Source organism: Rheinheimera sp. ATLC3, assembly GCF_059429535.1.
On the sequence record NZ_CM182103.1, the window covers coordinates 115343 to 346028 of the forward strand.

At 48.5% G+C, this 230686-nt stretch carries 243 protein-coding genes, 2 tRNA genes and 2 pseudogenes (2 of these 247 cut by a window edge); 100 read left to right on the forward strand and 147 right to left on the reverse strand.

Annotation, left to right across the window (positions count from 1 at the left end; genetic code table 11):
• The 19 genes from AC5SV9_RS00480 to AC5SV9_RS00570 all read left to right on the forward strand — a co-directional run.
• Positions 1–738: the 3' end of a replication endonuclease gene (locus AC5SV9_RS00480; RefSeq protein ID WP_475150378.1), read on the forward strand. The gene continues 1194 nt to the left of window position 1, outside the view; the window shows 738 of its 1932 coding nt (coding positions 1195–1932); the start codon falls outside the window, past its left edge; its stop codon occupies positions 736–738.
• An 11-nt stretch (positions 739–749) separates the two neighbouring features.
• Positions 750–950: a hypothetical protein gene (locus tag AC5SV9_RS00485; protein ID WP_475150377.1), complete on the forward strand. Its 201-nt coding sequence runs from the start codon at positions 750–752 to the stop codon at positions 948–950.
• Between the two features lie 258 nt (positions 951–1208).
• Positions 1209–1478, forward strand: a complete 270-nt coding sequence (locus AC5SV9_RS00490; RefSeq protein WP_475150374.1) for a hypothetical protein — start codon at positions 1209–1211, stop codon at positions 1476–1478.
• 2 nt (positions 1479–1480) lie between these two features.
• Positions 1481–2002 (forward strand): hypothetical protein, encoded by a 522-nt coding sequence (locus AC5SV9_RS00495; protein ID WP_475150372.1) that lies wholly within the window; start codon positions 1481–1483, stop codon positions 2000–2002.
• Positions 1968–2675: a hypothetical protein gene (locus tag AC5SV9_RS00500; protein ID WP_475150370.1), complete on the forward strand. Its 708-nt coding sequence runs from the start codon at positions 1968–1970 to the stop codon at positions 2673–2675. The genes AC5SV9_RS00495 and AC5SV9_RS00500 overlap by 35 nt, the downstream gene beginning before the upstream one ends.
• 142 nt (positions 2676–2817) lie before the next feature.
• A complete protein-coding gene (locus AC5SV9_RS00505; RefSeq protein WP_475150368.1) occupies positions 2818–2958 on the forward strand; it encodes a hypothetical protein in 141 nt (46 codons plus the stop codon).
• 12 nt (positions 2959–2970) lie between these two features.
• Positions 2971–3822, forward strand: coding sequence for a major capsid protein P2 (locus tag AC5SV9_RS00510; protein ID WP_475150365.1), 852 nt, complete (start codon positions 2971–2973; stop codon positions 3820–3822).
• 9 nt (positions 3823–3831) lie between these two features.
• Entirely contained in the window at positions 3832–4185 is a 354-nt protein-coding gene (locus AC5SV9_RS00515; protein WP_475150363.1) for a hypothetical protein, read from the forward strand.
• A gap of 8 nt (positions 4186–4193) precedes the next feature.
• The gene (locus AC5SV9_RS00520; RefSeq protein WP_475150362.1) at positions 4194–4418 is read left to right on the forward strand and encodes a hypothetical protein; all 225 of its coding nucleotides are present in this window, start codon (positions 4194–4196) and stop codon (positions 4416–4418) included.
• Positions 4418–4636, forward strand: coding sequence for a hypothetical protein (locus tag AC5SV9_RS00525; RefSeq protein WP_475150360.1), 219 nt, complete (start codon positions 4418–4420; stop codon positions 4634–4636). Before AC5SV9_RS00520 ends, AC5SV9_RS00525 begins: the two co-directional genes overlap by 1 nt.
• A complete protein-coding gene (locus AC5SV9_RS00530) occupies positions 4611–4988 on the forward strand; it encodes a hypothetical protein (RefSeq protein WP_475150358.1) in 378 nt (125 codons plus the stop codon). The genes AC5SV9_RS00525 and AC5SV9_RS00530 overlap by 26 nt, the downstream gene beginning before the upstream one ends.
• A gap of 2 nt (positions 4989–4990) precedes the next feature.
• Entirely contained in the window at positions 4991–5728 is a 738-nt protein-coding gene (locus AC5SV9_RS00535) for a hypothetical protein (protein ID WP_475150356.1), read from the forward strand.
• Complete coding sequence (locus tag AC5SV9_RS00540; protein WP_475150353.1) at positions 5725–6357, forward strand: hypothetical protein; 633 nt, start codon at positions 5725–5727, stop codon at positions 6355–6357. The genes AC5SV9_RS00535 and AC5SV9_RS00540 overlap by 4 nt, the downstream gene beginning before the upstream one ends.
• On the forward strand, positions 6357–6848 hold the full coding sequence (locus AC5SV9_RS00545; protein ID WP_475150352.1) for a hypothetical protein: 492 nt from the start codon (positions 6357–6359) through the stop codon (positions 6846–6848). The genes AC5SV9_RS00540 and AC5SV9_RS00545 overlap by 1 nt, the downstream gene beginning before the upstream one ends.
• Positions 6841–7029 carry a hypothetical protein gene (locus tag AC5SV9_RS00550; protein WP_475150349.1) on the forward strand — a complete coding sequence of 63 codons (189 nt, stop codon included), beginning with the start codon at positions 6841–6843 and terminating at the stop codon, positions 7027–7029. The genes AC5SV9_RS00545 and AC5SV9_RS00550 overlap by 8 nt, the downstream gene beginning before the upstream one ends.
• Positions 7026–7595: a hypothetical protein gene (locus tag AC5SV9_RS00555; protein ID WP_475150346.1), complete on the forward strand. Its 570-nt coding sequence runs from the start codon at positions 7026–7028 to the stop codon at positions 7593–7595. Before AC5SV9_RS00550 ends, AC5SV9_RS00555 begins: the two co-directional genes overlap by 4 nt.
• Positions 7582–7956, forward strand: a complete 375-nt coding sequence (locus AC5SV9_RS00560) for a hypothetical protein (protein WP_475150345.1) — start codon at positions 7582–7584, stop codon at positions 7954–7956. The genes AC5SV9_RS00555 and AC5SV9_RS00560 overlap by 14 nt, the downstream gene beginning before the upstream one ends.
• Positions 7953–8183, forward strand: a complete 231-nt coding sequence (locus AC5SV9_RS00565) for a hypothetical protein (protein ID WP_475150342.1) — start codon at positions 7953–7955, stop codon at positions 8181–8183. The genes AC5SV9_RS00560 and AC5SV9_RS00565 overlap by 4 nt, the downstream gene beginning before the upstream one ends.
• A complete protein-coding gene (locus AC5SV9_RS00570; protein WP_475150340.1) occupies positions 8167–8355 on the forward strand; it encodes a hypothetical protein in 189 nt (62 codons plus the stop codon). The genes AC5SV9_RS00565 and AC5SV9_RS00570 overlap by 17 nt, the downstream gene beginning before the upstream one ends.
• Here the strand turns inward: AC5SV9_RS00570 and AC5SV9_RS00575 are convergent.
• Together AC5SV9_RS00575 and AC5SV9_RS00580 are read right to left on the reverse strand one after the other, a co-directional pair.
• The gene (locus AC5SV9_RS00575; RefSeq protein ID WP_475150338.1) at positions 8352–8714 is read right to left on the reverse strand and encodes a hypothetical protein; all 363 of its coding nucleotides are present in this window, start codon (positions 8712–8714) and stop codon (positions 8352–8354) included. The genes AC5SV9_RS00570 and AC5SV9_RS00575 overlap by 4 nt on opposite strands.
• 267 nt (positions 8715–8981) lie before the next feature.
• Positions 8982–9290: a hypothetical protein gene (locus AC5SV9_RS00580; RefSeq protein WP_475150335.1), complete on the reverse strand. Its 309-nt coding sequence runs from the start codon at positions 9288–9290 to the stop codon at positions 8982–8984.
• 255 nt (positions 9291–9545) lie between these two features.
• On the opposite strand from AC5SV9_RS00580, the gene AC5SV9_RS00585 reads away from it, so the two are divergent.
• The 22 genes from AC5SV9_RS00585 to AC5SV9_RS00690 all read left to right on the forward strand — a co-directional run bounded on the left by AC5SV9_RS00585 (position 9546) and on the right by AC5SV9_RS00690 (position 20563).
• Positions 9546–9914 carry a hypothetical protein gene (locus AC5SV9_RS00585; RefSeq protein ID WP_475150333.1) on the forward strand — a complete coding sequence of 123 codons (369 nt, stop codon included), beginning with the start codon at positions 9546–9548 and terminating at the stop codon, positions 9912–9914.
• The gene (locus AC5SV9_RS00590) at positions 9911–10123 is read left to right on the forward strand and encodes a hypothetical protein (protein ID WP_475150330.1); all 213 of its coding nucleotides are present in this window, start codon (positions 9911–9913) and stop codon (positions 10121–10123) included. Before AC5SV9_RS00585 ends, AC5SV9_RS00590 begins: the two co-directional genes overlap by 4 nt.
• Complete coding sequence (locus AC5SV9_RS00595; protein ID WP_475150328.1) at positions 10120–10425, forward strand: hypothetical protein; 306 nt, start codon at positions 10120–10122, stop codon at positions 10423–10425. Before AC5SV9_RS00590 ends, AC5SV9_RS00595 begins: the two co-directional genes overlap by 4 nt.
• On the forward strand, positions 10422–10745 hold the full coding sequence (locus tag AC5SV9_RS00600; RefSeq protein ID WP_475150325.1) for a hypothetical protein: 324 nt from the start codon (positions 10422–10424) through the stop codon (positions 10743–10745). Before AC5SV9_RS00595 ends, AC5SV9_RS00600 begins: the two co-directional genes overlap by 4 nt.
• Entirely contained in the window at positions 10742–11074 is a 333-nt protein-coding gene (locus AC5SV9_RS00605; protein ID WP_475150323.1) for a hypothetical protein, read from the forward strand. Before AC5SV9_RS00600 ends, AC5SV9_RS00605 begins: the two co-directional genes overlap by 4 nt.
• Complete coding sequence (locus AC5SV9_RS00610) at positions 11074–13011, forward strand: replication endonuclease (protein ID WP_475150320.1); 1938 nt, start codon at positions 11074–11076, stop codon at positions 13009–13011. The genes AC5SV9_RS00605 and AC5SV9_RS00610 overlap by 1 nt, the downstream gene beginning before the upstream one ends.
• A gap of 9 nt (positions 13012–13020) precedes the next feature.
• Positions 13021–13206 carry a hypothetical protein gene (locus tag AC5SV9_RS00615; protein WP_475150319.1) on the forward strand — a complete coding sequence of 62 codons (186 nt, stop codon included), beginning with the start codon at positions 13021–13023 and terminating at the stop codon, positions 13204–13206.
• A gap of 1 nt (position 13207) precedes the next feature.
• Positions 13208–13453, forward strand: coding sequence for a hypothetical protein (locus AC5SV9_RS00620; RefSeq protein ID WP_475150317.1), 246 nt, complete (start codon positions 13208–13210; stop codon positions 13451–13453).
• A complete protein-coding gene (locus AC5SV9_RS00625; protein ID WP_475150315.1) occupies positions 13435–13824 on the forward strand; it encodes a hypothetical protein in 390 nt (129 codons plus the stop codon). The genes AC5SV9_RS00620 and AC5SV9_RS00625 overlap by 19 nt, the downstream gene beginning before the upstream one ends.
• Positions 13821–14381 (forward strand): hypothetical protein, encoded by a 561-nt coding sequence (locus AC5SV9_RS00630; RefSeq protein ID WP_475150313.1) that lies wholly within the window; start codon positions 13821–13823, stop codon positions 14379–14381. The genes AC5SV9_RS00625 and AC5SV9_RS00630 overlap by 4 nt, the downstream gene beginning before the upstream one ends.
• Entirely contained in the window at positions 14381–15085 is a 705-nt protein-coding gene (locus AC5SV9_RS00635) for an ATP-binding protein (protein ID WP_475150310.1), read from the forward strand. The genes AC5SV9_RS00630 and AC5SV9_RS00635 overlap by 1 nt, the downstream gene beginning before the upstream one ends.
• Positions 15086–15302: 217 nt before the next feature.
• The gene (locus AC5SV9_RS00640; RefSeq protein ID WP_475150309.1) at positions 15303–16124 is read left to right on the forward strand and encodes a major capsid protein P2; all 822 of its coding nucleotides are present in this window, start codon (positions 15303–15305) and stop codon (positions 16122–16124) included.
• Between the two features lie 10 nt (positions 16125–16134).
• Positions 16135–16500, forward strand: coding sequence for a hypothetical protein (locus AC5SV9_RS00645; protein WP_475150306.1), 366 nt, complete (start codon positions 16135–16137; stop codon positions 16498–16500).
• Positions 16497–16622 carry a hypothetical protein gene (locus tag AC5SV9_RS00650; RefSeq protein ID WP_475150305.1) on the forward strand — a complete coding sequence of 42 codons (126 nt, stop codon included), beginning with the start codon at positions 16497–16499 and terminating at the stop codon, positions 16620–16622. The genes AC5SV9_RS00645 and AC5SV9_RS00650 overlap by 4 nt, the downstream gene beginning before the upstream one ends.
• A complete protein-coding gene (locus AC5SV9_RS00655; protein WP_475150302.1) occupies positions 16622–16828 on the forward strand; it encodes a hypothetical protein in 207 nt (68 codons plus the stop codon). The genes AC5SV9_RS00650 and AC5SV9_RS00655 overlap by 1 nt, the downstream gene beginning before the upstream one ends.
• The gene (locus AC5SV9_RS00660; protein WP_475150299.1) at positions 16816–17166 is read left to right on the forward strand and encodes a hypothetical protein; all 351 of its coding nucleotides are present in this window, start codon (positions 16816–16818) and stop codon (positions 17164–17166) included. The genes AC5SV9_RS00655 and AC5SV9_RS00660 overlap by 13 nt, the downstream gene beginning before the upstream one ends.
• Before the next feature lies 1 nt (position 17167).
• Positions 17168–17812, forward strand: coding sequence for a hypothetical protein (locus AC5SV9_RS00665; protein ID WP_475150297.1), 645 nt, complete (start codon positions 17168–17170; stop codon positions 17810–17812).
• Positions 17813–17821: 9 nt separating this feature from the next.
• Positions 17822–19315, forward strand: a complete 1494-nt coding sequence (locus AC5SV9_RS00670; RefSeq protein ID WP_475150294.1) for a hypothetical protein — start codon at positions 17822–17824, stop codon at positions 19313–19315.
• Entirely contained in the window at positions 19315–19857 is a 543-nt protein-coding gene (locus AC5SV9_RS00675) for a hypothetical protein (protein ID WP_475150293.1), read from the forward strand. The genes AC5SV9_RS00670 and AC5SV9_RS00675 overlap by 1 nt, the downstream gene beginning before the upstream one ends.
• Positions 19854–20237: a hypothetical protein gene (locus AC5SV9_RS00680; protein WP_475150291.1), complete on the forward strand. Its 384-nt coding sequence runs from the start codon at positions 19854–19856 to the stop codon at positions 20235–20237. Before AC5SV9_RS00675 ends, AC5SV9_RS00680 begins: the two co-directional genes overlap by 4 nt.
• Position 20238: 1 nt before the next feature.
• Positions 20239–20400 (forward strand): hypothetical protein, encoded by a 162-nt coding sequence (locus AC5SV9_RS00685; RefSeq protein ID WP_475150288.1) that lies wholly within the window; start codon positions 20239–20241, stop codon positions 20398–20400.
• A complete protein-coding gene (locus AC5SV9_RS00690; protein WP_475150286.1) occupies positions 20390–20563 on the forward strand; it encodes a hypothetical protein in 174 nt (57 codons plus the stop codon). Before AC5SV9_RS00685 ends, AC5SV9_RS00690 begins: the two co-directional genes overlap by 11 nt.
• Here the strand turns inward: AC5SV9_RS00690 and AC5SV9_RS00695 are convergent.
• Together AC5SV9_RS00695 and AC5SV9_RS00700 are read right to left on the reverse strand one after the other, a co-directional pair.
• A complete protein-coding gene (locus tag AC5SV9_RS00695; RefSeq protein ID WP_475150284.1) occupies positions 20560–20922 on the reverse strand; it encodes a hypothetical protein in 363 nt (120 codons plus the stop codon). The two genes, AC5SV9_RS00690 and AC5SV9_RS00695, sit on opposite strands and share 4 nt — an antisense overlap.
• 221 nt (positions 20923–21143) lie before the next feature.
• A complete protein-coding gene (locus AC5SV9_RS00700; RefSeq protein WP_475150283.1) occupies positions 21144–21500 on the reverse strand; it encodes a DUF3693 domain-containing protein in 357 nt (118 codons plus the stop codon).
• Between the two features lie 102 nt (positions 21501–21602).
• On the opposite strand from AC5SV9_RS00700, the gene AC5SV9_RS00705 reads away from it, so the two are divergent.
• The 12 genes from AC5SV9_RS00705 (at position 21603) to AC5SV9_RS00760 (ending at position 29202) form a co-directional block, all read left to right on the forward strand.
• Entirely contained in the window at positions 21603–21998 is a 396-nt protein-coding gene (locus AC5SV9_RS00705; protein WP_475150281.1) for a hypothetical protein, read from the forward strand.
• Positions 21995–22183 carry a hypothetical protein gene (locus tag AC5SV9_RS00710; protein WP_475150280.1) on the forward strand — a complete coding sequence of 63 codons (189 nt, stop codon included), beginning with the start codon at positions 21995–21997 and terminating at the stop codon, positions 22181–22183. Before AC5SV9_RS00705 ends, AC5SV9_RS00710 begins: the two co-directional genes overlap by 4 nt.
• A gap of 258 nt (positions 22184–22441) precedes the next feature.
• Positions 22442–22723, forward strand: a complete 282-nt coding sequence (locus AC5SV9_RS00715) for a hypothetical protein (protein WP_475150279.1) — start codon at positions 22442–22444, stop codon at positions 22721–22723.
• A complete protein-coding gene (locus AC5SV9_RS00720) occupies positions 22720–23022 on the forward strand; it encodes a hypothetical protein (protein ID WP_475150278.1) in 303 nt (100 codons plus the stop codon). Before AC5SV9_RS00715 ends, AC5SV9_RS00720 begins: the two co-directional genes overlap by 4 nt.
• On the forward strand, positions 23019–24050 hold the full coding sequence (locus AC5SV9_RS00725) for a phage/plasmid replication protein, II/X family (RefSeq protein WP_475150276.1): 1032 nt from the start codon (positions 23019–23021) through the stop codon (positions 24048–24050). Before AC5SV9_RS00720 ends, AC5SV9_RS00725 begins: the two co-directional genes overlap by 4 nt.
• Before the next feature lie 10 nt (positions 24051–24060).
• On the forward strand, positions 24061–24429 hold the full coding sequence (locus tag AC5SV9_RS00730) for a DNA-binding protein (RefSeq protein ID WP_475150275.1): 369 nt from the start codon (positions 24061–24063) through the stop codon (positions 24427–24429).
• A gap of 101 nt (positions 24430–24530) precedes the next feature.
• Entirely contained in the window at positions 24531–24656 is a 126-nt protein-coding gene (locus AC5SV9_RS00735; RefSeq protein ID WP_475150273.1) for a hypothetical protein, read from the forward strand.
• 9 nt (positions 24657–24665) lie between these two features.
• Positions 24666–24899, forward strand: coding sequence for a hypothetical protein (locus AC5SV9_RS00740; protein ID WP_475150271.1), 234 nt, complete (start codon positions 24666–24668; stop codon positions 24897–24899).
• 81 nt (positions 24900–24980) lie between these two features.
• Positions 24981–26642 (forward strand): hypothetical protein, encoded by a 1662-nt coding sequence (locus tag AC5SV9_RS00745; protein WP_475150270.1) that lies wholly within the window; start codon positions 24981–24983, stop codon positions 26640–26642.
• A 2-nt stretch (positions 26643–26644) separates the two neighbouring features.
• A complete protein-coding gene (locus AC5SV9_RS00750) occupies positions 26645–26965 on the forward strand; it encodes a hypothetical protein (protein WP_475150269.1) in 321 nt (106 codons plus the stop codon).
• The gene (locus AC5SV9_RS00755; RefSeq protein WP_475150267.1) at positions 26965–28182 is read left to right on the forward strand and encodes a zonular occludens toxin domain-containing protein; all 1218 of its coding nucleotides are present in this window, start codon (positions 26965–26967) and stop codon (positions 28180–28182) included. Before AC5SV9_RS00750 ends, AC5SV9_RS00755 begins: the two co-directional genes overlap by 1 nt.
• Before the next feature lie 747 nt (positions 28183–28929).
• Positions 28930–29202: a hypothetical protein gene (locus AC5SV9_RS00760; protein WP_475150265.1), complete on the forward strand. Its 273-nt coding sequence runs from the start codon at positions 28930–28932 to the stop codon at positions 29200–29202.
• Here AC5SV9_RS00760 and AC5SV9_RS00765 read toward each other — a convergent pair.
• The 10 genes from AC5SV9_RS00765 to gyrA form a co-directional block, all read right to left on the reverse strand.
• Positions 29199–30923: a potassium/proton antiporter gene (locus AC5SV9_RS00765; RefSeq protein WP_475150263.1), complete on the reverse strand. Its 1725-nt coding sequence runs from the start codon at positions 30921–30923 to the stop codon at positions 29199–29201. The genes AC5SV9_RS00760 and AC5SV9_RS00765 overlap by 4 nt on opposite strands.
• A gap of 17 nt (positions 30924–30940) precedes the next feature.
• Complete coding sequence (gene pyrF, locus AC5SV9_RS00770) at positions 30941–31645, reverse strand: orotidine-5'-phosphate decarboxylase (RefSeq protein WP_475150262.1); 705 nt, start codon at positions 31643–31645, stop codon at positions 30941–30943.
• Between the two features lie 16 nt (positions 31646–31661).
• Entirely contained in the window at positions 31662–32798 is a 1137-nt protein-coding gene (locus AC5SV9_RS00775) for an N-acetylglucosaminyl transferase (protein ID WP_475150260.1), read from the reverse strand.
• 3 nt (positions 32799–32801) lie between these two features.
• Positions 32802–33044, reverse strand: coding sequence for a DUF1049 domain-containing protein (locus AC5SV9_RS00780; RefSeq protein WP_475150257.1), 243 nt, complete (start codon positions 33042–33044; stop codon positions 32802–32804).
• Between the two features lie 42 nt (positions 33045–33086).
• Positions 33087–33371 carry an integration host factor subunit beta gene (gene ihfB / locus AC5SV9_RS00785; protein ID WP_134054744.1) on the reverse strand — a complete coding sequence of 95 codons (285 nt, stop codon included), beginning with the start codon at positions 33369–33371 and terminating at the stop codon, positions 33087–33089.
• A gap of 64 nt (positions 33372–33435) precedes the next feature.
• The gene (rpsA, locus tag AC5SV9_RS00790; protein ID WP_134054742.1) at positions 33436–35115 is read right to left on the reverse strand and encodes a 30S ribosomal protein S1; all 1680 of its coding nucleotides are present in this window, start codon (positions 35113–35115) and stop codon (positions 33436–33438) included.
• Positions 35116–35225: 110 nt separating this feature from the next.
• Positions 35226–35915: a (d)CMP kinase gene (cmk, locus tag AC5SV9_RS00795; RefSeq protein ID WP_226765457.1), complete on the reverse strand. Its 690-nt coding sequence runs from the start codon at positions 35913–35915 to the stop codon at positions 35226–35228.
• Between the two features lie 141 nt (positions 35916–36056).
• Entirely contained in the window at positions 36057–37337 is a 1281-nt protein-coding gene (gene aroA, locus AC5SV9_RS00800; RefSeq protein ID WP_475150255.1) for a 3-phosphoshikimate 1-carboxyvinyltransferase, read from the reverse strand.
• Positions 37334–38416, reverse strand: coding sequence for a 3-phosphoserine/phosphohydroxythreonine transaminase (gene serC / locus AC5SV9_RS00805; RefSeq protein ID WP_475150253.1), 1083 nt, complete (start codon positions 38414–38416; stop codon positions 37334–37336). The genes aroA and serC overlap by 4 nt, the downstream gene beginning before the upstream one ends.
• A 131-nt stretch (positions 38417–38547) precedes the next feature.
• Positions 38548–41166, reverse strand: a complete 2619-nt coding sequence (gyrA, locus tag AC5SV9_RS00810) for a DNA topoisomerase (ATP-hydrolyzing) subunit A (protein ID WP_475150251.1) — start codon at positions 41164–41166, stop codon at positions 38548–38550.
• A gap of 189 nt (positions 41167–41355) precedes the next feature.
• On the opposite strand from gyrA, the gene ubiG reads away from it, so the two are divergent.
• The 5 genes from ubiG (at position 41356) to AC5SV9_RS00835 (ending at position 47285) form a co-directional block, all read left to right on the forward strand.
• A complete protein-coding gene (gene ubiG / locus AC5SV9_RS00815; protein ID WP_475150249.1) occupies positions 41356–42081 on the forward strand; it encodes a bifunctional 2-polyprenyl-6-hydroxyphenol methylase/3-demethylubiquinol 3-O-methyltransferase UbiG in 726 nt (241 codons plus the stop codon).
• Positions 42082–42421: 340 nt separating this feature from the next.
• The gene (gene nrdA / locus AC5SV9_RS00820; RefSeq protein WP_475150247.1) at positions 42422–44707 is read left to right on the forward strand and encodes a class 1a ribonucleoside-diphosphate reductase subunit alpha; all 2286 of its coding nucleotides are present in this window, start codon (positions 42422–42424) and stop codon (positions 44705–44707) included.
• 70 nt (positions 44708–44777) lie between these two features.
• The gene (gene nrdB, locus AC5SV9_RS00825) at positions 44778–45908 is read left to right on the forward strand and encodes a class Ia ribonucleoside-diphosphate reductase subunit beta (RefSeq protein WP_230819578.1); all 1131 of its coding nucleotides are present in this window, start codon (positions 44778–44780) and stop codon (positions 45906–45908) included.
• 8 nt (positions 45909–45916) lie between these two features.
• Positions 45917–46171, forward strand: a complete 255-nt coding sequence (yfaE, locus tag AC5SV9_RS00830; protein ID WP_226765462.1) for a class I ribonucleotide reductase maintenance protein YfaE — start codon at positions 45917–45919, stop codon at positions 46169–46171.
• Positions 46172–46241: 70 nt separating this feature from the next.
• Positions 46242–47285: a tetratricopeptide repeat protein gene (locus AC5SV9_RS00835; RefSeq protein ID WP_475150244.1), complete on the forward strand. Its 1044-nt coding sequence runs from the start codon at positions 46242–46244 to the stop codon at positions 47283–47285.
• Positions 47286–47309: 24 nt separating this feature from the next.
• Here the strand turns inward: AC5SV9_RS00835 and AC5SV9_RS00840 are convergent, their stop codons facing one another.
• The 5 genes from AC5SV9_RS00840 to AC5SV9_RS00860 all read right to left on the reverse strand — a co-directional run bounded on the left by AC5SV9_RS00840 (position 47310) and on the right by AC5SV9_RS00860 (position 50835).
• Positions 47310–47882, reverse strand: coding sequence for a YceI family protein (locus AC5SV9_RS00840; RefSeq protein ID WP_495473526.1), 573 nt, complete (start codon positions 47880–47882; stop codon positions 47310–47312).
• Between the two features lie 12 nt (positions 47883–47894).
• A complete protein-coding gene (locus AC5SV9_RS00845; protein ID WP_475150240.1) occupies positions 47895–48443 on the reverse strand; it encodes a cytochrome b in 549 nt (182 codons plus the stop codon).
• A 170-nt stretch (positions 48444–48613) separates the two neighbouring features.
• Entirely contained in the window at positions 48614–49528 is a 915-nt protein-coding gene (trhO, locus tag AC5SV9_RS00850; RefSeq protein ID WP_475150238.1) for an oxygen-dependent tRNA uridine(34) hydroxylase TrhO, read from the reverse strand.
• A 93-nt stretch (positions 49529–49621) separates the two neighbouring features.
• Entirely contained in the window at positions 49622–50149 is a 528-nt protein-coding gene (locus tag AC5SV9_RS00855) for a YaeQ family protein (protein WP_475150235.1), read from the reverse strand.
• A 44-nt stretch (positions 50150–50193) separates the two neighbouring features.
• Positions 50194–50835 carry a LysE family translocator gene (locus AC5SV9_RS00860; protein ID WP_475150233.1) on the reverse strand — a complete coding sequence of 214 codons (642 nt, stop codon included), beginning with the start codon at positions 50833–50835 and terminating at the stop codon, positions 50194–50196.
• Between the two features lie 176 nt (positions 50836–51011).
• Here AC5SV9_RS00860 and AC5SV9_RS00865 point away from each other — a divergent pair, with 176 nt between their 5' ends.
• Complete coding sequence (locus AC5SV9_RS00865) at positions 51012–53351, forward strand: TonB-dependent receptor (protein ID WP_475150231.1); 2340 nt, start codon at positions 51012–51014, stop codon at positions 53349–53351.
• A gap of 38 nt (positions 53352–53389) precedes the next feature.
• Here AC5SV9_RS00865 and AC5SV9_RS00870 read toward each other — a convergent pair whose 3' ends face one another.
• Both AC5SV9_RS00870 and AC5SV9_RS00875 read right to left on the reverse strand, forming a co-directional pair.
• Positions 53390–54736 (reverse strand): NAD(P)/FAD-dependent oxidoreductase, encoded by a 1347-nt coding sequence (locus AC5SV9_RS00870; RefSeq protein ID WP_475150229.1) that lies wholly within the window; start codon positions 54734–54736, stop codon positions 53390–53392.
• Positions 54737–54757: 21 nt separating this feature from the next.
• Positions 54758–55315, reverse strand: a complete 558-nt coding sequence (locus AC5SV9_RS00875; RefSeq protein WP_475150226.1) for a GNAT family N-acetyltransferase — start codon at positions 55313–55315, stop codon at positions 54758–54760.
• 221 nt (positions 55316–55536) lie between these two features.
• Here AC5SV9_RS00875 and AC5SV9_RS00880 point away from each other — a divergent pair, with 221 nt between their 5' ends.
• A complete protein-coding gene (locus tag AC5SV9_RS00880) occupies positions 55537–58248 on the forward strand; it encodes a TonB-dependent receptor plug domain-containing protein (protein ID WP_475150224.1) in 2712 nt (903 codons plus the stop codon).
• A gap of 65 nt (positions 58249–58313) precedes the next feature.
• Here the strand turns inward: AC5SV9_RS00880 and ydiJ are convergent, their stop codons facing one another.
• The 4 genes from ydiJ to AC5SV9_RS00900 form a co-directional block, all read right to left on the reverse strand.
• Positions 58314–61361 (reverse strand): D-2-hydroxyglutarate dehydrogenase YdiJ, encoded by a 3048-nt coding sequence (ydiJ, locus tag AC5SV9_RS00885; protein ID WP_495473527.1) that lies wholly within the window; start codon positions 61359–61361, stop codon positions 58314–58316.
• Between the two features lie 56 nt (positions 61362–61417).
• Complete coding sequence (locus AC5SV9_RS00890; protein ID WP_475150219.1) at positions 61418–61885, reverse strand: YehS family protein; 468 nt, start codon at positions 61883–61885, stop codon at positions 61418–61420.
• 81 nt (positions 61886–61966) lie between these two features.
• Positions 61967–62551 carry a GTP cyclohydrolase II gene (ribA, locus tag AC5SV9_RS00895; RefSeq protein WP_475150216.1) on the reverse strand — a complete coding sequence of 195 codons (585 nt, stop codon included), beginning with the start codon at positions 62549–62551 and terminating at the stop codon, positions 61967–61969.
• 162 nt (positions 62552–62713) lie between these two features.
• Positions 62714–64552, reverse strand: a complete 1839-nt coding sequence (locus tag AC5SV9_RS00900; protein ID WP_475150213.1) for a cation:proton antiporter — start codon at positions 64550–64552, stop codon at positions 62714–62716.
• A gap of 193 nt (positions 64553–64745) precedes the next feature.
• Between AC5SV9_RS00900 and AC5SV9_RS00905 the strand changes: the two genes are divergently transcribed.
• The gene (locus tag AC5SV9_RS00905; RefSeq protein WP_475150210.1) at positions 64746–66590 is read left to right on the forward strand and encodes an ABC transporter ATP-binding protein; all 1845 of its coding nucleotides are present in this window, start codon (positions 64746–64748) and stop codon (positions 66588–66590) included.
• 2 nt (positions 66591–66592) lie between these two features.
• Here the strand turns inward: AC5SV9_RS00905 and AC5SV9_RS00910 are convergent, their stop codons facing one another.
• Positions 66593–67564, reverse strand: a complete 972-nt coding sequence (locus tag AC5SV9_RS00910; protein ID WP_475150208.1) for a DMT family transporter — start codon at positions 67562–67564, stop codon at positions 66593–66595.
• Between the two features lie 176 nt (positions 67565–67740).
• Between AC5SV9_RS00910 and AC5SV9_RS00915 the strand changes: the two genes are divergently transcribed.
• Positions 67741–68730, forward strand: a complete 990-nt coding sequence (locus AC5SV9_RS00915; RefSeq protein WP_475150206.1) for a 6-phosphofructokinase — start codon at positions 67741–67743, stop codon at positions 68728–68730.
• A gap of 7 nt (positions 68731–68737) precedes the next feature.
• Here the strand turns inward: AC5SV9_RS00915 and AC5SV9_RS00920 are convergent, their stop codons facing one another.
• The 4 genes from AC5SV9_RS00920 to AC5SV9_RS00935 all read right to left on the reverse strand — a co-directional run bounded on the left by AC5SV9_RS00920 (position 68738) and on the right by AC5SV9_RS00935 (position 71605).
• A complete protein-coding gene (locus AC5SV9_RS00920) occupies positions 68738–69556 on the reverse strand; it encodes a LytR/AlgR family response regulator transcription factor (RefSeq protein WP_475150203.1) in 819 nt (272 codons plus the stop codon).
• The gene (locus AC5SV9_RS00925) at positions 69549–70631 is read right to left on the reverse strand and encodes a sensor histidine kinase (RefSeq protein WP_475150202.1); all 1083 of its coding nucleotides are present in this window, start codon (positions 70629–70631) and stop codon (positions 69549–69551) included. Before AC5SV9_RS00925 ends, AC5SV9_RS00920 begins: the two co-directional genes overlap by 8 nt.
• A 136-nt stretch (positions 70632–70767) precedes the next feature.
• Positions 70768–71166 (reverse strand): acyl-CoA thioesterase, encoded by a 399-nt coding sequence (locus tag AC5SV9_RS00930; protein ID WP_475150200.1) that lies wholly within the window; start codon positions 71164–71166, stop codon positions 70768–70770.
• Between the two features lie 88 nt (positions 71167–71254).
• Entirely contained in the window at positions 71255–71605 is a 351-nt protein-coding gene (locus tag AC5SV9_RS00935) for an HIT domain-containing protein (protein ID WP_134054689.1), read from the reverse strand.
• A 65-nt stretch (positions 71606–71670) separates the two neighbouring features.
• Here AC5SV9_RS00935 and AC5SV9_RS00940 point away from each other — a divergent pair, with 65 nt between their 5' ends.
• Positions 71671–73443 (forward strand): M61 family metallopeptidase, encoded by a 1773-nt coding sequence (locus AC5SV9_RS00940; protein ID WP_475150197.1) that lies wholly within the window; start codon positions 71671–71673, stop codon positions 73441–73443.
• Here the strand turns inward: AC5SV9_RS00940 and AC5SV9_RS00945 are convergent.
• From AC5SV9_RS00945 to AC5SV9_RS00955, 3 genes are all read right to left on the reverse strand, one after another.
• Positions 73430–74245, reverse strand: a complete 816-nt coding sequence (locus AC5SV9_RS00945) for a M23 family metallopeptidase (protein ID WP_475150195.1) — start codon at positions 74243–74245, stop codon at positions 73430–73432. The two genes, AC5SV9_RS00940 and AC5SV9_RS00945, sit on opposite strands and share 14 nt — an antisense overlap.
• The gene (locus tag AC5SV9_RS00950; RefSeq protein ID WP_475150193.1) at positions 74208–75065 is read right to left on the reverse strand and encodes a 6-carboxytetrahydropterin synthase; all 858 of its coding nucleotides are present in this window, start codon (positions 75063–75065) and stop codon (positions 74208–74210) included. Before AC5SV9_RS00950 ends, AC5SV9_RS00945 begins: the two co-directional genes overlap by 38 nt.
• A 76-nt stretch (positions 75066–75141) precedes the next feature.
• Positions 75142–75399, reverse strand: coding sequence for a hypothetical protein (locus AC5SV9_RS00955; protein WP_134054681.1), 258 nt, complete (start codon positions 75397–75399; stop codon positions 75142–75144).
• A gap of 144 nt (positions 75400–75543) precedes the next feature.
• Here AC5SV9_RS00955 and fabA point away from each other — a divergent pair, with 144 nt between their 5' ends.
• Positions 75544–76056 (forward strand): bifunctional 3-hydroxydecanoyl-ACP dehydratase/trans-2-decenoyl-ACP isomerase, encoded by a 513-nt coding sequence (gene fabA / locus AC5SV9_RS00960; RefSeq protein WP_134054679.1) that lies wholly within the window; start codon positions 75544–75546, stop codon positions 76054–76056.
• An 87-nt stretch (positions 76057–76143) separates the two neighbouring features.
• On the opposite strand, the gene rmf is transcribed toward fabA, so the two are convergent.
• From rmf to rlmKL, 5 genes are all read right to left on the reverse strand, one after another.
• A complete protein-coding gene (rmf, locus tag AC5SV9_RS00965; RefSeq protein WP_008221477.1) occupies positions 76144–76326 on the reverse strand; it encodes a ribosome modulation factor in 183 nt (60 codons plus the stop codon).
• Positions 76327–76600: 274 nt separating this feature from the next.
• On the reverse strand, positions 76601–78370 hold the full coding sequence (locus AC5SV9_RS00970) for a DUF3466 family protein (protein WP_475150190.1): 1770 nt from the start codon (positions 78368–78370) through the stop codon (positions 76601–76603).
• A 23-nt stretch (positions 78371–78393) separates the two neighbouring features.
• A complete protein-coding gene (gene uup, locus AC5SV9_RS00975) occupies positions 78394–80295 on the reverse strand; it encodes an ATP-binding cassette ATPase Uup (protein ID WP_475150189.1) in 1902 nt (633 codons plus the stop codon).
• Positions 80295–80531 carry a glutaredoxin family protein gene (locus AC5SV9_RS00980; RefSeq protein WP_475150188.1) on the reverse strand — a complete coding sequence of 79 codons (237 nt, stop codon included), beginning with the start codon at positions 80529–80531 and terminating at the stop codon, positions 80295–80297. The genes uup and AC5SV9_RS00980 overlap by 1 nt, the downstream gene beginning before the upstream one ends.
• 1 nt (position 80532) lies before the next feature.
• Positions 80533–82647, reverse strand: a complete 2115-nt coding sequence (rlmKL, locus tag AC5SV9_RS00985; RefSeq protein WP_475150187.1) for a bifunctional 23S rRNA (guanine(2069)-N(7))-methyltransferase RlmK/23S rRNA (guanine(2445)-N(2))-methyltransferase RlmL — start codon at positions 82645–82647, stop codon at positions 80533–80535.
• 203 nt (positions 82648–82850) lie between these two features.
• Here rlmKL and AC5SV9_RS00990 point away from each other — a divergent pair.
• The 3 genes from AC5SV9_RS00990 to AC5SV9_RS01000 all read left to right on the forward strand — a co-directional run bounded on the left by AC5SV9_RS00990 (position 82851) and on the right by AC5SV9_RS01000 (position 84918).
• Positions 82851–82927: transfer RNA gene (locus tag AC5SV9_RS00990), tRNA-Met, on the forward strand.
• 154 nt (positions 82928–83081) lie between these two features.
• A tRNA-Met gene (locus AC5SV9_RS00995) sits at positions 83082–83158 on the forward strand.
• Positions 83159–83448: 290 nt separating this feature from the next.
• Positions 83449–84918, forward strand: coding sequence for a protein adenylyltransferase SelO (locus AC5SV9_RS01000; RefSeq protein WP_475150185.1), 1470 nt, complete (start codon positions 83449–83451; stop codon positions 84916–84918).
• 50 nt (positions 84919–84968) lie between these two features.
• Here AC5SV9_RS01000 and AC5SV9_RS01005 read toward each other — a convergent pair whose 3' ends face one another.
• Together AC5SV9_RS01005 and AC5SV9_RS01010 are read right to left on the reverse strand one after the other, a co-directional pair.
• Positions 84969–87413 (reverse strand): TonB-dependent receptor domain-containing protein, encoded by a 2445-nt coding sequence (locus AC5SV9_RS01005; protein WP_475150183.1) that lies wholly within the window; start codon positions 87411–87413, stop codon positions 84969–84971.
• Positions 87414–87541: 128 nt separating this feature from the next.
• Complete coding sequence (locus tag AC5SV9_RS01010) at positions 87542–88795, reverse strand: MFS transporter (protein ID WP_475150180.1); 1254 nt, start codon at positions 88793–88795, stop codon at positions 87542–87544.
• 177 nt (positions 88796–88972) lie between these two features.
• Between AC5SV9_RS01010 and gtfA the strand changes: the two genes are divergently transcribed.
• Entirely contained in the window at positions 88973–90460 is a 1488-nt protein-coding gene (gtfA, locus tag AC5SV9_RS01015) for a sucrose phosphorylase (protein WP_475150177.1), read from the forward strand.
• Positions 90461–90478: 18 nt separating this feature from the next.
• Here gtfA and AC5SV9_RS01020 read toward each other — a convergent pair whose 3' ends face one another.
• Positions 90479–91498, reverse strand: a complete 1020-nt coding sequence (locus tag AC5SV9_RS01020) for a LacI family DNA-binding transcriptional regulator (RefSeq protein WP_475150176.1) — start codon at positions 91496–91498, stop codon at positions 90479–90481.
• Between the two features lie 104 nt (positions 91499–91602).
• On the opposite strand from AC5SV9_RS01020, the gene AC5SV9_RS01025 reads away from it, so the two are divergent.
• Entirely contained in the window at positions 91603–92538 is a 936-nt protein-coding gene (locus tag AC5SV9_RS01025) for a PfkB family carbohydrate kinase (protein WP_397471699.1), read from the forward strand.
• Between the two features lie 36 nt (positions 92539–92574).
• Here the strand turns inward: AC5SV9_RS01025 and ppsA are convergent, their stop codons facing one another.
• Positions 92575–94953: a phosphoenolpyruvate synthase gene (gene ppsA / locus AC5SV9_RS01030; protein ID WP_475150173.1), complete on the reverse strand. Its 2379-nt coding sequence runs from the start codon at positions 94951–94953 to the stop codon at positions 92575–92577.
• A 137-nt stretch (positions 94954–95090) separates the two neighbouring features.
• Between ppsA and ppsR the strand changes: the two genes are divergently transcribed.
• Complete coding sequence (gene ppsR / locus AC5SV9_RS01035; RefSeq protein WP_475150172.1) at positions 95091–95900, forward strand: posphoenolpyruvate synthetase regulatory kinase/phosphorylase PpsR; 810 nt, start codon at positions 95091–95093, stop codon at positions 95898–95900.
• 13 nt (positions 95901–95913) lie between these two features.
• On the opposite strand, the gene AC5SV9_RS01040 is transcribed toward ppsR, so the two are convergent.
• From AC5SV9_RS01040 to AC5SV9_RS01050, 3 genes are all read right to left on the reverse strand, one after another.
• Complete coding sequence (locus AC5SV9_RS01040) at positions 95914–96972, reverse strand: 2-dehydropantoate 2-reductase (RefSeq protein WP_475150170.1); 1059 nt, start codon at positions 96970–96972, stop codon at positions 95914–95916.
• A 22-nt stretch (positions 96973–96994) separates the two neighbouring features.
• Positions 96995–98344 (reverse strand): class II 3-deoxy-7-phosphoheptulonate synthase, encoded by a 1350-nt coding sequence (locus AC5SV9_RS01045; RefSeq protein WP_475150169.1) that lies wholly within the window; start codon positions 98342–98344, stop codon positions 96995–96997.
• A gap of 143 nt (positions 98345–98487) precedes the next feature.
• Entirely contained in the window at positions 98488–98961 is a 474-nt protein-coding gene (locus AC5SV9_RS01050) for a low molecular weight protein-tyrosine-phosphatase (protein ID WP_475150167.1), read from the reverse strand.
• 138 nt (positions 98962–99099) lie between these two features.
• Between AC5SV9_RS01050 and AC5SV9_RS01055 the strand changes: the two genes are divergently transcribed.
• Positions 99100–99777, forward strand: coding sequence for a helix-turn-helix transcriptional regulator (locus AC5SV9_RS01055; protein WP_475150165.1), 678 nt, complete (start codon positions 99100–99102; stop codon positions 99775–99777).
• Here AC5SV9_RS01055 and AC5SV9_RS01060 read toward each other — a convergent pair.
• The 6 genes and pseudogenes from AC5SV9_RS01060 to AC5SV9_RS01085 all read right to left on the reverse strand — a co-directional run bounded on the left by AC5SV9_RS01060 (position 99744) and on the right by AC5SV9_RS01085 (position 103274).
• The gene (locus tag AC5SV9_RS01060) at positions 99744–100538 is read right to left on the reverse strand and encodes a CsgG/HfaB family protein (RefSeq protein ID WP_475150162.1); all 795 of its coding nucleotides are present in this window, start codon (positions 100536–100538) and stop codon (positions 99744–99746) included. The two genes, AC5SV9_RS01055 and AC5SV9_RS01060, sit on opposite strands and share 34 nt — an antisense overlap.
• Positions 100539–100540: 2 nt before the next feature.
• On the reverse strand, positions 100541–100924 hold the full coding sequence (locus AC5SV9_RS01065) for a curli assembly protein CsgF (RefSeq protein ID WP_475150160.1): 384 nt from the start codon (positions 100922–100924) through the stop codon (positions 100541–100543).
• Positions 100925–100935: 11 nt separating this feature from the next.
• On the reverse strand, positions 100936–101331 hold the full coding sequence (locus AC5SV9_RS01070; RefSeq protein ID WP_475150159.1) for a curli production assembly/transport protein CsgE: 396 nt from the start codon (positions 101329–101331) through the stop codon (positions 100936–100938).
• 41 nt (positions 101332–101372) lie between these two features.
• Entirely contained in the window at positions 101373–101996 is a 624-nt protein-coding gene (locus AC5SV9_RS01075; protein WP_495473538.1) for a hypothetical protein, read from the reverse strand.
• 450 nt (positions 101997–102446) lie between these two features.
• A pseudogene (locus AC5SV9_RS01080) lies at positions 102447–102851 on the reverse strand (hypothetical protein); the annotation flags it as partial.
• A gap of 21 nt (positions 102852–102872) precedes the next feature.
• Positions 102873–103274 carry a curlin subunit CsgB gene (locus AC5SV9_RS01085; RefSeq protein ID WP_475150156.1) on the reverse strand — a complete coding sequence of 134 codons (402 nt, stop codon included), beginning with the start codon at positions 103272–103274 and terminating at the stop codon, positions 102873–102875.
• A 284-nt stretch (positions 103275–103558) separates the two neighbouring features.
• Here AC5SV9_RS01085 and AC5SV9_RS01090 point away from each other — a divergent pair, with 284 nt between their 5' ends.
• The 4 genes from AC5SV9_RS01090 to AC5SV9_RS01105 all read left to right on the forward strand — a co-directional run bounded on the left by AC5SV9_RS01090 (position 103559) and on the right by AC5SV9_RS01105 (position 109991).
• Complete coding sequence (locus AC5SV9_RS01090) at positions 103559–106048, forward strand: S8 family serine peptidase (RefSeq protein WP_475150154.1); 2490 nt, start codon at positions 103559–103561, stop codon at positions 106046–106048.
• A 156-nt stretch (positions 106049–106204) separates the two neighbouring features.
• Positions 106205–107113 (forward strand): AAA family ATPase, encoded by a 909-nt coding sequence (locus AC5SV9_RS01095; protein ID WP_273021405.1) that lies wholly within the window; start codon positions 106205–106207, stop codon positions 107111–107113.
• A complete protein-coding gene (locus tag AC5SV9_RS01100) occupies positions 107101–108048 on the forward strand; it encodes a DUF58 domain-containing protein (protein WP_475150151.1) in 948 nt (315 codons plus the stop codon). Before AC5SV9_RS01095 ends, AC5SV9_RS01100 begins: the two co-directional genes overlap by 13 nt.
• On the forward strand, positions 108042–109991 hold the full coding sequence (locus AC5SV9_RS01105) for a transglutaminase TgpA family protein (protein WP_475150150.1): 1950 nt from the start codon (positions 108042–108044) through the stop codon (positions 109989–109991). Before AC5SV9_RS01100 ends, AC5SV9_RS01105 begins: the two co-directional genes overlap by 7 nt.
• On the opposite strand, the gene AC5SV9_RS01110 is transcribed toward AC5SV9_RS01105, so the two are convergent.
• The 3 genes from AC5SV9_RS01110 to AC5SV9_RS01120 all read right to left on the reverse strand — a co-directional run bounded on the left by AC5SV9_RS01110 (position 109956) and on the right by AC5SV9_RS01120 (position 114835).
• A complete protein-coding gene (locus AC5SV9_RS01110) occupies positions 109956–110204 on the reverse strand; it encodes a TIGR02647 family protein (RefSeq protein ID WP_134054640.1) in 249 nt (82 codons plus the stop codon). The genes AC5SV9_RS01105 and AC5SV9_RS01110 overlap by 36 nt on opposite strands.
• A gap of 127 nt (positions 110205–110331) precedes the next feature.
• On the reverse strand, positions 110332–113610 hold the full coding sequence (locus tag AC5SV9_RS01115) for a S41 family peptidase (RefSeq protein ID WP_475150149.1): 3279 nt from the start codon (positions 113608–113610) through the stop codon (positions 110332–110334).
• A 97-nt stretch (positions 113611–113707) separates the two neighbouring features.
• Positions 113708–114835 (reverse strand): pyridoxal-phosphate-dependent aminotransferase family protein, encoded by a 1128-nt coding sequence (locus AC5SV9_RS01120; RefSeq protein ID WP_475150147.1) that lies wholly within the window; start codon positions 114833–114835, stop codon positions 113708–113710.
• Positions 114836–114973: 138 nt separating this feature from the next.
• Here AC5SV9_RS01120 and AC5SV9_RS01125 point away from each other — a divergent pair, with 138 nt between their 5' ends.
• Together AC5SV9_RS01125 and AC5SV9_RS01130 are read left to right on the forward strand one after the other, a co-directional pair.
• The gene (locus tag AC5SV9_RS01125; protein ID WP_475150146.1) at positions 114974–116197 is read left to right on the forward strand and encodes a pepsin-like aspartic protease; all 1224 of its coding nucleotides are present in this window, start codon (positions 114974–114976) and stop codon (positions 116195–116197) included.
• 89 nt (positions 116198–116286) lie between these two features.
• Positions 116287–116628, forward strand: coding sequence for a zinc ribbon domain-containing protein YjdM (locus AC5SV9_RS01130; protein WP_475150145.1), 342 nt, complete (start codon positions 116287–116289; stop codon positions 116626–116628).
• Between the two features lie 47 nt (positions 116629–116675).
• On the opposite strand, the gene htpX is transcribed toward AC5SV9_RS01130, so the two are convergent.
• Entirely contained in the window at positions 116676–117542 is an 867-nt protein-coding gene (gene htpX, locus AC5SV9_RS01135; RefSeq protein ID WP_475150142.1) for a protease HtpX, read from the reverse strand.
• A 154-nt stretch (positions 117543–117696) separates the two neighbouring features.
• Here htpX and pepE point away from each other — a divergent pair, with 154 nt between their 5' ends.
• Positions 117697–118398, forward strand: a complete 702-nt coding sequence (pepE, locus tag AC5SV9_RS01140; RefSeq protein ID WP_475150140.1) for a dipeptidase PepE — start codon at positions 117697–117699, stop codon at positions 118396–118398.
• Here the strand turns inward: pepE and bioD are convergent.
• The 4 genes from bioD to bioB are packed head-to-tail and all read right to left on the reverse strand — an operon-like array spanning position 118378 to position 122058.
• A complete protein-coding gene (gene bioD / locus AC5SV9_RS01145) occupies positions 118378–119064 on the reverse strand; it encodes a dethiobiotin synthase (RefSeq protein ID WP_475150139.1) in 687 nt (228 codons plus the stop codon). The two genes, pepE and bioD, sit on opposite strands and share 21 nt — an antisense overlap.
• Positions 119054–119863, reverse strand: a complete 810-nt coding sequence (bioC, locus tag AC5SV9_RS01150) for a malonyl-ACP O-methyltransferase BioC (protein ID WP_475150137.1) — start codon at positions 119861–119863, stop codon at positions 119054–119056. Before bioC ends, bioD begins: the two co-directional genes overlap by 11 nt.
• Complete coding sequence (locus AC5SV9_RS01155; protein ID WP_475150135.1) at positions 119860–121011, reverse strand: aminotransferase class I/II-fold pyridoxal phosphate-dependent enzyme; 1152 nt, start codon at positions 121009–121011, stop codon at positions 119860–119862. Before AC5SV9_RS01155 ends, bioC begins: the two co-directional genes overlap by 4 nt.
• Before the next feature lie 6 nt (positions 121012–121017).
• Entirely contained in the window at positions 121018–122058 is a 1041-nt protein-coding gene (gene bioB, locus AC5SV9_RS01160; protein WP_475150132.1) for a biotin synthase BioB, read from the reverse strand.
• Between the two features lie 106 nt (positions 122059–122164).
• Between bioB and bioA the strand changes: the two genes are divergently transcribed.
• A complete protein-coding gene (gene bioA, locus AC5SV9_RS01165) occupies positions 122165–123436 on the forward strand; it encodes an adenosylmethionine--8-amino-7-oxononanoate transaminase (protein WP_475150131.1) in 1272 nt (423 codons plus the stop codon).
• On the opposite strand, the gene AC5SV9_RS01170 is transcribed toward bioA, so the two are convergent.
• On the reverse strand, positions 123433–123807 hold the full coding sequence (locus tag AC5SV9_RS01170) for a hypothetical protein (protein WP_475150129.1): 375 nt from the start codon (positions 123805–123807) through the stop codon (positions 123433–123435). The two genes, bioA and AC5SV9_RS01170, sit on opposite strands and share 4 nt — an antisense overlap.
• Positions 123808–123928: 121 nt before the next feature.
• Between AC5SV9_RS01170 and asnS the strand changes: the two genes are divergently transcribed.
• Positions 123929–125329 (forward strand): asparagine--tRNA ligase, encoded by a 1401-nt coding sequence (gene asnS, locus AC5SV9_RS01175; protein ID WP_134054614.1) that lies wholly within the window; start codon positions 123929–123931, stop codon positions 125327–125329.
• Between the two features lie 24 nt (positions 125330–125353).
• Here asnS and AC5SV9_RS01180 read toward each other — a convergent pair whose 3' ends face one another.
• The 19 genes from AC5SV9_RS01180 to AC5SV9_RS01270 form a co-directional block, all read right to left on the reverse strand.
• Positions 125354–125809 carry a DUF2127 domain-containing protein gene (locus AC5SV9_RS01180; RefSeq protein ID WP_475150127.1) on the reverse strand — a complete coding sequence of 152 codons (456 nt, stop codon included), beginning with the start codon at positions 125807–125809 and terminating at the stop codon, positions 125354–125356.
• 63 nt (positions 125810–125872) lie between these two features.
• Positions 125873–127003: an alpha/beta hydrolase gene (locus AC5SV9_RS01185; protein ID WP_475150124.1), complete on the reverse strand. Its 1131-nt coding sequence runs from the start codon at positions 127001–127003 to the stop codon at positions 125873–125875.
• Between the two features lie 96 nt (positions 127004–127099).
• Positions 127100–127765 carry an alpha/beta hydrolase gene (locus AC5SV9_RS01190; RefSeq protein ID WP_475150123.1) on the reverse strand — a complete coding sequence of 222 codons (666 nt, stop codon included), beginning with the start codon at positions 127763–127765 and terminating at the stop codon, positions 127100–127102.
• A gap of 223 nt (positions 127766–127988) precedes the next feature.
• Positions 127989–128387 carry a DUF4177 domain-containing protein gene (locus tag AC5SV9_RS01195; protein ID WP_475150121.1) on the reverse strand — a complete coding sequence of 133 codons (399 nt, stop codon included), beginning with the start codon at positions 128385–128387 and terminating at the stop codon, positions 127989–127991.
• Positions 128388–128531: 144 nt separating this feature from the next.
• On the reverse strand, positions 128532–129431 hold the full coding sequence (locus tag AC5SV9_RS01200; protein ID WP_475153361.1) for an IS3 family transposase: 900 nt from the start codon (positions 129429–129431) through the stop codon (positions 128532–128534).
• Positions 129386–129694, reverse strand: coding sequence for a transposase (locus tag AC5SV9_RS01205; protein ID WP_216351835.1), 309 nt, complete (start codon positions 129692–129694; stop codon positions 129386–129388). Before AC5SV9_RS01205 ends, AC5SV9_RS01200 begins: the two co-directional genes overlap by 46 nt.
• Before the next feature lie 147 nt (positions 129695–129841).
• Complete coding sequence (locus tag AC5SV9_RS01210) at positions 129842–130198, reverse strand: hypothetical protein (protein WP_475148310.1); 357 nt, start codon at positions 130196–130198, stop codon at positions 129842–129844.
• A gap of 483 nt (positions 130199–130681) precedes the next feature.
• Positions 130682–131089: a hypothetical protein gene (locus AC5SV9_RS01215; RefSeq protein ID WP_475153240.1), complete on the reverse strand. Its 408-nt coding sequence runs from the start codon at positions 131087–131089 to the stop codon at positions 130682–130684.
• A gap of 78 nt (positions 131090–131167) precedes the next feature.
• On the reverse strand, positions 131168–131527 hold the full coding sequence (locus tag AC5SV9_RS01220) for a hypothetical protein (RefSeq protein ID WP_475153241.1): 360 nt from the start codon (positions 131525–131527) through the stop codon (positions 131168–131170).
• A gap of 468 nt (positions 131528–131995) precedes the next feature.
• Positions 131996–132283: a hypothetical protein gene (locus AC5SV9_RS01225; RefSeq protein WP_475153242.1), complete on the reverse strand. Its 288-nt coding sequence runs from the start codon at positions 132281–132283 to the stop codon at positions 131996–131998.
• Positions 132284–132830: 547 nt separating this feature from the next.
• Positions 132831–133271, reverse strand: coding sequence for a hypothetical protein (locus AC5SV9_RS01230; protein WP_475153244.1), 441 nt, complete (start codon positions 133269–133271; stop codon positions 132831–132833).
• A 107-nt stretch (positions 133272–133378) separates the two neighbouring features.
• Positions 133379–133807, reverse strand: a complete 429-nt coding sequence (locus tag AC5SV9_RS01235) for an energy transducer TonB (RefSeq protein ID WP_475153245.1) — start codon at positions 133805–133807, stop codon at positions 133379–133381.
• A gap of 436 nt (positions 133808–134243) precedes the next feature.
• Positions 134244–134639 carry a hypothetical protein gene (locus tag AC5SV9_RS01240; RefSeq protein WP_475153246.1) on the reverse strand — a complete coding sequence of 132 codons (396 nt, stop codon included), beginning with the start codon at positions 134637–134639 and terminating at the stop codon, positions 134244–134246.
• A gap of 111 nt (positions 134640–134750) precedes the next feature.
• On the reverse strand, positions 134751–135077 hold the full coding sequence (locus AC5SV9_RS01245; RefSeq protein WP_475153247.1) for a hypothetical protein: 327 nt from the start codon (positions 135075–135077) through the stop codon (positions 134751–134753).
• 625 nt (positions 135078–135702) lie between these two features.
• Positions 135703–136077 carry a hypothetical protein gene (locus tag AC5SV9_RS01250; RefSeq protein WP_475153248.1) on the reverse strand — a complete coding sequence of 125 codons (375 nt, stop codon included), beginning with the start codon at positions 136075–136077 and terminating at the stop codon, positions 135703–135705.
• Between the two features lie 110 nt (positions 136078–136187).
• On the reverse strand, positions 136188–136520 hold the full coding sequence (locus tag AC5SV9_RS01255; RefSeq protein ID WP_475153250.1) for a hypothetical protein: 333 nt from the start codon (positions 136518–136520) through the stop codon (positions 136188–136190).
• A gap of 88 nt (positions 136521–136608) precedes the next feature.
• Complete coding sequence (locus tag AC5SV9_RS01260; RefSeq protein WP_475153251.1) at positions 136609–137004, reverse strand: hypothetical protein; 396 nt, start codon at positions 137002–137004, stop codon at positions 136609–136611.
• Between the two features lie 111 nt (positions 137005–137115).
• Entirely contained in the window at positions 137116–137445 is a 330-nt protein-coding gene (locus AC5SV9_RS01265; RefSeq protein ID WP_475153252.1) for a hypothetical protein, read from the reverse strand.
• An 80-nt stretch (positions 137446–137525) separates the two neighbouring features.
• Positions 137526–137813 carry a hypothetical protein gene (locus AC5SV9_RS01270; protein ID WP_475153242.1) on the reverse strand — a complete coding sequence of 96 codons (288 nt, stop codon included), beginning with the start codon at positions 137811–137813 and terminating at the stop codon, positions 137526–137528.
• 848 nt (positions 137814–138661) lie between these two features.
• Here AC5SV9_RS01270 and AC5SV9_RS01275 point away from each other — a divergent pair.
• Entirely contained in the window at positions 138662–139627 is a 966-nt protein-coding gene (locus tag AC5SV9_RS01275) for an integron integrase (protein WP_475153253.1), read from the forward strand.
• Positions 139628–139667: 40 nt separating this feature from the next.
• Here AC5SV9_RS01275 and prpF read toward each other — a convergent pair whose 3' ends face one another.
• The 19 genes from prpF to yceD form a co-directional block, all read right to left on the reverse strand.
• A complete protein-coding gene (prpF, locus tag AC5SV9_RS01280; protein ID WP_475153255.1) occupies positions 139668–140855 on the reverse strand; it encodes a 2-methylaconitate cis-trans isomerase PrpF in 1188 nt (395 codons plus the stop codon).
• 287 nt (positions 140856–141142) lie between these two features.
• Positions 141143–143743: a Fe/S-dependent 2-methylisocitrate dehydratase AcnD gene (gene acnD / locus AC5SV9_RS01285; RefSeq protein ID WP_475153257.1), complete on the reverse strand. Its 2601-nt coding sequence runs from the start codon at positions 143741–143743 to the stop codon at positions 141143–141145.
• A 372-nt stretch (positions 143744–144115) separates the two neighbouring features.
• The gene (gene prpC, locus AC5SV9_RS01290; protein WP_475153258.1) at positions 144116–145243 is read right to left on the reverse strand and encodes a bifunctional 2-methylcitrate synthase/citrate synthase; all 1128 of its coding nucleotides are present in this window, start codon (positions 145241–145243) and stop codon (positions 144116–144118) included.
• A gap of 31 nt (positions 145244–145274) precedes the next feature.
• Complete coding sequence (gene prpB, locus AC5SV9_RS01295) at positions 145275–146159, reverse strand: methylisocitrate lyase (RefSeq protein WP_475153259.1); 885 nt, start codon at positions 146157–146159, stop codon at positions 145275–145277.
• A 1-nt stretch (position 146160) separates the two neighbouring features.
• Entirely contained in the window at positions 146161–146844 is a 684-nt protein-coding gene (locus AC5SV9_RS01300; RefSeq protein WP_273021716.1) for a GntR family transcriptional regulator, read from the reverse strand.
• A 549-nt stretch (positions 146845–147393) separates the two neighbouring features.
• Positions 147394–148176 (reverse strand): TatD family hydrolase, encoded by a 783-nt coding sequence (locus AC5SV9_RS01305; protein ID WP_475153261.1) that lies wholly within the window; start codon positions 148174–148176, stop codon positions 147394–147396.
• Positions 148177–148191: 15 nt separating this feature from the next.
• Complete coding sequence (locus AC5SV9_RS01310) at positions 148192–148518, reverse strand: PilZ domain-containing protein (protein WP_134054576.1); 327 nt, start codon at positions 148516–148518, stop codon at positions 148192–148194.
• Positions 148519–148529: 11 nt separating this feature from the next.
• Positions 148530–149423, reverse strand: coding sequence for a DNA polymerase III subunit delta' (holB, locus tag AC5SV9_RS01315; RefSeq protein ID WP_475153263.1), 894 nt, complete (start codon positions 149421–149423; stop codon positions 148530–148532).
• Positions 149424–149426: 3 nt separating this feature from the next.
• Entirely contained in the window at positions 149427–150053 is a 627-nt protein-coding gene (gene tmk / locus AC5SV9_RS01320) for a dTMP kinase (protein WP_475153264.1), read from the reverse strand.
• Positions 150050–151060 carry an endolytic transglycosylase MltG gene (gene mltG / locus AC5SV9_RS01325; protein ID WP_475153265.1) on the reverse strand — a complete coding sequence of 337 codons (1011 nt, stop codon included), beginning with the start codon at positions 151058–151060 and terminating at the stop codon, positions 150050–150052. Before mltG ends, tmk begins: the two co-directional genes overlap by 4 nt.
• Positions 151054–151809, reverse strand: coding sequence for an aminodeoxychorismate lyase (gene pabC / locus AC5SV9_RS01330; RefSeq protein WP_475153266.1), 756 nt, complete (start codon positions 151807–151809; stop codon positions 151054–151056). The genes mltG and pabC overlap by 7 nt, the downstream gene beginning before the upstream one ends.
• 99 nt (positions 151810–151908) lie before the next feature.
• Positions 151909–153147 (reverse strand): beta-ketoacyl-ACP synthase II, encoded by a 1239-nt coding sequence (gene fabF / locus AC5SV9_RS01335; RefSeq protein WP_475153268.1) that lies wholly within the window; start codon positions 153145–153147, stop codon positions 151909–151911.
• A gap of 79 nt (positions 153148–153226) precedes the next feature.
• Entirely contained in the window at positions 153227–153463 is a 237-nt protein-coding gene (acpP, locus tag AC5SV9_RS01340) for an acyl carrier protein (RefSeq protein WP_134054564.1), read from the reverse strand.
• Between the two features lie 134 nt (positions 153464–153597).
• Entirely contained in the window at positions 153598–154344 is a 747-nt protein-coding gene (gene fabG / locus AC5SV9_RS01345; protein ID WP_475153269.1) for a 3-oxoacyl-ACP reductase FabG, read from the reverse strand.
• A gap of 10 nt (positions 154345–154354) precedes the next feature.
• Positions 154355–155290, reverse strand: coding sequence for an ACP S-malonyltransferase (gene fabD / locus AC5SV9_RS01350; RefSeq protein WP_475153270.1), 936 nt, complete (start codon positions 155288–155290; stop codon positions 154355–154357).
• A 38-nt stretch (positions 155291–155328) separates the two neighbouring features.
• The gene (locus tag AC5SV9_RS01355; RefSeq protein ID WP_273021702.1) at positions 155329–156288 is read right to left on the reverse strand and encodes a beta-ketoacyl-ACP synthase III; all 960 of its coding nucleotides are present in this window, start codon (positions 156286–156288) and stop codon (positions 155329–155331) included.
• A 6-nt stretch (positions 156289–156294) separates the two neighbouring features.
• The gene (gene plsX / locus AC5SV9_RS01360; RefSeq protein WP_475153272.1) at positions 156295–157335 is read right to left on the reverse strand and encodes a phosphate acyltransferase PlsX; all 1041 of its coding nucleotides are present in this window, start codon (positions 157333–157335) and stop codon (positions 156295–156297) included.
• 6 nt (positions 157336–157341) lie between these two features.
• Positions 157342–157506 (reverse strand): 50S ribosomal protein L32, encoded by a 165-nt coding sequence (rpmF, locus tag AC5SV9_RS01365; RefSeq protein ID WP_008223049.1) that lies wholly within the window; start codon positions 157504–157506, stop codon positions 157342–157344.
• Between the two features lie 16 nt (positions 157507–157522).
• Complete coding sequence (gene yceD, locus AC5SV9_RS01370) at positions 157523–158125, reverse strand: 23S rRNA accumulation protein YceD (protein ID WP_495473528.1); 603 nt, start codon at positions 158123–158125, stop codon at positions 157523–157525.
• A gap of 56 nt (positions 158126–158181) precedes the next feature.
• Between yceD and AC5SV9_RS01375 the strand changes: the two genes are divergently transcribed.
• Positions 158182–158778 carry a Maf family protein gene (locus tag AC5SV9_RS01375; protein WP_475153275.1) on the forward strand — a complete coding sequence of 199 codons (597 nt, stop codon included), beginning with the start codon at positions 158182–158184 and terminating at the stop codon, positions 158776–158778.
• Positions 158779–158794: 16 nt separating this feature from the next.
• Here AC5SV9_RS01375 and AC5SV9_RS01380 read toward each other — a convergent pair whose 3' ends face one another.
• Together AC5SV9_RS01380 and rluC are read right to left on the reverse strand one after the other, a co-directional pair.
• Entirely contained in the window at positions 158795–159454 is a 660-nt protein-coding gene (locus AC5SV9_RS01380; RefSeq protein WP_475153276.1) for an HAD family hydrolase, read from the reverse strand.
• Position 159455: 1 nt separating this feature from the next.
• Positions 159456–160409: a 23S rRNA pseudouridine(955/2504/2580) synthase RluC gene (rluC, locus tag AC5SV9_RS01385; protein ID WP_475153277.1), complete on the reverse strand. Its 954-nt coding sequence runs from the start codon at positions 160407–160409 to the stop codon at positions 159456–159458.
• A gap of 503 nt (positions 160410–160912) precedes the next feature.
• On the opposite strand from rluC, the gene rne reads away from it, so the two are divergent.
• Entirely contained in the window at positions 160913–163972 is a 3060-nt protein-coding gene (gene rne, locus AC5SV9_RS01390; RefSeq protein WP_475153278.1) for a ribonuclease E, read from the forward strand.
• Between the two features lie 67 nt (positions 163973–164039).
• Here the strand turns inward: rne and AC5SV9_RS01395 are convergent, their stop codons facing one another.
• Positions 164040–165191 carry a DcaP family trimeric outer membrane transporter gene (locus AC5SV9_RS01395; protein WP_475153279.1) on the reverse strand — a complete coding sequence of 384 codons (1152 nt, stop codon included), beginning with the start codon at positions 165189–165191 and terminating at the stop codon, positions 164040–164042.
• 242 nt (positions 165192–165433) lie between these two features.
• Here AC5SV9_RS01395 and acs point away from each other — a divergent pair, with 242 nt between their 5' ends.
• Positions 165434–167398, forward strand: a complete 1965-nt coding sequence (gene acs / locus AC5SV9_RS01400; RefSeq protein ID WP_475153281.1) for an acetate--CoA ligase — start codon at positions 165434–165436, stop codon at positions 167396–167398.
• A gap of 107 nt (positions 167399–167505) precedes the next feature.
• Positions 167506–168183, forward strand: a complete 678-nt coding sequence (locus tag AC5SV9_RS01405) for a LuxR C-terminal-related transcriptional regulator (RefSeq protein WP_134054544.1) — start codon at positions 167506–167508, stop codon at positions 168181–168183.
• Between the two features lie 19 nt (positions 168184–168202).
• On the opposite strand, the gene AC5SV9_RS01410 is transcribed toward AC5SV9_RS01405, so the two are convergent.
• A complete protein-coding gene (locus tag AC5SV9_RS01410; RefSeq protein ID WP_475153283.1) occupies positions 168203–171748 on the reverse strand; it encodes a PAS domain-containing hybrid sensor histidine kinase/response regulator in 3546 nt (1181 codons plus the stop codon).
• Positions 171749–171909: 161 nt separating this feature from the next.
• Here AC5SV9_RS01410 and AC5SV9_RS01415 point away from each other — a divergent pair, with 161 nt between their 5' ends.
• The 5 genes from AC5SV9_RS01415 (at position 171910) to AC5SV9_RS01435 (ending at position 177083) form a co-directional block, all read left to right on the forward strand.
• Positions 171910–172173: a DUF4212 domain-containing protein gene (locus AC5SV9_RS01415; protein WP_134054540.1), complete on the forward strand. Its 264-nt coding sequence runs from the start codon at positions 171910–171912 to the stop codon at positions 172171–172173.
• Between the two features lie 7 nt (positions 172174–172180).
• The gene (locus AC5SV9_RS01420; protein WP_475153285.1) at positions 172181–173950 is read left to right on the forward strand and encodes a sodium:solute symporter family protein; all 1770 of its coding nucleotides are present in this window, start codon (positions 172181–172183) and stop codon (positions 173948–173950) included.
• A gap of 92 nt (positions 173951–174042) precedes the next feature.
• Complete coding sequence (locus AC5SV9_RS01425; protein WP_475153287.1) at positions 174043–174561, forward strand: hypothetical protein; 519 nt, start codon at positions 174043–174045, stop codon at positions 174559–174561.
• A gap of 33 nt (positions 174562–174594) precedes the next feature.
• Positions 174595–176418 (forward strand): DUF294 nucleotidyltransferase-like domain-containing protein, encoded by a 1824-nt coding sequence (locus tag AC5SV9_RS01430; protein WP_475153289.1) that lies wholly within the window; start codon positions 174595–174597, stop codon positions 176416–176418.
• Positions 176418–177083, forward strand: a complete 666-nt coding sequence (locus AC5SV9_RS01435; protein WP_475153290.1) for an exonuclease domain-containing protein — start codon at positions 176418–176420, stop codon at positions 177081–177083. The genes AC5SV9_RS01430 and AC5SV9_RS01435 overlap by 1 nt, the downstream gene beginning before the upstream one ends.
• Positions 177084–177107: 24 nt before the next feature.
• On the opposite strand, the gene AC5SV9_RS01440 is transcribed toward AC5SV9_RS01435, so the two are convergent.
• The 12 genes from AC5SV9_RS01440 to AC5SV9_RS01495 form a co-directional block, all read right to left on the reverse strand.
• The gene (locus tag AC5SV9_RS01440) at positions 177108–177926 is read right to left on the reverse strand and encodes a hypothetical protein (protein ID WP_475153291.1); all 819 of its coding nucleotides are present in this window, start codon (positions 177924–177926) and stop codon (positions 177108–177110) included.
• A 12-nt stretch (positions 177927–177938) separates the two neighbouring features.
• Complete coding sequence (locus tag AC5SV9_RS01445) at positions 177939–178253, reverse strand: hypothetical protein (RefSeq protein WP_475153293.1); 315 nt, start codon at positions 178251–178253, stop codon at positions 177939–177941.
• 106 nt (positions 178254–178359) lie between these two features.
• Positions 178360–178872: a GNAT family N-acetyltransferase gene (locus tag AC5SV9_RS01450; protein WP_475153295.1), complete on the reverse strand. Its 513-nt coding sequence runs from the start codon at positions 178870–178872 to the stop codon at positions 178360–178362.
• Between the two features lie 34 nt (positions 178873–178906).
• Entirely contained in the window at positions 178907–179467 is a 561-nt protein-coding gene (locus tag AC5SV9_RS01455) for a sugar O-acetyltransferase (protein WP_475153296.1), read from the reverse strand.
• Between the two features lie 56 nt (positions 179468–179523).
• Positions 179524–182055 (reverse strand): pectinesterase family protein, encoded by a 2532-nt coding sequence (locus AC5SV9_RS01460; protein WP_475153298.1) that lies wholly within the window; start codon positions 182053–182055, stop codon positions 179524–179526.
• A gap of 519 nt (positions 182056–182574) precedes the next feature.
• Positions 182575–183135 carry an elongation factor P gene (gene efp, locus AC5SV9_RS01465; protein ID WP_425542609.1) on the reverse strand — a complete coding sequence of 187 codons (561 nt, stop codon included), beginning with the start codon at positions 183133–183135 and terminating at the stop codon, positions 182575–182577.
• A gap of 19 nt (positions 183136–183154) precedes the next feature.
• A complete protein-coding gene (gene earP, locus AC5SV9_RS01470; protein WP_475153300.1) occupies positions 183155–184324 on the reverse strand; it encodes an elongation factor P maturation arginine rhamnosyltransferase EarP in 1170 nt (389 codons plus the stop codon).
• A gap of 11 nt (positions 184325–184335) precedes the next feature.
• Positions 184336–184710 carry a hypothetical protein gene (locus AC5SV9_RS01475; RefSeq protein WP_475153301.1) on the reverse strand — a complete coding sequence of 125 codons (375 nt, stop codon included), beginning with the start codon at positions 184708–184710 and terminating at the stop codon, positions 184336–184338.
• On the reverse strand, positions 184710–185237 hold the full coding sequence (locus tag AC5SV9_RS01480) for a hypothetical protein (RefSeq protein WP_475153303.1): 528 nt from the start codon (positions 185235–185237) through the stop codon (positions 184710–184712). Before AC5SV9_RS01480 ends, AC5SV9_RS01475 begins: the two co-directional genes overlap by 1 nt.
• Positions 185224–185562 (reverse strand): rhodanese-like domain-containing protein, encoded by a 339-nt coding sequence (locus AC5SV9_RS01485; RefSeq protein ID WP_475153305.1) that lies wholly within the window; start codon positions 185560–185562, stop codon positions 185224–185226. Before AC5SV9_RS01485 ends, AC5SV9_RS01480 begins: the two co-directional genes overlap by 14 nt.
• Before the next feature lie 11 nt (positions 185563–185573).
• On the reverse strand, positions 185574–186200 hold the full coding sequence (locus tag AC5SV9_RS01490) for a LysE family translocator (protein ID WP_475153306.1): 627 nt from the start codon (positions 186198–186200) through the stop codon (positions 185574–185576).
• A 28-nt stretch (positions 186201–186228) separates the two neighbouring features.
• Complete coding sequence (locus AC5SV9_RS01495) at positions 186229–187068, reverse strand: hypothetical protein (protein WP_475153308.1); 840 nt, start codon at positions 187066–187068, stop codon at positions 186229–186231.
• A 147-nt stretch (positions 187069–187215) separates the two neighbouring features.
• Here AC5SV9_RS01495 and AC5SV9_RS01500 point away from each other — a divergent pair, with 147 nt between their 5' ends.
• Positions 187216–187410, forward strand: a complete 195-nt coding sequence (locus AC5SV9_RS01500) for a DUF3185 family protein (protein ID WP_134054509.1) — start codon at positions 187216–187218, stop codon at positions 187408–187410.
• Positions 187411–187467: 57 nt separating this feature from the next.
• Here the strand turns inward: AC5SV9_RS01500 and glnS are convergent, their stop codons facing one another.
• The 21 genes from glnS to sdhC form a co-directional block, all read right to left on the reverse strand.
• Positions 187468–189135, reverse strand: coding sequence for a glutamine--tRNA ligase (gene glnS, locus AC5SV9_RS01505; protein WP_475153310.1), 1668 nt, complete (start codon positions 189133–189135; stop codon positions 187468–187470).
• 117 nt (positions 189136–189252) lie between these two features.
• Entirely contained in the window at positions 189253–189963 is a 711-nt protein-coding gene (locus AC5SV9_RS01510) for a hypothetical protein (protein ID WP_475153312.1), read from the reverse strand.
• On the reverse strand, positions 189960–190682 hold the full coding sequence (locus AC5SV9_RS01515) for an FTR1 family protein (RefSeq protein WP_475153313.1): 723 nt from the start codon (positions 190680–190682) through the stop codon (positions 189960–189962). The genes AC5SV9_RS01510 and AC5SV9_RS01515 overlap by 4 nt, the downstream gene beginning before the upstream one ends.
• Positions 190672–191040, reverse strand: a complete 369-nt coding sequence (locus tag AC5SV9_RS01520) for a cupredoxin domain-containing protein (protein ID WP_475153315.1) — start codon at positions 191038–191040, stop codon at positions 190672–190674. Before AC5SV9_RS01520 ends, AC5SV9_RS01515 begins: the two co-directional genes overlap by 11 nt.
• Complete coding sequence (locus AC5SV9_RS01525; RefSeq protein ID WP_475153317.1) at positions 191037–192341, reverse strand: sensor histidine kinase; 1305 nt, start codon at positions 192339–192341, stop codon at positions 191037–191039. Before AC5SV9_RS01525 ends, AC5SV9_RS01520 begins: the two co-directional genes overlap by 4 nt.
• Positions 192338–192997 carry a response regulator gene (locus AC5SV9_RS01530; protein WP_475153319.1) on the reverse strand — a complete coding sequence of 220 codons (660 nt, stop codon included), beginning with the start codon at positions 192995–192997 and terminating at the stop codon, positions 192338–192340. Before AC5SV9_RS01530 ends, AC5SV9_RS01525 begins: the two co-directional genes overlap by 4 nt.
• A gap of 15 nt (positions 192998–193012) precedes the next feature.
• Positions 193013–193651, reverse strand: coding sequence for a tetratricopeptide repeat protein (locus AC5SV9_RS01535; RefSeq protein WP_475153320.1), 639 nt, complete (start codon positions 193649–193651; stop codon positions 193013–193015).
• A 1-nt stretch (position 193652) separates the two neighbouring features.
• Positions 193653–194456, reverse strand: a complete 804-nt coding sequence (locus AC5SV9_RS01540) for an SDR family oxidoreductase (RefSeq protein ID WP_475153321.1) — start codon at positions 194454–194456, stop codon at positions 193653–193655.
• Complete coding sequence (locus AC5SV9_RS01545) at positions 194453–195133, reverse strand: iron-containing redox enzyme family protein (RefSeq protein ID WP_475153323.1); 681 nt, start codon at positions 195131–195133, stop codon at positions 194453–194455. Before AC5SV9_RS01545 ends, AC5SV9_RS01540 begins: the two co-directional genes overlap by 4 nt.
• A complete protein-coding gene (locus tag AC5SV9_RS01550) occupies positions 195108–196592 on the reverse strand; it encodes an AMP-binding protein (RefSeq protein WP_475153324.1) in 1485 nt (494 codons plus the stop codon). Before AC5SV9_RS01550 ends, AC5SV9_RS01545 begins: the two co-directional genes overlap by 26 nt.
• Entirely contained in the window at positions 196589–197326 is a 738-nt protein-coding gene (locus AC5SV9_RS01555; protein WP_475153326.1) for a thermostable hemolysin, read from the reverse strand. Before AC5SV9_RS01555 ends, AC5SV9_RS01550 begins: the two co-directional genes overlap by 4 nt.
• An 89-nt stretch (positions 197327–197415) precedes the next feature.
• Entirely contained in the window at positions 197416–198453 is a 1038-nt protein-coding gene (nadR, locus tag AC5SV9_RS01560; RefSeq protein WP_475153328.1) for a multifunctional transcriptional regulator/nicotinamide-nucleotide adenylyltransferase/ribosylnicotinamide kinase NadR, read from the reverse strand.
• Positions 198454–198591: 138 nt separating this feature from the next.
• Positions 198592–199041 carry an IS200/IS605 family transposase gene (gene tnpA, locus AC5SV9_RS01565; RefSeq protein ID WP_475153362.1) on the reverse strand — a complete coding sequence of 150 codons (450 nt, stop codon included), beginning with the start codon at positions 199039–199041 and terminating at the stop codon, positions 198592–198594.
• Between the two features lie 166 nt (positions 199042–199207).
• The gene (gene sucD / locus AC5SV9_RS01570; protein ID WP_134054476.1) at positions 199208–200080 is read right to left on the reverse strand and encodes a succinate--CoA ligase subunit alpha; all 873 of its coding nucleotides are present in this window, start codon (positions 200078–200080) and stop codon (positions 199208–199210) included.
• Positions 200081–200090: 10 nt separating this feature from the next.
• Positions 200091–201257: an ADP-forming succinate--CoA ligase subunit beta gene (sucC, locus tag AC5SV9_RS01575; protein WP_475151423.1), complete on the reverse strand. Its 1167-nt coding sequence runs from the start codon at positions 201255–201257 to the stop codon at positions 200091–200093.
• Positions 201258–201402: 145 nt separating this feature from the next.
• The gene (gene odhB, locus AC5SV9_RS01580; RefSeq protein ID WP_475151425.1) at positions 201403–202605 is read right to left on the reverse strand and encodes a 2-oxoglutarate dehydrogenase complex dihydrolipoyllysine-residue succinyltransferase; all 1203 of its coding nucleotides are present in this window, start codon (positions 202603–202605) and stop codon (positions 201403–201405) included.
• A gap of 63 nt (positions 202606–202668) precedes the next feature.
• Complete coding sequence (gene sucA, locus AC5SV9_RS01585; protein ID WP_475151427.1) at positions 202669–205479, reverse strand: 2-oxoglutarate dehydrogenase E1 component; 2811 nt, start codon at positions 205477–205479, stop codon at positions 202669–202671.
• A gap of 102 nt (positions 205480–205581) precedes the next feature.
• Positions 205582–206301 carry a succinate dehydrogenase iron-sulfur subunit gene (locus tag AC5SV9_RS01590; RefSeq protein WP_134054468.1) on the reverse strand — a complete coding sequence of 240 codons (720 nt, stop codon included), beginning with the start codon at positions 206299–206301 and terminating at the stop codon, positions 205582–205584.
• A gap of 12 nt (positions 206302–206313) precedes the next feature.
• Positions 206314–208086, reverse strand: coding sequence for a succinate dehydrogenase flavoprotein subunit (gene sdhA / locus AC5SV9_RS01595; RefSeq protein WP_134054466.1), 1773 nt, complete (start codon positions 208084–208086; stop codon positions 206314–206316).
• Positions 208087–208434 (reverse strand): succinate dehydrogenase, hydrophobic membrane anchor protein, encoded by a 348-nt coding sequence (gene sdhD / locus AC5SV9_RS01600; protein WP_134054464.1) that lies wholly within the window; start codon positions 208432–208434, stop codon positions 208087–208089. It abuts the gene before it with no gap.
• Complete coding sequence (gene sdhC / locus AC5SV9_RS01605; protein ID WP_475151429.1) at positions 208425–208802, reverse strand: succinate dehydrogenase, cytochrome b556 subunit; 378 nt, start codon at positions 208800–208802, stop codon at positions 208425–208427. The genes sdhD and sdhC overlap by 10 nt, the downstream gene beginning before the upstream one ends.
• Positions 208803–209192: 390 nt before the next feature.
• On the opposite strand from sdhC, the gene AC5SV9_RS01610 reads away from it, so the two are divergent.
• The 3 genes from AC5SV9_RS01610 to AC5SV9_RS01620 all read left to right on the forward strand — a co-directional run bounded on the left by AC5SV9_RS01610 (position 209193) and on the right by AC5SV9_RS01620 (position 212286).
• Positions 209193–210476, forward strand: a complete 1284-nt coding sequence (locus AC5SV9_RS01610) for a citrate synthase (protein ID WP_134054460.1) — start codon at positions 209193–209195, stop codon at positions 210474–210476.
• A gap of 146 nt (positions 210477–210622) precedes the next feature.
• Positions 210623–211840: an aminotransferase class V-fold PLP-dependent enzyme gene (locus AC5SV9_RS01615; protein ID WP_475151431.1), complete on the forward strand. Its 1218-nt coding sequence runs from the start codon at positions 210623–210625 to the stop codon at positions 211838–211840.
• Positions 211837–212286: a SufE family protein gene (locus AC5SV9_RS01620; RefSeq protein ID WP_134054456.1), complete on the forward strand. Its 450-nt coding sequence runs from the start codon at positions 211837–211839 to the stop codon at positions 212284–212286. The genes AC5SV9_RS01615 and AC5SV9_RS01620 overlap by 4 nt, the downstream gene beginning before the upstream one ends.
• 13 nt (positions 212287–212299) lie before the next feature.
• Here the strand turns inward: AC5SV9_RS01620 and tcdA are convergent, their stop codons facing one another.
• From tcdA to AC5SV9_RS01655, 7 genes are read right to left on the reverse strand one after another with little or no spacing between them, the layout of a single operon-like run.
• Positions 212300–213097, reverse strand: a complete 798-nt coding sequence (gene tcdA / locus AC5SV9_RS01625; protein WP_475151433.1) for a tRNA cyclic N6-threonylcarbamoyladenosine(37) synthase TcdA — start codon at positions 213095–213097, stop codon at positions 212300–212302.
• A gap of 2 nt (positions 213098–213099) precedes the next feature.
• A complete protein-coding gene (locus AC5SV9_RS01630; protein WP_475151434.1) occupies positions 213100–213804 on the reverse strand; it encodes a pseudouridine synthase in 705 nt (234 codons plus the stop codon).
• Positions 213804–214556, reverse strand: a complete 753-nt coding sequence (gene kdsB, locus AC5SV9_RS01635; RefSeq protein ID WP_475151435.1) for a 3-deoxy-manno-octulosonate cytidylyltransferase — start codon at positions 214554–214556, stop codon at positions 213804–213806. The genes AC5SV9_RS01630 and kdsB overlap by 1 nt, the downstream gene beginning before the upstream one ends.
• The gene (locus tag AC5SV9_RS01640) at positions 214544–214741 is read right to left on the reverse strand and encodes a Trm112 family protein (RefSeq protein ID WP_331923126.1); all 198 of its coding nucleotides are present in this window, start codon (positions 214739–214741) and stop codon (positions 214544–214546) included. The genes kdsB and AC5SV9_RS01640 overlap by 13 nt, the downstream gene beginning before the upstream one ends.
• The gene (lpxK, locus tag AC5SV9_RS01645) at positions 214731–215714 is read right to left on the reverse strand and encodes a tetraacyldisaccharide 4'-kinase (protein ID WP_475151438.1); all 984 of its coding nucleotides are present in this window, start codon (positions 215712–215714) and stop codon (positions 214731–214733) included. Before lpxK ends, AC5SV9_RS01640 begins: the two co-directional genes overlap by 11 nt.
• Complete coding sequence (gene msbA, locus AC5SV9_RS01650; protein WP_475151439.1) at positions 215714–217462, reverse strand: lipid A export permease/ATP-binding protein MsbA; 1749 nt, start codon at positions 217460–217462, stop codon at positions 215714–215716. Before msbA ends, lpxK begins: the two co-directional genes overlap by 1 nt.
• A gap of 32 nt (positions 217463–217494) precedes the next feature.
• Positions 217495–219738, reverse strand: a complete 2244-nt coding sequence (locus tag AC5SV9_RS01655) for a DNA internalization-related competence protein ComEC/Rec2 (protein ID WP_475151441.1) — start codon at positions 219736–219738, stop codon at positions 217495–217497.
• 24 nt (positions 219739–219762) lie between these two features.
• Between AC5SV9_RS01655 and AC5SV9_RS01660 the strand changes: the two genes are divergently transcribed.
• A complete protein-coding gene (locus AC5SV9_RS01660; protein WP_331923057.1) occupies positions 219763–220290 on the forward strand; it encodes a DUF2062 domain-containing protein in 528 nt (175 codons plus the stop codon).
• On the opposite strand, the gene AC5SV9_RS01665 is transcribed toward AC5SV9_RS01660, so the two are convergent.
• The 3 genes from AC5SV9_RS01665 to AC5SV9_RS01675 are packed head-to-tail and all read right to left on the reverse strand — an operon-like array spanning position 220287 to position 223393.
• Positions 220287–221525: a lipoprotein-releasing ABC transporter permease subunit gene (locus AC5SV9_RS01665; RefSeq protein ID WP_475151444.1), complete on the reverse strand. Its 1239-nt coding sequence runs from the start codon at positions 221523–221525 to the stop codon at positions 220287–220289. The two genes, AC5SV9_RS01660 and AC5SV9_RS01665, sit on opposite strands and share 4 nt — an antisense overlap.
• Positions 221518–222201 carry a lipoprotein-releasing ABC transporter ATP-binding protein LolD gene (gene lolD, locus AC5SV9_RS01670; RefSeq protein WP_273020479.1) on the reverse strand — a complete coding sequence of 228 codons (684 nt, stop codon included), beginning with the start codon at positions 222199–222201 and terminating at the stop codon, positions 221518–221520. The genes AC5SV9_RS01665 and lolD overlap by 8 nt, the downstream gene beginning before the upstream one ends.
• Positions 222194–223393 (reverse strand): lipoprotein-releasing ABC transporter permease subunit, encoded by a 1200-nt coding sequence (locus AC5SV9_RS01675; RefSeq protein WP_475151446.1) that lies wholly within the window; start codon positions 223391–223393, stop codon positions 222194–222196. Before AC5SV9_RS01675 ends, lolD begins: the two co-directional genes overlap by 8 nt.
• 96 nt (positions 223394–223489) lie before the next feature.
• Between AC5SV9_RS01675 and AC5SV9_RS01680 the strand changes: the two genes are divergently transcribed.
• The 5 genes from AC5SV9_RS01680 (at position 223490) to ylqF (ending at position 230165) form a co-directional block, all read left to right on the forward strand.
• Positions 223490–224089, forward strand: coding sequence for a PilZ domain-containing protein (locus AC5SV9_RS01680; protein ID WP_475151449.1), 600 nt, complete (start codon positions 223490–223492; stop codon positions 224087–224089).
• Between the two features lie 36 nt (positions 224090–224125).
• The gene (gene mfd / locus AC5SV9_RS01685; RefSeq protein ID WP_475151451.1) at positions 224126–227602 is read left to right on the forward strand and encodes a transcription-repair coupling factor; all 3477 of its coding nucleotides are present in this window, start codon (positions 224126–224128) and stop codon (positions 227600–227602) included.
• Entirely contained in the window at positions 227599–228702 is a 1104-nt protein-coding gene (locus AC5SV9_RS01690) for a CsiV family protein (RefSeq protein ID WP_475151453.1), read from the forward strand. The genes mfd and AC5SV9_RS01690 overlap by 4 nt, the downstream gene beginning before the upstream one ends.
• Positions 228703–228848: 146 nt before the next feature.
• Positions 228849–229130, forward strand: coding sequence for a hypothetical protein (locus tag AC5SV9_RS01695; protein WP_226765578.1), 282 nt, complete (start codon positions 228849–228851; stop codon positions 229128–229130).
• Positions 229131–229229: 99 nt separating this feature from the next.
• Complete coding sequence (gene ylqF / locus AC5SV9_RS01700) at positions 229230–230165, forward strand: ribosome biogenesis GTPase YlqF (protein WP_475151456.1); 936 nt, start codon at positions 229230–229232, stop codon at positions 230163–230165.
• Between the two features lie 173 nt (positions 230166–230338).
• Here ylqF and AC5SV9_RS01705 read toward each other — a convergent pair whose 3' ends face one another.
• Positions 230339–230527, reverse strand: coding sequence for a hypothetical protein (locus AC5SV9_RS01705; RefSeq protein WP_475151458.1), 189 nt, complete (start codon positions 230525–230527; stop codon positions 230339–230341).
• An 80-nt stretch (positions 230528–230607) separates the two neighbouring features.
• Positions 230608–230686 (reverse strand): annotated as a pseudogene (locus AC5SV9_RS01710) (DUF4386 domain-containing protein); it runs 647 nt beyond the window's last position.

Genomic DNA, 230686 nt, shown 5'->3' on the forward strand with positions numbered 1-230686 from the left:
ACCGTTGAAGCCATTGAAACCACACCACGGGACGAAACAGGGCGCCGCAAAGGTGGCGCAGCTGCTTATATCGCCAAGTACATAGCAAAAAACATCAATGCAAAGGGCGTTGAAAGCCTGATTTGTGAAGAAACCGGCCTAATAGTCAGTGACCTGATCCATAACGTGCAAACGTGGAAAAGTACATGGGGCATACGTCAATTTCAGTTTCAGGGCTGCGACCCGATTACCGTCTACCGCGAATTGCGGCGGGTTGGCAAAAGCGTAGAGGCCGAGCAATTAGAGCTGGTGCGCCAAGGGGCAGAGTCAGAAAAGTTTGTTGATTTCATCAGGGCCATGAAGCAGGTCGACTGCGGTTTGCAGTATGAAGTCGAGCCAATGGCTAACCAGTACGGCGAAGCCGCTAAACGGGTGAAAGGGGTTGCCGCGCCCGATGGTTTCGCATTAACACGGGTTGACCAGTGGCAGTTGCGCCGCAAGGCGTGCAGTTCAGTCGGCGCAGCCGACCTATCTTGGACTAGTGGGAATAACTGTACGCCCCAGCCTTTGGGGGCAAAATTCGCCACTTTAGGCATCGACGCCGCAGCAATGGCACACATGGAACGCGGCTGTACGGTAAAAATTGGCACTGAGCGCTGGAGGATAGGCCGGTACGGCCAGGTTGAGCCGGCCCCAGCTCTGAAATATTCAAAACCGTGGAACCCGGCAAAGCCAGATTTCACCACAACTACGCACTAAGGACACAAATCATGGGACAAAACCAGCTGACACTGGCCGAACAGGCCGAACAAATTGAAGCCGAAGCCGCTGCCGTTGTGCAGCTGAGCGTGTTTAACCAACCGTCTGCCATCAAGGCCATGCTGCCAGGCATCACGGGGCTGATTAAGCAGCTATGCCAAACGGTAGACCAGCAGGCGCAGCAAATTAAAAAACTGACTGGGGGGTACTGATGGCAGGGGTTTGTTATCAAGACCTGATGTATATGGCGCTGAATTGCGGAGTTAGCACGCTAACAATTGCAGTACGGCTAGCGCTGGAGGTTTCGCCACTGAGCGAACAAGACTGGGGGTTAAATTATGGCGGGTGAAGCATTGGGCTATATAGCCTGCGGCTGCGGGTTGCCAGCTGCAATTAAAAAAGTAAAAAACTCTGAAAATCTGTACAGCCATTGCACAAAGTGCGGCTGTGACCGGCGCACCGGCGAGCATGTGCAAGAAAAGTTTAGGGCCGCTGTTGGCGTGATGGAATTGCCGGAAATTTCCGGAGATATTTCAGGGAGCGAAACCGAAGCCGCCCCACAAACGGCGCAGGGTTCGCGGGAATGGTCACCGTCACCGGAGACACACCGTAAAGCGGCTGAATCAGACTCTGAAATTATTCCGGAAAATTCCGGAAAAGGCTTAGGCCGAAAAATCGCGGCGGGGCTAGTGCTTACACTGAGCGCAGCCGGTTTGCTGTACAAAACACTTCGAGGTTAATCATGAGTGACGAAAAAATTATTGATACAGATGAAATCCGGACAACGCAGCCAGCGGCGCAGGATGCAGCAGTAGAACAGGTTCAGGATTTTCAGGAAATCGACCCAGCTTTTGAGCGCATGGCTAACGGCGCAGATGCGGCAAATGATAGCGAATATGAGCAAGTGCCGGAGCAGCCAAAGCAGGCAGTTAAAGCGCTGCCAGGTAAAACATACACCGCCGCCGATGTGCAGCAGGCCGAAGAAACGGCGCTTAACATACTGGGGGGCGCTTTTTGTGCAGTCGGGGACTTTACCGGCAAAAGCTATGGCCTGACAGAGCAGTCAGCCATTAAAACCGCCAAAGGCATAGCGCCTTGCTTGGCGAAATACCGCATAACAGATGCTGGTGAAACCTTTAACCGCTGGGGCGAGGAAATACAGGCATTTTTAGCGGTAGGCGCACTGCTGGCCGGTGTATATCGTGAATTGAAAAAGGACGCGGCTAACGATGGCGATAAATCCAAACAACAGTCTGCCGCTTAGGCATTGCTGCTACTGCGGCGCATCCGGAAGCGGTAAAACAACCGCGGTAAAACTGCTGGGGCGGGTGGGTAAGTGTGCAGTGATCTTTGACCCGATGGGCGATTATAGGGCCAGCCGAAAACGGAAATTATCAGGGCTGGGGAATGGTCGAGCCGTACACCATTACACCAGCCGCAAGGGCTTTGCTAACGCATTTTATGAAGCATGGAAAAGCGGCAAGGAGTTTGCCATTGCGTACCAGTCACCGCACGCAGACAATTTAGATAAGCTGCGGGAGGATGCATTATGGTTCGGTTCGTTAGTGCATGCTGCAAGTGACGGCAACAGGGAATTGCATCCGGTTTTTGAAGAGTTGGGCCGGTACAGCAACAACGCTGTAGCAGACCGCTCAATACTGGGGTGGATTGCCAACGTGGGGCGCAAGTTCGGCATAGTAGCCCACTGGTCATTTCAGCGGCCAATGCAGGTGCCAAAGACCTTTATTGATGATGCAGAGTTTTATGTCGTCGGGGCGCAGAACAGCGTTAAAGACGCTAAGCGCTGGATGGAAGAACTAGACTGCTCGCTAGATGAAATTGTGGCGCTGGGCCGCAAAAACACACAGACCAAAAAGCATTACCTGCTTAAAGAGTCTGGCATAGGCAACTTTCGCGAAATTCACCTGACAATCTGACCAAAAAAACACCGCCGCAATACCCCAAATTCCGGAAATTCCAGAAAAGTTTCCGGAATTTTTTTGACCAATCGCCTAACCACTGGCTATATGTCCAGTGCATTTAATCCGGAATATCCGATTTAACAACTGAGGTAACACGATGGACACCAGCAAACTAACTACCGCAAAACCAATGAGCATTTTAATGGTTATTGGTCTGGCCGCAGCGACCACATTAGGCACGCTGTATGTTGTAAACAACGTGCGTGCGTTGCGCTCTGTCGCTCGCGCTGTGCAGTAAGGAGTAAACAACATGGCAGCAGCATTATCACTGGCAGTAATGGCTATTAATGGCTATAAGCCGCAACCGATGGAACTGGCCCCGTTTGTTACTGCGCAAAAATTAGCGCGTAACGAATGCCACGTTATCACCGGCGCAACGTTCCAGATGATTGAAATAATCACTAACATTACCGACCCTGCACTGATTGAAGAAGTGCAAGTTAAGCTCAATGGCCGCGCCATTGTTAACCTGACCGGCACCGACTTAAAGACGCTGCTGGAGGGTTACACCAAGCGCACACGCGCCGCAGGTCGTTATGTAATTCCGTTCTACAAGCCAGAAGCACGCACCATCGACGGCATGCGTTCAGGTGAGCTGGTAACACTGCCATCTGACAACATGGTTATCTATGTGAAAATTGGCGACACAGAAGCTGTGGTGCCAACTCTGCGCGCCCGTGCATTGGTTACGCCGTCACAGTCCCAGCGTTTAGTGCTGCCTATCATGGATAGCATTGACATTAACGCACCGGCCAGCGGTGAAAACGTGCTGCAGTGGAATGACCGCAGCCCTAACCTGCAAATCCAGCGCTTGCACTTCCAGGCAGCTGACATTACGCATTTAGAGGTTAAGCGCGACGATTTAACCGTGTTCGATGCGTCACTGGCAGATAACAACGCCGATTTGTCAGAAGGTGGCGACAACGCGCCGGTGGCAAATACCTACCACTTTGACCCAGCACACATGGGCTTTGTGCTGCAAGGCTTGTTTGCCACTATCGCAGCCAAAGAGCTGAAATTCCGCTACACCAAAACGGCCAGCGGTAACGTGCGCATTGTGCGCGAAATGCTTGAACAGGTTGCGGCACTGCCGCAGATGTAAGGGGGCGTTATGGCCGAACAGGTATCAACAGCGGGGGATCCTTGGTGGATGGCCTACGCATCGTTTGGCGGTAAGTTGCTGGAAACAGCAACGGAATCCGCCAACGACTACGCACGGGCCAAGCTACGCAAGGAACTTGGCATAGATGAAATGTTGGCAGAGCAGCGCGCCAATGACGCCACGACCAACGCCGATGTACTCAACCTTACGTCACCGGTAAAAGGCACCAATGCGGACGGCTCAACACTGGTGCAAACGGTACAGTTTGCCGGTGTCACGGTGCAAAAAAGCACGCTGCAAATGGCCGGTATTGGTGTCGGCGCGTTAGTGCTGGGCCTGCTGGCCTATAGCGCGTTGAAGTAGGGGGCCGCATGAAATTAAGCTTTGTTGAAAAAGTAAAAGCGCTTTTTGATGGCCAGTCAGTCGGCGGCAATATGGCACAAATGCCTGTTGCAGGGCAGACGATAAGCAGCATCAACAGCAACACCGGTAAGCCGGTTAGCACGGTTCGCGCTGAGCCAGGTACGCTGGGCGAGCGCATGTTGCCAGCCGAGCGCATCAGCACACGCCGCTCAGTAGACCGGAGGGCGCTGTAATGATGCCTTTAGCGGGAATGTCCAGCCTGACAGGTGGCGGCGGGCTGTCCAGCAGTTCAAGCTCAGCCACCGGCGACCAGTCGGGCGCGCAATCGGGGTTTGGTGCGTTTACCGTTAACGCATCACCGGCAGCCGGCCAAAACCAGCAGTTAATGATAATTGGCGGCGCAGCGCTGCTACTGGTGTTGATTTATGCGGTATCAACCAAGAAGCGCTGATTATCTGCATATTCTGGTGCGCCGTAGTGTTGGCAGCGATGCGGCACTATTGCGCAACCAGATACAGCGCAAAAAAGCAGAGTTTTTTAGCTTAGATAACTGCCACTTCGTCACCCGGTCAGAAATCACGACACGGGGCAAAGAGCTGGTGATTTGCTGCGCTGAGGGCAAGGGCTTAAAGGGGCCGGTTAGGGCGCTGATAGCCAACGCGAAAAAGCTGGGCTTTGAATTTCTGCGCTATCACCCGAAAAGCCGTGCCGCAGGGCTGGCGATGGCCCGTGTCGCAGGCGTCAAGGTGTCAGAAGTAACCGAACCAAACGCATATTACATGCTAACAGATTTAAGGGGCTAACGATGGGCGGCAGCAAATCCAGCCAAACGCAACAGACCAGCAATACCAGTGTGCAGCAGTCGTTTGTCGATAACAGCCAGTACACTGACCAAAGCGAATATTTTCAGGATAACAGCCAGGTCACTGACATAAATCAGGACTTTAGCGATAACAGCAGCACAGATATCGTCATGGAAGGCACCGGCGCTGGGGCAAGCGTTGGCGGCAATTTTATTGTGACAGACGGCGGTGCGTTTAACACCGTAGACGGCGCAATCTTAGCGGTTCGCGACAGTGTGTCCGATGTGTTAAAGGCTGGTGTCGAACAATCCTACCTTGCCAATGAGCTATCCCGCGAAGCGCTGGGAAGCAATGAACGGGTAACGCGGGAAGCATTGATTACAACTGAAAATGTATCAGGCCGCGCCATTGACCGAATCAGTGACGTTGCATCAGACAGCATTGCCAACAGTGCCAGCACGGCCCGTTATGCCATTGATGGCAGCGTTGAACTTGGCTATCTAACGGCTGAAACGCTGCGCAAAGCGTCAGAAGATACTACAGCAGCCAATAACGCCGCGACAACGCAGGCCATACAGGCCAGCAATGCCGCAATGGAACGCAACGCCGCATTAATCCAGACAACCGCGCTTGGCGGTCAGGATTTAATGATTAACGCGTTAAAGCAAATATTAATTGGTACGGCGATTTCCATTGGCGTGGCCGGTGTTAGCTATGCGATTTTTGGGGGTAAAAAATGATTTTACAGCCAGGTGAAAAGCAACCGTTCTCGCTGCAGGGTAAATACCTGTTAGCGCGCCGCATTCAAAGCCGCATTGTTATCAGTGACCCAGCTATACAGATGGCAGAAACCGAAGTGCGCCAATCTGACAACATTGAACTGCCAGATAGCAGGCTGATTTACGTGAAAAACGTAGGCACGGTTGCAGCTGATATCGACCTGCAAAGCTCAACGGTAAAAATAACCACCAATGACGGCGGCGCGGTGGTAATTGCAGGCGGCAGCATTGACAGCATCATTCAACCGATTGAAGTCACAGCAGAGGCCACGGTAGAAAATGGCACGGTAACAAGCCAAAGCCCGAACACCAACAGCCAAACTAATGACATCACCATTGGCGCAGGTGCAACCGTAACCGTATTGGCCGCCAGCCCAACTGATAAGCGCCGCGTTGCAATACTGCAAAACATCAGCGACACGCCAACAGTGCTGCGTGTGGGCGGAGCACCAACGGCAAACGCTGGGGCCATTCTGGCAGGCAGTATCGACGGTATTGCGTCACTGGAATTTGACACCGTTGGCGAGCTAAAAATACACAACGCCAGCGCAGCGACAGCAAAAGTGTCTGTTATGTGGGGTAAACGCTGATGCCTATTACCAACCAACCTAATTTAGCAGCACTGCAAGCTGCGATTGTGCAGGCCATCACTGACAGCCAAAGCGCAGTTATTGCCAACACCGACAGTAAAACCGCCGCCGTTGCACAGGTAGTTGTAGATGAAACTGACGCCGCAGCAACAGCGCTGACCGGTGAAATTGCCACCAAAGCCACAGAGACACAAGCGGCAGTAGATGCAGCAGCAACAGCTACGCAGGGCGCGATAACGGCAAAGGGCGTGATTAAGTCTATTCAAACCGGGGAGGTTTCTTTAACAAGCGGAACAGCAACAAATATCACCATTTCAGCGGTAAACACGGCAAAGAGCTTTGTATTAATCAACACTAGCAGCAACGCCGGCTCTGCAACGTCAGCAGGTTTTGCAACGGCAAAATTAACAAGTTCAACGCAATTGACAGTTGATATAGATGCCGTATCAGGCACAACGAAAGCATGTTGGCAGGTGGTGGAATATGAATAGATTTTACTACGCACAGCTGGCAGATATTGAAGGTGTGCAAACCGTTATCGGCATCAGTGACCTGTCAGGCGAAGTCAGCGCGCCAAATATGATAGCGCTGCAAAGCCTGACCGATTGCCAGTTAGGTGATCATTACGTCGACGGCGCTTTTGTCACGCAGCCAAATGAGCCAGAAGCATGAAACGCTTAGCGGTTGGGTTAGTAACAGCCGCTGCGTTGGGGGCGGGTTGGTGGTACGTCAGCCGCAAGGGTTCGCCCGTTGTGACTGCGCCAGGTGAAACCGCCGCAGTACCGGCGCCGGCGGCAAATATCAACACACCGTCACCTATTGGGTTTATCAAGGAGCTATTTAGCATGACACCACGGGGAATACGTAACAACAACCCGCTAAACATTCGCAAAAGCAGCGATAACTGGCAGGGCAAAACCGGCGACGATGGCGCTTTTGTTATCTTCGACACACCGCACAACGGCATACGGGCCGCAGGGCGCTTGCTTAAAACGTACCGCGATAAATACGGCCTTGTCAGCATTCGGGGCATTATTAACCGCTGGGCGCCAACGTCTGAAAACGACACAGAAAGCTATATCACCAGCGTGGAAAAACAAACCGGCCTGTTCCGTGATTTAACGTTGCAGGCGGCAGACTATCCAGCGGTGGTTGCAGCCATGATTCGCCACGAAAACGGGCAACAGCCCTATGAACTGGCACTTATCACAGCGGCGGTCTCTGATGGCCTCGCCTAAGCTGGCAGACTATCTGCCGTCATTAATCACGCTGGCAGCACTTGCCGCTGGCGTGTATTACGTGGGCCGCTTTACTGCCGCAGGGCAAAAGGCCATTAAACCGGCTACCGATGCGCTGTTTAACGCCTATCAGGCCATCTTTCCGCCTGATCATGTGGAGTACACCCGCGCAGGGTTTTACCTCAACAGCAAGTACATAGATAGCAGCATGGCAATCAGCCCCAGCTGGCGAGCTGCCATTGAAAAAGCGCACCCGGGCAATGCCGCACTATTTACCAAAATCACAGACGGCATAGGCCGACTGAAACCGGCCTTTTATGGGCTAATCAACGCAGAAGTAAACGAGGAAACAACAGCATGAAATGGTTTTTTACCCAATACAAAAAGCACAAGGCAATCGTACTGACATTGCTGGCAGTAGTAGGCACGCCAACGGCGCTGGTAGTCGGTAACGTACTGGAAGTGGCAGATAAGGCGCACGACGAAGCCCGTCAAACGCTGGGTAAGTCACCCGTACCAGAGCCAGTGCCAGAGCTGACAGAGCAACCCGCACAGCATGAGAAATCCGACGATGCCGCCGGAATTTGAAGCCCTGTTAAAAGTGCTTGAGGGCGGCGGAGATGCCGCCACCATGTCACTTGTGTATTTTCTCTATACGCTGTCAAAGCGGCTACGCAAGGTAGAAGATAAAATACTGTACATCATCACCGTAATGGCGCTAAAGGAAAAGCCGCCACACGAATTTGCAGAGCGCGACTAAGGGCGGGGTATCACCGCCTTGCTCCAATCCACCGCCTTACATAGCATCGGCCAGTAACGTATAACGTCCAGCGGCACAGAATACCCAGCAGCCAGGTAAACCCTGTCAGCAGCAACGCTTAAGCCATGCTTGCGCCAATTATCCGGCAGGTAGTCACCGGCCAGTAAATTTTCAAAGTGCGCCCGGGCCCGTTTTGGCATGCCGTTTTTCATCCAGTGCCTTACGGTTCGCTCAGAAACCCCGCAAAAGGTGGCTATTCTGGTGATATCAGGGCGAGACCCAGCGGCGGGATCAGGTGCGAAAAACCCAACAGCCAATAACAAACTGCGGTCATTGATAGATTTTGTTTGCATCAACATATTATTTTAAATTCCGTTTAGTTATTAAAACCGGTCTTTGTGCCGGTTTTTGGTAACTGCAATAAATGCGCCTTTGGGTTTGGAATTTGAACAAAGGGGCGGAATCGTCAATTTTCAGTATCTGCTAATTCAACATTAGGAATTTAACATAATATACAGTTTTGGTGAGATTGGAAAAATTATGCGAGGTTTGTCAGTAGGTTAGGGTGATAATAAAAGCGGCTATGTGCAAAAATTGCCACTTTTATTACCACCTTACAGGAGGGCTTAAGCAACCATTTTCCCCAGGACTTTTGTGTCCATTCGGCCACTTTTTCTTACTTCCTGCCAGAACATTACTAGGTTATCAGCGCCACGCTTTGATTCGCGCTCGATGTGGGCGTCAGCCAGCACGGTTAAAGGGTTTAAGTCCAACAGGTAGGCAATTTTGACAGCCAAATCATCTTCCATAGCGCCGGGTCTTGTCCTGTATGTGCTTATCCTAGACTGGTTAACAGCAAGTTTCTTTGCAAGCTGATAGTCAGATTCCAGAGAATACGCGGCTTTAACCGCGTCGAGATATTCGACAGTTTTCACTTTTGTTCCCCTCAGAACATGTTTTCCATGTGAAGTGTAGGGCGATACTTCGAGCCCAGCAACCAAATCGCATCATTGAAGTACTTCGAGGCTGCGATTATCCTTTGTTCGTCGCCAGGTTCCCCTCAGAACAAACGGCGGCACTCCGATAGGCAGCAGCTGGTTCTTAGCCTCCGTTATCCCAGCTGTTTGCCTTCTCCCTGTCGGAGGGGAGCGCAAAAGCGGCGGAGGAGAAAACAATCAGGAGCAAACCTTATGCACACCATATCGAACCTATCGACGCTGGGCGCTATTCCACAGGGCAGACCGGCACAACCACTGGCGAAACGTACAGTACTATCCGTACATGAACAAAAACTGAAGCTGTTAGCACAGTTCAGATTTCTTAAGCGCATGATTCGCCAGTGTAAAGCAGACGCACAGGCCAAACAGAGCTTTGAAAGCGACATAGCCACTTTACGCAAAATTTACAAAGGCATGCTTTCAGAGGAAGTAATTCAAGCCCGTTGCGAAAAGCTGGCAGCACTGAAAGCCAGCCTTGGCATGAGTATTGTTGATAACCGCATTGCCTACACCGGCCAAACCAGCCGCGCAGTAAAAGCGCTTTGCGGGGGTGCAGCATGAGCACTGAGAGAATACGGCAATTGGGTATATGGCACGGCTACTGCCTTGCAGCCAATGCGTTGTGCGAAGAAGCTGCATTGATGGAAGTGGCAGAGCAGGGTAGCCAGATGGCAGAAAATATCTGCAAAGAAATGGCATCAAGGCTGCGTAAGCGCGCAGATGAAATGCAAACCAAATCAATTGAAGCCATGCAAGGTGGTGCAGCATGAGCATGTTACTTCACTTTGTTAAATATCACGCCAACCACATCAAGCGCGGCATTGAATGCCTGCAAACTGCCAGGCACTACGAGGAAAGCAGTCCATTTGCAGGCTGCAAAACAATGATTGAATGGAATTACGACCAGTCGGAGTACCATTTCAAACTAGCCCGTGAAGAAATCGAAGCGGCGCGGAATATGGCGATTAAGTGTAAAAAAATGCCATTTTCAAAGCTGTGCATGATTGAAATTATCGGAGATAACAGAGCTAACCGCGCTGCGTGGGCGGTAGCAGGGCGGGTGCTGCCATGACGCCAGCAATGTACACCGGACACGGTTTTAAAACTATGGTGGCCATCCATAAGCGCTACTGCGAAAGTGCGATAGATGGCTACCAAAACAGCAACCAGCTTTACGGGGTGTCTTATATGGCAGCCGCCATCAAGGACGAAGCCGAAGCAAAAAAGCAGGCCGATTATATATTGGCAAAAATTCGCACCGGCTGTATTCACGGCCTGAAAACCAACGTAGACCGGCTAAAAACAGCGCAGCGGTACGAGCGCCTTTTCATGCTGCGACACCAGAAAATTGAAGCGGCCAAGCCTGAAAGCAAAGGGGTGGTGCTGCCATGACAAAAACATGTGAGCACTGCTGGCCTGCTGATTGCGGAGGTAACTGTTTAGCGCCAAAGCAAGAAATCACCAAGGCGGTAGAGCCGCCATTAATTTTAAATATACCAATGAAAGGCAAAGAAGCGGCGCAACAGTTTGATGGCGAAATTGTTTGTTGCAATGGCCGCGTTGGCATATTGACAGCTAAAGGTGAGTTTTCAGGGAAAATGATAGGTATTACCTACGTTGGTATTACCTACGTTGCCAGCATTATTTATAAGCGCGGTGATGAAAAACTGTTTTATCCGGTTGGTGCGGATGAAGAAGTAATGGTTATAAGGTGGGCCTGATGTTTAACCAGATAACCGACAACCAGCGCCCGGATAAGTACGATATAGCGTGGATGAAAAAGCAGGTTAGCGGCCTGCCATCCCGCATCCGTTCAAAGCTTACGCACCAGTTTTACACCGATGCCATATCAAAGCCGGCGCGCGAGCGCAATACCAATTTGCGCGAAGCCACTGCCAAAACCCGCCGCAAAATTGCACCGGTGTATATGCAGCTGCGCCAGTTCAGCCTGCCTTACAAAGCCATTGCCACAAAAGACGCAGTGCGTAAAACAGCTGGGCGCATTGCTGCGGATATGTACGGAAAATTACTGGAACGGGCCGAAGCCGGAGACGGTTTAGAGGGCTGTTACTTCTGGTTGTGCGAGTATGCAAAGCAGCAGGTTCCGGAAGTGACGCCGCCGTTTTACTCAGATGAAGGTAAGCCAGCTGAATTTATGGAAATTGGCCTACTTAAGATGAAGTGCGACAAGTGGTGGTGTCGCAAGCTGCTAACGGTGCGCAAGCGCTACTTAGAACTGCTGGAAATTGTTGCCGGTAACGTGGGCCATGTGTCGCCGTATGCCAGCAAGCAAGCGGTTGCTGAATGGGTGCGCGACCAGCTGGCTACGCAGGAGTGGGCCAAGTCGGGCGAAATGATTAATCAGGACGGTGATGTTATCAGTCTGGAAAAGGCATTGGCGGCTGGCATGGGCGACCCTGAAAACATGCGCTGTGAGCTGATGAAGCGCATAAGCGGGTTAGAGGATTACGCCGAAGAAATGCAGCTGCAAGGGCTGTTTTTCACGTTAACAGCACCGAGCAAGTACCACAGCAGCGCAAAGAACTGGAACGGCAGCACGCCGAAGGATGCGCAGAAATATCTGGTAGATACATGGGCCAAGGCACGCTCTGCAATCAAGCGGTTAGAGCTGGTGAACCAATACTATTTTGGTGTACGGGTAGCAGAACCACACAAAGACAGCTGTCCACACTGGCATATGCTGATCTGGTGCGACCCAGCCAGCGCAAAGAATATCAGCCGCATCATTAAAAAATACTTCTGCGCTGAGGACAGGCACGAATTAATAGCACGGTTTAAGCACCGCAAAGAGCTGCGCCGCAAGTACCGCCGTGCGCGTCAGCTGTATGGCTACGCAAAAAGCCAGGGCAAGAAAGTTAAGGCACCGGTTAAAAACTACTTGCCAAGTGCACCACGCTTTACCGTTGAAGCCATTGAAACAACACCCCGCGATGAAACCGGACGCCGCAAAGGTGGCGCGGCTGCTTATATCGCCAAGTACATAGCAAAAAACATCAATGCCAACGGCGTTGAAAGCCTGATTTGTGAAGAAACCGGCCAGATAGTCAGCGACACCATACACAACGTACAAACGTGGAAAAGTACATGGGGCATCCGCCAATTTCAGTTTCAAGGCTGCGACCCGATTACGGTGTATCGCGAGCTGCGGCGGGTTGGTAAAAGCGTAGAAGCCAAGCAATTAGAGCTGGTACGGCAGGGCGCGGAATCTGAAAAGTTTGTCGATTTTATCAAGGCCATGAAACAGGTCGACTGTGGTTTGCAGTATGAGGTTGAGCCAATGGCTAACCAGTACGGCGAAGCCGCTAAGCGGGTGAAGGGGGTTATTGCCGGTGGGGATATCGCCTTAACACGGGTTGACCAGTGGCAGTTGCGCCGCAAGGCGTGCCGTTCCGTTGGCGCAGCCGACCTGTCTTGGACTAGTGGGAATAACTGTACGCCCCAGCCTTTGGGGGCAAAATTCGCAACTTTAGGCATCGACGCCGCAGCAATGGCACACATGGAGCGCGGCTGTACGGTAAAAATCGGCACCGAGCGCTGGAGGATAGGCCGGTACGGCCAGGTTGAGCCGGCCCCAGCTCTGAAATATTCAAAACCGTGGAACCCGGCAAAGCCAGATTTCACCACAACTACGCACTAAGGGGGCCGCATGTTCGGCAGTGAAAAAATTAAAAACCTTGTTACCTACGTGGAGCAGCTAGAGGGCAGAGTTCAGCAATTAGCGAGACTTTGCGCAGTGCAGCAATCTGCGCTGGAAGATTTAAAAAAAATAGGCGAAACACAGCAGGCACAGCTTGACGACCTGTATCAAAAAACCGGCTGGCCGAGGGGGTAACGTGGTTACAGAAATCTGTGCAGCTGAGCAGCGGCTAACGGCGCTGCTAAACAAAATGCGTGCGGTGGTTAATGCGAATTTCATTAATCAGGCAAGGCTTGCAAAGGCATTGGCACCAGAAATAGAGCTGGAAATTCGCAACACCCGGCAGCTGCTGGCACAGGTTGCACAAAACTGGCCCCAGCCAGGTAATCAGCAAATACGAATTGAAGGGGTGGAGGGCTTTAAATGGCAGGCGAAACTTTAAAAATAATCCAGTGCGAAGCATGCGAGCAGCATACCGCACACATTAAAAAACGGGGCAATTCAAAGCTGCTGTATGTGCATTGCCAAAACCCGGATTGCAAACACTTAAGCACCACATCAGCCCCGGCAATTCAGAAAAAACTGCAAAAGCTTTTAGACGCACCCATGACGGCGGAAGAATCGCCAGAGTGGAAGCCGACAAAACAGACGCAAACCGCAAACAGCGCGGAATTGCGCGAACAGTTGCAGTCTGAAATTTCAGACGATGAAAAGGCTGAAATTCAAAAAAACAACTTAGAAAAAATCAAAACTGGCGGCCTTGTGCTGCTGGCTATCGGCTTAACAATATTCGGAATAAGGGCTAACGCATGAGCGAGCAAAACCACGAAATTAGCGAAGTTAATACAGATTTACCGTTTACAGATGATGGTGATCAGGGCGCAGGCGTCGAGCTTTCACCGGCACTGGCAAAATACGGCAAAATCGCAGACGGCGCGGATTTAGAAGAAACCGAGGAACCCGCAAAAAAAGACGTAAGCAAGGCCGAAGGTGTGGCACTGGGTGCGCTAAAGGCTGTCGAGTGGGTAATTGATAAATGGTTAGGCGCTAATACCGGGCTGGATGAAAGCGACCGCAAAGAATGGGCCGCCGCAGTGGCACCGGCGCTGGTAAAAATGGGCGTTACCGATTACACCGGCTTTCTTGACAGGTACAGCGTTTACATAGCCGCCATCGTTGCCACTTACACGCTGGGCGATAAAATCACCAAAAACGTGTTGCAGCAGCTGGCAGAGGAAGCGGCCAAAGCCGAGCAAGAGCAGCAGAAAACCGCAGAGCAGCAACAGGTGGTTGAACAGCAAGAGCATCCGGGGCTTGACGGCTACGACCGCGATTTAGCCACCCAGGCAAAACTAATGGCGGGTAGCTGATGGCAATTAACGAAAACAACAGCCTGAAAGTACGCCATGTGGCGTACTGTGGCGCGTCCGGTGCCGGTAAAGCCATAGCCGTTAAAAACATGAAATTAATAGGCAACTGCGTGGCGTTGTTTGATATTTACGGCGACTACAAACCTAACAGAATACCGGCGCTAAATGGGTTAGGTGGCCGCAAGGTGCACCATTACACAACGTGGGCGACTTTTACAAAGGCATTTATCGAAGCATGGGCCAGCGGCAAGCCGTTTGCGGTGGCGTACCAGCCTAAAGTGATTGGCGAAAAATACCGGGGCGAAGCATTACGGTTCGGCCAACTGATGTGGGATGCAGCAGACGGCAAGCGGGAGCTGCACATAGTATGGGAGGAAATGGCAAAGTACATGCTAACCACCGGCAAAGAGCAATCCATCATTGGCGAGCTTGCAACCGGGGGCCGCAAGTTCGGTATCGTTAACCACTTTGTATTTCAGCGCCCGGTTGAAATACCCAAAACCATCATTACCCAATGCGAAACGCTGGTAGTCGGTGCGCAGCAGGCCAAAATTGACGCCAAATTTTGGTGTGAAGAAATTGACTGCGACATGGCAGAGATAATCGAACTGGGCGAAAAAAACCGCCAGTTTGACCGGCGCAAGCATTACCTTGTGAAGTCTGGCGGCATAGGAAACTACGCACCAAAGACCATTAATTTTTAAAAATTTCAGAAATCCATTCTAAAAGGCGTTTTAAAACGCCTTTTTTATTCCGCCACGCTCTGCCTGCAATTTCACCCATAACAACGCAGGGCAAACAGCATGAAAGCAGATTTAAAAACCTTCGGGTTGATGGTGGCGGCAGGTCTTGTCGTCCTGACATTAAAAAATAAAGTAAGTGCGGTTCGCCGCATTACTGGCGCATAAGGGGTAACAAATTATGCGCAGCTTTGAACAACTGAAAAAAATTGAAAACGTTGTGGCAGGTCAAACGGCTTCGCTGCAATTACCTATTGGCCCAACTTACGACAAGTTGCGCTTTAAACTGACCAACCTTACAGCAGCGCAGTGCTTAAACGTGCGCCTAGAGCTGAATGGCCGTTTAATCAGTAACTTCACCAGCTTGGCAGAAATGCAAACCATCGACGCCTACTATGGCCGCCGCATTCAGGCAGGTTATGTAACGTGGCACTTTAACGAAGATGATATCCACGCCACCTTGGCAGATGGCCGCTTTTTCGGTCTTGCAACGCTGGGCCTGTCAACGGCAACTATCACGTTTGACATTGACGCCGCAGCAGTTAACCCGGCCGTACAGGTGTTTGCTGAAAAATCGGCACCGTTCCCGGCAATGAATCAGTGGGTGCGCAAGTACCGCCGTTATCCGTTCCCGCAAGGCGCAGGCGAATTCAGCGAGCACACCACGCTGCCAGCTGCCGCCGCTGCCGGTGCCAACATCAAGGCACTGCACGCGTTCAAGGCTGACATTGAAGCGGTGGAGCTGATTATTGATAACACGCGCTGGTTTGAATTCCCAAAAGACGTTAACGAAGAAATGCAGAAAGACTATGGCCGCCAGGTTCGCCGCGTGCCGCAGGCTGGCATGTTTACCGTTGACTTTGCACTGCAGGGCGATTTAGGCAACACGCTACCGCTGACGCAAGGTATTCAGGACTTCCGCGCCAAAACCAAAGCCACCACCGGCGGCCAGGTAACCATCGGCGTAGAGTACTACGACCGCTTTACCATGACCGGCCTGTAAGGGGGCAAATATGATTCAGCCAACGTCAACCGTTGCGCAGAACATCCCAAATTCACCCGCTGCCACCACATCAGGCGGCGGGTTTTGGGGCGGCGCACAAAACTTTCTAAATGCTGCGGCAGGTATCTATGCCCAGTATGAAGCCATTCAGGCCGCGAAAAACCCACAGCTTACATACGTCGAAAAGGCGTATGAAAACCCAGTGCCAACCGGCGCGGCGGTAGAGGTAGAGCAGGGCAAACAGCAACCGGGCAGCGGCAACACGGCAGCAGTAGATAACGTCAACGTGTTTGGCTTATCAATGCCGCGTGTTGCTGCATACGTAGGCGGCGCGCTGTTAGTGGCAATTGTAGCGAAGAAGGCAAAATTACTATGAACAACTTAGACCCGAAAAAACTGCTGATTGCAGTCAGCACGGCAACCGTAGCGGCCATTTTGGCGGAGCTAACGCTAACGTGGTGGCGTAAGCGCCGCGCTGAAAAACAGGCGGCAGCATAATGCTTGGCTCACTTACCAGCCTGACCGGGGGCGGCGGCCTGAGTAACAGCAGCTCTGCCAGCGGCCAGACCGGTGATCAGGCGTCAAGCATTGGCTTTCAGGGCGGCGGCGTAAACTTCGGCCAGCAAGGCATGGCAGCCAGTAGCAACCAAGTGTTGTTACTGGCCGGTGTCGCGCTGGTGGTTTATCTGCTGTGGAAAAAGTAACAGTACTACCGGCCAGCATGGCGCACGTTGTGCGTCACGCGGCTGGCAACTTCCTGCCAGAGATAACGGCAGAGATAGAGCAAGGCAGGGCCGAGCTTATCAGAATTGAAGAATGTTTTTTTGTTCTGCGACTGGAGACATACAGCAGCCACAAAGAGCTGTGTGTTGTGTGCGCAGAAGGGCAGCAACTGGCAAAGCATTGCAGGCTGATTATCGACAAAGCCAGGCAGGCCGGGTGCAAAAATATCAGGTTTCACACCGCCAATCACAAGTTGGGCCGCGCCATGCGCCGGTTTAACGCAGTTGAAGCAGAGCGAGTGTACACAATAGGGCTTTAACATGGGCGGCAGCAGCAGCAGGAACACCAGCCAACAAAGCACAAGCAACACCAGTGTCAGCTACGGCCTGCAAGACAGTACCGGGCTGTTTGGTAACAACAACACAGTCAGCAGCAGCAGTGATATGTATGACGGTATGCTATCAGGTGCCAATGTCAGCGGCACCGTTAACGTAACAGACGGCGGCGCATTTGACCTTGTGGGCCAAGGCGTAAACGCCACCATGAACACCGTAAATGATGTGGCACAAGGCGCGTTTTTACTGGCTGACGGCGTAACAGGCAAAGCGCTGTCGAGCATGGAATCAACAGCCTATGAGGCCATAGACCGCACCAGCAGCGTAGCCACCACCGCCATTGCCGAGGGCAACAGCTTGGCGCGGGATTTGGCAGCAGAAAACAGCCTGCTGGCCCGTGAATCGGTGCAGTTCGGCGGGGAGCTGTACCGGGATTTGCTCGACACCACACGCCAGCTCAGTAGCGAAAAGGACAACTTTGCCATTGATACCACACGGGTTGCCCTGCAATTTGCCGACAACGCCAGCCGCAGTGACGGCCAGCAACTGGCAATAGAGCAAGGTAAGAACATGATGTGGATTTTTCTAGGCCTAGCCGGTGTCGGCGTGGCGTTTGCACTGCGCAAGTAAGGGGCAGATATGTTATTTAACTTAAATACAATAAAGGGCGAAGAGCGTGATTTTCGCCGTGTGGGCCGCTTTTTTAACCTGCTTAGCAGCTCAAGCGGCCAGGTATTTGTGCGCATTCTGGACGCAGAAAGCCGGGAAATATTTGCATCAAAAGTGCTAAACGGTGACGCGGTTGAGTTAGACCGCATGGGCGCGATTATCTACGTAAGTACGGATGAAGATGCCACAGTAACGCTGTTCTGGAGTCAGACAAAGCTGGTTAATAATGGCGTAACGATAAAGGCTGCTGGCGGCATAGCAACAAAGCGAAAGCTGGTTGATGGGCTGACAAAGCTGAACAGCATAACAGCTCAAAACCAGCGCATTGATATAAAGGCGCTGGGGAAAATATTCATCGGAAACCAAGTGGCCTGTAATTATTCAGTTGAAGCCGGCCAAACAAAAGAGCTGCCGTTATCGGGCGACCTATACGCTGTAAATGACGCTTTGAAATTCACCCTGCAACCAACGAGTACGCGCACATCAGCGCTGTTACAGGATGGCGCAAACACCTATGTGGGTGGCGTGCTAATGGGAGAAAAAGAAAGCTGCTACGTGTACAACAAAGGCAATTCAATAAACATACTGGTTAAAGATAATGTACAGATTTCGGGTTCAACTGTGCTAATACCATCTGGCGTACTGGGGTTTAGTGCTGGCTGGCTTGATAGCAGGCCGTACACGTTTTTTGCAGGCGAGTTTTACATCTATCTGGAAGATAATTCAAAAGGCGCAATTGTAAAAACAGCCGACTTTGAAAGCTTTGAAACAGTAAAGGTGTTTGATGTTGAGGGTTCGATGGCGATAGGCGGCACGAACTATCTTGCCGTTAATGCAGAAAATTTTGCACTTATACGCTCAGTGGCACCAAGCGGCTACAAGTTAACCACGGGCAAGCTTACCGGCAATGCAGCGCTAACCAAAGATTTTGTTGACGTTGGCCGGTTATATCTGGCAGGCGAGAGCGTATTTATGCTGGGCTTTCAGAAGTGGCGAAAGACCGACATACAGCAGTCAGCCGTTACTTTGGTTAATGATACCAGCATCAATACCACGCCAGGTATGCATGCACAGGTAGAAAACGGCTTTGCGTTCTACGGTGCAAATATCCGCATATACGACAACAACATGACATTTGTGAAAACAATAGCGCCAACGTCACTAGGTACAGGAATAGTCAACTTATGGGCCAAAGGGGACCACGCGCTTCTGGTATCACAAAGCGTAGTAACACAGATAAAGATATCAACGTCTGAATTCTCGCAGTCAAATGTATCAGCAACAGGCGATAACCCAACAGGCTTTAATGCTGCAACCCCGATTGTCGTTGAAACAACACCGGGCGAACACGCAATTTTAGAAGTAAGGGGTCAGTCAGCGAATACCAGCGTTGTAAAAACAGAGCTGGTAACGGTATCAGGCACCGTCAAAGCTTCAATAGTTGAAATAGCGGAAATGTTCTAATGCGCGCTCTTGCCCTTGCCGCAGGCGCGGCCATCATCGGCGCAATGTATTACAGCAAACAAAAGCCAGCTGCAACCGGGGCCGCCACAACCAGCCCCGGAAATCTGGCGCAGGCAATAGGTACAGTAATGGAAAAAATAACCGGCAACACAACGCGCGGCATCCGCAACAATAACCCGCTAAACATTGAATACAACGCCGCTAACAACTGGGACGGCCAAACCGGCACAGATGGCCGCTTTGCACAGTTTAGCGAACCATTTTACGGCATACGGGCCGCTGCACGGCTGCTGAAAAACTACGGCACCAAGTACGGCATTAACACCGTGCGCGGTATCGTGGCCAGGTGGGCACCAGCCACAGAAAACAACGTTGAAGCCTATGTGAGCAGCGTAGTAAAACGCTCTGACCTGTTCCCGGATATGTACCTTAACCAAGGCGACTACCCGGCGCTGATTGCCGCAATGATTTACCACGAAAACGGCCAGCAGCCATACGACATGGCACTAATCAAAGAAGCCACAGCAGCGGGGTTCGCATGAAAACAGAAACCGTCATAAACGTTGCACTGGTAGGCATTGCCATCGTAACCGTTGCCAAGCTAACCAAGTGGCATCAGGCAGGCAGCGACCTGTTAAAACCGGTGGCAGATGGCATAGGCAACATCATCAACACAATACGGTTTGCCGGGCAGGGTGTAGAAGCCACGCAAGCTGGGGTAACACTGCGCCCTGAATACTTTACCAACGGCGCAATAAACCCGGGGCGGTTGCAGGCATTAAGCGCCATGCACCCCGACAACCCGCAAATACTGCAATTTGCACTAACCGCAGGCGGCCAGTTAAAAGAGCCATACCGAAGCCTGCTTAACCAAAGCGAAATTATTTTAATCAAGCCAGACGGCACAACAGAGAGCATTTAACATGAACAAATTTACCAACTGGTTCAAGCGCAACAAAAAAGCCCTGCTGCTGATTGCAGCGGTAACCTGTCCGCCAGCGGCGGTATACATTCAAACCGCAGACGTAGCCATACAGGCCGTCGAAGTGCTGGCAGAGCCAGAGCAGGTAGAAGATGGAAAATGAAATTCTTCAAGTGCTTAGCGGCGGCGCAGATGCAGCTACCATCGTTATTGCCTTGGCGCTGGTTGATTTACGCCAGCGCATGGCAAAGGTCGAGGATAAAATCCTGTACATACTCACCGAGCTGGCAAAGCGCGGCGTAGACCACCAATTTACAGAGCGCTAAGGGCGGGGTATTACCGCCTTGCTCCAATCCACTGCTTTGCACAGCATCGGCCAGTACCGTATTACGTCCAGCGGCACGCTGTAACCAGCCGCCAGGTAAACACGGTCAGCAGCCACACTTAACCCATGCTTGCGCCAATTATCCGGCAGATAATCCCCAGCCAGTAAATTTTCAAAGTGCGCCCGTGCGCGTTTTGGCATCCCGTTCTTAAGCCAGTGCCGCACAGTTCGCTCACTTACACCGCAAAAGGTGGCTATTCTGGTGATATCAGGCCGTGAATTTTCCACAGGGTCGGGCTCGAAAAACCCAACGGCCAGCAACAAACAGCGGTCGCTGATAGATTTTGTTTGCATCAACATCTTATTATTAATTCCCTATTGTTATAAAAACGGCTTTCGTGCCGCTAACAGGAAACTGCATAAAATGGGCCTTACGCTGGCTAAATTGAACCAAAGTATAAGGCTGGCAAATTACTGATAAAACGAGGGGAACGGCAGGTATAACGGGCATAATCGTCATAATGTACAGCCTTATCAATAATTTACCATTTAACATAATATACATTATGAGCTATAGCATATTAAGCAAAACGGGGGCTAGGCTCGCCGTTCAGATTTAAACCGCTAAAAATAACAATTAAAGCCAGAATTGCGGCTGAGACTGACTTATTAAGCTTTTTTGCTAATTGGTGCCATGCTTGTTTGGCTTCTTCGCTTTTAGCGGTTTCCTCTGCCAGCTGTACTAGCACCCAGTCAACCGACAGATTGCACTCATGGGCAATGAACAGAGCTTGCTCTTCAGTCAGGTGTCTTTTGCCTGATTTAACCTCGGATAGACGTCCCTTTGTTATCGCGGGTAATACCTCAGCTGTTGCTGCATCAGAAGCTATCCCTTTAGTTTTTTTAAACTCATCTATCAGATTTGCACTAAAGCTCATACTTACCTCTTGACGTTCCCCAACTGGTGAACTATTCTCTTCATGTGTTCACCTAAAGGTGAACTTTAATTCAGTTAACAAAGTATACTCTAGGCGGGAACCATGAGCGAACAAAACTCCAGTAAAACAACACAGTTACCCTTAACAGAAAATGAAAATCTTTTAGCTGGCCAGTGTGAAACAGTGGAAACTCCGGTTCCCGCCGCTTCTCCTGAAACCACTGGTCAGCGCCTAGTTATACCTGAACCGTCCACAGATTCTGTGGATAAATCTCAATCTGAAATCGACTTTGATGATGGTGTTTTTGAACCTTGCTCAATTTGCGGTGCGTCTTTTGACCCTTATCGCATAAAAAACTGTGGCTGTGCTGACTTTGACCAGTGCAACTTTAGCTCACCATTAACCTGTAAAATTTACCCTAATATTTCTCAGGTTCGTCATACCCTGCGCGAAGAACGCCGCCTTAAAAACTCACGGGTTAAGGGGCTTTCGTCATGAACCAGCTATTAAGCAACCCATCTTTACCCTACGGCCTGCTTGCCGTTTCGATGGTTATCGGTGGCTGTCTTTTCTGCAGGCAGTGGGTTTTCTCAGGTAAATCCGCTCACGGCATTTTAGGTGTGGCCCTTATTTTCGGTGCAATGTTTGTTGCCTCACTAGCGCCTACAGGCGGTGCAGTATGAGACTACTTGACCGCTTAGATAAAGTATTTTCTATTCTGTTTAAGTTCGTAGCTATGCCGCTGGCTTTCTACTTTGCTTTCCAATTCCTGATTGCATGGTCAGGCGGTGCAGCATGAACAAACGTCTGCAAGTTAGATTAATTCGACTGGCTTTAAGCCTTGGTGATTTGCTTCTGCACTCATTTACGACTGCCACTTTTCTTTACATGTTTTTCGTCTTAATGGTTGCTGATTACTTTGCTACCAAAGGGTGTTCGCTATGAACCGCCAAGACCTGAAAGCCTTTATCGACCACAACTTACTGCAAGTTGTTGAAGCCTTTCCGGCTGTTGGCGATAACATCCGTTTTTATCAGGCTGTGGTGTATATCAAAACAGCCACACCAAAGTTTTTCTTACCGCTGGAATTCACGACTGACCGCCCTTTTGTCGACCAGAAAGACGTTATGCGTTACTTCACCAGCGTTGGTGTACCAAAGCACAAGCTGCACTTTGTATTTCCAAATAGCGATCGCTATACCACAGCGGAGATGATGGCATGACTTCCTACGTAATTCTTGCCATACACCCGGCAAAACCGGTAACGCCCGTAACCAAACGCGATAACCGCCTTGCCGCTAAGTCCGTTGTTAACGAGCTTAATATGCTCGATAACCGCCATTCAGACGACTACAAAGGCGCAATATACCGCTTTGTTGAGCAAGGCACAGTTTACTGTAATCAGTGCGGTAAATCTGATAACTGGGACTCACCTCAGGCATGTAAAAAACCTATTGGGTGCTCTGACGAATGGGCTTGTGAAATGGGTCTTAACGGCTTATCGAAAGGAGTTACAGCATGATTGACTGGGTAACTGCTGTAATTCCGTTTCGGCATAAGCGCATTAACAACGGTCACGTTCAGAAAATTGATTCTGATGGTGTTGAGCGTTGGTTAGTTGCCTGCCCTAAGCAATTTGAGGGCAGCTTTGAAAGCTCAATAGCCGTTAAAAGTAACGAGATTTCAGAGTGCTTACAGTACGCAGACAAGCTTTATATTTCAGGCAACCCGACTAAGTTTTTGCAGGGCCACAACGTCATTGGTACTGATGATTTAAACCTGTTAGTTGAGCGCACGCTCGACGCCATATCAGAGCAAGCCGGTTTCGTTGTGGATGATATTACACGCCGCCGTATTCGCTCTGGCTTGTACTTCGTTAAGCGGTTGGACATTAACTATATGTTCCAGCTACCAAGCCTGTCAGACGTTCGCGCCTTTATTGATGCTGCCGGTATCAAAACCCGCACTCGTCACGGGCGCAGTACCGTTAAAAAAGGCACTTTTTATGTAGGCCAAACCAGTAAGCGCTGGGCGCTAAAAGGCTACAGCAAATTTGATGAAATTATGGGCGGTGAGAAAGGGCATAGACTCCCTCCTCACCTGTTCCAATCCCCTTTGCTTGGCTTCGCTGAAGACAAGCTGAGACTTGAACTGGTATTGCGTGCACCAGAGCTCAAGAAAATCACTGACGACCCAAACCCATCTGCACGCCAAATCCTGGAGCTAGGTATTAGCTCCCTATTTAATGAATATATATCGAGGTTAGAAATGACCGCCAATGTCAGTATCAAAGATGAGCAATTGATTAATTTGCCGTCGAAAATTCAAGGCACCTACGCTCTGTGGCGTCAGGGTTTCGATGTCCGGTCAATGTTACCTAAGGCAACGTTTTACCGTCATAAAACACTGCTTAAAGACTATGAGATAGATATCTCATTACCACACGAGCAATGCGACAACCATGCAAGCAACGTAGTTCCGTTGGTGCGCGTGCTTGAAGCTAAGCCCGTTACCATCCCGCAACACTTACTTTCTTACATTGTTCATTAGGAGCTACAGCATGGACTTATCAAAAATTAAATTCGACGGCGACGCAGTAATTGGTATCTGTAAAGGCGTCAGCCAACGCAACTTCACAAACCGCGCTACCGGCGAGGTGATGACATTTACAGAGCTTGGCATTGCTACCACAACCGTTGATAACTTCGGTTACGTTCAGGAGCAGACCAAAATCATCGCGATCAGCAAAACTCTGATTGATTCCGGTGCTGTCGCCAAGCTCAACCAGCTTAAAGATAAGCGTCTCATTCTGCCGGTATGGAACAGGTCATATAAGACCAAAACCGGAGCAGACCACACTTGCTATTTAGCCAACGACTGGGAGCACACTTACTTTGAAGTCCCCTCTCCTGTTAAGGCTGCCAGCTAGTGTCTGACGCTGAAATTTTAACCCAGTTATTCGTTGCTGCCTGCTTAGTCGCCTGCTTTATCGGTGGCTTAATAGCAGGCCAGCAGCGTTAAGGAATAAGTATGGCTGACATTCTTCCGCAATTTATCGGCGCTTGTCTGTTGTGCTTTATAACCGGCTACGGTGTTGGTGTTGCTTACCGCGCTGTACGCCAAATCATTGAACGGGCATCCCGCCCAGTAAAGTAGGTATTTTTTATGAAAATGCGTAGCACCTTAATAGCAGCTCTTACTTTAGCTGTTGGTACTGTAGCCAGTACCGCCCACGCCGCTCTGGACCAGACGCAAGTAACAGCGATTCAAACCGAAGTGTTGGCAGACGTTGATATCGCTCTGGCTGCTGGTTTCGCCATCATGGCAGTTGTATTGGCTGCTTCTGTAGGTATGTCATTGCTGGGTCGGTTTATCAGCAAAGGCGCCAACGGCGGTTAATGTTTGAAGCTCGTTCGCGGCTGGACTGTGACTGTCTGATTTGCTCAGTCCGCCGCAGAACGGCCACGAACGAGGCTTTAAATGAAACGATTAATATTACTTCCCCTATCGCTATTTTTCGCTGGCAGTACCCATGCCGCTTACGACTCAAAAATCGGCACCATCGAATGGTTTATTGAGAAAAACAACTCGATATATCAAAAGCAGGTCATCGGTAGCCCCAACAACCCAAAATACAATAGAACGCTTGGCACCATGACCAAGCCTATAGGCTCAACCAAACTACCTACTTACATGCCACAGCGCATTACGCAGCAGAGTTTTGCCCGAGGCATGTTTAACGCCCTAGTTAAGCGTCACCCTCTTGTTATGACTGCAACAACTGCACTTACTGCATTAGAAATATATGAATGCGTTACCGCTGAATCGGGTTGGTGTAAAGGTGATGGTCAACCTGACCCATCTTGCCCTGCTGGTGGCCAATATATTCCAGAGATACAGGCTTGCGGTATAGTTAAACCCGCTACTTCCTGTAAACTAACTTCCGTATCTAATTGGCCCCGTACTGATAGCCCAACACTCTCTAGGACTGTAACTCCTCCTTTACCTCAAAATTCATCTAATACTAATTGCCCCGCTGATACTCCCCAGACTAACTATCAAAATTGTGAGCAAAGTATTACTTATGACTATTCACTACCTCAGGTGTGTGACACAACACCTTTTCAAGTAACGATGACTCGCGTCTATAGGTTATCTTCACGTTATGTTCCTGGCTGGCCCCAAGAGCCTCACCCGTGGCAGACTACCGACGATAGTTATACTAATACTCAACAGGCTACTCCTACTTGGCAGCAGTCACCTGACGTTGATTGTGCTGATTTCGATCCTTTTACTTCTGAAGCCACTGTCGGTATTAATACTTACTGTTATTACAATCCCGAGCCTACCGATGTTGATGATGTCACTCTAGATGACCTAAAAGAATGGATTGCTGAGCGCCCAAATATCTTCGATGATATTTCAGACGATATTTTAAAGGATCCAACCACTGGCAAACCTGACGACACCTTTTTTGATAAGCCAAAACATACCCCTATTGGCCGCCAGATATCTGATGCTTTCGATAGTATCGCTTCCGGTAATGCTCAGGATAATAACCCGAGTGCACCTCATTACATTCCGCCAGAGCTAAAGCCAGAAGTTGAAGAGGCGCTGGACAAGTTTCATGATGGCGAACCCTTTGTAGACCCTTTCACCAATACTACTGTCACACCTGACCCGACAACTGAAGACCCTAGCCCTTACACTCCACCGGCTGAGGTTATTGTTAACCTCGACGGTTTAACGGTAGATGTCGAAGTAGAAATGAACTGGGACGAATTCCCGGGCATTACTCAGGACCAGTATGAGGAAAGTAACGACAAGTTAGCCGAGTCTTTTGATTCAGTCGAAATGCCAGATATTGAAGGTGCTGATAACGATTTTTTCGACACCTTACAGGAAAATCCTGACTTACCTTTTGATGGCTTCCAGTTCGGTGACTTATGGCCTATTGCTGGTGGTCAGTGCACTGGCTTCATGGTCACTATGGCCGTTCGTGGTGATACAAAATCCGTCATGATGGATAAACACTGTCCGCCTTATAACGAATGGGCTCACCCGCTAATAGCTTGGTTCCTCCAGTTGTTAGCAGCCCTTCACATTTTCCATTTATTTAGCCGAATGATGTCAGCGGGGTAATTATGTTAGCTCTAGTACCGGCCCTTACCGGCCTTTTTGCCAAACTAACCGCTATTGCTACTTACATAGCCGGTCGAAAAGCACTTTTTGCCGCGGCATATATTGCCGCTTACATCATTCTTGTCGCTCTGTTCTCTACCGGCATGAATGGCCTGCTAAGTTCAGTCGCTAATAACGCACCCAGTCATAGCATGCTGCAGGCAGGTTTATCACTTGTCCCCAGTAATGCCGGCTTCCTCATGGCACAAATTGGTGCCGCACATTTGGCTGCTTGGACTTACCGCTTCCACATTCAGGTTCTTAAACTTAAGGTACAGGCCTAATGGCTATATTCTTAGAGGGTGTCCGCGGTTCTGGCAAAAGCAAAATTGCTGTTGCTGAGATACAAACGTACTTAAAGGACAATAAGCGCGTTGCCACTAACTTAGATATCAACCTTTCACTCATAGCGCCTGGCAGTAAATCTGAGTTCGTCCGTGTTCCAGATATTCCAAGAAGCATCGACTTTGAGAGCCTTGGCAAAGCATATCCCGAGTTAGACCCAGATAACCCAGACACTTACGACGAAAATAAATTTGGCCTCATAGTCATTGATGAATTGCTCGTCAGCTTTAACAGTCGCAGCTGGAATGACCCTGACCGTCTAAAACTTGTCAGTTGGATGGTTCAAAGTCGTAAGCTCGGCTGGCGGCTATGGCTTATCTGTCAGGATGTTGATGCTGTCGATAAACAGCTTCGTGAGACACTTTTGCAGGAAATTTGGGCATGTCGTTCTGGTAAGAATTTCTTCAGTTCACCAGTTCTCGGTAAGCTTCTTAACCTATTTCTAAGCCCTCTTATTAAACTTATTGCCCCATTAGGCTTTCATATCTGTAACGTTTACACTGGCAAGCGAAAAGACAAAATACACCTTGCTCAAACGTTCTTTTTCAAACGTTATGATCTGCACCCATACTACAAAACAGCACAGACTTTTACCCCTGATAACGTCATAGATAAACACGGTAAAGTCATTGATATGCGCGCCAGTTATTGCCCATTGCCTGACACCTATTTCAAAACTACCAACGTCAATTCTGCTATCACTGAACCTAAACCCTCTTTTGTCTCGAGTAATAAAGGTCTTATTGCCAAGGCTATTTTGGCGATTGGCTGTGTTGTTGGTTATTTTGCTATAACGTCTTCTGACGAAGTAAAACTACCAGACCCCACTCAAGCCCTTACTGCATTCGAACAAAAAGCGCAGCTTGAATCAGAAGAACCAGAAAACGCATTTAAAATGCCACAGCCTGATATCCCTGATTTTTATATAACCTGCTCTATTGCCGTTTCACCTTCTAACGGCCACTACTGCTTTGAGTACAAAGGCCAGCCTTTTGACCCCTATCAGGTTGGCTTTCAGGTTAAATATATCGGCCCCTGCAGGGCTGGAATTATTACCGGTGATGAAATGCTTATTGCAACCTGCAACCCTGTTTCTGTACCATCAGAGGGGCCAAATTTCGCAGATACAGGATATGTTGACGATGGGAGTACATGACAGGGATTGGTTTCATGAAGACCGCGCCAAGCGCGATGCTATACCTCACCCCACTTCTCAGCCCGTGATTCGCCAGGCACAAACATCTGTGACTAAGCCAGGACCAAAAGATATTACCTCTGGCAGTTTTGCTTCTGGCTTTGTCTGGGGTTCAATGTTTACCGCCTGTATTCTTCTCATAGCCTATCTATTCATCAGATAAGCCGCCACAGAGGGCTAGGCTTAGCCGAGTGCTCGCAGGCAAGCCTAGAACGCTGTGCGGCTTTTATCTGTATATGGCCGCAGGCCATGCAGCGCCCGAACGACTGTAAGGAGTGACCAAGCGGGTACCGAAAGCCCTTGGGCTTTCCCTCTGCCAAACCAGCCGCTTTTAGCGGCATTTTTGTCGCCAGACAAAAATAGATAATTTATTTTCGAACACAGGCCGACAGGCGAAAAGTGTAGTGATACTGCTCTTTTGTCTCATTTTGAGACTAATCGGGACTCCGATGCTACACAGATTGCTTTTGTCTTTTTTTTCTTGCTTGGCTTTTAAAATTGGTACTTTAGTATCACGTTTTTCCTAAAAAGATAAAAAAAAGCATGATAAATCAATACCATGCTTTTTATTTTAAGTTATTGATATTTAACGTAATAAATGCATTATGAGCCATTAAGTATGTGCCGTATTAGCGCGCATTTCAGCTTTCTATTTCTGTTTAGCCAAGTAAAATGCGTTGTTATCTGTACTTACTTTCTGGCTTATTCATGGCACTTACTATCAGGCCCACCGACGACCAACTGGATATTTTGGCTAAGGTTCAGCGCATGACGGCGGAACTTACATACTCGAAAGCCATTTTTAAAGGATTAAGCGAGTATATTCAGCTGAAAAAAGATTTTGATGAGCTAGAGAAAAAACACAATGCGTTACTTAAAACCCACGCTGAGCTTAGGGAAACCGTCAATTTATATGTAATGGCAAAAACGCGGCTTAACCGCGTTTTACTCGATGATGCCAAAGCCGATAATGCGGATTAATCCGATACCGGCTTAATACCAACCTGAGTTGCTTCACCAGCTTCATTCACCTGGCGAACAGTCAGTAAAAGCTGGTCAAGCCGCAGCTGGTCACCAATTACCACCCGACGATGGAAACGCTGTGCAATATACGCGGCCAACGTCTGGTTTTTGTCCTGCCCAACAAGGTTAATGGTATAGAATGCATCCAAATCGCTAAGGCTGATATCGCCGTTTAGTACGAAATCACCAAAGAAACTGCTATTGCTCAGCACGGACTTCTCGGCATCTTTGGCCAATACTTCGCTTATTTTCTGAACATGCTTTAATTTTGCCAGCACCATCAAAGTGTCATCAGCATGAAATACCGGCTTTTTATCCGGCAATATCCATTCGCCGTCACGAATAACGCCCAAAAACTGAATGGGTTGCTTAAACTGAAAATCCTGCCAGCCCAGAGTCAATACCGGAGATGTGTCTGTTACCTTAAACGATAACACCTCCATCACGTCGTTGCTTGGAATGGCATCAAGTGGCATAGCGTTGTCCGGCGCCAATTCAGCCGGTACTTCCAGCTTTAACCAGCGGGCTACCGGCACTATGCTCCAGCCCTGAACAACCAGCGAGACAATAACCACCACAAAAGCGACGTCAAAATACAGGTGTTCATCGGGCATGCCGGCCAGCCAGGGAAATAACGCCAGAATAATGGGTACCGCGCCACGCAGGCCAACCCAGCTGATAAATAACTGATCCCTGACCGGAAAACGAAATGGTATCAGGCTGAATAGCACGGCGATTGGCCTGGCGACAAAGATCAGGATCGCCGCAAGGATGAGCGCTGACAGCAAATGGTTCATTAAGTTGCTCGGTACAACCAGCAAACCCAGCATCAAAAACATACTAATTTGGCTGATCCAGGCTAAACCGTCATGCATGCGCAGTATATGTATAATTTGCGGTAACCTGGCATTGCCAACCAGATATCCCATCAGATACACGGCTAAAAAGCCGCTACCTCCAAACATATTTGTCATGGCATAAATAAAGATACAGCTGGCAACGGCCAACAGTGGGAAGAAGGCAAAATTCAGCGGCAGTTTACGGCACAGGAAAACAAATACCCGCCCTGCTCCATACCCCATAATGCCGCCCACTACCGCTTGCTGCAAAAAAGTTCTGCCAACGTCCCAGCTAAGCGCATGGCCTTCAGCCAACACGCCAACTAGTGTCAGCGTTAACATAACCGCCATTGGATCATTACTGCCTGATTCAATTTCAAGCGTAGATGCCACCCGTTCTTTAATGCGCAGACCTTGTGATTGGAATATAGAGAACACTGCTGCCGCATCGGTTGAACTAAGAATTGCTCCGAGCAACAGGCCTTGTAATAGCGTCATATCCAGCAGATAAGCAGCTGACACCCCTACAATGGCGCATGTGAGTACCACGCCGACCGTTGCCAGCATTGATGCCGGCGCTAAAGCAACACGAAAACGTTCCGGATGTGTGCGCATGCCGCCGTCGAACAGAATAATGACCAAAGCTATAGAGCCAATTAAAAAGGCGACCTGGGGATTGTCGAACTGAATACCGACGATACCTTCCTCGCCAGCCAACATACCAATAATAAGAAAGACAAGCAGCATAGGCGCGCCGAGACGCGCCGAGATAAGAGTAGCTATAATGCTTATTACAAAAAGAAAACCGCCAACTAATATTGCGAGGTTTATGCCATCCACCCTAACCTCCTGATTAATTAGACGTTTGAAATCTCCCGAACGATGGCATTTAACATATCCAGCGGCTGTGCAGCCTTAGTGATAGGACGGCCAATTACCATATAATCCACACCCGCTTTAAGGGCCTGAGTTGGTGTCATAACCCTTTTCTGATCATCCTGAGCACTGCTAGCCGGGCGGATGCCAGGTGTCACCAGACAGAACTCCTGACCAAATGTCTGCTTTAATAGTGTAGCTTCCTGAGCAGAACATACTACGCCATCTAAACCTGAACTGTGCGCCAACGTAGCCAGCTTCATAACCTGCTGCTCTGGTGTGAGCTGTATGCCTAACTCTGTCAGGTCACTCTGCTCCATACTGGTTAGCACGGTAACAGCAATAAGGTGTGGTTTTTCAGTGCCATAGGATATCAGAGAATCGCGCGCTGCGCTCATCATTCTGCTACCGCCACAAGCATGCACGTTAACCATCCAGACCCCAAGATCGGCTGCGGCTTTAACTGCCTTTGCGACAGTATTGGGAATATCGTGAAATTTTAAGTCGAGAAATACATCAAAGCGTCTTTGCTGCAATTCCTGCACAAACTGCGGGCCGAAATGTGTGAACATCTCCTTTCCCACTTTCAAGCGGCATAGCGCCGGGTCCAGTTGACTAACCAGGTTCAGCGCGTCTTGTTTTTGTTCAAAATCCAGCGCAACCACAACAGGCGTTTGGCAAACCATATCTTTTCCTTTACTTCTAACGCCCATCTATACCACCAACAGGTTCAACAGTTTCCCACTGCTGGCATGAGGGACATAACCAATAATGTTTTCGGGTTTTAAAGCCACAATTACGGCAGCCGTATAACGACTTTTTATCCAGATAAGCGTTTACCAGCTCTTTTACAGACGATAGTACTTCAGCTGCCGGTGCTGACTGCTGTTGGCGTATTTGTAGTAGCTGCTGAAAAAGGCGAATACTGGGCTGTTGTGTCAGTTTATCCAGCAAAAACTGCTCTGCAGCAGTGGCTGAACCATGTTCAGATAACCAGGCGGCTAATAATACCGTCGCTGTTATATTGTTATGTTTATTAGCCAGGTGGCTAAGCAACTGATACCACTCTTCACCGGCTAAATTGCACTGTTGTAATAACGGTAATATGTCAGCAGCCCATTGCGGCTTGTGCTCAACAATAAAGAGCAATGCTGATTTTGCCAGCGCCTTTTCGTTTAGCTGCAAAGCTTGCTGGGCCAGCTCGTATTTAGGCCGTATCGCTGCCGGGTAACGCTCGGCAAGTTCTGCTATTAAGGTGATGTTGATATCAGACGACTGCTTTTGCGCCTCTATCTGCATATTAGCCTGGGCTATGCGCAGTGACCGAGAGTTAGTTGCATCAACCGCTGTGTTATATTGTTTTGCTTTACTCCACTCGTGAGTAGCAATAAAGATACTGAATAACTGCTTTAATGCTGCCTCGCCCAGAGACGGCGATTTTACCAGCGTGACCAGCAGTTTCTCTGCCCGGTCATATAAACCTGCAGAAAAATAATCTTTCGCCAGCTCAAATTGTATTTGCTGTGCTTGTGGCTTAGGCAGTTTTAACTGGTGCAGTTTTTCATGTATGCGAATAGCCTTGTCCCAATCACCTTTACGCCGGAACAGGTTCGCTAATGCAAGGTAGGTTTCGATGGTCGCCGCTTCAATATCCAGCAGTTCCAGCAACTGCTCAATGGCTTTGTCTTCTTGATCGGTCAGTAGAAAATTCAAACCCGACGATAAGTTGCGGGTAATGCTGGCCCGGCCTTTCAGCTCTTTATGTTTTACGCTGTTTCGACCCATGAACCAGCCATAGGCTGCTGCTACCGGCAATAATAAAAACAGCAGCTCTAACATAGGTTAGCGGCTTTCCGTTGATTTACGCAGCCAACCCTTAGCTTTACGTTGTAAGGAATACAACATGATAATAAGCCAGCCAAGTAACATACCAAGCAATAAGAACAGCAGTGCGATATCAACTACTCTGAGCTGAACACTAATAATAAGAAGGTTTAAATCAGCAACCTGCTGATTAATAGAACCAAACAGTACCCCTGCCAAAATCAGGGCTACTAATACGACGATATAAAGTAGTCTGCGCAAGGGATACTCCGGTTACGCCTGAACATCTCGATAAGAGGTTACTCAGGTGTTATCTTTTACCCGGTCGCGTAACTCTTTGCCTGGTTTAAAGTGAGGGACATATTTTCCGTCTAACTCTACTTTATCGCCTGTTTTAGGGTTACGGCCTACGCGAGGTGCACGGTAATGTAATGAGAAACTGCCAAAACCACGAATTTCAATTCGCTCGTTGCCAGCTAATGACTGCGCCATCTGCTCGAGGATTTCTTTAACTGAAGCTTCAACATCCTTGACCTGAATATGTGGGAAATCAGTAGCTAATTTTTCAATTAATTCAGACTTGGTCATAGACCCTCCGGCAAACCTGCTAATGGATAAAGCAGGAGGCATTTGCCCCCTGCTTTGTTAGCAATTAATCCTGCTTCTGAGCAGCTTTAAATGCTTCGGCCATAGCGTTACCACCAAAATCAGCTTCTTGTTGCTTGCTGTTGATAGTATCCATAGCTTCTTTTTCTTCAGCTTCGAACTTCGCTTTGATTGACAGGCTGATTACGCGGTTTTTGCGGTCAACACCCATTAAACGAGCTTCAACTTCTTCGCCTACTTTCAGTACAGTAGTTGCATCTTCGATACGCTCACGCGCGATGTCAGATACACGGATATAACCTTCTACAGCACCTTCTAACATCACAGTAGCGCCTTTAGCGTCAACGGCAGTTACTTCACCTTTAACGATAGCACCTTTTTTGTTGTCAGCAAGGTAACCATTGAACGGATCTTCATCCAGTTGCTTGATACCTAAAGAAATACGCTCGCGCTCTGGGTCAACTTGCAGTACAACAGCGTGTACTTCGTCGCCTTTCTTGAATTCACGAACGGCTTCTTCGCCAGTTGCGTTCCAAGAAATGTCAGACAGGTGAACCAGACCATCGATGCCGCCATCTAAGCCGATAAAGATACCGAAGTCAGTGATTGACTTGATCTTACCGCTTACACGGTCACCCTTGTTGAAGCCCTTAGCGAACTCTTCCCATGGGTTAGCTTTACACTGTTTCAGACCTAAAGAAATACGACGGCGTTCTTCGTCGATTTCCAGAACCATAACTTCAACAGTATCGCCAAGGTTAACCACTTTAGATGGGTGGATGTTCTTGTTAGTCCAGTCCATTTCAGATACGTGTACTAAACCTTCAACGCCTTCTTCGATTTCAACGAAGCAGCCGTAGTCAGTCAGGTTAGTTACGCGACCAGTGATTTTCGCACCTTCTGGGTAACGTGAAGCGATAGCTGCCCACGGATCTTCGCCCATTTGTTTCAGGCCTAAAGATACGCGCTGCTTCTCGCGGTCGAATTTCAGTACTTTTACCGGAATTTCGTCGCCAACGTTAACGATTTCGCTTGGGTGCTTAACGCGTTTCCAAGCCATATCAGTGATATGCAGTAAGCCGTCTACGCCACCTAAGTCAACGAATGCACCGTAGTCAGTCAGGTTCTTAACGATACCTTTAACTTCCATGCCTTCTTCCAGCGTTTCTAACAGCTGGTCACGCTCATGGCTGCTTTCTGATTCAATAACCGCACGACGTGATACCACCACGTTGTTACGCTTCTGATCCAGTTTGATAACTTTGAACTCGAGTTCTTTGTTTTCCAGGTGCAGAGTGTCACGCACCGGACGTACGTCTACTAATGAACCAGGCAGGAATGCACGAATACCGTCAACTTCAACCGTGAAGCCACCTTTAACTTTACCAGTAATAACACCGATAACAGTTTCTTTGTCTTCACATGCTTTTTCCAGGCGTACCCAGGCTTCGTGACGTTTCGCTTTTTCGCGAGACAGTAAGGTTTCACCGAAACCATCTTCAATCGCGTCTAACGCTACGTCAATGATGTCACCAACGCTAACTTCGATTTCACCGTTCAGAGATTTGAACTGCTCAACCGGAATTGCAGCTTCTGATTTCAGACCAGCGTCAACCATAACGACGTCTTTCAGAACGGCAACAACAGTACCTTTAACAATGGCACCCGGACGGGTTTCGATGGCTTTGAGGCTTTCCTCAAATAATTGTGCAAAATTTTCAGTCATATTCACTTTTTCAGTTAAGTGCTCCACGCTGCATCATGCGTTGTGGGGTTGCTAAATTAACCTGTTTAAATCCATTTAACAGGCTGTCCAAAATGCGGTTTTGGCCTGGTTCATACCACAGCTGGCAACTTCATGCCGGTGTAGTTCAGTACCTCTTCCAACACTTGTTCAATCGTTTTGTTTGTCGAATCCAGCATATAGGCATCAGCAGCCGGTTTTAACGGCGCAGTGGCGCGGTTCATATCGCGCTCGTCCCTAGCCTGGATTTCGCTCAAAAGGTCGCCGATGTTAACATCAAAGCCCTTCTCTTTCAACTCCAAATAACGCCGTCTGGCGCGCTCTTCGGCGGTGGCGGTTAAAAATATTTTAACGTCTGCCTGGGGGAAAACTACCGTCCCCATATCGCGACCATCCGCAACCAGGCCCGGCTCTTCAGCAAAAGCACGCTGACGACGCAGCAGCGCTTCGCGAACCCGCGGCAATGAAGCAATTTTTGACGCAATATCAGCAACTTCCTGCGTACGGATGGTGTGTGTAACGTTTTCGCCTTCCAGCGTAATACGCATGTTGCCTGTTTCGTCACTGCTAAACTGAACATCGAGGTGCGCAGCCAGTGGTTGCAGCGCTTCTTCGTCATCACTTTCGATTTGGTGATGCATCGCAGCTAAAGCCAAAACCCGATATATGGCGCCACTGTCCAGTAATTGCCAGCCTAAGCGCTGAGCCAGCAAGCGACAAATAGTGCCTTTGCCTGAACCACCCGGGCCATCAATGGTAATTACTGCTGCAGAGTGTGGCATCCTACCCCCTTTAACTACTGGTTAATCGGATTTAAAAACGGCGGTATTATACAGCTTTTTGCGACAAAATCTGTGTTTAATTACGATAAAACGAAGGAAAGACGCGCGCTCAGAAGGCTACGCGTCTGGATGACACGCTATCTAGCAAGCCAGTTGCTGAAAGACACTGAAATAGTCCGGGAAGGTCTTTGCTGTGCAGTCGGGGTCTTCAATAGTCACTGCAGTATCACTTAACGCAACCAAAGAGAAACACATAGCCATACGATGATCGTTGTAGGTTGCGATACTCGCATGCTTCAGTTGAGACGGCGGGACTATTTTCAGGTAATCGTGGCCTTCTTCAACGTCAGCACCTACTTTACGAAGCTCAGTCGCCATGGCAGCCAAGCGGTCAGTTTCTTTTACACGCCAGTTGTACACGTTACGGATAGTGGTTGGGCCGTCAGCAAACAACGCTGCAGTGGCTATGGTCATCGCGGCATCGGGTATGGCGTTATAATCACGATCAATACCGACAAGCCTGTTACGCGTTACCATTATATAATCATCGCCCCACTCAACATTAGCCCCCATAGCCTCCAGCGCATCAGCAAAATGAATATCCCCCTGCACGGCGTGTTTGCCAATGCCCGTGACTTTGATACTCCCGCCTTTAATAGCGGCGGCTGCAAGAAAGTACGATGCTGAGGAAGCATCACCTTCAACCAGCCAATGCCCGGGTGAACGGTAGCACTGGCTGCCTTTTACGCTAAATCGCTGATAAGCATGATTGACCACAGTAACACCAAAGCGAGCCATTAATGCCAGGGTAATGTCGATATAAGGCTTGGACACCAACTCGCCAATAATCTCTATTTCACTGTCACCGTTAAGTAACGGCGCCACCATCAATACTGCAGTTAAAAACTGGCTTGAAATACTGCCATCGATTTTTATCGTGCCGCCGTTGAGTGGCTGGCCTTTAATACGCAGAGGCGGAAAACCATCTTGCTGTAAATAGCTTATATCAGCATGCCACTGCTGCAGCGCATCAACTAAGTGACCAATTGGGCGCTCGTACATGCGGGGCTCGCCTGTCAGGGTTACATCGACGCTGGATGCCGCTAACGCCGCGGTTAAAGGGCGCATGGCGGTGCCGGCGTTGCCAAGGAACATGGTGATGGCATGAGGATGACTAAATAACCCGCCTAGCCCGTGCACCTCACACTCAGTGCGGCATGGTGACAGCGTGAAATTTACCCCCAGGGCCGTTAAAGCATTAAGCATATGCCGCACGTCGTCACTGTCGAGTAAATTGGTAATATGCGTTGTACCTTCAGCAACAGCTGCAAGCAGCAATACCCGGTTAGAAATACTTTTTGAGCCGGGCAAATGTACTTCACCGCTCACTTTACCAATAGGTTGTAATGTCAGTTTTTTCATCCGTGCACCCGCTCAAACTCTTGCATAAAACTTACCAGCGTTTGCACGCCTTCCAGGGGCATAGCGTTGTAAATACTGGCCCGCATACCGCCAACCATACGATGGCCTTTAAGTGCCAGCAGGCCATGATGCTCCGCCTGATCGACAAACATATCATTCAAACGCTCATCGCCAAGGAAAAAAGGCACATTCATCAAAGAGCGGTAGCTTGGGTCTACATCGTTAGAGTAGAAGTCACTTTTATCAATATAATCATAAAGTAAAGCAGCCTTCGCTTGGTTACGCGTAGCCATGGCGGTTACGCCACCCTGGTGTTTTAACCATTTAAACACCAGCCCGGCGAGATACCAGGCAAAAGTTGGTGGTGTATTAAACATGCTGTCATTTTCAGCAGCCAGACGATAATCCAGCACGGAAGGAATAACGGTTTCTTTAGACGGCAATAAATCTTCGCGTACTATAGCCAGTGTTAAACCGGAAGGACCGATATTTTTCTGTGCGCCGGCATAGATCACGCCATAACGGCTGACATCGATTGGCCGCGACAAAATAGTCGAAGATAAATCCGCGATAATTGGGCTGCTGGTATCAGGTAAGCCGGTAAACTCAACACCATCTACGGTTTCATTCGGGCAGCAATGTACATAAGCGGCATTGGCACTAAGCTGCCAGTCCGATGGCGCTGTCACAGTACGAAGCCCGCCAGCCGTTTTCTGACGAATATCCTGCGCATGGATCTGGCCGTATTTAACCGCCTCTTCAACCGCTGATTTTGACCAGGCCCCGGAGACAATATAATCGGCAGTTTGGCCGGCTTTTAACAAATTCAGTGGTACAGCCGAGAATTGGCCGCGACCACCGCCGTGCATAAATAACACTTTATAATTCTGCGGAATAGCAAGCAAATCGCGTAAATCTTGTTCCGCTTGCGCAGCGACCTGAATAAATGCCTTGCTGCGGTGGCTAAGCTCCATCACCGAGCAACCCTGCTGTTGCCAGTTTATAAACTCCTGTTGTGCCTGCTGCATTACCTCTACCGGCAACATTGCCGGCCCGGCACAAAAATTAAAGGTGGTCATAATGTACTACTTGCTCCTGAATTAGCGTTCTAATGCACTGGCTTGGTTGTTAAACGTGCCGCCGGCTTGACCGGTCTTTTATCTGCTCTTAAAAGCAAAACGAGCGCAAAAGCGCCCGTTTTATCTGGGTGTTACTCTTCTTCATCCTGCGCTAACTGCGTATCGGTCAGTACAGTGCTTGCGGCTTTCTCTGCTTCTGCCGCTGCTAACTCTTCAGCATCCTGGATTTCGTCAATTTTTTCCACGCCAACTACTTTTTCGTTGTCTGCGGTGCGGATCAGAATAACGCCCTGGGTATTACGGCCAACTTCAGATACTTCGTTGACACGGGTACGAACCAGAGTGCCTTTGTTTGAAATCATCATGATTTCATCCAGCTCATTTACCTGTACGGCACCTACAACCAGGCCATTACGCTCTGATACTTTAATCGACACAACGCCCTGAGTAGCACGGCTCTTCGCCGGGTATTCCTGCAGTGCCGTGCGTTTACCGTAACCGTTTTCGGTGACTGTCAGTACCGGGCCATTGCCATTTGGAATGATCAATGAAACCACTGAGCCACCTTCGCGCAATTTAATACCGCGTACGCCCGTTGCGGTACGACCCATGCTACGCACCTGATCTTCAGCAAACCGTACTACTTTGCCGTCATCTGAGAACAGCATTATTTCACTGCTACCATCGGTAATGCCGACGCCGATTAAGCGGTCTCCGTCGTTCAGGTTAACCGCAATAATACCGTTAGAGCGCGGGCGCGAGTATTCAGTCAGTGCGGTTTTCTTCACGGTACCATTAGCCGTTGCCATGAAGACGTATTTGTTTTCTTCGTATTCACGTACCGGCAGAATAGCATTAATGCGCTCACCTTCTTCCAGCGGCAGTAAGTTCACGATTGGCTTACCACGCGCCGTGCGGCTGGCCAGTGGCAACTGATATACTTTCATCCAATACAGACGGCCGCGGTTAGAGAAACAAAGAATAGTGTCGTGTGTGCTGGCTACCAGCAGTTTATCGACAAAATCTTCATCTTTTACTGTGGTAGCGGCTTTACCCTTACCACCACGACGCTGGGCTTCGTAATCTGATAACGGCTGGTACTTGGCATAACCTAAGTGAGACAGCGTAACCACTACATCTTCTTCGGTGATCAAGTCTTCCATATTGATATCCAGCATATTGTCCTGGATATCAGTGCGACGTGCGTCGCCATATTGCTCTTTTACCGCCTGCAGCTCTTCACAGATCACTTCCATTAAGCGCTCTGGGCTTGCCAGAATATGCAGCAATTCAGCTATCAGTTCTAATAACTGCTTGTATTCATCAAGGATCTTCTCGTGCTCAAGTCCGGTCAGCTTATGCAAGCGTAAATCCAGAATGGCCTGTGCCTGTTGCTCAGTTAAGAAGTATTTACCGTCACGAATACCAAAATGCGCTTCCAGCCACTCTGGACGGGCCGCGTCTTGTCCTGCCCGTTCCAGCATGGCGCTTACATCACCTAACTGCCAGCCGCGCTCGACTAAACGCAGTTTCGCTTCTGCAGGGCTGGGCGAGGTTTTAATCAGTTCGATAATTTCGTCGATATTGGCCAGCGCAATGGCCAAACCTTCCAGGATATGGGCACGGTCACGTGCTTTACGTAAATCGTAGACAGTGCGGCGGGTTACCACTTCACGGCGGTGCAGTACAAAGCACTGCAACATTTCTTTCAGGCTTAACAGCTTAGGTTGGCCCTGATCCAGCGCTACCATATTAATACCAAACACGGTTTGCATTTGGGTGTTGGCATACAGCTGGTTAAGCATTACATCACTGGATTCACCGCGCTTGAGCTCGATAACAATTCGCATACCGTCTTTATCAGACTCATCACGTAGCGCCGAGATACCTTCAATGCGTTTTTCTTTAACCAGTTCGGCAATCTTTTCAATCAGACGCGCTTTGTTAACCTGATACGGGATCTCATTAACGATAATGGCTTCGCGGCCGGTTTTCTCGTCAGTCTCAATCTCGGTTTTAGCACGGATATAGACCTTACCCCGGCCGGTACGGTAGGCTTCTTCAATACCTTTACGGCCGTTGATAATAGCTGCCGTGGGGAAATCCGGACCCGGGATAAATTGCATCAATTCATGCAGTTCAATATCAGGGTTCGCAATCAACGCTAAACAGCCGTCAATCACTTCCGTTAAGTTATGCGGTGGAATATTGGTCGCCATACCGACTGCAATACCGCTTGAACCGTTTACCAGCAGATTAGGTACCTTGGTGGGCATAACCGCCGGAATTTGTTCAGTACCGTCGTAGTTAGGTACATAGTCGACAGTTTCTTTATCAAGGTCGGCCAGCAACTCGTGCGCAATGCGTGCCATACGTACTTCGGTATAACGCATCGCTGCAGCAGAATCACCATCAATAGAACCGAAGTTGCCCTGGCCATCAACCAGCATGTAACGCAGTGAAAACGGTTGCGCCATACGTACAATAGTGTCGTACACAGCACTGTCGCCGTGCGGGTGATATTTACCGATAACGTCACCTACCACACGGGCAGACTTTTTATAGGCTTTGTTCCAGTCATTGCCCAGTTCCTTCATAGCGAACAATACGCGACGATGTACTGGCTTTAAACCATCCCTTACATCCGGTAAGGCGCGGCCAACAATAACGCTCATGGCATAATCGAGGTACGAATTCTTTAATTCGTCTTCGATATTAATAGGAACTATTTCTCTGGCCAGATCTGTCATAAAACGCTAATTTCCCTTAAAATCAGATAGATAACTCGCTTTTGTCGATGTTATAAAGCGCGAGACAACGCAGGATTCTAACACAGAAAATCCCGCTTGCCATGCATGAAATGCAGTGCAAATCTATCAGCGGCATTGCCGTAACAGATCAAGGCTTTATAATGCGCAAAAACCTAAGAGCAAGAACATATGACTGCAGATGCAAAACAGCCCCGAGTTAACGTCGATCCAGATGAAATTGCTAAATTTAACGATATCGCCTCACGCTGGTGGGATCCGGACGGTGAATTTAAGCCCTTGCATTTACTAAACCCGGTACGCCTGAGTTATATCAGTGATGAGTTGCAGGGCCTGTTTGGTAAAACAGTTATCGACATAGGTTGTGGCGGTGGTATTTTGGCTGAAAGCATGGCACGCAGCGGGGCCAATGTGACCGGTCTTGATATGGCGCAAGACTCGCTGAATGTCGCCAGACTGCATGCACTGGAAGCCGGCGTGACGCTTAACTATCAACAGGCCACTGCCGAGCAATATGCGGCAGAACACGGTGAGCAATTCGACGTCGTTACCTGTATGGAGATGCTGGAGCATGTGCCTGAACCCATGTCAGTGATTCAGGCTTGTGCGGATTTGGCGAAGCCAGGCGCCACCCTATTCTTCTCTACGCTGAATAAAACCTGGAAAGCTTACCTGTTAGCTATTGTGGGTGCAGAGCATGTTATGAAGTTGGTGCCTAAAGGCACGCATGAGTTTAGTAAATTCATCCGTCCGTCCACGCTTATGCGTTATCTGGAACAGGCAGGGCTTGAAATCACTGACGCCACGGGTTTGCATTTTAACCCGGTCAGTAACAGCTTTAAGACAGGCCCGGGGCTGGATGTCAATTATATCGTTGTTGCACGTAAACCAGCCTGAAACTCCGGGGCTGGTGATTTTATCTGCGTTCAAATAGCTACTCGCTATAAAAAAAAGTTTGATAGAACAAATAAATTTAATCAGAAAAAAAGCTTGCGTAAGGCAGGCTTTTCTCAGCACACTAGCGGCGCGGTTAGCAGCCACTTACCGCTAATTCAGACGACATTTTTTCCTTTTCGTCAAGCCTTGCAAAAAGATCTGATCCACACTATCTTGTGATTACTTTCTTAAAAGCATCTATATGTTGTGTAATTAAGCAACAATAGCTGCTGATATAATGGCCGTGCGCTACATGGCTGACTATAACCATTAATAACAACCGAAATGGAAATCTGCAGCAATGACTCAATCTCTATTCGTCACTAAACGTGATGGTCGCCGTGAACCTTTAGATCTGGATAAAATTCACCGCGTAATTACCTGGGCGGCAGAAGGTTTATCTAATGTGTCGGTGTCTCAGGTAGAGCTCAAGTCTCATATCCAGTTTTATGATGGTATTAAATCCGAAGATATTCATGAAACCATTATTAAGGCTGCCGCAGATCTGATTTCAAAAGACAGCCCCGACTATCAGTATCTGGCGGCCCGTTTAGCCGTATTCCATTTACGCAAAAAAGCCTATGGCCAATTCGAGCCGCCGCATTTATATGACCATGTAGTAAAAATGGTTGAAGCACGCCGTTATGACCAGCATATTCTTGCCGATTACAGCCGTGAAGAGCTGGAGCAGATGAACAGCTTTATTGACCATAGTCGTGATCTGAACTTCAGCTACGCCGCGGTGAAGCAACTTGAAGGTAAGTATCTGGTGCAGAACCGGGTAACCGGTGCTATTTATGAAAGCGCACAGTTCTTATATATTCTGGTTGCGGCCTGTTTGTTTGCTAATTACCCCAAGGCAACCCGTCTGGATTACGTACGTCGTTTCTATGACGCTTGCTCATTATTCAAACTGTCACTGCCAACACCGATTATGTCAGGTGTACGCACACCTACCCGTCAGTTCAGCTCTTGCGTGCTGATTGAGTGTGGTGATAGCCTTGATTCAATCAACGCTACCTCAAGTGCCATCGTAAAATACGTTAGCCAGCGTGCTGGTATTGGCATCAACGCCGGTCGCATTCGTGCGCTTGGCAGCCCGATCCGTAACGGAGAGGCATTCCACACCGGTTGTATTCCGTTTTACAAGCACTTTCAGACTGCCGTAAAAAGCTGCTCGCAAGGTGGTGTGCGCGGCGGCGCTGCAACACTGTTTTATCCGCTGTGGCACCTTGAAGTGGAATCACTGCTGGTACTGAAAAATAACCGTGGTGTTGAAGAGAACCGTGTTCGTCATTTGGATTACGGTGTGCAGTTTAACCGCCTCATGTACACCCGCTTAATTAAAGATGATTATATTACGCTGTTTAGCCCATCTGATGTACCCGGCTTATACGATGCGTTTTTTGAAGATCAGGAAAAGTTTGAGCAGCTATATGTGCAGTACGAAAACGACAGCAGTATCCGTAAAAAACGCTTAAAAGCGCTGGAACTGTTTACGTTGTTTATGCAGGAGCGTGCCAGTACCGGCCGTATCTATCTGCAGAACGTAGACCACTGTAATACCCACAGCCCGTTTAATCCTAAATTTGCTCCGGTTCGCCAGAGCAACCTGTGCCTGGAAATCGCGCTGCCAACCAAGCCAATGAACGATGTGAATGACCCGGATGGTGAAATTGCACTTTGCACCCTGTCGGCTTTTAACCTGGGTGCAATTGAAAATTTATCGGAGCTGGAAGAATTAGCTGAGCTGGCCGTACGTTCACTGGATAGCCTGCTGGATTATCAGGACTACCCTATTCCGGCGGCTTTCCATGCGTCTATTAACCGCCGTACCTTAGGCGTGGGTGTCATTAACTATGCCTACTATCTGGCGAAAAATGGCGTTAAATATTCTGACGGTTCAGCTAATGGCCTGACTCACCGTACTTTTGAAGCAATACAGTATTACCTGTTAAAAGCCTCAAACAAACTGGCACAGGAATTTGGTGCTTGCCCGAAATTTAACGAGACGACCTACGCTGAAGGTATTTTACCGATCGATACCTATAAAAAGGATCTGGATAAAGTCTGTACAGAAGCACTTCAGCTGGACTGGGAGCAACTGCGTAAGGATATTCAGACCCATGGTCTGCGTAACTCGACATTGTCAGCCCTGATGCCTTCAGAAACCTCGTCGCAAATTTCCAATGCGACCAATGGTATAGAACCTCCTCGGGGCCATATCAGTGTTAAGGCCAGTAAAGACGGCATCCTAAAACAGGTTGTCCCAGAGTATGAGCGACTGAAAAATAACTATGAATTGCTGTGGGATATTCCGAATAATACCGGTTATCTGACACTGGTTGCGATTATGCAGAAGTTTATAGATCAGACAATTTCGGCCAATACCAACTACGACCCGAATAAGTTTGAAGGTGGTAAGGTACCTATGAAGCTGTTGTTACAGGATCTGTTGTCGGCGTATAAGCTGGGTGTGAAAACCATGTACTACCACAATACCCGTGACGGTGCAGCGGATGTCCAGGAAGACATCAAAGCTGAGCCCGAAGATGATGGCTGCGCAGGCGGTGCCTGTAAAATTTAAGCATTGAGTAAACGGGCTACTTAGGTAGCCCGTACTTTGTATTGAACCTCTGTTAGGAAGATAAGTGGCAATGGCGTACACAACCTTCAACCGACAAATTAATGATCAGATGAAAGAACCGATGTTCTTCGGTAACCCGGTTAATGTCTCCCGTTACGATCAGCAAAAATACGGTATTTTTGAGAAACTGATTGAAAAGCAGCTGAGTTTTTTCTGGCGTCCGGAAGAAGTAGATGTCAGTAAAGATCGCATTGACTACCAAAACCTGCCAGAGCACGAAAAGCACATTTTTATCAGCAACCTGAAATACCAGACTCTGCTTGATTCAGTTCAGGGCCGTTCACCTAATGTGGCGTTTTTACCTATTGTTTCTCTGCCTGAGCTGGAAACCTGGATAGAAACCTGGGCGTTTAGCGAAACCATTCACAGCCGCAGTTATACTCATATCGTGCGTAATATCAGTGCCGAACCGCACAAGGTGTTTGACGATATCATGCTGAATGAAAAAATTCTGCAGCGCGCAGAAGATGTTACCCGTTACTACGACGCGTTGATTGATGGCATAAACCTGTATCAGCGCTGCGGTGAAGGTACTCATACCATTAACGGTGAAACGCATACCATTAGCTTGTATGAGCTTAAGCGCCGGCTGTATCTGTGTGTGATGTCGGTGAATGTACTTGAAGCTATCCGTTTTTATGTCAGCTTTGCCTGCAGTTTCGCCTTTGCTGAGCGCGAGTTAATGGAAGGTAATGCTAAAATTATCCGCCTGATTGCCCGCGATGAAGCCCTGCATTTAACCGGCACCCAGCACATGCTGAACATTATGGCGGCCGGTGATGACGACCCACAGATGGCACAAATTGCCAAAGAATGTGAAGAAGAAGCTTACGCAATCTTTCGCAAAGCTGCTGAGCAGGAAAAAGACTGGGCTGAGTTTCTGTTTAAAGATGGTTCAATGATCGGTCTGAATAAAGATATTCTGTGCCAGTACGTTGAATACATTACCAATAGCCGGATGCAGGCAATTGGGTTAAAAGCCATCTTCCCTACCACTCAAAATCCTATTCCGTGGATCAACACCTGGCTGGTGTCAGATAACGTACAAGTGGCGCCGCAGGAAGCAGAAATTAGCTCATATCTGGTTGGTCAGATAGACAATGAAGTTGATGGTGCTGATTTTGGCGACTTCGACCTGTAATTGTAGTGATGCCCAGCGTTAAAATAAGCGGCGGTGCTGTTATTGATTTTGACGGTAGCCGCCGTACGCTGCTTGACGCGCTGGAGCAACAAAAACTCGATGTCAATTTTCATTGCCGTGAAGGATACTGTGGGGCTTGTCGCTGTAAGTTGCTTCAGGGAGAAGTGCGCTACCTGAACGAACCGCTGGCATTCGTCCGTAAAGGTGAGTTTTTACCTTGCTGTAGCATTCCGCTGACAGATATCGATATTGAAATCCCCTGACATCGTGGTAATTTACCGGCAAATGCCGCAGACTACGCGCCAATAACCCCGATCTTTAAGGAGATCACTGATGAAAGCCTTGCTGTTACTTATTGCTTCTGGTCTGGCAACTGTAGATGTGCCGCACTATGAGCAATTATTGGCCAAAGCCCAGTATACAGAACTGGAACATCAGCTGGTGCAACAAGACAACTATAAGCAGAATGCCGATTTGCTGGTGATTTATGCCAGAGCATTAATTGCACAAAAAAGACTGGAAGACGCCAATACGTTATTAAATTATGCCGTTGAAGCATTTCCGCAAAATAGCGAGTTGGCTTATCTTGGCGGCTTAAGCAAAATTCGTCTTGCCAGCGATGGTAATGTGTTCTCCGCTAAAGATCGCGCAGCACGGGGCGTCGCCCTGCTACAAAAAGCGGTCAGTCTCAAACCCGACCATTATGCAGCCCGTCAGGCTTTGATTGACTTTTATAGCATTGCGCCCGCTGCCGCTGGCGGTGATAAGGCGCTTGCTCTGCAAATGACAGAACAACTGGCAAAAGAAAGCCCGGCGCAGGCACTGCTGGCACAAACCCGGGTATTACTTAACGACAACAAACCTACAGAAGCTCTGGCATTACTCAATAGTATGATGCCGGATCCACCTAATGCCAGACTGCTGGCACGCAAAGCGCAGATTGAAAACGAACTGGCCGAATTTGATACAGCTTTTCACAGCTATAAACAAGCGGCTGAATATGCTACTGATTTAACAGATAAATATAACGCGCTTTATCATATTGGCAGGCTGGCTGTTATCGCCGACCAGGACGCAAATGCCGGTATAAAGGCACTGCAGCAGTATTTACAGTTTTATCATGATACCGAAAATAAAACTCTGCCCTGGGCCACATTGAGATTGGCACAACTGATGTATCGTACCGGTGATACTTATGAGGCAACGTTGCTGGTAAGCAATTTGACCCACGTACAGGTAGAAGATGAAGAGTTTAACTTAATTCTGGTTAGTCTGTTAAGTGCGTTAAAAGCCAAACAAGCTGCAGAGATCCAGCACGAACTGCCACAACACGCGGCGGATGGTACCGCCGCAGCAAACACAAAGCAGGAAAACTAAGCTCTCCTGCTTTGCCGCACTTGTTTATTTACGAATACCTTCAACGCTCAAATCCAGCTGCACTGTCGCAGATGCCGGACCTAAATCAGTATTAATAGCGAAGTCTTTCAATGTCAGTGTGGTGGTACCGGCAAAACCTGCACGGTATCCGCCCCAAGGATCTTTACCCTCACCCAGTTTCTCTGCTGCAATGACGACCTCTTTGGTCACACCGTTAAGCGTCAGGTTACCATAAAGATCGAACTTGTCGCCTGATTTAGGCTCAATACGCGTACTAACAAACGTTGCCTTAGGATGCTTGCTGACGTTCAGGAAATCACCACTGCGTATGTGTTTATCGCGTTCTGCATGGTTAGAGTCAACGCTGCTGGTGTCAATTGTCAGCTGAATTTTAGCGTCCTTTAGCTTGTCTGCGTCATAGCTGAAGTCACCGGAAAAGGTGTTAAAACGGCCATATAACCAGCTGTATCCCAGATGGCTTATTTTGAACTGAACGAACGCATGCGCACCTTGCGTATCAATGGTGTAATCTGCTGCCTGTACTGGCCCGGCCATCAAACCAGCCAGCGATGCTGCTAACAATAGCTTTTTCATCATAATCTCCTGAAGTTAAGGTTTTTTTCCAAACATACGTTTAAGGGTGTGATCTTTGTCAATAAAATGGTGCTTTACTGCTGCCAGACCATGCAGTGAGGCTAACAAAATCAAACTGTAGGCCACGTATTCGTGTACCAACCCGGCAATATCAGCTTGATTCTCAAACAACGCTCCAAGCGATGGCACCTCAAACCAAGTGAATACTGCTATGGCTCTGCCATCTTCAGTGGATATCAGATAGCCACTGATCACCAGTACAGTAATCCCAAGATACAAACACAACTGCATTACTGCCGATAATTGCTTTTCCCAGCGTTTATGTGTCGCGAGCGCTTTGGGCGGCGGACTGATAAAACGCCAGCACAAACGGAAAATCATCGCTAACGCCAGTAATATACCTATGCTCTTATGCCAGTATGGTGCAGTTTTGTACCACTCGCTGTAATAGCTTAAATCTACCATCCAAAAGCCCAGCGCAAACAAACCAAATACGGCCAGCGCAATTAACCAGTGTAGTAACACACTGACCAAACCATAGTGAGTAAGACTGTTTTTGAACATGCAGAGCTCCTTGATAACGCCTCGATAATAAACCAATAAAACCTTTATAAAATTACATTATTAGCGATATTTCATTCTAATTTATCGAACGCTTAAACCTCTGAGGCAGAGGGGCAGCCAAATAAAAAGCCAGCTTAAAGCTGGCTTTTTATTATAGGGAGCGTAAAAGCTTATTCAAACTTACCATCACGGATATGCTTTTCACCGCGTTGCTTAGCCAACTCGACCTGACGCTGGCGCTCTGCAAAGGAGGCTTTTTGCTCGGCTGTAGTATTTTCAAAGCAATGCGGGCAGCTTAGGCCCTTAACATAGTTGTCAGACAGCATTTCTTCTTTGGATAACGGCATACGACAAGCGTAGCACTGATCATAACTGCCTTGTTCAAGGCCATGTTTCACAGCTACCCGTTGATCAAATACGAAACACTCACCTTGCCACAAGCTTTTTTCTTCGGGCATGTCTTCAAGATACTTTAAAATGCCACCGTCAAGATGATAAACCTCATCAAAGCCCTGCTCTTTTAAATAAGCGGTGGATTTTTCGCAGCGAATACCGCCTGTGCAGAACATTGCTACTTTTTTATGCTTGCGCTTGTCGAGATTATCAGCCGCCCACTGCGGAAATTCACGAAATGTCGTGGTATTTGGGTTTACCGCATTCTTAAAGGTACCGATGGCCACTTCATAATCGTTACGGGTATCGATTAATACCGTATCAGGATCAGAGATAAGTGTGTTCCACTCTTCACCTTTAACATAGGTACCAACAATATTGGCAGGATCGATACCTTCAACACCCATGGTAACAATTTCTTTTTTCAGCTTCACCTTGGTGCGGTAAAACGCCAGCTCATCTGACAACGATTCTTTATAGCTCATGCCGGTAAAACGACCATCGGCATCCAGCCAGGCTTTTACCGCATCGACCCCCTCGCGCGAGCCGCAAATAGTGCCGTTAATCCCCTCTTCCGCCAGTAATAAAGTGCCTTTAACTTTATTCGCGACCATCGTATCGTACAGGGTGTCACGTAAGGTGACATAATCAGCTAAACGCACAAACTTATATAAAGCAGCAACAACGAACATACATAACCTCTTGCAGGGCCGGATCGTAAATCCGGAGCAATTAAAAAACGCGCGTATTATACCTTCCATGCTATTGATAGCAAGACCATAGGATTAATGGGGCCTTTCCAGCAGCGATGTCAGATTGAGTTGCACCAGGTGCTCACCGTCAGTAATACAGAGCTGAGGATCCTCTCGCCAGACACTGAGTTTCATATGACTTTTCAGCATCAGGCTGAACGCCGCAAGTTGCTCAGCACTTAGTGTAAAAATACGCTGATTCGCAACAACGTTATGGCGAACCTTATCGGTTTCAGCTTCATCCAGTACTAACAGTAATTCATCGGCCAGATGAGAGGCCCGTAGCAGACGTTTTTCCGGCAATAATTCCAGTTGGCACCACAACTGCAAATGATGCTGTGGATCTTCGATATAAATATCAGGTGATTTTCCGCCAGATCCATCTTTGGCAAAATGAGGCTGTTGTTCGTACAAACTCAGGTAAGTTAATAAACGCTTGGCAAAATGCCCGGCAGTTTCGCCAAGCCACGGCGAAATATAGTGGCGTTGTTGTTGATACATATGACTGGCATCACAACTGTAACTGAGATCCACTGTTACCACTTTACTGGCCATTTGCATGGATATTCCCCATCAGGTCGAACTTTGCCTGACAGCGGCAAAGTTTAGCTGCTAAAACTACTGACGACCAGATGCATAGCTAATGCCAATAGTAACACCCCCATTACACGGTCAAACCAATAACCTTTAAGTAGCAAAAAACCTCTTACTTTTGTGTGAGTTAGAACCACAGACAACATACAGAACCAGGCTGCTGTCGCAACAGACATGTAAAGGCCGTAAATAACTTTGTAACTAAGTGGTGTATCAGGTGAAATAATGACCGCAAACAACGACAGAAAAAATAATGTCGCTTTTGGATTTAAACCGTTGGTAATAAAGCCGGCAATGAACGACTTGCCGGCAGACGGAACGGCATCGGCTGCCTTTTGCTCACTGAGGTGTTCCGCCTCTGCCGGTGCCTTACTTCTTAGCGCCTGCACACCGATGTAGAACAAATATGCCGCTGCTGCCAGACTCAGTGTTTTGAATAACCATGGCGTGGTTTTAATAAGCACGGCAATACCGACTAACGACCAGGTGACGTGCAACAGTATCGCCAGGCCTATACCGATACTGGCATAAACCGCCTGCTTGCGGCCGAAACGGACTGCATAGCGCAGCACTATGGCAAAATCAGGCCCGGGACTGGCAACAGCCATCAGATGTACCGCAGCAATAAGTAAAAATTCCGGCCAAAACGACATAGGGTGATGCTCATATAACAAAAAGCAGCATTCTAATGATATAACAGCTTATTACGCCAGCATTTAGTCATTCTGCTAGTAACTTTTGCCCGCTATTCGCATCACAACTTGCCGCTACGCCTTAAAACTGTAAAATGTTATAACATCACCGACCATAGCACTACACAGGGAATACCATGCGCCGCTCTAACCCTTTTCTTCGTCAACCACTTGCCCGGTACAGCGCGTTGGCAGCTGCTATTTTTCTAACTTCGCCTTTATCTGCCCAGCAGTATGCTGAGCGTTATTCAGGCGTGGTAACTGACCTGCAAGGTCAGCCATTGAAAAATGCCCGCATCCATGTTCATGGCCGTCAGCAATATGTATATGCTGATGATCAGGGGCGTTTTAGTATTCAGGCTCCGCCTAATGCCGAACTGCATATTATTGCTAAAGGCTACACCGACAGCTTCGTGACAACTGTCAGCGCACAGCAGCCACTGAATATTCAGCTGTCGCCCGGTGCAATCGAGCGTGTCACCGTGACAGCGTCCGGTATTCATCAGAGTAACCTGGAAATGGCGACCCCGGTGTCAGTATTAAGTGCCGAAGAGCTTAGCAAACGCACAGAGCCAACTATCGGTGAAACATTGAAGTACGAACCGGGTGTGCACGCGAATTACTATGGCCCCGTGGCTTCCAGTCCGGTGATCCGTGGTCTGGATGGCCCCAGAGTTAAAGTGCTGAACAACGGTTTGGATACTGCTGATGTGTCACGGGTTGGCCCGGATCATGCCATTACTGCAGATGCCATTACCGCGCAACAAATTGAAGTGCTGCGCGGCCCGGCAACACTGTTATATGGTAGTGGTGCTATAGGCGGTGTGGTGAACGTGGTTGATAACCGTATTCCCCGCCAGCTACGTGCCGAAAGCGAGACGAAACTGGAAAGCCGCTATAGCGATGTATCTGAAGAAAAAACCGTTGCGTTAAATCATGAAGGCAGCCGCTCTAACATTGCCTGGCACCTGGATGGCTTTAATCGCGATGCGACCGATTATGAGGTGCCAGAGTTTGTTAATGACGACGCTGAGACACTGACGACCCTGGAAAACTCCTGGGTGCAAAGTAAAGCCCTAAATGGCGGCTTAAGTTATATAGGTGAACGCGGTTTACTGGGGTTCAGTATTGGCAGGTTAGAGTCTGATTACGGCATTCCCGGGCATCATCATGATGAGCACGAAGGCGGCGAAGAGCATGAAGACGCGGATCCAAAAAGCGTATTTGCCAGGTTAAAACAAAACCGCTTTACGCTGGCCGGTGAATGGTATCACCCTGTTAAAGGCGTTGAGACCTTAGCGCTGACAGCAGCTTACACTGATTATCAGCATCAGGAAATTGAGCACGATGTACCCGGCACCACCTTTAAAAATAAAGCGCTGGAAAGCCGTCTGACAATAGAGCATGAAGAGCTCGCCGGCTGGCACGGTTTAGTCGGATATCACCTACAGCACAGTGACTACCAGGCTTTTGGTGAAGAAGCGTTCACCCCTGCTTCTGATAGTCTGTCACAAGCGTTGTTTGTGTTGGAAGAAAAACAGATTGGCAATATAAGTGCTCAGCTGGGCGGACGCATTGAACACGTCAAACATGACGCTCAACCTTTATCGGACACTGCCATCTCAGGTACCGTAAAAGACAGTTTTACCGCTGTCAGCGCATCTGCCGGGATAGTGTGGGAGTTTATCCCTGGCTTTTCCTGGGCTTTTGCCATCAGCCACTCAGAGCGGGCACCAAGTGCCGCTGAGCTTTATGCCAATGGCGCGCATATGGCGACCAGTAGCTATGAACTGGGCCTTGGCTACCAGCTGCTGAACGGCGACATTTCGCTGACAGAGCGCGAAGCCAAAAAGGAAGCAGCAAACAATATCGATATCACCTTTCGCAGTTTCAAAGGTGATCTGACCTTTACCTACAATTTCTTCTACAACAAAATTAATGATTATCTGTATTTAGCTGATACCGGTCTTACGATGGCTGACTTATCTGCTGATCACGGTGACGATGACGGGCATCTGCACGATGATTTCCCGCTATATCAGTATCAGAAGCAGGATGCCACCTTATATGGCTTGGAGTTCGAAGCACGTTATCAGTTGAATAATTCAAACGCATTGTTGGTGTTTTTCGATGCAGTGCGGGCAAAACTGGATAACGACGGCTACTTACCTCGCATTCCACCTTATAAAACTGGCTTGGGGTATCAGTATAGCGGCATCAGCTGGAGCGCTGACCTTGGTGTAACGCGTTACGCCAAACAGGATAAGGTTGCCCAATACGAGAGCGCTACCGCCGCTTACACTTTGCTGGACGCCAATATCAATTATGATTTCAGCATATCACAGCTTGATATGACAGCATTTTTACGTGCAACTAACCTAACTGATGAACTGGCGTTTGTGCACAGCTCTTTTATTAAGCAAGATGCACCTTTACCCGGTCGTGCTATTACGTTGGGGCTAAGAGCAACATTCTGAGCAAGCAGGATCCCGGTTGTGATTGTTGCAGCCGGGATTTACAGATAACTGTCTTTGAATCGGCCCCACTGGTAATAAGCCTGCTGGCCAAGGCGCCTGAAGGCAGGCAGTGGAAAGTTGTGTAGCGGCGTCTGATAGATTGGCAGTGCTGGCAATGGCAGCCCCATAGCCAGTTCAGCCAGTTCAGCCAGCCGGCACCCGGCCTGGGTGCTAAATGATACACCACTGCCGCAATAGCCTGCTGCGTAAAAAAGATTTTTGCCGTCCTGCACCACACGGGGTAAATCGTCAAATGACACGGCAACCCAACCGCTCCAGTGATAATCGTATGACAGATCCTGCAGCGGCGGAAAACAGGTTTTAAGTGCCTGCAATAAACGCTGCGGATATTTGGGGTCAGCGGCATCTTTGCCATGCACTGCACTACGCCCACCAAACAAAATCCTGTTGTCTGGCAGCTTGCGGTAATAATACTTCAGTGCCCTGGTGTCCATCACCAGTTGGGTGTGATTCAGGCCGGTTTGTATCATTTGCTGCTCTGTCAGTGCCTTTGTCACGATGACACTGCTAAGTACTGGTAAACAGGCTTTATTAAGGGTTGGATAAAAGCCTTTCGCAGTATAAGCATTGGTCGCCATGATCAACTGCTTACAATGCACTGTGGCTTCAGGGGTCTGTAAAATAAAACCTTCGGCTGTCCGTTGCCAGTGCAATACCGGGGAGCCAGTATATAGTTTTACGCCTTGCTCCACAGCAAGCCGGCTGTAGCCTTGCACCAGTGCCAGCGGGTTCACGCCAAAACAATCTGAAAACCGGATTGCCCCATGAGCCTGAGCATTATACATATACTCAGCACGAAGCGCCTCTGCAGATAAATGTTCAACCTTGTAGTCAAATTGTTTCTGCAGAAATTCGGCCTGCAGCGGAAGATCTTTTGCCAGCGAAGCGTTATGTGCAACTTTAAGGTAACCGCCAGGTTGCGCCTGACAGGCAATATTACCTTGGGCAATCATATCCTCTACCAGCGTGATGGCGTCACCGTACTCCTGAAAAAACATCCGGGCACAATCGATGCCAAACTTCCGGCTCAGCTGTGCCATTCCCAGCCGGCCTGTGCCGCGCAGCACAAAACCCGCATTTCGTCCGCTGCAGCCCCAGCCAGTTTGATGAGCATCAAGCACAACCACTTCACGTGCAAACCGCTTAGCCAGCTGAAAAGCACAGCTTAGCCCGGTGTAACCGGCGCCTATGACTGCGACGTCGGTATGCATGTCATGCCGAAGTGGCAAGGTTGCAGTGCCGGGTGCTGCCTGACTTGCCCAATAAGATGACGGGTAAGGCGCATTACAGCCAATTTGCTGATTTACCAAAGGATCATACAACATAGCGCCCCCAAAGAGCTGCGATTAAAACATCAAAACCATTTCTGCAGCACTGCAGCGGCACAAAGCACCACAAACAGGGCAATCATAACCGGCAGATTCAGACAAATGCCGCCATTTTTCCGGGTGTACTTTGAGCAGTGTTGCACCAGCATGGCTGAAGTAACGCTGAGCGGCATTGCCCGGGCTTTCCCGCCAGATATGCGCCAGCCCTGCCAGAGCCCCTTGCTGCTTCAGTGCCTGTACAGACTGGCGTAACAGCGCCGACGCCACGCCCTGCCCCCTTGCAGCTAATGCAACACCTACTGATTTAAAGTACGCCATACGATCTAACGGCACTGGCCACAGCGCCTCACTGCACCAACTGTCACTGTGCCACTGCCCGGCGGCAAAGCTTAGCCGGTATCCGGTAACGTCGCCAGCGCTGTCAAGCGCGACAAAACTGGCGTTGATGCCGTCTTTTATCCCTGAGCTTTGCATTGACTGCAGGCTAACTACATCAAGGTAATTGTCGCCATGGATCAGATTGGCAAGGGTAACGACGGCGGCAAAATATTCTGGGGTAAGTTCTGTAATTAACACAGTCGGTTGTCCGTGATTTTGATTGCAGCCGTTATAAAACAGTTGCGCTACCTTGTGCAATCCCCTTTCAGTAATGCAATCGTTAGCAATTTCCCCATTAGAGAGACGAAATAACAAAAATATACGATAGACAACTAAACAGTTATCCAATATGGTTAATAGGACGCAAAAACAAAAACATAAGCGTTGGGTAGATAAAATAATAATCCAGGAACAGAGCTATGAAAAAACAAAGTAAATATCATCCGGTTGCGCGTGCGGTAAAGTTTAGTCTGGCGGCTTCACTGTCTTTAGGCATCAGTTCAGTCGCGGTGGCACAGGAAGAAAGTTCAGCCAGTGCGAAGAAAGAGCAAAGCGTTGAAAAAATAGCAGTTGTAGGTACTCGCTCTGCGCCACGGTCTATTAGTGATTCTCCTGTTCCTATTGACATTATCGGCGGAGATGAAATAAGTAAAAATGGCAGTAGTGACATGCTAAACATGATCTCAACATCAGTGCCATCTCTCAATGTTCACGCAAATCCAATCAGCGACGCAGCTACCTTAGTTCGTCCAATGAACTTAAGAGGCTTGTCTTCAGACAGCACCTTGATTCTAACAAATGGTAAACGCCGCCATAAAGCATCGGTCATTGCTTTTCTTGGCGGTGGTATAAACGATGGCGCCCAAGGTCCTGATGTCTCTGTGATACCGGGTATTGCTATTCGTCAGGTTGAAATTCTGCGTGATGGCGCTGCGGCACAGTATGGCTCTGATGCCATTGCTGGCGTCGTTAACTTTCAGTTAAAGAATTCAGATAGTGGCGGTTCGTTTGAAGTAAAACATGGTGAATACTATGCTGGAGACGGAACGGGAACTGAGTTTGCAGGCAATATTGGTTTGCCGTTAACAAAAGATGGCTTTGTTAATGCCAGTTTTCAATATAAAAATGCTGACCCTACAAGCCGCAGTGTGCAGGTTGCAGATGCTCAGGCTTTTGCTGATGCTGGTAACCCAGCCATTGCGCCACTCGCTCAAATCTGGGGTTCGCCTAAGATAAAAGACGACATAACATTTTTCGTCAACTCAGGTTTAGATTTGGGCGACGGCCGCGAAGCTTATATGTTTGGTAACTATTCCGAGCGTGATATTACCGGTGGTTTTTATTGGCGTAACCCATACAATCGAGGGGGTGTCTTTGCCGGTACATATAGAGATGTAAATGGCAATATCATAAAAAGGCCAAATCAAGATCTGGATCCGAACGGCGCTGAAGCCTGGGATAACGCACCAGCTACGCTTTTAGTTGGCAACTTAGAAGGGAGTCAAACAGATTGTCCGTTGATAACTCTCCAAGATGAAGCTGGCAACAATTTACCATTTGATACGGTAAATGCGGCTGTTAGTGCTTTACCATCTAACTGCTTTACGTTTTTCTCTATGTTCCCAGGTGGTTTTACACCAACTTTCGGCGGTAATGTTACCGACACAGCACTGGCCATTGGTACTAAAGGCGAATTTAAAGACGGCTGGTTGGCTGACATCTTGTATGACTTTACCGGTTCAGTAGGTCGCAATGAGTCAACCTACGCAATGACCAATACTATCAATGCGTCTCTGGGCCCTGATACACCAACCGAATTTACACCTGGTAAATACATTCAACTTGAAAAAATCTTTACGGCCGATTTTGTCAAATATGTCGGTGCCGGATTTTATGAAGATCTGACGGTTGCATTTGGCGCACAATGGACAGAAGAAACCTTTGAAGTGGTAGCTGGTGACGTGGCATCGTTTATTGACGGCCCGCTTACCAGTCAGGGTTTTGGTATAGGCTCAAACGGTTTTCCAGGCTTTAAACCTGAAGATGGTGGTGTAAACAGCCGGCGTAACTACGCAGTTTATACCGATTTGGAAGCAGAGATTACCGAGAGCTTTTTAGCCGGCTTAGCAGTGCGTTATGAAGACTATGATTCTTTTGGCGACACGATAAATTATAAACTTACAGGCCAGTGGCGCCTGAATGATGACTGGGCTATACGTGCATCTCACAGCACAGGGTTCAGGGCGCCAACGGTTGGCCAGGCAAATGTTAGTAATGTGCAAACCAGCCTGGCTGATGGCAAGTTGGTAGACTCAGCTTTGTTACCGCCTACGAACCCCATTGCCATAGAGCTTGGCGGTAAGGAATTGACGCCTGAAGAGTCTGTCAGCTTTGCAGCCGGTTTAGTGTATTCTGGCGGTGACTTCTTTATGACGTTGGATTACTACAATATTAATGTTGATGATCGGATCACACAGTCGAGTAAAATTACCTTAACTGAAGCTAACAAAGACGCCTTAAAAGCGGCAGGTGTGCGTAACGTTGACTCGTTCCAACAAGTCAGCTTTTTTACCAATGACTTTGACACAACGACACAAGGTATCGACTTTGTTGCCAGCTACTCAACCGATTTATTTGGTGGCCGTAGTAGCTTTAACTTTGCATACAACTGGACTGATACAAATGTAGATCGTGTAACAATGCCACCGGAAGGACAACCTGCTATAACCGGGGCTGATAAAGTATCACGTTTGGAAAATGATCTACCAAACCATCGCGCTACCCTGACCTGGAATCAAAGCTGGAACGATTGGTCAATGTTTGTGCGCAGCAACTATTATGGTGAATATCAGGGTGTTCACGTTGATTGGGTAGGCACACCTGATGAACCGGGTACCGAGAAAAATGCTGCGGCTAAGATAACCTTCGATTTAGAAGTTAGTTATTACATAAACGATAGCTTTATTATCGCGGCTGGTGCGCAGAATATTTTCGACACCAAACCAGAACGTTTAGACTTTGCTCAACAATCCGGCGTGCCAAATAATAATTGGGGTGGTAAGTACTATGAAACCTCACCTATGGGCATCAATGGTGGCTACTGGTACTTAAAAGGAACTTACAAGTTCTGATAGTTAATCAACCATAATGCACGAGAAAAAATCCGCCATTTTGGCGGATTTTTTATGCGTTGAAATCAGTCTTTGGTGACTGCCGCTAATAACGCCTGCAACGGGTGGCGGGGTTTATCGCCGACTAACCTTTTCACCTGACTACGGCAGGAAAAGCCGGTAACCAGAATTCTTTCTGTACCATATTTTTCAACCGGCGCACGCCAGCTCATATCAAACAATGCCTTAGAGTTTTCCAGATTCTGGGCTTCGTGGCCGTATGTGCCTGCCATGCCGCAGCAACCGACACTCACCGGCGTCAAACGCATACCCGCATTGCTAAATATCTGTTGCCAGGCTTTTTCTGTTGCTGGCAACGCCGTTTTCTCTGTGCAATGCGCCAGTAAAGCATAGTCACCGTCTGCTTTTACTGCCGGTAATGTTTGCTGCACCAGCCACTCGTGAAGCAGGTGGACATGAAAACTACCACGTTTATCGGCCAGTACTTTGCTGTATTCATCCCGGTACACCAGCACCAATGAAGCATCCAGTCCAAGCATAGGGATATCTAGCTGCTGAAGTTGATTTAAAAACTGTGCTGCCGTGGCTGCAGTGTGGGCAAACTGGCGTAAGAACCCTTTAACATGCTGCGGCTTACCATTTGGTTTAAAGGGTAATAGCACCGGCGTGTAGCCTAATTTTTCCAGCAAACTTAGTGCATCATGCACCACCTCAGCTTCGTAAAAGCTGGTGAAGGGGTCTTGCACCAGTAACACCGTTTTTAATCGCTGGGACTCACTGAGTTGCTGCAGCTGCGCTAAGTCAAACCGGTATTTATCGCCAATCTGCTTTGCCAGTGGCGGCACAGACAACAGTGGTGTATCAACATAACCAACCGTTTTCTTCAGTATTTTCGCCGTAATATCGCGTTTGAGAATAAAATTAACCAGCCGCGGCGCTTTTGCTAACAGCGGCGCCGTGCGTTCAATATTGCCAACAATATAATCTTTTGCCGGGCGCAGATAACGACTATGGTACAGCTGTAAGAAACGAGAGCGGAAGGCTGGTACGTCAACTTTAACCGGGCATTGACCGGCACAGGCTTTGCAGGCTAAGCAGCCTTCCATTGCAGCCATCACCTCATGCGAAAAGTCTTCCTCGCCCTGCTGTTTGCCGACAGTGTTTTTAATGCGGGCCCACAGTGTTTTTAAGGCTGACGGCGAATTTTGCAGTTGCTGCTCATACTGGATTACGTCAAAGCCACTGTTCTGTGTCAGTCGTAACCACTCCCGCATCAAACCTGCCCGGCCTTTAGGGCTATGCCGCCGATCTTTTGTAACCTTGCTCGATGGGCACATTGGCGAGTTTTCTTCATAGTTAAAACACAGGCCATTGCCATTACAGTTTAAGCTGCTGTCAAAACTGTCTTTTACTGCTACGGGTATTTGCCGGTCAAACCAGGCACGTTTTTGATCGTCCACTGACACCAGTTTATCGGCACTGTTATAAGGCGTACATATTTTGCCAGGGTTTACCCTGTTACGGGGGTCGAACGCCGCTTTGATTTTACGCAGCTCTGCAAACAGCTCTTCGCCGAAAAATGCCGGGCCATATTCACTGCGATAACCTTTACCATGTTCGCCCCACATCAGGCCGCCGTATTTCGCCGTAAGTGCAACAACCTGGTCGGAAATGGTTCTTAGTAGCCTTTCCTGTTCAGGGTCGCACAAATCCAGCGCTGGCCTGACATGCAAAACACCAGCATCAACATGGCCAAACATACCATACTGCAAACCGTGACTGTCCAGCAGTGCACGAAACTCAAGGATAAAGTCAGCCAGATTTTCCGGCGGTACCGCGGTATCTTCGGCAAAAGCCAAGGGTTTCTGCCGGCCTTGCGTATTACCAAGCAAACCAACTGCTTTTTTTCGCATGGCGTAAATATTATTAATCGCTACCGTATCGTAGGTAAGCTGATAACCAATAATACCATCTGTTTTATCTGCTATTGCGGTATCCAGTCTTGCAGTCAGGGCCGCAATTTTCTGCTCAATACTGGCTTGCTCTTCAGCATTATATTCAACCATATTGAGCCCGTGCATATCGATACCGGGCACATCGGTTATCAGATCTTTTACCTGATGCCAGATAATATCGCGACGGGCTAAGTTAAGTACTTTGCTATCAACTGTCTCTACAGAGGTTGCATCTGCGGCTACCAGAAATGGCGCATTGCGAAGGGCACTTTCAAAGCTGTCATATTTAACGTTGACGAGACATTTGTATCTGGCGATAGGCGTAATATTCAGCTTTGCTTCAACAACAAAACCAAGCGAGCCCTCTGAACCGGTAATTATGCGGGATAAATCAAACTCGGTCAGATCATCATTGAATACATGCTCCAGATCATAGCCCGTTAAAAAACGGTTTAAGCGTGGAAATTTATCCAGGATCTGAGGGCGAAAATTACGGCAGCTGTCCAATACCTGCCGGTAAATGCGACCTATACTGTTTGGCTGCTCAGCCCGGTGTTCGGCTTCAAACGTAGCCATTTTATGCGTCTTTAACACGTTACCGTCTATCAGCACCGTTTTTAACGCCAACACATGGTCGCTGGTTTTTCCGTATACCAGTGAGCCCTGACCTGATGCATCGGTGTTAATCATGCCGCCAATTGTCGCCCGGTTAGACGTCGACAAATCGGGGGAAAAGAAGAAGCCGTAGGGTTTTAAAAAAGCATTTAGCTGATCTTTAATCACACCGGCCTGAACCCGCACCCAACGCTGCTCGACATTAAGCTCAAGGATATTGCGCATATGGCGTGATAAATCTACCACAACATGTTCCGTCAGAGACTGACCATTGGTGCCGGTACCGCCGCCGCGAGGGCTAAATTTGATATGGGAAAAGCTGGAGGTCTGCGCCAGCGAAGTCAGGATCACCAGGTCATCTGTCGTTTTGGGCAAAACAACAGCTTGGGGCAAGGTTTGGTAGATGCTGTTATCTGTCGCTACTGCTAAACGGCTACCATAGCTGGTTTCAATATCACCGCTAAAACCGGCCGCAACAAGCGCTTTGTTAAATGCAACAATGCTGGCATCTAATGCCAACTCAGGATTAAGCTTTGGGATCATAACTGCAGACACTCGGCAATAAGTGCCTGCAGTATAACATTAACTTGATAACAGGGTCAGCTGGCTGCCGGACGGAATTTCTGCTGAATACCCCGCAAAAAATACCGAAGTACCTGATCCTGACATTCTCGATAATGCCTGTGGTCAGGCCGGCGGAAAAACGCACTCAGTTCAGATTTCCCCAGACGAAAATCTGCCGTATTCAGTAGGCTGATAATATCGTCATCTTTTAAATCAAACGCTATTTTAAGCTTTCGCAGCATAATATTGTGATTCAGCCTGGTTTCTGGCACCGGTATTTCACCGTCACGCGCGCCACGACGTTGGATGATAAGACCATTTAAAAATCTGGCCATCAATTCATCGCTTACGGCGCTGAAACCTTCGTCTTCATCTTTCTTAAGCCAGGACACAACCTGCTCTTTTGTCACGTCTGCCCCACCCAGAGCAAAAATATCGATCATGCCATAGTCGTGAACATTCAGGCTGTAGCGCAGGCTACGCAGTACATCGTTTGGAGTCAAAGTTAGGCCCTGTAACAGATAGTTGGGAAATGGCAGCTATGATAACACAGCCAGCCAGAAATCTTCAGGCAAGCAGCTTTGTCAAGGTAAATGCCCAAGCTTGCTGGCTTTTGTAGCCAGGTAACGATGGCTATGTGCCGTCGTTTTCACCCTGTGCTGCACCCTTTCCAGCACATTTACACCGGCATCAGTCAGCGCTTTCAGTTTACGTGGGTTGTTCGTTAACAGCCGGATCTGTTTAATACCCAGTTGCTCAAACATCTGCGCAGCAATATCATACTCGCGCATATCCGGTAAAAACCCCAAAATCTCATTCGCCTCTACGGTATCAAGGCCTTTATCCTGCTCGGCATAAGCTCTGATTTTGTTGATCAAACCTATACCACGGCCTTCCTGCCTTAAGTACAGAATACAACCCCGCCCTAAGTCTGCAATTTTTCGCATCGCCGCTTCTAACTGCGGGCCGCAATCGCAACGCAGACTAAATAGTGCATCTCCGGTTAAACATTCAGAATGCACCCTCGCCAGCACTGGTTCATCACTGCTGACATCGCCGAGCGTCAGTGCTACGTGCTCTTTGCCATTTGGCGCTTCAAAGCCATGCAAACGAAACTCTGCAAAAGGCGTTGGAAGTAATGTTGACGTTACAAGTTTTAATTTCATCATGACATCTCAGCTAGTGGCTGCAACACAACAGCGCAGGCTTTATTGGGCCACTGCTACAATAATTCAAGCCAGACAAATAGCGTTAGTATAGCCTTTGCCCAGTAAGCGGTCGCGTATTGTGATAATATCACATTTGCAACGTACTCACTATCTTTGTCTCGTTCATACCTGAGCACTCTTAGGCGCTTCTGCCGGCTGGCTGGACACCTTTGCTTCCTGCAGGGCGTGAGCCGAAATTAAACTGACCAGTTCAACATCCCCCGGAATGGCGGCACCGGTATTGGCAGTAATAACATGCAGTTTCTTATCTTTGATATACAACAGCGGCAGAGCCCCATCGCCGTAACGACGCTGAAAATGGTCAAACGTGAAGTTTTCGGTAATGTTAGTCGTTTTAATCACAGCACCTCTGGCGACCAGGCTTGATAACTTAGCATAGGAAACCTGCTCGCCAAATAAACTAAGCTGCTTTACATAGGTTTCCGACATTTGATGACGGGCGCTGCCCGGTTCTGAGTTATTCAAACCGAACACTTTATTGACGCCATATACGTCCTGAAAGTGAAAATTGACCAACGGGTTTAACTGACGGTACGGCGAAATAACAAACACCCGGCCGATGCCGGTCAGATCAAGGTAAGTTTCAGCGTGTTCTGATGCCGGGTTACCAAAATAGACCGGTATGTTATCCATTCTGGCAAGTCGTATATTGTCCCAGTTGGTATCGGCCAACACCACACGGATCTGTTTGCCTTGCAATACTTTGGCAAGATCACGGGAAAAACGCGATGCACCAAAAATCAGCACGCCCTGGTTCGACCCCGCCGACACCCCTAACCACTTTGCCCAGCTACCTGCAGTAAGGCTTTGTACTACCACCGTCCCTATTATCACCAGAAACACCAGTGGCACGATATGTTCAGCACCGGCGTAGCCAAGGTTTTCCAGTTTAATCGCAAACAATGACGACACGGCCGCTGCCACTATCCCCCGCGGTGCGACCCAACTTAAAAACCATTTATCGGCACTTTTTAATGACGAGCCCAAAGCCGATACCCAAACACTGAGCGGTCTGGCAACGAACATCACCACCAGCAATAACCCCAGGCCGCCAAAGCCAAGATCCAGCACTGCAGCAGAGTCCAGCCGGGCCGCCAACAAAATAAACAGCGCTGAAATCAGCAGCACGGTTAAGGTTTCTTTAAATTCCAGAATATCGGCGATATCAACGCCGCGCATATTGGCAAGCCAAATCCCCATTACGGTAACCGTTAATAAACCTGATTCTTCCTGCAACAAATTGGAGCCGACAAACACACCCAGCACAATCGTTAATACAGCAGTATTTTGCAGGTAATGCGGCAGCAAATTTTTTCTAAGTACAATACCCACCAGATAACCCGATAATGCACCAAGGCCAAAGCCTATAGACAGCATCAGGCCCAAAGCAGTCAGGACGTGATTACCCGATTCTGACGAAAACGCTATATACTCAAATACCAATACCGCGATAAGCGCGCCCAACGGGTCAATCACAATACCTTCCCAGCGTAAAATACTGGCCAGTTTCGATGTTGGCCTGACACTACGCAGCATCGGCACAATAACTGTTGGCCCAGTCACCACCACCAAGGCGCCAAACAACATGGCGATTTCCCAGCTAAACCCTACTAGAACGTATGATGCCAATGTGACACAAGCCCAGGTTATCGCCGCCCCCACGGTAACCAGGCTCGTTACCATGCGACCGTGACTTTTAATTTCTTTAAAGTTCAGTGTCAGTGAACCTTCAAACAGAATCACCGCCACACCAAGAGAGATAATCGGAAACAACAAGTCACCGAACAGTTCATCCGGGTCCAGAACGCCAAGAGCCGGCCCGAGCAGTAAGCCAGCCACCAACAATGGTAAAATAGCCGGCAATCTGAGCTTCCAGCCCAGCCACTGACAAAATAACGATACGATACCTAAAAGTGCCAGCGTGGCAGAAATTTTTTCCATGAGAACCCTGTAAGACGTTCAGCCCGTATAAACATGGCTTAAAAACATAGTTTTAGCATGAATCATGCTACACAGCGAAAAGAATAATCCCAGTATTATGCCATGTTATTACCGTACGATGATCAGCAACAGGCATGCAATTTAAGATAACTCAGGTACAATACGCGCCTCTTTATAGTTACCCGAGTCTGTTATGCTTAGTTTTTTTGAGCGTATTATCAAGCCCTTCCCTGCCGCTGAACCAACACAACCCCCTAAAGGCATCTGGGCATTCTGTCGCCACTATACCAAAGGTATGGAAGCTTCTCTGATTCTGATGTCTATCAGCACTGCTTTACTGGCGATGATGGAAGTGTCGTTATTCAGCTTTATGGGCCAGCTGGTTGACTGGCTGGTAAAAAACGACCCGCAAAGCCTGTTTACCTCAGAGCGCAGCACACTGATTAAAATGGCTTTAGTTACGGTTATATTGCTACCTGCGCTGAGTTTTTTCCATGCGGCCATTGTTCATCAGACGTTACTCGGTAATTATCCGATGTCTATCCGTTGGCTGGCGCACCGTTATTTGCTTCGCCAGAGCATTAGCTTTTACCAGAACGATTTTGCCGGTCGAATTGCCACTAAAGTGATGCAAACATCTCTTGCGGTGCGCGAAACAGTAATGAAACTCCTCGATGTCATGGTCTATGTGCTGGTGTATTTTGGCTCCATGCTATTTTTTATTGCCGAAGCTGATTTACGCCTGGTGCTGCCGATGCTTGTATGGCTGGCCATTTACATTGCCATGCAATTTTATTTTGTGCCCCGGTTAAAAGCGGCATCAACCCGTCAGGCTGATGCGCGTTCAGAAATGACTGGCCGTATCGTCGACAGCTATACCAATATCACTACCATTAAGCTGTTCTCTCACACTAATCGCGAAGAAGCTTACGCAAAAGACAGCATGGAAGTGTTTTTAAAGCCGGTATACCGCCAGATGCGCTTAGCAACCGGTTTAAGTGTGTCGGTACAGACACTTAACTACTTACTGGTGTTTAGCATTGCCGCACTATCGATCTATCTTTGGTCAGCGAACGCTATCAGCGTCGGTGCTATCGCTATTGCTGTCAGCCTGGCGCTACGCTTAAACGGCATGGCCCAATGGATCATGTGGGAAGTCAGCAGTTTATTTGAAAATATTGGCACCGTGGCCGATGGTATTACCACCCTGTCACAGCCCGCACAGGTTAATAATATTCCCGATGCTAAAGCACTTACTGTCAGCCAGGGCGCGATCCGCTTTGAGCAGGTCGGCTTTAACTACGGTAAAGCAGCAGATAACGGCAAGGCCGCCGTGCTGCAGCAGCTTAATCTGGATATAAAGCCTGGTGAAAAAGTTGGACTAGTAGGCCGTTCAGGTGCCGGTAAATCAACATTAGTCAACTTGCTGCTACGTTTCTACGATGTGGAAAGTGGCAGAATACTGATTGATGGCCAGGATATCAGTCAGGTAGACCAGGAGAGCCTGCGTCAGCATATTGCTATGGTGACACAGGATACGTCTTTGCTGCACCGCTCTGTCCGTGACAACATCGTGTATGGTAAACCCGATGCCTCTGAAGCTGAGTTGCTGCTTGCGGCAGAGCAAGCTGAGGCTAGTGATTTTATTGCTGAACTGACAGATCCTAAGGGCAATACTGGTTTTGATGCTCAGGTTGGCGAGCGTGGAGTCAAGCTATCCGGTGGACAACGCCAGCGCATTGCTATAGCACGGGTGCTGCTGAAGAATGCTCCTATTCTGATCCTTGATGAGGCAACTTCGGCTCTGGACTCTGAAGTTGAAGCCGCAATTCAAAACAGCCTTAACAGCCTGATGGCAGGTAAAACCGTTATTGCCATTGCGCACCGCCTGTCAACAATTGCACAGATGGACCGGCTTATCGTACTTGATCAGGGTGCGATTGTAGAACAAGGCAGCCACAGTGAGCTAATTGCGTCGGGCGGTATTTATGCTCAGCTGTGGGCACATCAAACCGGTGGCTTTATTGGCGTAGATTAGTATCAGAACACGTCCCGTTGTAATTTCTTAGCTTTACGCGCTGCACGGTAATCGGCAAACTGAGGAGCCAGAGCCGTCAGCGCAGAGCCTGATACTACCAGCGCGGCACCAATCCACGACCAGATATTAAGCGCTTGTGCACTGATAAAATCAGGTACCTGCCATGCAAGTAACTGCGCAAATAAAATAGTAAACAAAGGCGTCACCGCCAGTACTGCGCTGACTTTGGACGCTTCCCAATGATGCAAGGCTTCAGCAAAAGCGCCATAAGCCACGACAGTATTCAGACAGCAGAAAACCAGTAAACCCCAATGTAAAGCAGTCATTGTTTGCAGAGGTGAAAAGTCCGATACCGGTATGAAAGCAAAAGTACCTGCGACATATAGCAGATACATTATTTGTTTTGAGCTGTAGTGCATAAGCAGCTGTTTCTGGGCCAGAGCATAAGCCGCCCACGTTACAGCTGCAGCAATAACCAACAGTACGCCCAGCGTTTCGCTGCCAGCATATTGCAGCAGCTGCACTAATCGTTCATTAAAAAACAGCAGCAAGCCGGCAACCAAGCTAAAAGCCCCTACTTTTTGCCAAAGCAGCAACTGCTCTTTGAACAACACCACACCACCTAACATCATCAGAAATGGCGCTAACTGTATAACGACCTGACCAGTCTCTGCGCTTAAATAGTTAAGCCCACTTAGGTACATGATGTAGTTAGACAGCAAACCAAGCACGGCGATGATCATCAGACCGCCAGCCTTTTTGCTGATCAGCAAACGCAGTGTTGGCAGTTTTCCGCTTAGCCAAAGCCACAATCCGACCATCACAGCCGCAGCTAAAAAACGCACTGCAGTGATCGTATTTGCAGTCAATACATCCAGCAGTACTTTAAGAGCAATAGGAAGCATGCCCCACAGGATTGCAGTCGTTAATGCCAGTGATAAACCAATCATGCTTTTACCGGTGATCTGATGCATGGAATTTCCAATCAATAAAACGGTGAGCTGCCAGGGAAGTGCTATTTTACCTATTCGCCGGGTGTTGTCTTTAACTAACACCGCTTTCGCGACAGAGTCACCACAGATTGCGCTATATCAAAAGACATCAATTAGGAAACCGCTATAGTTAAAGCGTTTACGTATAAGGACCAGCCATGATTAAACGCATCGGTATACTCACATCAGGTGGAGACGCACCCGGCATGAACGCCGCCATCAGAGCCATAGTGTTAACTGCAGCAGCGAACAATATTGATGTTATTGGCTTTCATCATGGTTTCAATGGACTACTGGACAATGAACATCAAACCCTTTTGCCACAGCATGTGCAGCATATCATTCAGTACGGCGGTACTATTTTAAAAAGTGCTCGCTGCAAAGCACTGTACACGACTGAGGGTGCAGTAAAAGCAGCTAAAGCACTAGAAGCGTTGCAGCTTGATGCTCTCATTATCATTGGCGGAGACGGCAGTTTTCGTGGCGCTTTGAGTATTGCCGAGCATTATCACGGGCAAATTATCGGCATTCCCGGCACTATCGACAACGATGTTGACGGCACAGACTACACCATTGGTTTCGCAACCGCCATTGATACCGCCTTAGACGCCATAGATAAGATACGCGATACCGCTGATGCATTTGAGCGTATTTTCCTGATTGAACTGATGGGCAGGCACTCAGGCTATATTACGTTGTCTGCAGGCATTGCAGCGGGTGCAGAACAAATTATCTGCCCGGAGTTTGCCGCCATTAAGCCCGATAATCTGAAAGATCTGATTATTCCGATACAGCATGCGCAATTACTAAGGGGCAAAAGCAGTTACATTATCGTTGTGGCAGAAAACAGTTACCCTGCCGGTACCACGGCGTTAGCCGAAGCGTTAAGTGAGGCCCTGGGCATTGAATGTCGCGCTTGTATACTTGGACATATTCAGCGAGGCGGTCGGCCTGTCGGAGCAGATCGAATACTGGCGACGAAACTTGGTGCTTACGCTGTTGAGCAACTTGTTGCCGGCGCCCATCTTATGATGGCAGCGGAAGTTAACCAGCAACTAAGCTTGTATCCGCTGGCCAAAACAGGAGAGAAGAAAAAACAGATAGATCCCTATCTGGTTCGCTGGCAACAATACATTGCCAGCGACTAATATGCGATTACTGGTTGAACACCTGTTTAACGCGATCTTTATAACTGCGGCTGACTTTTACCGCCTGTCCATTCGTCAGCATTAACTGATGTTCGCCATTGGCAAGCATCTGGAGTTTGGCAATGGTTTGCACATTGACGATGGCAGAGCGATGCACGCGCACAAATTGTCTTGGGTCAAGCTCCTGCTCCAACTCTTTCATTGTGCGCCGTAAAATATGTGTCTGGCCATCACGGGTATGGATACACATATAGTCACCAGCTGCATCGACCCATTCTATCGCCGTTACCGGCACCCGGGTGATCTCGCCACTGTCTTTAATGCTGATCGCGTCAGGAAACCGGTCGTTAACAACCGGTTCGGCATTGTCCAGCCGCTGCAGAATATTGCCGGTATCTTCTCCGGTCAATTTGGCAACAGCTTCAGCTAACTGGCCTTTGTGCTTCTGTGTATCCTGTGCCTGATAAATCTTCAGTACTTTCTCTACAGCCTGCCGCAGTCTGATAGGCTCAACCGGCTTTAATACGTAGTCCAGCGCGTTTACTTCAAAAGCGCTGAATGCATAGTGATCGTAAGCCGTTACAAATACAACATATGGCAGTGCTATATGCTTTTCCTGTAGCTGTTTTAACACGGTAAAGCCGTCCATGCCCGGCATTTCAACATCCAGAAAAACCAAATCGGGCTCTAATTCGCTGATACTGTCTATAGCCTGCTGACCATTACTGCACTCTGCGATAACGTCCAGCTCAGGAAACTCCCGTAAACGCACCAACATTCCCTTACGGGCTAAAGGTTCATCATCAACTACTATTACCTTAAGCATGTTCCTGTTCCGTTTTTTCTAGTTCTAGTGGGATTCTAATGTTTACTTTCAGCCCTTGAGGCTGGTTATGTGTTAAAACCAAAGCAAAATTATTGTCGTACAATGCCGATAGACGCTCTTTGGTATTAACCAGGCCTACCCCGCTATCACTGCTTTTAGGCAGACCGTTTGTAATCGTCATGCCCGGGCCATTATCAGCGACTTCAAGCAGTAAATCATGGCCAAATTTTTTCGCTGTGATAGCAATTTCCCCGCCGTTAATCTGGCTGGCAACCGCAAATTTAATGGCATTCTCTATCAGCGGTTGTAGGATCAGACTCGGCACAAGGGCTTTTTCCGTACCGCTTTCCAGATCAAAAGCAACGGACAAACGCTCGGAAAAACGCACTTTCTCTATCTCAAGGTAGAGCCTGGCTGCATAAACTTCCTGCTCGAGCGCTACTTTATTAATAGGGTCTTTGTACAACGAATAGCGCAAAAAGTCACTAAGCCTGGTCACCATTTTATTAGCGGTGTCAGTTTCATTGATTAAAACCAGCGTTGAGATAGCATTTAACGTATTAAACAAAAAATGTGGATTTAACTGATAGCGCAACATTTTAAGCTGTGCTTCATGCGCTTTGTTCGTTGCAGTTAACGATTTCTGTTTTTCCTGCTGCAATGTCTGGTAATACTTAATACCAAAATACAAACCACTCCAGCTCAGTATGACATAAAACGCTACCGGCGTATCACGGATATACTTCAGCCAGTCATCGGGCCTTGCCCCATGCCGATAAATTTCCCAATAGTTGAAGTTACGCACCGCCGTCCAAATCGCCGCAACCAGAAATGCCAGCAATAGCACAGTCAGTATCATCCGCCATGGCGTCCAGTGCCAAACTCTCTGATAAGCGTACCGCAGCGGTATGGTGATGAGCCAGCCGATGTAGGAATCCAGCATGACAACTATCAGATAGGCATCTCGGGTTTCCTGTACTAAAGAACCAAGATAGTTAACGATAGCGAAGCCCAACCAGCCCAGTGTGTGCAGGATCCAAAACTGACGTGTACGATCTTCAAATAATTTATACAAAATGACAATCCGCAGAGCACCGGAGTAATGGTCCGATTATAACCAAACTGCCATAAAAACCATCGTTAACTGAGCTTATTTGCCTAAGCATTAATCGCATAACGTCAACCAAAACGGATTGAACAGTTCCAATACCTTAACCCAATACCGGTGTTGGTTTACGGTCAGGCCCTAGTGCCACGAAAGTAAAACTGCCTGATATCGCTTTATGCTGATCATCATTAAACATATTCTCAACAAAAATATCGACGACAACCCGGATACTGGTGCGCCCAACATGTTCTATCTTTGCAACCAGTTCAATAATACTACCTGCCGGTATAGACTCTTTAAAATCGACTCTGTCGGAGCTGACCGTCACTAAAGGCTTGCGGCAAAAACGGGTCGCAGCGATAAAAGCAGCTTCATCCATCCAGGCCAGTGCTTCACCGCCAAATAAGGTATTGTGGTGATTCGTTCTGCCCGGGAATACCGTTTTAGTCACTCTGGTTACTGCATGTTCCCTGCGCTTGGCGATCTGGCTTTCATCATTCATTACTGTTTATTCCTATAAGGCTCACGCCGCGGATTCTATAAGAGCTGACTGCAAATGCAACACTCCGCTGAAAATAACTTATCCCCCTTTACCGGCAAAGCATCGGGCCCAAAGACCGGCCGCCGACCAAATGCAGGTGGATATGATAAACCTCCTGCCCACCGTGTGCGTTACAATTCATAATCAGCCGATAGCCTTTATCTGCTATACCGTGTTCTGCCGCTAGCTTACGGGCAACCGTAAACAGCCTGCCAAGTGCAGCCTCATGTTGAGGCTCTACATCATTTACCGTCGGAATAAGCTGGTTAGGTACCAGTAAAATATGGACAGGCGCTCTGGGTCTGATATCACGAAAGGCTGTTACCAGTTCATCCTGAAACAGAATATCGGCCTTAGCCTCCCGGCGGATAATTTGACTGAACACCGTTTCAACGGCCATATCGTTTTCCTTCAGATGATTTAACGGCATAATGGCCAGCTTAATACGCGTCAGAGAGTATTGCTATGAATTCTGTCAGATATCAGCTGGATATTACCGACATTGCCGCCCACCTTATTTCGGTGACGTTAAGTTTTGAGCCTACAGACGAGACACATCTGCTTACGTTACCGGCCTGGATACCTGGCAGCTATATGATAAGGGACTTTGCACGCAACATAGTCTCAATTAAGGCTTCAGACAGTTCTGGCTTATTGAACTTAGTACAGCAGGATAAACAAAGCTGGCTACTTTGCTGCCAAAACAAACGCGTAACGGTAGTTTATCAGCTTTACGCCTATGACCTGTCAGTCAGAGCAGCCTATATTGACGACGAGGTTGCCATACTGAATCCTGCCTGTTTGTGTCTTGCGGTGAGCGCTCAGCATGAGTTGCCCCACCAGCTGCACGTGAACAAGCCACAGGCTGAAGCTGCGATAGATTGGCGGCTTGCTACGGGCCTGCATCGCAATAGTGAAACAGAATTTCTCGGTTTTGGCTGTTATACCGCACAAGACTATCAGCAACTGATAGATGGCCCGTTATTATTAGGCCGTTTTGACTGGCGCGGCTTTACTATCGCCGACGTTACGCATTATCTGGTTGTCACTGGCGATAACCAGACCGATCTGACTCGTTTTGCTGAAGATTTACAGCGGATCTGTCAGCAGCAGCTGGCAGTATTCGGCGCTTTGCCAGACGATTTGAGCAGTTACTGGTTTCTGCTTTGGGTAACAGAAGACGGTTATGGCGGTCTGGAGCACCTGAATTCCACGTTACTGTTATGCAGCCGTTCTGATTTACCTGTTCCACATCTGCCAACCATTAGCGAAAGCTACCAAAATCTGCTGGCGCTTTGCAGTCACGAGTATTTCCATACCTGGTGGGTAAAACGCTTAAAACCAGTCGCTTTTCAGCAATATGCACTGTCTAATGAGCAATATACCCGGCAACTTTGGCTCTATGAGGGGTTTACGTCGTACTTTGATGACCTGGCTTTAGTAAAATCTGGCCTGATTGACGACAAAACCTACGTCAAAACGCTGGAAAAGGTTATCTCCAGGGTTATACGTAACCCAAGTGATAATGTTCAAAGCCTTACAGATAGTAGCTTTAACGCCTGGACAAAGTTTTACAAGCAAGACGAAAACGCCGTCAATGCTATTGCCAGTTACTATGCTAAAGGCGCATTACTGGCGCTCTGTCTTGACGCGGCTTTACGACAAAAAGATAGTACGCTGCAGCACGTCGTGTCCGGCTTGTGGCAGCGCTATTTAGCCAGTGGTACGCCTGATAATGCACTGATGCAGCTACTAACGGAATTTGGCTTTTCAGATCTTGCCGCCATTTGCCAGAGATGGCTTGACGATGCTACCCCCTTACCGCTGGCCGAGCATTTGCCTGCGCTGGGTCTTGAGCTGACGTTAAGACCAATGCAGCACGCCGACGACCTGGGTGGAGAAACAGACAACACCAACCAGCTGTTTATTGGGGCTCTGACTAAACAGCAACAGGGTTTATTGCAATTAAGCCATGTTTATCACAACGATGCAGCACATCAGGCTGGCTTAATGGTCGGTGATATACTGCTGGCACTGGACGGCCGCAGGATAACCAGTGCCAACTTTACACAGCTGCTACAGCGGTACACCAGTAACAGTACGGTGAAAATTGATTTTTTCCGCAAAGACCGTTTGCTGCAATGTAGTCTGACACTGCAGCGTTCAAAACGTGAAGTGGCAGTGTTGCGTATCAGCGATCCATCCTTATGCAGCAACTGGCTGGCTACTCAGCCATAACCAGCCCCGGCAGCAATGCCGGGTCAAGCCGCTCCTGATGCCAGTTAATACGCCAGTCCAGATGGGCACCGGTTACCCTGCCGCTGGCGCCAACCTCAGCAATACGTTGTCCTTGCTGCACTGAATCGCCAACCGCAACATTTAACTTACTAAGGTGCATAAAGGTAGAGCTGATACCAAAGCCGTGATCAATAATAAGTGTGAGGCCTGAGTAATACAGATCTTCCGCCAGCAGCACGGTACCGCTTAATGGCGCGATTACCGGCGCTCCGACAGGCGCAGCGATATCCAAGCCGTAATGTGGATTACGCGGCTCACCGTTGAATACCCGTTGGCTACCATAGACTCCGGATACCCGTCCCACGGCCGGCATCTTTGGCGTATCGAAAATAAATGGTAAATCAGACTGTGTTTCTCTTGCCTTGCGCACTCTGGCATTATCCTGCCTGATACGCTCTGTTACCGCATCAGGCGGAGTAACATACTTTTGTGCCACGCCATTAACATGCTGAATGTCATACTGACGCTTTTTGAAATGTAATGTTTTAACCTGTTGCTCAGCCCCAGCCTGCAACGTCAGTTTGTGCTCTTCCGGTGCATCACGGCCCACGCCAAATACAAACTGACCGTCTGAGCTGACAGGAAGTGGTTGGCCGTTAAAATATACATCGGTACCAGGAGCCGTCTGCCCCCGTATCAGGCTGCCCTGGCTAAAAGAGCCCTGCAACTGCACATCCGGCTGTGCAAGCAATGGATTACTGATACTAGCTAAAAGCGACAGCGCCTTTACCCACGCCTTCATAAGCAACAACCTTATACTGTTTGGTATTATCGAGCTGCTTCAGCTCAGCAGCGATATATTCAGCCAGACATTCAACTGTTGTGTCACAGCTGATGATTTCACAATGCTGCTTAGGCATAGTAAGCTCAAACCAGCCCTGTGCGGCCTGATAACGAAAGTTGTACCCATCATTATCAGCTGTCAGATGCTGCAGCTGCTGTGGCTGACATAAATCTTCCGCCGTACCCAAATAAATGTCTTGCCAGCGCTCACACCAGTATTTGTTCAACCTGGGCGATAGCATATTGTCAGTATATATCTGGATGGTAGAACGGTGGCCATGCGCGATACGCTGGCAATTGCCATCGTGTTTTTTCAGACCATGGCTGTAATGATAATAAAAACCAGAGCTTTGCTCAGCTCTTAGCGACAAAACCAGCTTCTCAACATTTGCCGGCAGTAAGGGCTTAATGCACTGCTGTAGATAGTCGCTAACACTGTGCTCATCTATTTTTGCCGCAGGAATTGCTACCACAGCCTGCTCTGGTGCGGCCATCTGGATAACACCGCGCTGACTTTCGAAACGCAACACATGGGTCGAAGCTGAGATGCCGGATTGCAAGGCTGCAGACTGTGCAGGTAGCGCTAACTTATGATCAACCAGTTGGTCTATCGCCTTCTTGATGACCTTTTTAACGTTGCTAAAATCCAGCACCATAGAGACATCATCGAGATCTCCGTGTAACTCAACGTCAACGATATAACTTTCACCGAGCATGCCACGCTTTTCGCACAGGTAAGAAAAATCGATAACGGTTAAATCCCGAACAAACAAAATCATCAGCTGAACTCTTTTACCAAAACTGCCCGCATTATACCGTTGATTGGCGCATCACAACAGTAAACCGCACCGGGATTCACCGTTTATGCTCGGTCAGCCAACTGTTTAAAATACCTACCTGACCACATTTATGTGCGGCATACATCAGACGAATAGCGTTACTCAGTAAGGTGCTGTCGTTCCAGTCTGTTTTCTGCTGGATTTCTTCATAGCAGCTAAGCGCTTCAGGCGTCAGATACCCTCTTAATTCCTTTTTGCCAGATTGCTTTTGTTTGTCTCGATAACGCTGCTGTTTCTCTGCATTTGTCAGGGCTTTTCCAGTTGAATTCGTCATGCTGTCACTCTTTAGCAATAACCTTGTCATACCCTTCAGCCTGAAACAGGCCAGAAAGTAATTTAATGCTTCTCACAAATCGGACTTGTTTAGCGTACAAGTGTTCGCTAAAGTGGCCCGGCATTTTCACTGGATTAAACATACATGACTAAGAATAGCTTTACAAAAGAAGATTTGATTGCCTGCGGCGAAGGTAAACTGTTCGGCGAAGGAAATAGCCAGTTACCTTCTGATAATATGTTAATGATGGATCGCGTTATTCATATTTCTGAAGAAGGCGGTTTGTATGGTAAAGGGCAAATTATTGCTGAGCTGGATATTACACCGGATTTATGGTTTTTTGCCTGCCACTTCAAAGGCGATCCTGTAATGCCTGGCTGTCTTGGTTTAGATGCCATGTGGCAGCTGGTTGGTTTTTTCTTAGGTTGGTCAGGTGGTCCTGGTAAAGGCCGGGCTTTGGGCGTCGGTGAAGTCAAATTTACCGGACAGATCCTACCTACCGCTAAGAAAGTCACTTACACCATCAATATGAAAAGAGTGATTAAGCGCAAACTGTTTATGGGTATTGCAGATGGAGTGGTCAGTGTGGATGGACGTGATATTTATGCAGCAACTGATTTGAAAGTTGGCCTGTTTCAGGATACGTCCAGTTTCTAAATTCATAATACTGTTCGACAGAATGACAAAAGCCCCGTTGATTTATCATGCCGGGGCTTTTTTCATTCCTATTCAAAATAACGTTGATTACTGGCCTTTATTAAATAAACCTACACTGCGATCTTCAATCGCTTCGCGCCATCCTCCAAGCCATTGCGAGCGCGTATCTAAACTTTGATATGGGCAGATTTCTTTTGACCGTCCGGTTACACCGGCACGATAACCTTGAGCATGAGCACGTTCCAGACGATCACGTTTTTGTCTTTTCATACGGCAGTCTTCCTCAACTTTATGTGATAAAAATAACCGCAATATCGTTCGCGGTTACCTTTTTATTGATAGCTGACAGACAATAAAGGTTCAATCTAAAACGGATAGATTATTCGCTTGACAAAGCCTAACGAACTGAAGTTGTTTAAGATTTGATGACAAATTTATTTATATCTAATTACACTATAAAACTGGCTTCTTATAGCCCGCTCATGCAATAAGCTGATATGTAAAAATAAAGCTGCAGAAGCAGCTTTATTTTCATCTTTACGGACTATGCTGAACGTCTTCTACGCCACCAAAGTAACGCGGCGCCAATCATCAAAGCGCCGATGCCGGTACTACCGCCATTACGTTCATACTCTTGATCATTAGCTGCGCAGTCGTCAGGTTCTCCGTTAGCAACAGGTTGCAGCTTTACAGTCGTTGTCACTTCTTCCATAACAGGATTGCCTTGCGTATCAACTACAACATCACCCATAACATCCCTTGCTTCTCTGCTGACTATAGCAGTGGCAAGAACAACACCGTTATTGTTAATGTCATTAGCTTCAACCACGGTGTACGGTGAATCACAGGCTATCAGCGTATTCAGATCTCTGAAACTATCGCTTTCGATATCGTAGATAAAGCCGTGCCGACGGCGTGTGGTGGTGCCGGCAATAATAACTTCTGCACTACCAACGACCTGATTACTGTCGTTAATGGCATGCGGAACTGTGGTAGAACTTGAGAAAAACCCGGTAACAAAAGTCACTTTATCTGCCGGATAATCGTAATAAAACAGCTTACTACGATTAGCACTGTTAATCGTTTTAATAGCATAACCTACAGCAATATCATTATTGTTAATAGCCACAGCTCTGCTATTTTGCCACTCGTTTGCATCGACCATTGGCAGCGCTTCATTCTCAACAAACAAGGTTGCATGTTCGGCCCGATAGACCTGATCAGACGTGTAAGCAATTCTGTCGGAATCGCTATATAAAGACATACCCACGGCTATACCGCTATTGTTTACATCCTTAGCTTCACTGTAATAGTTGATGGGGCGAATATCCTCGCGAGTGTGTGCAGCCTGGCTATTTTTATCACCTAAAAAACCTAAAACGGTTGGTGAGGAAATTGTCGCCCCATTTAACTGCCATAATAACCCGCGCTGAGTATAACCAAAACCGCTTAGTTGTTGATTAGGGGTGCCAGGCGTCGTACCACTACTGGTATGATAGCCGTAATAACAAATGTTAATTGGTTCATCGGCCCCATCACAAACTTCTTCCAGCGTTTCGATAGCTTCATCAACTAAGCCGGTGCTACCAAAACCAGCAATAATGCCGTTGGCGCTGATATTATTTGCTGCGCTTACGCCACCACCGTGCTCTGTATATGGCGGAGGCAGCGGAATAACACTACCTGCAACAACCGCTGCAGCGCTTTGATAGGGTAAATCAGGCACCCAACGTTCTACTGTTTCAGGGTCTGGCGTATCTTCTGTTGCTTCAGGTGTAAAACTCTGGCGGGTAAAAGGGCTGGTCGCAGTACCCACGACGACTCCCGATGTATTTATACCGTAAAAATACTCGCTATTGCCGCGAGTTAATGAGCTATCAACCATGACCAGGTTTTCTGGCTCAGCATTACCTGCACGTAAATAACCAATTGAGTTGCCTATAGGCTGGTTGGTTGGGTTAATACGCAGCAGAATATTCTGGATATCCGCGTCTATATTACCGTTTGAAATGTCCGCCAGTTGCTCATCGGTGAAAAATGCCTGCACATCCTCATCTTCAAAGTCGATTTCCTCCAGCCGGATCGGAAAATTGTAGTACTCAAATACCGTTAACTGTGTACCTGTACCAACCGGTGTTTCTGTCACCTTAATCGCGCCGTTAAAAACAACATCGCCGGCATCATTTATTGCCGACGCATAGGTCGATTTCAACTCAGCTACTTCGCCAACTTCCACGACGTTGTAAACAGCCGCTTGCACAGAACACAGACTTAACAGCGGCAGTATCGCCAGGCTGATGCGAGATAACTTCATTCGGGGCCCCTAAATTTTACTTCTTATGCGTCTAATTCTTCCCAGCGCGCGTACGCTTGCGCCAGCTTCGACTCGGTCTGTTGTAATTGGTTCAACGTAGCCTGGGTATATTCGGCATTTTGTTTGAAAAACTCTGCATTATTCACAGTTGTCTGCAAAGCTTCAAGCTCTGTTTCCAACTGCTCAATAAGCGCAGGCAATTGCTCCAGTTCGCGTTGATCTTTGTATGATAACTTTTTGCTGCTATTGACAACAGTTGCAGCGGCTGTTTGTTCTGTAACAGTTTGTTCGCTCTTTGTCACCTTTTGTGCAGGCGCAGCAATGGCTTGCTGTCTTAGCTGATACGCAATCACATCGTCATAACCACCTGCAATTTCCACTATGCGCCCTGCTCCGGCGAACAATAGTGAACTGGTCACAGTATTATTAACAAATTCCCGGTCATGGCTGACCAGCAAAACTGTGCCCTGATATTGCTGCAAAATATCCTCCAGCAACTCCAGTGTTTCAACGTCCAAATCATTGGTTGGTTCGTCGAGGATCAGTAAGTTACTGGGTCTGGCAAACAACTTTGCCAGTAATAAACGGTTTTTTTCACCGCCTGACAACGCCTTAACCGGGGTACGGGCACGTGCCGGTGGAAATAAAAAATCTTGCAGATAGCTAAGAACATGCCGTGATTTGCCGTTCTGGGTAATTTCCTGCTTCCCTTCAGCGACGTTGTCTTGCACTGTGGCCTCTAAATCAAGTGCGATCCTATGCTGGTCAAAGTATGCCACTTCCAGATTAGTACCGCGCTTGATATCACCACTCTGTGGCTTGTAATCGCCGAGTAACAGCTTAATCAACGTTGATTTACCAACACCGTTAGGGCCTACCAGCGCAACTCTGTCACCACGCATCACCAATAAATCCAGCTTATCGATAATGGTTTTGCCATCAAAACTGCAGCTGACAGCCTTCGTTTCAAATACCAGCTTACCGGAACGGTCGGACTGTTCGATATTAAAATCAACTTTACCTAAGGTCTCAACACGTTCGGCACGCTCACGTCTTAGCGCCTTTAGTGCCCTGACTCTACCCTCATTACGGGTACGCCGGGCTTTAATTCCCTGCCGGATCCAGACTTCTTCTTCTGCCAGCTTCTTATCAAACAGTGCATTATGCTGCTGCTCGTCTTCAAGCATTTTTTGTTTACGGTCAAGATATTCCTGATAGTTACCGGGGTGCGATGTTAGCTGACCGCGATCTAAATCGATAATGCGGCTGGCGAGTGCACGGATAAACGCCCTGTCGTGCGAGATAAAAATAATGGCGCCAGAAAAATTCAGTAAAAACTGCTCCAGCCACTGAATAGCCGCAACGTCCAGGTGGTTAGTCGGTTCATCCAGCAACAAAATGTCGGGTTTAGCTATCAAGGCCCTTGCCAGCGCCGCTTTACGCAGCCAACCGCCTGACAATGTCGCTAAACTGGCGTCTGGGTTCATCTCAAATTGTTGGCACAAATCGCTGACACGGGCTTCTAACCCCCAACCGTCGCGGGTATCCATTTCGGCTTGCAGTTGTTCAAACAACCGATAGTCAGCATCACTGGCACCGTCCAACTTCTCCGACAAAGTATAAAATTGCTGCAACTTGTCAGCTAAATCACCGGCGCCTTCACGAATAAAATCCGCAATTTTCACGTCCATTTTAGCCGGTGGATCTTGCTCTAAACGACTGATTACCACACCGGTATTGACGACAATTTGGCCATCATCCAGATTTTGCTGACCGGTCAGCAATTTTAAAAACGAAGACTTGCCGGCGCCATTTCGGCCGACCAGGCACACTCTCTCGCCACTAAATAAACTGAAATCAACATGATCTAAAATAGGATGAGTGCCGAACGCCAGACAAGCCTGTTGAAAACGTAATAATTCCACTACCTAATATCCTTTAACCAGGTTGTAAGCTGAGCCGCATCAAACGGCCAGCATAATTCTTTGTCTCTAAAGCACAGCACCGGAATAGACACCCGGTAACGGGAAAATGCCTGTTCATCATCAACGATATCCACCACTTTATATACGGGTGCTGCCGACAACTGTTTTAACAGCTGCTCAGCCTCTTCGCATAAATGACAGCCCCAGGTACTGTATAAAATCAGCTCCGGCTGCATATTAGCGCGTCAGCTCAAAGCAGACATGAATATGCACGTTACGCTTAAAATCCTCCGGCAGGGTTGCTGCAGAGATATCTTTTACCTGCCAGCCAGCATCATTGAGTGCTTGCATATCAATTTTAAACCGACGTTTATTATTGGAGAATATTACCTTGCCACCCGGTGCTAAGCGTGGCGTCAGTAAGTTAAGCAATTTCACATGATCGCGCTGCACATCCCAACTGTCCTGCATCCGTTTCGAGTTTGAGAACGTCGGCGGGTCGACGAAAATCAAATCAAACTGATTGCGACAACGACTTAACCACTGCAGACAATCGGCCTGTTCAAACTGATATTGTTTGCCTTGCAAGCCATTCACTGTGAAATTACGCTTCGCCCAATCAAGGTAGGTGTTGGACATATCAACCGTAGTCACACTACTTGCACCACCAATAGCGGCGTGCACAGACGCACTGCCGGTATAGGCAAACAGGTTTAATACGCTTTTGCCCCTGGCTTGCTGCTGGATCAGACGACGGGTGATGCGGTGATCTAAGAACAAACCGGTATCTAAATAGTCGCGCAGGTTTACCAGGAACTTAGCACCGTACTCACTGACTTCTTTATACTGGCCCGCTTTATTCAGCGCCTGATACTGCGATGTACCTTTTTGTTTCTCGCGAACCTTAAGTATCATCTTATCTGAACTGATGCCAAGCACCTGCGGCACCTGATTTACCACATCAAATAAGCGTTTTTGCGATACCTGCTCATCCACAGTACCCGGCGCCGCATATTCGTGTACCACTACTTCGCCATCGTACCAATCAACAGCAACATTATATTCGGGAATGTCCGCATCATATAAGCGGTAGCAGCTTATACCTTCTTTATTGGCCCACTTTTGCAGTTGCTTCAGGTTTTTCGCTAAACGGTTGCCAAAGGAGCTACTTTCACTAAAGAACAATGCTGGCGCGTCTGAACTCACGGCGACTTGCTTTTCGGTCAGGTCAAACAACGTGAAGTCGCAATCAAGCGGGCCGTTAGTGAATTTATAGCTCTTACTTTTTGATAAACGCAGTGCCCTGAGCAGATCGGTATTGGAGGTAATAATAGCTAAACGCCAGCCAGCATAATGCTGCTTAAGTGCCAGTGAAAACTTACTGTACAGCGGAATTAACGAGGGTAAATCCCCCAAACGCTCACCATACGGCGGATTGGTGACGATCACACCAGGCTGTGCCGATACTGCCATGCTCAAAGCTGTCGCATCCTGATGGTTAAACTGCACCATCGCAGAGATACCCGCTTGCTGAGCATTGTGCCGCGCTTTGGTCAGGCTACGCTCATCGGTATCCGACCCCCAGAATTTAACTTCTTTTGCCACGGGCTTCGCTGTTGCTTTCGCTTCAGCGCGCAATTGCTGCCATATAGCTTCGCGGTGACCAGGCCAGCCTTCAAAGGCGAACTTCTCACGGCTAAGCCCCGGTGCCCTGTTCAGCGCTATCAACGCAGCTTCGATCACTAAGGTGCCACTGCCGCAAAACGGGTCAAAAAACGGCTGCTCAGGCTGCCAGCCAGAGCGTTTGATTAACGCCGCAGCCAAATGCTCTTTCAACGGCGCATCCCCCTGGCCGGCGCGATAACCGCGCTGATGCAGCGACGGGCCAGAGAAATCCTGTAAAAAATGAAAATGTGCTTTATCTAACCGCACCTGAAAGCGCACATCCGGGTTCATGCGGTCAACATCTGGGCGATTGCCGGTTTCTTCGCGGAATTGATCGACTATCGCATCTTTTAAACGAATGGCGCCAAACTGGGTATTATCAATTTTCGGATGCTTGCCAACGCACTCTACGGCCAGCGTATTACGCAGTGCCATATGCTGTAACCAGTCAATTTTACCCGCGACCTGATACAAGTCGCTGTCTGCAGTAACCGGCTCAGACTGAATAAGACGCAAGACTCGGGTAGCCAGGCGCGACCATAAACACAGCATATAAGCACTGCGCAAATCGGCACTAAACCGCACCACGCCCATCGTCACCTTAATGACATCACCACCGTGCTGACGAATTTCATCCGCCAGCAACTCTTCTACCCCTTTAGACGTTAACGCCCAGAATTGCAGCATTGCATTACACCCGAAACAAAAATGGCGCATAGTATAGCAGAACCGCTGCTTTATCAGGTGTGCTTTTTTCCGGGCAACAAATTGCAGCTTAAAACCGCACTTTGATTAAGAAAGCGGCAGTTAAGCGCTTTATATGAAATAAAACTCAGCAAGGGCTTGCATGCCTAAAGTAAAAACACTAAGATGCGCCCCGCAATGACGGACGCGGGATGGAGCAGCCTGGTAGCTCGTCGGGCTCATAACCCGAAGGTCGTCGGTTCAAATCCGGCTCCCGCAACCAAATTGATTGTGTAAGTGGTAATAGTTTAAAGCCCTTGGGCTCCTCTCTATAACCACGGGGCGAAGGTCTAAATCCGGCTCCCGCAACCAACTTTTAGTTGAACGGCATTGTAAAACAACATATTACAACCACTGCTCAGTTGTAGTATCACGGACGCGGGATGGAGCAGCCTGGTAGCTCGTCGGGCTCATAACCCGAAGGTCGTCGGTTCAAATCCGGCTCCCGCAACCAACTTAAAGGCCGACTTAAAAGTCGGTTTTTTTGTAGCTAAAATTCAACAACCAGAAGGTCGTCGGTTCGCTCTTCACAAAGATCAGGGCTCCCGCAACCAACATTTAAGCCAGCATTAAGCTGGTTTTTTTGTATCTGAAACTCAGCTACCCCAAGGTCGTCGGTTCGCTCTTCATAAAGATCAAGGCTCCCGTAACCAACTTAAAGGCCGACTTAACAGTCGGTTTTTTTGTATCTGAAATACTCCCCCTGTACACTGACAGTCTTTTAAATCGTAGCAGTGAAGCAGCATGCCCAAGCTTAATCCTAAGCACAGCCTCGGCCAACTTGGCGAACCTTATTCATTACCTTGCTCACCAACCAGGGTTTCTGCACCGCAATGGCTTGCATTTAACCCTGAACTTGCCGCACAACTGCAAATACCAGAAGCATTCTGGGGCACCGATAGCGGCCTGGGCTTGTTTAGCGGTAACCAGCTGCCGGATTGGGCCAAGCCAGTAGCACATGCTTATGCCGGCCATCAGTTTGGCAACTTTGTACCGCAATTAGGCGATGGTCGCGCCTTGCTGCTGGCAGAGCTTGAAGATGTTAATGGGCAGTTGTTTGACCTTCAGCTAAAAGGTGCCGGCCAAACGCCGTTCTCACGCAGGGGTGATGGTCGTGCGCCGCTAGGCCCAGTGCTACGGGAGTATTTGGTTAGTGAAGCTATGCATGCGCTTGGGGTGCCAACTACCCGAGCTTTAGCCGCAGTACTGAGCGGTGATTGGGTGCAACGTGAAAAAGCAGAACCCGGCGCCATTATCACCCGCGTAGCCAAAAGCCACATCCGTATCGGCAGCTTTCAGTATTTGGCAGCACGGGGCGATACAGAGAAACTTAAAACCTTTGCCGATTATGTTATCGCAAGACACTACCCTGCCTGTACTGCATCAGATAGCCCGTATCTGGCGCTACTAGAGGCTGTTGTTGCAGCGCAGGCTGTGCTTATTGCCAGATGGATGAGCCTGGGCTTTATTCACGGTGTAATGAACACCGATAATATGAGCATCGCCGGTGAAACCATCGACTATGGCCCTTGTGCCTTTATGGACAGTTTTAACCCGGCACAGGTATATAGCTTTATTGATACGCAGGGGCGCTATGCCTGGGGCAATCAGCCGAAGATAGCCAGCTGGAATTTAGCCCGATTTGCCGAAACCTTAATGCCACTTATCAGTGAAAATGCCGAGCAGGCAGTTGAGTTGGCAACAAAGGCACTTCAGCAGTTTAATCTGCTAAATGAAACCGAGTTTCACCGCCTGATGGGCACCAAATTGGGCATCGCAGAGCCCGTCGCTGATGATGAACCGCTGATCCGCGATTATCTGACATTAATGGTAAAAAACAGCGCTGATTTTACGCTGGCGTTCAGGCTATTAAGCCAGTCCGTTACCGACAGCAGCGCAGGTGCCGCAGGCTTATTTGCCGATAACAACGGCTGGCAAGACTGGGCTATACGCTGGCATAAAAGGTTGTCTGAGCAAGGTAAGAGCACAGCGGATATTGCGCTGCAAATGAATAAGGTTAACCCGGCGCTGATCCCGCGTAATCACCAGATAGCCAAAGCGCTGGAACATGCAGCTAATGATGGGGACTTATCACTGTTTAACCGCTTGCATAAAGCCCTCAGAACGCCATTTGAACTCAGTGCTGAAAATGCGGATCTGGCACAGCCACCAACAGCTGAGCAGTGTATAAGTAATACTTTTTGTGGCACCTGAAAACAAAACCCCGCTTATGCGGGGTTGTATTTGCAAGACAGACAATCCTGTTAGAACTGATAACGTAAACCCACTGAAGCGGTGCGGCCATTAATGGTGCGGGCGCGGATAATACCATTTGCCGGTACTGATCCCTCTTCGGCCTCTGTTAAGCCAACCTCATCGAACAGGTTGTTGATATTAACTGATAACTGTAAATTTTCGGCTAAATCATAACTGGCAAACGCATTTACCTGCGCATAACCGCTGAATTTAAGATCGTTATTATCCTGCGCATAGGCATCGCTGGTGCCAACAACGCTTAAACCCAGCTGCGCTTTATCCAGATAATAACGTGCCATTAAGCTATACAGCATATCGGCCTGACGACGAGGTGTATTACCTTCCAGCTCGGGGCTTAGCGCATCCTTGCTGATCTCAGCGTCGGTTAAGGTTACCGAGCCACGCAGTTCCAGATCGCCTATACGATAGCTACTTTCCAGCTCAAGACCCTGCGCTTTGTATACGCGGTCAAAGAAACGCTGGCTGGTGGCTTCAAAGTTCTGCTCTTCAGTTTCGGCAAAAAATGCAGTAGCGAACAGGTTTAAGTTGCCATGACGGCTTTTACTGCCAAATTCGTATTGTGTTACTTCATCTACCGCATCTTGTTTTGCCACACTGCCATCGGCATTTACTTTACCAAACAGCAAGCGGTCGGCATTGGCACGGCCACCTTTACTAATGCGGGCAAATAGCGCCCAGTCATTATCAAACTGATAATTCGCACCGACAGAATACGAGTTGTAACCCCAGCTGTAATTGACCAAGCTCGGATTAGCAAGGTCTATACCGGAGACACTTTGTTCAACCTGACTGAGCACACCATCGTTGTTCATATCACGTGATGCTTGTGCTGCGCCTGCGTATGTGCCGTCTGCTGAACCGATATCACGGCGAATGCTGGCATCAAGTGACAGTTTATCTTTCGCCCAGCTAACACCAGCATAAGGTGCTTTGATACTGTAGCTAGTGTCGTAGTTGCGCTGGCAGCAGTTGCCCCAAAAAGGCACACCGTACGCCAATAAGCCCTGCTCTGAAAACGCTGTACCATCTTGTGCGTTAACGTTTAACAGTTCAGCGTTATCGCCTTTTAACGCCATAAAGTAACTGTTCCATAACCAGGACATGCTGATGTTCTGATCGGCAACGTAATAACCGACATTAACATCAACATCACCAAAGCGACGGGATAACTTCAGATCATTGACGATGGAGCCAAAATCATTGATTTCAACATCGAAGGTATGAATTCGCATTGCATTAGCACCGTTATAAACGCTACCTGCATTTGGACCAACTGCATAACTTACTGTTGCACCACTGCCAGCGATACTGTCGGCAATTTGCTGAGTATTACCAACTTCTGCCGGAAACAAGGTATTAAAGTTACCGCTGACATCACTGATACGAAAACGGTTTTCCAGTGTCCAGCCTTCCGATAAATCAAATACTGCCTCAACGCCAACGCTATTTACTTCAGGGTTCATGCCATCACGCACATCACCACGTGATATCTGGTTATCACCATTTAACCGTACAGTCTGGGTTAAATAAGCTGACTGCAAGGTATCCCGCTGCGCATCAAAGCCCTCAACGGAGCTGCCATCTGCCAACATAGGCATCGGCATATAGCTGGCGGCTTTATCATTTAAGTGCTTAACATACAAACGAACATAACCGCTGTTAAATTCACGGGTCAGGTTGGCTTTTAACTGATAGCCGGTCTCGCCCTGGTAACCAGGATCACGCACACCCTCGCCCTGGCGGACGAAACCGCCAACATGAAACCGGGTATCGCTATTTAAGTCACCACCATATTCAAAATCAGTACGAAAACTGTCGTAATTTAAACCTGAGGTAATGGCAAGGCTACCACCACCAGCTTCGCCGGTTTTACTGACAAAATTAATAATACCGCCGGGAGAATTACTGGCCGCGGTGCTGGCTGAACCGCCGCGGATCACGTCTAAGCGCGATAAGGTAGCATCAGCGCGCAAAAAGATATCGGCATTACCAAAGGCAATGTCGCCAAATTGCAGCACAGGTAAGCCATCTTCTTGTAAGGCTAAAAACTTAGCGCCGCCTGATGCGACAGGTAAACCGCGTACCGCAATATTGGCATTACCCTCACCGCCGGTCGACTCGCTGCGCACCCCTGGTAACATGCGAAAAATCTCAGCTGTGCTGCGCGGCGTAGCAATTTCAATATCGGCAGGCGTTAAGCTACTGACAGACACACTGGATTGCATCACGGTTTGATTACGTGATACCGCACCGGTGACTACGATACGCTCAAAACCTAAACCAGAAGCGCTTTCACCTGCTTGCGCCTGTGCTTCTGTGCTTGTCGTGTTTTGCGTATCAGTTGATGCTACTTGCTGTTCTTGCGCGTAAGCAGTGTTAAGCGCCAGGCTAACGGCTAATGCCAGATACGCCGGTTTAATATGTTGTTTCATCGTCTAGCTCCCGTGTTGATTTTGCTATCTCTTTTGTTGGATAGCTAATTTAACTACAAACTTAATCGTTTAAGTTTTAAGGCGATAATTTTCATTTAAAACTTAAAGACTTATCACTTATATAAAATTTAATCGGTTTGTTGCTGTGCTAATTTTTGTTTTGCTGGTTGCGCCAGCCAGTTATAAAGCATGGCCGCTGCCAACAGCGCTGAAAATGCGGTGGCAAGATAAAAACCGGCACTTACATTTGCTGCCATATCGCCAATTATCGCCATCAGAGCCGGTGCCAACGCAGCTGATAGTGCAGTAAACGCCAGAATAAGCCCGGCTACCGCACCATGTTGCTGGCGTGGAAAGCAGCTAATGCCTTTAGAATTTAACGTTGGATATATCATGGACATAAAGAGGCCGGAAAGCGGCATTAACCATAGCGCAACTTCTTTTCCGCCTAGAATGCTAAGCATAAAGCAAATAAAAATGGCCAATGTAAACACCGCCATTACACTGCTCCAGCAAAACCGCTGTAAAATGATACCGGCCAGAAACCTGCCAGCTGCTCGCAGAATAAAAAATATCGTAATCGCATGCATGGCTACAAAGCCGTAACTACCGTCGTAGCCTGCCAGTAACGTTGGCAACCAGACAAAAATTGCCACTTCACATGCAACGTATAGCGCTATCGCCAGCGAAAAACCCAGCGCATAACGATCTTTGAGTAAACCCAGTGACTGACGAAGCGTGCTCTGTGTGACGGAGGCTTTGTAGGGAGGATAAGGCAAACGTGTAGCCATAATCACTAACACAGTGCACAGCAGCCCTGCCACCAAATACAGTTGTTTCCAGTGTATGGACGCAGCAATCATTAGCGTGACAAGCGCCGGGCCCGCTATCGCCCCCAGGGCAAAGAAACCCTCAACTTTGTTCATGGTGCGGGTATGGCTAGCACTGTCTTTGCTAATATCGCCTATCAGCGCCAGCGCCGCCGTTTTAAATATGCCTATTGCCAGGCCACAAATCCCCATCAGCAGGATAAAAAACACTGCACCATCGCCGGCGATAAAACTATAACAGGCTGCCGCATACAGGCTCAGTCCGATAATGATAAGTGTCTTGCGACCCAATTTATCGGCCAGGCGGCCAAGCAATAGGCCGGCGAAACCAATCGCCACCATCGGCACATAGTGAAATGCACTGGCCTGAAACATCGTCAGCTGATATTGCGCCATCACTTCAGGAATAATGACGCCAACGGCGTCGGTCGTCATAGCGAAGACAAAAAACATCAGATAAGTCATCCAGCGCACCTGACGCTGTAACCGCATAGCCGAATCGTTTGTTTCAGCTGCCCCGACAGCTAAAACGCTACTTTTGCTAGTAAGCATTTTGTACCCCGTTTGTGGCAGACCGGTGTAAGCGCACCGGCCGGTTATCACCCGTTGTAGCACGGCTCTGACAATTTGCCCTGTTATTATTATCGCGGGGCTTGACAAAGTTGTGCATTGGCTTAAAGCTATATCTTAATCGTTTAAGATGCAAATATTTTTTTCAGGAACCCGGCAATGACTAACGCAGTACACACCAACCAGATCCAGTTAATCACTTATGTTGATAGACTAAGTGGCGGAAAAATAACAGATTTAAATAACCTACTGAACGGCTCGCTGAGCGGTCTGTTCGACGGTGTGCATTTATTGCCGTTTTATCCGCCAATCGATGGCGAAGATGCCGGCTTCGATCCAACTGACCATACTGCGGTCGATAGTCGTTTGGGAACCTGGCTAGATATTGAACAACTAGCAAAAAATTATCCAATCATGGCGGATATGATTGTTAACCATATGTCAGCACAATCACCGCAATTTCTCGACGTGTTGCAACATGGCGACTCTTCCCAATACTGGCCGCTGTTTTTAACACGCGATAAAGTCTTTGGTGCCAAGCCGGATGCGATACAGTTAAGCGCCATTTACCGGCCGCGCCCTACACCATGCTTTACCGATATCACCTTGGAAAACGGCCAAATTGTGCCATTTTGGACCACCTTTACCGCAAACCAGATTGATATCGACGTTAACTCTGAACCGGGTAAGGCCTATCTGCAGGCGATATTGCAACGCTTTACCGATCATGGTGTGAAATACATTCGCTTGGATGCGGCGGGTTATGCCATTAAAAAAGCCGGCACCAACTGCTTTATGCTGCCTGAAACGTTTGACTTCATCGCTCAATTGTCAGAACACGCCCAAGCGCGCGGTATGACGTGCTTAGTGGAGATACATGGTTATCACAAAACACAAATTGAAATCGCCAAACGTTGTGACATGGTATACGACTTTGCCCTACCACCTTTGGTGTTACATACACTCTTTACCCGCAATGCTAAGGCGTTAAAAACCTGGTTAGATATAGCACCGCGTAACTGTATCACGGTATTGGATACTCATGATGGCATAGGCATTGTTGATGCGGCAGATCACAACGGTGAACCGGGACTTTTAACCGATCCTGAACTGGATGCATTAGTTGAAAAAATCCACCAGAACAGCAAAGGCAGTTCCAAACTTGCCACCGGAAATGCGGCTAACAATGTTGATTTATATCAGGTTAACTGCAGCTTTTACGATGCATTAGGCCAAAACGACGGAGAGTATCTACTGGCTCGGGCAATACAACTATTTTGCCCCGGCATTAGCCAAATTTATTACGCTGGCTTGTTGGCAGCAGAGAATGATGTGGCGTTATTACAACGTACTGGCGTGGGGCGTGACATTAACCGCCCCTATTTCAATCAAGACACCATTAACCAGGCTTTGCAAAAGCCAGTGGTAAAAGCCCTGCTTAAACTGATTAAGTTGCGCCATAACATGCAGGCCTTTAATGGCAGCTTTAGCCACACGCTATCAGATAACACATATCAGTTAAGCTGGCAGCATTTGGGTCATACAGCAAGCTTAACATTGACACTTGACAGTCTAACAGCGGCCTTAGCCTGGCAAAATGAAGGTGAAGCTGCAGAGCTGTTGCAACTTCACAGCTTGCTGGCGTAAGCCCGGCACCAGATATATTTAACTACTCTCCCCCAGCTTAAGCTGATATGGCAATAGCTGGGGGCTGTTATCTGCTGATAAAAACGCCCTAACCGCAGCCTCGCCTTTTACGTCACTAAACTGCCATACGCTGCTTAAAGTCGGGTGATAACGTAATGTCTCGTCAATGCCATCAAAACCTACCACTTTAAGCTGCTCTGGAATGGCAATGCCGAGCTGAAGCGCTTCGCGCATCGCACTTAGCGCGATTAAATCACTCATACATAACAGCACTGTAGGCCTGGGGTTTAGGGCTAACAAAGATCTGGCAGCGTACTGTGCGAATTGCTGGTTACTTTCCGGAATATGCCAAAGATAATCAGGCCGCAGAACGAGATCACACTCTGCCATCGCGCGCTGATATCCGTCTAGCCGCCGGTGAGCAATAGAGCTTTCATTATCCCACAGAGGCGCATCGAGTACAGGTCGGGTATCGCTGGCGTCAATCAGCCTCAAACCAAGTACCGCAACGGTATCATCTTTATTGATAATCGCTTTTGCGCTCTGATAAGCAGCCTGCTCGTTATCAATGTTCACCGAAGGCCGACCAGGCAAATCGAAGTCGACTGTTAACACGCGCTGGGGGCTTTTTGCCAGTTGTTTTATCAATCCCAGATTACGCGGTGCACCATAGCAGATAAAGCCATCAACAAAGTCACTGATTGCATCCAGGTTCGCGCTACTGCCGGAGAACAGCAACAAATGCAGTTTATGCCGCTCTAACTCGCGGGTAACACCTTGCAAAAACTGACTTGCCACCGGATCGCTGACCATATATTCCAGCGAATCAGACAATATAACCGCAACAATGCCTGAGCTGCCGGTGCGCAACGATTGTGCCGCTTTATTCGGACCAAAATAGCCCAGTTCAGCGCAGGCACTAAGTATCTTTTCCCGTAGCGCGACCGACAGTTGATCCGGCCGGTTAAACGCATTAGAAATGGTCGCAGTTGATACGCCAAGGGTCTTAGCAACACTTTTCAGCGTTAATTTACTCATCGTTCCAGTCACTTCAGGCTTTCTTCTTAATTGATTAAGTTATATGATTTTTAAGTTATTGCCAAACCCTATCTTTATACAGCTCATTGCGACAGGAAACTACTATGCTTGCGGTTATCGGAGAAAACGTTGTTGATATGCTACCAGAGCACAATGGCTTGTATCGCCCTTGTCTTGGCGGCTCGCCGTTTAACGTCGCTATTGCCGCAGCACGGCAACAACAACAAGTAAGCTATATCTCACCACTATCAAAAGACGCCTTTGGCCAACAGTTTTCGGCATATCTTAAGAAAAATGGTGCCAACTATGGCTTGAATTACTTCAGCCAGTGCCCCAGCTCAATGGCCGTTATATCGATTGATACCAAATTACAACCGCAATACAGCTTATATCGCCGCGGTATTGCTGATAGAGATATCAGCGCTGAGACACAAACTGCTGCCCTGCCTGCAAACTGCAACGTCTTACATCTAGGTTCGCTGGCATTAGAGAGTGAAGACGCTCCGCGTATTACTCAGGTGGTCAGTGCGGCAAAAGCCACAGGTATACAGATTGCACTAGATATTAATGTAAGGCTGAAAGCTGTAACCAATGCAGAGGCTTACCGCGCTTTTGTACTGCAAATGATTAAGCAAAGTGACTATATAAAAGCCAGTGATGAAGATCTTGCGCTGCTATTTGAAGATGAAGACCTCTCAGAGGCTGTTTCTTTAGTACGACACAGCGCACCCAGTGCAATGCTGGCGTTAACTGAGGGCAACAAAGGCGCCACATTGTATTGGCAACAACATCACATAACATTACCGGTTATTGCAGCAACGCCCTTTGTTGATACCGTCGGTGCCGGCGATACGTTCTGGGCAAACTTACTGGTATCGCTAATTAAACAGGGATTACCTAAAGCCGGTGACGTCTCGTTGGATATCTTGAGGCATTGTTTGCAGCGAGCCATGTTGGCGGCAAGCTTAAATATCGCGACTAAAGGCTGTAATCCACCGACACGTGATGAACTGGACCATGCTTTAGCAAAACTAACATAAAAAAACACCCCGCCAAAGCGGGGTGTTTTATACATTTTAGTTTTTACCGTATTTCTCGGCCAGATACAGCCAGGTTTCCAGTACCGTATCCGGGTTAAGCGATACGCTATCAATGCCCTGCTGCATTAACCAGGCAGCAAAGTCTTCATGATCTGAAGGTCCCTGCCCGCAAATACCGATGTATTTACCTTTGGCTTTACAGGTTTTAATCGCCATTTCCAGCAGCTTGTATATAGCCGGGTTACGCTCATCAAATAAATGCGCGATTAAACCACTGTCACGATCTAAGCCCAGTGTTAGCTGCGTTAAATCGTTAGAGCCGATAGAGAAACCATCAAAGTACTCTAAAAACTCTTCGGCTAATAGCGCATTAGAGGGCAGCTCACACATCATGATCACGCGAAGACCATTCTCGCCGCGTTTTAAGCCGTGCTCTGCTAATAAATCAATTACTGCGCTGGCCTCCCCTAAAGTACGCACAAAGGGGATCATCACTTCAACATTGGTAAAGCCCATCACATTACGCACGCGCTTTAATGCTTCTACTTCCAACGCAAAGCAGTCGCGGAAGTCTTCAGAAATATAACGCGAAGCACCACGAAAACCGATCATCGGGTTTTCTTCATGCGGTTCGTACTGACGACCACCGACCAGGTTGGCGTATTCATTCGATTTGAAATCTGACATCCGCACGATGACTTTTTGCGGCGCAAAAGCACACGCTAAGGTGGCAATACCTTCAGTCAGTTTGGCGATGTAAAACTCAACCGGATTGTCGTAACCGGCGATCATCTCGCTGATCGTTGCCTTTAACTCCGGTGTTTGCGCATCAAAATTAAGTAGCGCTTTAGGGTGCACACCAATCATACGGTTGATTATGAATTCCAGGCGAGCTAAACCAATACCAGCGTGCGGTAATTTAGCAAACGAAAAAGCTCGCTCTGGATTACCCACATTCATCATGATTTTTAAATCAAGCTGTGGCATTTGATCTACGCGGCTGCTCACGACTTTGTAGTCCAGTTTGCCATCGTAAATGAAACCGGTATCACCTTCGGCACACGACACCGTAACCTGCTGGCCGGTTTTAATTTTACTAGTCGCATCACCACAGCCTACAACCGCCGGAATACCCAGCTCACGGGCAATAATGGCAGCATGGCAAGTACGGCCGCCGCGATTGGTTACAATGGCCGAAGCGCGCTTCATGATCGGCTCCCAATCCGGATCGGTCATATCAGTTACCAGTACATCGCCGGGCTGAATCTGATCCATTTGCTCAATGCCTTTTAGTACTTTAGCCGTACCACTACCAATACGTTGGCCGATAGCCCGCCCTTCTACCAATACAGGTGCTTTGCCCTGTAATTGGAAGCGCTCCATGCTGTTGCTATCTTCACGGCTTTTTACCGTTTCAGGCCGCGCTTGTACGATGTATAGCTTGCCGTCGTTACCATCTTTGGCCCATTCAATATCCATTGGCCGGCCATAATGTTTCGCGATAATAACGGCTTGCTTGGCTAACTCTTCTACTTCAGCATCTGTTAACGAGAACTGGCGGCTACGTTCAGCGGCAATATCGACCACTTTTACCTGCTTACCATGGCCTTGCTCACCTGAGTACACCATCTCAACCTTTTTACTACCCAGGTTACGTTTGACTACTGCCGGACGACCAGCGGCCAGCGTGGGTTTATGTACGTAAAACTCGTCCGGGTTAACAGCGCCCTGCACCACCATTTCGCCTAAGCCGTATGAAGAGGTAATAAACACCACATCTTCAAAGCCTGATTCAGTATCGATACTGAACATCACGCCCGATGAGGCTAAATCTGAACGCACCATTTTCTGCACGCCGGCAGACAGTGCGACGCCGCGATGATCGTAGCCCTGGTGTACCCGGTAAGAAATAGCACGATCGTTAAATAATGAAGCAAAAACATGCTTAATGGCGACGATAACAGCATCATAGCCACGCACGTTCAGGAAGGTTTCCTGCTGACCGGCAAAAGAGGCATCCGGCATATCTTCAGCCGTGGCAGAAGAGCGCACAGCAAAAGATACGTCCTGTGCTGCGTCAGGATGCAGCTGCTGATAGGCCTCACGAATGGCCTGCTCTAATTCGGGTTGAAACGGCGTGTCGATAACCCATTGCCGGATTTGTGCGCCAGCTTTGGCCAGTTCTGTCACGTTATCTACATCTAAGCCATCCAGTAACTGATAAATCCGCTCGTTGACACCGCTTTGTTCAAGAAATTGATTAAAGGCATAGGCTGTGGTGGCAAATCCACCCGGTACCTGCACACCGGCATTAGCCAGATTACTGATCATTTCACCCAACGATGCATTTTTACCGCCAACGCGGTTAACATCATGCATTCCCAGGTTTTCATACCAAATAACAAATTCCTGCACAGTTCGTCTCCAATTTTTGTCGTGTGGCGTGTAAGCTTACGGTCAGCATTACAGTGCCAGATGATTTTACACTGGCACTTGTGTTAATTAAAACCTTAATTTTCAATGTAATTTTATAACAACAAAACGGAGTTAACGTGCGTACAGCCTTTTATATTTCTGATGGTACAGCGATTACTGCCGAAGTGTTTGGTCATGCCTTACTTACTCTTTTTCCTGCACAATTTGAGCATGTAACCATCCCTTTTGTCGAAACTGAGGATATGGCAGAACAAGTCAGGCAACGAATAAACGATCGTTATAAAACCACAGGGCAAAAGCCTCTAGTGTTTCAAACCTTTGTTGACGACAACTTACGTAAGATCATCAATAGCAGTAACGGCGTCTGTTATGACTTCCTGAACAGCTTTGTTGATCCAGTACAGCGTGAGCTTGGCGTAGCACCTGTGCCCAAGACTCACCGCACTCACAGTATTCATGAGCAAACCTACGATTTTCGTATCGATGCAGTCAATTTTGCGCTGGCTAATGACGATGGCTCCAACCTGAAAAACTTTGATCAGGCAGATATTATTCTGGTTGGTGTCAGCCGCTCTGGTAAGACACCTACCAGCCTTTATCTGGCACTACAGTATGGTATCAAGGCGGCAAATTATCCATTTGTAGAAGAAGACATGGAGCGATTAAGCTTGCCTGAGGTGTTAAAGCGAAATAAAGAGAAGCTATTTGGCTTAACCATCACTGCGGAGCGCTTAAGCCAGATCCGAGAACAACGCAGGGCGAATAGCCGATATGCATCTTTACGTCAATGCCAGCTGGAACTGGCAGAAGTGGAGAAATTGTATCAGCGGGAGCAGATCCCTTTTTTAAACTCCACTCATCTGTCCATAGAGGAGATTTCGGCAAAGATAATCGCTAAGACGGGGCTTAAAAGGCGTAAATACTGAGCTGTCGTGCAATTTATGTCAGTTGGCATAGTAATTCTTTCGCCGTCAACGGCCTGTTATCTCCGCTTTCCAGCCGCTTTATCTGCTCTACCAGTAAGGTATTGACCGGTGTAGGGAGCTGGTACAACTGGCCCAGGCGAACCACAGCGCCGTTTAAAAACATAATTTCAGTGCGTTTTTTTGCCTGAATGTCATCCCACATTGATGATCTTGCCTGTGTATCCATTGTCAGCATGCTTTTTGCCAGCACAGTAAATAATGGTGTGGGTAAGCGCAATAACCAGGGCAATAACGCATTGGGCACGCGAGTATAAGCAGCAGGCTTTATACCGATGCGCTCACATATCGCCAGCCACTCCTGCATCGCGTAAGACAACAAAGAGCGAAAATTCCTATCCAGCAATTGTTGTTGCAACGGCAAGCCGCTAATCGCATTTAAAGCATTATTAAGATTAAGCAGTAACTTGCCATATTCAGCACTGGTGATATCGTCACATAGCTCGATCTTTAACTGCAGTCGGTTAAAGACACTGACAACATAGTTAACCACTTCAAGCTGACTGCGCTGTAGAATGATGTCGCCGGATGTAGCCCGGTGAAACTGGCCAGCGTTGTTTTTAACCACATTAAACGGCACTATTGCTCTTAACACAGGATTAGCTAAATCCTGTGCCAGCATTTCACCGATACCAATACCATTTTGCATGGCAATAAGGGGCACTTCGGGGCGCAGAAAGCGTTGCAGCTGCGCAAGCATTGGCACCAATGCCGTTGCTTTAACCGTTAATAAAACGATATCGCATTCAATCAGGCTGTTAAGCGAACTGAAAAACGCCACCGGCTGGGCATAATACGCCTGATGATTAAACGAAGTGACACTGAGCCCATGCGCGGCAAGCTCAAGCGCCATGGTTTCCCTGCCAAAAAATTTGACGTCCAACGCCGCATCCTGGCAAAGATGCGCGCCCAGATAGCAGCCTATACTGCCTGCGCCTACAATTCCTACACAATAACGCCGGCCAGCTGTTGCCAGCTGGCCATTGTCATTTTGAGTCCGTTGCTCTGGTTGCACTTACGCTCCTGTGAGCGCGTGGCTATTTACGCGCTGTGCGTAAAGTATCGGCAATCAGGAACGCTAATTCCAGTACCTGATCAGCATTTAACCTTGGATCACATTGTGTGAAGTAACGCTTACCAAGATCATGCTCGCTTAAACCATAGGCTCCGCCGGTACATTCGGTCACATGCTCACCGGTCATTTCCAGATGGATACCACCTGCATGGCTTCCTTCCGCTTTATGTACAGCAAAGAAATTACGGATTTCGCGTAAAATTGCTTCAAAGTCCCGTGTCTTGTAGTCGTTGCTGGTTTTAACAGTGTTGCCATGCATCGGATCTGAGCTCCAGACCACTTTACGTCCTTCCTGCTGCACCCTGCGCACTAATGCCGGTAATTTGTCAGCCAATTTGTCGGCGCCCATGCGGGTTATCAGGGTTAATCGCCCGGCGATATTGTTCGGGTTGAGGGCATCAATTAACCTGATCAATTCATCTGGCTGCATGCCCGGGCCAACTTTCACGCCTACCGGGTTGTGAATGCCACGGAAAAACTCGATATGTGCATGATCTAACTGCCGTGTCCGTTCACCAATCCATACCATGTGGGCGGAACAATCATACCAATCACCGGTCAGTGAATCCCGTCGCGTCAAGGCCTCTTCATAATTAAGTAACAGCGCTTCATGTGAGGTAAACAACTGCGTCTCACGGATAGAAGGCGAATTTTGGCCGGTAATACCGCAAATTTCCATAAAGCGCAGCGCTTCCTGAACTCTCTGCGCGACGTCCTGATAGCGGTCTTTAAGTGGATTTGACTCGACAAAACCCATATTCCACTTACTGACCTGATGTAAATCGGCCAGACCACCCTGAGCAAACGCCCGCAGCAGGTTCAGTGTTGCTGCAGAGTGGTGATAAGCTGTAGTTAACCGGTTAGGGTCAGGCTGACGGGCCGTTTCGGTAAATTCAAAACTGTTTACAATATCGCCGCGGTAACTTGGTAAAGACACACCATTAATTGTTTCGAGGTCGCTCGAGCGCGGCTTAGCATATTGCCCGGCCATACGGGCAACTTTAACCACCGGTAAACCGCCGGCAAACGTCAGCACCACCGCCATTTGCAGTAATACTTTGAATGTATCGCGAATCTTAGGCGCATTAAAATCGTTGAAGCTCTCGGCGCAATCACCACCTTGCAGTAAAAATCCCTGACCGTTGGCGACCTGACCGAGCTGACTAAACAAATCACGCGTTTCCTGTGCAAAAACAAGTGGCGGATATTTGTGTAGTTGCTGTTCAACACTGTGCAGCAGTTCCCTGTCCTGATAATTAGGTTGCTGCTGGATCGGTAGGTTGCGCCAGCTTTGAGGCGTCCAGGTGGTCACGATGATTTTCCTATGGTTAATGAACTGCCAAGCAAGTTATAGACTTCTGGACGTAAATTCAATGCTGCTTTTAGCATAATTTATGACATTTACCGCAGCAGCACCTTAACTGGTTAAGATTTATGCAAATTAGCCTGCATTACTTAGCTATCTTGCTGCTTAAGATGCCTGAGCAGTCCATCACATCCCTGCTCTATCATCTGCAACACCAAGGCAAATCCGCGGCTGCCACCATAATACGGGTCTGGTACTTCCTGTAACTCGGGGTATTGCGGATGATACTGCAAAAACAATTGTATTTTATGCTGCCATTGCGCCGGGCAACGTGATTGCAGCTGTTTTAGATTATCGTTATCCATCGCCAGAATCAGGTCGTAGTAGCTAAAATCGGTATCCCGCACTGGTCTGGAGACGATATCGTTGAATTGATAACCAAGCTGAATACCTTCCCGTACTGCCCGCGGATCGGGTTTTTCGCCTTTGTGCGATGCGCTGGTGCCAGCCGATTCTATTTCTATAAAACCCGGCATCGCAGCAGTTTTATGCCGCATTACGGCGTGCGCAGTGGGTGAACGGCAGATATTCCCTAAGCAGACAAACAACACTTTTTTTGTCATAACAGATTTCCCTATATTAATCTGACATCATGCTAGCATGGGTCGAACATCAGGTTAAGACTTGCATTCGCAACATTCGGGGTACAGTATACGTCTGAATGGATTAACAATATTAAGCAGTACGCGGGAGTATATCTGATGGATAAGTTTACCAAACTTATCGTACTCACAGAGCAAGAAAACCAAAGCAGCATCAGCTTATTGGCCCAGTCTGTCGGTATCACTGTTGAGCAACGTAGCAAGCTTACCATCTTGTACGGTGGCACACTGAAGGCGGGTACCCTGCTGGCTTGCCCCTTTCACCATGTTGACTGGAATAAAAAAAACCTCTCCACTGAACTGCAGTACCTGCAGACAAAAGCGCCGTTGTTTTTATTTCAGGCAGAACGCACTTTAGTTGACCCAATCCAGGCACTGTACAATGGCATAAGGGGTGTCATCTACCGGGACGAACAATTAGACCGCGTCCTTACCGCGCTGAAATCGATGATGGATGGTCAGCTCTACTATGCCCGCTCAGTCATGTCTGATCTGGTAGACCAACTACTATTGCAAAAATCTGCGATGTTAACTGAACAGCTCGTGCTACCCGATAATAACTTACTGACGAAGCAGGAAAAACGCATTATTCAGCTGGTTGCCGAAGGCGCCCGCAATAAAGAAATCGCCCTGACACTGAATATCAGCGCGCATACTGTTAAAGCGCACATGTCAGCGATTTTCCGAAAAACCCAGGCCCGAAACCGGGTTGAATTACTGCGCTGGGCACAACAACCTGCTCGTCATGAGCCTTCTGCGTCAACAAGGTTGAGCTGATCTTCAGCACGCCAGAAACCACGGAGCTGCCCCTGGCTGATAAGTTCAACTACCGCCATTTCCATTGCTTGTTTAACGCAGTACTGTACCGGCTCATTCGTTGAATACCCGGCTTCCGCTTCTGCCAGACGGTTAAGTGATACATAGCGGAATAAGCCGGCACGAAGCTCCTGAGAAAACACTTTCTTATTGCTCGACACTGACAGCAAAACCTGGCCGGTATGCACATCAATCACCCGCAGGTAGACCGTAACCTGATCCTCCCGGTATAGCTCAGAGGCTCCTATGCCAAAATATTCAGCCCCAATACCACCTGTACTCAAATTTGTTTCATAGCCAATAATCCCGCCTTCAAATAGCAAACGCGCTTCTTTGAGTGCTGGCAGCTCAACTGATTTTTTATTTGAGCCATAAATTTTGCGCTCAGTCAGTAAATTTTGTAGCCCTTCACGCTCCATAGGCGCGAACCAGCCAGTTTCCAGCAAGATTTGCGTCAGCATAGAGGTTGCCCCCTGCGTAACGGCAGTAGAAAAACTTGATACATTGGCCTGGGGTTTATATTGACCGGTTTGATCACGAAATGCGTACACCGATACCGGTATAGCACTGCGGGGCTTTCCTAGCTCATGCAACGCTTGCATAACAGTGCTGGAGGCATCAATGCTGGCGGGCGTAATATTGATATCTGGTTTAGGTATTAATGAGCAACTACCGAGCAGCAAAACCGCGCAAAGTAAAATTTGTTTTTTTATTAACACCATTATCAGCCCCCTATTGACGGAATAGTGATAACGGTTACCTCACCGGTCTCAATGTTGGTGATGTTTACGATGACGCTGCCATCTGTGCCGGTGTTCACCTCCACCAGAAACTCACCGGTATTATACACTCCTTCAACCAGCTCTCCGTCTGCGATCCTGCGCGTCAAAGAGTTGATAATATTGCGCTCCAGCGCATCCTGAAACTTTTCAACAAAAGATAAACCCGGAGAATCAGCTTTATGAGCATTCTGGCTTTGGGCTTTTTGCAGCAAAAAGTTGCCGTTTAGCGGATTACCGCCAAAGCTGGGATTAACCGGGGTATAAACAATTTCTGTAGCGTGAGTTACGCCACAAATAAGGATCAGAATCAGCGCGACTAACTTCATTATTATTCCTTCTACAGCGGGTCAATTATCGTGTCACCAAGCATTTTGCCGGTCTGAATGTTGGCTAACTCGTTAATGCTTAACAAAATTGCCTGTTCAGCCATTTGTTTAACATCGTTATAACGGCGGCCAAAATAGGTTTGGTATACCCGGGTTTGGTTCATTTCCACCCAGAGGAAGGTGCCAGATTGCGGATAAACCTGCTCATAGATAACGACTGTTACGCCCTCGGTAGCAGGCATATCGCGCCAGTATCCAGAGTAATAAAAAGCGAAATCTTTACCAAAGCGGGAAATAGAACGATCGAGCACCATACCGCTTAGCTCAATATCATCAGCATTTGACGGCGCCGAAGTAAATTGAACCAGTAGTAACAGGCAACTGAAGAATATTGACAGATACTTCATATTGAACCGGCGAAGGCAGCCCAGCCACCTTCGCCTTAACACTAGTTTTGTACGACAATAGCGGTATTAAAATCGCCTACCTGGGTGACAGTCATCATATTTCCTTCGCCTGACTGGCCACCCAAAACCAGGTTGTCATTACCCTGCTGGGTAATACTGAGCAACCCGCTGTTACCTGAAAGAGCAAAGTAACCGTCATCGCCTGCTATCCAGTTACCTGAACCGTTTTGCAGAATGTCCAGCGTATTGCCATTTCCAGAGATAAGCAGATCAACCAGGTTAATATCACCACTCTGCTCAATCGTTACAGTGTTAGCCGTCACCACCGTATCGCTGGTCAGCAACAAGGCGTTGGCGTTACCAGACTGATCAATCATGATGTCGTTGTCATCACCGATGATATCGACCTCTGCGGTATTGTCATCACCGAGTTGTTGAATACGCCCCTGATTTGATGCGCCGGACAAGCCCAGTGCGGCAGTATTGTTATCACCCCGGCTGTAAATGATGCCCTCGTTAGCCGCACCCGAAAGCAACATTTCGCTGCTGTTACCATCACCCGTTTGGCGGATCTCGACGTTATGGCCATCGCCTTCTGTCGCAAAAACGGCATTGTTTACATTACCGTCCTGCCAGATATCAATCTGGTTATCATTGCCAACCATACCGGTTGGTGCATTGACCACATTTCCATCGCCACGCTGGTCAACCAGCAGCAAATTCTGATCTCCGGCAAGAGGTTGCAGCAAAAATTCGTTTGCGTTACCCGTTTGCATTACGTCGACCAGGTTGTCATTACCGGCTACATCTGTGCCGATAAAAACGTTACCATCTCCTTGCTGTGACACGTAGAAGCTATTGTTGTCTCCGGTCAGTCCAACTATGCCACCTACATTGGCGTTACCAATTTGTTCGGATTCAAAAGTATTACGGTTTCCACTTAAATTAAACATGCCAGCTTCGTTGTTATCACCGGATTGTAAGCTGTACAGTTGATTGTCATCACCGGAAAAACCTGCATTACTCCAGTTAGCATTACCTTGTTGCTCTATTTCAACGACATTATTCACACCTGCAAGATTGACAAAAGCCTCACTCGCTTCTCCTACCTGGGTAACGGCTGCGTCATTCATATCACCGGCTACTACCAGCTCAGCCGTATTATAAAAACCGTCCTGAGTCACCGTTGCCGTGTTTTCATTACCGGCTATATCAACATAAGCGATATGCCAGTCAGCCAGCTGCTCAGTTCTGACCTGGTTATCATTACCCGCAACAAAGTTATAGGCTTCTAACCACACCCCATCCTGTTGCACAGAGCTGTTGTTAATGCCTCCGGCCTGATCAACTGCAGCAAGGTTAATATCGCCACTCTGATGCACCTCAGCCAGGTTACCTTCCGCTGCCGCAGTCGAATTCTGATTAATAATAACTTCATTGTTTGCCGCAGACAGCGGCGCACTTAACACCAGCGTAATAGCCATTCCCAACATATGCTTACGTGGATTTGTCAGCTTCATCGTATTCTCCCTAACTTATTATTAGTATTGAATAATAGAAATTTCAGCACCAACGCCGGTTTGCTCTACGGAGAAGTGCCGGTTGCCTCTTTGCTCAATCTGAACCAGGTTATTGTCACCACGTTGGATAATCACAGCTGTGTTACTGTTGCCAGACTGCAAAGCCTGAACCTGATTCCCAAGTCCGGCCTGGCGCAACTGAATATGGTTTAACACTCCTTGTTGCAACAAAATGGCATATTGACCCTGCCCTGATTGCATTACATCGGCCACATTAAGGTTACCCAACTGAGTAATATCAACTCCGTTCGCCAATGCCTGACGTTCCAGCAATGAGGTCAGTTGCAGCGACACATCAGCATGTACAGCTGAAGCCAATAACATAGCGCTAGCTATCATTCCCTGCCGGGCCAAGTTAACCATGCTAATTCCTTGTAAACTTCGTGACCAAACTAGGCTAAAGCACGGTAAAAATGCTGCAATAGGACGTAATAACTATTTTATTTAATTTTCATTAACAGCAAGTTAATTTTAATATTAAATAAAATTCAGCAATTTATGGCGCTTTATTAACATAAACTAGCCATTACAAACTAGTACTTATGCACTATTTTACATTGTTTGTGTATTTTTAGTTAACAAAAGTGCTATTCATAAAGGTGCTAAAAATAAGCATATTTTTAACAATTAATTGAATGGGAACTCGTATGACGAAGAAATCACTCTTGGCTGGCGCCATTACAACAGCGCTATTTTCAGCGACAGTACTGGCTAGCCCGCCTTCTGATCCAGACAATGCAATTTTAGTCATGTTTAAACCTGGCGTATCAAAACAGGAACGACAGAACCTGATACATAAACAGGGAGCTAGCCTGCGCCAGCTGGATGAACAAGGCCGTGACATGAAAATGCGCTACGTCGCTGATGGTCGTATAGTCAAAGTGCTGGTTCCCAAAGGAACGGATAAAGACACCCTGATCAAACGTTTATCTGTTCACCCTGCCGTAGCAGTTGCAGAGCCGGATTACCCTCTGCACGCGCTGGCGACACCGGACGACCCTGACTTCGGGCAACTGTGGGGCCTGCTTAATACCGGGCAGAACAGCGGCACCGCCGGTGCTGATATCAAAGCGACGGATGCCTGGGATATTTCTACCGGCAGTCACGAGGTTGTTATTGGCGTTATCGACTCTGGTATGGACTACAACCATCCTGACTTGCTCGATAACCGCTGGGTCAACCCTGGCGATTTACCGGGCAGCACTTATGGCTATTCAACATTGAATGCTGAGTTAGATCCGATGGACAGCGACAGCCACGGCACCCATGTTGCCGGTACTATAGGCGCTTCAGGCAACAATGGCATTGGCGTTGTAGGCGTTAACTGGAGCGTCACGCTTTTACCTTGCCAGTTTCTTGGACCAACCGGCGGCAGCACCGCCGGTGCGATCGAATGCATCAACTACTTTACCGATTTAAAACTGAACCACGGCGTTAATGTTAAAGCGACAAATAACTCCTGGGGTGGTGGCTCCTACTCCGACACGTTAAGAGCAGCAATTGAATCGGGTGGCGATGCCGGCATTCTGTTTATCGCTGCTGCAGGTAATGATGGCGTTGATGCTGACAGCACACCTATGTATCCGGCGGCCTATGACCTTGACACTATCGTCTCTGTTGCCTCTACAGATCGTAACGACGCTCTGTCAATATTTACCAGTGGTGCGTCTAACTATGGTGCCGTGTCGGTTGACCTGGGCGCACCGGGGTCAGCAATTCTATCTACAGTGCCAGGTGGCGGCTACGCCAGTTACTCGGGCACTTCTATGGCCTCTCCGCACGTTGCCGGTGCAGCTGCGTTGCTGTGGTCGGTTAATCCTGACATTACGGCTTTGGAAATGAAAAGCATATTAATGGACTCAGGAGACAGTCTGTCTGCTCTGGAAGGTAAAACCGTATCCGGCAAACGACTTAACCTGGCAAATGCTATGGTAGATGCAGACCCTACACCGTCATTCAGGTTAAACATCACACCGAGAAACCAGCAGATCACCGCCGGTGAAAACGCGCAGTATACTGTCGATATCGGCAATATAGCTGACTGGATGGGAGAAGTTGCATTAACTGTTGATGTTGATCCGGCACTTGAAGGCGTAAGTTTATCAGCAGACACTGCAGAGCCTGGCCAAACTGTCATGCTTAACATAAACACAACCGCCGAAACCGTCTGGGGCACATATCAGTTCACCGTTACCGGCACAGACACCGCAACCGGTGAACTGGTGAAGTCAGTCAATGCCAGCCTGGAGATTTTGCCGCAAGGGTTACAGGACTACCCATACAGTAACGACAATGCATCGCCAATTCCGGATAACACACCTGAAGGCATCAGCAGCGTTATCTCCGTCCCACAATCAGGCAACCTGTTCGGCGTGAACGTCAGTGTTGACATCACCCATACCTGGCGTGGTGATTTAATTGTTGTGCTGCGCTCGCCTGAGGGTACAGAGCACACATTACATAACCGTACCGGTGGCAGTGAAGACAACCTGGTGCAAAGCTGGCAACTTGACAGCTTTAATGGTGAAGAAATGCAAGGTGACTGGACACTGACAGTATCAGACAATGCTAATCTCGACACCGGTACCTTGAATAACTGGCAGTTAACGCTGACAGCATTATCAGACGATACGCCACCAGAACCTGTAGCGCCTGTAGCGGCCTTCAGCTATGCAGCCTCCGGCCTGACAGTAAGCTTTACCGATATGTCGACCGACGCCAACAACAATATCAGCAGCTACAGCTGGGATTTTGGTGATGGTAATACCTCGCAGGATGCCAACCCACAGCATAGCTATGCTGAGCCGGGCAGTTATCAGGTGAGTCTAACAGTCACCGACAGCACCAGCCTTACAGACACCAGCAGCCAAATGATCACGGTATCGGTCGACGATACTGAGCTTGAATTAACACTGCAACGTAAAGTCCGTACCCGCACCGGTTCAACAATTGTTGATCTGCGCTGGACAGGCACCGCCGAAGCAGTCGACGTCTACCGGGATGATCAGCTGGTCGACACCACTGAGGATAACGGGCGTTACCGCGATCGCTTTACCTCAATGGCAGCGACCGTAACCTATAAGATCTGTGTTGCAGGCACTGATACCTGTTCTGCCGAGCTGGACGTTAATTTCTAAGCTGTATAGCGATCTTTTTTGCTTTAAAGCGGCTTAGGCCGCTTTTTTTCTGGTTGCAGTTCTGTGTTACAGCGGTACTATTAGGCCAATAGCCATCAGCAGTGGTACCGGCGCTTTTAGTACGGTAACCGTTGGCCAAAGCACAAAGGAGTCATAGTGTTAGCACAGTTGCATCGCGTTGAGCAAAGCCTTAACCAGGTTATTCTGGGTAAACCTGAGCAGGTACGTCTGGCCCTTTGCTGTTTGTTAGCTGAAGGCCACCTGTTGTTAGAAGATCTGCCGGGAATGGGCAAAACGACGCTGGCACATGCATTGGCAAACAGTCTTGGACTAAGCTACCGGCGTGTACAGTTTACCAACGACTTGTTGCCGGGTGATCTTATCGGTATGAACATCTACGATACCCGGTCACAGCAATTTCATTTTCAGGCCGGGCCGGTGTTCAGTCAGGTCTTGCTTGCCGATGAGATTAACCGCGCCAGCCCCAAAACCCAGAGCGCCCTGCTGGAAGCGATGGAGGAGAAGCAGGTGTCGGTTGATGGTGAAACCCGTAGTCTGCCCAAACCATTCTTTGTTATTGCCACTCAGAATCCGTTATTTCATGCCGGTACCTCTGCCCTGCCAGAATCACAACTTGACCGCTTTATGTTTCGCCTGTCGCTGGGTTTTCCAGACAAACAAGCCGAACATCTGTTGTTGCAGCGCGATAGCAGCTCTTCTCGCCTGGAGCTGCTGACTGAACAGTTAAGCTCTGAGCAGTTAAAACAATTGCAGGCACAGGTGCCCAAAATTACCGCCTCAGATGCCTTGCTGGATTACCTGTTGTCGCTGGTGCATGCCAGCCGCCACCGCAGCGATATGCTGCCGTTATCCCCCAGAGCCTCTAAGGCGATACTACGCGCAGCAAAAGCCTTTGCACTGATTAATCAGCGTGAATTTGTCAGTGCATCAGATGTACAGCAGGTATTTCCTTATGTGGCCGAGCACCGCCTGGATCCTTCCTCAGCAGCGCAGGAAAGCAGATTAAGCCAGTTGTTACTGCAACAAACACCATGCCCAATCTGAACTTAAAGTCGCGCTTGTATCCACATTACTGGCAGTTTATCGAGCGTTATCTTAATAAGCGCCAAAGCCCGGCTGACAAAGTTACGCTGGTACAAAAACTGATTTTCATTCTGCCAACGCGGTATGGCTGGTGGTTTTTATTTTTAATTGGCTTGTTGTATTTGCTTGGCACCAACTATCAGAACAACCTGATCCTGCTGGTCAGTTATTTACTGCTAAGTGTGTTTTTACTCAGCATAGTGTTGACCTACCAGAATCTTAGCGGCCTGACGGTGCAATGCCCTAACAATGCAGAGGGCTTCGCTAGCGGTAAGGTACACCCCGTGATTAGCTTTAGCTCAGCCAAGATGCACTATATGCTGCAACTTAACCTGATGCCGCATTATGACACCGTACAACTTACAGACACCTCACAAAACGCCACCTTAAGCCTGACTGGCGCAAAACGCGGTCGCTATCTGTTGCCACGGTTAAAAATTACCAGTCAATATCCACTGGGGTTATGGCGTGCCTGGAGCTACATCGCACTGCGTCAGCATTACTGGGTGTATCCGGTGCCCGATAGCAACACCGCTTTACATCCGGCAGCGGATGAGCCTGCTGTTCCTGCAGGCAACAATATTGGCGATACGCTGACCAGTTACCGTAGTGGTGAAAGCATGCGGCATATTGTCTGGAAGCGACTGGCGCAAAACCCGACCAACCCGGTGGTGCGTGAACAACACCAGCACAACATCACAGAGCCTGAGTGGGTCATCGTACCGCCGTTGTCTGGTGATGCACTCGAGCACGCTTTGCGCCGGGCTTGCCAGCAGTTGCTAACGCTGGAGAACGGTGGCAAGCACTACGGCCTGAAGCTGCCAACGGTGACAGTACCTCAGGCACAGGGCGCATTACATCTACAGCGCTGCTTGCAGGAACTTGCTTTATGCTAGAGCGCAAACCCTTACTACTCCTGTGGTCCGGTATTCAACTCAGCTTGCTGTTGCTGCTTAACCAGGCCTTTGCCTTATGGGTGAGCGCCGTTTTCGCCGTGTTAATGCTGTACCGGCTGCTGACAGTATTAAAAGCCAGACGGGCGGTAAGCCTGGGGCTGGTTAATATCCTCGCCGGTGTTATTGCACTGGCATTTTTTCTGCAAATAAAGCAATCCGGTGTACTGCATTTTATGTTGCAGATCCTGTTGCTTGCCGCCACAGCGCGCTTGCTGGCACTGCAGCATTTATATGAAGCCCGCCAACTGGTATGGGTGCATTATTTTCTTATCGCCAGCTGCTTTATTTTGCATCAGGATATGTTCGTAGCCGTTATCGTTCTTAGCGTGTTGTTTGCGAATTTATACAGTCATTACCGGCTATTTTCGGTTGCGACGGCAAAAATTAACTGGCTCCAAACCGGCCGCGCCGCGCTGATTATTCTGCCGCTGTGGCTTGGTATGTTTTTATTGTTTCCGCGTCTGCCACCTTTCTGGCAAATACCGAATACAAAAGCCGCCACGACGGGATTAAGTGACAGCCTGGATCCTGGCAGTATCGAACAGCTGGTGCAGGATGACAGCCCGGCGTTCAGGGTTGAGTTTACCAGTACTTTACCCGCCCGGGAGCAACTATACTGGCGCGCCAGGCTGTATGAAGATTTTGACGGCAGAAGCTGGCAGGTTAACACATCGCGTCAGTATCAGCGGGGTAGCCAGATCACGGCCAGCAATGAACTGAGCGCCAGCGCTAACTTAACAGACTACAGCATTATCGCCGAAGCCAGCCATCAACGGGGCTTATTCGCACTGGCCACGCCGGTATCAAGCAGTGACAACGTATTTATCATGCCGGGCGGCATGTTAAGCAGCCCTAAGCCTGTCAGCCAGCGTGTCAGTTATCAGGTAAGCAGTGTGATGACACCCGTTGTCGCGACGTCAGCTGAAGAGCAGTTAAATTTGCGCCTGGCACCAGGCAACCCACAAACCAAGGCGTTTGCGACCAGGTTAAAACAACAGTATCCCGATACTGATAAGCTGGTTCAGGCCCTGGCAAGCTATTACAGCCAACAGCCTTTTTTTTACAGCCTGACACCACCGCGCCTTGGCAGCAACAGCATAGATGCATTTTTGTTTGACAGCCGAACCGGTTTTTGCAGCCACTACGCCTCGGCAACGGCAGTTATCCTGCGCCAGGCTGGTATTGCCGCACGGGTTGTCGGTGGTTATCAGGGCGGCATTTGGTACCCCGAACAAGGCTATCTCGCTGTGCGCCAGCGCGAAGCACATGCCTGGGTCGAATATCTGCATCAGGGTGCCTGGCACAGGTTCGATCCGACAGCTTTTGTCGCTCCTGAGCGCATTTTAAATAATTTAGACAGCATGCTACCTGAGCAGGAGCGCGCACTGCTGAACAGCGGCTGGCGACAATTTGAACTGTTGCAAGCGCTAAGGCAACAGTTTATGCATCTGGATTATTACTGGTCGGTTTGGGTGCTGGGGTTTAACGATAACGAACAGCGTGAGTTATGGCGTAGTATCCGCCGGCATTTGCCTTTGCTGGGCTATACCCTGCTGCTGATATCCCTGATAGCAATTGCCGCTTTGGCGCTATATCTTACCCGCGCACGGCACGATAAAACTTTGCCGGCAGCTGCTAAGTTGCTGTACCAACATCTGGCTCCGCTACTGAGCACCAAACTGCCGCAGCAACCGGTTTCAGTATTTTTGCAGGGCTGCATGGCAAAGTACCCGCAATACAGCCCCCTGCTTAGCAATATTAAATCTTTATATGATAAAGCGTTGTATCAAAATGATGCCTCAGCGTTGGCACAGCTTAAGGCTGAATTGAAACAGCAGCGCCGTCAATTACGACGGCTGCACCGGACCATTAAGAATGCGTAGCGCGGTTTGCAGATGCTCCGCGCAGTGGATCCCAAGATCAGTCAGATAACCGCCGTCTTGCTGTGTGAGCAAGCCCTTTTCGTATAAGCGCTGTATTGCACCTAACGTTTCAGCATCAGCTGACTTATGTACTTTTATTCCTTCCATAGCGCTATCAAGATTAAACAGTGTTAACACCCGGATTTCTGCGTTCAATTTTGGTGATATTGGCATACGACACTCCTGTTTTGTGTTAATAACAACATAGCTGGCAGCTGGCTAAAAGCAACGTTATCTGCAAAATGCGATAATAAAAAAGCCCGGCATAGCGTCCGGGCTTTACACAGTTTCAGCGTGATAATCAGTGACGAATATCCGCAGCAAAAGGCGTCGTTAAAGGCGCTGCCTTCAGCTCGGGAACCGGCTGCGCTTTTAGCTTCTGTTTAAGGTAAGCAATGGCTTGCTCAAGCTGTGCATCTTTGCCGTTAAAGCGCTCAAACGGCAGATTGTCTACCTCGATATCCGGCGCTACGCCCACACCTTCAATAATCCAGCGGCCGTCCATGGAAAATTGCGCAGTTTCCGCTACCCGCGCCATACCATTGTCAGCCAGCCTGTTGCGTCCGGACAACCAGACGCCGGCACCGGCGGTACGCTTGCCAATCAGAGGCCCAAGCCCTAATGCTTTAACACCGGCTGAGAAGGTTTCGCCATCTGAGTAGGTCAGCTGATCTGATAGCACCACTAAGTGCCCCCGAAAAGCCTGCTGCATATTGGTGTAAGCCCCACCCTGCGTTGGCTGCCAGAATGCCCAGGCGCGACGCAGCAGCTTCTCTATAATCCAGCTATCAATATTACCGCCGCGGTTACGCCTTACGTCGATAATCAGCCCGGGTTTGTCAAAATTGGCATAAAACTCGCGGGCGAAACTGGCAATATCATTGGAACCCATCGCATATAAATGCAGATAACCAAACTGACTGTCGCTGGCATCCGCGACCTTTTGCTGGTTTGCAGCGACCCAATCCTGGTAGCGTAGCTGATTATCCTGTGCAGTGCTTACCGGCTCAGCTACGGTTTGCCACTGTTTTTCACCACGTTTCAGCGTTAGCAAAACTTGTTTGCCTGCCTGATTACGCAGCGCCTGGGTAAGCGAAGGTACGTCGTTAACCGTTATGCCATTCACAGCAATCAGGGTATCACCTTCAGTTGCATTAACGCCCGGTCTGGCAAGAGGTGCTGCTTGCAGCGGCAGATCGGTATCCGTGCGGTAGATATGGCGGATCACCAAGCCAGCGTTATCACTTTCAAACTCAGCGCCCAGACTGGCCGCCCGTGATGCAGTGCTATCGGTACGATACTCGCCACCGCGTACCTGCGAATGCAAGGCATTCAGCTCGCCCATCATTTGCGCAAATACATCATCCAGCTCGTATCTGTCTGTCACCCGCTTTAGCAGTGGCTGGTATTTGGTTTTACTGGCATTCCAGTCGAGGCCGCGCATACCTTTATCAAACAGAAAATCACGGTGCATACGCCAGGCGTCAGCAAACATCTGTTGCCACTCCTGTGCAGGGTCAATACTTAGCTGCCAGCTGCTGATATTCAGCTTAGCCTTCGCCAGCTCTTGCGGGGCCTTGGCTCCCGCCTCAACCACGAACATGTCACCGGCACCATTCTCACTGTGCTTGCGCAAAAACAGTTTTTTACCGTTGGCTGCCAGCTGATAATCACTGACATCTTTCGCAAACACCTCTGCTTTCGCATCTGTCTGGCTGAATTCAATCTGCTTTAATACCGGCTTACTGCCTGCAGAACTTGAACTGTCCAGCACAAACAGTCGCTTGTCATTCAGCGCCAATTGCCGGTAGTTAGCCGCCTCGACCGGCACCTGCCACAACCTGCCCGCCAGCCCCTGCCAGTCTACCAGCGTGCCCTTTTTGCTATTGCGGCTAGCTTTAGCTGTACTGTCATCACAGCTATCGACCTCCTGCAGTGGCCGAAACGCAAAGCAAGCCTGTTGTTTCAGACTAACGGCAAAAATCTGGCTGCGCCGGTCAAATAACGGCCCCAGATTGCGATCACCCCACGGATGCCCTGGCGTGGCACTAAACTGGCGGTTAGACAGAAAATATAACCAAAGGCCGTCCGGGCTGAATACGGCTGAATAGGCGTCATATTTATCAGAGGTGACCATAGCACTGTCGCCGGTATTTAGCTGATACAGCACCACTTTAGAACGGCTTTGATCCAATGGGTTTAGGGTAAAAGACAGCAACTTACTATCAGCAGACCAGCTGATATCGTCATAACCGGACAGCCCGATACCACCGCTGTATATCTTGCTGTTACGCCCGCTTGGCAAATGCAGCAGCCACATATCGCCATTTTTGTCGTCATGGGCCAGATAATCACCGTCAGGCGACAATCTTAACTGCCAGCGATGCACACTGCCATCTGAAGTCAGTTGTCTGGCATTGTCAGAACCATCTGCTGCAAAACGCCAGATTTCGTTCTCACCACTGTGATCATTGATGGCATAGACCCATTTGCCATCCTTTGATAGCACCGCCTCTCGCGAACGGCTACCTTCAGGCGTGTTGATTTGCACCAAACGCTGCTTGCCCGGCATGGTCAGTACTATCTGGCTGCGGGCGGTAACCAACACTTTATCACTGTCATCCTGCTGGGCCTGATAATGTGCAGAGGTAAAATACTGCAGTGGCTTGCTGATAATACGCTCACGCCGCTGTACTAAGTCTGACTGGATCTGCAGCGGCAGCGTACGGCTGTCACCGCTCTTAAGATTAAGTAGCTGTAAGTCTGCGCCCAGCTGGTACAACACCTGATCATTGGCAACACTGATGCGGCCAATACGCCAGTCTTTGTGAAAACTGTGCTGGGTAAAATCTTCACCGCCGGCAGCAACGGACCAGATGTTGCTGTTACCATCGGCGTCACTGACAAAATATACCCGCCCCTGATAGTACACGGGTTGGCTGATGCTGCCTTTGTGCCCAGCACTTAACAGCTTCGCTTCCTGTTTACTGCCAAGCTGCCAGCTCCACAACTCGCCCATGGCACCGCCGCGGTAAACTTTAGTGTTGTCACCTGTCAGCTGCAGGCCAAAACGGCTGAAATACACAGTGCCGCTTTGCCCGTCAATACTGCCCGCTGACGCATCTGCCAGAGGCAAGGTTTCTGTTGCTAAGCTGTCAGGCTCAACAACTTTAAGCAGCCAGTAATTCGCCGGGCCAGCCGCACTGTCGGTAGCATACAAAATGCGCCCGTCAGCTAACCATTGTTGAATACGAACCCGGCTGTTTTCATAACTTATACGTTTAGCAACGCCACCTGCGACTGGCATCAGGTAAATCTCACTGGCGCCATCATAGTCGGCAACAAAAGCCAGTTGTTTGCCGTCAGGTGACAACACCGGCTGGCTTTCCTCTGCCAGATGGCTGCTAAGGCGGCGCGCGGTCATATTATCCAGCGACGCCTGCCACAAATCACCTTCAGCAGTAAAAACGATTTGATCCTGTTGCAATACCGACGAGCGGTAATAGCCCTGAACGGCATGCAAAGGTAATGCGAAAATGCCTAGTAAGGCAGTACTTAACAGGGAGTGATGCAGTTTCATTCCGGCCTCGTTATTGTTGTTTATCAGCTGCCGCTTCAACTTAGCAGAAGCAGCAGACTGCACCAAACAAAAACGGCCAGCGGCAGGTATTTAGTGATTAAGCTAAAACTTCTTCCAACGCCTTGATACAAATCGCAATATTTTCACGTCTGGCACCATAACCCATCAAGCCAATGCGCCAGGTTTTACCGGCTAAGTCACCCAGGCCAGCCCCGATTTCCAGATTGTATTGCCTCAGTAACTGCTGACGAACAGTGGCGTCATCAACACCGGAAGGAATATAAATACTGTTCAGCTGCGGCAAACGATACGGCTCTGCTACCACAAATTGCAAGCCCAATGCCTGCAGCCCTTGCTTTAACAGCTGGTGCATTTCCTGATGACGCTGCCAGCTTTGTTCCAGCCCTTCCTGTGCCAACACCCTTAACGACTCATGCAGTGCGTACAGTGCATTAACCGGCGCGGTGTGGTGATAACTGCGCTTAGCACCACCGCCCCAGTAAGCCATCACCAGACTTTGATCTAAAAACCAGCTTTGTACCGGCCTGGTTCGCTGTTTAATCCGCTCAACTGCCGCTGGCGAAAACGACACCGGCGATAAGCCCGGCACACAGGACAAACATTTCTGGCTACCGGAGTAAATCGCATCTATGCCCCATTCATCTACTTTAAGTTCGACGCCGCCAAGAGAGGTCACCGCGTCAACAATTGACAGACAGCCATATTTTCGTGCCAGCGCACACAACGTCGCCGCGTCAGATAATGCGCCGGTTGAGGTTTCAGCATGCACAAATGCCAGAAAGCGCGCTTGTGGATTAGCCTTTAAAGTTTCTTCCACTTTTTGCGGGTCAACGGGTTCTCCCCAGGCGTTATCAACAATAATGGCGTGGCCGCCACAACGCTCAACGTTCTGGCGCATGCGCTCGCCAAATACACCGTTGCGGCATACAACTACTGTGTCACCGGGCTGCAGCAAGTTAACGAAACAGGTTTCCATGCCGGCACTGCCCGGTGCAGACACGGCCAGTGTCATTTCGTTGCGGGTTTGAAACGCATATTGCAGCAGTTGTTTCAGCTCATCCATCATACCGATAAACAATGGATCTAAATGCCCTACAGTAGGCTTAGCCTGCGCAGACAGTACTTGGGGGTAAACATCTGACGGCCCCGGGCCCATAAGAATACGTCGTGGCGGCTCAAAAGCAGAAATTACAGGTGGTTTCATAGATTGGACTCCTGAATATTAACCGCCATACCATAACAAATTGCTGGTATCTTAAGGTTAATTCTGCGATTAATAGTCGTTATTCAACAGACAAATGCCGCACCACTTTGTAACCACAACGCCAGGAATACTGACATAATGCCTGCTATTTTGCGCCTGCCGCTTACCAACGTGTACGCCAAAGGTGATTTTACCGTCAGGGTATCGATTGGCAGTGAAGCCACTGACTTACAACTGATTATTGACACTGGCAGCAGCACGCTGGCACTTCACAGCAGCCGGTACCAACCAGAACAGGATAGCCATTTACAACGAACGACACTGGTGCAGGAAGTGATGTATGGCATTGGTGGCTGGGCCGGGCCGGTAACAAAAACCTCAATGCAACTGCATGGTGATGTGTCGCTGACATTGCCGCAGAATTTTGTCGCGCTGGCCACGCGCGGCGAGCCACCGCTGGCCAAGGCAGATGGCATTCTTGGCCTGGCCTATAACCGGCTTAATCAGGCAACTGATATCAGTCAGTTCCTGGCACAACAGCAACCCCCTCTGCATACCAGCCTGCCGTGGCCATTTCGCCAATGCGGTGTTGATGCGTTACAACAGATAGCAGTCGTTCTGCACGCTTACCCAAAACAAAACTTAACCCCCTGGTTTAGCAATATTGAACAACATGGTGTTGTGGCCAACATCTTTGCGTTTTATTGCCAGCGTTCATCTATTCACCACACGCCACAGGAAACACAGACGGCGCAGGATCCACTGAATCAGGGCTGGTTTATTCTGGGTGGCGGTGTCGAACAACACGATTTGTACGACGGCGACTTTCAAAATATCCGTGTATGGCACGACGTATACTACAATGTGCAGCTAACAGCGATTCAGGTCGGCGATTTAGCACCTATCCCCTGTCCGCCCGGTAATGGTGCAGATAGCGCCAACGGCTTTTTTGATACCGGCTCGTCAGTTATTTTGCTGCCCGATATAACATACCAGAGCCTGCTGCAGCAGCTGGTAGAATTTAACCCGCTATTGCAAACTGTGTTGCAACAATTACCGGCTTTTACCGGTGTTGAACAAGGTCTCGATGCAAAGCTGATTAAGCTGTCTGAATGGCCTGAGTTGTATTTTTACTTTGTTGCAGATAACGGCGACCTGGTAAAGCTCGCCTGCCCGCCGCATGACTATTGGCAAATTAATGCTCCGGCTTTTGGGCTATGCAGCTTTAAAATTATTGCGCAGTTACCCCATTTTTCTAACCAGAGCATTATCGGTCTGCCACTGCTGTGCAACTATTTTACGGTGTTTGACCGCGCGGTGCATCAAACCGGTGTGATACGCTGTGCCACTGCCAGGCGCTAATTTTATCTGCTGAGTAACCGGCTGTTCCGTTATAATGCACTCTTTTATTCGGTTGAGCGTTATCATCAGCCATCAAAAGAGAGTATGTTATGTCCACTTTACCCGCCTGCCCACTATGCCAGTCTGCCTACACTTATGACGATGGTACCTTATTAAACTGCCCTGAGTGCGGTCATGCCTGGTCAACCGCACAATCAGAGCAGGACAACACCCACCAGATCCGCGATAGCGCCGGTAATGTGCTGCAGGATGGCGATACTGTGACGGTCATTAAAGATTTAAAAGTGAAAGGCTCATCATCTGTTGTTAAAATTGGAACAAAAGTGAAAAATATCAGGCTGGTGGACGGCGATCATGATATCGACTGTAAAATTGATGGTTTTGGCGCCATGAGCCTCAAATCCGGGTTTGTGAGAAAAGTGCAAGATTAACACCAGAAAAAACGGGGCTTGAGCCCCGTTTTCTTTACCCGTAACGATCAGAACTGGCTACGTAACGCCGCGATGCGTTTCTCCAGCGGGGGGTGGCTTAAAAACAGCTCAGATTTATTAGCGCCACCGGCAATACCAAAGGCCATCATACTGCCTTCCAGCCGGCTTTCGTGGTTATGCTTTAACCGCTCCAGCGCAGCAATCATTTTATTTGGCCCGCCTTCAAGCCTTGCCGCACCCGCATCAGCGCGGTACTCACGCTGACGCGAGAACCACATCACAATAATACTGGCTAATACGCCAAACACGATCTCCAGAATCATCACGGTGGCAAAATAGGCCAGACCACCGCCCTGGTTGTTATTATTACCATTGTTATTCAGCATGCCCGCTATCAGGCGCGCAAGGAAAATAACAAAGGTATTTACCACACCCTGGATAAGCGTCAGGGTTACCATGTCACCATTGGCAATGTGCGATACCTCATGCGCCAACACGGCTTCGACTTCATCCTCACGCATGTTACGCAATAACCCCGTGCTGACAGCAACCAAAGCATCGTTGCGGTTCATACCGGTGGCAAAAGCGTTCATTTCCGGTGAATCGTAAACAGCGACTTCCGGCATACCGATGCCGGCCGCTTTCGCCTGGCGCGCAACAGTATTCATTAACCATTGTTCCGTCGCATTGCGCGGCTGTTCAATCACCACAGCGCCGGTTGAACGTTTCGCCATCCATTTAGACATTGCCAGCGAAATAAAAGACCCACCAAAACCAAAAATAGCAGCAAACACCAGTAACCCACCGATACTGCTGCGGTCAATGCCAAGAAAGCTGAAGACAACGTTCAGCACAATACTCAACACCAGAATAACCGCCAGGTTGGTGGCTAAAAACAATATCACTCTTTTCATACTGCATACCTCAATTGGCTAACTGCACTGTACTATATGGGCTTAGAGCGCATTTTCAATCAAAGCTCCGCTTAAACCGTCATGAAAATTTGTAAGTAAAGATGTCGCCAGCGCCTGTTTTCGCTAGAATAGCAACGTCGTAAAGGAGTTGATTATGCAATTACTACTATTAAGCAGTTCACGCGCCCAAAACAGCGATTATCTGGCACCTTACATGAACTGGATCACCGATCATCTGAAAGGCGTTACTGAGCTATTATTTATTCCTTACGCCGGTCTCAGTGTCAGTTACGACGATTATCTGCTAAAAGTGCAGCAAGCTTTGGCGCCTCATGGCGTTCAGGTACACGGTATCCACCAATATCCTGACGCGCGTCAGGCTGTCATCGACGCCCAGGCCATTGCTGTTGGTGGCGGCAACACTTTTCACCTACTTTATCAGTTATATCAACACGATATCGTAAAACTTATTAAGGAACGCGTAACCTTAGGTGTACCTTACATCGGCTGGAGCGCAGGCTCTAATATTGCCGGCGCGACTATCTGCACAACTAACGATATGCCGGTTATTCAGCCAGCTTCTTTTAATGCGCTTAATCTGCTGCCGCTACAGCTGAACCCGCATTATACCGATTACAAACCGGAAGGTTTTCATGGTGAAACCCGTGATATGCGCTTAGCAGAATTTATGCAGCTGCATCCTGCTACGCCCGTTATCGCGCTGCCAGAGGGCACAGCGCTTAAACGTAGTGGCAATAGCCTGAAGCTGCTTGGCGCTACAGGGGGATATGTGTTTCTCGGCGGCAATAAAACACCACTGACCCAAGACAGTGATTTAGCTGAGTTTTTGCAGTAACAATGCCGCCATCTGTTGTGCAAGCTGCTGGTACTGCGCCTGTGCGGGCGCATGAGGCACCACTGCCAAACAAGGCGCGTTAATGCGTTGTTGTAAATCGGCAATATTCTGCTCAAGCAATGCCATATCCGGGTCAATGCAATTTGCTACCCAGCCAAGCAGCTGGCAGCCGCTGCGCTGTATCTCGCGCACGGTAAGCATGGCATGGTTTAAACAGCCCAGTTTCATTCCTACCACCAACACCACAGGCAGTTGTTGCTCAGCCACCCAATCCGCCAGATAACGGTGGGCATTTAATGGCAATAACCAGCCTCCGGCGCCTTCTATCAACAGTTGCCGTACCGGTAATTGCTGCCAGGCGGCCAGAGCCTGGTTTAGTCGAGTTTCGTCTATTGGCTGTTGCTCATTAACTGCGGCCAGATGCGGTGCCACCGGTGCCTGATAACAGATTGGATTGACCGCCTCATAAGGTAACGCGATACCAGAATACTGTTGCAGCAGTAACGCGTCACCGTTAAAACCGTCAGCGTCAGCCCCCGCCGCTATTGGCTTTACGCCCACAGCCGGGATATCTAGCGCGCTAAAGCCCTGTAACAGCATACTGCTGATATAGGTTTTGCCTGCATCAGTGTCGGTTGCTGCAATAAAGCAGGTTTTAATTGCCATGTTTTACCCCGCTTATCACGACCACCTGATAGCTTGCCGGTAAGCCCAGCATTGTGCGGTGCTTCTCATAAGCCTGAGCCAATCGCTGCCAGTAGCCTTTCCCGGTCAGGCCGCCTGCCTGCCGCCCGGCAACCTGATTCGCGCCTAATATTTTAAGTTCTCGTGCTATCGCCTGCACATTGGGGTAATACAGCGGGTAGCGCCGCTGCTCGAACTGCCACTGCATACCTCTTACTGCACTGGCGGCTTGCTTCAGTGCGTCCAGCGGTAAAAACCGGTTAACATGCGGCTGGTTATCCAGCTCAGCGAAGGCCTGTTTAAGCTCGCTAAGAGTGCCATCTACTAATGTGGTCATTACCACAGTACCGTCAGGTGTCAGAATGCGTGCCATCTCATTGAATACCGCGGCCGGGTCTTTACACCACTGCAGCATCAGGCTGGAAAACACCTTGTCAACGCTGGCATCAGGCAACGGCAGTTGCTGCGCGTCAGCTTGCAGATACTGGCTGGCGATGTTTGCCTGTGCCGCGCTTGCTAGCATACCGGCGCTTAAATCAATGGCGGTAAGCTTTTGGCAATGCCGGCTCAGTCTTGGATGTAACCACCCCGGGCCACAGCCCAAATCAAGCAGATGGCCATGCGGTTGTTTTGGTAGCAAGGCCAGTGCATCCAGCGCCACCTGCTGCTGCAAACGGGCGCCCTGAATATAGCTGTCACAAGCCGCACCAAAACTTTTGGCAACTTTATTTAAAAATGGCTCAGATGACACTGTTGCTGAATTTTGCATTACAGCACTCATATTAACTGCCTTAACTGCTGTACTAATTGCCTGATATCACTATCAGTGTGTTGGGCGCTTAATGTAATACGTAGCCTCTCGCTGCCTTTGGGTACTGTAGGTGAACGAATAGCACTAAGCCAGATCCCCGCTGCTTTTAACTGCTGACTGACGGCGAGTGCCCGTTCACTGCTGCCAAGCACCACGCCCTGAATGGCGCTTTCTGATTTTAACAAGGCTAAATCTTCTGCCAGATGGCGAAACAGTGCGATGTTGCTGTGTAGCTTGTCACGGCGCCATTGCTGGCTGCGGCACAACTCCACACTTTTGATCACCGCAGCACAAAGCGCCGGTGATAACCCCGTACTGTACACATAATGGCGTCCAAACTGGGTCAGGTAATCAATCACCGTTTTACTGCCACCGATAAAGCCCCCCCCTACACCGAGCGCTTTGCCAAAATTAGCCATCAGGCAAAACAGCTCTGTTGCAGCAATACCCTGTGCGGCGGCAGAGCCTTTACCATCCGGCCCTGTTACACCCAGGCCATGGGCATCATCCAGCAATAAAGGTGCGTTAAACTGCTGACAAAGTGCCTGCATCGTACGCAGGTCCGGGCTGTCGCCGTCCATACTAAATATGCCTTCGGTCACCACCAGCGGCTGAGCCGTTTGCTGCAGTATCGTTTTAAGCTTTGCCATATCGTTATGCGCAAAGCGCTTTAACACAGCATCGCTGTGTAAAGCGCCGTCAATAAGCGACGCATGGCTGAATTTATCCAGCACTAAGGTATCGTTTTTTTGCGCCAGGGTTTGCAGCATGGTCTGGTTTGCCGCAAAGCCCGATGAAAACAGCATTACCCGCTCGGTGCCGAGCCAGTCACACAGCGTATCACACAACTGAACATGTACCTGGTGCTGGCCTGTTACCAGCGGCGAACCGGTGCTGCCGGCGCCAAAATCTCTGGCGCCATCAGCATAGGCCTGCAGCACATCAGGCTCGGTAGCTAAACCCAGATAGTCATTACCGCTGAAATTGAGGTAATGGGCAGTGCCGACGCTCAATAATCTGCCGTTATAGCGCTGCAAGGTTACCGGCGTGCGCAGCAGCTGCTCTGCTGCTCGTTGCTGCAAAGCCTGTTGAAGTTGCAGCAGTCTCTCAGTTGGCATGTTTTTTTACTGCGCCGCGTGAAACAGTGGCGGGTTGGCCTGCTCTTTTATTGCATCGGCTAATGCCAGTTCATGCGCTTCATCTGACACATCATGGCGCTGCTCGGGTTTAATGCCCAGCTTAGCAAACAGCAGCATGTCGGCGTCGGCTTCCGGGTTATCGGTGGTTAGCAGCTTATCACCATAAAAAATAGAGTTAGCACCGGCAAAAAAGCACAATGCCTGCATTTGCTCATTCATGCGCGAGCGTCCGGCCGACAGGCGCACATGGCTTTGCGGCAGCATAATGCGCGCTACCGCTATAGTGCGGATAAACTCAAAAGCGTCCAGATCGTCAACGTTCTCAAGCGGCGTACCGGCCACTTTAACCAGCATGTTTATCGGTACACTTTCCGGATGCTCCGGTAAGTTAGCCAGTTGCATTAACAGCGCAGAGCGATCGTTAGCACTTTCGCCCATACCTAAAATACCGCCACAGCATACTTTCATGCCGGCATCACGCACATGGCTTAAGGTATCTAACCGGTCCTGATAAGTACGGGTAGTAATAATTTCCCCGTAAAACTCCGGCGAGGTATCCAGATTGTGGTTATAGTAGTCCAGCCCGGCATCAGCCAGCGTTTTTGCCTGTTCACCGGTTAACATGCCCAGTGTCATACAGGTTTCCAGCCCCATATTTTTTACGCCCTGCACCATTTCAATAATGTACGGCATGTCACGCTGTTTCGGGTTGGTCCAGGCTGCGCCCATACAAAAACGGGTGGCGCCTTTTTCTTTTGCGGCTTTGGCCTGTGTCAGCACCTTTTCCACCTCTAATAACCGCTCGCGCTCCAGCCCGGTATTGTAGTGGCCACTTTGCGGGCAGTATTTGCAGTCTTCGGCGCAAGCCCCTGTTTTAATGGACAGTAAGGTGCTTACCTGTACTTCGTTGGGCGTAAAGTGTGCCCGGTGCACCGTTTGCGCCTGAAACAGTAAGTCATTAAAGGGTAAAGCGTATAAAGCGTTAACTTCGGCAAGTGTCCAGTTGTGGCGCACGACAGAATGCATAATATTCCCTGCGTAGTTTGAGGTTATAGTGATTTTCGGCTAGTCTAACCGCCGCCTTAGCGTTGTCAACGCTGACCAGAGTTAAAACTTTACTACAGGTTAATAAATGAGCATTGATTTAGCATTTGATCGCGACCATATCTGGCACCCCTACACGTCTATGCTAAAGCCGCTACCAGTCTATCCGGTAGTGGCAGCTGACGGCTGTGAGCTGGTACTGGAAAATGGTCAGCGTTTAATCGATGGCACCGCATCCTGGTGGTCGGCGGTACACGGTTATAATCACCCCGAATTAAATGCCGCCATTACCGACCAGCTTGGCAAAGTGGCGCATGTTATGTTTGGTGGTATTACCCACCAGCCGGCAGTCACGTTGTGTCAGCAATTGCTCGCTATGGTGCCAAATAATTTAACCAAAGTATTTCTGGCCGACAGCGGCTCTATTGCGGTAGAGGTGGCGATAAAGATGGCGCTGCAGTATTGGCTGGCCAGCAACACGCCGCAAAAACAAAAACTGATCAGCCTGCGTAAGGGTTACCATGGCGATACGTTTGCAGCGATGGCGGTATGCGATCCGGTGGATGGCATGCATGATATGTTTGCTAATTTACTGCCACAGCACTTTTTTTTGCCGGCGCCACAAAGCCGGTTTGATGGCGATTTTCTGCCGGAAGATATCGAAGCACTGCAAAACCTGCTGGCAGAGAAACATCATGAAATTGCCGCCCTTATTTTAGAGCCCATAGTGCAAGGCTATGGTGGCATGCGCTTTTATCACCCTGAGTATTTACGCCGGGCCCGCGCCTTGTGTGACCAGTATCAGGTATTGTTGATAGCCGACGAAATAGCCACCGGCTTTGGCCGCAGCGGTAAGTTGTTTGCCTGTGAGCATGCCGGTATACAACCGGATATTATGTGTGTCGGCAAGGCATTAAGCGGCGGTTACATTACGCTGGCGGCCACACTGTGCACCGATGATGTCGCCCGCGGCATCAGCTTAAGCGCAGCCGGTGGCTTAATGCACGGCCCTACTTTTATGGCAAACCCACTGGCCTGTGCGGTAGCCAGTGCCAGCCTTAACTTAATCAGCCAGGGTCACTGGCAACAGCAGGTAGCACAAATTGAAGCCCAGCTACAACAGGAGTTAGCACCGTGCCGCGCCTCTGCGCTGGTAAAGGATGTGCGGGTACTGGGTGCCATTGGCGTACTGGAGATGCACAGCAAAGTGGATGTTGCCGCACTGCAACAGCAATTTGTCGAGCTGGGAGTGTGGATCCGCCCGTTTAATAACCTGATTTATATTATGCCGCCTTTTATTATCACCCCGGCGCAACTTAGCAAGCTGACTGGCGCTATGCGCACTGTGGTTAAGATTTAGGTGTGCCAGAACAGATACAGCAGTAAGCTCAAACAACTTACCAGCAGCAACACAATATTAAAATGCAGATGATCTGAACGCCGGCGCAGCCGCAGCCGGTTCAGCGCCAGGCTAAGCCCACTTAGTAGCGCTGCGAAGGTTAAAAAATACTGCAACAAGTCTGTCAGCATCGGGTGCCACTCGTCGCGGATCTCGATACCCCAGTAGCGCACCAGGCCGGTATCCATTTCCGGCTTGGCATAGTGCGCAATAATCATTGCCACCAAAAATAGTAACCAGCCCAGCACCGCTAGCCAGCTGAACGCCCGGCAGATAACATCCGGCCCCTGGCGGCGTTCATATTTTTCCGGTTTCTGCGCTTCCGTGTTCAAATTCTGTTGTCCTGTTAAGTTTTTCTTGTCTGACTAAGTTTTACTTGTGTTGTGCGTTTGGCTCAGTATCATTACAGCCTTTACGCAGTTGTCTAAGTTTACACCCTCTGGAGTTTGTTGCATGACGCACGCCGTTATTAAAGATGTTTTAGCTGGTCGCTTTGCCATTGGTGATGTTATCACCGTTAAGGGCTGGATCCGCACCCGCCGCGATTCAAAAGCCGGCATTTCCTTTTTAGCTATTCATGACGGCAGCTGCTTCGACGCTGTGCAGGCCGTTGTGCCGGCAGAGCTGAATAATTATGAATCTGAAATAAAACGCCTGACGACCTCTTGCTCTGTGGTCGTAACAGGCACTGTAGCGCGCTCTGAAGGCCAGGGCCAGGCGTTTGAGTTGCAGGCCAGTCAGGTTGACGTTGTTGGCTGGGTAGAAAACCCGGACACCTACCCTATGGCGCCCAAACGCCACAGTATGGAATACCTGCGTGAACACGCTCACCTGCGCCCGCGTACCAATATCATGGGCGCCGTTACCCGGGTGCGTCATTGTTTAGCACAGGCTGTACACCGTTTTTTCCACGAGCAAGGCTATTACTGGATCAGCACGCCCATCATTACCGGCTCAGATGCCGAAGGTGCCGGTGAAATGTTCCGCGTCAGCACGCTGGATCTGGAAAACCTGCCACGCACAGACAAAGGCGCTATCGATTACAGCCAGGATTTTTTCGGTAAAGAAACCTTTCTGACCGTATCAGGCCAGCTAAACGGCGAAACCTACGCCTGTGCCATGTCGAAAATTTACACCTTCGGCCCGACGTTCCGTGCTGAAAACTCGAATACCAGCCGTCACTTAGCCGAGTTCTGGATGATAGAGCCGGAAGTAGCCTTTGCCGAGCTAAAAGACATCGCCCAGCTGGCCGAAGATATGCTGAAATACGTCTGTAAAGCCGTGCTTACTGAACGTGCGGACGATATGGCGTTCTTTGCCGAGCGTATTGACCCCACCGCCATCACCCGTTTACAGCAGCTGGTAGACTCAAGCTTTGTACGGATGGATTACACCGATGCCATTGAAATCCTAAAAACCTGCGGTAAGAAATTTGAATACCCGGTTGAATGGGGTGTCGATTTACAATCTGAGCACGAACGCTACCTGGCAGAAGAACACGTAGGCGCGCCTATCATTATGCAAAACTACCCGAAAGACATTAAAGCCTTTTACATGCGCTTAAATGATGACGGTAAAACAGTGGCCGCGATGGACGTACTGGCACCGGGCATCGGTGAAATTATCGGTGGCAGCCAGCGTGAAGAACGCCTGGACGCTTTCGACAAACGCTTAGATGAAATGGGTCTGGATAAAGAAAGCTACGGCTGGTATCGCGATCTGCGCCGCTACGGCACTGTACCGCACGCCGGTTTTGGCTTGGGTTTCGAGCGTTTAGTATCGTACGTTACCGGCATTGGTAACATCCGCGATGTTATCGCCTTCCCGCGTACACCGGGCAACGCCGAGTTTTAATCTCGCAAAACATACAAGGCGCTGTTACAGCGCCTTTTTTTGTTGCAGTAGCACCTTTGCCATATACCAGACAATAAGAACGTTGACTAAAAACACGGCCACGCTCCAAATGTTGGCATGCGCAAATATCTCATAAATTTCAAACGGTATGTAAATAGCGCCGCTACCAAGTGCAAACCATTCTGTCCAGACAAGGCCGTGCCAAAGACCATAGGCTTCAATTAAACGCACCAACGCATAAACTAATGCCCCACCAGCCATCAAGCTAAGGTCGCTAACCGGAAACGAGCTGGCAGCATGAATAAAAACACCCGGAATATGGCTTGCCGGGTTCAAATGCGCATGACTTACCAGCGTCTCAGCAATTTGCTGTAAGTTACGCCCAGCCAACGTGTGAAGCCCAATACCGACCAACAACGATATGACGCCTTTAAACGCTTCCAGCGCTGCAATCAGTTTTAAGCCATTTCTTGCTCGCATTATCTTACACCCTGTAAAAAAACAACGCTGAAAATTTGTCAGCACTTTCAAGCCAAGCTTATGCTAGGAAAATAAACCTTCAAGCTGTGCTTTTTGCTCTGAACTAAGCTCCTTTATCGATTTTAATGCGTCGGTAAGCGCAGCTTTAGCTTCTGCGGTCTTTTTAAAATGTAAGTAGGCCCGGATTAACGCAGCATGTGCATTGAAAGACTGAGGGTAAGTGATTCGATTCCAGTTCAGCAGTGCTAACGCATCATCTTGCCTGTTCAGGTATTGTAACCATTGGCCATACCCTGCCGCCCGATCTTCAGGAATGACCATAGCAGTATTTAACAGCTTCGAACGTTTCTCAAAGATAGCTTGCAGATCTGCTAAAGTTTGCGGCGACTCCGGTATGGCCCAGCCTGAGAATAAGTGTTTTAAACCATAGTACTGACCTTGCAGCACGGTAGTGTTATGCGTTTCATTGCTAAATGTCTGGCTTATTACTGCCAACTTGTCCGTTGGATAGCGCTTTGTCAGGTCGACAAACTTCTGGAAAGGCTCTGTCATCGCCGGCTCTTCATTAGCAATAGAAACAAACAAACGCCCCTGCAGCTGGTGGTTATTTAACGCCATTTCTGACAACCCGAGCATTTGCTGATTGTGCCAATACAAAGACGGGCTGATAGCGATGACACCATTAAATAGGCCTGGTCGCTTTATCAGTGCATTGATAGCAAACTGGCCCCCGTGAGAGGTGCCTGATAGCGCTTGATAATCCAGAGTGCGGTACTGCTGTTTCACTAGGGGGATAACGTCTTTCTCAATAAAGGCTAAAAACCTGTCTGCATTTTCTAACTGCTCAGCGTTTTGCTTGTCTGCACTGGTTACCGTCAGATCTCTTTCACGCGTTTGTCGCGGGTTAACAATACCAACTACTATCATCTGCGGTGTTTGATCAAACTTTGCCAGATAATCTACAGTACCAGCGGTATGCGGCCCCTGAATGTCGCCATCAGTGAGGTACAACACCGGAAAACGGTCCTCGTTATTCTGGTAACCTGCTGGCAGATACACCACCAGATTGCGTGTTTCGCCCATCACACTGCTATCAATCACCAGTTCTTGTACTTCAGGGTAATTCGCTGCAGCCCAACTACTGCAGTGGCAACCCACTATGAGTAGCACTAATCCGTAAACTATTCTTATCATTATTTTTCCTCAGTTTAAAAATGCTACCCGCGATTGGAATACAATATATTTTCAGGTCTGAGCCAAACTGCTAAGCGGATTCGGTTTGAATAAATTTCAGTTAGCAACACCGTGCACCCAATCCAGTAGTGGCTCAACCCATACCGGATGCGGCATATAAAACGCACCATGCAATTTACCTGTCGAGATTTTAAGCTCCTTAAATGACCGCAGTTGTTCAGACTGGTCCGCAAGAGGCTTGCAACTTCCGGCTAACGTATCACTTTCTTCGTAAACCGAAAGAACCTGGCCCGTCAAACTAATTTGTGGTGCAGCAGAGCCACCAGGGCAAGCAGCCAGAAGGACGAAACGAACGTGCGGCCGCCGCAGAAAGCTAGAGACGCGCGTTGCGATTGCGCCGCCTTTTGAGAAACCGACAACAACAATATTGCCAGGCGAAACGCCGCGTTCAATCAACTTTTCGACTTGAGAGACAACAATGCCTGCATATGCATTTATATCCGTTTTAGCTGGGCGCTGCGCCGAAATGACTAAAGCCCCCCGGGATGAAAGTGCGTCGAGTATTGCGGGGTAATCGTATAGCCCAAAACGCGGATCTGAGGGGCGAGGCCCAGAATTCTCAATGATTCGCCCATGCAGATAGAACAAGTAAATCTTTGTGGGCTCAGGCGTATCGGGCACTTCGGTATAGATGGTATCTGCATGTGCTGTCATGAAGATCGTTAGCAAAAGCGCACAGATGTATCTAACATATTTTCCCATTTATTTACTCTTGATTTGTTAGCTGTTGCCGGCAAGATATTTTTTAGCACACCTGCCTACGAAACTCCGCCTGGGGTTTGCACCGCTAATCCGTTTATCCAAAGAGAACTGGACTTCCCTAAAATTCCGCAAACCTGCTAACGCAAAGCCTTGGGGCGGCTGGAGCACAGCGTAATCCGTCTCAGCCACGATAGTGGCGACAATAGCGCCTTGTTAGAGCTCTTCATACCGCCTGTCGTTCTAAAATAACCACCATAGAATCCGATTCACCAAACCCCGATGCAGGAATCACTATTTGCTTTAATTGCCAGCCTTGTTGACCTTCCGCGTTTAATAGTGATGCGACGTCTGGAGTGCCAGATTTAAAGAATCGAAGCTTGAAAGGTAGCTCCACTGTTTTATATTCATATTTACTCACTGTCTCGACTTCCTCATATTCTAAACTGGTAATATCAATGTTAAACGTAGCTGCCAATGCCTTTTTTGTTTCCAAAGAAGCATTTGCTTCACTTTCTACCCTTTGAATGGTTCTTTGGCTTAACCCAGATGCAATAGCTAACTGTTCTTGCGTCCATGCTTTGAACATTCTATTTTGAATAACTAAAGCAGCATTAATTTTCACTATTGATTCCTGTTTCCATTGAATACTAAAGATAGTCGAATATTTTTTGCATCTTTCATACGACAAACCGCCGACAGTTAACCGCCAAAATAACGACTGACGTTAACGAGAGTTTGTTCTTACCCATAAAAAGTAGACACTCGGTTATACGCATTTGCGCTCAAACTCAGCCGGACTGACATAGCCAATCGCTGAGTGCCTACGGACACGGTTATAAAATATCTCTATGTACTCGAAGATACCTGACTTCGCCCGCTCAATCGAGTCGTAATTCTCGGCATAAATCAATTCTACTTTTAGCCGGCTGAAGAAGGCTTCCATCGCCGCATTATCCCAGCAATTGCCCTTACGGCTCATGCTCGGCACACAGCCGGCATGCATTAATTCATCCTGATAGGCCGTTGAGCGATACTGCACTCCTCGGTCTGAATGCACTATCAGGCCCGCCTGCGGCTGTCTTCGTGCCAGCGCCATTCTCAGTGCCTGCGTAATCAACCGCTCTGTCATGCTGCTATCAAGCGACCATCCCACTATCGCTCTGGAATATAAATCCATCACTGTAGCCAGGTATAACCATTTATCTTTAAGCCAGATATAGGTGATATCTGTGGTCCAGCGCACATTGGGTTTCTCAGCGTCAAACCGTCTTTTCAGTAAGTTATCCGCCACATTCGTCATCGCTTCGGTGCGTGGGCTGTAGCGAAACGCCTTGCCGTTACGTGCCCGTATGCCTCTGGCTTTGAGGATACTGGCAACAGTGTTCAGGCAACAGCTTACACCCAACGCATTGAGCTCTTTAACCAGCCTGGGCGCGCCGTAGCGCGCCTTGTAACGGGCATAACTATCGAGCACCTGCTGCTCAAGCTGCTCCCGTTTAACGCAGCTGCGGCTGGGCTTACGACCCCGCCAGCGATAAAAGCCGGAGGCGGAGACTTCCAGCACCCGGCACATCAACCTCACCGTATACAGCCCTACGTATTCGCTTATGAGGGCGTACTTTACTCCTGCTGCTTGGCAAAGTACGCAGCTGCCTTCTTTAGGAATTCGTTTTCCTTTTTCAGCGTATCCAGCTCACGTTTTAACTGCCGGACTTTTTCGCTTTCATCCTTAGAGTAATCTACCCCGTTCAAGCTATTAAACTGCTTATCAGACAAGCGGTTAAACTGGGCTCGCCAGTTATAAATCTGGTTAGGGTGAATGCCCAATTCTTGGGCAACGGACGTCGCTGTTTTATCGGGTAAATCAGACAGTCTTACGGCTTCACGGCGGAACTCTTCTGAATACGCCTGGGTTTTATGTCTGGCCATCTTGCACCTCAGTGTCAGGTACGATACCTAACTATAGAAGGTGTCTACTGATCATGGGTAACTCGGGAACATAACGCCTCAATAACCGGCGCAGCTTTGCTGCGTCCGGCGCCGTAGGCGCGAAGTTGATTGACTTGTTACGTGTTTTCATAGGCGATAGTCGATAAAGCCCTGCTCGGAGAATCTAGGTGAGTAAATTGGCTGCGACTCACCTCCATTGGGAATAACAGACCATCTATCATCACGGTCTAGTTTCAGATCCTCCCAAGAAATACAAAGCTCCTTTAACTTGGCCTCCCACATTATTTCTTCTTCAGCGTCATCTAGTCCAAGCTCATCCATTTCTAGATCGAAGGATGACATAGAAGATACTGCCACTAATTTTTCAAATAGTGAGTTGTCTTTGAACTTAACCTTTCCGGTAGCCCAAGGAGTCTCATAGCTAAAACTGAGAATTTCCCCTACGGTGATACCGTCTAATTTTAACTCAATTGGTGTTTTCATAGTGACACGTAACGCTTTACTAATGGGCTGCTGCAGCGCAGCGTAGGCAGTCCCGTGGAGGCCACGTTGTTTGTGGCCGGAACGAAATTTAGTAACTTGTTAGGTGCTTTTTGCATTAACCAGAAACCTTTTTATCGAAAAAATACTTTAAAACACAATAAGCTAAAAAATGTACAGGGAAGTAAAAAATGCTACCAATAATTATGCCCTGCATTGGATGCCTGCCACTGAGATGACAATGCCAAATAGCCCAATGCAGACAAACCCAAAACCAACAAAATAATGTGCTTAAACTGATTTCGATTTTTTATTATTTTTATTGCGTCGGCCAGGATAAAAGCAACCGGCACTAACAAAAAAATTGATAATATCTCAGTGCCCATAACTACCTAACGCCGGCCACAGCGGTGAGTTGAACTGGCGCTTTTTTTGCGGCTTTTTGCAAAAAAAGTGACAGTTTGACGAGTCCGTTGCTGGCCCTTGTTAAGTTGCGTCATTTGATACTATGACCCCTTTGAATATTCTAACAATTTCCTCTATTGCATCAATGCCCCCACTTGGCCAAGACAATTGATCAAAGTGTATTGAGCCTGAGCCATCTAAGTCTACTTCGATTTTTTCTAGTTCAATATCGGCATTCATGAAAGCATCGACCCAGGAACCAAAGTCCCAAGGCATTACAATACTTGAGTCCGCTTTCCACTTTGCAAGCCATTCATCAGATTCAGCCTTGGTTGTAATAAAGTGAGAACTAATACGGTCATCGAGAATTGAAGCCAATTTCTCTTCATCGATAGCTCCTGCTCTCTTGCCTAGAGCAATGACATCAAATACATCACGTATCTTTCCAACTGAAGCTGTCTCAACATTCTTGAATTTTAAAACATTCATAATTTAGCAACTTAACGCCTCAATAACCGGCGCAGCTTTGCTGCGTCCGGCGCCGTAGGCGCGTAGTTAATTGACTTGTTAGGTGTTTTTGTAAATGCTTATTGAACCATTGCCAAGCAACGCACCCCATTTAGTAGCTTTCGCGGCTTCAAGCATTTCTCTTAAAGCTTCATCTTTTGGAGAGGGAAACCAATCAGAACTGTATCCGTGACCGCCACGCATAAATTGTAACTTGCCATCTTTAAATTCGACGATAACCCCGCCTTCTGAATCTCCCCTCCTATGATCGGAAAGAAATAATTTTTTATCGGGAGCTAACCATTTTAATAACTCTCTCAAAGCCCTTTCCTGATTTGAATCGACTATTTCAAAATCGTATACATCAAAGTTGCCTCGATCAGATGGTTCTGAAATTTTGATGCTGGATGGAAATTCCATAATGACACCTAACGCTTTACTAATGGGCTGCTGCAGCGCAGCGTAGGCAGTCCCGTGGAGGCCACGTTGTTTGTGGCCGGAACGAAATTTAGTAACTTGTTAGGTGCTTTTTGCATTAACCAGAAACCTTTTTATCGAAAAAATACTTTAAAACACAATAAGCTAAAAAATGTACAGGGAAGTAAAAAATGCTACCAATAATTATGCCCTGCATTGGATGCCTGCCACTGAGATGAGATGACAATGCCAAATAGCCCAATGCAGACAAACCCAAAACCAACAAAATAATGTGCTTAAACTGATTTCGATTTTTTATTATTTTTATTGCGTCGGCCAGGATAAAAGCAACCGGCACTAACAAAAAAATTGATAATATCTCAGTGCCCATAACTACCTAACGCCCAAAGCAGCGGCGCGCGTTAGCGCGTCCAGCCCGTAGGGCGTTGCTGCCTTTGCTTGTTAACTGTGTTACCACCAAAACCATAAACGGCTTCCTTTGGTGCCGATACTAAAATCCCCTTTACCCTCAGGGATACCCAAAATTGTATCCACTAAATTGGGGAGATTTACTTCATCAAAGCAAAAATGCGTTTTTTCATTAAGGGAATAAATGTTCCACTCTTCTTGCTTAGAGACCACCAATTTAATATCACTAATCGCTTTAGCTGAACAGTTTGGTACACCAAGCTGTTGTTCGGTCGGTTTAGACAAGTAAACCGTACGCTGACAATTTTCATGCACATTAATAAAAAGCACTTATAAGCTCAGCTAAAGAAATTGCTCCGGCTCTATCGCAATGCAAATGCCAGCCTGAATAATTCTTCGGGTTACCTTCGTACCGCCAAAGATACACTTTGCCTTTTTGTTTCTACTGATTTGGATGCATAGGTACAGTTAACGCTCAAAGCAGCTGCGCGGTACGCGTCGGCTGGCTTTGCTTGTTAGCAGCCCACACCGAACTTGCGCGGCTTGCCGCACTGGCAAACCTGAACAACGGCAAGCTACTATTAATTAAAAACTACACCGGTTAACTGCGACACAGCGGGCCAACCGGAACCTGTAAAACTGTTAAGCGAAGCCAAGAAGAACAACGCTACCGCCACCACCGTTTGCAGCAAACCCACAAACTGGCGAGCTTAACCTTTTGGCGCTGCCGCTAAGAAAACTAAACACTAGCAAGGCCGGAGCAAAACCACAGACTAAAACCGTTAAAAACCCGAATGCCTGCTAACGCCCAAATTTAGCGCGGAAAGCCGCGCAGCGGGTTGACGTCGCAGCCAGCGCTTTTTGCTGGCGATAAAATTTACTTGTTATATCGTCTTTTAAAGGATTCATAATCTTTGCCCGGCAAAGATACGACGTTTTTAACTAAGTATCTTTCGCTTCCATATGTAATGCTAACATCCACAGAAACGGCTCTCTCCTTGCTAACTTCAATATCTGAACGGTTAAACCCTTTTATTTCAGAACTTTTCATTTCGACACATGACGAAGCTAACTTTTCAGAGGTCTCGTAAATATCCAGGCAAACTTCAGATATTCTGTGTCCGTTTGCATCGACTTCCGGATAAACAAATATGATCCAGCTATCGTCCCAAGAGTCACTTTCGCCATCTATTAAACGATGAAATCCTAATTTTTCAGCCTCTTCAGCCACAATGGTCTTCTCAGAAAAAGAAACTGAAGTAGCCGAGCAATAGCATGCCCATATGGCGCAAAGAAAAAAGATCAGAGTTTTACGCATATGTCACCAGCGATATAACGCCCAAATTTAGCGCGGAAAGCCGCGCAGCGGGTTGACGTCGCAGCCAGCGCTTTTTGCTGGCGATAATATTTGTTTGTTAGGGCAATTTAAATTTTGCACGCGGCATAAGCCTCTGCATGGTTAACGGACTGTTGAGTAGTAAAGTCTAGCTGTATGGTTGTTAAAACTGGTTGCCTTTGAGTATTGCTAGTGCCAGGTTTCCATTGCCATTTTCTCAATGCCTTATATGCCTTTTTATTAAAGGTTGTGCCGGGGAAGCTTTTAATTACAGTTAAGTTTTGAGGCTTACCGTCACCATCAATCAACAGTGTAAATTCAACGCAACCCGATATACCATTTTTGGCAGCCGCCAGCGGATATTCTGGAGCAACTTTACGCTCAACTACCCAATACTTTTCAACGGCTTCTTTGTTACCAACTAAATCTAGAGATTCCGTTACAACTGTTTGATTTACTGTTGAACAGGCACTTAGCGCAAAGAGCGCCGAAACTGCTAATAGATTTGATTTATTCACTGAACTTCCTTATTGCCCTAACGCAAAGCTTTGGGGCGGCTGCAGCGCAGCGTAAGCCGTCCCAGCCACGATAGTGGCGACAATAGCGCCTTGTTATGTGTGTTTAAGCAAGCTTGCATATTTTTAGCTCCAGCTTCTCGACAACTATTACTACCTTACGACCTCTGCTATCAGTTACCGTGGCATTTTCGTTCTCATCTCTGCTATCGAACCATTCCAAGTTTGATGCAACTTCAGCGTGATCATTCAGGACCCATTTATCACCGTCTTCGTGGAAAATAACTGAGATTGGAAAGCATGGAAAATCTGACTCACTCAAAACACTTCACTCTCTACTGGGGGCACATAACGCAAAGCTTTGGGGCGGCTGGAGCGCAGCGTAAGCCGTCCCAGCCACGATAGTGGCGACAACAGCGTATTGTTATGTGCGAACATATTAACCACCAAAGTAAAAACTAACATCTGACTGAAGTTGCGCCAATTTTGCCTCTGTCTCATGAAATGATTGCTTTGTTGCTTGGTCCACGCTGTTTACCACAGGGGAAAGAAGCTTCAAATGCTCTTGTAACTTTTGAAGCTCATTTTTTATAAACACATCTGTAGTGATACCAGATTTATAAGCACTCAAAATATCTTTATATTGCTCAATATCTCGTTGAATAGCGGTTAGCTGATCCCGAGTTGTTACTGTAACTGCTGTTTGTAATGCGTCGTTAATTTTGGCGCTTGCGGCATTGTACTCTTCTGTCGATTCTGTCATAAAAAACTGTGACGAAAATAGCCCAACCATAAAGCCGAAAATAACTAATCCAAGTACCTTGAATAGCTTCACCGAATATCTCCTAGCACATAACGCCCAAATTTAGCGCGGAAAGCCGCGCAGCGGGTTGACGTCGCAGTCAGCGCTTTTTGCTGGCGATAAAATTTGTTTGTTATGTGCCATTTATAAACAATTCCCTGTAAGCACGATGGTATGCCCTGAGACAATAGAATTAGTCAGTTTTGTTGTACCTGTAACAACAAAACTTTTACACGGAACGGTGTTAGTCTCTACTGTTTCAAATTTTGATTCAATATTACCTGAACTAAGATCTTCAGCAGATTCAGGATCTATAGTTCGTAGCAATTTAATTGCCTGCTCTTTTGAAGTACCGATTGGAACAGTTCTTTCTAACTCATTTTTCCAATAACGGGCGCGTTTCTCTACAACGGTTGAGTTATCGCAAGCTACAAGGACTAGCATAAAGACTAAAGTAAGTAGAAGTTTCAAGTTACCACCAGCACATAACGCCTTGCTAATTGGCTGCCGCAGCGTAGCGTAGGCAGTCCAGTGGAGGCCATGCTGTTTGTGGCCGGAACGAAATTAAGCAACTTGTTATACGCTTTTAGCACGGTAGCCACTAAAAAAAGTTACGAAGCCGTAGAGCAAAGCTAACGCACTAAATCCTATTATGAAACTCATAGTTGCATCCATTGCTTCAGCTTGGGTAGATGGAACCCAGATTTTAATATATCCCCTATGGAAAAAGTCCGCGAAGAGTCCTAATGCAAGGTACATTGGAGAAAATAGTAAAAACTTGTGTAGATAAAAGCCCTTATTTTTAAGCACATAAATATTAGCCCACGTGTAGCTAAGCAATAATGAGCCTATGATTATTCGTCCTGCAGTTAGGTCTGGCCGTCCTTCAAAGTAATTCGCAACTCCAGCGAAGATCACCAAACAGCTGAATATGCAACTCAGCGAAAGAATAATGAGATAAATTCGGCTCAACAATGAACTCACCTTAGCGTATAACGGCGCCAGCAGGGGCAAATTTGGAGCGCAGCGCAAAATTTGTCCCGCGCCACGTTTTTTGTGGCGCAAACCTGGCTGGCTTTGTTAGCTGTCTTTGACATTAAGGCAGAACCCCGCCGGGCTTCTTAATATACTGAACCCCCTGCTCAGTTGTAATTGTTTCGTACCCAAGTAATTCCCAAACTTGGCAAAGCATAATCACACGTGTGACGTCCCTTGCTTGCTCTTCTGTCGTTATATACATACCGATAAATTTGTTTACGGCGCCTGCACAACTCTCTTTTACAGCTGGCAAGGCTTCTTCACATGCGCTTTGCTCTAATGTGCCATTTGACATAGATATAGCACGAGAACAACTAAATTCGTCATTGGTTGGACTATTGATCACGGAAAGAATAATTGTAGACGCCTCAACTTTTTCGGCATTTGAAAAGGCCGGTAGAACAAACAATATTATAAGTAAAACTATTCTCATGAGACTCTCTCTTGTACAGCTAACGCCCGCAGCACACGCGAGCGTAGCGAGTCGAGGCCGATAGGCCGGTGTGGCTGCGTTTGTTATGTGTTACTGATCTCATAGATACTTTACAAACATTGTGCCTTGAGCTTTCGGAACAGCTCTTTACCTTGCTCATTCAGGTGGAGCCCTTCAGCCTCTCCGGAGCACTCAACATATGGTGACTTCCAGTATGTAGCTTCAAGTGCTTGCTGCCGAATGGCTTCTAAATTTGGATTATCAATCTTACAGGCCTCGAAAAAGTCCCACATCTGCCAATCAACATCATCGTTAATCCATGAATCTAATAGGTCTATTACTTCCTGATGCTCCCAGTGGACAGGACGCATATTCCACTTGTTAAAAAAGTAGAAGGCAATAAGAGCTAAAAACCCTAAACCAAACCAAAACAACGCGCTCATATCGATTTACACATAACGCCTCAATAACCGGCGCAGCTTTGCTGCGTCCGGCGCCGAAGGCGCGTAGTTGATTGACTTGTTAGGTGCATTAATTTTCCTCTACTTCGGCTGCCGCCATTAATGATGCAATATAGCGGGCTGGTTGCTTTTCGTAAAAATCTACTGCAACCAAACTTAGGGTATTACATTTTGGGCAAGGCAAATTTACTAAATATGCCATGTTGCCATTTTTAAAACGGACATACGGAATATTGTTTGGGCCTACAATTTCGAATTTGTACCCAAACCCCTTTGCAATAGACCTTTGATCAGATTCGTTTAAAGAGCGAAACCAATCTTCTCCCTTATCCAAGCTTGAAAGTAGATTTTCATCGAATTCATGACCACAGTGTCCGCAGTCAAAATGGAGACGAACTTTTTCCTCATGCATTCCGTCATGAAAGGGAGCTGGATTACCTCTATTTTCTCTGATTCTTAACTGCATCTTGAAGAGCACCTAACGCCGCCATAAACGGATGCCGAAGCAACGCGTAGGCAGTCCGGTGGAGGGCGCGCTTTTTGCGCCCGGAACGAATTTAATGGCCTTGTTAGGCACTTAGCTACCCCAACCAGCCGCAAGCTGATGAAGTGGTATATAACTGGCAAAAAGTACTACACAAAACAAAACCAAAAAGGCAGCGGATTTTTTACTTTGCACGTTGCCTTTGAAAAACAGAATGATGGATAACAAAACAGAGACTGCCAAGAAAACTAAAAATACACACCCTAAAAGAAATTCAATGATATCCGATATTCCATAAGGGTCTTCCGGTGCCTTATACATGTCGGCATAGATAAACACCCTAAATACCAGCATACCAATGACATGTGCTATGCAGAGGGAACCCATCCAAATTGTAGCTTTAGTGCCTTTACTTAATTCCATGACTGCCTAACGCCCAAAGCAGCGGCGCGCGTTAGCGCGTCCAGCCCGTAGGGCGTTGCTGCCTTTGCTTGTTAACTGTGTTACCACCAAAACCATAAACGGCTTCCTTTGGTGCCGATACTAAAATCCCCTTTACCCTCAGGGATACCCAAAATTGTATCCACTAAATTGGGGAGATTTACTTCATCAAAGCAAAAATGCGTTTTTTCATTAAGGGAATAAATGTTCCACTCTTCTTGCTTAGAGACCACCAATTTAATATCACTAATCGCTTTAGCTGAACAGTTTGGTACACCAAGCTGTTGTTCGGTCGGTTTAGACAAGTAAACCGTACGCTGACAATTTTCATGCACATTAATAAAAAGCACTTATAAGCTCAGCTAAAGAAATTGCTCCGGCTCTATCGCAATGCAAATGCCAGCCTGAATAATTCTTCGGGTTACCTTCGTACCGCCAAAGATACACTTTGCCTTTTTGTTTCTACTGATTTGGATGCATAGGTACAGTTAACGCCGCTGTATGGGGCATTTTTTGTGTAGTGGAGTTTTGGGGTAAAGTGGCGAAGCCACCCCAAAACGGAGCGAAGCAAAAAATGTCCCTATGACAGCTTTGTTAACTGCTGAAGCGCTGGCTCCAGGTCCAAGGGTAGTATTGCTTAATATTTTTTTTGAACTTGTTTCGTGTCTCGTCATTACCGTCATGGTAGTCCTCGAAAAAGTAGCGAGACCACAAAAATGGGCTGCTATATCGCTCTCCATCAAAGTACTCCGTAACCCAGAAATCCGGCTCTATAGAATCTGTTACTTCAAAACAATCTCGCTCGAAAAGAATTGGATCATTACCGTATGGTTTCGAATCTAAGTCAGTGAGAATTCTGTAGTAGAAACCTTCAATGGCCAATACCTCATATTCCTTTCCCATAGTGAGCGAAATATTTGTTCCTTCTGAGTCATTTCGACGTACGAGCTTTACTTTCATAGCCAGTTAACAGCTTAATAGTTTGGAGCTTACACGCTTTCACGCAGTGTTTGCTCCCTTCTATCTTTATTTAATTGCAACAAGCTAAACAATAAGCCCCGTGAAATCAACAGATTTTCAACGTGACGCAGCATCAAATGTGGAGAAAGCGGTGTTAAACCTCGCGATTAACTTGCTTACAATAAATTTACCAACTACTGTATACGTATACATATTAATTTATTTCCTGGTGAATGTTATGGCCTCGCCGTTTTTGCAATATATCGCTGAGTTTATGTATGCCCGCCGTTATGCCAAAAGGACGGTTGAAGGCTATGTGTACTGGATAAAGATGTATATTTTGTTTCACAAAAAGCAACACCCGGCACAACTAAAAGATCGTGATGTTGAATGCTTCTTAACCTATTTGAGTAACCAGCGAAACGTAGCTCCGCGCCCCCAGGCTGCGGCTCTGAATGCACTAAGCTTTTTATACAGTAAGGTATTGCAGCAACCGTTATCATTAAACCTCAATTTTAACCGCTCTCAGGTTACGCCAAAGTTACCGGTTGTACTTACTCGTGGCGAAATTACCGCTCTGCTCAAGGTTATTGAGCCGCGTTACAAATTGCTTGCGCAGTTAATGTATGGCAGTGGGCTGCGTTTGATGGAGGCTGTGAGGCTTCGGGTACATGATATTGATTATGACTATTTTTCGGTAATGGTGTGGCAGGGTAAAGGTAATAAAAACCGGCGCACTACTCTGGCGCCCGAATTAGTTCTTTCGCTGAAACAGCAAAGCCAGTATGTGCTGCAATATTTTCAGGCGGATACAGCAAACCCCGGGTATGCCGGCGTCTGGTTGCCTTATGCTTTAGCACGTAAGTACCCATCTGCGTCTAAAGAGCTGGGTTGGCAGTATCTGTTTCCTTCACTGCAGCTAAGCGTAGACCCGGACTCTAAGCTTTTGCGTCGTCATCATCTAGACGAAAGTTGTGTCAGGCGCGAAATTAAAATTGCAGCGAGAAAAGCAGGTATCCGCAAAAACGTCACCTGCCATACGTTAAGACACAGCTTCGCCACCCACTTGCTGGAGTCCGGTGCCGATATCCGTACAGTACAAGAGCAATTAGGCCATACGGATGTGCGCACTACGCAAATTTATACTCATGTACTAAACCGTGGTGCGGCAGGTGTTAAAAGTCCACTATCTCAGTTGCTATAACAAAGGCGCCGCAGCGCCTTGTTACTCTTAACCTGATTAGCTAAAAACAATCACCCGGCACTCTTACCCAACCTTCCATCAACACTCTGGCGCTGCGGCTCATTATGGCTTTAGTCACTGTCCATTGTCCGCCAACCTGCTCTGCGGCTGCGCCGACACGTAAGGTGCCGGATGGGTGGCCAAAGCGCACAGCTTCGCGCTTGCCGCCACCGGCGGCCAGGTTTACCAAAGTGCCCGGAATAGCAGCTGCTGTGCCTATTGCCACCGCAGCTGTACCCATCATGGCATGGTGCAGCTTGCCCATTGAAAGCGCCCGCACTAATAAATCAACATCAGCTGCGTTAACCCGTTTGCCGCTAGAGGCTGTGTAGCTTTGTGCCGGTGCCACAAAGGCTATTTTGGGCGTGTGAGCACGGCCGGCGGCTTCACTGATATTGCTGATAAGCCCCATTTTCAGCGCACCGTAGGCGCGGATAGTTTCAAAACGCGTCAGCGCTGCGTTATCGCCGTTTATTGCTTCCTGCAGCTCAGTGCCGGTATAGCCGATATCTGCCGCATTGACAAAAATGGTTGGAATGCCGGCATTGATAAGCGTGGCTTTAAAGGTGCCGATACCGGGTACCTCTAAGTCATCCACCAAATTACCGGTGGGGAACATAGCGCCGCCACCCTCGGCTTCATCGGCAGCCGGATCCAGAAACTCAATTTGAACCTCAGCGGCAGCAAAAGTGACGCCATCAAGCTCAAAGTCGCCGGTTTCCTGTACGTCGCCGTTGGTGATGGGCACATGGGCAATAATGGTCTTATTAATATTGGCCTGCCAAATGCGCACGGTACAGATGCCATTGTGCGGAATACGTTCAGCAGCCACCAGCCCATTACTGATGGCAAATGAGCCTACTGCCGCGGTTAAATTGCCGCAGTTGCCGCTCCAGTCAATAAAAGGCTTATCTATGGCAACCTGGCCAAACAGATAATCGACATCGTGCTCTGCTTTAGCGCTTTTGCTTAATATCACCGTTTTGCTGGTGCTGGATGTGGCACCGCCCATACCGTCGGTGTGTTTGCCGTATGGGTCGGGGCTACCGATAACTCTAAGCAGCAAATTGTCGCGGGCTTTACCCGGCACCTGAGCTACCAGGGGTAAGTCGGTAAGTTTGAAAAATACACCTTTGCTGGTGCCGCCTCGCATATAAGTCGCGGGGATTTTGATTTGAGGAACAGCCATAAAAATGGTCTCTTCTATTGGGTTACTTGTTTAGTCCGGCCCGACAACCTCTTTCTGCTCATCACAGCAACTCGCCCTAATGCCTACGGCAGGGCTCAGACACTCTGTGATGACATAAAGAGGCATCGGGCCTCCCTTGTCGATGTCAGCTTGACTTGATAGCGCAGGTTGGAACCCCTGAAAAGGCGACACAGAGTGTCTGAGTGAGCGCGCAAGCAGCGAGCGAGTTGCTGTGGCGAGCTTTTCGGGGAGTTGCAACCGAAGCCTAAAAGGCTGCTTGCTATTCGTTAAACAGCCCCTTGCAAAAAGTCCTGCGCAAAACGCTGCAGTACGCCACCGGCCTCATAAATAGACATTTCTTCACCGGTGTCTAAACGGCAGGTTACCGGCACATTCAGCACTTCGCCGTTTGTACGATGAATAACCAGCGTTAAGTTCGCACGCGGTGTACGCTCTCCCACCACATCATAGGTTTCAGTACCATCTAAGCCCAGTGTTTTACGGGTGGTACCCGCTTTAAATTCCAGCGGCAGCACGCCCATACCAATTAAATTAGTACGGTGAATACGTTCAAAACCTTCAGCTGCGATCGCTTCGACACCGGCTAACCTTACGCCCTTTGCGGCCCAATCGCGTGATGAACCCTGGCCGTAATCTGCACCGGCAACAATGATCAGCGGCTGTTTACGCTGCATGTAGCTTTCAATGGCCTCCCACATGCGGGTTACCTTACCCTCTGGTTCTATCCGTGCCAGTGAGCCTTGCTTCACTTTGCCATCAACAATGGCCATTTCATTAATCAGTTTGGGGTTGGCAAAGGTAGCGCGCTGCGCGGTTAAATGATCGCCTCGGTGGGTGGCGTAAGAGTTAAAATCTTCTTCCGGCAAGCCCATTTTATGCAGATACTCACCGGCGGCGCTGTCCAGCATAATGGCGTTCGACGGAGATAAATGATCAGTGGTAATGTTGTCACCCAGCAACGCCAGTGGCCGCATGCCTTTTAATGAACGCTCCCCGGCTAATGCGCCTTCCCCCTCTGTCTGCCAATAGGGCGGGCGGCGAATATAAGTGCTTTGTGGCCGCCAGTCATACAGCGGACTGATCTGCTCACCAAAGTCGACCGCAACATCAAACATTGGCTCGTACACTTTGCGAAATTGCTCCGGTTTTACACTGGACGCTACCATTGCATCAATTTCAGCGTCGCTTGGCCAGATATCTTTTAATGTGATTGCGTTACCTTTCTCATCATAACCCAGCGCATCTTTTTCGATATCAAAACGCACGGTGCCGGCGATAGCATAGGCCACAACCAATGCCGGCGACGCTAAAAATGCCTGTTTGGCATAAGGGTGAATGCGGCCATCAAAGTTACGATTGCCCGATAACACTGCAGTAGCATACAGATCGCGTTCTATCACTTCTTTCTGGATCACCGGATCCAGCGCACCGCTCATACCGTTGCAGGTAGTACAGGCAAAGGCGACAATACCAAAGCCCAACTTCTCCAGCTCTGGCAGCAAACCGCCCTCTTCAAGATACAGCTGCACCGCTTTAGAACCAGGCGCCAGTGAGGTTTTAACCCAACTCTTTCGGGTTAAGCCATATTTGTTCGCATTACGTGCCAGCAAACCAGCCGCAATAACATTGCGCGGGTTACTGGTGTTGGTGCAGCTGGTAATGGCAGCGATAATCACTGCGCCATCTGGCATCTTACCTTCTTCAAGCTCATACTTGCCGGCAATACCTTTAGCGGTAAGATCTGCAGTCGATAACCGCGCATGTGGGTTAGATGGCCCCGCCATAGTGCGGCCAACGCTGGACAAGTCGAACTTCAGTACCCGCTCATACTCGGCGGTTTTTAAACTGTCGCTCCAAAGGCCTGCTGTTTTAGCATAGGTTTCTACCAGTTTAACCTGCTCTGGTGCACGGCCTGTCAGGGTCAGATAATCCAGCGTTTGCTGATCAATGCTGAACATGGCTGCGGTAGCACCGTATTCTGGTGTCATATTCGATATAGTTGCCCGGTCGCCCAAACTTAAGCTGTCAGCACCTTCGCCGAAAAACTCCAGGTAACTCGACACCACCTTTTCTTTGCGTAAAAACTCAGTCAGCGCCAGCACAATATCGGTCGCCATGATGCCTTCCTGTGCTTTACCAGTAAGCTCTACGCCGATAATATCAGGCAGGCGCATCCAGCTGGCACGGCCCAGCATCACGCTTTCTGCCTCTAACCCGCCTACACCGATAGCGATAACGCCCAGCGCATCAACATGCGGTGTGTGGCTGTCGGTACCGACCAGAGTATCCGGGAAAGCCACGCCGTCTTTGGCATGAACTACCGGCGACATCCGCTCTAAGTTAATCTGATGCATAATGCCGTTGCCCGGTGGAATAACATCGACATTTTTAAAGGCTTTTTTCGTCCAGTTAATAAAATGAAAGCGATCGTCGTTACGGCGGTCTTCAATAGCCCGGTTTTTTGCAAAGGCATCTTTCTCGAAACCGGCATGCTCTACCGCTAACGAGTGATCCACAATCAGCTGAGTAGGCACTACCGGGTTAACTTTGGCAGGATCTCCGCCCTTTTCAGCTATGGCGTCTCGCAAGCCGGCTAAATCTACCAGAGCGGTCTGGCCTAAAATGTCGTGGCACACCACACGGGCAGGAAACCAAGGGAAGTCTAAATCGCGTTTGCGGTAAATCAGCTGTTTTAAGGCATCTGTTACCATCGCCGGATCGCAGCGGCGTACTAAGTTTTCGGCATGCACGCGTGATGTGTACGGCAGCTTTGCATAAGCGCCGGGTTCTATTGCATCTACCGCGGCCTGGGTGTCGAAATAATCCAGGTTGGTGCCGGGCAGTTTTTTACGGTATTGGCTGTTCATTGTATTTACCTGTTGGTCCTGGTCAAAACCAGACTAAGGTGTAACGCACAAACCGGCTTGACCACGCCAACACGCCGTAAACCCATCCCTGGGGGCTCGTTTCCGCCCGTCCGGGGCTTCAACGGTTGGCTTAGATCAAACCGATTTGGCTCTATCACCTGAAGCTGAACTGTTGTTTGCTGCAATGTGAGGTTGGAACCCCGCTAGCGCAGCCACAGAGTGTCTGAGCGAGCGCGCCAGCAGCGAAGTGACAAATTCGTCTGGAACGAATTTGAACAGCCTCTGGCTGGCCTCCGGCGATGGGCAGGATTGACCAGCGTAATTGCTGTGGCGAGCATGGCGGGTGTTGCAACCGCACAGTTGCCTTAAACCTTAACGCTGCGCAATCGGCTTCACGCTACGTGGCTCTACGCCCACGTAATCTGCACTTGGCCGGATAATACGGTTATCGGCGCGCTGCTCCATCACATGGGCTGCCCAGCCGGTTAACCGGCTACAAACAAAGATCGGTGTAAACAGCTTAGTTGGAATACCCATATAGTTATAGGCAGAAGCATGGAAAAAGTCGGCATTACAAAACAGCTTCTTCTCGCGCCACATCACCGCCTCACAGCGCACTGACACATCATACAGCTTGGTATCGCCATTGGCCTTGGCCAGCTTTTCTGACCACTCTTTAATTACGGCGTTGCGTGGGTCCGATTCTGAGTAGATCGCATGCCCAAAGCCCATGATCTTCTCTTTGCGCTCCAGCATACCCAGCAGTTTTTGCTCGGCATCATCCGGGTTGGCCATTTTTTCAATCAGCTCCATCGCGGCTTCGTTGGCACCGCCGTGCAGCGGACCACGTAAGGAACCAATAGCACCGGTAATGCATGAATGCATATCACTCAAGGTGGATGCGCACACCCGGGCAGTAAAAGTAGAAGCGTTAAATTCGTGTTCTGCATATAAAATCAGTGACGCCTGCATCACATCAACATGCAATTGCTGCGGCTTTTTGCCGTGTAACGTCCATAAAAACTGCTCAGCAATCGAATCGGCATCGGTTTCAACTTCAATGCGTTTACCGTGATGGCTGTAGTTGTACCAGTAATTTACCAGCCCAGGAAATACAGCCAGCATGCGATCGGTTGCATCCTGCTGCTGGCTAAAATTCTGCTCGGTTTCCAGATTACCCAGCATTGAGCAGCCGGTACGCATTACGTCCATTGGGTGTGCCGCAGCAGGTATACGCTCCAGTACATCTTTCAGTGCCTGCGGCAGGCTACGCATACTTTTTAGCTTGGCTTTGTAAGCGCTTAATTCAGTGCTGCTTGGCAACTCGCCTTTTAATATCAGATGGGCTACTTCTTCAAAGCTGCAGTTGGCGGCTAGATCTTTAACATCGTAGCCACGGTAGGTTAAACCAGAACCGGTTTTTCCCACCGTTGATAAAGCCGTTTTACCCGCAACCTGGCCGCGCAGTCCCGCGCCTGTCAGTACTTTTCCTGTCGCCATTGTCTTGTCCCCGTTTTTTATTTGTGAATACTTATTTCGCTTTATTGCTAAACAACTGATCCAGTTTTTCTTCAAAACTGTGATAGTTCAGAAAATCGTATAATTCAGCACGCGTTTGCATAGTGTCGATGACAGCTTTCTGATCGCCATTTGTCAGTATCGACTGATATACGTTCAGCGCCGCTTTGTTCATTGCCCGGAATGCACTTAGCGGATACAGCACCATCGCCACTCCAACACTTGCCAGCTCCGTTTTATTAAATAAAGGCGTCTGGCCAAACTCTGTGATGTTAGCCAACACCGGTACTTTTAGCGCTTTGGTAAAGGCTTGATATTGCTCCAGTGTATGCACGGCTTCAGCAAAAATAGCATCTGCGCCAGCAGCTTCACAGGCCAGAGCACGTTCAATAGCGGCATCTAAACCTTGCTGAGCTAAAGCGTCGGTACGCGCCATAATAAAAAAGCTCTCATCGGTACGGGCATCCACACTGGCTTTTACCCTGTCGACCATTTCATCCAGGCTAACAATTTCTTTGTTCGGCCGGTGGCCACAACGCTTTTGCGCCACCTGATCTTCAATATGAAAACCGGCGGCGCCGGCGCGGGTCATTTCCTGTACCGTACGGGCAATGTTAAAAGCCCCACCCCAGCCGGTATCTGCATCAACCAACAGTGGCAGGTCGGTTGCACCGGTGATGCGGCGGATATCTTCACAGACATCATTCAGTGACGTCATACCCAGGTCCGGCAAGCCAAAAGAGGCATTTGCTACACCTGCACCAGACAAATACAGCGCCTGATGCCCTGTTCGTTCTGCCATCATGGCAGTGTAAGCGTTAATCGTGCCAACGATTTGCAGCGGCTTGTTCGCGCTAATCGCTGCACGGAATTTTTGTCCGGCGGTAAGTTTGGTCATGTCAGGTCCCCGTTTGTTCCAATTGTTTTTCAATATTGCGTCTTGATGCCGCTATGTGTCTGCGCATCAGTAAGTCGGCCAGCTCACCATCGCGGTTGGCAATGGCATTAAGGATAGCTTTATGTTCATCAAAGGCCCGCGATACGCGGGGTCCGTTCATACCAAGCTGTACCCGGTACATCCGTACCAGATAATAAAGCTCGTCGCATAAGATATTGATAAGATAGTCATTCTTACTACCTAAGATGACACGGTAATGAAAATCCAGATCGCCGGCTTCCTGGTAGTAACTTTCACCCTCCCGCACCCGCTGTGTACTTAGGTGTTGGTCCAGTAACTGACGCAGTTCAGCGATTTCGCTATCAGCCATATGCTCGGCAGCCAACCTACAGGCTAAACCTTCCAGGGTTTCGCGCAGCTGATATAGAGACAGTAACCCCTGTGTCGACAATTTCACCACCCGGGCACCTGCATTGGGTATGCGCTCAATCAAATGACAACGCTCAAGCCGGGCAAGCGCTTCCCGCAATGGCGCCCGGCTTAAATCAAAGCGTTTAGCCAGCTCAGGCTCGCTAATCTTGCTGCCAGCTGCAATTTCGCCCTCTACAATAGCGCGCTGTATTTCCAGCAGTACTCTGTCTGAAGCGGTAATTGCAGGTCGCAGTGACGGGTGAATAATAGCCATAATTGTCGACAAAGAATAAGAATTAATGATGTTTTATAGCGTTTTAAAGCGTGAGTCAAGCTTAGCACCAAATAGATTGTCGACAATCCTACCAAAGCTTGTGCATTTCACTTTACAACTGAAGGCATTAAAACGACCACCGTCTCAGTGCTGGAAACGTGTTTTTACTGCAATTTTTAGATTTTTTTTTTATTAAACGACACCTTAAAATGCGTTTAAGAACTAAAAATAGCCACAATAACACTTGCACCTAAAAAAGGTTCAACGCAGTAACCTTGCCTGTTTGATGGAATAAGCTGGGGATAATTTGAGGATAAGCTGGGCACAAAATAGAAAATTAATATTATGATCATCAACATCGCGACATCGATGCATTTCAGCAAAATGCTGTGTTTTAACTACACTAAATCTTACCTTTTAAACGTCTTAGCAGTTGTAACGATAGCGCACGGCTCATTCCCTATGAGCCATTCCCCTAAGCCCGGAACAATGCGGATTGGTTCCGGGCTACTTTTATCTGTCAAGCAAAGCTATAACGAAAGACAGACATTAAGCGACTCTTTTTACGTGATTAAATAAGCTGTAAAAGTTAGCTGTTGTTGCGTCTGCCAGTTCGGTTACGCTGATATTTTTAACCTGTGCTATCGCATCTGCTACTGCGGTTACATAAACGGGCTGATTGGTTTTCCCTCTGTAGGGCACCGGTGCCAGATAAGGCGAGTCAGTTTCTATCAGCAGACGATCCAGAGGTAATTTCTTCACCACATCACGTAGTTCAGTTGCATTACGAAATGTCATGATACCGGATATAGAAATATAAAAACCCATATCCAGCGCAGCCTTCGCCATTTCCCAGTTCTCGGTAAAACAGTGCAGTACTCCACCAGCATTAGCCGCGTTATGGCTTCGCATTAATGCCAACGTATCTGAACGGGCATCGCGGGTATGAATAATCAGCGGCTTATTTACCTGGTTAGCCACCTCAATGTGGGTAACGAAGGCTTGCTGCTGACTTAACTTTGACTCAGGTGAATAAAAGTAATCCAGTCCGGTTTCACCTACGGCAACAACATGTTCCAGCTGGCAGCACGAAAGTAGATGCTGCGGATCAACATTATCATTCTGATGTAGCGGGTGTTCACCACAAGAAACAGACACCATCGGGTACGGCGCTACAATCTGTTGCATCTGGTCAAATTCAGCCAGACTAACACATACACACAGCATGTGTTGTACTTGCCCAGCTTGAGCGTTGGCGATTACCTGCTCCAGCGTAAGCCCAAGTTTATCCAGTTCCAGCCGGTCAAGATGGCAATGCGAATCAACAAACAACGTTATTCTCTCAATTTAAATAGTATGGGTTGGATCGGGGGAGTTAAGCATTCCGCCGAGCAATTTTTCAATCTGGGCGCTCAGTTGAGATTTATCATCAATAAAGCTAATCCCAACACCGGCCGGGTTTGAACTTTGCGAGCCATGTGGCGTGATCCAGGCAACCTTGCCTGATACTGTTATAGACTCAAGTGAATCCGGTAAAGTAACACTCAGTGCCAGTGACTGCCCCATTTTATATTGCCGGGCAGTACGGACAAACAAACCACCATTTTTCAGAAATGGCATATAACTGCGGTACAAGTCTTTTAAATCATTAAAACCTATCGTCAGTTCTTCCATATGTCCTCCGGTTATCCGTGCAGCCGTTTAAGCTCTGTTAAAAATGCACTTAACGCCAGTTGCTTATTCTGCCCTAAAATCTGACTATCGTCACGGCACCAGCGGCTATACAGCATATGCATGGCCAATAAACGTTGCGGGTTCTGACTGTCTGAAGGCACAAGTTGTTGACGCAAGAACCAGCCCAGCAACTGGCTGATACCCTCTGACTGCTCCAGCTGCTTTACGCATTCAGTCAATGACAATTGTTGCTGCAGATACTGGGTTAAATGTTGCAGTGAGACCTGAAGTTGGTCAGCCGCACCACTTTCGAGCAATGCTAAAGCCTTTAGCGGCCCGCCTCCACAGTATGTCAGCAGAAAATCCGGTACTGCTCTGTTCGTTTGCTGTCGCAACCAATCTTTAGCATCATCACCAAATTCTGCTGCCAACTGCCACTGCTGGCAGCGACTGATGACTGTCGCAGGTAAAGCAGTGCCTGAGTTGCAGTAAAGTATAATAAAACTATTCTGTGGTGGCTCTTCCAGAGTTTTTAACAGCGCATTAGCTGCCGCCTCTGTTAATTTATCAGCATCGCTTACCAGTACCACTTTGTTTGGCTGTTGCTGTGGCCGCCCCTGCATAAACTGACTTAACTGACGCACAGCATCTATACCAATAGTGGTACCAGAGTTGTCCACCGCCAGAAAATCTGCATGATTTCCCGCTGCATACAGTAAACAACTTTTACATTCACCACAGGGCTTATTCTTTGCAGTACACAACAAAGAGGCGACCAGGTACTGTGCCAGCTGATGTTTGCCGATGCCTGACGGGCCTGTCAGCAAAATACCATGCGCCAGTTGCTGTGTCGCAAGCAGCCGACTCAACTGCTGCTGATACCGCTCTAACCAAGGCTGCAGCATGGTTTACTCAAACACCCGGCGCAGTGTAGCTAAAATACTGTCTTGCACCTGCTCCAGCGGCTGGCTGGCATCAATAACTTCTATGTTGGGCTCACTGGCGGCAATTTGCAGATACTTCTGCCGCGTGCGTTGGAAAAACGTCAGCTGTTCCTGCTCTATCCGATCCAACTCGCCGCGCGCCCTCGCCCGCTCCAGCCCAATCGCCGGATCAATATCCAGATACAACGTCAGATCAGGCGTCAGATCTCCAAGCACAGCATGGCGCAAGTGATTAATAAAAGCTTCGTCCAGCTGTCTTCCGCCTCCCTGATAAGCCCGGGAAGACATATCATGCCGGTCGCCAAGTACCCACTTGCCCTCACTCAGGGCGGGCTGAATGACATTGACGAGCAATTGCATCCTGGCTGCATACATCAGCAATAATTCTGTTTGCGGGGCGACGACCTCGTTATCCTGAACCTGTTTAACTAACGTTCTCAGGTTTTCTGCCAGCGCTGTACCGCCTGGCTCACGGGTGCACACGACCTCGTGGCCAGCGTGCTGCAGATACTGTTTCACAGTAGCAATAGCGCTGCTTTTCCCGGCCCCTTCCAGGCCTTCGACAACGATAAATTTGCCCTTACGGTTCATAACTTGGATCCCAGAATGTATTTCTTTACTGCACTATTGTGCTGTTCCAGCGTTGAAGAGAACTGATGCGTACCATCGCCTTTGCTGACAAAATAATATAAGTCTGTTTCAGCGGGTTGGGCAGCGGCCAGCAATGACGCCCGGCCAACCAGACTGATAGGGCCTGGCGGCAAACCAAAATGGCGATAGGTATTATATGGATGCGGGTTGTTCAAATCAGTACGGGTGATATTACCATTAAAATTTTCCAGTCCGTAAATCACTGTTGGATCAGTCTGCAGACGCATATTTTTACGTAAGCGGTTTACAAATACCGACGCAACCATGGTTTTTTCCGGTGGGTAACTACTCTCTTTTTCAATAATCGACGCCAGAATAAGCAGCTGATAAGGCGTTTGCAGCGGTAAATCGCCTTGTCTTTGCTCCCAGGCCTGCGCCAGCTCGTTTAATAAAGCATGTTGTGCGCGCTGCACCAGTTCACGGGCTGAACTGTTGGCGGTGTAATAATAAGTATCAGGATACAACAGCGCTTCTGCATTCACCGGGGTTTCCCCCCATTCTTGGGGCCACTGCAGCATTTGCTGCACTTGCAGTGCAGATTGCAAATCTTGAGTTAGATAAGGGGCTTGCGTTATACGCTGTAAGCTCTGCTGCACGGTTTCGCCTTCTATAAGCGTAAGCGCAAACTGGGCTTCTTTGCCACTTCTGAATAGTGCCAGCAGCTGTAACAGTGTCTGCTCACCGGATAACCGGTATACCCCCTGCTTTACACCTGCCTGTGCCGGGTGCAGGCGCAGATAAAGTTTAAGCGCCAAACAGTTTGTTGATGTAAGTTGTTGTTGCTGTTGCCACTGCCGACATAGTAACGCTGCAGAGCTGCCGGCAGTCACGGTGTAAATATCATCTGGTAAGTGCAGCGGGATCTGCTGTATGTATCGCACTAACGCGTAATAGCTGACACCAAGTAACAGCGCTACGATAAAGCCTAAGCGGATAAGTTTTAACATACTACCTGCGTTCTCATTTGCTGTACTGGTGCCAGTGATAAATCCCTGTTACAAAACCGGCGCACCGGGACTATCCCCATCAGGGCGTTGCAAACAGCAATAGCCTCCACCGTCTTTAACTCGTCCAGCTGCCAGTTCACTTCCTGTACCGGCAGTTGCTGCATAATGTTCTGCCGCATTACCCCAGCTACGCCGGCCCGTGTCAGCTCGGGGGTATACCAGTTACCTTCCCGGCAGAATAATACGTTAGCAGCACTGGCTTCAGTGACAAAACCCAGCTGATCAAGTACCAGCAGATCGTCATATGTACTGTCTTTCAGCTGCTGCTTAATCAGTACCTGCTCGAGGCGATTGTTATGTTTAAGCCCAGCCAGCACAGGTTGCACAGCAAGCTGTAATGTTGCCAGGCCAAGGAAAATGCCTTTTTGCGCTTCAGTATAATCTGGCATAGCACTGCTACTAACATAAACGCGCGGTGATGTTACACCAGAACAGCCATAGCCACGTCCACCTTCGCCACGGGAAATCAGTATTTTGATCACCTGCTCAGACATAGTGATAGCGGAATACGCCTGGGCAGTCACTAAATCCCAATCAATATCACCAAACATTAACTGTCGCGCTGAACGTTGTAGCCGCTGCAAATGCAAAGGCCACAGCTGTATTTCACCTGCACGCACCTGTATCGTGGTGAAAATACCATCGCCATAATTAAAACTACGGTCCTGTGGGGAAATTGCCGATTGCACACCTGTCACCGGGAAATTAATATCAGCGGCAGTATGCCTTAAAACGCAGATAAAACAAAGGCTGCACTTAAGGCAGCCTTTGTCTGTAAAAACAGCAGATTAAAGACGTTTGAACAGGATTGAGCCGTTTGTTCCGCCAAAACCGAAAGAGTTGCAAAGTGCATACTCCATCGATACCTGCCGGGCTTCATGCGGCACATAGTCCAGATCACAACCGTCATCCGGATTATCCAGATTGATGGTCGGCGTAACAATATTTTCCTGCAGTGACAACACAGTAATGATCGACTCAACTGACCCAGCTGCGCCAAGTAGATGGCCAATCATTGATTTGGACGAACTCACCATCACTTTCGATGCATGATCACCAAACACAGACTTAATAGCTTTCGTCTCTGCAATATCACCGGCAGGCGTTGATGTGCCATGCGCGTTAATGTAAGCAACCTGCTCCGCATTAACCTTGGCATCATTCAATGCATTACGCATTGATGCTGCTGCACCGGCGCCATTTTCTGGTGGAGAAGTCATGTGATAAGCATCACCGCTCATACCAAAACCAATCAGCTCGGCATAAATTTTCGCTCCGCGGGCTTTGGCGTGTTCATACTCTTCCAACACCATAACACCGGCACCATCACCCAGCACAAAACCGTCGCGGTCTTTATCCCATGGCCGGCTGGCTTGTTGCGGCGCGTCGTTACGGGTAGACAACGCCCGCGCAGCACCAAAACCGCCCATACCAAGCGGAGTAGACGCTTTTTCTGCGCCACCGGCAATCATCACATCTGCATCACCGTAACTGATCATGCGAGCAGCATGGCCGATATTATGCACGCCTGTGGTACAGGCAGTCACAATGCTGATATTTGGCCCTTGTAAACCGAGCATAATAGACAGCTGACCGGATATCATATTAATGATGGTAGACGGTACAAAAAACGGCGATAACCGTTTTGGCCCACTGTTAAGCAGCTTGGTATGATTATCTTCAATCAACCCCAGACCACCAATACCAGAACCAATTGCCGCGCCAATACGCGGAGCATTCTGCTCGGTAATTTCAATGCCTGAGTCACGAAACGCCTGGATCCCAGCCGCAACGCCATATTGAATAAACAGATCCATCTTTTTGGCGTCTTTCGCCGGAAAATATGGTTCTACATCAAAGTTCTTTACCAAACCTGCAAATTTAGTGGTGTAAGCGCTGGTATCGAAATGTTCAATCAGCGATATACCACTTTGGGCTTGCTGTAAACCCTGCCAGCTTGAGGCAACATCATTACCCAGAGGCGTCAACATGCCTAAACCGGTAACGACCACACGACGTTTTGCCACAAAACCCTCCGCCATGGAAATTTTATCGATCGTAAAATGAAAACGGGTAGCTTAGCTACCCGTTCTGCAAGCTGTTAGCTTACTCAGCGTGCGCTTTGATGTAATCAATCGCAGACTGAACAGTAGTAATTTTTTCAGCTTCTTCGTCAGGAATTTCAGTATCGAATTCTTCTTCCAGAGCCATTACCAGCTCTACTGTATCCAGAGAGTCAGCGCCCAGGTCTTCAACGAAAGACGCTTCGTTCTTCACTTCGTCTTCTTTAACGCCCAGTTGCTCAATAATGATCTTCTTAACGCGTTCTTCGATGTTGCTCATCTTTTCTTCCTTTTTCTCATATAAATCGCAACAATTCGTGCAATTTTGTGTGGCGCTAGTTTATGCGTAAGCTTTGTGGGTTGCAAGCTCGGAACACAGCATTTTATGCTGGTCTAACCTGCTCCCAGATCGGCCTACACCATATACATACCGCCGTTTACGTGAATTGTTTCACCGGTAATATAGGCTGCCTGCTGTGATGCCAAAAATGCAACCGTTGCTGCAATCTCTTCCGGCTGGCCTAAACGATTCGCCGGAACCTGAGCGAAAATAGCTTCTTTTTGATCATCAGATAGCTCTTTCGTCATGTCGGTATCAATAAAGCCTGGCGCTATCGCGTTCACGGTAATACCACGCGATGCCACTTCTTTAGCCAGTGACTTGGTAAAACCCAGCACACCGGCTTTTGCCGCAGCATAATTTGTCTGGCCGGCATTTCCCATAGAACCAACTACAGACCCGATACTGATGATCCGGCCAAAGCGCTTTTTCATCATACTACGCATCACAGCTTTACTTAAGCGGTATACCGATGTCAGGTTAGTTTGCATAATGTCAAACCACTCTTCATCTTTCATCCGCATCAATAAATTATCCCGGGTAATACCGGCATTATTAACCAGAATATCAATATCACCAAACTGGTTTTTTATCTGTTCCAGGCATTGTTCGATTGACGCTGTATCGCCAACATTTAACACCAGACCACAACCTTTGTCACCAAGATACGTACTGATAGCATCAGCACCTTTCTCTGATGTAGCAGTACCGACAACCTTGGCACCAAGTGCAGCAAGTTGTTCAGCAACAGCACGCCCGATACCACGGCTGGCGCCAGTGACCAGCGCGACTTTACCTTCTAATGAAATAAACTGTGTCATGTTAAATCCTTTACTGTGCACTAAGCGCCGCTTGCAGTGAGGCGACATCACCTACTGAACCGGTAGTTAATTCTTTATTTATACGCTTAATTAGCCCGCTTAATACTTTGCCAGCACCAAGCTCCAGTACATCTGTTACGCCCTGGGCTGCTAACCACTCTATCGTCTCAGTCCAGCGAACCGGGCTGTATAACTGACGGACCAGTGCGTCCTTTATCGCTGCTGCGTCATTTGTGGTTACAACATCAACATTATTGACCACCGGTATGACAGCATGATTAAAATTAAGTGCCGCCAAATCGGTGGCTAATTTTTCTGCCGCTGGCTGCATCAGTGCGCAGTGAGATGGCACGCTGACAGGTAATGGTAAAGCCCGCTTTGCACCGGCGGCTTTACACAGCTCACCGGCACGCTCAACCGCAGCTTTATGCCCGGCGATAACAACCTGACCAGGTGAATTGTAATTAACCGCTGACACCACCTCACCCTGAGCGGCCTGTTCACAGGCGGCAGCGATAGCTGCATCGTCCAGACCAATGATGGCAGACATAGCACCAACGCCAGCAGGGACCGCCTGCTGCATATAGTTGCCGCGTTTCTCCACCAGTTTAACCGCGTCTGACAGGCTTAATACCCCGGCACATACCAGCGCTGAATACTCTCCCAGCGAGTGACCAGCGAAGTATGCAGGCTGAACGCCACCTTGCTGTTGCCACAAGCGCCAGACCGCAACCGATGCGGTTAACAGCGCTGGCTGAGTACGCTGAGTTTCGTTTAAGTCGGCTTCAGGTCCATTTGCGACCAGTGCCCATAAATCATAACCAAGAGCATCAGATGCTTCAGTAAAAGTCTGTTTTACAATATCAAATTCGGCATATAAATCGGCCAGCATACCAACACTTTGCGAGCCCTGCCCCGGAAAGACGATTGCAAGTTTTGTTGTCATGTTAATTCCTGCAGAAAAATATAAAGTACTGACTAAGTTTAGTAACGCACCAGCGCCGACGCCCAGGCAAACCCACCGCCAAAAGCTTCCAGTAATAATGTCTGGCCGCGTTGGATACGACCATCACGAACAGCCTCATCAAGTGCTGTCGGCACTGTAGCAGCAGACGTATTGCCATAGCGGTCGAGGTTAATAACGACCTGATCCATTGACATGTCCAGTTTGCGGGCGACAGCAGAAATAATACGCAGATTCGCCTGATGTGGCACCAGCCAGTCTATCTCAGACTTATCCAGGTTATTTGCCGCCAGTGTCTGCTCTACAACCTCTGATAATTTGGTTACAGCAACTTTAAAGACGTCATTACCTTTCATTGAGCCCCATGACTGGTGGACAGATGCCTCGTTACCACGAATAGGATTATCAACATAAAGTAATTCTGAGTACTTACCATCAGCCTGAATATGAGTAGATAAAATACCCGGTTGCTCAGACGCTTCAAGCACCACAGCACCAGCCGCATCGCCAAATAAAATCACCATACTTCTGTCTTCAGGTGATACCAGGCGGGACAAGCAATCAGAGCCAACGACTAAAACGCGCTTGGCAATACCACTTTTTATATATTGATCGGCAACGCTCAGTGCATAACAGAAACCGGCACAGGCAGCTGCAATATCAAATGCAGGAACAGCATGCATCTGGAGCTCACGCTGAATTTCACACGCTGCGCTTGGCAAGGCTCTGGAGGCGCTGGTGGTGGCACAGATAATCATATCAATGCTGTTTTTGTCGATATCTGCTGCTTCAAAGGCTTTCAGTGCAGCTTGCGCCCCCATAGTTGCGACAGTTTCGTCGTCACCAATGATACGGCGCTCTCTAATGCCGGTTCGCTCGATAATCCATTCGTCGGTGGTTTCAACCATTGATTCAAGGTCTGCATTGCTGCGAACCTGAGATGGGAAATAACTCCCGGTACCTATAATGCGTGAATACATGCGGACCTACGCTTTATCAATTAATACGTGTTCCAACCGGCCTTTGATTTTAGCGGGTACCTGACGTTCTACTTCCCGTACCGCTTGCCGGATGGCACTGAGAAATGCTTCTTTAGTCGCATTTCCATGGCTTTTCACTACAATTCCGCGCAATCCTAACAGACTTGCACCATTATAGTGGTCGGGGTTCACGCCCAGATAAAGGTTTTTTATGAAAGGTTTGATTAACCAGCCGAATAATTGTGCAGTTACCTTGTCTTTAATGCTGGTTTCAAAGCGGCGCAGAATCAGTTTAGCCACACCTTCACAGGTTTTTAGTGCCACGTTACCAACAAAACCATCGCAGACGATAACATCTGCTTTGCCGGTAAAAATGTCATTACCTTCGATATAGCCGATGTAGTTAATGTCATTGCATTCTGATAACAACATGGACGCGCGTTTAATCTGATCAGAACCTTTAATCTCTTCCTCACCCATATTCAAAAGCGCAACTTTGGGTTGACTGATACCAATCACCTCTTCTGCCATTACAGCGCCCATCACTGCAAACTGAAATAACGTATCAGCGTCGCAATTGACAGTGGCACCTAAATCAAGCATGTAGACAGGATTACTTTCAATCGCTGGCAATGCACTGATCAATGCCGGGCGATCGACGCCATTGAGCATTTTCAGCACGAAATGCGCCATCGCAATTAGGGCACCGGTATTGCCAGCACTGACACAAGCCTGCACTTCGCCCTTTTCTACCAAGTCTAAAGCGACACGCATGGATGAGTCGCGTTTTGAACGCAAAGCGACTGATGGCTTCTCTGCCATCGATACGACCTGTGTACTATGCCGGATACTAAGTTGGGGGTGAGGAAAAACACCGTGCAACTTCAGCTGCTCGGTTAGTATGGCTTCGTCGCCACACAGAATCAGATGTAAATCAGAATATTCGCAAACTGCCGCAAGTGCAGCAGGAATAGTAGTATGGGGGCCATGATCGCCCCCCATCATATCTAATGCAAGTGTCAGCTTAAGCGGCTGCACCCGATGCACTCAGACTTATTTTACTTTACGGCCTTTGTAGTAACCGTCGGCAGTAATGTGGTGACGACGGTGCGTTTCACCGGTAGTAGAATCAACTGACAGCGTTGGGCCAGTTAATGCATCGTGTGAACGACGCATATCGCGGCGTGCACGTGATTTTTTGTTTTGCTGAACAGCCATGGTATTTCTCCTAAACTCACTTTTTCTTTAATTCTGCCAGTACAGCGAAAGGATTGGGTTTTTCCGGTTCCGGACCAATATCACCAAAGCTCATCGATGATGCACTAACGGCACAAACCGCTTCGTCATGCATCGGGAACAATGGTAAAGCCAGAATCAGCTCATCTTCCACTAACTGCCGTAAATTTATTTCGCCGTGCTCGTCTTTCTCGATCACGTCGTAACGCTCAGGAATTAACTCCAAAGCAGCGTCATCATCCGGTTTAACCGGAGTGTATGCAAAATTGCAGTCCAGCGACACTGTCATGGCTTCACCACAACGTTCGCAGGTTACACTCACTTCGCAAGAAGCGCCACCCTGTATAACAGTCAGGCCTTGCTGGTCAGTACCGCATTCAACTCGTACCGTTACCTCGCCCTGCTTATTAAGCAGACTTTCGGTTAACCGGGTTAAATTTACCAAAGGCACAATACCTTCGTAATCAGAGCGTTTTTGCGCTGCTTTAACCGGATCTATAGTAACGGGCATTTTTACTTTTTGCATAAGGCGCGCATCATATAGAAGCGCCCCCTTGCTGTCAAAGGGATCTGACAGATTTTTACCGTTTTTCTCGCGCATTTTTTTCATTCTGTTTATAGTGCTTCAGATTCTGAATACTAAGGCTATTTTTTGTCATGCGCGACGCTTTATCACCACCTTTATACCTGGCATCCACCTCTGTCTATCGTCAACAACTGCTGAGCAAACTGACTACGGCATTTACCGCCGTAAAGCCAGAGGTTGATGAAACGCCGCTGCCGGCAGAAACTGCCAATCAGCTGGTGTATCGGCTGGCGTTAGCAAAAGCCAACAGTATTGCCGCTTCTTTACAGTGCGGCCTGGTTATAGGCTCAGATCAGGTTGCTGTTTTTGAAAATGAGATTATCGGTAAACCGCACACCATAGAGAATGCTGTTAAGCAACTGACACATTTTAGTGGTCATACTGTAAGGTTCCTTACAGGCCTGGCAGTTGTCAATGCACATACAGGCAATGCTCAGATAGTGGTAGAGCCTTTTGACGTCACTTTTCGCCATTTATCAGCTGAAGAGATTGACGCCTATATTGCTAAAGAACAACCACTCGACTGTGCCGGTAGCTTTAAAAGCGAAGGTTTAGGTATTACCTTATTTAGCAGTTTAAACGGTAATGACCCAAACAGTCTGATTGGTTTGCCTCTTATCCGTTTAAATGCGCTACTGCTGAACGAGGGCGTCAATGTTTTACTCTGACTCAGATTACCTGCACTTATAATACATGCAGCAATTCCGGCATAGTATCGATTATCGCCTTAGGTGCATACTGACATAACACCTCTCTACCGTGCACACCGTGGGTAACACCAACTCTTGGCATGCTGATCGCCTGCGCCATTTTCATGTCATGGCTGGTATCACCCACCATAACAGCCTGCTCCGGCGCCATGTCCAGCTCTTGCAGGATTTGTTGCAGCATGTCAGGGTGAGGCTTAGATTGTGCTTCATCGGCACAGCGGCTGGTATCAAAATACTTCTGCAGCCCGGTTTCAGCAAACATGCGCGCAAGACCTCTGCGCTGTTTTCCCGTCGCAACGGCCAGTTTAATGTTGCTGTCTTTTAACTGTTGCAACACCTGCTCTACACCCATAAATAGTGGCGTTGGAGTAGTATCATGTAGTACGTAGTGATCGCGATAATGTGCAAACAACTGCTGACGCTTCGCCTCTTCTACACCCGGAAATAACATATCAAAGGCCGGGTCGAGACTTAAGCCAATGATCTGCTTAACGGCAAATTCAGTGGGTACCGTCAGTTCAGACTTGAGTGCAGCTGCACGCATTGATGAGACAATGCGCCCGACCGAATCCATTACAGTGCCATCCCAATCAAATATGACTAACGACACATTGTTTTTTGCTACTGACACCATACTATTTTCTCGTTAATTTATTTAGTGCTTGCTCAAGAACGCTATCTAGCGGCGCTTCAACGCGCATAGTTGTTTCAGTATTCGGATGCATAAAACTTAAGGTTTTAGCATGCAAAAATAAGCGATTTAATCCTATTTGCTGCATCTGAGCGGTAAAGGTGTTATCACCATACTTGTCGTCACAAGCAATTGGATGTCCTTTGCAAGCAGTATGCACGCGGATCTGGTGTGTTCTGCCGGTTACAGGAAATGCTTCGACCAGCGTGCCTTGCTGATAGCGCTGTAAGATCCGGAAGCGAGTTTCAGAGGGCTTGCCTTCGGCTTCATCAACCCGCACCACCCTTTCACCTGATTGCAGCGTATTTTTCTTCAGCGGCTCAGTGACTTTTCGCACTTTATTATCCCAATCACCGGCAACTAAAGCCCAATACTTTTTCTCTACGGTTTTATTACGTAGCTGCTCATGCAAATGGGTTAATACCGAGCGTTTTTTGGCAATAAGCAAACAGCCTGAGGTATCTCTGTCCAGACGATGCACCAGCTCTAAATGCTTAGCCAATGGCCGCAATGCCCGCAGCGCCTCGATTACACCAAACTGCAAACCACTGCCGCCATGCACAGCCATACCAGACGGTTTATTTAGTACAATCAGATCGTTATCTTCAAATAAGATATGCTGTTCCAGCCCCTTTACCATCGATAGTTTAGTGGAAACCGGTTCACCTTCCGCCGCGACAGTTAAAGGTGGAATGCGCACAACGTCATCCTGTTGCAGCTTGTATTCAGGTTTGATGCGTTTTTTGTTCACTCGCACCTCACCTTTTCGTAAAACTCGATAAATAACACTTTTTGGTACGCCTTTAAGCCGTGCCAACAGAAAATTATCTATACGCTGACCGATAAAATCAGGTTCTATTTCAATTATTTGCACCGGTAACTTGATTTCGTCGGTCATGGGTTTTGAATACTCTGCTAATATTAGATTTCAGTTGCTATCGGCTGCTTATTAGTGGGATAATCCCGGAGCTAATTCTGCCAAAACTGGCAATTAGGGCGCTCAAAGTGACGTAAGAGAATTTGTGCGGCAGCGTCTGGGGAACAGATCATACCGAAATCGTGGTGAAAACCAACGTTTTTATACCCCAGGCGTAAAACAAACGCCATTTGCCTGAGATAATGCTGCGTAATTTATTATCAACAGCGGCAAAACATGAATTCCGGTCAACCAGAGCAATAAAGATTATTGCTATAACGCAGCGCCTTAAGGCGGTGTGTTTCAGATCCAAAAACGAAAACAGCATAACATTGGGCTAAGCCAGCAATAGAGGCAAGCGCAGTGACAATTTGGTTTCTTCAGACATTCCAGTCGTGAGACTGCACCCATTAGTGTTTGATAACGTCTGAACACGCAAGTGCCCGCTGGGCTGCGTTGTGGCTGCAAAATGCGAGTCACTAACGATGAAAAGAATGTTAATAAACGCCACGCAGGAAGAAGAAATCCGCGTTGCACTGGTCGATGGCCAGAAATTATATGACCTGGATATAGAAAGCCCGGGCCATGAACAAAAGAAAGCCAATATCTATAAAGGTAAAATTACCCGGGTTGAACCCAGCTTAGAAGCAGCCTTTGTTGATTACGGTGCCGATCGCCACGGCTTTTTGCCTCTGAAAGAAATTTCCCGCGAATACTTCCCTGCCGGTTACAGCTTTGACGGCCGCCCTAACATTAAAGAAGTGGTTAAAGAAGGTCAGGAAGTTATTATCCAGATTGATAAAGAAGAGCGCGGCCAAAAAGGCGCAGCGTTAACCACCTTTATTAGTCTGGCTGGATCTTATCTGGTACTGATGCCAAATAATCCGCGTGCAGGCGGTATTTCCCGCCGTATTGAAGGTGACGAACGTCAGGAGCTGAAAGACTCGCTGGGCCAGTTAGAGATGCCGGATGGGATGGGCTTAATTGTCCGCACTGCGGGTGTGGGTAAGTCATATGAAGAGCTGGATTACGATTTAAAAGCGCTGTTAAAGCACTGGTCTGCGATAACAGAAGAAGCACAGAAGCGCGCTGCCCCCTTTTTGATTCATCAGGAAAGTAATGTCGTATTTCGTGCTATCCGCGACTATCTGCGCCGCGATGTCGGTGAAATTCTGATCGACAACCCGCGTATCTTTGAAGAAGCTAAAGTCTATATCCAGCAGTTCCGTCCGGATTTTGCGCACCGCGTTAAATTGTATCAGGGTGAAGTCCCGCTGTTTATGCACTTCCAGATTGAAACCCAGATTGAATCAGCGTTTCGTCGTGAAGTGCGTCTGCCGTCAGGCGGTTCCATCGTCATCGACAGCACTGAAGCCCTGACCGCTATTGATATCAACTCATCAAAAGCGACCAAAGGCGGTGATATCGAAGAGACTGCGTTTAATACCAACCTGGAAGCGGCAGATGAAATTGCCCGTCAGTTACGCCTGCGTGACTTAGGTGGCTTAATCGTTATCGACTTTATCGATATGACGCCAGTGCGCCATCAACGCGAAGTGGAAAACCGCTTAAAAGAAGCGGTTAAACATGACCGAGCAAGGGTTCAGATTGGCCGTATATCACGCTTTGGTCTGCTTGAAATGTCGCGACAGCGTCTGCGACCGTCACTGGGTGAGTCAGCAACACATGTATGCCCCCGCTGTCATGGCCGTGGCACTATCCGCAGTACTGAGTCCTCTGCGTTATCCATTCTGCGTTTAATCGAGGAAGAGTCGATTAAAGATAACACCAGCCAGATCCATGCTCAGGTTCCGGTGTCAGTCGCAACGTATCTGATGAATGAAAAGCGTGATGCAGTGCGCCGCATTGAAACACGTCACGGTATCCGTGTGTATGTTATTCCTAATGAGCACATGGAAACACCTAACCACGAAGTTATCCGTATTCGTATCGATGAAGAAATTGACGACGTCAGTTACAACATGGTTAAAGCACCGGAACTGACAGGTAACTTATATCAGCCGGTGTCGGATGCCGTTAAAGAAAAACCGGCTATTTCGGCAATAAACATTGCAGATGCTACCCCGCGCCCGGCGGCAAAAGCAGAAAAGCCTGCAGAACAATCACCTGGATTACTGGCGGCTATCGGCAATTGGTTTGGTAAGTTATTTGCTCCGGCAGAAGAAAAGAGCGAAGTGAAGAAGCCGGCTAAGGCGCCAGAGCGCGGCCCGCGTAATGGCAACCGCGAAAACAATCGTGATGCTGGTCGTGATAATAACCGTCGCCGTAACAAACAACGTCGCCGCAACGACGGTGAAGAGCGTAATAGCACTGTTACTCAGGTAAAAGACGAGACAGCCCAGGCCAAACCCGAGCGTCAGCAAAAGCAGCATGAGCAACGTGCACCACGTGCTCAGCAAGAGCAGAAAAAGCCTGTTGAGAAAGCACCGGTTGCCAAAGAGCAGGATGATAGCAGCGCACCACAGCGTGTTGCTGAGCGCCGCCAGCGCCGAAACATGCGTAAGTCTGTTCGGATGGATAAACCTGTCGCGACAGACAGTGCAGCAGCACACTTGGTGGACAACGCCACATCAATGCCAGCAGATGATATCGCTGATATTACGCCGGCCGCTGCGAAACATAACAGTGCAGAAGCTGCCGCTGAAGTTAGCGTAACCTCTACTGTACCGGCTCCTGCTGCAGAAGAGGTTAATGCATCCGAAACACTGGTAGCGACAGATGCAGCTGCAGAAACTGTGACAGAATCAGCTGAGCAAGACGCGAATGAGCCAAGAAGCCGCAACCGCCGCTCACCACGCCATTTACGTGCTGCTGGCCAGAAACGTAAGAAGGATCAAGAGCAAAACGATACTGCGGAAGTAAGTGACATCAGTACGGAAACCACCGATGTGGCTGAACAGGTAGTTGCACAGGAGCCTGTCACTGATAAGCCTGCAGTTGACTCTGCTGAAAAAGCTGATGTTGCCGTTGTCGTATCTGATGATAAAACTGCCGAAATCGTTGAGACTGCACAAACGCACAGTGAAGCTGAAGCAGCCGAGGTAGACACCGCAGTAGCACAGCCAGACAGCGATAAGCCAAAACCACGTGCACGCCGCAAGCCAGCTGCGAAAAAAGCACAAAGTAGTAACGCAGAAACTGACACAGCGACTTCTGATACACCTGCAGAAATAGCCGAAGTACAGCCCTCTGTTGAGGTAGCCGTAGCGCAAACTTCTGACGACAACGCTGATACAGTTAAGGCTGAGCCTGCACCTGCTGCAAAAGCTGAAGCAGCAGCCCCGGTGGTTGCAGAAACGAAAGCTACTGCAGCAAAACCTGCTGGCGGTCGCTATGCACAAATGGTTGTAGCAACAATGACTAAACCTGAAACAGCTGCAACAACGGTTGAAGAAGCGCCTGCACCGGCCGCGATGCCAGCAGCAGAGCGCCCGGCAGTTGCCAGTTCTCAGCGTCCTGCTGGTTCAGCCTTTGCCCGTCAGGCAGTGTCTGCACCGATGACCAAACCTAAAGCAGATGAATAAGCTGCTTTAGTTAAGTTGAAATAAAAAAGCCAGACAACAGTCTGGCTTTTTTGTGGGTTCGTATTTATCAGAAATCGTATTTGGCACTGAACTGAATACGGTTCATATCGCCATCAAGGCCTGATTCCACTTCACGGTTGGCAAACTTATATTCGATACCCACCATCAGCTTTTTAGATGCCTGGTACAACAGGTTAGCACTGTAACTCTGTGTGGTTTTCGTCACGCCTACCCCGGTCAGCGCTGTATCGTTATCTGCCATCAATGTTGAATACAGGAAAGTTGAGCGCCATTGGTCGTTCCATAAGTGGCGGTATGCAACAGAGAATGCAGTAACGTCAATGGTCTCCAGGTTACCATTTGCATCCAGCACTGCACCATTAACGGTATTTAGCCCGACATAACGGCCAAGACCTTTACCGGTATTGAACGTGACACGTAAGTCGTCTTTGTTAGAGAAATCTACTTTGGTACTGACTGACAAGCCATACGACGTCACTTCATCGTCAAAGGTGCCGTCATCAATAGCGATTTGACGAACTAAACCGGCTACCTTCACAAAACCCCAGTCAGTTTTCAGGCTGTAGCTGGCTGTAAAGTCAGGCGTAGCATTGTCGTCTGTGGTCATGCGGGGACCACCACCAAAAGGTGTCACTGTTGATTCGGGATTCTCAACGGCAAATGCAAAGTTGCCATGGGTATACCGCACCTGTGCCTGGCGGATAAAGATAGCTGCATCAGGGTTACCCACGAAGTCCAGTGTGTCAGGTAATGAGGCAACATCCATAAAGTTTGACCAGGTTTGACCCAGGGTCCAGTTTTTATACTTGATAAACGCATGACGCATTACCGGACTGTAGCCATTTGTCGTGCGCTGGTCATTACCATTGTTACTGGTCATAAAGTCAAATTCGAGGTGGCCGGTGATTTTGCTGCCATCTTCAAGTTCAGTTGCTGTAGAAAAGAAGAAACGTGACTGGCGTGCATGCATGTCAAAACGCGTAGTGCTATCGCCGCCGATCGGTGTTAGCGATGGCACATAAAACTCACGTCCCAGTGATACCATATCGCCATCAGCGTCTGTGACCATCGCATCAAGTTTTACGTAACCGCCGAAGGTAACATTAGTACCGCCGATATCAAACCCTGCAGCCTGAACACCGCCAGCAGCAAGCGCTATACAGGATGCCAGATAGGATACTGTTGTTATTTTTTTCATATGCCGTCTCTCCAACTTTGTTCTTTTAATGGTTATTTTGCGCATCAACTGTGGTTCACAGCTGCACTGACTGCAATTAGCCTTTAGTCGCAAATTGATTATTTATCAGCAGCATTACATTTGCTTTACCATTGCTAGCAGTACCAACCGACATTGGCTAGACTAAGGTCTAATTCCAATTGCCACGCGGCTTAGATAGAAAGACTGCAGTATAAAATCAAGCAGATCTCACAGGGGAAGTTATGTCACATCCATCAGTTTATCCGGTACCCGCCAGTGCAGCAAAACGCTCACTTCTGACCAACGAGCAGTATATGCAGATGTATCAGCAGTCTGTCAGCTCACCAGATACGTTCTGGGCGGAACATGGTAAACGTCTGCACTGGTTTACCGCTTTTAGCAAAGTTAAAAGCACCAGCTTCGAAAGCGGCAAAGTTGGTATCAACTGGTTTAGCGACGGCGTATTGAACGCCAGCTACAACTGTCTGGACCGCCACTTGCCGGAGCGAGCAGATCAGGTCGCTTACTACTGGGAAGGCGACTCTCCAGATGTGCAAAAAACTGTCACTTACGCTCAGCTGCACCAGCAGGTCTGCCAGCTGGCCAATGGTATGAAGTCGCTGGGCATTAAAAAAGGTGACCGGGTAACAATATATTTGCCGATGATACCGGAAGCGACTGTGGCACTGCTGGCGTGCGCCCGCATAGGTGCGGTGCACTCGGTCGTGTTTGCCGGCTTTTCACCGGACGCGCTTGGCAGCCGTATTGTAGATTGTGATTCAAAACTGGTGATTACAGCAGATCAGGCGCTGCGCGGTAGTCGCGTTACAAACCTGAAAGACAATACCGACATGGCGCTGGCACACCTTGGCGCTGATTCGCCGGTGCAGAATGTCATCGTTGTTAAGCATGTTGGCAAGAATGTCGACATGGATGCCGGTAAAGACGGCCGGGATGTCTGGTATCACGAATTGCTAGGTAAGCAAAGCAGCGACTGCCCGGCTGAGCCAATGAATGCAGAAGATCCATTATTTATTCTGTATACCTCTGGCTCTACCGGCAAACCTAAAGGTGTGTTGCATACCACGGGCGGTTATATGGTATGGGCTTCAATGACGCACCAATATGTATTTGATTACCATGACGGTGATATTTACTGGTGTGCAGCTGATATCGGCTGGGTTACCGGACATACCTACATTGTTTATGGTCCGCTGGCCAATGGCGCCAGCAGCGTGCTGTTCGAAGGTGTGCCAAATTATCCGAGTGTGAAGCGGATGGCTCAGATTGTTGACAAATATAAGGTCAACATTTTGTATACCGCACCTACGGCGATACGCGCATTAATGGCACACGGCGATGCACCGGTTGAAGGTTGCAGCCTGGCTTCGCTGCGCACGCTTGGCAGTGTCGGTGAGCCGATTAATCCCGAAGCGTGGAATTGGTATCACGATAAATTCGGTAAAGGTAGCTGCCCTATTGTTGATACCTGGTGGCAAACTGAGACCGGCGGTATTCTGATCACCCCACTACCGGGTTGCACTGAGCTAAAACCCGGTTCGGCTACACGCCCTTTCTTTGGTGTGCAACCGGCGATAGTGGATAACGAGGGCAAGGAGTTGCATGGCGAATGTGAAGGCAACCTTGTGATAAAAGATAGCTGGCCCGGCCAGATGCGCACAGTTTATGGCGACCACGAACGCTTTGAACAGACGTACTTCAGCACCTACCCTGGCCTTTACTTTACCGGCGATGGTGCCAAGCGCGATGCCGACGGGTACTACTGGCTGACAGGTCGGGTTGATGATGTGCTGAATATTTCGGGCCACCGCCTGGGTACTGCTGAAATTGAAAGCTGTCTGGTTGCACACGACGCAGTAGCCGAAGCGGCTGTCGTTGGCTACCCGCACGATATTAAAGGTCAGGGTATTTATGTGTATGTCACGCCGCGCGTAGGCATAGAGCCCAGTGCCGAGCTAACCAAAGCGCTAAGGGATTGGGTGCGTGAAGAGATATCACCCATCGCAACACCGGATCTGATCCAATGGGCCCCGACTGGCTTGCCCAAAACCCGCTCTGGCAAAATTATGCGCAGGATCCTGCGTAAAATTGCGGCCAACGAGCACGATCAGTTAGGCGACATTTCTACCCTGGCCGATCCGTCAGTAGTTGAAACGCTGGTAAACAACCGGTTAAACCGGAAATAACCCCAGCCGTTCATGTTAACTTGACACACCTCTCCTGACAGCAGTATAAAGGCCGCACAAGCGGCCTTTATTATAATAATTACAACACTACCTCGCCGGAGATTAAGATGGCAAAACTGATCGTCGCAGACGACCACCCGTTGTTTCGCAATGCGCTGATAAATGCCATCAGCAGCACTTTTGCCACTAAAGCCACGATTGAAACAGACAGTTTCGACAGCACCTGTACGGCGCTGGAGGAACATCCGGATACTGATCTGTTGTTGCTAGATCTGCATATGCCTGGTAACTGCGGTTTTCTCGGGCTTATTCAGTTGCGTAAAAGCTTTCCTACTCTGCCAATAGTGGTCATTTCGGCCAGCGAAGAACTGGATGTGATCCGTCGGGTCATGGCATTTGGAGCCTCGGCCTATGTACCAAAATCCGCCAACCCCGCCGATATCAGTGCAGCGCTGAATTCGGTGATGGAAGGCGAATTATGGGTGCCGGCGGCGCTGAAAAAACTGGTGCTGGAACAGCATAGTTCAGAGTCAGAAGAAGATTTAGATCTGGCCGCCAAAGTGGCACAACTGACACATCAGCAATATAAGGTGCTGTACTATCTGACTGAAGGCTGGTTAAACAAGCAAATTGCCTATGATCTGCACATTTCCGAGGCCACGGTTAAAGCACACATCACGGCAATTTTTCGTAAACTGGGCGTTACGAACCGGACTCAGGTAGTCATCCAGGCCCAAAGGCTGACGCTGGAGCCGCCGGTCAATAAAGCCATGGCGCAACATTGACAATACTATATTGACAACATTATCCGGCAGAGCGTTTGAGCATTTTTAAATGATTCAGGCTCGCTCTTAGCGCTGCAGGCTTTATTGGTTTAGCCAGAAACATTAACCCATACTGTTTGGCTTTCATTGCCAAGCCAGCCTCTGGTGAGGCTGAAACCAGAATGCCATTGACGCTGCCCCATTTGAGTTTTATTTTTTCATATAGCTGCAAGCCATTAAGATGCTGCCCCAGTTGGTAATCGATCAGCAGCGCATCCGGTGCGCTGTGGTTAGCAGCGTACTCCAACAGGCTTTCTTCATCGTAGAAACACGTAACATCGTCTATTTGCCATTGCTGCAATAATACCGATAGCGCCGATAAATTCGCCGCATCATCATCAACACAAACTACTGAAAGCCCAAATACCGGCCGTTGCACAACACCACTGGGTAACGGCAGCTCCTGCCGTAACGGCCGCGCAACCAGCGGCAGTTCAATACTGAACAGGCTGCCCTTACCAGGCCAGGACGCAACCTTCAGCTGATGCCCCAGCAATTTTGCCATCCGGTTAACCACACCCAAACCAAGCCCTACGCCTTGCTGGCCTTTTGCAGTAGCGTCAATACGATAAAAGTCTTCAAATATACGCTGCAAGTCAGGCTCAGCAATACCGGGGCCGCTATCCCAAACCTGGATAAGCAGTTGACCGCCCCGTTTACGTGCACCGAGCAAAATGCGTCCCTGTTTGGTGTATTTAATGGCGTTGGACAACATATTCTGCAGTATGCGCCGCAAATATGTCGGGTCAGTTTGCACCTGATAATCAGCTTCACGCACCACCAAACGCAACCCCTTCTGCTTTGCCAGCAAATCAAACTCATCAGCTAACTGAGACAACAACACTTTTAGCGACACGGTCTGAACATCAGGTGACAGCTTGCCATCGTCGAGTTTGGCGATTTCCAGTAAGGTAGAGATAAGCTCTTCTGACGCTTTTAATGAATTGTCCAATTGGCCAATAATATGCTGTTGCTGCTGGGTATCTTTACTGCCGGCCAATGCAGCTGTGAAGAGCCTTGCTGCATTGAGTGGTTGCAAAATGTCATGGCTGGCAAGCGCCAGAAATCGGGTTTTCGACGCATTGGCCACTTCGGCTTCGGCTTTGGCCTGTAGCAGTTGCTGCTCTGTTTCACGGCGCCTTTTTACCTCAGATAACAATTCATGGTTTATCTCCGAAATGGTTTGGGTTCGCTCTTGCACCCTGTCTTCCAAATGTTGTTTAGCTTCTGCTAACCCCTGCACAGCTCTGACATGGTCTGAAATATCAGTAAAACTGGTAACAAAGCCACCGCCCGGAATAGGGTTGCCACGCATTTCAATAACCTTGCCATCAGGCCTTACCCGTTGAAATACATGAGCAGTACCATTTTGCATATGGCCGATACGCTTTTCGACATGCTCATCCGCGCTGCCAGGCCCGCATAAACCACGCTCAGCGTTGAAGCGGACAATATCAGCTATTGGCCGCCCTACCCGCACCATGGCTTCCGGGTAGTCAAACATCTCCAGGTAGGCACGGTTCCAGGCGACCAGTTTTAATTCTCTGTCGACTACACTGACGCCCTGGCTTAAGTGCTCAAGCGTAGAAAACAGAATTTTACGCGAGAACTGAATGGCCTGAGTTGTGTCATCAAACAGCGTTACGACATCTTCGAAGCCAAGCTGACGCCCTTCCAGCACCGCATTGACCATGGCCGAAGCAGATGAAGCGCCAATCACGCCAGCCAACTCACGCTCTACATGTTCAACCAAACCAATGCTGGGTAAATCATCCAGCTGCAAACCTACTTGCTGCCGTTTACCATACTCCTGTAAACATTCGCTGGCGCGGTTTGCGCCGACAAAGCGCTCTAGCAGTATTTTCAAATCGGTATTGCGGATACGAATACGCCGTGCCGGCGTGTCCTGATGATTGACAGGTAAATTAGGCTTAACAAAAGCAACGGCCTGCAGGCGGTCCTGCAGGCTGACTTGTGTCAGCAAAGAGCCAAAAATGTAGAACAGCAGATTAAAACCTAACGAAAAAATCACGCCATGGCTTAAGCTATCGAGTTCTGCACCGAATAACGCCGTTGGTACCAAAACCTGCCAGCCAAACAACCCGGTTTGCATAATATCGCTGTTAATTGCGCCGGTACTGACAAGTTGCGGCAACATTAGCGTGTAAAACCACAGTACAAAGCCAGTGCTGATGCCAAGATAGACGCCCCAGGCATTGCCACGGCGCCAGTACAAGCCACCAACCACCGCAGGTGCCAGCTGAATAATCAGCGCAAACGCCAGCAGACCGGTTTCTGCCAGCTCATAGTTGCGGGCAAAACCGCGGTAGTACAAATAAGACAGCGCCATAACCAGAATGACCATGCTGCGGCGCACCAGTAAAATAAGCAGGCTGTAGTCGTGTGGCAGCCCCTGACGTTTGCTGCTTCGCAGCAAGCTTGGCATCACCACGTCATTACTGATCATTGTCGACAGTGCCAAAGTGGCAATAATAATCATGGACGTTGCGGCAGAGAAGCCACCAATAAACACCAGTACACTTAACGTATTCCAACCCGACTGGGCGGGGATAAGCAGGACAAAGCTATCGGCAGAGTTAAGCGCTTGCGGAAACAGCTGCATGCCGCCAATGGCTATGGGGATCACCACTACCGTGACCAGAAATAAATATAGTGAAAACCAACGCCTTGCATGGCGCAAATGATGGTGCGAGACATTCTCGACAAAGGCAACATGGAATTGGCGCGGCAGCAGAAATACAGCAACCATTGCCAATACGGTTTTGGTAATAAACTCCAGTACGCCAAAATCACTGTTCTGCTGCTGAGCCATGGCATGCTGGGCAAAACGCTGTAAAACGTCTGAGCTTTCACCCAGCACAAACACGTAGACCGCCAGGCCAAGTGTCATTAGCGCGAAGAGTTTAACTACCGACTCAAACGCAATAGCAACCATCACACCACGGCTTTGCTCAGTAAGATGCAGCTTGCGCGTACCGAACAAAATTGCAAAGAATGCCATTGCCACGGCACTTAAAAAGGCGCTGTCTTGCCACCAGTTCGATGTTTCATCACTGAAATCCCCCCCTAACAACACTTGATAAGAACTGGATACCGCTTTTAATTGTAAAGCTATATAAGGCACTACCACGACCAGGCATACTAAGGAAGCCAGTAACGCAATGTTTTTGCGTTTGCCATAACGCGACGAAATAAAATCGGCTACCGAAGTCACATTTTGCTTTTTAGCGACATACAGCAATTTGAATAAAAATGGCTGGGCAAAGATAAACAGTAATGCAGGGCCGAGATAGATAGGTATGTAGTCCCAGCCCTGAGTCACTGCAGTACCAACCGCACCGTAATACGTCCAGGATGTGCAGTAAACTGCCAGTGCCAGGCTGTAGATCAGCCCCCCATACTTTCGTATTAGTTTGTCATCGGCGTGCCTTTCACCCCAGTTGGCAATAAGAAACAAACCACCGACGTACAACAATGCCAATAAGGCAACTACCCAAGCGGCCACTGCGCTCTCCCGTTGTTATTATCTGGCTTACTTTTGGCCTAAGGCTAAGCGCAAGTCAATTATCCTGCCACCAGCTTCGACTAAAGTCGGGCTTTCACTTGTGTTAACTACTGCTAGATTAACTTTGCGAGATAAAAATAACAAAGGAAAGGAGTGTAATTATGACAGAGCACGATCGCAACGCGGCGGCTTACTGGTCAGCGAATCTTCGCCTGATCGTTGGCAGCCTCATCGTTTGGGCACTGGTATCTTATGGTGGGGGTATTTTACTACGTCCTCTGCTGTCGGGGATCAGTGTAGGCGGCACAGACCTTGGCTTCTGGTTCGCTCAACAGGGGTCCATTTTAACCTTTATCGCGTTAATCTTCTTCTATGCCTGGAGAATGAACAAACTCGATAAAGAATTTGACCTGCACGAGGAGTAAGCCCGTCATGAGTCAATTTGCAATTAATCTTATCTTCGTTGGCGGCTCGTTCGCACTCTACATTGCTATTGCAATCTGGGCGCGCGCCGGGTCAACCAAAGAGTTTTATGTTGCCGGTGGTGGTGTAAACCCGGTAATGAACGGTATGGCTACCGCGGCTGACTGGATGTCTGCTGCGTCTTTTATTTCGATGGCGGGTTTAATTGCCGCCGGTGGTTATGCTAACTCAACTTACCTGATGGGCTGGACCGGTGGCTACGTGTTACTTGCAATGCTACTGGCGCCGTACCTGCGCAAATTTGGTAAATTTACTGTACCAGAGTTTATCGGAGACCGTTTTTACAGCAAAAATGCGCGCTTTGTTGCCGTTGCCTGCCTTATCATCGCCTCTGTTACTTATGTAATTGGCCAGATGACGGGTGCTGGTGTGGCGTTCTCACGCTTCCTGGAAGTTGAAAGTGATACCGGGCTTATCATCGCAGGCGTGGTGGTATTCCTGTACGCGGTAATGGGCGGTATGAAAGGTATTACCTATACTCAGGTCGCACAATACGTGGTACTGATCATCGCATATACCATCCCAGCCGTGTTCATTTCACTTCAGTTAACCGGTAACTTCCTGCCACCACTGGGGCTGTTCTCAGACCACGTAGAATCCGGCATGCCGTTATTACAAAAACTGGATATGATTGTCCGTGATCTGGGCTTTGTTGATTACACCGCTGATGTATCCAATAAACTTAACATGGTGTTATTCACCCTGTCATTGATGATTGGTACTGCGGGTCTGCCACACGTTATTATCCGCTTCTTTACCGTACCTAAGGTATCAGACGCTCGCTGGTCTGCCGGCTGGGCACTGGTCTTTATTGCGCTGCTGTATTTAACTGCACCCGCCGTTGCATCTATGGCACGGTTAAACCTGTTAACCACTATTTATCCTGCTGGTGAAACGGCCAATGCCATTGAGTATGCGCAACGTCCGGATTGGATTAAAAACTGGGAACAAACCGGCTTAATTAAGTTTGAAGATAAAAACAATGATGGTCGGATTCAGCTGTATAACGACAAATCAGATAGCTTCAAACAAGTTGCCCAAGAGCGTGGCTGGAATGGCAATGAGCTGACAGTAAACAACGATATTCTGGTACTGGCTAACCCTGAAATAGCTAATTTGCCAGCTTGGGTTATCGGTTTGATTGCAGCAGGTGGTTTAGCAGCAGCGTTATCGACTGCAGCAGGTTTATTGCTGGCGATATCTTCTGCGGTGAGCCATGACCTTATCAAAGGGTCAATTAATCCAGATATCAGTGAAAAAGGCGAACTGCTCGCTGCCCGTATATCTATGGCAGTTGCGATAGTCGTAGCAACCTGGCTGGGGATGAACCCACCCGGGTTTGCTGCCCAGGTAGTAGCACTGGCGTTTGGTATCGCCGCAGCGTCAATTTTCCCGGCGCTGATGATGGGGATCTTCTCAAAACGGGTAAATAACAAAGGCGCCATTGCCGGTATGCTGGCAGGTTTATTGTCGACTGTTATTTATATCTTCCTGTTCCTGGGCTGGTTCTTTATTCCAGGTACCAATACCTTTGAAAACGTACAGGCAAACTGGCTATTTGGTATTTCGCCTCTGTCATTTGGTGCTATAGGTGCAGTAATTAACTTTATTGTTGCCTTCGCGGTATCATCTGCCACTGAAGCCCCTCCTGCTCATATCCAGAATCTGGTTGAGAGTGTGCGTTATCCTAAAGGTGCTGGCGCTGCAACAGGCCACTAGTAACCTGAGATAAATTGCTTTATATACAAAGCAATATGACAACAACAAAACGGGCTTTCCTGGTGAAAGCCCGTCCTTTTCAGGAAGACATTATGTTTTGGGAATTTGTAGCGACGGTATTCGCCGGACTGGGTGCCGCTGGCATCGCCCTGCTGTTACGTAAAGTCAGCCGGCAACATGCTCCACGCTGGATCATCCCGGTATTTGCCGGTGCTGCGATGCTGGCATTTCAGGTACATAGTGAATATAGCTGGTACCCGTATCAGGCTTCTCGGCTGCCTTCTGGTGTGGTGGTAGTGAAGACGGTAGAACAACAGGCCGTATGGCGTCCCTGGAGTTATTTATATCCGCAAACATTAAGGTTTATTGCTGCAGATGTTGCCAATGCATCGGTCAATAAACAAAACACAGATCTAAAACTTGTCGATTTGTATTTCTTTGAACGCAGAGCCACCGCCAGACGTGTTCCTGTCGTACTGCACTGCGGTCAATTTGCCCGGGCCGACTTTAGCGAACAGCTACAGATCCCGGAGGCTGGTGCCAAGCTAAGTGAACAATGGCAGATGCTTAATAAAGATGACGCCCTGATAAGCGCAGTGTGTGCCAGTTAACACCTAAACCTGTTCGGCTTACCCGGAGCTAAGATGGAAGTCGCTGACGTTACTCAATTTCTTGCGCAGACCACGCCGTTTAACCAGCTTAACAGCATGGAGCTGACACAGCTGTCTGCTCATATCAAAGTATGTTACTGCCAGTCCCGGGAAAAAGTATCGGTGCAGCCAGAACGGCTGATGATTATCCGTACCGGTATTTTCTCGCTTTATAGCGATCAGCAACAGCTCCTGACCAAATTACAGCCAGGCGATTTTTATGGTTACCAGCAGTTATTAACGGGCCTGGCTGACAATGACACCCTGGTTTGTGATGAGGATGCTTTGCTGTATTACCTTGACGCCGACGCTTTTCACCGCTGCCGCTATCAATATAAAAATATTGATATTTTCTTCCAGCGTTTATTCAGCCGCCGTTTGCACCAGTATCAGGAGCGCCAGCAAGGTCGTTTCACGTTAAAAATTAGCGATATAGTACAACAGCATAAAGTTACCATCCGGCCAGAACAAACTGTACAGGATGCCGCCAGGCAGATGTCAGACAGCCGGGTGTCGTCTTTGCTGGTAGAAGAGCAGGATAAGCTGGTTGGCATTGTCACTGACAGAGATTTACGACACCGTGTACTTGCTCATGCGCTGCCAGCCAGCACGCAAGTAAGCCAGGTAATGACACGTCAACCCCATGTTATTGATCGCCATGCGTTTTTATATGAAGCCGTACAACAAATGAGCCAGCACAACATCCATCACCTGCCGGTAATGGAAAAGGGCGTTTGTTATGGCATGCTAAGCGCCACGGATGTTATGCGCAGCCAGCAAGACCACCCAGTGTATCTGATTGGCGAAATACACCGCCAACCATCAATTGACGGCCTGGAGCGCTGCAGTCAGCAACTGCCGGCCTTAGCCATCACGTTGCATAAGCAACAGGTACCGGCACATGAAGCCGGCCATGTCATTACCACTATTACCGATGCGCTTACTCAACGTCTTATCTATCTGGCGCAACAGCAACTGGGCGAAGCCCCATGTGTATTCAGCTGGCTGGCGTTTGGATCCCAGGCCAGAATGGATCAAAGCTTAAACGCTGATCAGGACAATGCTTTGCTGCTGGAGAAAGAGCCAAGCGGCGCAGTGGCAGATTACTTCTGTGCATTGGCAGATTTTGTCTGCCAGGGTTTAGCCCGCTGCGGTATCCCGCTGTGTCCGGGCAATATTATGGCAACCAACCCTGAGTTACGGCTGAGTTTGAAAGGCTGGTCCGGCCGGTTTGCCCGTTGGATTGCGACACCAACACCGGAAGCGTTGCTCAAAGCCAGTATATTTTTTGACCTCAGAGTTATTGACGGCAGCAAAGGGCTTTTCAATGCCCTGCAACAGGATATCCTGCAACGCACATCAGAAGCACCTCTATTTTTGTATCATCTGGCACAGGCTGCACTGCAACGCACGGCCCCACTGGGGTTACTCAAGAATTTTATTCTGGAACAGGACGGTAAACATAAGAAAGGTCTTGATTTGAAGAAACGTGGCATCAGTTTACTGACCGATCTTGCCAGAGTATATGCACTATCTGCAGGCATTAATGATGTGAATACCCGCAGGCGTTTACAGCAGCTGGCATCACAAGGTGTCATTGACAGCAAAGACAGTCAGAATATTATCGATGCATTTGATCTGTTAGCTCAGTTGCGTTGGGAAAAACATTTGCAGGATCTGCAGCAAGGCCATGATGTGACAAATCTGCTCGACCCTATGGATGTTTCCGGCCTGGCGCGGCACCAGTTAAAAGATGGCTTTGCCGTTATTAATGAAGCGCAAAGCCGTCTCAAGCATCGTTTCTGCCGGGATATGTAATGATTTTCAACTGGTTATTGCGTAAACGTACGGCGTTAAGCGAAATTGTTACCCGTTTTAGCAGAACAGCTTTCCCCGCTTCCTCTACCCCGGTACAGCAGACAGACTTTTTAGCGCTGGATTTGGAGCTTACCGGCCTTAATCCGCGTAAAGATCATATTGTCAGCATTGGCTGGGTGCCGATAAAAGCTCAGGAAATAGTGTTGGCAGAAGCCAGACATTATTTGATTTGCAGCCCGGTTAGTGTCGGACAAAGTGCGGTATATCACGGTTTGCATGATCATCAGCTGGTAAATGGCAAAGAGTTATCTCAGGTACTGACGGAGTTACTGACCGACTATGCCGGTTTTGTATTTGTCGCCCATCATAGTCAGTTAGACGAGCAATTTCTTCGTATCGCCTGCGAGCGCTGTTTCGGAAAAGCACCGCGTTTTAAATTTATTGATACCATGAAAATGGAATGGCAGCGGTTGTTGCGCCAAGGAAAAGTTGTTAAGCATGATGCGCTGAAATTACCCAGCTGCCTTAAACGGCATAATTTACCGGAAATGACGAATCACCATGCGTTAGAAGATGCGTACAGCTGTGCATTACTATTGTTAAGTCAATTGAAACTTGGCGGCAACAAAATGACGTTAAGTGATTTGTATTTGCTGTCACGCTAAGTCATACCTTACCCAAGTAACAACTTAATACTCACAAGCGCCATATTGCTGTAACGTCGCCGATGCCAGCTGCCCCAACTCAGACTGCAGTGATTCAGATAAAGCAAGTTGTGGCAAATACGGTAACTCGTCGGCGTTTTCACCACTGATAATCTGGTAAAACAGCAACGCTGTCAGTAATGTTCCGGCAAGGGAAGCATGGTTGCCATCAGAATAAAAAGCGACCTGAGGCAACGCTGCATGAGCATTGGCCCAGGCGGGCCCTAGCGGCGCGACACAAGCCGGCTCGAGCTCTGCGATACCAAGATGCAGTGCATATACCCGGCTTCCTTCGCCAGCATTCCCCTGTCTTGGATGTTCAGGAAACAAAATCGGTGTCGCATGATAGGTTTTACTAAGAGCGGCCCAGTATTCAGTTGCTTCTGTCGGGTAAGAGTATTGCCCTGAGGTTGAGTACTTCTGCCCTTGCAGAATAATGTAATTCCAACTTACAGACTGTATTGTGTTAACAGTCGTGCTATCACTCAAACGCTCGTCAAGATAACTGCCACCAGGCGCCACCTGCACCCTCACGGCTTTATTGCTGCCCGTCTCCAGTAACATTTTCAACATCCCAGACAAGTTGTTCGCTCTGACATGACTGTTACCAAGTAGCAGCACGTTGTAACTGTCAGCGTAACGGTTATCCGGGATCGCCAACTGAGACTCTGCGGTAGGTAAAGTAACCACAGGCGCAGTGATGATATCCGATTGTCTGTCTGACGAACCGCCGCCGCAAGACGTCATAGTAAAACATATAAAGCCAAAGGCGACGCTTAGCCCGCTTTTTAAATAGATTAACATAGCCAATATCTGCTAGATCCGCTCAAGCTGCTTGCTACTAATTGCAACCACTTTGCCCGCTTTGAGCGTAAGAGACACCAGATATTCACCACCTATATCGCCTTGCAGACGATAAGACCAGGTTTCTATCGTTTCACCTTTGACCGGCTCACCAGTATCAACACCTAACGTATCTATATCTTTTGAAACAGGCTCTCCCGCCAGAGCAACGACATCAATACGTTTCATGCCACAGCGTAGTAACTTACCATCATCCAGCCGGAAACCACATGCAGCAGCCTGAGTTGAAAATGTCATAGCTGCTACCGTCACCAAAAACCATTTCATCGTAATACTCCCTGCACCTAATTTTCACTGAGTATAATGATATGGCACTCAGGAAAACAACACATACAAACTCTATTTTCAATTAATTTACATTACAAGGGCGGCATTACCTGGTTAGAGATTTCTGCATATACATTGCGTGCTGGCCGCTATAGCTAGCTAATGCCCTTGTCGCTTCAGGGGAGCTGAGGTTAACGACAACAAAACCCCGCTTTTGCCAATATGGCACCGAACCCTGCACGGCGACCAACGCCAACCGGCTAAACCCCAGTTCTATTGCATATTGCTCAGCATAATTTAATAAACGGGAAGCCAGGCCAAGGCCTCTGGCATTCTGGCTTACTGCCATATCATGCAAATACAGCAGCTCAGCCTCAGTGTAATGAGAAAATTCGCTACCAAGGGCAGCAACCTGTTTATCTCGTGACGGGTAACTAAACAGGTATGCCAGCACCTCTTTGCAATGGTTTTCTGCCAACCAACAACTGTCAGGCTGTGACGCTAACCGTCTTTGAATAAGGCTGACATCTTCAAATAACTCATCGCCGTAGCAGCTATCCTGAATTGCTGCCACAGCGCTGAGATCGCCCTTATTGATCAAACGAATATTTATCGACATTACTTACACTTACTTTATATACGCTATCAAATGGCTAGCCAGATACAGGCTTAATGACCCGGCAAGGGCTGCCACCAGCCACAACACCTGCGGGTATATCTTTCGTCACTACGCTACCTGCAGCAATAACACTACCTTTGCCTATAGTGATACCTGGTAACAGTACAGCACCACCACCTATCCAAACATCATCTGCTATTGTGATTGGCTTTGCCTGCTCAATTAAGCTATTACGCGCTTTAGCCTCTAGCGGGTGATTCACAGTGTAAATTTGCACTGCCGGCCCAAAGAACACATTGTTGCCGATGAATACCGGCGCAACATCCAATACCACGCAGTTAAAGTTAAAAAACACCTTACTACCCGTTTTTATGTTGTAGCCATAATCGCAGTAAAACGGCGGTTCAACATAGAAATGCTTACCGGTGTTGGGTAACCATTGCTGCAACAGCGCCCTGCGCTGTGCTTCATCATCTGGCAGGCTTTGGTTGAACTGGTGCTGCAACCTGCGCGCTGCCAGACGCTCAGCGCTTAGCTCTTTATCCAGCGGGTTATACCACTGGCCTGACAGCATTTTTTCTTTTTCTGTTGGCATTGCAATATCTTCTGTTAGCCTGATTGCGGTATCAAAACAACATGATATCAAGAAACTTAATGCTTCGACTCTTTCTCTAACATAAGTTCCGGCTTAAAATCAGGCCAATACAGCCGCATAATACCCGCTACATCAGAAAAAGGTAGCTCCTCCGCCTTCAGTACCCGGCCATATTTACGCGCACTGGTATCAAGCTTGTTACCTTGTAAATCGGTTGAACCATATTCCCGCCATCCCTGAGTTGCACCAGCCTGAGTCGGGTTTGGCAAAGGTTCATGATTAAGTGGCCCCGCCCAGCCCTGTGCGGCAATATGATTGTCAAACTGGTTATTAATCATCAGTACATTGTCAACGTAGACAGGCCGGCCGGCACTTCGGGCTATAAAGGTACTTCCGGGCCGGATCCGGTTGCCCGTAGGCCCCGGGTAGCTGGTAAAACGGTTATTTATAAATATAAAGCCCGGTGCATCCTCACTAACGGTACGCGCCTGCAAGATGTAGCTGCCTTCGGCATATTCTGAATTTGGATCTTTTACTGAGTTACCCAACGAGCGGATCTCGTTCTGCTCAAACAGGCTAAGATAATTTTGTCCCCAGATAAAATCCACGTTTCCGGCAATCAGACTGCGGTAAAAGTAAGATGTGCCTTTGAGCATCAGCGTATCCTGTTCACTGCTGAACCGGCTGTTAACTACCAGCAGTTTACCTGTACTGTTAAAATACAGACTTTCCGCCTGGTTGCGCACGCCTTCCCGCCGTTGGTGCAAATTGGTAATGCTCAGCTTTTTTAGCACCAGCAGACCGACATCTTCAACCATAAACAGGCTACGCCCACCACCGCTATGTCCGGCAAGTTTGCCATAGCCCAGCCCTAAACCACTGTTTAACGATTCATAATTGGTAAACGTGATTTGCGTCCCATCTGCACCTTCGCCTTCGATGTTAAGCTGCTCGACACCATACAGATACAACGGCTCCTGATACACACCGGCAGCAATTTTTACACTCTGCACTTTGGTGCCAACCTGATCCATGACAAAATTCAGTGCGCCTTGAATGGTAAGGAAGTCACCACTGCCATCTTTTGCCACCCATATCTCTGGTTTTGCTTCAGGAAGAGGCTTTATCCGAAAGCGCCACCTTGCATCGTGGCCGATACCATTAAAGGTTTTTGTATCACTGGTAAACTGCAGCAAGCCGGCTGATACCTGAACCTGATAGGTTTTACCGGCTTCGAGCTTGCCGCTGTGCGGTTTTATTAGCAGGGTTTTACCATCCTGCCAAATCATCGGGCGGCGGATTGAACGATATTTATCTGCCTTGTCACTGCCAAAGGCATCCAGCTCGATGCCAGCTTTAATTTCGTCTACCTGTTTTGTTGAGCCATTCTTGTCTAACTGATATATCCGCACGGCACCGTGCTCATTCAAACTAAAGTCCTGCTGTAGCCTCACCTTAAGTAGCGTATCAGAACTGACGCTGCTGTCAGGCACCGGCCAGAACGTAGACAGATAGCTAAGATCGGTTTTAGCAGGAAACGCCAACGCGGGCAGCACCTGTATATTGAGCTGCTTAAAGCGATGCGGCTGATGTTTGCTTTGTAATAACACTGCACCCTGCCCAGGTTGCAGATACTGCAAGCTAAATTGTTTCGCATCCAGCTGCAGGTTAAATAACTCTGGTGTCAGATTAATTACTTCAATATCTGCAGCATCACCTGAGTCTACCTGCCAGGGCATAACACTGCTCTGTTCATACTGATAGCCGGTCAACAGCTGATTCTCCAACTGGTGCAGGTTTATATTCAGCTCGGCCGGTTTGGCTTGCCCTACAGCCAGATAGTCCAGTTCAAATGAACGGTTATAACTCCAAACCCCAGCCGGCATTAACACAGTGCCGGCCGGAATAACAGCAGATGCGACTTTCTGTCCGTTCAGATAAAGTAATAGTGCGTCGCCCCGGCGCTGCACCCGCAGCAAATACCATTGACCATCAATATCGTCCTGTGCGCCCAGCACTAAAGGCATCGCGAGATCTGAAAGCACCTGAACCTGGCTTGCCTGTGTTTGCGAACCAGGCAAAATGGCCAGCTCAAGCTTTGACGTAAATACACTGCTGCCTACTTTAAAGCCAGCGGCGAAATAACGATCTGCCTGCGCATCTTTTAAAGTTAGATACAGCGTTTCACGATCGGTTGTGCTGTTGGCGTAAGGGCGTATAAGGGCTTCATAATAAAAATCATCCGTACTAAAACCGCTTAACTGCCCGGGGTCTATCGTGAAAAGATGTCCACCGGTGCGCGCCGCTTTATAACTCAGTGTCTGGCGCTCAGTGTTCAAAAGTAAACTGCCATTGGCCAGGCCCGGCGCAGCATTTCTTGCTGCCAGAAAATTCAGGCCCTGTGCATTGTGTTCAAATGACTGGCAAAACACCGCTTTTGGATTGCCGGCACACTGATAGCGGGGAAAATAATGTGCCTCTGCTCTGGCAGCAAAGGCTAGCAGCAGTGCGCCAAGTGTACTTACTATAAGCCAGCTCAGTGTGGTGCGGCTAATGATGTTATGCAAAAAAGACTGTTGAAATACCATGAGCTCCCCAGTGTATAGCGATATAAAAAACGTTTTACGCGAAAATAAAGAGAACCACTCAAGTGATTCCCTTATCGTTAGCAGTGTAAATAGCATCTGTTTTACAGCGCAGTACCCGCCACACCGGCTTTCCACTTCAACATAGCCCGCCTGCACTTTAGCAGTATCTTGCAAGATATTTTTCTGGGCCCTCAACGCGCGCTAGTCACAGGCTCCGGAGATGACGATACAGGCGGCAATGTTCTTTGGTTTTAACTGAACTACGCATATTGCCTGCCCTTATCAACATTTCCGCCGTCAACTGCCACCGGTAGCAATTGGTTATAAACGATATCATCCATATAATCAATGCTAGGTTAGGATTGCCCTGGGTCTGTTGTTACTAAGTACAATAATATCAAAAGTCTCTGGCTGCTTACTTGCGCACAGTGAACAAAGTGGAAGTTACTCGCAACTAACGTAAATGAGGTAAAACCAACAAAAAAGGCGCCTCAGCGCCTTTTTTCAATGCAGCCAATATTACTTGGCGCGGCTACGGTACTCGTCGGTACGGGTATCGATTTCGATCTTGTCGCCTTCTTCAACGAAAGCAGGTACCATCAGTTCAAAACCTGTTTCGATTTTCGCAGGTTTCATCACTTTACCTGAGGTATCGCCACGCGCTGCTGGTTCAGTATAAGTTACCGTGCGAACTACGATAGTTGGCAAATCAACAGAGATTGGACGCTCGCCGTAGAATACTACTGAACATTCCATACCGTCTACTAAGTACTTTAACGCACCTTCCATAGACTCGGCTTCGATTTCATACTGGTTGTATTCCTGATCCATAAATACATACATTGGATCAGCAAAGTAAGAATAGGTTACTTCTTTAGTTTCCAGCATTACCTGTTCGAACTTGTCGTCAGCGCGGTACACGGTTTCCATGCCCTGGCCGTTCAGCAGGTTTTTCATTTTCATTTTTACAACGGCAGCGTTACGGCCAGATTTGTTAAATTCTGCCTTTAGGATAACCATTGCGTCGTTGCCAACCATAATCACCTGGCCAGCACGCACTTCTTGAGCTGTCTTCATCATGACTGAAATATCTTCTCGTTTAGGAAAAATTGCGTCGCATTATAAATTTTTTTTCAACAAAGTGCACGAGGTTGCTGGCAAGATCTCCGTTTGCCGTCAACGCTGCGCGCCAAAGGCGGTTATATTCGGCGATTTGCAGAAGATTTGCACTAAATTTTTGCCAGCTTTTATCTAACGGACCATCGGTATTCCATTGTAACCAAAACTGCTGTACCGCTTCACGCATATCGACAGGCATCTGTGCACAATATCGCAACATAAAAGCGTTGAGTTTTTCCAGATGGGCTTGCTGCTGTTGACGGTAAATTTGCCAGACAAAAGGTTTACCCGCCCAATGAGCCCGGATCACAGAATCTTCGCCACGAACAAAGTTAATATCACACGCCCAGAGCAACTTGTCGTAATCGTCTTGCGGCATAAACGGTAGTATTTTTATCGTCAATGCATCAATGACCAGCTCGCGGTTGATACTAAGCTGCGGGTAAAGCCCGGTTAGCTGGGTGGCTAATGCCCCCTCCGGCACCAGACACAATATAGTCTGCCCCGATTGCAGCCAGCAATTAACTAATGTACTGAGTTGTGGATGGTCATAGGCAAAAAGTGAAATTTTCTGCGCATAATTGCCGGGATCTGTAACACCAAGCTGCTGCCAGAACCTCTGCTGAGCCATTTCATCAGCAGTAAAATTTTCCGCATGCTGCTGCAGTGCGGCTTCCTGCAACAAACCACCGGTCGCAGCGGTAAACCCTGGAAAGAAAAAATGTTTATCAAGCGGTAAATGCGGCTGTGGCGACGGCAGACCATGACAACCTTCAACCCAATCTTCAGCTGACAGATATTCCAGGTTCAGCCATAAAGGCTTAACATCGTGTTCCGCCATCCTGCTCTGATATGTTAACGGGATCGTGCAGGCAAGTGCTTCAATAACAACGTCAGCAACACTGTATTCTGCCCAGCTCGTATGTGCTGACCAAAGCATAATGTTAACCCCAGCTATTGTCTGTTGCGTTTCATCGATGTTGATCTGTGGGCAAATGCGCTTAAAGCTGGCTAAATCATCAACCCACAAACGCACATTTACGCCATGTTCGCTGACGAGCTGCCGGCTTAAGCGCCAGCAAATACCAATATCACCAAAGTTATCGATAACAGCACAGAAAATATCCCAGCGGGATGAAGATACAGACATAAATGCGAGATTCAGCTGAAAAATAAGGCAGCTATTATACCCTTTAACACCCGAAGACCAAGATAGGTAGTAGCAACTAGCAACAGCGTCACCAAAAACGACAACAGGTAGTAGATACAATGCTGCAACCGCAGCTTCAATTTCTCGGCAAAGCCAGTCGCCTGCGCCAGGCGGGGCAACGGCCGGCTAAACAGCGTAGCCCACAACCACAAAAGCAGGCTGGTAACGGCAAGCAACACAACACTTAGCTGCCAGCGCTCTGCTGCTGCCACTGGCGCAGCAAATAGCATCCAACCAAAACTAAATATGGCGGTGGCAAATATAATTAAAAAAAGTGCTCTGAGTGGATAAAGCCGGTAAGCCCAGCGCTGATAAAACCCCAGCATCAGCCTTGCTCCAGAGCTGTCAGCGCTGGCGGATACAATGCCAGAATGCCGCTGTTACCGTGCATGTCACCAATCAGCCAAATTTGTTCAAACGGGTGCTGCGCCGGCATATGCAGTTGCTGATAGTGGCTTAGAATATCGCGCCTGGTCCATAATGGGTTTGCATTGCGGATCACCAGCCAGACACGCTCTGTGTTATAGGTTTTCTCTGCTTTATTGCAAATAAGACGGTTCAGCGCTGTCAGTAAACGGTGCTGCGGCGGTGTGCGCAGCAGTGACAGCAGTTCCTTGTGAGTATTGTCAGTGAGCGAACGGCCGAGAATATGCATTGCTTCTACTTCACTGCCATACAAATGCGCAATTTCGAGATCCAGCTTCTGCTCATCGTAGTAACACGACACATCAGGCCTGGCCGGCTCGTTGTGCCAGATATGCCGCATACTGATCCCGAAACGCTTTTCGTACAACCGCATAAATAAACGGGCTGCTTCATGTTCCAGGGCTATTTTTTCTTCACTTGCGTTCATTATCACTGGCAAGCTGTTGTTTCAGCTGCTCATAGCCTCCTTTGTTAGTAAGATTAGTGTACCCCTGCTGCTGTAATACTTCTAACGCCAGTCCCGCCCGTCGGCCACTTTTACAGTAAAGCGCTATAGGTGCACTTTTATCCAGTTTCAGCTCATTAATTGCCGCAGCAATTTCTGTGTGGGGGATATTTATCGCGCCAGGCAAATGTCCGCTGGCAAATTCTTCATGGCTGCGTACATCCAGCCAGACCGTGTCTGAAGTTGTATTCTGTGCATTGCTATAGCAACACAACAACAATAACGCACTAACCAGTAAGGCTTTCATCACTACCTCCGCTATTCACTGCCCGGCATAAAATAAAACTGCCATACTTCCATCAGTACAGGCACTATCGACAGTACCAGTATAATTGCCATGGTGATATTAAAAATACGCTGAAACAGTGGCTGAGTCAGGATCTTACGCAGCGCCGAGCCACATACCAGCCATAACCCGACGCACGGGAATGCCACCACCAGAAAAGCTGTGCTAATAACACTGACTTCAATCCAGTAAATACCGCCGACGCTGGTAAATGCCGCCACCGCACCGCTGGCCATTACCCAGGCCTTGCCATTTACCCACTGAAACAAGGCGGCCTGAACAAAGCTGAAAGGTTTACTTTTACCTTGCGCAATCGCCTTGGGTTCAGCGGCAGCAATACGCCAGGCCAGCCAGATAAGATAGGCAATCCCCAGTACTTTGATAAGTTGATGCAAATTTGGATAACGTTCAAATACGGCGCCAAAACCTAGCCCCACCAACAACACCATTAGCGGAAAGCCGAGGCAGATCCCTGCCAAATGAGGCAAGCTGGCACGAATACCATAATTCATGCCGGAAGACATAATCATCACATTGTTAGGACCGGGCGTAATCGTGGTCGAAAATGCAAAAAACAATACAGCTAAAAACAAGTCCATATAAGTCCCACTGCAAAGTGTCCGTTGTCTACAGCTGATGATACCAAAGCTGTGGCTCATTAACAGGCGTTTGTGCAGGTAACAATGGATTCTGAAGACGAATCATATTGCGATCTTTTAGCTTAAGTTCGCTCAGATGGCCGGAAAAAAACTGCTGAAACAGTTGCTCAAAACCACCGTCGGCAATAATTTGTCTCAAACCCGCTTCCAAATCTTTAGCCAGTTGCTTATTCGCCGGGTTAACAAAAAAATAGCTCGCGGTTGGATAATAAATCACCCAGTTACTCTCAATGACAATATTTCGCGCAGCAAAAACAAGCGCTTCTTCGGCAATTTCCAGGGCATTGCGTGGCACAGCATCTACCCGCCCTTTCTCCAGCATTGAAAATAAGTTGTCATAATGCGTCGCCCCTATCACCGAGAAGCCATTTAGCCTCAATATCTTGCTGTCTATCCAGTCATGCCCCTGAGCATACACCAGTTTTTTAATCTGATTTGCACTGACATTGCGGGCAAATTTAGTTTGCTGATCTTGTTTAATCAGCATCACGCGATAACCACTAAGGCCCTTAAAAATGGGGATCCGAACCGGCAGCAAATCCAGCTCCCGCTCCACTGAAGTCATGGTCCACAATATGTCCAATTCAGATTGCTCTTTCAGAAACACCATACTGCGGGATTTAGACATGCGCTCAGCCGAACTTTGCAGTTGATATTCGCGGCCGGAACGCGCTAAAGCCAGCTCCAACAGTGCTAACGGATAAACCGAACGATAATCTTCCGCATCAGCCACAGCAGGATAACGCACTATCTCTGCGCAGCAGACTGAGCCAAACAGACAAAAAAACAGCCAAAGCAAGGGTTTCACTTTGCATCACCCTATATCTATGCCATGTTATAACCAGCAGTATCAGCTGGCTTCGCTGAAAATGGTTGTGTAAATAGTGATATTTACTTTATAAAAGTAATACGGCAAAAATAAAAACGATACAACCCCAAGAATACGGAGAATAACATGAATAAGATTATAGGCTTGGCAGTATTAGTGGCAGGGGCAATTTTATTGTATTTTGGCTATACCGAGTATAATTCCACAGCATCTCAGGTAACCGAAATGGTTACGGGTAACCCGACCGATAATTCTATCTGGTTTTTGGTTGGTGGCGCCGTTGCTGTTATTGTCGGACTTGGCATTTTGCTAAAAAAATAACAGACCTAAAAAGTAAAAAGGCCGCGTAGCGGCCTTTTATCTATTCTGCAAATCAGTTTACTCTTCTTCTTTACCCCAGCTGTCACGTAAGCCTACTGTGCGGTTAAACACCAGCTTAGCTGAGGTAGAATCACGATTATCCGCACAGTAATAACCCTCACGTTCAAACTGATACGCCTGCTCTGCTATAGCGTCTTTTAATGATGGTTCAACCAGACCATGCTTAACAACCAATGATTGTGGGTTTACTACATTTAGAAAATCGTCTTCGGCTGCAGGGTTTGCCACACTGAATAAACGATCATAAACACGGAACTCCGCAGGCACGGCATGAGTAGCTTCTACCCAATGAATAACACCACGCACCTTTCGGCCATCAGCCGGATTCTCTCCCAGAGTTTCCGGTAAATATGAACATTTCAGTTCAACAATATTACCATCCGCGTCTTTGACCATTTCATCAGCATGGATAACATAGGCATTGCGTAAACGCACATCACCACCTAATACCAGGCGCTTGTACTTCTTGTTCGCTTCCTCACGAAAATCAGCACGATCAATGTACACGACAGAGCCAAACGGCAACTTGCGGCTGCCCATGGTGTCGTCTTTCGGATGATTCGGCGATTCTACCCATTCAATACCGTCTGCCGGGTAATTGGTAATGGTCACTTTGAGTGGCTCAAGCACGGCCATAGCACGCGGTGCTGCAGTATCTAAATCTTCACGGATGCAGGCTTCCAGCGCACTCATTTCAATGACATTATCTTGCTTGGTGACACCGATGCGCTTGGCAAACTCACGGATGGCAGCCGGCGTATAGCCGCGACGGCGTAAACCAGCAATAGTTGGCATACGTGGATCATCCCAGCCTGATACCACAGTTTTCTCGACCAGGGTTTGCAGCTTACGCTTGCTCATCACGGCATATTCTAGATTTAAGCGTGAAAACTCAATCTGTTGCGGGTGACTAGCGATAGTGATGTTATCCAGGATCCAGTCATACAACCGGCGGTTATCCTGAAACTCCAGCGTACACAGCGAATGAGTAATACCCTCCAGGGCATCAGAGATACAATGCGTAAAGTCATACATCGGATAGATGCACCACTTGTCACCCGTTTGATGGTGATGGGCAAATTTTACCCGGTAAATCACCGGATCACGCATACACATAAAGCTGGACGCCATATCAATTTTGGCACGCAGCGAGCATTCGCCCTCTTTAAAACCACCGGCGCGCATTTTCTCGAACAGCGCCAGGTTTTCTGCCGGGCTGGTATCACGTGTCGGGCTGGCCTTACCCGGCTGAGTAAGGTTGCCCCGGTATTCACGCATTTGTTCGTTATTAAGAAAACAAACGTAGGCCAGTCCTTTATTTATCAGCTCAACCGCGTAACCGTAGAGCTGTTCAAAATAGTCAGACGAATAACGTACAGCACCATCCCACTGAAATCCTAACCAGTTAACATCACGCTGAATTGACTCAACAAACTCGACGTTTTCTTTTTCCGGGTTAGTATCATCAAAGCGTAGATTACATTTGCCGTGATAATCCTGCGCGATACCAAAATTAAGACAGATAGACTTGGCGTGACCGATATGCAAATAGCCGTTTGGCTCGGGCGGAAACCGGGTTTGTACCGCATTATGTTTGCCGGATGCTAAATCAGTATCTATTATCTGCCGGATAAAATTGCTGGGGCGATGTTCTGCGTCCGCCATAAAATATGTTGTCCTTCTTCTCACTGGAACTTCATTCAGATGCGGCATTATAGCAGCAGAAACAAGGCTGACTACTGCCAGTTCCTCACAATTGAAAAGATTTTACTGCGCACTTATTCAGAATTCATACTTCAGCGCAAAACGAAAGGTGCGGTCTATAGTGTCGTTGTCCAACGCAAATACCATAGCGGCTTCCCACTTCAACTGTTGTGTGGGGCTGAATTTGTATACCCCCATAAAACCGGGCCCGGCGCCCTTGTAATTTTCACCGGAATATATCTCGACTGAAGGCTGTAATGCGGGTAGAAACCGGTAGCGGTATTGCAGACGAAACTCGGTTTCGAGCTCTGACGGCACGTTCTGCCCCCATTCGTATACCAATAACGCATTTACGGTCAGACTGGTATGTTCAAACTCTTTTTCAACTAATAAACCCGTAGTGAACTCGTTACTATCGGTCTGCTGGTAATGTTCAACTTCAAACAATAAGCCCCAATCCCAACTGTACTGTCCCTGCTCAGTTAACATCCAGCGCAGTTCTGCTTCATAACTGGCCAGTGTATAGTCTTCCGGCATAACACGTTCAGCCAGCAAGTACAGCGAGAATGCCATATTGTTGCCCAATGAGAAGCCATAGCCGAATTTTTGCGCCAGCGCATTATTATCAGGATGGTCAGTCTGTCGCTGATATAGGGCGCGGTATTCAAATTCACGCTCAAGCGGCTGCACATAAGGGTGATACACCTTATCAACAACCCTGCCATCTGCCAGTGCAACTGAACTGAACACTAACAACAGCAGCATGGCACCCAGCTGCACTTGTTTCATAGCTTGCCTCTTCGCCATTGCCACAACATTAATATCAATATAAAACTCATCAACCAGCTACCCAGCTGAACCATATCGGGGGTTGCCTCATAGCCGAACCACGCCTGAAAAAACACCCCAACCTCAGTATGCTCACTAACCAAAGCACTGCTGTCCCACAACGCCTCACCTGATGGCAGCATATCTATCTGCCCTAGCAGTGTTACCGTTTCAATGCCTTGCCTGGCACCAATCAGTGCCAGCATCATGCCTAAAATAAACTGACTAACCCGCTGCAATTCAGCCAGTAGCTGGTACCATATAACGGCAATACTGGCTCCAATACCAACACCCAGCACAGCGCCAAGCCAGAAGCTTTCAGTGCTGTTGTCAGTACCAATATTTGTCAGACCATAAAGCAACAAATTGATACCGCACAGCAGTGCCTGAGCACACAGAGCTAATACAGAAGCACTGTTCATCCTACCTGCCAACAAAATAAACAGTGCAATCAGCGTCGATAAATGCGCTGAAATAAACAGCCATTCAAGGCCTGTACCATCGGCCAGCTGTGTAATATCACCCAGCCAGGGCGGCAACACTATCAGCATGACTGCGGTTAAAAACGTACTTTGCCACAGCCACCGGCGGTTATGATGCTGCAAACGCAACATGGTGGCAAATAGCAGCAATACCGGCAGTAACTCTCTGATATAGACCAAAACGGTGTTAATCAACATGCTGTACCTGCCGTTGTATCCACTCGTTTTCGGGTAAGACGATTAACGTGCCTTTGGCACTATCAGGGTGAAAGTCCCCAAAAAAGCCATATTCCCCAGCCTGAAGCGGCCCCAAATACAGCACTGCCTCTGACTGCCCAAGCACTACTTTTTCTCTGTTTAGCGCAAAGCTCTCAAACTCTTCCGGTGTAGCGTCCTGATTCAGCAAACGTATTTTAATTTTCTGGCCTTGCGGCACATAAAGGTGACTTGGAGAAAACAGATGATCTTTTATCACCAGAACAAACTCCTGGCGGCAAAACACATTGCATGACATTAGGGCGCAATACAGTATAAAACTGCGATAAAGTAACGTCATAAAGGCAGCTCCACCCTTACGTTTAACCCGCTGTCAAACTGAGACTTAGCCAGGTTTATGGTACCGCTGTGCAACAACACTATATCTTTTACTATCGCCAGCCCAAGGCCTGACCCCGGCACACCAGCCTGATGCCGGTCACCGCCAATTCGGTAGAAACGGTTAAACACCTGTTCGTATTCATCCGGGTCTATACCCGGGCCAGAGTCAGACACGTCAAGGATTGCCGTTTTATCGCCACGGCTTAGTGTCAGTTTTATCTGCCCACCGTCCGGCGTATATTTAATTGCATTACCGAGTAAGTTTGATATGACTAAGCGCAGAGCAAAAGCATCAGCACTGATCTGCAAATGCTCCTCACCTTCAATACTGATGTTTTGCTGTTTTCGTTCCAGCTGGAGGTAGCAATCGGCCACAACCTCACGGCACAGGGCTGCCAAATCAAGCGGCTGCATTTTCGCCTGAAAGTTATCCGGATTGGTGCGGTTGAGTAGCATAATCTGCTCAATAAGCTGGCGCATTCTGTCTACACCGTCTCGTAACGCCTGCATGCTTTCATCAGTCTGCGACATTCCTTGCTGCTGCCACCGCGTTAACGCGTTGTGCAGCGTAATCTCAAGTACACTTAGCGGAGTTCTGAGCTCGTGAGCCACATCTGAGGCAAAGCGTTTTTCCCGTGCAAATGCCGCAGATAACCGTTCGAACAAATGATTGGTTGACAGCAGTACCGGTGCCAGCTCTTGCGGTACCTGCTCCAACGTAACCGGGGTCAGCTCATTTGCCTTACGTGATGTCAGCTCTTTAGAAAACGTGTTCAATGGCCGCAGCGCCCGGCTGACCACAAGCCAAATCAGCAACGCCTGTAACGGCAGGCTCAACACGACCGGGTAAATGGAAGCTGTAACCACCTCATCAGCCAGCTGCAAACGCTGTTGCAAAGGTTGCGCCACCATAATGTGCCAGCCGTTGCTGCTATTTTGCACAAACACCCGCCAACGTTTACCGGAAAAATTCTGCTCAGAAAACCCCTCCGGCGCACCGACAGCTTGTGCAGGTGCTTGCTCACTGCGATAAAGCATCTGCTGCTCGTGCATTAGCTGCACTGCCATAGATTGCTCGAAACTAACGCTATCGACCTGATATTGCTGCATAATAGCAGCGGCGACAAGTTGCAAATCCTGATCAAAAAGCTCACGCGCCCTGTCGGCACTTAAACGGTAACTTTGCAGTGCCGCCAGAAAGCTGGTTAGCACCAGTATCGCAATCAGCACCGAAATGAGGTAACGACGGACGGATGTCATGGTCTGGCGATGCTGTAGCCTACACCACGAACAGTTCGGATGAAATCGTCAGGTAATTTCTTACGCAGATTTGATATATGCACTTCCAGAGCATTACTGGCAACCTCCTCCCCCCAGCTATACAAGCTTGCTTCCAGTTGCTCACGGGTTTTTACTCTGCCTGCCGATTCCATCAGTTCTTTTAGCAGCACGTATTCCCGGCGTGATAACGACACTGAAATACCGCCCGATTGTAACTGCATCGCTGTGGTATCAAGCTCAACCTCGCCGCAGCGGATTAGGTGACTTGACGCTGTGCCAAGCCTGCGCTCAATTACCCGCAAACGGGCAAACAGCTCAGGTGCAGCAAAGGGTTTAACAAGGTAATCATCTGCCCCTAAATCGAGCCCCTTTATCCGCTCATCAATGCCATCACGCGCTGTCAGAATAAGCACAGGCATACGTTGCTGTTTCTGCCGTAACTGCCTTAATACTGACAGACCGTCAATGTCAGGCAAGCCCAAATCCAGAATGACTGCATCACAGTCACCTGAACGGACAGCCGCCAACGCCTGCTGACCAGTGCCAACAGAATTGACAGCAAACCCTTGCACACTCAGTGCTTGTTGTAGGCCGTCCCGCAATGCCACATCGTCTTCAACCAGCAATAATCGCATCTTTACTCTCTGAGGCTATTTTAGCTTTTTCATCAGCTTTCGCTCTAATGCCGTAATTTCCTGTTGCCTGCCACTATCAGCCAGTGGTCGTTCAGGCCTGGCCGGAGCATGCTTAGCTATTTCAAGATAGCGCATTGCGGTTTTGTAGTCGCGCTCTTCTGTCAAAAATTCTGCATAAAAATAATTAGGATCAATACCTTGAGGATTAAGCTCCAACGCCTTATTCAACAGCTGTCTGGCCTTTTTGTCACTACCAAAGCCAACCGGCCAGCCGGGCACTTTGTAATACAAAACCCCCAGACTGGTGTAAGCAGAACCCTGAAGGGCTGTATCGTCCAATTCAATAGCCCGTTCTAAGTCTGCTTTGGACTTCTCTGTAAGTGATAAAGCACCCAGACCGCCTTTAGCCCCCGCGTAACTGGAGGTAATAATACCACGCCAGATATACGCTTCAGCTTTATCGGTATTTGCCGCAACCACGGCATTAGCCTGAGTTAACAAATCGGCAAATGCCTGCTCGCGTTTATCTTCATCAAGCTGATAGTTTACCTCTGCCCAACGTTGTTGCAGCGGCTTAATATCGGTTAGCACATCCGCATAAACTCCTGGTATTGTGACAAAAGCAGCCAGAATGATCCCCGCTATTGTTTTCATATTAAACCCCCACACTGTTTTTTGCTGAAGTTGGTTTGAAATACTGCTTAATTTGCTGCAGCTTACTGCCAAGAGCCTTGTCGACAAGCCCGGGAAGCAACGCGTTTAAGCGAACAAATATATTTTCGGCGCTGCCGAGATAACGCCTTTTACGACCACTGATAAGTTGGTCTACAAGGGCTTTGGCAACTTGTTCCGGTGAATCTACCCCTTGTCCCAGGGCACGGTTCAAAGCGTCAACCTGCGGCGTGTTAATCGCCGTCCTGGTTGCACGTGGTGCCAGATACAGCACACGCACTTCGCTATCGGCCAGCTCGCGCTGTAGTGCTTCGGTATACCCCCGAAGACCAAACTTGCTGGCACAATAACCGCTAAAGCCGGCATATCCAATGCTGCCAAAAGTCGAACCTATATTTATCACCGTACCGCTGCGTTGTTTAAGCATTGGCATAAACAGTTGAGTCAACTGCATGGGCGATAATAGATTGGTCGTAATTAATGCAGAAAAATCTTGCTCTGCATGAGCCGAAAACTGACTTATTCCGGCGTTATTGATAAGAATGTCTATCCCTCCGGCCTGCAAACAGAATGCATACAATGCCTGACGATTTTTTTCATCATTAAGATCAGTTGCAAAAGGATATACCCGCCCCGGGGCTTCTGATATCAGTTGACTGAGCACCGCCTCGTCGCGGCCTGTCACGACGACCTCTGCGCCAGACACTAACAACAGCTGCAGCACGGCCCTACCAATACCACCACTGGCACCGGTTAACAGTGCGCGCTTTCCCTGTAGGCTATTCATGCAACTTGCTCCAGTTGCTTAATACCATGCGGTTGCTCCAGCGAACGGAAAATATCACCGTACAAGCGATAGAACCTTTTTGCCGCGTGCACTATCACCGCTTGTTCTTCTACAGCAGTGATTTTATTCATCAGGTTTTCATAAAATTTAATGTGTTCCTGATCCAGAGCACCGTGTGAATTGAGATACGAAAAAGCTTTTCGTGGTAACCCCAACTTCGTGGCGATTTCTTTGGCGGCCTGCTCAGCCAGGTTGATGGATGTCCCCTCCAGCACCAGCACCATTCCAAAAAATGCAAGCGGGCTGGTACGACGGACGGCATCGTAGGCATAGGCCACCATCATCTCGGTTTCAAATGCAGGAGTGCTTTGCCTGACCTGTTCTTTATCGAATCCGCAGGCCGCTATGTCATTAAGTATCCACTCCTGGTGTCCCAACTCTTCCTCAATATACTCAGCAACAGCCTCACGCAGCCATTCTTTTTTTTCCGGTAGTTCGGCGCCCACTGCCATCAATAGCGGCACGGTATGTTTAACATGATGATAGGCCTGCTGTAAAAACGCGACGTAGTGGTCCAGTGTAAAATCACCGCTAAAGCAGCGTTGGATCATAGGTGCACTCAGCAGATAAGCGCGTTCTTCAGTGGTTGCTTCAAGCAGAGATTGATAAAAGCTCATACTTATCTCCTGTTACGTCAGACTGGTTAGAATAAAGTTTGGAAATGATATTGCTGTATTGCTGCATAATTGCATTGCGCCGTAGCCGGCCGTTATCAGTGAGTGAGCCCTGATCAGTGCTAAATGGTGCAGGCAAGCGATAATAGGTCACGATTCTGGCATAGTCAGGTAACACAGCATTTACCTGTTTAATTGCTGCTGCAAGTTCAGTGTCGGTTACCGCTGCAGCGGCATATAACAGTGCGCTGCAATAAGGTTGTGCCTCGCCTATCACAATAACCTGCTGCACAATACCGCTGTCGGTTAATGCAGACTCGACCCACTCGGGAGAAATATTACGACCAAAACTGTTAATCAGCAGATTTTTGCGCCGGCCAAGAATACGCAGCCCACCCTGAGGTGTCCACTGAGCTAAATCACCTGTAAACACACAGTCCGCTGCGGAATCCGGTTCCCCGAGATAGCCAAGAAATGGCGTATTGACGACCAGTTCACCATCAATTATCTGAACATCGCGGCAAGCCAGTGGCAATCCTACGCTGTCACCCGCTTCAGATGGTACGACATCTGATAACGCAACGACCGAGGCACACTCACTTAAACCATATCCCTGATAGACCGGTAGCCCGATCGCAGATGCCTGCTGTAAAATATGCGGTGAAACATAGGCCCCACCTACAGCAACAAACTCAAGACTTGAAGGTACCGGCCAGCCCTTAAGGACCGCTGCTATCAACATTTTCAGTAATTCCGGTACTACAATCAGGCTTTTAGGCTGGACTTTGCTGATCAGTGACAACATAGCCTGCGGCTGGGTCAAACGGCTGCCGACAAAACCTCGCTGCGCATCCGACGCAACAATGACTTCGCCGCCTGCCAGTAAAGGGGCATATACACCAGCAATGTTTTCAAGTAGCGTCGGCAGGGGTAGCAAGCAAAGATGGCGCGGGGAACCATTGCAAATATGCTCCACTCTGGCTTTTAACGCCAACGCGACATCAAGCTGGCTGCGGTCTGACAGACACACGCCTTTAGGCGAGCCTGTTGAGCCAGAGGTAAACGTTATTTTTTGGGTTCCAGCAGGTACGGTAACATTTTGTTTTACAGTGCATTGGTACAACAAAATGCCATCAAACTCTTCCAGCAAATTACTGTCAGCATCTTTAATTTCATAATCGCTCAACCATAAATCAGGTTGTAACGCATGCAGCACTGCTGCCTTTTGCGATTCGCTAAGATAAGTAGGCAGGGGTGTCAGCAGAATGTTAGCGCTTAAACATGCCAGATCGATAAGTACCCAGTTTATCGAGCTATCCGCTGTAAGAACAACCCGCTTACCACCATAACCAGACAGCAATGTTTGCCACTGGACGATTTTGCTATTTATAGCTTTGTGATCCAGTTCAGTATCGGTTTGAGCATCGATTAGCCGGGCGCCATCAGCTACAGAAAACTTCATAGTTTGGCCTCCATCAAGGTATCAACCAGAGCGTGTAGTTGTGGCCAGTGCCGAAAAATAAGCTGCTGCAAGCGAGGGTCAGCCTGGATCCGCTGCGCAGCCTGAGTAACAGACAATACACAAACATCTGGCTGACTTTGATAGTAACTGCCCCAGTCTTTTGCTTTATCGCCAAGGCACTCTGGATTAGCACATGCCAACTCCAGCAAGCTAATTCCATGTCTGCGTAATAAACGTTTAAGATCAGAGGTCGCAGAAAATAGTAGCTGTTTTACATCAAGCTGATGTAACGCCTGAACCATCAATACAAAGAGTTGCATCAGTGCTGACCGGCTCTGCGCATACAGATGACCGATTTCTGCGATGTCAGCGCGCTGACACTTAATATTCTGCTGTTGCAGCGCCTGCTCTGCATTAAGTGTTAAATATTGTTCGGTAAACAGCCGCCCCTCAGTTGCAAACCGGATACCGAGTACCGCTTGCCACTGTTCAGATAACAATACCCCAAGCAGATGGGGCATGAAGTGCTGTACATTTGCCTGATAATGTCTGCTAAAACCTTCCGCGATAAACTGTTCCAGCGTATGCCTCGCTGCATGTTGCGGCTCAATGAGGTGCAATACGCCATGGGTAGCAGCCTGCTCTGATGGCTGATAAGCAAATAGCGGCGCCTCAACACAGTTGGCCACTCTACTATTTAAATATGACTCGACACTGCGCATTAAACTGGTCATAACGGACTCCTGTTTTACCGTTAGGACCAGTGTGCAACACTAAACTTAAAGTAGTCTTAAGGATTAAGAATATGCAAATTGAGGTGCTTTCAGCGCTGACACAACAGCTGGTCAACGCTATTAATACAACTTTCCAACCGCTGATAATAATCTGGCGCATCTATTACTACAAAAGTATTGATATCAAAACCATACTGCTGATAAAGCGCCATCAGCTGATCAAAACTGAGTGTACGCGTCGCAGGGTCGCCCAACTCGCGCATGCCGTCGGCGACCCAGGGTACTGTTGGTTTAAGGGCTATCACCAAATCGTATTTGTCCGCATCAATAAAACTTTCTACTCTATCGGCGACTTCGCCCAAGAAAACTTTACTGAAAAACGCGGTTACCACCGCATCGGTATCAAAAAAGCACACTTTGTTGGCTGTCCTTAGTGCTTTCAAATCCTGCTCGTACTGTAAATGTGCGATACGATTGAAATCTTCCAGGTCAAACAAGTCGCCATTTCCGCCGACAACATCATGTTGATAATCCCGGCCTAACTCTTCCGACCACGACGAACAATACACTTTCGCCAGTTTACGCGTCAGCGTGGTTTTACCGCATGACTCAGGGCCGGTTATCAACACTTTGCGGGCAAAAAACGGTCGCGCAGCACCGGCAATATAATCCCAGTGTTTATAAGGATGTTCACGGATCTCGGTGCCGCTTATCGGCCACTGCGTGCGCATTGGGTCTAACACCTGATACTCAATGTCCGGGAAATGCCGCTGATGGCCGCTACGATAACTCTCTTCACCACCAAAAATAACACTGAATGGTTCAGGCACAGTTTGCTTAAGTTTAACTGCATAGTCTCCCCAACCGGCCGGGAAAGGCTTGCTAACACTATCATCCTGCAGCAACACCTCAATACCAAGCCCTTGTAACTCCTGTGACAACCAGCGCTGACGCAGCACACCACTGATATAAGCTAAACCGGCGTCACGGCACAATTCGCCATCTTCAGCAATGCGCTCACTGACAACGACATAAAGCTTGTCACACAAAGCATGAGCACGCAGTATCGCCGTTATGTGACCGCGATGAGGCGGTAAAAATTTGCCCGGAAAAACACCTGTCTTCATGATATAAGGCTTAGGTTTATATTTTTTGGCATTAGACCGCACTTCTGCGACCAGGAAAAGAGTTAATACAACTTTGCTATGCAAGTAAAAATCCACCTCCATAGGAGGTGGCTTTGCGTTGGCCCCCTATAAGGGGGCTTAATTATTTTCTACATCCAGCCTTAATTGACGTTCCTCGTCTTCTCTGCCCACTTTATCCTGATGCCTAACATAGCGCCGGATAATTTCTTCATTCGCGCCAACTGAGTCTACGAAGTAGCCGCGCTGCCAAAAGTGATTTCCCCACAGCTTTTTCTTACGAAGATACGGAAATTTATTAAATAGCCTGATTGCCGTTCTTCCTTTGAGGACTCCCATCAAGTCCGACACGCTGACATTCGGTGGTGTTCTCACGACTAAGTGCACATGATCTATCTGCACGTTCAGCTCTACTACCGTGCAGCGTTTCATCGAGCAATATACATAAATGCTGCGGTAAAGTTCTTTGCCAAGATTACCCGTTAAGAGCTTGTATCTGTACTTTGGCGTCCAAACGATGTGATACTGACAACGATAGAAGACGTGTGAAGCGGATTCATATCTACTCATGTTATTTACTTCCTCATTTGCTGGTTACAAACGAGCGAAGTATCTAACATGGGTACTCTACGGGCATAGCCCCGACTAAACGATCACCACCTCCATAGGAGGTGGTTTAAAGCTGACAATAAAAAAGCCGCCATAAAGGCGGCTTTTTTTAAACTACCGGCGGATATTACCAGCCAGTGATTTCTTTCAGTGCTTTACCGATGTCAGCTAAGCTCTTAACAGTCTTAACACCAGCATCTTCCAGAGCAGCGAATTTCTCATCCGCAGTACCTTTACCGCCAGAGATAATCGCACCAGCGTGGCCCATGCGCTTACCAGCAGGTGCAGTAACACCAGCGATGTAAGATACAACAGGTTTAGTCACGTTAGCTTTGATAAATGCAGCCGCTTCTTCTTCTGCAGAACCACCGATTTCACCGATCATCACGATGGCTTCAGTTTGTGGATCTTCCTGGAATAACTTCAGGATGTCGATGAAGTTAGAACCAGGGATTGGGTCACCACCGATACCAACACAGGTAGATTGGCCAAAACCGTAATCAGTAGTTTGTTTTACCGCTTCATACGTCAGAGTACCTGAACGTGAAACGATACCTACTTTACCTGGCTTGTGAATGTGACCTGGCATAATACCAATTTTACATTCGCCCGGCGTGATAACGCCCGGGCAGTTAGGGCCGATTAAGCGTACGCCTAATTCGTCACACTTAACTTTGGCATCCAGCATATCCAGTGTAGGAATACCTTCAGTGATACAAACGATCAGTTTGATACCACCGTTAGCCGCTTCCAGAATAGAATCTTTACAGAACGCAGCTGGTACGTAGATTACTGATGCTTCTGCGCCAGTTGCTTCTACTGCTTCTTTCACAGTGTTGAACACTGGCAGGCCTAAATGCGTTTGACCGCCTTTACCTGGTGTAACACCGCCAACCATCTTAGTACCGTAAGCAATGGCTTGCTCAGAGTGGAAAGTACCCTGTGCACCAGTGAAACCCTGACAAATTACTTTGGTATCTTTATTAATTAAAACGCTCATTGCTTACCCCTTATGCCTTAGCCGCTGCAGCTACAACTTTCTGTGCAGCGCCAGTCAGGTCTGTGTCAGCGATAATGTTCAGGCCGCTTTCAGACAGCACTTTTGCACCAACTTCTGCGTTGTTACCTTGCAGGCGAACAACTACCGGTACTTTAACGCCAACTTCTTTCACTGCGCCGATTACACCTTCAGCAATCATGTCACAACGCACGATACCACCGAAGATGTTGATGAATACGGCTTTAACAGCGTCATCAGACAGGATAATTTTGAATGCTTCAACTACGCGCTCTTTAGTCGCGCCGCCGCCAACGTCCAGGAAGTTAGCTGGTTGGCCACCGTGCAGTTTAACGATGTCCATCGTGCCCATTGCCAGGCCTGCACCGTTAACCATACAACCGATGTCACCACCTAAGGCAACATAGTTCAGTTCCCATGACGCCGCGTGTGCTTCACGTGGATCTTCCTGTGAAGGATCCTGCATTTCTTTCAGTTCTGGGTGACGGTACAGCGCGTTGCCATCAATAACCAGTTTCGCATCTAAACAGTGCAGGTCACCAGCTGGCGTGATAACCAGTGGGTTAACTTCTAACAGTGCCAGATCTTTTTCCTGGAACAATTTAGCCAGACCCATGAAAATTTTCACGAACTGATTAACTTGCTTGCCTTCCAAGCCCAGTTTGAACGCTAATTCACGGCCCTGGAATGGTTGAGCACCTACCAGTGGATCGATAGTGGCTTTTAAAATTTTCTCTGGTGTTTCGTGGGCAACTTTTTCAATTTCCACACCACCTTCAGTAGAGGCCATAAACACGATACGACGTGAAGAACGGTCTACAACAGCACCTAAGTACAGCTCTTTCGCGATATCTGTACAGGTTTCAACCAGGATACGGCTTACCGGCTGACCTTTTTCGTCTGTCTGGTAAGTTACCAGGTTTTTACCCAGCCATTTTTCTGCGAACGCGCGGATTTCATCTTTGCTCTTAACCAGCTTTACACCGCCCGCTTTACCACGGCCACCGGCGTGAACCTGAGCTTTGACAACAAACATGTCGCCGCCGATTTTATCTGCAGCTGCTACCGCTTCTTCAACTGTAGCTGCGGCAATGCCTTTAGATACAGGCAAACCATATTGGGCAAACAGTTGCTTACCCTGATACTCGTGCAAATTCATGGCTATTTTCCGTTCATTTGAATATGGAGGCTGCCCTTTTGGTACAGCCTGACTTTTGATCGGCGCATATTATAGTGCCAACCGGTTCGATAAAAAATGCTGTTGTCGTAAAACAACAGCATTTTTAGCTACTTTTTATGGATATTTAGATATCCAGCAGGATACGTGTCGGATCTTCCAGTAACTCTTTAATGGTTACCAGGAAGCCAACTGACTCTTTACCGTCGATAATACGGTGATCATATGACAGTGCCAGGTACATCATCGGCAGAATTTCCATCTTGCCATCAACCACCATGACACGGTCCTGAATTTTGTGCATACCCAAAATCGCAGACTGTGGTGGGTTGATAATTGGCGTAGACATCAGTGAGCCGAACACACCGCCGTTAGTGATGGTGAAGTTACCACCGGTTAAATCATCCATCGCCAGCTTGCCGTCGCGGCCTTTAAGCGCTAAGTCTTTAATCGCTTTTTCGATTTCTGCCAGGTTCATCTTGTCGCAATCACGCAGTACCGGTGTCACCAGGCCACGTGGCGTAGATACGGCAATGCTAACATCGAAGAAGTTGTGATAAACGATATCGTCACCGTCAATAGCAGCATTTACTTCAGGGAAACGCTTCAGCGCTTCCGTTACCGCTTTAACATAGAACGACATAAAGCCTAAACGGATACCGTGACGTTTTTCGAACACGTCCTGGTACTGTTTACGCAGATCCATGATGGGTTTCATGTTCACTTCGTTGAACGTCGTTAGCATCGCAGTAGAATTTTTCGCTTCCAGCAGACGGTTGGCGATAGTTTTACGCAGACGCGTCATCGGTACACGTTTCTGGCTACGGTCGCCAGCTACTGCAGTTGGCGCCGCCGGAGCAGCGGCTTTAGCAGGGGCACCCGCTACGAACTTCTCAACGTCTTCTTTAGTCACACGGCCATTTTTACCGGTGCCTTTGATTTTGCTGGCATCTAAACCTTTCTCGGCAATCATACGACGTACTGACGGGCTTAAGGCGTCATCGTTGCTATCGTCTGACTTAGCATCTGAAGCGGCAGCTTCTGGTTTGCTGTCTTCTTTTTTCGCCGGAGCATCGTCTTTCTTAGCAGCAGGTGCACCGCCGGCTTCCATTTTACCGATAACTTCTTCGGCTGTTACAGTAGCGCCGGTATCGTGAATGATTTCACCCATAACGCCATCGGCCTGGGCAACCACTTCAAGTACCACTTTGTCGGTTTCAATATCAACTAATACCTGATCGCGTGTTACGGCTTCGCCTGTTTTAACGTGCCAGGTGGCGATGGTTGCATCTGCAACAGATTCTGGAAGTACGGGTACTTTAATTTCCACTTTTTCACCTTTACCGGTTGGTCTTATTTAGTTATGCCGGTGTATCTCACACCGGCCAATAATTTACTTAATAGTCAGCGCGTCGTTAACCAGCGCCTGCTGTTGTTTGTTGTGTACAGACAAGTAACCGACAGCAGGTGAAGATGACGCATCACGGCCTGCATAGCTCAGATAACCAGCCTTTGGAATTGCAGCTCGGAAATGATGCTGGCTACAGTACCAGGCGCCCTGGTTCTGCGGCTCTTCCTGACACCAGACAAAATCAGTCACATGCTGATACTGACTTAGAACTTCAGCCATTTCTTCATGCGGGAACGGGTAAAGCTGTTCTACACGCACAATCGCCACGTCTTTCTGTTCACGCTTACGGCGCTCTTCCAGCAGTTCGTAATATACTTTTCCGCTACAGAACACCACGCGTTTAACATCAGCTGGCTTTATATCGTCTATCTCACCGATCACGTTTTGGAACTTACCTGACGCCAATTCTTCCAGCGAAGAAGTAGCCAACGGGTGACGCAGTAATGACTTAGGCGACATAACGATTAATGGCCGGCGCATTGGGCGAACCATCTGACGGCGCAGCATGTTATAAACCTGAGCTGGTGTAGTTGGTACACAAACCTGCATATTGTGATCGGCACATAACTGCAGGAAACGCTCTAAACGTGCTGATGAGTGTTCCGGGCCCTGACCTTCGTAGCCATGAGGCAGCAACAAGGTTAAACCACACAAACGGCCCCACTTCTGCTCACCCGAGCTTAAGAACTGGTCGATAACCACCTGAGCACCGTTGGCAAAATCGCCAAACTGACCTTCCCAGATAACCATTGCGCGCGGTTCTGCCGTAGCGTAACCATATTCGAACGCCAGTACCGCTTCTTCTGATAATGCAGAGTCGTACACCTGGAATGGCCCCTGCTCGTCGCTGATATGCTCAAGCGGCGTATAGGTACTACCATCGGTTTGATTGTGTAATACCGCATGGCGATGGAAGAATGTGCCTCGGCCTGAATCCTGGCCAACAATACGAATGCGGTTACCTTCTGCTACGGTAGAAGCATAAGCCAGTATTTCAGCAAAACCCCAGTCAATTTTCTTCTCACCGGCCAGCATCAAAGCACGATCTTCGTATACTCGACCGACCTGACGCTGCAATGTATGGCTTGAAGGTATATTCGTTGCTTTCTTGCCCAGTTCAACAAGCTTATCTACTGATACGCTGGCATCGTATGTTGCGTCCCAGTCACGGCCCAAGAACGGTGTCCAGTCTACTGAAGACTCTGACATGGCACGCCATTCTTCAACAACGCAATCACCTTTATCCAGCGCATCACGGTAGTTTTCAATCATTTCGCTGATCTGCTCATTACTGAACAAACCTTCGGCAACCAACTTTTTCGCGTATATTTCGCGCGGCGTCGGATGTTTTTTAATTTTCTGATACATCAGCGGCTGAGTTGCATTTGGCTCGTCCGCTTCGTTATGGCCATTACGGCGGTAACATACCAGATCAATAACAACATCGCGTTTGAAGGTATTACGATAATCAACTGCCAATTGCGCAACAAAGACAACAGCTTCCGGGTCGTCACCGTTAACGTGGAAAATAGGTGCCTGCACCATTTTCGCAATGTCAGTACAGTATTCAGTTGAACGCGTGTCTTCTGGATTAGAGGTGGTGAAACCAACCTGGTTATTAATAACCACGCGGATAGAACCGCCGACTTTAAATGCACGGGTTTGTGAAATATTAAACGTCTCGGCGACAACGCCTTGCCCGGCAAATGCAGAGTCACCGTGAATGGTAATAGGCAGTGCTAAAGAGCCATCGGTACAACCACGACGGTCCAGGCGCGCGCGTACCGAGCCGATTACTACCGGATTTACAATTTCCAGATGTGACGGGTTAAATGCCAATGCTAAGTGTACATTGCCACCAGAGGTTTCAAAATCGGATGAGAAACCCATGTGGTATTTCACGTCACCGGCGCCCACAACTTCGTACTTGCCAGCAAACTCATCAAACAGTTTTGATGGGTTTTTGCCCAAAACGTTAATCAGCGTATTTAAGCGGCCACGGTGAGCCATGCCGATAACACAGTCCTTTGCTCCCTGCTCACCGGCGCGATGTATCATCGCCTTAAGCATAGGGATCATCGCGTCGCCACCTTCCAGACCAAAGCGTTTTGCGCCAGGGAATTTAGAAGACAGATACTTTTCTAAGCCATCAGCTGCAACCAAACCATTCAGAATGCGACTCTTCTCAGCTTTATCGTAAGAAGGAGTAGATTGGTTTGCTTCTAAGCGTTGCTGGATCCAGCGCTTCTCATCGGTAGACACGATGTGCATATACTCGGCACCGATAGAGCCACAATAGGTTTTTTCCAGCGCCTTGTGTAAATCACCCAGTTTCATGGTGTCTTTGCCGATAGCAAATGAACCCACATTAAACTCGGTATCATAATCGCTTTCAGATAAGTCGTGATGAGACAACTCTAAATCACGCACCCTGGATTGTTTCCACAACCCCAGCGGATCAAGGTTAGCTTGCTGATGACCACGGAAACGGTAAGAGTTAATCAGCTGCAACACTTTTACCTGACGACTGTCAGCAGCTGTCGCAGAATTCACCACTACCACTTCGCGGTGCTTATTGCGGGCCAGCTCAGCAAACTGTTGTCTGACATCTGAGTGACGGGTTTCTAAATCAACTCCGTCAAGTTTTGGCAGCTTGGCAAAAAACTCACGCCATTCGTCGCCAACGCTGGTAGGTTCAGCTAAGTAGGATTCGTACAACTCATCGACATAGGCCATGTTGCCGCCGCCAAGATGAGAAGACTCTAACCATGCCTTCATTACACCTTCGTGCATTTAGTTTCCCTTAATTTCCGCGCACCTGGAAAAAGTAGCAAAAAAACAGCCTGTTCGCAGGTTACCAGGCCGTTTTTTATTAACATACCAAAAAAGGGCGCATTACAGCGCCCGGTTTAACAACATCGATTTAATTTCACCAATGGCTTTGGTGGGGTTCAAACCTTTAGGACATACATTAACGCAGTTCATAATACCGTGGCAGCGGAATACGCTGAATGCATCATCCAGATCGTTTAACCGTTGTTCTGTCGCTGTATCACGGCTATCTGCCAGGAAGCGGTAAGCATGCAGCAACCCTGCCGGGCCGATGAACTTATCAGGATTCCACCAGAACGATGGACAAGACGTAGAGCAACATGCACACAAGATACACTCGTACAGGCCGTCCAGCTTAGCACGTTCTTCCGGCGACTGCAGATACTCACCGGCTGGCGTAATCTTGCTGTCATTAATTAAGTACGGCTTCACTTTCTCATACTGGGTGTAGAACTGGCTCATATCAACTACCAGGTCACGCACTACAGGTAACCCCGGTAATGGACGCAGCACGATCTTACCACCTTTTAAACCGACAGCAGACAATGGCGTGATACATGCCAGACCGTTTTTACCGTTCATGTTCAGACCGTCTGAGCCACAGACACCTTCGCGGCAGCTGCGACGGAACGATAAAGTAGGATCCTGTTCTTTTAACTTAATCAGCGCATCCAGCACCATCATATCCCGGCCTTCCGGGTTGTCCAGCGTGTAATCCTGCATACGCGGCGCTTTGTCAACGTCAGGGTTATAACGATAGACGGAGATAACTAACTTCTTCATCGCTGTGCCCTCTTAGTAATTACGTGCTTTAGGTGGGAACGCATCACGGAACTTAGGTTCCATATTTACTTTACGTTTGGTCATCGCTTCAGTTTCCGGCGAATAGACACTGTGGCATAACCAGTTCTCGTCATCACGATCCGGATAGTCAAACCGCGCATGTGCGCCACGGCTCTCAGTACGGAAGTTTGCAGCGACAGCTGTAGAGAATGCGGTTTCCATCAGGTTGTCCAGCTCCAGACACTCAATACGCTGAGTATTGAAATCTGAACTCTTATCATCCAGACGGGCAAACTTCAGACGCTCACGAATTTCTTTTAACTGCTCTAAACCTTCGGCCATCGCTTTACCTTCACGGAATACCGAGAAGTTAAGCTGCATACACTGCTGCAGGTCTTTCTTGATCTGCGCCGGGTCTTCACCCTGACCTGGTTTAGAATCTTCCCAGCGGCGGGTACGCGCAAGGGCCGCATCAATATCTGACTGGCTGGCCGCGCGACCTTCTGAAGTCGCAGCTAACGCTTCACCTAAGTGCAAGCCGGTTGCACGGCCAAACACAACTAAGTCTAATAACGAGTTACCGCCTAAACGGTTAGCACCGTGTACAGACACACAAGCAATTTCACCACAAGCAAACAAACCTGGCACTATTGGCTCTGAACCATCCGCTTTTGGCGAAATAACCTGGCCGTGTACGTTTGTTGGAATACCACCCATCATATAGTGACAAGTTGGAATTACCGGAATAGGCTCTTTAACCGGGTCAACGTGTGCAAAAGTACGTGACAGTTCACAAATACCTGGCAGACGGCTTTCCAGTACTTCTTCACCTAAGTGATCCAGTTTCAGTTTAATATGAACGCCCCAAGGGCCATCACAACCGCGACCTTCACGAATTTCTGTCATCATTGAGCGGGCTACAACGTCACGACCTGCAAGGTCTTTCGCGTTTGGTGCATAACGCTCCATGAAACGCTCGCCGTCTTTGTTTAACAGGTAACCACCTTCACCACGACAACCTTCGGTAACCAGTACACCGGCACCAGCAATACCCGTTGGGTGGAATTGCCACATTTCCATGTCCTGCAGCGGCACACCGGCACGCAGAGCCATACCTACACCGTCACCGGTATTAATGTGGGCATTCGTAGTAGAGGCAAAAATACGGCCTGCACCACCTGTCGCCAGAACAGTTGCGCGGGCTTTGAAATACACGATTTCACCGGTTTCGATATCAATCGCAGTACAACCTACTACGGCGCCATCCTGGTTCTTAACCAAATCCAGGGCATACCACTCAGAAAATACCTGAGTTTTATTTTTAACGTTTTGCTGATACAGCAAGTGTAATAACGCATGGCCGGTACGGTCAGCAGCAGCGGCAGTACGAGCTGCTTGCTCGCCACCGAAATTCTTTGACTGACCACCGAAAGGACGCTGATAAACACGGCCGTTTTCAAAACGTGAAAACGGTAAACCCATGTTCTCTAACTCAGTAATCGCTTCCGGGCCGGTTTTACACATATATTCGATAGCGTCCTGGTCACCGATATAATCAGAACCTTTAACGGTATCAAACATGTGCCATTCCCAGTTATCCTCATGGCTGTTACCCAGCGCAACGGTAATACCGCCCTGAGCTGACACCGTGTGAGAACGGGTTGGAAAAACTTTAGATAATAACGCGCAGGTTAAACCTGACTCGGTGATTTGCAGCGCAGCACGCATGCCCGCACCGCCGGCGCCAATTACGATGGCATCAAACTCTCTTACTGGAATAGTCACTTAAGCACCCCACAAAACAAACAGGCCTACCGCTACATATGCGAAAGCCAGGGCATAAAGGAAAAATTGTAGTACTGCACGCAGCGCAGCAGACTTAACGTAGTCAGTCAGCACTTGCCACAAACCAATGCGGGTATGCACAGCAATAGAGACTAAAGCTAACAAGGTAAACACTTTTACCAGAGTATTGGCAAACAGGTTCTGCCATACTTCAAACGTCACTTCCGGGGTACAGATGAAGAAACCCAGAATAAATACGCTATACAGAGCCAGCACAATGGCTGTTGCCCGCAGTGACACATAATCCTGTACGCCATCGCGTTTCAGGCTTGCCTGATTCAGAACCATAACCATACTCCTGCTAATACTGCTAACACGATCCAGATAGCGATCGAAACTTTCGCGCTTAAATTGCCGGATTTCAGCTCTTCCCAGTGTCCCATATCCATAATCAGGTGACGGATACCGCCAACCAGATGATAAATAAGTACTGTGATAGTGCCCCAGGCAATGAATTTTGCCAGGTGAGACGTCATCAGCTCTTTAACAAAGTCAAAGCTCTGCTGATCCTGCAGCGAATACGCCCAGGCCCAGATAACGAATACCAATGCAAAAAACAATGCTACACCAGTAACACGGTGCAGAATTGACGCTATGGCAGGTGCCGGAAACGATATGGTAGAGAGGTCGAGATTTACTGGTCTTTGTTTTTTCACAGTGCTTGCCCATCGATGCCCATTATCGAGCTCTTGTTGTCATTGTCGTTGTCATTGCTGTATAAACAGTCAACACCCAAAACCAATACACCTTTTTGCTCAAGCTGGATCAGTACTGCCAGACAGCAAAAGTGCTTGCTGAGTGAACTGTTTAAAAACCGCAATAGTATATATTTCACAGTTCGCTATTACAATTTTTGTTTGGTTTTACTCGAAAAAATCCGTATTTGGAACATTACACATTTTACTCTTTAGAGCAATAATACTAGAGTCGAATACTTATTGAGCGAAAACGCATTAAAATTGACTTTAAGGGGTCGTTTGCAGGTAGAATAGCGACCAATTTGCTAAATTCCTTTAACCCGATACTACAACTACAGGAGAAATCCAATGGCAGATAAAAAGGCCGTCGTGCAGGTCGATGGGAAATCGTTTGAGTTGCCAATATACTCTGGCACCGCCGGCACTGACGTAATTGATGTTCGCGCCTTGGGTCAGCATGGTTACTTCACCTTCGATCCGGGTTTTATGTCTACCGGGTCATGCGAATCAAAAATCACCTACATTGATGGCGACAATGGCGTGTTGTTGCACCGCGGTTACCCGATAGAGCAACTGGCTGAACATTCAGACTACCTTGAGCTGTGCTATTTATTACTGGAAGGCGAGTTACCAAGCGCAGAGAAATACAACCAATTCAAACACACTATCACCCGCCACACTATGGTGCATGAAAAAATCGCCGCATTCTTTCAGGGCTTCCGCGTAGATGCGCACCCAATGGCGATGTTATGTGGCGTTGTTGGCGCTATGTCGTCTTTCTACCATTCAGATTTAGACATTAACGACCCGGCGCAACGTAAACGTAGCGCGCACCGGTTAATTGCCAAATTGCCTACCCTGTCAGCAATGGCATATAAGTACACGGTTGGCCAGCCATTCGTATACCCGCGCAACGATTTAAGCTATTCAGAAAACTTCCTGCATATGATGTTTTCTGTACCTGCAGAAGATTACGTTGTCAGCCCGGTACTGGCAAAAGCCATGGACCGCATTTTTATGCTGCATGCAGACCACGAGCAAAACGCATCAACCTCTACAGTGCGTTTAGCGGGCTCGTCAGGGGCGAATCCTTATGCCTGTATCGCTGCAGGTGTAGCATCACTTTGGGGCCCTGCACATGGTGGTGCTAACGAAGCTTGCCTTAAAATGTTACAACAAATTGGTTCAGTAGACCGTATTCCTGAGTTTGTGGCACGCGCTAAAGACAAGAATGATTCATTCCGTCTGATGGGCTTTGGTCACCGCGTTTACAAAAACTTTGACCCACGTGCCAAAGTTATGCGTGAAACCTGCCATGAAGTGTTAAAAGAGCTGAACATTAAAGACCCTCTGCTGGATGTAGCAATGGAGCTTGAGCGCATTGCTCTGGAAGACCCGTACTTTATCGAGAAGAAACTTTACCCGAACGTAGATTTCTACTCAGGTATCATCTTAAAAGCCATCGGTATTCCAACCAGTATGTTCACCGTGATCTTCGCGATGTCGCGTACTGTAGGCTGGATCTCTCACTGGGACGAAATGCTGGGCGAAAAAGGCCACAAAATCGGCCGTCCACGCCAGTTGTACACCGGTTACACAGCGCGTGATTTCAAACCTTTGAATAAGCGTTAATTACGTTTTACTTAAAAAAGCGGCTACGGCCGCTTTTTTTATTTCTGATAACAGCAAACAGACTGCCCGTAACAGCGCCCAGCTGATTTGCACCGTCACGTAAAAACAGGCAAAATCGCGCCTTTCAATTGATGAGTCCCGTTGCTATGAGTGGTTTTGACGTTCAGCAGTTTCGCAGCCAGTTCACGTTTTTTCAGCTGCAACCTGATTGGGTGTATCTTGACAATGCGGCCACCATGCACAAACCGAAGGCGGTCACCGATGCTGTACAGCGATTTTATCAGCAGCAAAACAGTAACGTGCATCGCGGAGCACACCAATTAAGCCAGCGGGCAACCACTGAGTTTGAACAAGCCCGTGATATCATAGCCAGCTTTATTAATGCAAAACACCGCCACGAAATCATCTTTACCAGTGGCGCCACAGCAGCGCTGAACCAGATTGCCTTTGGTCTGATGCACACTTTACTGCAGCCTGGTGACCGTATTCTACTCACTCAGCTTGAACATCACGCTAATATCGTTCCGTGGCAACTACACTGTCAGCGCCATGGTATTGAGATTGATGTGATACCCCTTAATAAAAACCTGCAACTTGACCTGGAGGCTTATCAGCAGTTGCTGCAAAAAAAGCCCAAAGTTGTTAGCTTCAGCCAGGTATCAAACGTGCTGGGCCATATTCAACCGGCGCAACAAATGGTTGCGATGGCAAAAGCTGCCGGTGCAGTAACGGTTATAGATGGCGCACAGGGCGTGGTTTACCAACAACCCGACATGCAACAGCTTGACTGTGATTTTTATGTATTTTCAGGTCACAAAATTTATGGCCCGACCGGCACGGGGGTGCTGTATGGTAAAACAGAGCTGCTGGAACAACTTACCCCGCTGCTAGCTGGCGGAGAGATGATAGAACAGGTTAGTTTTGTTAACACAACCTTTAACAAACTCCCCTTTCGTCTGGAGGCCGGAACGCCCAATATTGCTGGCGTAATCGGCCTTGGCGCTGCACTGCAATGGATACAACAATATAACAACAGTGACATTATTCAACATAAAGCGCTGTTACTAAAAGCATTCTTCAATGGGTTGGACAAAATAAAAGGCGTAGATATTTTGTCCATGCCTGTGCATAATGCAGGCGTAGTGGCATTAAATGTTGACAGTGAGCATCCGTCAGACGTTGCAGCAATACTGGATCAACATCGTATAGCTGTACGCTCAGGGCAACATTGTGCCATGCCGCTATTCAGTTATTTAGCAAGACCCGGTGCTGTAAGATGTGCATTTGCCGCATACAACACACTGGATGATGTAAACCGGTGCCTGCTCGCATTGGAGCAAGCCGTGGAGATACTGACTGCATGACATTAGAACAATTACTGGCAGATACCAAACCTGCGCTGCAGGAGATCCAAACAAGGGATTTAGCGGATATTCAGCAAGCCTCGGACTGGCAAGCCAAATACCGTATCCTGATGCAACTTGGCAAAAAGTTACCACCGATGCCTGAAAAAATGAAACAACAGGAATGGTTGGTAAAAGGCTGCGAAAGCCGGGCCTGGTTGATGCACTACCACGATAAAAGCACTGACAAACATTACTTTATCCTGGACAGTGAAGCCAGGATAGTAAAAGGTCTGATGGCTATTATGCTATGTCTGGTTAATGGCATGAGCAGTGCGGAGCTGGCTAAGTTTGACTTGTGCCATAAGTTTGACCAATTAAATTTGAAGCCCTATTTAAGCCAGTCCCGCGGCAATGGCCTGACAGCCATGGCTGAAAAAATAAAAGCCTGCTGCCCCGCCGCCTGATTGATAAGCGTAACTACGCTGTCTGCGCCAGTTTTTTCAATACTCTGGATACGGCTGCTAAACCGAAGCTGGCCGTAACTACTGTTACGGCACCAAAGCCACCACTGCAATCCAGCCGCATGCTGCTAACCTCACCGCTGTCAGTAACCTGAGCTGTTTTTTGCTGGCACACACTGCCATCAGGCTGCGGATACACCAATTGTTCCGTCGAATAGACACAATCAATGCCAAAGCGCCGCTTAGGATTACGGCTGTAGTTATAGTCCCGCCGCAAGCTATTACGCACCTTGGCCAGTAAGGGGTCATTGATCGTCTGGGTTAAGTCGGCTATCTGAATTTGGGTCGGATCAGTCTGGCCGCCAGCGCCACCTGTACTAATCACTTTAATTTTATTGCGTTTGCAATGAGCCAACAGCGCCACTTTGGCCTTAATAGAGTCGATGGCATCAATGACATAATCCAGATCAGGACTGATTAATTGCACCAGATTATCTGTGGCGACAAAATCTTCGACCTGAATCACATTACACTCTGGGTTAATCGCTTTTATCCGCTGTGCCATAACCGCCACTTTGTCCTGGCCTACCGTATCGGTCAGCGCATGTAGTTGCCGGTTAATATTGCTGATACAGACATCATCCAGATCTATCAGCGTTATGTTACCTATGCCAGAGCGGGCCAAAGCCTCTGCAGCCCAGCTGCCAACGCCACCAATGCCGACGACACACACATGTGCCTGGCGAAATTTTTCCAGCGCACTTATCCCATATAACCGGCCTATACCGGCAAAGCGTAACTGATAATCTGACATCTTTAATTTCTAACCTGTTTAGGTTGCCTGTACTGCGGCCAATTCAACTGCCACGGCAGCTGCCATTCTGACAATCCGTTATGCTGGATTAACTGTTGGAACTTGTCACCATACTGTGGTGCTGCGACATAGCGGTATTGCTGGCCTGAGACCGTAAATTGTAAGGCATAGGCATGCAGGTACACCCTGTCAGCCACCTCGGCCTGATATAACACATCACCGCTTATTGGTGCGCCAAGGCTTTTCATCGCGACACGGATCTGGTGTGTTTTTCCACTAAAGGGTTTGAGTAAATACGCCCGGAATGGCAGTTCGTCGAAGCCTTGGCTGACAAAATACGTTACCGCCGGGTTGTGCTGGCTGGTTAACAACTTCCAGGCACTGCGCCGGGCCGGTGTCATATCACCTTTTACCCAGCCTTGTTTTTTGGCTGCGCGGCCGGTTGATAACGCCAGATAATATTTTTCCACCTGATGTAAGGTAAATAACGCCGTCAGCTCTGCAGCCGCACTGCTACTGCGAGCCAGAATAATAAGGCCTGAGGTGACCTTATCCAGCCGGTGAACCGGAAACAGTTCATACCCTAACGTTTTCGCTGCAATTGCGGCCAAGCCAGGGCCGTCATCGCTGTGAAAGCTGATACCCGGCGCTTTATCCAGCACAACAAAATCGTGCTGCTCATCAACAACGGAGAAACTGTGCGTCATTAGTTAAGGCTGGCTGCATACCGGCGGGCATGCTCCAGATCTGCCGGCGTGTCCACCCCCACTGCTGGTGTTTCCAGTGCGGTATCAACATGAATGGCTTCGCCTTGCCATAACACGCGCAGTTGCTCCAGCGATTCAATCTGTTCTAAGGCTGAGGCTGGCCAATCAACATAACGCTGTATAAAGCCAGCACGATAAGCGTAAATACCAATATGACGCCGGTAATGACGGGCCAATTCTGCCTGAAAATTACCATCTCGGTCATACGGGATGACGCTGCGGCTGAAATACAATGCGTAGCCATCTTTGTCACTGACAACTTTAACAATGTTTGGGTTGCTGATTTCGTCAGCGTGGCTAAGTGGCACCGCCAATGTCGCCATTTGCGCTTTTTGTTGGGTCGCCAGATTCTGTGCCACCTGCCGAATAATGATTGGCGGAATAAAGGGTTCATCGCCCTGCACGTTAACTACCACTGTATCGGCTGAGAGCTGTAGCTTGCTAACCACTTCAGCCAATCGCTCGGTACCCGAATTGTGTTCTGCTTTGGTCATACAGACTTCACCGCCAAATAAATCGACTACATCGGCGACTCGTCTGTCATCTGTTGCCACCACTACCCTGCTGGCACCACTTTGCAATGCCTGCTGGTAGACCCGTTCAATCATGGTTTTACCAGCAATGTCAGCCAACGGCTTGCCTGGCAACCGGCTACTGGCAAAACGGGCCGGTATAACGACTACGAACGCCATTGTTCAGTCTCTTCCAGTGTCAGCTCCCGGGCTTCATCAGCCAACAGAACCGGAATATTATCGCGGATTGGGTACGCCAGACGATCAAAGGTGCAAATAAGCTGTTGCCCTGCCTGATCATATTTCAATTTACCCTTACATAGCGGACACGCCAGGATCTCGGTCAGTGCTGCTTTAAGTGCCATATTTGCTCCGCAGTTCAGTCAATAAAAGTGTGAGTTTTGTTTTTAATTGTGCATCAGGCTCAGCATCAACGCCAAGGCTGAACCAGTCTGCTTTAGCAAACTGTTGGCATTTTACTGCATCTTTCTCTGTCATCAGAACCGGGCCATCAATAGCAGTAAAATCTGCGGCAGTAAACTTATGATGATCAGCAAAATAATGCCTTGCCGTAATATTAAAACCCGCCGCAACAGCCGTACGCTCGAACCGTTGCGGGTTGCCGATACCGGCAACCAGTGTTACATCACGGCTATCGAGCTCAGAATCCGATATCAGCGAGCGCGCGGGCGCGGCTTTTAATTGCATAACACCGTCAGCTCCGGCGACAGCTTGACTGTTGGCAACCACGATATCAGCCTGCTTTAACCGCCAGGCACCCTCGCGTAGCGGCCCTGCGGGTAATAACCGGGCATTGCCTAAACCGCGGCTACCATCAATCAGAATAACTTCCGCGTCACGGGCTAAGCGGTAATGCTGCAAACCATCATCGCTTATGATGATGTCACACCGGTTGTGCTGCAATAAATACTGTGCCGCTGCGACTCTGTCCGGGCAAACGACTACCGGGCAGCCGCTGCGTCTGGCAAGTAGCAATGGCTCGTCGCCCACCTGCTCTGCATTTGCATCAGGTGAAACCTGCAGTGGCCGACGGATACCAGCACCATAGCCGCGACTGACAATACCCGGTTGCCAGCCCATTTGCCGTAGCAGGCTACACAGCATAAGCGTAAAAGGCGTTTTGCCTGTACCGCCGATGCTGATATTTCCCACTACAATGACAGGCGCCTTGACGCGGTGTTGTTTAAGTACACCCAGCCGGAACAACCAGCGGCGCAGCGCCGTCACCGCGCCATACAACCAGGCCAGTGGCAGCAAGAACCAGTAAGGTTTGCCCTGATACCAGCTCTGTTGCAAGCGTTGGCTCAGCCGGCTCATCAGGCCTCGCCAAACTGCAGTTTATATAACTGAGCATAGGCGCCGTCTTTCGCCAGTAACGTTGCGTGATCGCCTTGCTCTACAATGCGTCCCTGCTCCATTACGATGATACTGTCTGCATTTTCGATAGTAGATAAGCGGTGCGCGATGACGATGCTGGTGCGGCCTTTTAACAGCTCATTCAGCGCAGCCTGAATTTTCCGCTCGGACTCAGTATCCAGTGCTGACGTCGCTTCATCCAGAATTAATATGGGCGCCTCACGCAGTAGTGCCCGGGCAATAGCAATGCGCTGACGCTGGCCGCCGGATAAACTAACGCCATTTTCGCCAATAACGGTATTCAGGCCGTCTTTTAACTGAGCGGCAAACTCCAGCACATGCGCTTTCTCTGCTACCGACTGCAGCTGCTGCTCGGAAATAGGTTCAGTGCAGCCGTAAGTGATGTTATTTGCAATAGTGTCGTTAAACAGCGTGACGTGCTGCGATACCAACGCCATTTGCTTGCGAAGCGAAGCCAGTGTGCAACTGCGAATATTATGCTGGTCGATAAAAATATCACCGCTACTTAGCTCATAAAAACGCGGCAACAAGCTTGAAATAGTGGTTTTACCGCTACCTGAGCGCCCCACCAATGCTACTGTCTTGCCAGCGGGTACAGTAAAACTGATATCAGACAATACCTGCTTGTCATGCCCGGGATAACTAAAATTCACTTGCTCAAAGCGGATATCACCGTTTACCCCGGTCAGTTCAGTGGTACCGGTATCCTGCTCAACCGGATGGTCGAGGATCTCAAACACACTGGCTGCCGCAGTAAGCCCACGCTGAAACTCACTGTTAACGGTAGTCAGCTGTTTTAACGGCCGCAGCAGCATCATCATGGAACCAACAATGGTGGTAAAAACACCTGCAGATAAGCTATCTAACATGTCGGGATAACTGGCCATATACACTACAAAAGCCAAAGCAAAGGATGCTATTACCTGTATCAAGGATACACTGATGGCGCGGGTGGCTTCCATTTTTACATCCTGACGTCTGGTCAGATTATTGATACCGGCAAACCTTTTGCTCTCTATCTGCTGACCACCAAAAGACAGGATAACTTTGTGGCCGTTAAGCATTTGCTCAGAGCTGGTGGTCACATCCCCCATTGCGGTCTGAATATTGCGGCTTAACATCCGAAAGCGCTTTGAAACAAACCGGACCACCACTGCAATAACCGGTGCTATCAGTAAAAAGATTGCCGACAATTGCCAGCTGTAATAAAACATCATCACGACCAAACCGGTAACAAAAACGCCTTCACGTACCAGCACTGCCAGTGCTTTTGACGTGGCTTGTTTAATTTGTTCGGTATTGTAGGTAACCTTTGAAATCAGCTCACCGGTAGAGTGTTTATCATGAAAACTTACCGGTAAACGCATATAGTGCTCGAACAACTGTTGGCGCATATTCTGCACTATATGGGTACCAACCCAGTTCAGGCAGTAACTGGCTACAAAGTTACATAAACCACGCAGCAGAAAAATAATTACCACAAAAAGCGGGGCATAACGCAGATACTCAGTATTTTTGTCGTTAATACCTTTATCAATAAAATCAGGTAAGTTAGAAATAAAATACACATCAACCAAAGCATACCCCAGCATGCCAAGCGCTGCGGCAACAAAGCCCATACGGTACGGTTTTACATAGCTGAGTAAACGGCGTGCGGTTGAAGATCTGATGATGTCCGGCTGCGGCAAAATAGAACCCTGGAGAAAAAATTTTGCTTATTCTAGCGTGTTGTAACTAAGGTTTCAGCATTTGTGCTCGGCTTTTGCTGCCAAAAGGGAATTCTTTGTGTGCGGTACTCTGTCAAATCAAGCCTTGCGGGGCTGATATTAAGTGTCAACGCACCACTGTTTGCCGTATTAAACAGCGGAACCCCAAGCATCGCAAGCCGCTGCTGCACTTGCTCTGCCGGGTGATTATGCCGGTTATATAAGCTGGCGCTGTTAAGCGCAAGTTGCGGCGATAACTGGTGGATAAACCGGTAGTGGCTTGAACTATGGCTGCCATGATGGGCCAGTACCAGCACATTGGCGTTAAGCGCCGGATATTTTTTAAGTAGCTCTAATTCAATGCTTTGGCTGATATCACCCGGCAGCAAAATGTTCCAGCCATGTACACTGAGCATCACCACACATGAGCTGTCATTTTTACTGCCGCTGCCGCCACTGTGTAATACGCGAAGCTGAGCCTGAAAAAAATATGCCGGCAACTGATTGCACGGCTGCGCCGGGCTGACATCTGAGATATCAGAATATATTTTAACCTCCGGGAACGCCTGCTTTAGCAGTAACCAGTTACCGGTGTGGTCACTGTCATCATGGCTTAGCACCAGATAATCAAGCTTTCGGATCCCGCGCTGACGCAGGTAAGGCAAAACCTGCGCCGATGTAGCACTGTATTCACCATAACGCGGCCCGGCATCATACAGCAAACCATGCTCACCATTTTGCACCAGTACGGCTAAACCCTGACCAACATCAATCATATGCAATTGCCAACTGGCAGGTTTTGTAAGCTGGTGCAGCAAAGGTAGCAGTACAACCAATGCCAGATAACTGAGCACAGGCTTTTTTATCAGTAGCGTAAGCACCAACAGCAACGTCACAGCAAGCACCAACAGCAACGGCAGATCAGGCAGCCCCCACCAGCGGCCATGCGCTGCACACCAGTGTAACCACCACATCAGAGGTTGAAATAACGTATCGCAAAGCTGCCACAGCAGTTCACTGCCGGGAAAACCCGACAACTCTGCCAGCAAGCATAATAACAGTACCGGAATAGCCAGCAGGCTACACCAGGGCACAAACAGCAGATTGGATAACAGCGACAAAGCTGTACTGCCGTCAAACATCAACACGCTGAGCAGTGACATAAACAAGGTCAGCACGAGATGAAAAACGAACAGCATCTTTACTCTGCCTAACCAGGTAGTCGCAGGTAAAGGCCAGCGCCACAGCACAAAAAAGATCACAGCTACTGCCAGCATCGATAGCCAGAAACTTTTACTTAACACAAACATCGGTTGTGCGAGTAACAATATGGCCGCAAGCAGCAACCAGAAACTTAAGTAGCTCAGTGATTTACGCTGCAACAGTGCACCGGATAGCATTAGCAACGCAACGGCTGCCCTGATTGTGGGGATGGCAAAACCTGCGAGCCAGGCATAGCTCAAAGCCAGAACCAAACCACAAATAATGCCTGCCGGTCTGCGCCAGGCCAAACAATGTATCGGCCATGGCAGTAAACGAACGAGCAGCATTCCCCAGCCGAACACCAAGCCAACATGCAATCCGGATATCGCCACCAGATGCGCCAGACCGGATAGCTGCAACCCAAGCCAGAGCGGTGCAGAGAACTGCCGTTCGCCCATCGTCAGGGCCAGTAGCAATGGCGCCGTCTGTAACGGCTGTACGGCGGCTGTAACATCCGATAACCAGCGGGAGCGGATGCCTTGCTGCTCTGACAATAATTGAGGTGCCGGTGACGTGACCACACTGCCCTGCGCCACGACCTGCTCCAGCAAAGCGGTGGTTTCTTTGTTTACCCCTGCCGGATTGGCTACACCGGCGATAGGCTTCAACCGGGCGCACAGCTGCCAGTGCTGGCCTTGGCGCAAAGTGTCAGGCGCATGGCTCCAGTTCAGCGTGACGTAATACCCTGCAGCCGCACCGTCATCCAGTTTCAACTTAAATTGACTATACTCTGCGTAATGTTTGGGCGTATCAGTTATTACACCGGTCAGACTGTGTGCAGAGGCAAGCAGATCATGCTGTGCGTTCTGATAGACATTAAATTGCCAGATAAAGCTGATAAAAAACGCAACGATCCCGGCATAAAACAGTCCACTGTAGTGCAGTAAGATTAAAATTACCGGTATCAGCAAAAATACTGAGAAAAAAGGTGGCACTATTGGCAAAAATAATGACAATAGGCTGCCAGCGAGCACACCGATACAAAAAGATTTCATGTTTGTTTTTTGTGAACAGGTTGTATGCCAAAGAACTTTATTAAGAAATATTTACCATCTCCGGAGAAAATCAAGCAGCAGAAACTTCTGAAGCTGTTTGGATCGCTGCTGCATGATGGCAATTTGTGGCATCTGAACCGGCGCTCTGCCCGCGGTGCTTTCGCTGTCGGACTATTTTTTGCCTGGATGCCAATCCCGTTTCAAATGGTCGCCTCAGCCGCTGTCGCTATTCCGATGCGCGTCAATCTGCCGTTATCGGTATCTTTGGTTTGGCTAACTAACCCGCTGACGATGCCGGTGCTGTTCTATTTAAGTTATCTGGTAGGTTGTGTAGTACTGCGTACACCAATAGAACACTTTGCGTTTGAAGCCAGCTGGGCCTGGTTACAGCATAGTATAGCGTCGATAGGTAAGCCGTTTTTAACCGGCTGCCTGTTGATGGGAATATGTTCAGCCGTTGCCGGTTATTTTGTTATTGACTGGCTATGGCGGGTGTCAATACGAAAAGCCCAATTGCTGCGAAAGCTAAAACGCAGCAAACCGGTAAACTAACGCTGCCCCAACACTAACGCTGGTTGCACCTTGCTGGCACGCCAGGCCGGATATAAGGTTGCCAGCAAGCTCATCAACAACGCGACTCCCAGCGTCAGCGCAACATCCTGCCATTGCAGCAACGAGGGGATGAAATCAATAAAATAAATGCTGGGGTCAAGCAGTGAATGCCCTAAGACCCTTGTCACTAATGCAAATATGGGCTCTATGTAACCTGCCAGCAGCAACCCCACAACGGCACCCACGACACTGCCAACTAAACCATTGAGCCAACCCAGCCACATAAAAGTGAAAATAACTGTCGCTGGTGAAGCCCCCATAGTCAGTAATATCGCGATATCACTTTCTTTCTCTCTTACCGCCATGATCAGCGTAGCCACAATATTAAAGCAGGCCACGGCTATCACCAGCGCTAACACCAGATATAAAATACTGCGCACCATTTGAATATCCTGGTATACATGGCCCTGAGTGCGGAACCAGTCCAGCAGATAGACGTAATCCTCAGACAGTCTGCCAAGCTCCCGCGCCCTTTGCGGCGCCTGAAAGATATCACTCAGGCGAAATGCAAACCCTTGCACAGTGCCACTTTCAAACGCCAGCAACCTTGCTAAGGTATCCATATCCAGCCAGACATGGCTGTAATCGAGCTGGCCGCCGATAGCAACAATGGCGCTAACGGTAAAAACAGCAGTGCTGTGGCTGGCAAGACGGCCGTCTTCGGTAAGCTTTGGTAGCAGCAACTGCACCTGGCTGCCAACCTGCACAGCCAGCGCATCAGCAATGCCCTGCCCCAGTACAATGTCGCCATCCGCTAAGCTATCCAGCTCGCCTGCACTAACGTAAGAGGCAAAATCACTTATCTTACGCTCTGCATCCAGTTTTATGCCCCGCACTTCAGCAGCTTTAACAGCTGAACCGAAGCGGAGCATACCATTGGTTTTAATATAAGGTGCTGCGCCTTTTACCCCTTCGGCCTGTGACAGCCGTTTGAGCTTACTTTGCCAGTCGGCAATAGGTTCAGCGGCAGCTTCCAGCTCAACATGCGGGATCACTGATAACAGGCGTTGTTCCAGTGCCTGTTCAAAACCGTTCATCACCGACAAAGCCAGGATCAAAATGGCTACCCCCAGCGCTATACCTGAGGTTGAGCTGGCGGAGATAAAGCGGATAAAGCCACTGCTGTGGCGGGTATTACGGTAACGTTTTGCCAACTGCCAGGCCAGATTAGCCATGAGCCGTCTCCAGGTGACCATCACGCATTAACAGGTGACGATCCAAACGCGATGCCAGCTGCAAATCATGCGTTACCACGATAAAACTGGTGCCCAGTTCACGGTTCAAACTGCGTAGCAACTGGTATACCGATTCAGCGGTATGCTGATCAAGGTTTCCTGTTGGCTCGTCCGCCAGTATCAATGCAGGCTCAGCAACTAACGCACGGGCGATAGCTACCCGCTGACGTTCACCCCCACTTAACTCAGCCGGGCGATGGCTAAGACGGTGTGACAAACCTACCCGCTGCAACATCGCCGCTGCACGCTGCTTTGCAGCTGAGGCTGATAATCCACGGATCAAAAGTGGCATGGCCACATTTTCCTGTGCAGTAAAATCCATCAGCAGATGATGAAACTGATAAATAAATCCCAGCTGTTCATTACGAAGCGCGGCTTTTTGCGCCGATGACAAGCTTGCGACATCTTTGCCAAGCAGTGTTAGCTTGCCGCTATCAGGCTTATCCAGCGTACCCAGAATATGCAGCAAGGTACTTTTGCCAGAACCTGAGCTGCCCACTATAGCCAGCATGTCACCGCGGTTAATACTAATATCAACACCGTGTAATACATCCGTGACCTGCTGGCCATCGCGATAACTTTTGCAGATCTGCTCTGCTGTTAATACATTACTCATCACGTAATATTTCCGCTGGATTAATACTTACTGCGCGTTTTGCCGGATACCATACCGCCAGCAACGTCAGAAATACGGCACTTAGCAGTATCAGACAAAGCTGGTCGAGCCGGATATCTACCGGTAGCGCTATCCCCGGCGCCAGTTGCAGCCCCAGCAATGCCAGCAGCGGATTTAGCTGCCAACATAACAATACACCTGCCACAGCACCGCTAATGGCACCGGTTAAACCGTTACTGAGCCCCTGCACAGCAAACACAGCAAACAGTTTGCGATCGCTCATGCCCAGGGTTTTTAAAATCGCAATTTCTGCCTGTTTGTCTGTCACCATCATCACCAGCGCTGATACTATATTAAACGCTGCTACCGCCACGATCAGCAGTAACATCAGCCACATCATGGCTTTTTCCATCGCAACGGCAGCAAACAACTTACCCTGGGTTTGCCGCCAGTCCTGCACCTTTAGCGTTTCATCGGCAGCGAGCTGTTGTGCCAGGTGCGGTGCAGCAAAAGGCTCTGTCAGGGTGATACGCCACTGCGTTGCCGTATTCGTATTACCGCTAAGCCGGCTTAAATCTGCCAGATTAGTGACGGCCAGCAACTTGTCGACGTCAGAGCCGGTGTCAAGAATGCCGGCGACAGTAAACAGTCTCTGCCGTGGTACCCAGCCCATCGGGGTATAGCTACCAGCCTGAGGCAACATAAAACGCAGCTGGTCACCCACCGACACCTGCAGCTGCTCTGCCAGCATCCGGCCCAGCATGACAACATAGCGCTCGGCCGCAAACTGTTGCCAGTCACCTGCCAACAACGCCTGCTGCATAAAATCCGGAATGGCATCGGCGGTAACGCCTTGCAGCAAAACACCGGTTAGCTGGCGCGGTGACTGCACCAGCGCTTCCGTTTGCAAAAACGGGGTTATTTGCTGCACCAGCGGCTGTGCCAGTAGAGCCGGCTGCCAGCGTTCGGTATCGTCATCGGATGCGGTAACGACCACATGAGGTATGACACCCAGAATACGTTTTTTAAGCTCACCTTCAAAACCGTTCATGACCGAGCTGACTACTGTCAGTGCCATAACGCCCAGAAAAATACCGGCCACAGAGAACAGTGAAATAAAAGAAATAAAGGCATTACCTTTACGGCTTCGGCTATAACGTAAACCGATGAACAAACTGACTGGTAACTGCATTCTAATCTTCAGGACAAGACCTGCGTTAGATGGTAAAGTGGCGACGATCATAGAGATTATTGTCAGTTGTGACAAGCAGCTTGCAAAGGTAGGCCCATGAGTGAGTTAACATTACAGCAGCTGGATGAAGCTTATCAGGATTACTTCAGCGTAGAACATGGCATCAGCCTCAATGTCAGGGCGCTGGACAGGCCGTTGCCTTCAATACGTGAATTGGCAGAGGCCATTCCGGCACCTTTTCTGATGGCGTCCGACGTCAACAGCCTGAACAGTTCTGCCCTGCGCTCACTCAATCGCCTGGGCGAATTGGCAGAAGAGCTGGCAAACTACCTGCAACAACAGGCCCGTAAAATAGATTTATTATTGCATTATGTGCTCAGACAACAGGACGACGAAAGCACACGCTATGTTACCCAAAGTTACAGTGGCAGCGGCTGTTGCTACCTGGCCGACAGCGCACTGTCACCGCTGCAGGTAGTAGAAGTTAAACTGTTTCTGGATAATAACGATGGCGCAGTATTTTGTTATGGCCAGGTATTAAGCTGTGAGCAAGTGGCTGAAAAATGGCAGGTAAAAGTGGTATTTTCCTGTATCAGAGAAGAAGATCGTGAGCTGATTGTGCGTGCCAGCCTGCATCAGCAATCAAAACTTTTAAAACAGAAAGCCGAGCAGCGTCAGCAGCACACATCTTCTTAGTATTGGCTTTAGCGCATTATAGGTTAGTTGTTTTACATGGATCTTATCTCTGCATTACCCCAGATTAAGCACGCCTCAGACCAATTACACTGGGGCAATTTACAAGGTGCGGCTTTACCGCTGGCAATTAGTCAGTTGTTACGCCAGCACAGCGGCACTTATCTATTGCTGGTACCCGACACACCAACTGCACTGCGACTGGAGCAGGAACTGGCGGTGTTTTTATCGCCAACAGACTGCCCGCTGCTTACACTGCCAGACTGGGAGACACTGCCCTACGATGTATTCTCACCGCACCAGGATATTGTTTCACAGCGCCTAAAAACCCTGTATCAGCTGGCCAGGTTAGACCGGGGTGTGGTTATCGTGCCGGTCAGCACCTTATTGCTGCGTATTTGCCATCGCGATTATCTTGAGCAAAACAGTTTTCTGATCAAAAAAGGCCAGCAAGCCGATTTAGCCGCGCTAAAACGCCAGCTGGCTGCTGTTGGCTACCGCAGCGTAGAGCAAGTGATGGAGCACGGTGAGTTTTCTGCCCGCGGCTCTATTCTGGATCTGTACCCAATGGGCGCAGCTACGCCCTATCGTATCGACTTTTTTGATAATGACGTCGACGGCATTCGCACCTTCGACCCGGACAACCAACGTAGCCAGGCGCAGGTTGATCAGATCGAGCTGCTGCCAGCACACGAGTTTCCGACAGATCAGGCTGCAATTGAACGCTTTCGTATTGCCTATCGCGAGCGCTTTGCCGCCCGAAATGAAAAAGAATCGCTGTATCAGCAAGTTAGTCAGGGTATGTTGCCAGCTGGTATTGAATACTATTTACCGCTGTTTACCGAAAAAACAGCCACGTTATTTGATTACCTGCCTGAAGACAGCCGCTTTCTGTTACTGGGTGATACAGAGCATGCGGCTGAAAAGTTCTGGCAGGAATTAAAACGGCGCTATGACGACAGAGCAATTGACCTGCTGCGGCCAATACTGAAGCCCAACGAGCTTTATCTCTCAGTCGACCAGCTGTTTGCTGCACTGAAACAGCACGGCCGTATCCGGCTTAGCCAGGCCTTGCTGCCTGCCCGCGCAGGCCAGGCGAATGCCACAGTGTCTACCCTGGCAGATCTGAGTGTTAATCATCAGCTGAAAAACCCGCTGCAGGCGCTGCAGCAATTTATGCTTTCACTTAAGCAGCAACAAGGCCGGGCACTGTTTTTTGTAGAAAGCGAAGGCCGGCGCGAAAGCTTACTGCAACTGCTGCAAAAAGCCGGGATCCGCATTGCTCAATACGACAACCTGGCGGCTTTTGAACAAAGCAAAGACGATTTGGGCATTATTGTCGGTGCTTTGGAACAAGGCGTGCTGATTGACAAACCCGGTCTGCTGGCGCTGATCAGTGAAAACGAGCTGTTCGGGCAAAAAATCAGTCAGCGCAGACGGCGTAAACGCAGCCAGCAGGTGTCCAGTGATACGGTTATCCGCAATCTGGCTGAGCTGAATCTTGGCCAGCCGGTAGTACATTTACAACATGGTATCGGCCGTTATCAGGGCTTACAGTTACTCGATGCTGGCGGCATCAGTGCTGAGTTTGTCACCATTGAATACGCTGGCGGCAGCAAGCTGTATGTGCCGGTCACCTCTTTGCATCTGCTCAGCCGTTACAGTGGTAACGATGCAGAACAAGCGCCGCTGCATAAACTCGGCAACGACAGCTGGGAAAAATCACGGCGTAAAGCGGCAGAAAAAGTGCGAGATGTGGCGGCAGAGCTGCTGGATGTGTACGCCCAGCGCGCAGCACACCAGGGTTATGCCTTTGCCATAGATGATGGTCAGTACATGGCCTTTGCCGATAGCTTCCCTTATGAGGAAACTGCAGACCAACAGGACGCCATCGATGCTGTGCTGCGCGATATGCAAAGCCCGCAGCCAATGGACAGGCTGGTTTGCGGTGATGTCGGTTTTGGTAAAACAGAAGTGGCAATGCGGGCAGCCTTTGTTGCGGTAAATGACGGCAAACAGGTGGCGCTGCTGGTACCCACGACACTTTTGGCACAACAGCATTTTGAAAACTTTAAAGACCGCTTTGCCAACTGGCCGGTACGGGTCGAAGTATTGTCGCGTTTTGTCAGCACCAAAGCACAAAAAGCCATTCTTGAAGATGTCGCCAGCGGTAAAGTCGATATTTTAATTGGTACTCATAAGCTACTGCAGGATGATATCAAACTGCAGGATCTTGGCCTGTTGATTGTCGACGAAGAGCATCGCTTTGGCGTGCGGCAAAAAGAGAAAATCAAAGCGCTGCGTGCCGATATTGATATTCTGACATTAACCGCCACCCCCATTCCCCGTACGCTGAATATGTCGATGTCCGGCATGCGGGATCTGTCGATTATCGCCACCCCACCGGCCAGACGCCTCGCCGTGAAAACCTTTGTCCGCGAGTACGAAAACGGCCTGATCCGTGAAGCGGTGATGCGTGAAATTCTGCGGGGTGGCCAAGTGTACTTTTTGCACAACGATGTTGCTACTATTGAGAAAGCCGCAGCGGATTTAGCACAGTTATTGCCAGAAGCCATCATTGGTATTGCACATGGCCAGATGCGTGAGCGCGAGCTGGAGCAAATCATGGCAGACTTTTACCACCAACGTTTTAATGTGCTGCTCTGCTCAACCATCATTGAAACCGGTATCGATGTGCCAACCGCAAACACCATTATTATCAATCGTGCCGACAATTTTGGCCTGGCACAACTTCACCAGCTGCGCGGACGTGTCGGTCGCTCGCATCATCAGGCTTATGCCTATTTGCTGACCCCTCCCCCTAAGCGTCTGACCAAAGATGCTGAAAAGCGGCTTGAGGCCATAGCAAGCCTGGAAGATTTAGGCGCGGGTTTTGCGCTGGCGACACATGATTTAGAGATCCGCGGCGCTGGCGAGTTACTGGGCGATGAACAAAGTGGCCAGATAGAATCCGTTGGTTTTAGTTTATACATGGACATGCTGGAACAGGCTGTTAAAGCCTTAAAAGAAGGCCGAGAGCCGAGCCTTGATGCGATGCTAAGCCAACAGACTGAAATGGAGCTGCGCATACCTGCGCTGCTACCTGAAAGTTATATTCCGGATGTAAATTTACGCTTATCCTGCTATAAAAAGCTGGCGTCAGCGACCAGTGTGGAAGAGCTGGATGACGTTCAGGTAGAACTGATAGACCGGTTTGGCTTATTGCCAGATGCCGCTAAAAACCTGGTGGCGATATCCGAGTTTAAAATTCAGGCGCAGCAGCTGGGGATCCGGCGTATCGAGGCGAACAGTAAAGGTGGCCTGGTCGAATTCAGTGAAAAAACAGCTGTATCACCAGCTTATATTATTGAGCTTATTCAAAAGCAATCACGGGTATTTAAACTCGAGGGTGGGCAGAAGTTACGTTTTAATATTGCCTCTGATGATGGCGCAGCACGTCTGAGCCTTATCGCAAACATGTTGCAGGATTTTGCCAGACATAAGGTACAAAAATGAGTAAAGCTGTCAGTTGCAGTTTCATAAGCGCCGCGCTGTTTAGCTCGGTATTACATGCTCAGGAACAACGCTGGTTTGAAGTTGAAATGCTGATTTTCAGTCAAACGCCACCGGCATCGTTGCAGGAAAATTTCGGTGATGCTGTAACGGCGATAAAGCCCGGCAGAGCCTATGACCTGGTGACGCCGCTGCTGCAGCCGGACTTATCCAGCCTGCTGGCCGAATTACCCCTGTGTAATAGCTCGCAGTTGCCGGAAGATGGATATCAGTTTACTCAGGCACTATCGGCGCAGCTTTGTATAGTGGAACGCCAGCCACACAGCTGGCAGCTTGGTAATCTGTTTGAGCCCCGCCGCAGTTACGATAAAGTGCCGTACCCTGCCGCGCTGCCTGCTGTTTTAACAGGCTCAGGAGTACACGCGAACACGCCTTATCTGGCAGAGCGCGCATCGCTGCAGCTAACAGATATTGCCAGCAAAATTACCCGCTCTGCGGGCACTCAGCTTTTACTGCACACCAGTTGGCGCCAGGCGCCGGTGACCGAACGCCGGGCTATCGGCAGCCGTTGGTTCAGCGGAAAAAACTACAGTGAGCAATTCGACTACTGGGGTCAGCCGGTTTCTGACGTTACGGCAGATGCAGCCCCCCTCACTTCTGACAACGCAGAGCTTGTCAGCCATGATTTAGTCGCAGCTAACGACACCGACGCTCATCAGTTAATGTCCAATATTGACGTGTTGTTACAACAATTAAATGCAAACAGCCAGCTGCCAGATACAGCAGTATCGGCAATTGATAATCCGGTACATTCAGACAGCCTCAGCAGCCGTAACCTGCCGGATCAGGTATGGCAGCTGGATGGTTTGTTTAAGCTGCATCTGGATCATTATTTATTTGTAAACACCGAATTTAACCTGCGCCTACCGGCACAGGACAACGGCTTGCAGACGATTTATGTGCGCCAAAGCCGCAGAGTCATCAGTGGCGAAATTCATTACCTTGATCACCCTTATCTGGGCATAATACTGCAAATACGCCGTTATGAGCCGCCAGCCGAGGAAGAGCCTGAGCTAAATGACGCCACAAATACGTCGCAATAATGATACTTTTTTAACAAAAACCATTGCCAAAGTGGAAACTAATGCCTAAGCTTCGGCGGTATTACACTTTTACACAAAACATCGCGGGTAAATGGGATGTTGTTTTTTTATATTAAATTATCTGGTTTATCTGATCGTAGAGCATTATGGACAATTTGACCCCAATGCCGGAGCTCTCTCCGAAACACTACCTGTTGTTGCTAACCCTGTTTGTATTAGTCAGTAGTTGTGAACCCATTATCAGCTGGTTTTTCCCGATACTTACCGGCAATATCTGGCTAACGGTGTTGCCGCCTGTCGCCGGGCTGTACCAATTGATGCTGCTGTTTCGCAGTCTGGGGGTAATTCAGCTGCCTAATGCAGCTTATTACTCTGCAGTGTTGGCACCACTTTCTGTGCTGAGTTTTTATCAGTTCGTTTTGCAGTGACACACCTTTGAACATTTTTGCGGTATCATAGCGCTCATTATTACAGTGAGCGTTACTGGTTGGCTGATAGCCGGTCAGTTCAATTTAAGGTACCCCTAGATGTCAATCAACTGGTTTCCGGGCCATATGCACAAGGCCCGAAAAGAAATAGCCGAAGTCATGCCGCAAGTCGATATTATTATCGAAATGCTCGACGCACGCATTCCCTTCTCCAGTGAAAACCCTCTGGTACCGCAGCTTCGCGGCAATACGCCTTGTATCAAAGTACTGAATAAAGCCGATTTAGCCGACCCAGCTTTAACCCAGCGCTGGGTAGAACACTTTGACAGCCAGGCGGGTATAAAAGCCATTCCTATCAGCCAGCAAAACCCGGAACAAATACGGGCGCTGTTGCAGCTGTGTAACGACATGCTGCCAGAGCGCAACCTCGACATCCGCGGCGCCCGAGCGATGATTATGGGTATTCCAAACGTGGGTAAGTCTACGCTGATCAATACATTAGCTGGCAGAACCATCGCTAAAACCGGCAATGAAGCCGGTGTGACCAAGATGCAGCAGCGCATTAAACTGGACAACAACGTTATTTTAACCGACACACCGGGGTTTTTATGGCCCAAGCTAAGCCCGCCAACCTGTGGCTATCGTCTGGCGGTAACCGGTGCCATTAAAGACACCGTATTTGACTACGCTGATATCGCTATGTTTGCCGCCGATTATTTGCTGCAGGCGTACCCACAGGCCGTAATGCAACGTTTTGGCTTAACGGAAGTGCCAGAGAACGATATCGCGTTGATGGACGCCATTGGCATAAAGCGCGGCGCTATGCGTAAAGGCGGTATTGTCGACCTGGAAAAAGTCGGTTCAATTCTGATAACAGAGCTACGTGCCGGCAATATCGGTGGCATTACGCTGGAAACCCCAGAGATGGTAAGCCAGGAGCTTATTGAAGCCAAAGCCGAAGAAGCCGCCAAAGCGAAAGACAAAGCCGAGCGCGAAGCGGAGCGTAAACGCAAAGCGCAGAGAAAATACCGTTAATCAGCCTGAGTACGGCTGGTTTGTAGTAGCTCATGTCTGAACTTACAGTTTTGAATAAAAGTTTATCTTTCAACTGACAGTCAGATGTGAGCGAAAGTGGACATTAACGCCCCGCACATACGCGCGAATTTGTGAACGTCGCTGGGTCCACAGGCCCAGAATGTCGCACCTTGTTAGTCCTTGCCATTTTTATCAGACTTAACTTTAAAACGATTAACCATAATAATACCAAGCCCAATGGCAAATATAACCGCGCCAATAAGTGCATACCTTGGGTTTGGCGCTGTGGATGACAGGAGATTGAAGTAAGTCATTATTGCAATACCAAAAATACCTACTATTCCACCAATTATCTTATACATCGAAAAATCCTTGCACCAACTCATATTATTGCCTAATGCTCGTAGCACAGGCAGAAACTCGTGCAGCGGCTGAGATCCAGCTAGGTCTGCGATTGAGTAGCACCTTTATTAAATAAAGATCTGCGAGCACCGAACAGCAAAAGCCACAAACAAATGCCA

Coding starts and splice junctions, on each gene's coding strand:
- AC5SV9_RS01110 (WP_134054640.1), bottom strand. CDS start 110,204: ATGCCAATATCACCAAAATTGAACGCAGAAATCCGGGTGTTAACACTG.
- AC5SV9_RS00955 (WP_134054681.1), bottom strand. CDS start 75,399: ATGACGAATTCAACTGGAAAAGCCCTGACAAATGCAGAGAAACAGCAG.
- pepE (WP_475150140.1), top strand. CDS start 117,697: ATGCAATTACTACTATTAAGCAGTTCACGCGCCCAAAACAGCGATTAT.
- AC5SV9_RS00750 (WP_475150269.1), top strand. CDS start 26,645: ATGTTAGCTCTAGTACCGGCCCTTACCGGCCTTTTTGCCAAACTAACC.
- AC5SV9_RS00495 (WP_475150372.1), top strand. CDS start 1,481: ATGAGTGACGAAAAAATTATTGATACAGATGAAATCCGGACAACGCAG.
- prpF (WP_475153255.1), bottom strand. CDS start 140,855: ATGGCTGTTCCTCAAATCAAAATCCCCGCGACTTATATGCGAGGCGGC.
- mfd (WP_475151451.1), top strand. CDS start 224,126: ATGGATCTTATCTCTGCATTACCCCAGATTAAGCACGCCTCAGACCAA.
- AC5SV9_RS01620 (WP_134054456.1), top strand. CDS start 211,837: ATGACATTAGAACAATTACTGGCAGATACCAAACCTGCGCTGCAGGAG.
- AC5SV9_RS00745 (WP_475150270.1), top strand. CDS start 24,981: ATGAAACGATTAATATTACTTCCCCTATCGCTATTTTTCGCTGGCAGT.
- AC5SV9_RS00775 (WP_475150260.1), bottom strand. CDS start 32,798: ATGTTAGAGCTGCTGTTTTTATTATTGCCGGTAGCAGCAGCCTATGGC.
- AC5SV9_RS00540 (WP_475150353.1), top strand. CDS start 5,725: ATGATTTTACAGCCAGGTGAAAAGCAACCGTTCTCGCTGCAGGGTAAA.
- yceD (WP_495473528.1), bottom strand. CDS start 158,125: ATGCGCGAGAAAAACGGTAAAAATCTGTCAGATCCCTTTGACAGCAAG.
- nrdA (WP_475150247.1), top strand. CDS start 42,422: ATGACTCAATCTCTATTCGTCACTAAACGTGATGGTCGCCGTGAACCT.
- AC5SV9_RS00730 (WP_475150275.1), top strand. CDS start 24,061: ATGGACTTATCAAAAATTAAATTCGACGGCGACGCAGTAATTGGTATC.
- AC5SV9_RS01215 (WP_475153240.1), bottom strand. CDS start 131,089: ATGAATGTTTTAAAATTCAAGAATGTTGAGACAGCTTCAGTTGGAAAG.
- AC5SV9_RS01515 (WP_475153313.1), bottom strand. CDS start 190,682: ATGTTGATTAACACCGTTTTGGTCTATATCAGAGAGTTACTGCCGGTA.
- AC5SV9_RS01065 (WP_475150160.1), bottom strand. CDS start 100,924: ATGAAGTTAGTCGCGCTGATTCTGATCCTTATTTGTGGCGTAACTCAC.
- AC5SV9_RS01455 (WP_475153296.1), bottom strand. CDS start 179,467: ATGCCAACAGAAAAAGAAAAAATGCTGTCAGGCCAGTGGTATAACCCG.
- AC5SV9_RS00505 (WP_475150368.1), top strand. CDS start 2,818: ATGGACACCAGCAAACTAACTACCGCAAAACCAATGAGCATTTTAATG.
- AC5SV9_RS00625 (WP_475150315.1), top strand. CDS start 13,435: ATGGCAGGCGAAACTTTAAAAATAATCCAGTGCGAAGCATGCGAGCAG.
- AC5SV9_RS01430 (WP_475153289.1), top strand. CDS start 174,595: ATGGAAGTCGCTGACGTTACTCAATTTCTTGCGCAGACCACGCCGTTT.
- AC5SV9_RS00760 (WP_475150265.1), top strand. CDS start 28,930: ATGGCACTTACTATCAGGCCCACCGACGACCAACTGGATATTTTGGCT.
- AC5SV9_RS01255 (WP_475153250.1), bottom strand. CDS start 136,520: ATGAGCGCGTTGTTTTGGTTTGGTTTAGGGTTTTTAGCTCTTATTGCC.
- AC5SV9_RS01105 (WP_475150150.1), top strand. CDS start 108,042: ATGCTAGAGCGCAAACCCTTACTACTCCTGTGGTCCGGTATTCAACTC.
- AC5SV9_RS00915 (WP_475150206.1), top strand. CDS start 67,741: ATGATTAAACGCATCGGTATACTCACATCAGGTGGAGACGCACCCGGC.
- AC5SV9_RS00655 (WP_475150302.1), top strand. CDS start 16,622: ATGCTTGGCTCACTTACCAGCCTGACCGGGGGCGGCGGCCTGAGTAAC.
- tcdA (WP_475151433.1), bottom strand. CDS start 213,097: ATGTCAGATTATCAGTTACGCTTTGCCGGTATAGGCCGGTTATATGGG.
- AC5SV9_RS00740 (WP_475150271.1), top strand. CDS start 24,666: ATGAAAATGCGTAGCACCTTAATAGCAGCTCTTACTTTAGCTGTTGGT.
- AC5SV9_RS01300 (WP_273021716.1), bottom strand. CDS start 146,844: ATGGCTATTATTCACCCGTCACTGCGACCTGCAATTACCGCTTCAGAC.
- AC5SV9_RS01435 (WP_475153290.1), top strand. CDS start 176,418: ATGATTTTCAACTGGTTATTGCGTAAACGTACGGCGTTAAGCGAAATT.
- bioB (WP_475150132.1), bottom strand. CDS start 122,058: ATGCATTCTGTCGTGCGCCACAACTGGACACTTGCCGAAGTTAACGCT.
- ubiG (WP_475150249.1), top strand. CDS start 41,356: ATGACTGCAGATGCAAAACAGCCCCGAGTTAACGTCGATCCAGATGAA.
- trhO (WP_475150238.1), bottom strand. CDS start 49,528: ATGTTCGTTGTTGCTGCTTTATATAAGTTTGTGCGTTTAGCTGATTAT.
- cmk (WP_226765457.1), bottom strand. CDS start 35,915: ATGCCACACTCTGCAGCAGTAATTACCATTGATGGCCCGGGTGGTTCA.
- AC5SV9_RS00560 (WP_475150345.1), top strand. CDS start 7,582: ATGGCCTCGCCTAAGCTGGCAGACTATCTGCCGTCATTAATCACGCTG.
- AC5SV9_RS01070 (WP_475150159.1), bottom strand. CDS start 101,331: ATGAAGTATCTGTCAATATTCTTCAGTTGCCTGTTACTACTGGTTCAA.
- AC5SV9_RS00610 (WP_475150320.1), top strand. CDS start 11,074: ATGTTTAACCAGATAACCGACAACCAGCGCCCGGATAAGTACGATATA.
- rpsA (WP_134054742.1), bottom strand. CDS start 35,115: ATGACTGAAAATTTTGCACAATTATTTGAGGAAAGCCTCAAAGCCATC.
- ribA (WP_475150216.1), bottom strand. CDS start 62,551: ATGATGAAATTAAAACTTGTAACGTCAACATTACTTCCAACGCCTTTT.
- AC5SV9_RS00900 (WP_475150213.1), bottom strand. CDS start 64,552: ATGGAAAAAATTTCTGCCACGCTGGCACTTTTAGGTATCGTATCGTTA.
- AC5SV9_RS01540 (WP_475153321.1), bottom strand. CDS start 194,456: ATGAATAGCCTACAGGGAAAGCGCGCACTGTTAACCGGTGCCAGTGGT.
- AC5SV9_RS00535 (WP_475150356.1), top strand. CDS start 4,991: ATGGGCGGCAGCAAATCCAGCCAAACGCAACAGACCAGCAATACCAGT.
- AC5SV9_RS01395 (WP_475153279.1), bottom strand. CDS start 165,191: ATGAAAAAAATAACAACAGTATCCTATCTGGCATCCTGTATAGCGCTT.
- AC5SV9_RS01020 (WP_475150176.1), bottom strand. CDS start 91,498: ATGAGTAAATTAACGCTGAAAAGTGTTGCTAAGACCCTTGGCGTATCA.
- AC5SV9_RS01490 (WP_475153306.1), bottom strand. CDS start 186,200: ATGGACTTGTTTTTAGCTGTATTGTTTTTTGCATTTTCGACCACGATT.
- AC5SV9_RS00860 (WP_475150233.1), bottom strand. CDS start 50,835: ATGTCGTTTTGGCCGGAATTTTTACTTATTGCTGCGGTACATCTGATG.
- AC5SV9_RS00865 (WP_475150231.1), top strand. CDS start 51,012: ATGCGCCGCTCTAACCCTTTTCTTCGTCAACCACTTGCCCGGTACAGC.
- AC5SV9_RS00920 (WP_475150203.1), bottom strand. CDS start 69,556: ATGCTTAAGGTAATAGTAGTTGATGATGAACCTTTAGCCCGTAAGGGA.
- AC5SV9_RS01520 (WP_475153315.1), bottom strand. CDS start 191,040: ATGACGTTACTTTATCGCAGTTTTATACTGTATTGCGCCCTAATGTCA.
- AC5SV9_RS01120 (WP_475150147.1), bottom strand. CDS start 114,835: ATGAAACCACCTGTAATTTCTGCTTTTGAGCCGCCACGACGTATTCTT.
- AC5SV9_RS00630 (WP_475150313.1), top strand. CDS start 13,821: ATGAGCGAGCAAAACCACGAAATTAGCGAAGTTAATACAGATTTACCG.
- AC5SV9_RS01005 (WP_475150183.1), bottom strand. CDS start 87,413: ATGAAACAACATATTAAACCGGCGTATCTGGCATTAGCCGTTAGCCTG.
- rlmKL (WP_475150187.1), bottom strand. CDS start 82,647: ATGCTGCAATTCTGGGCGTTAACGTCTAAAGGGGTAGAAGAGTTGCTG.
- AC5SV9_RS01680 (WP_475151449.1), top strand. CDS start 223,490: ATGAGTGAGTTAACATTACAGCAGCTGGATGAAGCTTATCAGGATTAC.
- AC5SV9_RS00645 (WP_475150306.1), top strand. CDS start 16,135: ATGATTCAGCCAACGTCAACCGTTGCGCAGAACATCCCAAATTCACCC.
- AC5SV9_RS01655 (WP_475151441.1), bottom strand. CDS start 219,738: ATGAAATCTTTTTGTATCGGTGTGCTCGCTGGCAGCCTATTGTCATTA.
- AC5SV9_RS01555 (WP_475153326.1), bottom strand. CDS start 197,326: ATGACCAGTTTAATGCGCAGTGTCGAGTCATATTTAAATAGTAGAGTG.
- AC5SV9_RS00870 (WP_475150229.1), bottom strand. CDS start 54,736: ATGTTGTATGATCCTTTGGTAAATCAGCAAATTGGCTGTAATGCGCCT.
- AC5SV9_RS01615 (WP_475151431.1), top strand. CDS start 210,623: ATGAGTGGTTTTGACGTTCAGCAGTTTCGCAGCCAGTTCACGTTTTTT.
- sucC (WP_475151423.1), bottom strand. CDS start 201,257: ATGAATTTGCACGAGTATCAGGGTAAGCAACTGTTTGCCCAATATGGT.
- AC5SV9_RS00575 (WP_475150338.1), bottom strand. CDS start 8,714: ATGTTGATGCAAACAAAATCTATCAATGACCGCAGTTTGTTATTGGCT.
- AC5SV9_RS00705 (WP_475150281.1), top strand. CDS start 21,603: ATGAGCGAACAAAACTCCAGTAAAACAACACAGTTACCCTTAACAGAA.
- glnS (WP_475153310.1), bottom strand. CDS start 189,135: ATGGCGGACGCAGAACATCGCCCCAGCAATTTTATCCGGCAGATAATA.
- AC5SV9_RS00690 (WP_475150286.1), top strand. CDS start 20,390: ATGGAAAATGAAATTCTTCAAGTGCTTAGCGGCGGCGCAGATGCAGCT.
- AC5SV9_RS01530 (WP_475153319.1), bottom strand. CDS start 192,997: ATGCGATTATTGCTGGTTGAAGACGATGTGGCATTGCGGGACGGCCTA.
- nrdB (WP_230819578.1), top strand. CDS start 44,778: ATGGCGTACACAACCTTCAACCGACAAATTAATGATCAGATGAAAGAA.
- AC5SV9_RS00675 (WP_475150293.1), top strand. CDS start 19,315: ATGCGCGCTCTTGCCCTTGCCGCAGGCGCGGCCATCATCGGCGCAATG.
- AC5SV9_RS00715 (WP_475150279.1), top strand. CDS start 22,442: ATGAACCGCCAAGACCTGAAAGCCTTTATCGACCACAACTTACTGCAA.
- bioC (WP_475150137.1), bottom strand. CDS start 119,863: ATGAGTGCTGTAATGCAAAATTCAGCAACAGTGTCATCTGAGCCATTT.
- AC5SV9_RS01190 (WP_475150123.1), bottom strand. CDS start 127,765: ATGGGAAAATATGTTAGATACATCTGTGCGCTTTTGCTAACGATCTTC.
- ylqF (WP_475151456.1), top strand. CDS start 229,230: ATGTCAATCAACTGGTTTCCGGGCCATATGCACAAGGCCCGAAAAGAA.
- AC5SV9_RS00665 (WP_475150297.1), top strand. CDS start 17,168: ATGGGCGGCAGCAGCAGCAGGAACACCAGCCAACAAAGCACAAGCAAC.
- bioD (WP_475150139.1), bottom strand. CDS start 119,064: ATGGCAATTAAAACCTGCTTTATTGCAGCAACCGACACTGATGCAGGC.
- AC5SV9_RS01535 (WP_475153320.1), bottom strand. CDS start 193,651: ATGAAAACAATAGCGGGGATCATTCTGGCTGCTTTTGTCACAATACCA.
- AC5SV9_RS01545 (WP_475153323.1), bottom strand. CDS start 195,133: ATGAGCTTTTATCAATCTCTGCTTGAAGCAACCACTGAAGAACGCGCT.
- AC5SV9_RS00600 (WP_475150325.1), top strand. CDS start 10,422: ATGACGCCAGCAATGTACACCGGACACGGTTTTAAAACTATGGTGGCC.
- AC5SV9_RS00670 (WP_475150294.1), top strand. CDS start 17,822: ATGTTATTTAACTTAAATACAATAAAGGGCGAAGAGCGTGATTTTCGC.
- AC5SV9_RS01590 (WP_134054468.1), bottom strand. CDS start 206,301: ATGAAGAAGTTAGTTATCTCCGTCTATCGTTATAACCCTGACGTTGAC.
- AC5SV9_RS00935 (WP_134054689.1), bottom strand. CDS start 71,605: ATGGCCGTTGAAACGGTGTTCAGTCAAATTATCCGCCGGGAGGCTAAG.
- AC5SV9_RS00710 (WP_475150280.1), top strand. CDS start 21,995: ATGAACCAGCTATTAAGCAACCCATCTTTACCCTACGGCCTGCTTGCC.
- sucD (WP_134054476.1), bottom strand. CDS start 200,080: ATGAGCGTTTTAATTAATAAAGATACCAAAGTAATTTGTCAGGGTTTC.
- AC5SV9_RS01375 (WP_475153275.1), top strand. CDS start 158,182: ATGCGCGACGCTTTATCACCACCTTTATACCTGGCATCCACCTCTGTC.
- AC5SV9_RS01610 (WP_134054460.1), top strand. CDS start 209,193: ATGGCAGATAAAAAGGCCGTCGTGCAGGTCGATGGGAAATCGTTTGAG.
- AC5SV9_RS00685 (WP_475150288.1), top strand. CDS start 20,239: ATGAACAAATTTACCAACTGGTTCAAGCGCAACAAAAAAGCCCTGCTG.
- rpmF (WP_008223049.1), bottom strand. CDS start 157,506: ATGGCTGTTCAGCAAAACAAAAAATCACGTGCACGCCGCGATATGCGT.
- AC5SV9_RS00930 (WP_475150200.1), bottom strand. CDS start 71,166: ATGAATGATGAAAGCCAGATCGCCAAGCGCAGGGAACATGCAGTAACC.
- AC5SV9_RS00945 (WP_475150195.1), bottom strand. CDS start 74,245: ATGAAGGCGTGGGTAAAGGCGCTGTCGCTTTTAGCTAGTATCAGTAAT.
- tnpA (WP_475153362.1), bottom strand. CDS start 199,041: ATGAGTAGATATGAATCCGCTTCACACGTCTTCTATCGTTGTCAGTAT.
- AC5SV9_RS01380 (WP_475153276.1), bottom strand. CDS start 159,454: ATGGTGTCAGTAGCAAAAAACAATGTGTCGTTAGTCATATTTGATTGG.
- AC5SV9_RS00880 (WP_475150224.1), top strand. CDS start 55,537: ATGAAAAAACAAAGTAAATATCATCCGGTTGCGCGTGCGGTAAAGTTT.
- ydiJ (WP_495473527.1), bottom strand. CDS start 61,361: ATGATCCCAAAGCTTAATCCTGAGTTGGCATTAGATGCCAGCATTGTT.
- AC5SV9_RS01260 (WP_475153251.1), bottom strand. CDS start 137,004: ATGCAGTTAAGAATCAGAGAAAATAGAGGTAATCCAGCTCCCTTTCAT.
- AC5SV9_RS01460 (WP_475153298.1), bottom strand. CDS start 182,055: ATGGTATTTCAACAGTCTTTTTTGCATAACATCATTAGCCGCACCACA.
- AC5SV9_RS01000 (WP_475150185.1), top strand. CDS start 83,449: ATGCCCAAGCTTAATCCTAAGCACAGCCTCGGCCAACTTGGCGAACCT.
- rluC (WP_475153277.1), bottom strand. CDS start 160,409: ATGACCGACGAAATCAAGTTACCGGTGCAAATAATTGAAATAGAACCT.
- lpxK (WP_475151438.1), bottom strand. CDS start 215,714: ATGAGCCGGCTGAGCCAACGCTTGCAACAGAGCTGGTATCAGGGCAAA.
- AC5SV9_RS00635 (WP_475150310.1), top strand. CDS start 14,381: ATGGCAATTAACGAAAACAACAGCCTGAAAGTACGCCATGTGGCGTAC.
- AC5SV9_RS01075 (WP_495473538.1), bottom strand. CDS start 101,996: ATGGTTGGCAATGATAACCAGATTGATATCTGGCAGGACGGTAATGTA.
- serC (WP_475150253.1), bottom strand. CDS start 38,416: ATGACCACCTTTAATTTTTGTGCCGGGCCGGCAATGTTGCCGGTAGAG.
- AC5SV9_RS00570 (WP_475150340.1), top strand. CDS start 8,167: ATGCCGCCGGAATTTGAAGCCCTGTTAAAAGTGCTTGAGGGCGGCGGA.
- AC5SV9_RS01220 (WP_475153241.1), bottom strand. CDS start 131,527: ATGGAATTTCCATCCAGCATCAAAATTTCAGAACCATCTGATCGAGGC.
- AC5SV9_RS01480 (WP_475153303.1), bottom strand. CDS start 185,237: ATGAACGCAAGTGAAGAAAAAATAGCCCTGGAACATGAAGCAGCCCGT.
- yfaE (WP_226765462.1), top strand. CDS start 45,917: ATGCCCAGCGTTAAAATAAGCGGCGGTGCTGTTATTGATTTTGACGGT.
- AC5SV9_RS01250 (WP_475153248.1), bottom strand. CDS start 136,077: ATGAGAATAGTTTTACTTATAATATTGTTTGTTCTACCGGCCTTTTCA.
- AC5SV9_RS01155 (WP_475150135.1), bottom strand. CDS start 121,011: ATGCCAACTGAGAGACTGCTGCAACTTCAACAGGCTTTGCAGCAACGA.
- AC5SV9_RS00515 (WP_475150363.1), top strand. CDS start 3,832: ATGGCCGAACAGGTATCAACAGCGGGGGATCCTTGGTGGATGGCCTAC.
- AC5SV9_RS01090 (WP_475150154.1), top strand. CDS start 103,559: ATGACGAAGAAATCACTCTTGGCTGGCGCCATTACAACAGCGCTATTT.
- AC5SV9_RS01185 (WP_475150124.1), bottom strand. CDS start 127,003: ATGATAAGAATAGTTTACGGATTAGTGCTACTCATAGTGGGTTGCCAC.
- AC5SV9_RS01060 (WP_475150162.1), bottom strand. CDS start 100,538: ATGGTGTTAATAAAAAAACAAATTTTACTTTGCGCGGTTTTGCTGCTC.
- AC5SV9_RS00525 (WP_475150360.1), top strand. CDS start 4,418: ATGATGCCTTTAGCGGGAATGTCCAGCCTGACAGGTGGCGGCGGGCTG.
- rne (WP_475153278.1), top strand. CDS start 160,913: ATGAAAAGAATGTTAATAAACGCCACGCAGGAAGAAGAAATCCGCGTT.
- AC5SV9_RS00590 (WP_475150330.1), top strand. CDS start 9,911: ATGAGCACTGAGAGAATACGGCAATTGGGTATATGGCACGGCTACTGC.
- AC5SV9_RS01500 (WP_134054509.1), top strand. CDS start 187,216: ATGAATAAGATTATAGGCTTGGCAGTATTAGTGGCAGGGGCAATTTTA.
- AC5SV9_RS01450 (WP_475153295.1), bottom strand. CDS start 178,872: ATGTCGATAAATATTCGTTTGATCAATAAGGGCGATCTCAGCGCTGTG.
- gtfA (WP_475150177.1), top strand. CDS start 88,973: ATGACTAACGCAGTACACACCAACCAGATCCAGTTAATCACTTATGTT.
- pyrF (WP_475150262.1), bottom strand. CDS start 31,645: ATGGTTTGCCAAACGCCTGTTGTGGTTGCGCTGGATTTTGAACAAAAA.
- fabD (WP_475153270.1), bottom strand. CDS start 155,290: ATGACAACAAAACTTGCAATCGTCTTTCCGGGGCAGGGCTCGCAAAGT.
- AC5SV9_RS01055 (WP_475150165.1), top strand. CDS start 99,100: ATGGATAAGTTTACCAAACTTATCGTACTCACAGAGCAAGAAAACCAA.
- AC5SV9_RS00980 (WP_475150188.1), bottom strand. CDS start 80,531: ATGCAGCCGGAGCTGATTTTATACAGTACCTGGGGCTGTCATTTATGC.
- AC5SV9_RS01050 (WP_475150167.1), bottom strand. CDS start 98,961: ATGACAAAAAAAGTGTTGTTTGTCTGCTTAGGGAATATCTGCCGTTCA.
- AC5SV9_RS00905 (WP_475150210.1), top strand. CDS start 64,746: ATGCTTAGTTTTTTTGAGCGTATTATCAAGCCCTTCCCTGCCGCTGAA.
- rmf (WP_008221477.1), bottom strand. CDS start 76,326: ATGAAAAGACAAAAACGTGATCGTCTGGAACGTGCTCATGCTCAAGGT.
- acs (WP_475153281.1), top strand. CDS start 165,434: ATGTCACATCCATCAGTTTATCCGGTACCCGCCAGTGCAGCAAAACGC.
- AC5SV9_RS01695 (WP_226765578.1), top strand. CDS start 228,849: ATGGACAATTTGACCCCAATGCCGGAGCTCTCTCCGAAACACTACCTG.
- AC5SV9_RS01230 (WP_475153244.1), bottom strand. CDS start 133,271: ATGCGTAAAACTCTGATCTTTTTTCTTTGCGCCATATGGGCATGCTAT.
- AC5SV9_RS00510 (WP_475150365.1), top strand. CDS start 2,971: ATGGCAGCAGCATTATCACTGGCAGTAATGGCTATTAATGGCTATAAG.
- AC5SV9_RS00595 (WP_475150328.1), top strand. CDS start 10,120: ATGAGCATGTTACTTCACTTTGTTAAATATCACGCCAACCACATCAAG.
- AC5SV9_RS00500 (WP_475150370.1), top strand. CDS start 1,968: ATGGCGATAAATCCAAACAACAGTCTGCCGCTTAGGCATTGCTGCTAC.
- AC5SV9_RS01210 (WP_475148310.1), bottom strand. CDS start 130,198: ATGAAAACACCAATTGAGTTAAAATTAGACGGTATCACCGTAGGGGAA.
- AC5SV9_RS00530 (WP_475150358.1), top strand. CDS start 4,611: ATGCGGTATCAACCAAGAAGCGCTGATTATCTGCATATTCTGGTGCGC.
- nadR (WP_475153328.1), bottom strand. CDS start 198,453: ATGAAGACAGGTGTTTTTCCGGGCAAATTTTTACCGCCTCATCGCGGT.
- earP (WP_475153300.1), bottom strand. CDS start 184,324: ATGTCTGTATCTTCATCCCGCTGGGATATTTTCTGTGCTGTTATCGAT.
- AC5SV9_RS01665 (WP_475151444.1), bottom strand. CDS start 221,525: ATGGCTAATCTGGCCTGGCAGTTGGCAAAACGTTACCGTAATACCCGC.
- sdhD (WP_134054464.1), bottom strand. CDS start 208,434: ATGGTTCTGAATCAGGCAAGCCTGAAACGCGATGGCGTACAGGATTAT.
- acnD (WP_475153257.1), bottom strand. CDS start 143,743: ATGAACAGCCAATACCGTAAAAAACTGCCCGGCACCAACCTGGATTAT.
- AC5SV9_RS01100 (WP_475150151.1), top strand. CDS start 107,101: ATGCCCAATCTGAACTTAAAGTCGCGCTTGTATCCACATTACTGGCAG.
- AC5SV9_RS00735 (WP_475150273.1), top strand. CDS start 24,531: ATGGCTGACATTCTTCCGCAATTTATCGGCGCTTGTCTGTTGTGCTTT.
- AC5SV9_RS00605 (WP_475150323.1), top strand. CDS start 10,742: ATGACAAAAACATGTGAGCACTGCTGGCCTGCTGATTGCGGAGGTAAC.
- AC5SV9_RS01630 (WP_475151434.1), bottom strand. CDS start 213,804: ATGACGCACAGTTTCTCCGTTGTTGATGAGCAGCACGATTTTGTTGTG.
- AC5SV9_RS00680 (WP_475150291.1), top strand. CDS start 19,854: ATGAAAACAGAAACCGTCATAAACGTTGCACTGGTAGGCATTGCCATC.
- AC5SV9_RS01265 (WP_475153252.1), bottom strand. CDS start 137,445: ATGGAATTAAGTAAAGGCACTAAAGCTACAATTTGGATGGGTTCCCTC.
- AC5SV9_RS00545 (WP_475150352.1), top strand. CDS start 6,357: ATGCCTATTACCAACCAACCTAATTTAGCAGCACTGCAAGCTGCGATT.
- asnS (WP_134054614.1), top strand. CDS start 123,929: ATGACGCACGCCGTTATTAAAGATGTTTTAGCTGGTCGCTTTGCCATT.
- AC5SV9_RS00840 (WP_495473526.1), bottom strand. CDS start 47,882: ATGATGAAAAAGCTATTGTTAGCAGCATCGCTGGCTGGTTTGATGGCC.
- bioA (WP_475150131.1), top strand. CDS start 122,165: ATGAGCATTGATTTAGCATTTGATCGCGACCATATCTGGCACCCCTAC.
- prpB (WP_475153259.1), bottom strand. CDS start 146,159: ATGACCAAACTTACCGCCGGACAAAAATTCCGTGCAGCGATTAGCGCG.
- kdsB (WP_475151435.1), bottom strand. CDS start 214,556: ATGGCGTTCGTAGTCGTTATACCGGCCCGTTTTGCCAGTAGCCGGTTG.
- AC5SV9_RS01310 (WP_134054576.1), bottom strand. CDS start 148,518: ATGGAAGAACTGACGATAGGTTTTAATGATTTAAAAGACTTGTACCGC.
- AC5SV9_RS00970 (WP_475150190.1), bottom strand. CDS start 78,370: ATGAAGTTATCTCGCATCAGCCTGGCGATACTGCCGCTGTTAAGTCTG.
- AC5SV9_RS00640 (WP_475150309.1), top strand. CDS start 15,303: ATGCGCAGCTTTGAACAACTGAAAAAAATTGAAAACGTTGTGGCAGGT.
- AC5SV9_RS01425 (WP_475153287.1), top strand. CDS start 174,043: ATGTTTTGGGAATTTGTAGCGACGGTATTCGCCGGACTGGGTGCCGCT.
- acpP (WP_134054564.1), bottom strand. CDS start 153,463: ATGAGCAACATCGAAGAACGCGTTAAGAAGATCATTATTGAGCAACTG.
- aroA (WP_475150255.1), bottom strand. CDS start 37,337: ATGAAAAAACTGACATTACAACCTATTGGTAAAGTGAGCGGTGAAGTA.
- AC5SV9_RS00650 (WP_475150305.1), top strand. CDS start 16,497: ATGAACAACTTAGACCCGAAAAAACTGCTGATTGCAGTCAGCACGGCA.
- AC5SV9_RS01445 (WP_475153293.1), bottom strand. CDS start 178,253: ATGAAATGGTTTTTGGTGACGGTAGCAGCTATGACATTTTCAACTCAG.
- AC5SV9_RS00845 (WP_475150240.1), bottom strand. CDS start 48,443: ATGTTCAAAAACAGTCTTACTCACTATGGTTTGGTCAGTGTGTTACTA.
- AC5SV9_RS01690 (WP_475151453.1), top strand. CDS start 227,599: ATGAGTAAAGCTGTCAGTTGCAGTTTCATAAGCGCCGCGCTGTTTAGC.
- AC5SV9_RS00950 (WP_475150193.1), bottom strand. CDS start 75,065: ATGATTTTGTTTGTTCGGGATTTAACCGTTATCGATTTTTCTTACCTG.
- AC5SV9_RS01205 (WP_216351835.1), bottom strand. CDS start 129,694: ATGGCCAGACATAAAACCCAGGCGTATTCAGAAGAGTTCCGCCGTGAA.
- tmk (WP_475153264.1), bottom strand. CDS start 150,053: ATGAACCGTAAGGGCAAATTTATCGTTGTCGAAGGCCTGGAAGGGGCC.
- lolD (WP_273020479.1), bottom strand. CDS start 222,201: ATGAGTAATGTATTAACAGCAGAGCAGATCTGCAAAAGTTATCGCGAT.
- AC5SV9_RS01125 (WP_475150146.1), top strand. CDS start 114,974: ATGCCTGCTATTTTGCGCCTGCCGCTTACCAACGTGTACGCCAAAGGT.
- AC5SV9_RS01525 (WP_475153317.1), bottom strand. CDS start 192,341: ATGACATCCGTCCGTCGTTACCTCATTTCGGTGCTGATTGCGATACTG.
- AC5SV9_RS00485 (WP_475150377.1), top strand. CDS start 750: ATGGGACAAAACCAGCTGACACTGGCCGAACAGGCCGAACAAATTGAA.
- AC5SV9_RS01275 (WP_475153253.1), top strand. CDS start 138,662: ATGGCCTCGCCGTTTTTGCAATATATCGCTGAGTTTATGTATGCCCGC.
- AC5SV9_RS00585 (WP_475150333.1), top strand. CDS start 9,546: ATGCACACCATATCGAACCTATCGACGCTGGGCGCTATTCCACAGGGC.
- AC5SV9_RS01415 (WP_134054540.1), top strand. CDS start 171,910: ATGACAGAGCACGATCGCAACGCGGCGGCTTACTGGTCAGCGAATCTT.
- AC5SV9_RS00695 (WP_475150284.1), bottom strand. CDS start 20,922: ATGTTGATGCAAACAAAATCTATCAGCGACCGCTGTTTGTTGCTGGCC.
- AC5SV9_RS00910 (WP_475150208.1), bottom strand. CDS start 67,564: ATGCATCAGATCACCGGTAAAAGCATGATTGGTTTATCACTGGCATTA.
- fabG (WP_475153269.1), bottom strand. CDS start 154,344: ATGACACAGTTTATTTCATTAGAAGGTAAAGTCGCGCTGGTCACTGGC.
- AC5SV9_RS00835 (WP_475150244.1), top strand. CDS start 46,242: ATGAAAGCCTTGCTGTTACTTATTGCTTCTGGTCTGGCAACTGTAGAT.
- mltG (WP_475153265.1), bottom strand. CDS start 151,060: ATGTTAAAACTTATCCGCTTAGGCTTTATCGTAGCGCTGTTACTTGGT.
- AC5SV9_RS01180 (WP_475150127.1), bottom strand. CDS start 125,809: ATGCGAGCAAGAAATGGCTTAAAACTGATTGCAGCGCTGGAAGCGTTT.
- AC5SV9_RS00720 (WP_475150278.1), top strand. CDS start 22,720: ATGACTTCCTACGTAATTCTTGCCATACACCCGGCAAAACCGGTAACG.
- AC5SV9_RS01010 (WP_475150180.1), bottom strand. CDS start 88,795: ATGCTTACTAGCAAAAGTAGCGTTTTAGCTGTCGGGGCAGCTGAAACA.
- AC5SV9_RS01705 (WP_475151458.1), bottom strand. CDS start 230,527: ATGTATAAGATAATTGGTGGAATAGTAGGTATTTTTGGTATTGCAATA.
- AC5SV9_RS01420 (WP_475153285.1), top strand. CDS start 172,181: ATGAGTCAATTTGCAATTAATCTTATCTTCGTTGGCGGCTCGTTCGCA.
- AC5SV9_RS01115 (WP_475150149.1), bottom strand. CDS start 113,610: ATGAAACTGCATCACTCCCTGTTAAGTACTGCCTTACTAGGCATTTTC.
- AC5SV9_RS01510 (WP_475153312.1), bottom strand. CDS start 189,963: ATGAAACAAGTGCAGCTGGGTGCCATGCTGCTGTTGTTAGTGTTCAGT.
- ihfB (WP_134054744.1), bottom strand. CDS start 33,371: ATGACCAAGTCTGAATTAATTGAAAAATTAGCTACTGATTTCCCACAT.
- AC5SV9_RS00700 (WP_475150283.1), bottom strand. CDS start 21,500: ATGAGCTTTAGTGCAAATCTGATAGATGAGTTTAAAAAAACTAAAGGG.
- fabA (WP_134054679.1), top strand. CDS start 75,544: ATGACTAAGAATAGCTTTACAAAAGAAGATTTGATTGCCTGCGGCGAA.
- AC5SV9_RS00855 (WP_475150235.1), bottom strand. CDS start 50,149: ATGCAAATGGCCAGTAAAGTGGTAACAGTGGATCTCAGTTACAGTTGT.
- AC5SV9_RS00615 (WP_475150319.1), top strand. CDS start 13,021: ATGTTCGGCAGTGAAAAAATTAAAAACCTTGTTACCTACGTGGAGCAG.
- efp (WP_425542609.1), bottom strand. CDS start 183,135: ATGATGAAGACAGCTCAAGAAGTGCGTGCTGGCCAGGTGATTATGGTT.
- AC5SV9_RS00755 (WP_475150267.1), top strand. CDS start 26,965: ATGGCTATATTCTTAGAGGGTGTCCGCGGTTCTGGCAAAAGCAAAATT.
- AC5SV9_RS01675 (WP_475151446.1), bottom strand. CDS start 223,393: ATGCAGTTACCAGTCAGTTTGTTCATCGGTTTACGTTATAGCCGAAGC.
- AC5SV9_RS00565 (WP_475150342.1), top strand. CDS start 7,953: ATGAAATGGTTTTTTACCCAATACAAAAAGCACAAGGCAATCGTACTG.
- AC5SV9_RS01355 (WP_273021702.1), bottom strand. CDS start 156,288: ATGTATTCACGCATTATAGGTACCGGGAGTTATTTCCCATCTCAGGTT.
- AC5SV9_RS00550 (WP_475150349.1), top strand. CDS start 6,841: ATGAATAGATTTTACTACGCACAGCTGGCAGATATTGAAGGTGTGCAA.
- AC5SV9_RS00725 (WP_475150276.1), top strand. CDS start 23,019: ATGATTGACTGGGTAACTGCTGTAATTCCGTTTCGGCATAAGCGCATT.
- gyrA (WP_475150251.1), bottom strand. CDS start 41,166: ATGACAGATCTGGCCAGAGAAATAGTTCCTATTAATATCGAAGACGAA.
- AC5SV9_RS01440 (WP_475153291.1), bottom strand. CDS start 177,926: ATGTTAATCTATTTAAAAAGCGGGCTAAGCGTCGCCTTTGGCTTTATA.
- AC5SV9_RS01085 (WP_475150156.1), bottom strand. CDS start 103,274: ATGGTTAACTTGGCCCGGCAGGGAATGATAGCTAGCGCTATGTTATTG.
- AC5SV9_RS00555 (WP_475150346.1), top strand. CDS start 7,026: ATGAAACGCTTAGCGGTTGGGTTAGTAACAGCCGCTGCGTTGGGGGCG.
- AC5SV9_RS01550 (WP_475153324.1), bottom strand. CDS start 196,592: ATGAAGTTTTCTGTAGCTGATGGCGCCCGGCTAATCGATGCTCAAACC.
- AC5SV9_RS00940 (WP_475150197.1), top strand. CDS start 71,671: ATGAATTCTGTCAGATATCAGCTGGATATTACCGACATTGCCGCCCAC.
- AC5SV9_RS01660 (WP_331923057.1), top strand. CDS start 219,763: ATGCCAAAGAACTTTATTAAGAAATATTTACCATCTCCGGAGAAAATC.
- holB (WP_475153263.1), bottom strand. CDS start 149,423: ATGCTGCAGCCTTGGTTAGAGCGGTATCAGCAGCAGTTGAGTCGGCTG.
- htpX (WP_475150142.1), bottom strand. CDS start 117,542: ATGAAAAGAGTGATATTGTTTTTAGCCACCAACCTGGCGGTTATTCTG.
- AC5SV9_RS01130 (WP_475150145.1), top strand. CDS start 116,287: ATGTCCACTTTACCCGCCTGCCCACTATGCCAGTCTGCCTACACTTAT.
- AC5SV9_RS01475 (WP_475153301.1), bottom strand. CDS start 184,710: ATGCTGGGGTTTTATCAGCGCTGGGCTTACCGGCTTTATCCACTCAGA.
- AC5SV9_RS01405 (WP_134054544.1), top strand. CDS start 167,506: ATGGCAAAACTGATCGTCGCAGACGACCACCCGTTGTTTCGCAATGCG.
- AC5SV9_RS00520 (WP_475150362.1), top strand. CDS start 4,194: ATGAAATTAAGCTTTGTTGAAAAAGTAAAAGCGCTTTTTGATGGCCAG.
- AC5SV9_RS01485 (WP_475153305.1), bottom strand. CDS start 185,562: ATGAAAGCCTTACTGGTTAGTGCGTTATTGTTGTTGTGTTGCTATAGC.
- prpC (WP_475153258.1), bottom strand. CDS start 145,243: ATGGCGACAGGAAAAGTACTGACAGGCGCGGGACTGCGCGGCCAGGTT.
- AC5SV9_RS01640 (WP_331923126.1), bottom strand. CDS start 214,741: ATGGCACTTAAAGCAGCACTGACCGAGATCCTGGCGTGTCCGCTATGT.
- sucA (WP_475151427.1), bottom strand. CDS start 205,479: ATGCACGAAGGTGTAATGAAGGCATGGTTAGAGTCTTCTCATCTTGGC.
- AC5SV9_RS01025 (WP_397471699.1), top strand. CDS start 91,603: ATGCTTGCGGTTATCGGAGAAAACGTTGTTGATATGCTACCAGAGCAC.